This is a genomic window from Leptolyngbya sp. O-77, from assembly GCF_001548395.1.
Lineage (GTDB): Bacteria > Cyanobacteriota > Cyanobacteriia > Elainellales > Elainellaceae > Thermoleptolyngbya.
The window spans coordinates 1,145,683-1,373,790 of the sequence record NZ_AP017367.1; the positions used below are offsets into that span (position 1 = coordinate 1,145,683).

A 228,108-nucleotide genomic window follows, 5' to 3' on the forward strand; every position below is an offset into this window, starting at 1 on the left:
GGGATGTTCGGCGACAGCATCCCATCGATTCAGCCGGGGCAAATCGACAAACTGCTGCCGCTTCAGGTCATAGAGCAAAATGCCGCGATTGCCCTTGCGGTTCGAGACAAATGCCACATACTGCCCATTGCCGCTGAGGGCGGGCTGTTCGTCGGTATAGCGGCTATTGAGCGGTACGGGTGGCTCAGAGCGCTCTGGCTGAATGGCGATCGCCCGACTGCAAGCGGTGTTCAGACCCAGCAGGAGTAGCGCTAGAACCGGAAGCACGGAGCGAACAGCAGCACGGAGGGCGATCGCCTGATGGAAGCGCCGCAATCGGGCCATCATTTGACAAAACTTCCAGCCCAGCGATCGCCTAAGGGGTGTGAACCCTGCCCAGTTAAAATACAGGGACTTCCAGAACTTGCGCCAGCCCCAATGCCAATCCCAGTGCCAGGTCCCAGTCCAGACCCTAATCAAAGTTAGAAGAGTTGTCCGCCTCGTCATCGGAATAATCCACCGGCTGATAATCGACATAATCAGCCGAGGGGCGTGCAGGCTCATCATCGTCCCAGCGAGCATTGACATCCTCTACTGAGCGAGGACGGCGGGGGCGGGAACCAGAGTCTCGACTGCTCGACCGGGAACTGCTGCGGCTCGAAGCATAGTCACTGCCGTAGTCACTGGCAGAATAGCCGGAAGCGTAGTCAGAAGAATAATCGCTGCTGTAATCGGTAGACGGCTCTTCCCAAGAGCGATCGCGCCCATAGGATGAAGCGCTATAGTCGTCATCCCAAGCGTCGCGCTCTGGGCGGACGGGTGGGCGAGTCTCTCCAGAACTGCGGCGACGACGGCTAGAAGAACCAGAGCGATCGGCACTGCCGCGAATGGCGGGGCGACGGCTGCTGCTGCCGTAATCTTCCGTTGGCTCAGTGCGATAGTCGCGGCTGGCTCGGATGCGTCGGCTAGCCGGACGCTCATCTACTGCGCCCAATTCGTCTAGCTCAGCGCGATAGACGCGGCTAACCGGACGTTCATCATCTACGATTTGCCCACCCCCGCCAAAGCGCTTGGCTTGCTCGGTCGTCGCCCCCCGCAGGCGCAGCGTTTCCAGCGCAAAGGCCGTCGCTGCACCAGCCATCAGATAAAAGCCAAAGGTCAGAATCGGGTCGAGTCGCCACCCCTGGAACATCAGGATCGTTCCACACAAGAGCGACACAGCGGACAGCGCGATGTCCTGATCGCGGGCAACCTGCGGGCGAAAGTTTCGCAAGAAGTAGAGCCCAGCGCCACCGACTGCCAGAGCAATTCCCAGAAAGGCAGCCGGATTGCCGCCAAACACCACCTGTGCCAGAACGGGTTGGGGCTGTATCCAGGCGGCACTGACCATTCCCATCGCAGCGTGTCCGAAATCCACCAACATCTATAGTTTCTCCCTTAATCTGCCCTAACCCTAGCGACTCTCATCCTAACGATTTGTCAAGGAAAGCACCACCGCATCGATAAGCAGCCGTGCCCAAAGTACCTGTCTAGCTTGTCTAGCCGGTTCAGAACACTGCATTTTTATGCTAGCCCTATTAAACAAGTTTGGGCGAGACTTGCTCGCCCAGACACCTATCTCCGCGTTGCGCCGACTCGGGAGCACACAACCGGCCCGCCAAAGTCAGATCGTCAGCAGCCTCAGAGGCAGCTTCGGAATTATCCTTACAGAAGCACTAGGAGCGCTGAATTTTATCCTTTTGGCTGATAAAGATGAGACCGACTGCTGTTGGCACAACCACAATCAGGAGGCCAGCTAGCAAGCTGTAGAAGAAGTTCATCAAAGAGGGAGTCATGGGTGTTTAACCTTAAAGTTTGGCGACTTTGTTATAAACAATTCTATCGGTCGGTTAACCGCTTGAGAAGCGTTTTGCGGGAAAGGATTTTTGGTGAGGCTGCTGACGGGAGAGCGATCGCCCTAAAATGACGGCACGACAGTCGGCTAACGGACACAGGCTCAGCGTAAAATGGGAGTCGAGAGGGTTGCTAAATGTAACAATCTTGTCTGACTTTTCTCAGAAATCTGGGTTCTGGGAGCCGGTCTTTCGGGAATTTGGGTTAGCCGTTTTAGCAAATATGGCGGGTTGAGCTATGACTTCGGTGGCGATCGCTTCTTTGGTATTAAGCCTTGGGCTGGGGCTGATGATTCTCCTCTGCATTTTTCGCATCGTCCTCACCTGGTATCCCCAGATCGACCTGACCCAAATGCCATTTAAGCTGGTGGCGCTGCCAACGGAACCCTTCCTTGCGCCCACCCGAAAAATCGTCAAACCCTTTGGAGGGGTTGATATTTCCCCCATCATCTGGGTTGGCATTTTTAGCCTGCTCCGCGAACTGCTCCTAGGGCAGCAGGGCTTATTAACCATGCTCACCTATTAAGACATCTATTAAGACAGACATCTATTAAGACATCCGTAAGATACCTACTAGGACTTACGCATTTGCAATCAAATTTTCTGGGTTTTGGACGAGTTCTCGTGGTCTGCGCCCGAAAGAACTCGTCCAACTGCGTAAGTCCTAACCTAATTAAGAATTTAGAGCGGGACTAATGTGACGAGAGGAATTGTGTGTCTTCTCCCTCACGTTCTTGTTGCTTACTACCCCTGCTGTCGCCCCCTACTCTATGCCTTCCAGCAAGGTCTGCACTCGCCCATCGGGATACAGCACCACCCGCAGCGTGGCGCGGCGACCTGTGGGCAGGGGTGACACCAACGTTTCGCCCATCAGCGGCATTCCAGAGCGATCGACGTAAATGCCTGCTGCTTCGCCCAGAGGAACAACTTGCTGCACCACGCCGTTTGCAGCGACAATCACGCGATATTCCAGCGCCCGGTTCAGGTTTTCGGGCGGCTGCCAGCGAGACTGAAAGTATTGCTGTGCTTCGCCAACCTGGGGAATGCTGCCCGTGGACAAACGGGACGGGGCAGAACGCATCGCTGCGTCGGGTCGGGACGAGTCGGCAGCAAAGGAGCCGCTGGCGGCTTCAGCGTTTTCTTCTGGCAGGCCCATCACAGTTGGGTCAGGCAAATCCCCGGTTCGCGCTATTGCGGCGGGATCTTCGGGAAGCAGCACTGGAGCAGGAGCCGCCGCCGGACGCTGGACAGGTGGCTGGGGAATGACCTGGGGCGGCGCGGCTGGGACTGCTGGCGGGCGGACTGGGGCTGCCTGGGGTGCGGGCTGCGGGAGGGTGGCTTGTCCGGGAGCGGCTCCAGTAGGCGGAGTGGGCAGCGGCAGGGTGGCTCCTGGCGGAATGGTGGGGATCGGCGGCGGGCTGGGCAGCGCGGCGGGGCTGGGAACCTGGGCGGTTGCTTCAGGAAGCGTTGTGGTGCTGTAGGCTTCTGGCGCAGGCTGGTTTGCGCTCAGTTCCGATGGCTCTGCGTTTTCTGTGGCAACCGTTGCGCTGGGCGGTGCGTTCACGTCCATCACAAACTTGGCAATGCTGCCCGTCACCCCGACAGCCAGCACGGCTACCGCGGCCACCCGCAGCCATTCGGGCGATCGCCTCGTTCCCCCAACATGGGGCAAATCTACCGCTAGCGACTCGGCTGTGTAGGCATCTAGCGCCTCTGCCAGATCCACCAACTGCGTTGTGCTAAGGCGAACCGTGTCTACCGCTGCGCTCGCCGCCAGCGTCCCTAGATGCAGTTCATGGGCCAGCAGACCTAGCGGCTTCAGTTGGATGCCTTCTGCGCCAACCCGCAGGTCTACCCCGTCGCGATTGACGATTTCAAGGCCCTGAGCTGGGGTCTTGTCCTCCGGCAGACCTTGGGCGACCACTGCGACCAAGGGCGATCGCTCTGGGGCCAGCCGCAGCAGTGCCTCATCCGCCAACCCTGCATCGGAACCAAGCAGACGCGCCACATACTCGCTGACGGTTGCGTGCAGCGCTTCTAGCTGACGGCGATCGCCCTGTACCTCCAACTGCTGCTCTGTCGGGCGACGCGGATCGTCAAACCGCAGATTGAACCGCACGTTTTTCATGACCGTCTGATCAGTCCAGCGCGACAGCGCCGACCCAGTGGCCCGCACCTCTAGCGTGCAGGTTGGGGGGGTGTATCGTCGGAGAACGGCAGGTGGCATGTTAGGCGTTGGCAGTGAGGGATCAAGGGTTCGGAGGAAAATCAGGGACGGCTCTGCGGTTCACTTAGCTCGGTCAATCAGCGCCAGCCACAGCCGCCGGGGGCCATGCGGGGTGCTATAAAACAGCAGGTCGATCAGCAGCTTGAGGGCGAGGTAGGTGAGATGGTCAGGAGTCACTGCATCGTCGTCCATCCGCTCCTGATAGGTGTTGTGGAAGGTGTCGAGGTAGTCGCCCAAGAGCGCGGTTTGGTGCGGTTCGCGGCCCTGCTCGGTGAGTTGCTCTAGCAGCGTGACAGCCCGACGGATGAGTTCCTGGTGCTGCTGGGCCAGGTGGCAGATGATCAGCACGAGCGATCGCGCTTCGTCCACGTCCATGCGTTTGCGCCCTTGCCCCTTCCGCAGCGGGCTGGATTGTCGCAGCCGCCACAGCGCTACCCGATCGGCAACGACTTCCGTCAAACCTAGCGTTTCTGCTGCCTGGAGCATCGCGTCGGAGCCAATGCCCGCCAGTGCCTCTAGCGCCAGCAGCACCAAGTCAAGCTGAGCCTTGATGCTGTCTAGCTGGGCGGGGTCGGGCTGGTTGGCTAGGGGCAGCGCGTCCTGCACAGAGGCGCGGGGCTTGGTGGTCGGCGGCATAAGTCTAGACTAAGGCAGGCGTAACGCGAAGGAGACTCGGTTACAGGTCTTGAAACCAGACGCGCAGAATCAGCGGTCGAGTTCCCTCCAATCGTACCGCGTTGGCTGGAGGATCAGGCTGCAACTATGCCGATCGCCAAGTGCCGTGGAAGCCGATGGGGATGACGCTGGGCAGCCCCAGCCGGCAGATGGGGCCTGCTTCTAGGCGATCGCCCGCGTAGATCCAGACCTCGCTCTGGTGGCGATTGCCATCGTAGACCACCGTCAGCAGCCAGCCCTGAGCAGGATGCTCTGGATCGGGCGCAAAAATTGGCTCCACGACGTAGCGGCGGGGCCCGGCGGCGGCGACAGTGAGCGTGTCGGTGGTGTGGTCATAGCGGGCGATCGCCCCAAACAGCTCTCCTTGCTCCTCCGCTTTCGGTAGGTGAACCGTGAGGTAGGTGTGCTTCCAGGGCTGCCCCACGTCTCTCGGTGCAACAGTGGGAAACTCGCAGCCCCGCTCCACCACAGCGCTCATGCCCAGCACCCTGGCAGACTGCGGATCGAGGCGCAGTTCCCACAGTGTGCCCGTGGTGCGGGTGGTGGTGTGGCCTGTAGCGACTTCCTTGAGGAACTGATTCGTCGAAAAATCGGGATAGCGAACCAGATTCAGCAGGATGTCTCCCTCTGCCGTTTCTGCGCCGTTGCCTAAGTGCCACTGAAACCAGGGTTCTGCCTCGCCCCGGCTAACCAGGGACAGGCTTTCCCGATCAAAGATCCAGATTTGCGTACCCATCTCCGGCTTCCAGGCGAAGGCATCGCTGGCGCTTTGTAGATTCAGCAACAGCGGCAGCGCCTTAATCCGCACCGGATTCACCAAAAACACGAGGTATCGTCCCGCCAGCACAAAGTCATGCACCAGCGGAATACCCTCCAGCGGAATTGCCGCCCGCCGCTTCACTGTGCCATCTGCTGCACAGTGATAGAGATTTAGCACGGCGCTGTGCCCAAAGGACAAGCCAAAGTTAAAAATTTCTCCCGTGCGGCCGTCGCGCTTGGGATGGGCCGAAAAAGGCAGCCCGTCCAGTCCAGCGACGTTCTCCGCGCCGAGGGTTTCCAGGGTTTCCAGGTCGAGCGCGTGGGGCAGTCCGGCTTCCCACAGCGCCAAAAGGCGATCGCCCAGTGCCAGGACGGCGGTATTCGCCACGTTTTTAGGCGATTTGCCAAATCTTGCCCACAGCGGCCCTGGCGGGGTCATGCCGTAATTTCCAAACAGCAGCCGTCTCGCCGCTTCCTCTGCCCGATAGCCCGCCGTTTGCACATAGCGATAGGTGGCCGTAGCCGCGCCCTTGGCAAACCGCACCGCCAGAATCGCCCCGTCACCGTCGAACCAGTGTCCCATGCGCTGCCCGCCGCGCTCCAACCGCCCTGGCCCGTTGCGATAGAGCGTGCCTTGCAGTCCAAAAGGAACCTGCCCTTCTAGAACAGGCAGGGGGGTGGGCGAAAATTCTTGGGCCGTGTGCAGAACCGCTGCGGCCCAGGCAGGTGAGGATGTTGGGGAGTGGAGACTGGCAGAAACGGAACGCATAATCGCTGAAGGCTGCTAGCGATAGCGTAGCGTACTCGTGGGATACGGGGCGATTGGCAGGCTGTCTAACGGGCGATCGCTCGCTATTGCTCTTGATGATGCTCTCCCTCGATCATCCTCTACGGAGATTCCCCTTTAGTATTTGTTTTAGTATTCAACCCAGGGTTCCTCCACTAAGTCCGCTGAATCCGCAGGCGCGTCATCTGGATCATCCCCAATCGCGGCTGGCTCTGCCTCTGAGGCGGGTTCGCTCAGGTTGGCATCCGCCGCAGGAACAGGCGCTTCAACTGGGGCGATCGCCCCTTCAGCAGCAGGTGCCGGAGTCATGGGCGGAGCCACGTTTGGCTGAACAGCGGGGTTGGAAATTGCCTTCGCAGGTTCGGGAGCTTTGTGGGTTGGAGACGCCTCGGCTCCGCTGGGCAAGATTCTGGGCGAGAGGGGTTCCTCGGTGGAATAGTCGATAAAGCTGTCGCCGGGCGCATGACCCGGATCGGCGGGCGTGTCGGTAAAGGACTTGGCGGGTGCGTCAGAGGGCGAAGCGGCAGGATCTGCCGGGAGGGGAGCCTGACGATCCAGAATAATCGGTGTCTTGAGCGGCTGGTCAAACAGGGCCGAGGCTTGCTCCAGGTAGCGCAGAATGTCTTGGCCTTTATCGGCGGGGGCGATCGCCGCCTTATTCTGCTTCACCTGCACGGGCAAAAACTCCAGCCGCATCTGTTCTTCGCGCAGCGACACCTTCAGCATGGCGGTGTCATAGTCGGCTGGCTCGGTGCTGGTAGATTTGTCGGGATTTTCTGGTTGAAAGATAAAGTCGCCCAGAGAATAGGCGATCGCCCGTCCCTTGTAGATCTCTGCCCCTTGCAGCACGGTGGGATGATAGCCCACAACGAGATCGGCACCGTGGTCAATCGCAAAGCGGCAGAGCCGCATCTGGCGATCGCTCGGAAAGCTGGCCAACGCCTCGCCCCAGCGATAGTTCACCACTACCCAATCGACCTGGCTGCGAATCGCGTCGATATCCTCAGCGATTTGCTCCTCTAGCGCCGGATTGGTGCCCGCCCGCCAGAAACTTGCCGCCTGCAAGTCTGAATCGCTATACCCCAGGTAGGCAATGCGCTTGCCCCGCACCTCCACAATTTCGGGCTGGCGGGCTTCGCGGCGGTTGCGCCCCGCCCCGACCGGACGTAGCCCCTGCTGCTCTAGGGTTTGAATCGCCTGCCTGATCTGAGCAGCAGGCGTATCTGCCGACCCAGTTCCTGCGACGTGATTTCCTGCTGCCACACTTACCATCGTCAGCCCTGCATTGGGCAAGGGCGACGGTTCTGCCGCGATATCTTCCAATACGGGCGGGTCGAGCCGCGTCAGCAGCACATCGGGATAGGGATAGGGCGTAGGAGCCGCGTCTGGCACGGGGCCATGCAGAGAGGGCACGCGGAAAGGCGACTCGCTGCTAAAGGCCAGCGTTACGGTGGTGGGGTCGGGCACGGTAGAGAGGTCAGACGCGGGCCGCAGCACCGGAATCCGACCCGTTGGCGTGGTTACCGTAGGCGTTCCCGTCAGCAGGGCCACCGGATCGAGTCGTCGCATTAGCTCAACACCGCAGCCCACCAAAAACACTGCTGCCGCTGTGGTTGCCATGCGGCCAACCTGAGACGGACTGACCCGCTCTGCCGTGTCCAACAGCCGATCGACTGTGATATTAAACGCCTGCACCGTGGCATCCATTGCCGCATCGAAGGTTTGCACGGTGGACATGCCCCACGCCTGCCAATCAGGCAGGGTCAGCGTCACGGTCGGCCAGTCCATGCGGGGCAGTTCTACGGAAATGGGCGGAAGGTGAACGGTTGGAAGGTGAACGGTTGGAAGATGAACGGTTGGAAGATGAACGGTTGGAAGATGAACAGCGGGCAACGCCACCCGTGGCAGCGTTACTGCGACGGGACGGAGCGGCCGACGCTGAGCAGTCTTGCGGTGGCGTGGGCGGACTGCACGACTGGAATGAACCACCAGCGCGTTTGGGGGAGTGGTTGCCGGACGACGCGGGCGAATGGGCCGTGCCACCAGACGTTCTGCCACCTGCTCAGGGGCGGGCTGCACTGGGGCAACGGTTCGGCCGCGTAAAGAAGCCGTGCGGCGTGGCGATCGCCCCATCGGTTGTCGCTGAGTCCTGCGGCGCGGCGTACTTACCAGAGGAGGTACAGGATTTGGCGCAGGCGCGGCGGATAGCCGAAAGGACTGATCCCAGCGGATATCGGCAGACCCCATGACGCGCCCCAGCACGCGCACCCCCTCAATCAAATGAGAATTGAGCCGGACGAGGCGGCTGCAAATGAAGCGATTGAGGCGATCGCGCTCTGGCTCTCGGAAAAACTCCACCATCACCAGCAGCCAGCCGGGCCGATCCAGCGCGACACGGGCATAGATATTTTGCGGCACAAGGTAGGTGTTCAACCAGTAGGCGATCGCCCGAAAATCTCCGGCCCGCGCCAGTTGCAATACAGACGGTTGAGAGAAGGTATCCAAGTCCATAGCCATTTCAAAACATCTTTGAAGGTTCAACCAAATAACCGCCCGCCGCGCCGACCGAAGCCCGGTTTAGCAGATCGCTTGTCTCATCGAACAAGAGTACCCACAGTGTATCGAAAGAAGCGGAAACTTAACGAATTTTGTCTGTGATCAATATCACCCATAGTCTGCGTTTAGCATCACGGGTTAGGAGCGATCGCCGTCAAGCCAGGAAATACGGAAGTCCCTAACAATTAGATACTTAGACTAGGTTTTTCAGTTTCTAAAGACTTTGGTGAAACGCACCCATCATGCACCAGTACAGTTGCGCTTAGACCCATTGCTTAGATAGGTCTTTCAGATGGGTCGCTTGGGTCGTTGCGCTCAAGCCATTGTCAAATTTCACCTCAGGTTGCGCTCAGAGTTCCTGCCCAAGTCCCCCAATTCAGCCACAGAAAACTCGTTATGTCTAACCGTGGTTCTATGATTGATCGGCTCGTTCGCTCGGCGCTCCAGACGGGCTGCCTCAGCGTCGAATCCGAAGGTTTGATTCGCCAGATCCTTAACACCCAGTTGCAGAGCGAGGTAGACCTGAAAGCGCTGCAACTGCTCCATAGCGCTGTGCAGCAGGGACGAGTGCAGCGGGAAGCGCCGGAATCCGTTGCGCCACCGGGGCTGTAGCGATCGCCCATCCAGTTTTGGCAGACTCTTGGCGCTGATTCCAGGGCAGTTTTAGCGCGAGCGATACGCCGTGCCCTGGTGTTTGCGTCTAGAATCTGCGGTAGGTTTTAGCTGCGATCGCCCCAATGTCCATCATGCCCGACCCCAATTCACCACCGCGCCCGCCAGAGCATCCTCTATCTTCCGATGCCGCTGCCGACTTGACGGTTTCCCTCTCTTCTGCTGCCAGCAGCGACGAAGACGAGGTGGCAAAGCTCCCCCGCACGGTCACACGGCTGGCTAGTCCTAGAAATCGCGGGCTAATCACGGTTGATCGGGGCAATCAATACGCCCCCATGCGGGCTGAAGAGTTAGAAGCGCTGCCCGCCGGCCAGCAAAAGCCCATGCTGCTGGCGCTGGGCGTGGCAATCGCCGTAACGCTGGTGGGACTGGCGTTTAATCTGGGCTGGCTGGGCATTGTTGGGTCGCTAGTGGCGCTGCTGCTATCGGTGCAGGTGGTTTGGGAAGATCTCTATGCGGCCTTTCGAGAAGTGCTGTCGGCTCGACAGCAGGTGTTGGCGATCGCCCTAGTGGGGCTGAGTGTTGGGCTGGTTGGGCTGGTGCGGTTTAGCCCTCTGGGAACCTGGATGAGTGCCTGGGCGGCACAGCTGGATTGGGATGCCGTGGGTGCGCTGGGCGAGGTCTTTGGGGCAATCGGGCAGATCTTAATCGCCGTGATTGCGGTCTATGTGGCCTGGCGGCAATATGTGATTTCCAAAGACCTGACGATTCAGCAAAACCTGATTACCCAGCAGCAGACCATCGATTCTTACTTTCAGGGCATTTCTGAACTGGTGCTGGACTCCGAGGGGTTGCTAGAAGATTGGCCCCAAGAACGGGCGATCGCCGCTGGACGCACCGCCGCGATTCTCAGCAGCGTCGATGCGGGTGGCAAAGCCAAGGTGATTCGGTTTCTGTCGCGATCGCGCCTGTTGACCCCGTTAAAGCGCGATCGCCTACTGGGACGCGCCATCCTGGACGGGGTGGGCGGCTACGAAGAAGACCGCACCTTTGGCGTGCGCGTGATTGATTTGGGGGTGATGCTGGCGGGTGCGAACCTGGCGGGCACTGACCTGCGCTGGACCGATCTCAGCGACGCAAATCTAATCCGCGCCAACCTCAGCGATTGTGACCTAGTGAAGGCAAACTTTTCCCGAACCATTCTCTGCGAAGCGAGTTTGGCAGGAGCAGACTTGCAAAGCGCCCGCTTCTTCTACGGTTCCGCCAAAACTGCCACCCCCCGCAGCCGCACGCACCCACCCGACTACGCCACAGGAGCCTACACGGGTGCAGTGATCGAAGATGCCGATTTCACCAACGCCACCCGCATGTCTGAGGAATTGCGGTGGTATTGCTGCGCCTGGGGCGGCGAAAAAACCCGTGCTACGATTCCCGGCGGCTGCGAAGGGATTCCCAATCTGCTGGATGCGTCCCGCTAGCAGCAGGGAGACTGAAACCGGGGCGATCGCCCTCCGCGTTCAAGCGGCAGATTTTTTGAGGCTCCAGATTTTTTGAGGAGATCTTCACCTCCCTGCTTCCCTGCTAAAATAGCAAGGCGTCAATACGAATGATGCCCATCGGGGGAGTTAGCTCAGTTGGTAGAGCGCTGCGATCGCACCGCAGAGGCCAGGGATTCGAGTTCCCTACTCTCCATTTCCAAAACACACTTCCAGGGCTGTTTTCCAAAACCTTTTCCAGGGCCTTCATCGGCTAATTGGGAGCTTTTTTGTAGGAGTTAGAGGGGTTTAGCGGGCGATCGCCCCCTGCCTTGGGGTTGCCTGGTTCGTGCTGCCTTCCCTTGCGCTTTGTCACCAAGATATTGAGCAATGTAAACCGATTTCAACTTTGGTAAAAGGGCTTCCAAATCTAAATAGGTTAGTGTTAGTTTAAATGCAGGCACAAATCTGGTTAAGAACCCAGAAAAACCAAGTCTTTTGGAGATGAGCGTTGTGCCTCCGGCTTAATCTCCGGCATCACACTCGATGCGATTAGTCTTTACATCCTATGGTCAGAGCGAGTCGTACATTTCAAGTTGCTAGACCGCTATCTACAGTCCGAAGGTCAGCAGCAAGTCAATGTCACTCCATAGCTTCAACACCTTCTATAGAGGTTGGATGAAAGGCTAATAGGCAAGAGCTTTGTGATGGCTTCTGGTCAACCCTTAGTAAATCGAACTGAGCTTCACTGACAACTACTTCGTATAGTTTTCAACTAGTGGCTGATGCTGTTCAGCTAGGAGAGTTCATTCAGTTTTGATCCGATCAATTTGATTGATCGAGATTAGGTTCAAATCGAGTTCAAGTTCAATTGGAACCGTTCAATTTGGTTCAGTGTTCAAGTTAAGTTGAATCCAGAAAAAGGGGGCTAGTCGCAAATGTCTAGTCCCCTTTTACATGTTTTGATATTTGCTATTTTTATATCTGCTCGGTGGCGATCGCTGCGTCCCTAAGTAACCCGAGTCGAGGCTACCTTCATCAAGGCTGGATTCGCAAAGGCTACATTCGCAGCGATCGCCCCTTAGCTCCCTGACGAGATCAATCCCAAGTTCGCCAGCAGAGTCGATACCTTATCCACCAGCGAATCTGCCTGCACCCACACCGACACCGACCCACCGTTGCAGCGAAACTCGCCCCAGCCATCCGCATTTGTCTGCACTGGCTCTTTCACATGTTCAGTAATGTCGTAAAACACGGCATTGGGCTTGCCCACTTCCATCCATTTGCTGCCACTTGGGCCATCGCTCATGATTACGGCCAAGGCGCGGGGATGCGCTTCATTGCCTAGACGAGTCCAGCCGATTACGTCTTCATGGTCAAAGTAGGTATACTGCTCGCCGTAGGCAAAGTGCTTGCGGGCAAACAGCAGCTTATCCAGGATGTCCTTGTGGCAATCCATCCAGATTTCATACTCGCTGCCATCGCGCCCTTTGTCTTTGTAATGGGCACCGTAGTAATCAGCATAAAACACGCAGGGATAGCCCTCTGCCCGCAGCAAGATCAGCGCGTAGGCCAGCGGCTTGAACCAGTTTTCAACAGGAGATTCTAGCGCCTGGAGTGGCTGCGTATCGTGATTGTCTACAAAGGTAGCAGCCAGCAGCGGCACCTGCTGCATTAGGGTGTTGTCCAAGATTTTCCGCATGTCATAATAGCCGCCTGCCTTGCTCGCTTCATAGAAGTTGTAGTGCAGCGGCACGTCAAACAGCGACAGCCGACCTTCGGTATTGGCGAGATACCAGTGCAGTGTGCCCAAGTCTTTGGTCCAATATTCACCCACGGCAAAGAGGCTGCGTTTGGCGTAGGCTTCGAGATGATCCAGCCAGTCGTTGAAAAAGTCGCCGTGGATATGTTTGATTGCGTCTAGGCGGAAGCCGTCTACGCCTATGGTGTCCAGCGTCCACTCACCCCAATACTTGAGTTCGCCGCGCACTTCTGGATGGGTCATGTCCAGGTCGCAACCCATGAGATAGTCGTAGTTGCCGTGGGCTAGCTCTACTTTGTCTTGGAAATTTTTGTCCTTAAAGCGATAGATCTGATAGCGCCCTGGCTGATACATATTGTGATCCACCGAGTCAAAGTGCCACCAGCGCCACTTCATGCTGGAGTATTTGTCGCCCCGACCGGGAAAGTCGAACTGTGTCCAAACTTTGATTTTTTCAACACCGCCGACGGCCGCCAGGCGGTTGTCGGAATCTACAGGCACGGCTTCTACTTCTTCTTCTGCATCGCCGCCCATTTTGTGGTTAAACACGACATCGGCGTAGATTTGTAGTCCGGCCTCTTTGGCTGCTTTGACGGCGGTCAGGTATTCGTCTTTTGTGCCGTATTTGGTGCGGACGGTGCCTTTCTGGTCAAACTCACCCAGGTCAAACAGGTCGTATACGCCATAGCCCACGTCGTAGATGCCGCCGTTTGCTTTGTAGGCTGGGGGTAGCCAGAGGGCTGTGAAGCCTGCTTTGGCGATCGCCCCTGCGTCTTGTTGCAGCGTTTTCCAGAGGGTGCCATCAGGCGGCAAATACCAGTGGAAATATTGCATGAAGACCCCGTTGTATTCGGTGCTGGGGTTGTTGTGAGAAAGTTCAGCAGCGTTTTGGTTTAGCCAGTCGATAACAGAGCGCTTCGCTTCTTCGAGAATCTCCTTACTAAGCTGCGTCCCAAGAGACTTGAACCGTTCGCGAAGCTGCTGAAATGTGTTGTTACTCATAGCGCATCCCTATATAAAACCTCTGCGAAATATAAACCTCTGTGAGAGGATGTTTGAAAAGTCCTACTGTTTGTAGCAAAGCGTGCAAGATCCCCCTAAATCCCCCTTAAAAAGGGGGACTTTAAGGCGGTTTCCCCACTTTTTTAGGGGGGCTGGGGGGATCTCTGAGTGCTTAACATTACAGGCGATACCTTTTCAAACATCCTCTGAAAGGGGCAGTTCAGATACAGCGTTTTTTGAAGCTAGTGAGGTACGCCAATGATCCAGAAGCCCTCGCCTTGTCAGGGCAGCACATACCTCATCCCGCAAGCCAGAAAGTTCTGTAACAGGAGTTCAGATAACAGGGTTAAAGGATTCTATCGTGAGCTAGAGCCTGGGGGTTGTGATGGTTGGCACGGTGCGGGCGTGTTGGAACGGCAAGAGAAGAGATGGAGAACTGGTGTTCTATTATTTCATGACTGCCAATCCGCCAATCATGACTGTCATTTCAGGATTGCCAATCATGACTGCCAACACTTTATGAGTTCCAGTCATAAGTTCTGGTTCCTCTTGCCTTTTGCTGTATCTGCCATATCATCGGCTCATCTCTATTTCTTTCCTAATCTCTGATGCTCTATCTGCTGCGGAACCCAAGCCTGATCTGGAACCTGACGCTGGAGCACTTGCAGATGACGCTGGCAGCGCTGGCGATCGCCCTTCTGGTTGCCCTGCCTGTGGCGCTCCTGGTGACGCGCTATCGCTGGCTGTCGGTGCCCGTGCTGGGCGGGCTAGGCATTTTGTATACGATTCCGAGTCTGGCGCTGATTATTTTTCTCGTTCCTGTGTTTGGGCTAAATGCGCGATCGGTAGTCGTGGCGATGGTGCTATATACGCAGGTGATTTTAGTACGGAACCTGGTGGTGGGGCTGGCGGGGATTAAGCCGTCGGTGCTAGAGGCAGCGCGGGGCATGGGCATGAGTCCGTGGCAGCGCTGGTGGCGGGTGCAGGTGCCGCTGATTTTGCCAATTTTTCTGGCGGGGCTGCGGCTGGCGGCCATCGTGGCGATCGCCATTGCTACTATCGGCGCAAAGTTTGGCGCGGGCGGACTGGGGACGCTCTTGTTCGACGGCATTGCTCAGAGCCGCTACGACAAGATTTGGGCAGGGGCGATCGCCGTCTCTCTGCTGGCCTTTGCCATCAACGCCCTACTGCTCTCGCTGGAATGGGTCACCAGCCCGACTCGCCGCCTCCAGCGCAGCATGGGGCGGCTCAAAGCAGGGTTTAGGGTTCGGAACCTGACCCCTTAGCTCACAGCCGCTTCGATCACAGGATGATAGAAAAAGGCGATGCCAAGAATCGCGTAGGTTGCCAGCAGCAGCACACCTTCCAGCCAATTGGACTTGCCATCGGAGCTAATGGAGTTGGCAATCAGCACTGCTACTGCTACCGCGACGACCTCAAAGGGGTTGAAGTTCAAATCCATCGGCTGATGCAAAATCAGCCCCGCCAGCACCAGGATTGGCGCAACAAATAGGGCGACCTGCATACTGGCCCCCAGCGACACGGAAACGGACAAATCCATCTTGTTTTTGATGGCCACGACGACCGCTGCCACGTTCTCGGCGGCGTTGCCAATAATCGGCAGCAAAATCACGCCTGTAAACAATTCCGTGAGTCCCAGTTTGCTGGTTGCCACCTCCAGCGACCCCACCAAAATTTCCGACTCCAGCGCGATAAAGGTGGTTGCGCCCAGCAGCACCGCCGTCCACAGCACCGGGTTGGGCTTGTGGTCGCTGTGTTCATCCGATGCAGAGGATTCATCGTTCTCTAGTTCTGCCACACCGACATCGTGCAAATAGCTGTGGGTTTTCATCGAAAATAGCAGCGTTAGCACATATACCAAAATCAGCACAATGGCGACGGCAACCGACAGCTTTTGCATCAGTGGTTCGTCTAGCCCGGCTGAGGTGGCATTGACGGCGGTCGGCAGCAACAGCGCAATCACTGCTAGGTTCATAGCAGAAGCGTTGACGCGGGCGACGACTGGCTGAAAGCTTTGCTCTTTGTATCGCAGTCCACCCAGCAGCATCGATAACCCCATCACCAGCAGCAGGTTGCCAATAATTGAACCCGTGAGACTGGCTTTGACGACTTCTAGTAGTCCAGAACGCAGAGCGGCGATCGCAATGATTAGCTCTGCCGCATTGCCAAACGTCGCATTCAGCAAGCCGCCGAGCGTGGGGCCGACGACGACGGCTAGTTCTTCAGTTGCCGTGCCCATCCAGGCTGCCAGCGGCAAAATGGCCAGACACGCCAGCGCAAATTGCACCAGTTCTCCCCAATGAAACACGTAATGCGAGAGCAGCGAGATTGGCACGAAAATGAGCAAAACTGAAAAGATTAAATTTTTAGTACTCATGCAAGCGTCCTGGACGGGGTTTGAAAAGGATGACAGGGGATGAAGGGGCGATCGCCCGACTTAATCAAGTAGCACTCAGCACTAGTGCAGGGTCATGGTTTAGTTTTCAGGGTGATGCCTTGGCTCGTAGTCAGCGCTTCAGCGCTAAAGCGCTGACTACCAACCTAAGTTTTAGCTGTGACATAGCACCAGGCCTAAGCCGCACTCAGGGCGATCAAACTGTGATTAAACCATGACTGAACTCGTTCTCCCAGAATCATAGGGGTTTTCCGCATTTTGGGAACCTGGGTTAGGATCAAGACTAGTTTTTACAAAAGTCAACAATCTCTCACCCTTCGCTATGACAGTTGTTTACCCCCGCAAACTGCAAAGCTCCCTGGGCAGCCTCAGCGCCCGTGATGTGATGAAACAAGTGATCCGAGATCGCGACATTCACCTGATTACGCTTAATCGCTATCGCTATAGCGAGCAGCGGAGTTGCAAAGACCTGACCACCCTGATCGAACAACTGAATGGGAAGCCTGCTGAACTGGTCAAAGACCTATCGCGGCATGTGTCGGACGAAGCTCGCCACGCCATGTGGCTGACGGATTTGCTGGTAGACTTGGGCAGCAGCGTAGGCACGCCTCCCGGCATGTCCTATATCGAAGAGTTTGAGCGATTGCTCGATCAGGAGTCGCCTAGTCCTGAGAGTCTGGACGACTTTGTGATTTCATCACTGGCAGCCATTAACGTGACTGAAAAGCGCGGCTGTGAATACTTTTCGGGTCATATCCACGCGCTCAAACACGCACCGCAGACCGAGGAGAACGTCAAGATCCGCGAAACCCTAGAGCGCATTTTGCCCGAAGAAGCTGCCCACGTCCGCTGGGGCAACCGCTGGCTGGCCAAAATGGCTGACAAAAGCCCGGAGTATCGCGCTAAGGTCGAACACGCCAAGCGCAAGCACGCCGCGATTGAGGAGGCTGCGTTTGAGTCGGGCATGGACATTACTGCCGGGGCTGAGCTGCGTCGTGTAGGGCATTTGCTGGATATCGCCAACACCCTGCCCGCGTGGCAGCGCCCGCAATATCTGATGGAGCGCCTGCCCCAGAGTCTGCTGTCGCCCGACCTCCAGCGCACCCGCATCGACGCGATCCAGCGCGTCTGGAACCGCGACCCGCAGGCATTTGTGGAGCGGTTTGTGCCGCTGTTCTTGAGCGGGCTGACGCGGGATGTCAATGGCAAGAAGCCGCAGCCTAACAAGGCTAGTGCTGCCAACGCTGCTGCCAATTAGCGCCGTTAGGCACACAGGACTACCGTAAGTGCGGAAGTCCAAGCATAGTGACTAGTACAGTGAACCGGCATAATTTGGGCGAGGCGGACGAAGCGTTTGGACTGCCCTCTCTGGGCAAGCGCTTGGGTGAATCCCTGAGAAAGGGTGTCCAGCGCTTCGTCGTTTAGTTGTTTTCAGGCGGGGCGATCGCCCCTGATCCCCGACCATCTACCCTTCCACCCCAGCTTTTTCTGGCAGGGTCGCTTGCAGTTTTAGGCAATTGCGCCCACTTACCTGGAGGCGGTATTCTACCTTGTCCATCAGGCGATTCAGGATTAGCCAGCCATAGCCGCCATCCTGCATGTCGTCTGGAGCGGGCGGCAGATAGGTCGAAAGGTCGTAGCCTTGGCCGTGATCCCAGATTTCCAGATGGATATCCCGGTCGATTAGCTCCAGGCGGATTAGTACGGGCAGGTTGGGCTGGTCGCGGTGGGCGTGGCGCACCACGTTGGAGTAGGCCTCCACCAGCACCAGCCGCAGCCGATTAGACTGATGGCTCCAGTCCACCAGATCGCCCAGTTCTAGCTCCAGCGAATTGAGCAGCCAGTTTTCGACGACTTGCAGAAACTTCAGGTCGCTGGGAATATGTAACTCGGTCTTCATGGGCTACAGAACCTCCAGCGAGAGTATGGTTTGATCATCTTCCTGGGCATGGCTTTGTGACTGTATGCAGGAAAGCAGTTTAGACAGGTCGAGCGGTTGAGGCTGCCGTTTAAGCAACTCCCAAAGACCCTGCTGGCCAAGCATTGGGCTGTTGCCAGCAGCGTGGGGATGGGCCAGGGTGGCTTCGGTGATACCGTCACTGATGAGCAGCAACAGATCGCCCGGTTGCAGCCTCAGTCGGCCGGCGATCGCCCTCCACACGGGCAAGATGCCCAACGGCACCCCCCGCTCTTTTAGATAAATCGGTTCGGCAGATGGCTTGTCAACCGACCAAACCATCGGGTAGATGTGCCCTGCATTGGCATACACCAATTCTTGGGTGGCGGGGCTGTAGCGGGCCAGCGCCATCGTGATGAAGCAGTTGTTGCTCACTAGGTCATCCATCAGGCTGCTGTTGAGGTTTTGCATCACCTGGGCCGGATCGGGTGGATTTTCCTGATAAATTTCGCGCCGCAGCACCGAAATGGCGCTGGCCATAAACAGCGCCGCCGGAACGCCCTTGCCCGACACATCCCCGACTCCCAGCCAGAGGTCGCCCTGGGGATGCTCGTAAACCTCGAAAAAGTCGCCGCCGACCTCCCGCGCTGGGTGGCAGCAGGCCTGAATTTTGGCGCTGTCTAGTTCGGGCAAGCTCTGGCGCAGCAGGTTGGTCTGGATTTGACGAGCAACGGCCAGTTCTGCCTGCATTTGCTCGGTTTGTCGCTGGATGCGCTGATACAGCTTGGCCTGGGAAATGGCCAGGGCGACCCGTTCTGCGACTTCCTGAATTAGGTCAAGGTCTTCTTCTGACCAGGCGATCGCCTGTCCCTGGCGGTGGAGGCTGGCGATCGCCAACAATTCCTGCTGATAGATCAGCGGCAGCGCCAGCCGGGTCTCTTGCTTGTCTGATTCCGAAAGCTGCACCCGACGGCTCTGCAAAGCGGCCAGCAGCGCATCATTGGGCAGGAGCAATGGACTAATCTCCTCGCTGGAGTTAGAGCTGAAGCTGAATAGGTCGGGCAGCAGGCGATAGGCGTTGCCGTCGCCCGTTAGCACGCCGTCTGAATCTCGCTCCACTGGATGCAGCACGCAGGTTGCCCCAAAGGTTTGCCCCAGCACCTCTGCGATCCGCTGCATCATGCTCTGGTAATCCAGCGATTCGCGGGTTGCCGTGGAAACTTTATTGAAAATGGACTCCCGCCGCAGGGCGCGATGCAGCTCGTTGGTGCGTTGTTTGACTACGCGATAGGTATCGGCGGCCTGCTGCACCACGGTCATCAGGTCTTCTGGGTTCCAGGGCTTGGTGATGTATTTGAAGACCTTGCCCGCGTTAATCGCGTTTACCAAATCTTCGACATCAGTGTAGCCCGTTAGTAGAATCCGAATCGTATCGGGAAACTGGCGGGCGACATGGCTGAGAAACTCGGTGCCGTTCATCTTGGGCATCCGCTGGTCGGAAATAATGATGCCCATTTCGCCCACCTGCTCCAGCAGATTGAGCGCATCCAGGGCGCTGTCTGCTCGAAACACCTGAAAGTCGCGCCGAAACGTGCGGTGTAGCAGATCCAGGTTGTCGGCTTCGTCGTCTACCACCATCAGCCGCAACTTGTTTCGCTCTACCGGGGATTTGTTTTGCACGGGTTGTTTTAGGTCGTATGCGATCGCCAAATCGCCATTCTCCAGGGTTCACGCTCTTACACCCAAAGTACCCAGAGGAAGGCGATCGCTATCAGAGGAGTGGCTGGCTCATTACAGTCTCTTCATCTTATTCTCCCACGCCGATCATCCGTCTACCTAGCTGACGCAGCCAGGCCCATACACGTCGGAAGCGGGAGGGCTTTTGGGGTTTGCAGGATTGGGCAAGGAGGGCGATCGCCCCGGTTGCATCGGGTGCAATGTCGATCACTTCGTACAGTCGATACTCGCCGCTCTTGCCAGGGAGCGAGACTTCGCACTGGCGGCCGAGGCTGATCAGCGGCTGCACCTGTTGATAGACAGCCTCGGAGACTAAGAGGCTGGTGCCCACGGCTTTGTTGGCAGCTTCAATCCGACTGGCCAGATTCACCGTATCGCCAATGGCGGTCATTTGCTGGCTCTTGGGCGAAGCGCCGACCGCGCCCACCACCACCGAGCCGTAGTGGATGCCAATGCCAATTTTTAGCTGACGCTGATACAGCGTTTCCAGGTAGATATTGAAGGCTTCCATCGCGGACTGCATTTCTATGGCGGCGCGGACGGCTCTTTCTGCGGGGCGATCGCGGTTGTTCCAGCCAAACAGCGCCATCAGCCCATCGCCCATGTAGTTGTTGATAATGCCGCCATAGCGCTCGATGATTTGCCCCATGCGGCTGAAATAGCGATTCAACACGTAAATCACGTCGTAGGCGGGCAGCGCTTCTGAAAACGCGGTAAAGCCCCGCAAATCAGCAAACAACACCGCCAGCATTTGTTCTTCGCCAATGGCGCGGCGCTGCCCAGCGAGCTGCTGTTCCACCAGCGACACGTCTTCGGCATCGACCACCAGCCGCCGCACCGTGACCTGGCCTTCGCCCAGAATCTGGGTCTGGCAGGCAAGGCGCATCTTGGGGTCAAAGCACAGCCGCTTTGCCAGGTTTTCTTCTGCGTCGTTGCGCGGCGAGCAGTATTCCAGCCCTTCCAAAACCCAGACGCGGCACGTCGAGCAGCGGGCGCTGCCGCCACAAACATGGGTGTGGGGAATCCCTGCATAGAGCGAGGACGTGAGAATCGTGTCGGTTTCCTCGATCTCGATGTAGCGCTCGTCGGGAAGATAGTAGAGCAGCGGCATGGGCGTAGACGCTTCAGGAAAAATGAGGTGACTGAACCTACCTTTCCCTTTTCTACAGGAGCTACCACAGCAATTCAGCAGAATCCACGCAGTTTGTATAGCAGGGGTCAGGGGTCAGGGGTTAGGGGTCAGGTCTGAAAGCCAGCCTGATCAGGGTTTACAGAATCTCTGCTCGTCCTAACTCTCTCGTCCATTGCTATAACAGCGCACTGGATCGACCTATGGAGGCCTGTGTAGGCCTGTGGAGCGATAGCGCTTAAATGACAAAGCTGATAGGAATCGCTCCTTTGTGGACATAGAGCGGGTGGCGGGGCTGCTGTTGTTGAGTCAGGCCCAGGCAATGGAGCGGGTAGCCCGACAGCAGGGCCAGGGCGGCGCGATCGCGCTCGTATAGACTGCCCCAGTTTCCCCAGGCGAGGAGAATCTGGTTGGCTCGGCTAGCAGCAGCTACCAAAGCGCGATCGCCCTCACGACCGACCGGATCGGCGGCCTGTTTCAGCGCCTGCGGTCGCGTGGCCCGATAGGCAAACAGGTTGACCACTTCCAGCCCGCCAAAGCCCCAGGCTTTTGCCAGACCCATGCAGCGGCGAATCGTGGGGTCGTTGCGCTCGGCATCGGCGGTGCTGGGATTGAGCATGACAAACGCCACGCGGGGCGCGGCAAATTCCCACACGCGCCACAGCGAATAGCGATATTGTCCCGTCGGGTCGAACGCCGCACCCGATGGCTGAGTGAATTGGAGCGGGCGATCGCCCTCTACCGGAAGACCTTCTAGCTGAAGCGCGTCTGGAAGCGCGTCTACATAAAACACTTCACCCGCTGCCATTGCCCCTGCTCGTCCTGGCAATAGTAGCAGCCTTCCCACCAGATGCAGCGGTCAAACACCGCATCAATCTGGCGGCTCTTTTTGGGCTGTTCGCCACTGAGCAGGTCTACGATTTCATCCTTGCGGTCTTTGGCACTGGAGGCGATCTGGTTTAGGGTGGACTGGAGATCGCGAGAGACAAAATTTTCAGTTTGCTGCGACATGATCCAAAGTCAAACACTCGATAGCAAAAAGGGAAACATCAATATGAAAAGTGGTCAGGGAATCCGTTAGAAGGGATTCTCTAGAGAAGACTTTCTACGAGGAGCGTTCCACCTCGTGTATTGACCTGACGGTGGGGAATCCCTATGGAGTTCTTCGATTCCACTCTATCCTCCCTGAAATGGGGTGGTCTTGAATTGAAAACATACTTAACTCTTATATGTGCTATAAGCGACACCTATTTGTGAGGTGGATTTTACGGCGCTCTGGAGCGGACGGCACGCTCAACCACGCCGTGTAAGCCATACAAATTTAAGCCGTACAGATTTAAGCCTTACAATCTGACACGCCGTGCTGCCATGCGACAGTTCTTCTAAAACTCCAAACGGGCTGATTTCTATGGGCATCGTGACCATTGGCATGATCAGCAGCTATGACGACCTCAGCCCGCCGCCGTGGGACTGGCTGTGGCGGCAGAGTCCGCACCCGTTTGGCCAGTGGAAGGGGATTCAGATTTTAGCGAATTGCCCCCAGCCCGACGCGCTGCTGTTGTATAACTTTCACGAGTTTCCGCGTGAGCGATCGCCCAAGCCCTCCCGCCGCCGTCGCTGGCCGTGGCAGCCTCAGCCGCCGACCTACGAGGCGCAGGTGCAGGCGTTTCGCAAAAAAGTGCGATCGCTCCCACCCGAAAAGATCCTGTTTTCTATGCGAGAGCCGCCCTTTGCCGAAAAGCGGCAGGCACGCATCGACACCTATCGGCTGGCGCAGCAGTGGTGTGGTGTGGTGTCGGGGCCAGACGAGTTTGCACCCATTTCGGAGCCAATGCCCGCGATCTGGTACGTTTCGCAGCCGTTTGACTACTTGCAAGCCGCGCCGCCGCCTGAAAAGCTCCGCCCCTGTAGCTGGATCACGTCGGGCATCGACCGCACCGCAAACCATCGCCAGCGGCTTGAGTTTTTGCAGCGGCTGCAAGCCAGCGACGTGCCGTTTGACTTGTATGGACGGGGCTTGCCAGACTGGGCGCAGGTCAATCGCGGCGCAACGCGGACGCTCGGCCCGGTGGCCAACAAGTGGCACGCGATCGCCCCTTATACCTACAACCTGGCGATCGAAAACTTTGCCGACAACGAATGGTACGTCAGCGAAAAGCTGTGGGATGCCCTGCTGGGCTGGAGTTTGCCGATTTACTACGGCGGCAGCGCGGCGGATCGGCTGCTGCCCCCCGGCAGTTTTTTGCGGCTGCCCAGCCTGGATGAGCGCGGGATCGCCTACATTCGCGACATCACTGCCACGCCGGAAGCCTGGTATGTCGCCAAAGAGGCGATCGCCGAGGCGCGGCAAATCATCCTGCATGAGCTGAACTTGCTAAACTGGCTGGCAGTTAGGGGTAAGGGGTAAGGGGTTGGGGGTTAGGGATGGGTCTTTCATGGCGATTCTTTGATGGCGATTCTTTGTAGGTATCAACGTGTCGGCCTTATTTCACTTAATAAAAAACAGAGGGCAAGCGGCATATTGTGGACGGCATTTATACGCTGGCGAATGATGTAGTGTGCAACCAACTGGTGGCGCTGCTGAACAGCATTGAGGTTCACGCGGGGCGCGAGATGCCCGTGGCGGTAATTGCCTATGACGACCGTCTGGCAAGCGTGCGGGCGGCGATCGCCCATCGTCCGCAGGTGATGTTGCTGGATGATCCGGCGCTGTTTGCTCCCTGGGAGGCGTTTTCGCGGCAGGTGTGGCGGGCCCACCCGACGGCGATCGCCACCTGGCGCAAACGGGGCATTGCGGATATTTATCGACTGAGCTGTAATCGTCGCTATGCGGCGTTTGATGAACGTGCGCCGTTCGATCGATTTCTATATCTAGATGCTGATACGCTGCTGCTCAATTCGCCTCAGATTTTCTTCGATGCGCTGACTCAGCATGAGCTGGTCACGTATGATTTTCAACACAAAGATCCGTCGCACATTTTTGATGTGAATTCTGCAAAACTGGCGCAGATTTTTAGCCAGCCAGAGATCCATCGCTCAATTTTTTGCTCCGGATGTTTCGCATCTCGACGGGGCTTGCTGAATGCGGAGCAGCGCGACTGGCTTTTGCAAAATCTGGCGACAGGCGAAGCCGAAATTCTCTATCCCAATGCGCCCAATCAATCAGTTTTGAACTATGCGGTCATGCGGCTGGCGCAGCGCAAGAAAGAGTCGTTTTCAATTCACAATTTGGCGCTGCATCTGCCGCCAGAGCGGGCGACGGGAAATTCCGTTACGTCCAGTCATTTTGTCGAGCAGACTGGAACCGTATGCGATCGCGGTATGCCGCTGACCTATTTGCATTACATTGGGCTATCTTCTAAGCTATTCGATCGGCTTTGCAAGGGCGTAGAGATTGATTTTCCCTACCGCGATACGTTCTTGCACTATCGCTATTTGCATGAACCCAAAAATCGTCCGATTCTTCGCAAAAAAACAGCTTTATTGCAAAAAATCACTCCGATCAACGCAGTGCGGCGAGTGCTGAAAAGTCTTCGACTGGTCTATTGACGGGTTTTGTACCTGCGAATTTTGAATTGGCAATTTTTGATTTTGGGTCTTTTCTCAAGGAGCGGTGAAACGCTTGGAAAACGAAGACGAGCGGAATCAAAACCGAATTTATATATTGGGAAATGATTCTGTATTGGAGCAGGCGATCGCCCTGCTCAACAGCATTCGGCTGTATGACACCGAAACGCCCATCGTGCTGATTCCCTACAACGATAAATATAAAGAGGCGGCGGCGGTCTTGGGCGATCGCTTCGGGGTGACGCTGTTTCCCGATTTGACCATTTTGGAGTGGCTAGATGCGACGGTGGAGGAAACCTTTGGCAGCGACTTTTTTGCTCGGCCACAGCAGTTTCGCAAGCAGGCGGCATGGTTTGGAAAACCCGGTCGATTTCTCTATATCGACACCGATATTGTGGTGTTTGAACGCATTATTGCGGTTTTAGAGTATTTGCAGACTTACGACTTTATCTGCTGCGACTATCAGCATCGCGGCGGCATTCAAAATGTGTTTACCTCAGCAATTCTGGAGGCTCCAGGATTTAACGAAAGCGTCCTGGCAGAAATCTTTAACTGTGGCTTTTGGGGTAGCAAAGCGGGTCTAATTTCTGCGTCGGATCTGCAAGATGTTTTTGCAGAATGCGCTGCCCATCCCGAATATTTTGACTTTAGCCAAAAAACATCCGACCAGCCCGTCATTAACTATCTGGTGCTAAAGCAAATTCCCCGCCGGTTTAACCTGGTGCATCGGCCCGGCGGCGCACCGGGAAGCTGGGCCGGCAGCAAGTTTCGCCAGCGGGATTGGCGACTGTTCGACCCCAACCTGAATCAGCCGCTGCAATACCTGCACTGGGCAGGCTTTCGGCTGCGGCCGGGGTGTCCTTACTGGGCACTGTGGCAGCACTACCGAAACTTGAATGAGCCAAAACTGCGATCGCCCAGATCGCCCAAATTGCGATTCAGCCCGCCGTGGCGATCTTAACGGACGGTCTTGATGCTCTCGATGCGGCGCGAGAACAGGTCGGTGAAGATGCTCAATACCGTGCGATCGCGCGTGATGATGTTAGCCGTCACCGCCATCCCCGACTGGAGTGGGATTTCTCTACCGTTCACCTTCAAAACCTGGCTATCCAGCCGAATCTTGGCCGGAAACCGATAGAAGGGATAAATCTGATCCGGAGGCAGCGCGTCTTCGCCAATATTCACGACTTCTCCCTTAATATCGCCAAATTCGCTAAAAGGGAAGGAGTCGATTCGCACGTCTACAGGTAGCCCTTCGCTGACAAAGCCAATGTCTTTGTTGGTGATGTAAACCTCAGCCAGGAGGTTGTCTGTAGGCACGACTTTCAGAATCGGCTCGCTCGTGTTTGCTACAAAACCAATGCCCTTTGCCTTCAGGTCAAACACCACGCCATCAATCGGGGCGCGGAGTTCCTGATATTTCAGCGTGAGTTCGGTTTGGCTAAGCTGGCTGTTGATTTCGGCAATGCGACGCTCGTTGTCTACGATCGCCCGGTTAATCTGGCTGTCAATATCCGCAATCCGCTTTTCGTTGTCGGCAACTCTGGCCAACAGGTCGGTGCTAGTGGTGGCAACGGTGTTGGAAAGGCGCTGACGAGCCTGATCCACTGCTAAACTCAATCGCTGCTGCTCCAGCATCAGCCGATTCACCTCAGCCCTGCGATCCATCATTTGCTGCCGCTGCCGCAGCATTTGAATCCGCGACAGTGCGCCCTGTTCTGCGAGCGGCTCGATATCACGCAAAATGCCTTCGTCAATCGCCAGCGTTTGGCGGGCGGTGGAAAGTTGCTCCTGGGTTTGGATTAACTGCTGCTGGAGTTGAGCCACCTCAAGTTGAGCAGCGGCCGCACGCGACTGCGCCTCAAGCTGGTTTGCCGACAGGCGAATCCGCTCTTCGTCGGAGAAGCTGCCATCTCCGCCGTAGACCTGCGCCCGGTATAGCGCCGTTTCCGATGCGAGGGCGGCCCGGTTGGTCAGCAGCGCCCGCATTTCGGGAGGAATGCTCTGGGGTTGGCTGGTGGGTTCTAGCGAAATGCCGCTGAGGGCGCTGCGATAGAACTGATTCTCGGCTAAGTAGGAATCCCGCACCTGCTCCAGTGAGCGACGCTGAGCCGCCGCCGCCGTTGGGTCAAAGCGGATGAGAACCTGTCCTTTTTGAACCCGTTCGCCCTCTTCTACCAAAATTTCCTCGACTACGCCGCCCACGGGTGCCTGAATCTCTTGGACGCGATCGCCCGGTTCCAGTTTGCCCGTCGCAGGCACGGCTTCCTCAATTCGTGCCACTGCCGCCCACAGCAGCACCGCCGAGGTCACGCCGATGATACCGCCCACCACTAGCTTTGACCACAGCGACGTTTGCTGCAAAATTACAGGCTGGTCAAACGCTTGGGCCCGCACCTGCTTTTGCGACGGCAACTGATTGCCCGTTTCCTCATCCGGGGAAACCAGCACCAGTTCCGTTTCTTCTGGCTGGAGCTGAGTCTTTGCAGAACCGTTGGCAGCTCCGTTTCCGTTGTGTCTGGGGGAGGTTTGGGTCATGGGAAGGGGGAGAGAGGGAGGAGGAGATGAGGAGTGACGGGGTGTTGGGGGGTTGGGGTGACGGGATGGCTGAGTTATGCGACCTAACCCCTAACCCCTGATCCCTACAACTGCGCTTCTTGCTGCTGATAGAGACAATAGTAGCGGCCGCGCATCGCCATGAGGTCTTCGTGGGTGCCCTGCTCGACGACAGAGCCTTGATCCATCATCAGGATGAGATCGGCATGGCGGATCGTGCTGAGGCGGTGGGTAATGAAGAAGACGGTGCGGCCACGAAAATGCTCCGCCAAGTTCATACAGACGCGACGCTCGGAGTCGTAGTCGAGGGCGCTGGTGGCTTCGTCCATAATCAGCAGGCGCGGATTCTGCATGACCGTGCGGGCGATCGCAATCCGCTGGCGCTGTCCCCCAGAGAGCGACGCACCCCGTTCCCCAACGCGGGTGTTATAGCCATTCGGCAGACCCATGATGAACTCATGGGCAGCAGCAACTTTGGCCGCTTCGATAATTTCCTCAGCAGAGGCATCGGGGGCATTCAGCGCGATGTTTTCCTGCACCGTGCCATCAAACAGCAGCGTGTCTTGGGGCACAATGCCGATTTGTTGTCGCAGCGAATAGAGTTCTACCTTGGTAATGTCGTAGCCGTCGATCAGGATGCGGCCTGACTCCAGATCATAGAGGCGAGGCAGCAATTTCATCAGGGTACTCTTGCCAGAACCGCTCTGTCCCACAATACCAACGAAGGAGCCGGGGGCAAATTCCAGGTTGATGTTGCTAAGCTGGAGCGGCCCCGTTGTGCCAAAGCGGAAGGACACGTTTTCGTAGGCGACCTCACCCTGGATGGGCGGCATGGGAATGTTTAGGCGATCGAGTTCGTCGGCCTCAGGGGCAGAGTCTACAATGTCGCTGAGGCGCTCGATGGACAGGCCCACTTCCTGGAAGTTTTGCCAGAGCTGGGCCAGACGCAGCAGGGGACTGGTGACATAGCCCGCGATGATGCGGAAGGCGATCAGTTGCCCTAGGCTCAGCTCTTGCTTTAGCACCAGATACGCGCCTACCCAGAGGACGAGCAAACCCGAAAGCTGGTTCAAGAAGTTGCTCAAGGAGCCCGCGAAGGTGGAGGTTTGCACCGTGTTGAATCCGGCGCTGACATAGCGGGCGTAGCGCTGTTGCCACTGCCAGCGCGATCGCAGTTCCATGTTTTGCGCTTTCACCGTCTGGATGCCGCCCAGCACTTCCACCAGATAGGACTGAGTTTCGGCGTTGCGCTCTGCCTTGACCCGCAATTGGTTGCGGATGATCGGCGAGAAGACGATCGCCAGCGCAATGAAGAAAGGAATCGTCGCCAGCGCCACCAGCGTCAGCAGCGGGCTGTAAAACAGCATGACGACGATGTAGACGACGGAGAAGAAGGCATCCAGCACGACGGTCAGCGCTGTGCCCGTCATAAAGGAGCGGATATTTTCCAGTTCGCCAATGCGGGTTGAGAGTTCGCCCACAGGACGCTTCTCGAAATACCGCAGCGGCAGCCGCAGCAGGTGGTCGATAATTTGCGACCCCAGCGTCATGTCGATGCGGTTGGTGGTGTCTACGAACAGATAGGTTCGCAGCGCCCCCAGCAGCGCCTCAAAAAATGCCAGCAGCAGCAGCAAAATGCCCAGCACTTGCAGCGTGTCGGGGCTGTTTTGCACGATCACCTTGTCGATGATCACCTGGATCATCAGCGGGTTTGCCAGGGCAAAAAGCTGCACAAAGAAAGAGGCGAGAAACACCAGCATCAGAACGCCGCGATATTTCGTCACCGAGGGCAAAAACCAGCTCAGATTAAAGCGTTTTTGCGGCGTTTGCTTGGTAGCCCGCAGCAGCAGCACGTCGCCCTGTTCGCCCCAGGTGGCGGCAAATTCTGACGGCTTGCGGCGCAGCAGCCCCAGTTCCGGATCGGCGATTACCATTTCGCGCTCGCTGACGCTGTAGAGCAGCACCGGGCGATCTTGCCAACGCACCATTGCCGGAGCCTCTAGCCGACCGACCGATGGGGCGGGCACCGTGACCAACTGGGCGCTGAGGCCCATAAATTCGGCGATCGCCCCACACAGATCCAGCGGCAGCCCGCCCGTGCGCTCCATCTGGTTCACCAAAATGCGGCGCACTACGTCTCGTCGGAACGGCAGGTTCAAATGCTGACAGAGCATCTGGAAGCAGGCCATCGTCGCCTCGAGCTGCCCCCGCCCGCGCACGATGGGGTATTCCTTGGCTTTGCCCTTGCCGTCGATGATGACGGGTTCCAGTTCTTCTGGGCGCTCCGGCGCGTAGGGAATATCGAGCGCTCCAAGCGCTGCGTCTGCCTGACTGGTGTTTTGCGGGTCTTCTGGGGCAGAACGGCGGAACAGGGATAGCGGAAAGCTGACCAGCCGCGCGGGTTTCTCGCCCGCCACCTCGATTTCGTCGAGTAGCCCCAAATTGAGCCGACTGCCGACAGGATAGCCCGTGATTTCGCCGCTGCTGACCAGCCACAGGCGATCGCGCTGGAGCGAGTGCGTGGCAAAGGTTCCCGGCGGAATGCGGCGCACCTCTGCCTGAGATAGCCCTGCGTGGGTCAACTCCTTCAGATCTAGCGTGCCATCGGCCTGACGCGACAGTTCTTCCCCCAGCAGATCAAACACCTCAATCGGCGCAGCCTGAGCAGACAGGGCGCTGGCGACGGCTGGCTCTTTTTCCAGCAGATCTAGGAAGACGCGGGCTGGCAGCGTCAGGCAGATGGATTCCTCGGAGGCGATCGCCGTTTCGCAGGCCACACGGCGCATCAGGCTGACGGCCCCCAAAACTGCGCCCGGTTGCAGTAGCCCCAGCGTGGTGGGGGCTTGTCGGTGCGGGGGGTCATAGCCGAGCGATCGCGCCTGCCCTTGATACAAAATCGTCACCTGAGCGGGCATTTTTTCGCGCACCAAAATTGTCTGCCCCATCTTGTAGCGGAAGGGCTGAACCTGTTCGAGCAGGCGAACCAGGGCTGTGTTGGAAAGCTGGGTAAACGGAAAGACCGTTGCCAGAAATTTTTGAACCGTCTCTTTGGGAAGGTTTTGGGTAAACGTCATGATTCAACACTGGGGGCAACGGTGGGGGCGGCAGGCGGGGAAGAAGATAGCGTAGTCGGTTTTACAGTTTTCGGTTCGGGCGCACTCAGTAAGATGGAGGTTGGCACCAGCTTGGGCTGGGCAGCAGGAGAATGACCACCATTGCCCTGCCCATCTGCTGCACCAGACGACGGCTCAGGCGCTCCGGGCTTAGCGGGCGGCACTGTGGATGGGGCAGTTGATGAGGAGACTGGCGGCTGGGAAGATACGTCTGCCGCAGAAGGCTCGCTGGGTTCGGCGGTGGGCAGAGATCCGGCAGCAAGCGGCACTGTCGGTAGCGCATCCGGCAGAGGACTCAGCGACACTTTATCCAACTGCTGCTGGAGCCACTGGTTAAATGACTCATTGAGCAGGCGGCGGCGCATTTGCTCGTCCATCTGGGCAGGGATGAATTTTTCCAGACGAATGATCACAATCCACTCGCCAATGCGGTGGGGCGGCCAGAGTTGCCCCGGCTGGCTAATGGAGAGCATATGCGCCAGTTGGGGATGGGGCACACTTAGCTCCACTGGGCCGATCAGCCCGTCGGTTTGGGCTTCGGGGCCCTGAGAATAGATGCGGGCGAGTTCGGCGAAGCTCTGTTCGCCTTCCATAACGCGGAAGTAGATTTCTTGAGCGATGCCCATGTCCTGGGTGCGAATGAGCGAGTAGATGACTTTATCTAGCTTGCTCTTGCGCTCCAGGAAGTAGGATTCGAGCTTGGCTCCCCAGGTGGCTTCTTTGAATTTTTCGATGCGGAGCGATCGCGTGGCCAGGGCATCGAGCTGAGCCAGGGTCATGCCGTGTCGGTTTAGCCATTGCTGACGGGTGGCTTCGTCTACGATCTGGTGCTGGGCGTAGAACTGGTCGCGGGCCCCGATGAGTTCTTCTTCGGCGCAGGTGATAGGGGCGATCGCCTCATCAATCAACACTTCCTGCACCAACTGCGGCAGCATTTGATAGCCCGCCAGCAGCGACGGCAATTCTTCCGAGGTGATCGACCGATTTCCAATCTGCAATACGTGTCCCATGCAAATCCATCCATCAACAGCGGAAAACCCTGATGCGTCATAGTTAACTATCAGGCGTTTGGTGTCTAGCTACGCATATAGTCCCAGCCCGATCGCACAACCCCAACCTAAATTATGGGTTTCCAGGGTTGGAAATCAAAGGATAGTTACGAAAACTTTTAGCTTTGACCCATATAGGACTTACGCACTTGCGATTAAACTTTTTGGGTTTTGGACGATTTCTCGCGGGCGCGGCCCGCGAGAAATCGTCCAACTGCGTCAGTCCTACCATAAATCTTAGGTAAATCTCTGGGCGAATATTTACGGACACAGCGCGTTGCTGGGCATAGCATTCCCAAATTTTGGACGGTTCTCTACTTTTGGTATTCAGCCAGAAGATTTAGACAGCAGGATGGTTGCTCGCAGGTTTTTTTGCATGGCTTGTTCAGATGACAGGCAGGCTGCTAAAGCATACGAACCCTTCAGTGAACTATTCAGCTGATGATGCAAGCTGCTATGCACACTATGCAAACTGCTGGGCATAGAACTGGGCATAGCGTCCGTCTTGGGCCAAGAGTTCTGTATGCGTGCCAGATTCCACCACGCGCCCCTGTTCTAGCACGAGGATGCGATCGGCGCGGCGGACGGTGGCTAGCCGATGGGCAATGATGAACACCGTGCGCCCCTGCATCAGCCGCTCCAGCGCCTCCTGCACCAGCGCTTCCGACTCTGAATCCAGTGCCGAAGTCGCCTCATCCAAAATCAGAATGCGCGGATCGAGCAGCACGGCCCGGGCGATCGCAATTCGCTGGCGCTGCCCGCCCGACAGGTTTACGCCGCGCTCACCCACCCACGAGTCATAGCCATCGGGAAATTGGGAGATAAAGGCGTGGGCGTTGGCGATTTTTGCGGCTTCGACCACCGCTTTCTGGTCATAGTCTGTTTGCCCAAAGGCGATGTTTTGGGCGATTGTACCAGAAAACAGCACCGTTTCCTGAGGCACAATGCCGATTTGCCGCCGCAGGCTATACAGCGTTACGGTGCGGATATCCACGCCGTCGATCAAAATTTGCCCCTGCTGCGGGTCATAAAAGCGTGGCAATAGGTTCACCAGCGTCGTCTTGCCTGCGCCGGAGGGGCCGACTAGGGCGATCGCCTCGCCAGGGAAGGCCAGCAGGCTGAGTTGGTGGAGGACGGGTGATGGAGCGGAAGCAGAATCCTGGTTCCCAACCCCTGACTGGGGATAGGCAAAGCTGACGTTGCGGTATTCCACTTTGCCTGTGACAGGCGGCAGAACAAGGGCATTTGAGGCTTCATAGACGGCGGGTTCCACGTCCAGCAGTTCAAAAATGCGATCGACCGAGGCTTGCCCCTGCTTGAACTCGTTGTAATTATCCGTGAGGTGGGCGATCGGGTCTACCAGCATTGCCACTGCAAAGACGTAGCTGCCAAACTGTTCGCCCGTCAGGTTGCCCCGCGAAATTTGCCAACCGCCGAGCAGCAGCAGCAGCAGCACGCTAACGGCATACATAAAGCCCACCACGGGATACTGCACTGCCTTGAGCCAGGCGGCGGCATATTTTGCTCGGCGATTGCGCTCGGCTTCGCGGGCAAAGCGGCGAATTTCGTAATCCTCGGCAGCAAAAGCCCGCACTAGGCGGATGCCGCTAAAGACTTCGGTGAGGAGCGAGGACAGGTCGGAGACAAGGTTCTGGCTGCGGCGCGAAATCTTCAACATGCGATCGCCAAACCAGCTAATCAGCAGCCCCATCAGCGGCACCATTACGAGGCTGGCCAGGGTCAACTGCCAGTTGAGATAGACCATGTAGCCGAACACGAAAACAAGCTGCAAGATGCAGGGCGTAAAGTCGTGAAACACTTTATTCACCACTTCGCCGATGCGGTCGATGTCTTCCGTGAGGCGATAGGACAGGTCGCCTGTTTGGGCCCGCTCAAAATAGCCGAGGCTGAGGGTTTGCAGGTGGGCGTAGGTGCGCGTGCGGAGGTCGAGGGCGATCGCCAGTGCAGCTTTGGCCATCAGCGCGTCCTGCCCGTACTGGGCAATTTTTTGCACCAAAAACACGCCCGCCACGATGCTTGCCATCTGCGCCAGCGATCGCACGTCTCCCGCGACCAAAAAGCGCAGCAGCCGCCCCGCCAGCCATGCCAGCAGCGGCCAGGCCGCCGTAAAGATGAGCGTGCAGCAAAACGCCCGCACCACAGTTCCCCAGTGGGGTTTGAGATAGGGCAGCAGTCGCCAATAGCCAGACCGAGAATCCAATGCAAACCTAGCCGAATAACTATTCCGAATATTCCGAATACTCCAATGAACCAGAAACCGGGGGCAGGAAGCAACGGCGTGGCGGTAGAGGCGATCGCCGCAGGCTGACAGCAGCAAAAGGAAAAATGTTGGAGACTTTCGGTAGAGATGTTCTAAGGGCGATCGCCCCCCAGTTCCAGATCCACACATCAGGCAAATTACGGTTGACGAATAGCTGAATAGGCTGAGTTCTTCACATTTTCCTAGCCTATCAAGCCTGTCAATCATTCAGCGTAGCTCGAAGAATTTCCACATACATCCACAGAGAACGCCCGCAAATCAGGCATTTCAGCCCTTCTCTAAATTTCCTAGAGAGAGAGTCTCTAGTTGGGATACCTCTGCCAAAACTCGCAATTTATGCCGAAATCAAGCTGAAATGTAAAGAAAAAAGAACAAAGTCTCCTAGAATATACGGACATAGCTCTATTATGACCGGGTACTGGCAATATAAGCCGTTCAGGTTGTTTCAAAAGCCTGTAATAGACGCAGGTTACGAAAAAACAGAGGATTAAGCGCTCCTCTCTCGCATTTTCAGTTTCGCATTTTCAAAAAATCAGGCAATCTACTGGCGATTCACGATCGAAAAACAGCATTAGAAAACCAGAGCAAGTTCGCGAAAACCACGCTCATGCCAAATTTGCTGCTGTTTACCCAATGTCTGGTGTCGTGCCCCCAGGGGTCAAACGCAACAGACATTGTTCCCTCTGAGATTGACCTCAGCATTTGAGTCATGCTCTATTGACGTTTGTTTTTTGTTACCAGGGTTTAAAATTTCATGGCAATCGATCCTAATGTTTCTCCCGCAGGCGGTGCTCTGCCCAGCGGTGTCACCATCATTGGTGGTATCGTTCTCGACCTTGTTGGTGTCAATGGTCAGCGCCTTGTTGCACAGCTTGCTGCGTCTGATCTGTACGAAGGTACAGTTACCACTAGCCAGCAACTCATCGGCACCCAGACTGGGCTAACCCCCACCTTTATCAATACGCTTGGCGGCGGGCTAAGTCGGGTTGCGGTGCGTGTTACTCTGTTCGACGGGGATAACGCGCCCTCAGACTTTGACTTTAACCAAAACCGACTCCTGCTTAACAGTTTCGACATCGGCAACTGGAGCGATGTCGAAACCATCACCACAGACGGGCTGGGAAATCCAATTAGCTCTCCCCGCCCTAACTTTGGCTTTGCCAATGAAGAGCTAGACACAGGCTGGTTCTTTGCCCAAGACCCCACCTTCCTGGCGAACTTCTATAATTCGCTGGTTTCGGGACAGAGGGTTGATTACACCTTCGTGGATAATACTGTCGCCGAAAACTTCCTGAACTTTAAGCAAGGGCTAGACGGTAGCCTGATTGGTGGTGGCGGGGGCGGGGGCCCTATCATCGATCCTGGCGGCGGCGGCAACGGTGGCGGCGGTAATGGTGGCGGCAATGGCGGCGGCAATGGCGGCGGCAATGGTGGTGGCCCCGGTGGTCCAGGGACGCTCCCTGGTGATGTGATTGTGGGGGATGGGCAAACGGGTAATTCGGCGATTCCGCTGAGATGCCGAAACGGTACGCCTGTCCCCTTCCTCACCCCCAGAGGGCAGCGTCGTTTGCAGCCGCTGACGTTAACGAGTGGGCCCAACACGCTGACGGTAGAACTGGTGTCTACACAGCCGGGACAGCCACGCAGTTGGCGAGCCGCAGCCGCAGGTTCCCCTGCAAGGGCCCGCAAGTTCAATCGGGCAGGCTATAGACCCGGTGGCGGTTTTGAGATGTTTGGTGGTGGAGGAAACGACGTATTGCAGGTGCGGCAGCGGCAGAACATCCTCCGGGGTCAACAGGGTAATGACATCCTGACGGGCGGTCCACGGCGAGATTTCCTGCTGGGCGGACGAGGCGATGACGTGATCAATGGCGGTGGCGGCAAGAACACGATTGTTGGCGGTGCAGGAAATGACACGCTCATCGGCGGTCTAGACCGCGATATGTTTGTTTATCGCCGGGTCAATCACGGAACGGATTTGATTCAGAACTATCAGCCAGGGGTTGACGTGATTGACCTGCGGCGCATCTTCGCCCGCGCTCCTTTCCAGGTTGCAGGACGCAGCAACTATCAGCGGCTCAACACGTTTGTGCGGTTGATTGAACGCCAGGGGAATACGCTGGTGCAAATTGATAGGAATGGCAAGCAAGCAGGTAAGTCCTTCAATACGCTGGCGGTTTTGGAAGGAATCGCCGTGAGCCAGCTTAGCTCCTGCGATTTTGTGGTGTAAGGGGGCGATCGCCCTTTCATTGCCCGCCCTTTCATCGCCCGCCCTTTCATCGCTCGTCAAGTCTTTCGTCTCTCTCGTTAGAGGTTGACGACGCGAATTCACTAAAACTGCTGCATGAACCCTACGCGATTGGGTTTGTGCGGCTTTCTTTTTGGGCGATTTTGGTGGGGAGTGGAATCGTCAATGTTTTCTGAGAATGTTTTCTGAGAATGTTTTCCGAGGTTGATGGCGATCGCCCTTGAACTTGCGCCGACCCCGTGCCTATAGTGGAAAGCATTTGACCCCTTTCTTCTTCGATGAGCAAGCGCCTTCCTGAAACCACCGCTTACGTTCGGATTACCCATCAATCCTGGCAGCAGGGCAAAATTGAGGGCGAAGTGCGGGCGAATGCCTACGAGTGGCAGTTCCAGTGGTGCTTTCGGCAGGGGCAACTGATTGTGCAGCCGTCCCTGGGGCGGGCGCTGATCAAAGACCCGCTAGAGCGATTTTTGGAGCGCAGCGACTATCAGCTAGAGCTGGGTGGTGACTATTCGTTTACCATTCGGGCAGAAATTTGAAGCCTGGCCTGGCCGCGTCTAAACTGGCTCAGACAGGCGATCGAGGTAGCGCTCAATCAGCAAGATTGCCACAATATCGTCGATGGGGCGTGGCGGCGTTCTCATTCCCTGGGGCAACAGGCGCTGGAGTCCCTTGGGTGGATACATTTGCCAGTAGCGATCGCGGGCTTCCAGCGTCGAGTAGCGTTCATCAACCATGACCACGCGGATTGGGTCGCTGAAGGCTTCGCTGAGCGATTGTTTCCACTGGCGGGCGCTAGTTTGATCGCCCATGACCAGCAGCGAAATCGGGTATTGCTGGCGGAGTGTCTGAATTGTGGCGATCGCCCGCTCTGCTGCGACGACTTGATGCATAAACAGGTTGCGATCGACCCCCATCACGGCCAGCCCACACTTTTGCCGACCCGGATCGAACCCAAGAATGACGGGCTGCCCCAAGGCTTCAGGTGCAGAAGTGGAATAGGACATGGGCAAACGGCAGGGGTGAAAGGCAAACGGCAGCAGGGCGGTTTAGTTCGTTGGCGCGAAGGGCGATCGCTGCGGGGGCGGGGTGGTGTTGACTCTGCTGTCCGTGCTGAACAGAACCCGCCCATTTTGCACGGCGGCCAGGTCGAGCCGGACGGGCCCAGCGGTGAAAATGGTTTCAGAGGCGATCGCATGGAGTTCTACCGGGCGACCGTAGGCTCGAATATCTTGCAATAACCTAACCACGGCCTCGGTCTGTCCGTCCGCAATTTGCAGCACATCGCCCAGCACCCCAGCCTGTCGCGAGCGAAACTGAGCGTTGGCAATCAAAAGATTCACGCGCTCCACCAATTCTTCATCTCGCATCCGGGTGGGATCGAGCGCAATCGTGACCACCAGATCGCCCTCTCGAAACACCACTTGATTGGGCGCAGCGTTGACATAAACCTGGATGCAAGCCTCGCCCGCCAAGACGCAGGGTTCGCCGATGATGTAATTGCCCGCCGACAAAATCCGCACGACATAATCTTTGCCGTCCTGGATTTGATTGATCAACTGCTCCACCTGGGCGTTGGTAATTTGAATCACCTGCTTGTCTACATTCACCGTGCCCGGTTGGATGCGCTGGCTGGCAAAACGGTTAGCCTCTAGCAGGAGGCGATTGACCGCGCTGGGGGCAGCCTCTGGGGTAATGACACGCACCACGCCGGAGGCCATGGGCTGGTTTCTCAGCACCGCCACACTGCCCTGGCGCAGCCCTTGAAATTCGCGCTCCAGGGTTTGCACTTCTGCCAGCAGAGCGCTGCGCTGGGCTTCGAGATCATCGAGTTGCAATTCTTTTTCGCGGATTTGGGCGGTGCGTTCGGCAATCTGGCGATCGCGCTCGGCTACGTCTCGGTCGCGCTGGGCAATCTGCCGCTGGCGATCGGCCTGGAGTTGCTGAATTTCAGCACGAAGCTGGGTGGCCTGCTGGGATACGTCCGTGAGCAATGTCTGTGCCTGCTGATAGTTGGCAGCGACTTGGCTCAACTGCGACTGGGTGCTTTGCAATTCCTCGCGGGTGCGGGTTTCCTGGGCGATCGCCGTTTGTAGAGACTCGTTGGTGCGGCGCAGGCGGCGCTGGGCAGACTGCTGCTCTCGTTCGGCGCGATCGCGCTGTCGCTGCACTTCGGCGGTTTGCTGCTGCGCTTGGTTTAGTTCTGCCAGCGCTGCGTCTCGCTCCTGCTGCACATCTTCTAGCTCAAACACACCCGTTCGCAGTTGGTCATCGACCGCAAACAAAATGCCAAAGGTCATCGCCGAGATGAGAATCCCCGTCATCACGGTGATCAGCGTGGCAGTTTGACGGGGACGCAGGCCAAACAGACTGAGGCGAGCCTTGCCCACCTTCATCCCAAGGCGATCGCCCACCGTGGCCACCACAGCCCCCAGCACCAAAATTGCCGCAATCAAGACCAGCCCGGTGGTCATCGCCGATAAAACTCACACTCAGCTACACCATACTGCAATTGTGCCGTTGAAAGGCGTAGCTCACAGTCGCCTGCACACCGCAACACCGCAAAACGCCTCCACAGGTTGGCCCCCGCAAAACGCCTCCACAGGTCGGCCCCCGCCAGGACTTTTGCCGCATTAGGCGAGCCATCGACCTGAGTCCTGTTTTCATAAGCGTCCTAACGCTAGGTACGCTCTCTCAACCCTGACCGCTATCCAAATCTCTAAGTAAAATCTCTAAGTAAACTGCTGACTCAGCGCCACTGGGTTATAAACCGTGATCTTCTTCTTGTGAATAGAGATCATTCGATCCTGGCGCAGGTCACCCAGCAGGCGCGTTACCGTTACGCGGGTCGAGCCAATTGCTTCGGCGATCGCCTGGTGAGACAGCTTCAGGTCGATCGTGATGCCCTCGGACGTAGGAACCCCAAAATCGCGGCACAAAATTAGCAAAAAGCTGACTAAACGTGACCCCATGTCTCGGTGGGCCAACGTTTCAATCATCATTTCGGTTTGCAAAATCCGAGACGACAGCCCCTTCAGCATCAGCATCGACAGGTCGGGATTTTCCTTTAGCGCCTTTTCGACCTGCTCAATCGGCACTGACAGTAGCTCCACTGGCGTAAACGCGACAGAATGATAAAATCGGTCTGCCTTTTGCCCCGTAATCAGCGACAGTACGCCAAACACGCTATTCTCTCTTAGCAGCGCCACGGTGATTTCTTCGCCTGCCTCATAGACTCGCGACAGCTTTACTGCGCCCTTGAGCAAGAAATAAACCCGCTCAGCCGGATCGCCCGGAAAGAAAATCGTCTTTCCCCGGTCAAAGGTTTCTACCATCGGCGGAAACGCGCTGCCGCTCAATTGGCGAAACACATCTGCTAAAGGCTTTTCATGTGAGGCAACCATACCGTCCGATTCCCAGCGCCCTCAGGGAGCGAATATGACCGAAATATGACCGAGACATGACTGGAACAAAAGATGAAAGCAAAACCCAGATTTTGCCCAAGAGGCGAAAAACCAGGATAAACGCAGTCTTAGAACACTTAAACTAAGTTTGGGGCCGCTTTTTGTATCTAAAAACACGCTTCCATAGGAAGAATGATCGTTTCGATACCAATTTCTGCGTTTGCTCTATCGGTAGACCCGGCTGAGAGAACCCAGACTCTATTCTGGAAACTGGGCGATCGCCCTCAATCCTGCGTTCCAGACAGCATATCGCAATTGTATCTGACAGATACAATTTAGGAAAAAATTTTCCCGTCTCGCCCTCATCTCTTGCCATCTTCTCTTCCCTCGCTTTACCCCACCCTCCCCTATCCGTCCTGCCCCGTTTTTGAGTATTTTGTGAATTGCCCTCGAAATTTGGATGCCGTTACCCATGCTTGACCTCACCGGAAAAAATGCGCTCGTCACAGGCATTGCCAACAATCGCTCAATTGCCTGGGGCATCGCCCAACAGCTCCACAAAGCCGGGGCAAACCTGGGCATCACCTACCTGCCCGACGACAAAGGCAAGCTAGAGAAGAAAGTGGCGGAATTGGTTGAGCCGCTCCAGCCCAGCCTGTTTGTGCCCTGCGATGTGCAAAATGATGAGCAAGTCGAGGCGGCATTTGCCACTGTGCGCGAAAAGTGGGGGCGGCTGGATGTGCTGATTCACTGCCTCGCCTTCGCCAATCGCGACGATCTCAGCGGCGACTTCAGCAATGTTTCCCGCGAGGGCTTTAACCTGGCGCTGGACGTGAGCGCCTACTCGCTGGTGCAGCTTTGCCGCGCTGCCAAGCCGCTGATGACTGAGGGCGGCGCAGTGGTGACGCTGACCTATCTGGGCGGCGTGCGCGTTGTGCCCAATTATAACGTCATGGGCATTGCCAAGGCCGCGCTAGAGATGAACGTGAAATACTTGGCAGCAGAACTGGGCCCGCAAAACATCCGGGTGAACGCCATCTCAGCCGGGCCGATTCGGACGCTGGCCTCCTCTGCCGTTGGTGGCATTTTGGACATGATTCACCATGTCGAAGAAGTCGCGCCCCTGCGCCGCACCGTCACCCAGACCGAGGTGGGCAACACGGCCGCATTCCTGTGCAGCGATCTGTCTACGGGCATCACCGGGCAAGTGCTGTACGTCGATGCGGGCTACGAGATTATGGGGATGTAGGAATGTGGGTCTGCTTTGAGTGTTTTCGAGTGTTTTTGAGCGTTGGATTTTTTGGGGCGCAGGGTGCAAAGCTACTAAACCAGCTCTAGTTTTCCTCAAAGGCGATCGCCACCGGAACAGGCGCAGCATCGGGCACTGCATCGGGGTCAAAGATCGGCGGCGTGCCATTGCGGGTTTTGGTGAGTCGCTGGAGGTGACTAAAGACCTTGCGGGCGTTGGTTTCGTTGCCTTGCTCAGCGAAGAGTTCGAGGGCTTGCTGCAAATCGGCGATCGCCCCAGCGGGGTTGCTGGCACGGGCCAGCCCCCGATAGTAATAGGGGGTGGGCACCTGGGGGGCAAGCTGGATGGCGGCGGCGTAGTCGCGAAAAGCAGATTTGATTTCGCCCAGCTTTTGCGCGGCCAGCCCCCGGAAGAAGTAGATCATGGCGCAGTTGGGCTGGATGGTGAGGGCGTTGGTAAAGTCGGCGATCGCCCCGATCAGGTCGCCCTGCTCTGAGCGCAGATAGCCCCGGTTGCAATGGGCATCCATCTGGTTGCGGTCGAGTTGGAGGGCGGTGCTAAAGTCGGCGATCGCCTGCTGCCGCTCTCCCAGCTCATCGTGACACAGCCCGCGCAGATTCCACACTAGCGCCTGATCGGGGCGAATGCGTAAAATTTGCTCCACATCGCTGAGGGCCCCCTGCGGGTCGCCTAGCTCATAGCGCGTCACGGCCCGATTCCAGTGAGATTGCACATCGGTGGGGTGCAGCACCGGATTTTCAAACCGCTGCGTCAACTGTTGCACGGTGGCAGGGTCGCTAGTCCGCAGTTTGAGTTCTAGATGGGGAATGCCCAGGTCGTCTACCAGCGACTCATCCAGCCCCAGCACGGCGTAGCGATCGTCTGATACCAGAAAATTTTCCCGTGTTCCCAAAATCTTGAACTGAAACTGGCTGGGAAACTGCCGCTTCAGTTCCAGCAGGTTTTGCAGCGTCTCTTGCAGGCTGCGGGCTTGCTCAGACGGGGCGTGCCATCGCTGCACCATCGCGCTGAGAAAGCGGGGCAAATCCTGGTCAGCGCTGTAGCACCAGCCGATTTCCAGCTGCCGACCCTGGGCCAGAAAATCGTGCAAACGGCGCACCATTGGGCGATCGATCGGGCACTGGCTCGACCAAGGCAGCGTTATCAACAGGCGATCGCCCGTGGTATCCAGCGCTTGCTCCAGCACCAGCCGACTGTTGGGCACATCGAGCAGCGCCGCCGCCGTGAACTCGTCATACAGCGCCGGGTGCAGGGCTGTGGCCGCATCGGCGGCGGCGGGCGGGCCGCCGCGAAAATCCAGGACAAACTCGTAGCGTGGCCCCGTTGGATAGGTGCGGAGGTGCTGGTTTAGCTCTTGCAGCACGCCCAACACCGTTGCCTCCATCTGCATCTGAAAGGTGCCGCCTGTGGGGAGCGATCGCAACTGCTGGCTGATGCGCTGTAGCTCTTGCCGGAGCATGGCTTCGACTTGGGCCTTAAACAGCGCTTCGGCAGTTTCGGTTGAGTCGGCCGGGTCAGCGCTGGGAGCCAGAGCCACAGGGCGATCGCCTGTCTCCGCATGATTTCCAGCCATCAAATCTTGCAGCTGCTGGCTGATGATCCGTAGTTCTGCTTGCAGCGCTTGCTCCACCTGCGCTTGAAATTCCTGCTGCTGCTGCAAGGCGCTGACTTGGCCCACCAGTCCGCTGAAATCTCGCTGAGGAACTAGATCGCCCACCACCCGCAGCAGCCGAGCAATTTCTCGCCGCAAAGAGGTTGGATCAAAGGGGGGCGGCAGATTTTCCACCTGCTGGCTCAGGTGATTGACCTGCTGCTGGAGCGAGTGTAGCGTTTCGCGGCTAGGCTGGTCGCGCAGTTGTTGGGTCAGGTCTTGCACCTTGCGCCGCAGCAGTTCCTCGGCCCGCGCCTGCGCGTCCTGCTGCTCATGAAGCGACTGCATTTCAGTCACCAGTGCCGTCCAGTCGCGCCGGGGCACTAGATCGGACACCACACGAATCAGTTCGGATACTTCCTGGCGCAGCGTGCTGGCATCGAAGGGCGGCGGCAAGGCCTGAAACTGGCGATTCAGCCGATTGATTTGCTCTTGTAGCGTGTTGAGCGCAGGGCGCGTCTGGTCGCTAAAGACTTGCAGGCTGGTTTGCAGATGGGCAGTGTCGGAGCGAATCTGGGCGATCGCCGTTTCCAGATCCTCGACCCGGTGCGAACTAGACAGGTCGTGCAGCCGTTCGGTGATATGCACCATGTCGTCGCAAAGCTGGCTATATTGGTCGCGCAGCCGCCGCACCTCGCCGCGCACGCTGCCCAGGTCGCCCGCCTCCAGCGCATCCAGCCGAATTTGCAGATCTTGCTGCAAGGTTTTCAGGTCAGCCGCAAAGGCCTCCGAGGCTTCCCGGCTTTTCACCAGCATGGATTTTTTCAGGCTGCCCATCATCTCCGGCGTGGGCAGTGAGCCAATCTGCTGATTCAGCAGTTCCACATGCATCGAGAGGCGCTTTTCAATTTCGTCGATGGCAACACCGACCTGATTTTGCATGGATTGCTCAAATCGACTGCGGTTGGCCAGATTGAGCAACACCAGCAGCGAAATTGGCGCAGAGGTGTAGACCAGTTGTGATGTGGTGAAAGAAGCGACGGAACCCACGCCCAAGCCCACCAGCGATGCATACTCCGCCAGATCCAGCCAGTGATATTTCTTACTCACGCTTTGCCCCTTAATGCTGTCAAATCTTGCTAGGAAATCCTGCCAGAAAACCTTGCTAGCCCGGTGCGATCGCCCTTCAGCTAAACTGCCGCGATCAGCCGCGAGCAGCCGTCACAAGGCGAATCGTCCCAAAACAGTGTGTAATATTTTCCTTCTTCCGCTGTGGGTCGCTGGGATCAGGAAACCTGACACACCTTGAAGCAATTTAGGAATTCGCAAGTCTTGAGGGGCTGGAGGCGGAGGGGCAAGAGAAGGGCGCGATTCTCTTGAAGGTCATCCCCTAAAGAGACAAGCAGTAGACCGATGCTCCTTAATTTTTGCTTGCCTGCCTTCAGCCTGCCGTATCTCCAATCTGGGCAAACTCTGCCTGCCCAAAAATCGCGCTGGCGTGGCGATAAAACTTAAACTCCATCAAGTTATGGAAGGGGTCCTCTAGAAAAAATGTGCGGTGTTCCAGCGGCGTGCCGACGAAGCGCTCCTTGGGCGGCTGATAGAAGGAGAGTCCCTGGCGCTGCGATCGCTCTAAAAGGGCTTCCCAATCGGCCTCGTCGGTAAAAATCACGCCAAAGTGCCGGGGATATACGCCACGCTGGGGCATCAGCGGTTCGTAGGCCAGGTGCGCTACGATCTGATGTCCGTAGAGGTTCATAATCACCGAGCTGGCGTTTTCGCGGCCGATCTCGCAGCCCAGCCCATCGGCATAATAGGCTTTGGCTTCGGCCAGATCACTCACCGGAAACGCTAGATGAAAGAGAGTGGTTGCCATAATGCTTTGCGGGGGAGTTGCAAACGGTAAGAGACAGCGCCAGGGTTGGAACGCAATTACAGATGCGATCACTGACGCTGAGATACTGAACTTTAATCTCAGATGCTAAATTAACATCTTGCTCAAAGCCCCGTCCGGTTAGCGCTTTACCATAACCCCACTGCTTTTATCTTTCCAATACGGAAAGGCGATCGCCCCTTGGCTGTTGGCAATCTCAACGCAGATTGAAAGCGCGGGTTGAAATTGCCAACATTCGGAGCTAAGTGCAAAACGCCTCGTTCGCCCTACTCACAGCACACGTCAAACTCAGCCTGATCAAAGCGCAGAAGTATTAAAGCGCACTCACCACAGGCTTAATCTTGGCGATCGCTTCAACGGGTGCTGAGACTGCCGCTGAGACTGGCGCTGTTTCGATACTTGGCAGATAGGCTTTCAATAAAACAAGCGAATCGTGGGCTGATGGCTATCTAGCGTTGCCCCCGTCCCAACTGAAGGTACTCAGGATCAGTGCCCCAGTTCAGCACCTTCGAGAGCAACTCAATGGGTGTTTGGGAATAGATGGAGCAAGCAACCTTCATAATACATTCAGCAAGGGCTTGCTTGATTTGGCTATCGGCACTTGTAGGGTCATTGAGAACCTTCCGCACAGCAGCCAACTCAGCTTCTAGACGCTCAAAACAGCAGGGCAAAACAGGAGTCACAATAAAGTCACCAGAGGCATCAACTCGACTCGACACTTTTTCGATCGCGTTGACTAATAAGTTGAACGCTGAGGGATCGTCCCAATCTACATTGCCCCGAAAGAAGCCCTCTTCATAGCCGACTGGCGAACCCTGAAAATAAATTGGAATGTTCTTTCCAGATTGCAGGATCTTGTATAAAGCAACCTCTAGGGTTTCAACCGGCCAGCCCAGATTTCGACAGACCAAAAATTCCAGATTTCTGGGCTTAGCAACCACGAGACTGTTAAGCAGTAGGCTGACCGCCTCATGGACATTTTGACCACAAACATACTTATCGGGCGCATGAATGTTGACAATTTTCCCGCGTTTGACTTGCTGGTCAAATTGCTCACAGGCTGCGCTATTATCCAGCATGTGAGTAAACCTCACCATGCCATAGACAGTTGAACCGGATTGAGCCGCCTGATCAAAAAGCCATTCACACACCTTTTTGGTGGCTGCATAGACTTCTCCAGTAACATAGCGTGATGCTTTGCCCGTAGAGGAGAATATGCACTTTTCGACCCCATACTTTTCACAAAACTGAATTACATTATGGGTTCCCATAATATTCGTTGAAACAGCATCCCTAACACGCTGCTCTGCCATTCCAGGGAGGCGTATGGCTGCCAGATGAAATACGAGGTCGGGCTTTTTCTTGGAGGAAAACCTTCTCTAGTCTATTCTGATCTCTAATATCAACGTCATAGAATGTGAATTGTTTCAACGAAATCACCCTCCTTGTTTGGAGAAGATGATTCATCCGCAGTAGATCCAGGCAAACAATTTTCTCAGGCTCAAAGGTTTTCAATTCCTGGATCAGTTGACTGCCGACGCAGCCATTTCCACCAGTCACCAGAATACGCCGCCCCTTGACCTGCTCTGCGACCAGATCTCGATAGCAGTGAACCCGGCGATTCCATGCATCTGCGAAGGGATCTTCCCTCAGTTGTCCAGCTGCTTGATAGACCTTCGTGAGTTCTTGTGTCAAGCTTGCTAGCTGGTTTAAGACTTGTTCATCCTCAGGTTCAGGAGAACCAGCGGGGACAAGCATCTTAATTTCATTGATAATCTCGACTCTTGATCTTAAAGAAGGTTTTGTACTGCTGCCCAAACTCAGGCATTTTTCGGGTGCTTCATTCGTTTCCAAAGCGAAACCCTGATCTACCGATGTCAGCATAGCCAAAGAGTTCCTTGAATGAGTAGTTAGGCGTAGATTCCCTGTCTTCTTGACCTCGAACGTTCCGCGCAACAGACATGCCGCCGTCCGACAGATGTTGTAAAAATATGATCCTGATAACAAAGACTTTATAGAGATGCTCTTAGGGGTGGGGCAACGGTTCTTGTTCAAAAATTATTAGCTTCACTCTTGATAAACGCATCCGTGTGGTGCAGATGAATGCGAATCTTTACGGAGAAAACTGAAATTATGAAGCTTCAGTGATCGTCTGCCTTAACAAAAGTCAATATGGTGTAAATAAATAAAAGACTATGAAAAAGCCCAGAAGTGTTGAATCCAGATAGAAAACTTTACATTTTAGCTTACAAGAGTCATACGAGTGTTTCGGGCAGCAGATCGTAGCTCCAATGAACCATTGAGCAGCGACGGCTCAGTTCCAGTTGTAAATACCGAAACTTGTCGAGCAATTCACTGCCATAGAATGCTGGAATTTCGATTAACAATAAGATTAAATACGTGATGAGCACCATATAAATCTGAATACTCACCCCATTCACATTCTTGGTGATGAGACGATGAGCTTTAAGTGCATCTTGAGAAACTTCCATAACACCTCAATTTGCCAACGATGCCGATAGGTATCACTGATTTCTTCGTCGCTCATCTCATTGACATTAGTTGCCAGACGAAACTCGCTCCGACTCTCCAAATCACAGAACCAAACCACGCGGTAACGGTCGTGGTCAAGTTCAGTCTTCATATTGTTCTTGATTCGCACCACAAACTTTGTTTGAGTGAGACTCATTTGGTCGAGAAATTCCCAGCTTGCGAAGCCTCTATCCATGATGCCGATGCCGTTTTCGGGAATCATCGTGCTAATCGAATCGGCAAACTTTGCATCATGTCCTTGCCCAAAATGAATCAAGCATTCACTCGAATATCCTTGCTCTAAGTTGATTCCATTCAGTAATTTAACTTGGTGATATCCTTGCAGCCAAAATAGCTTGCTGGTAAGTGTAACGATGGTTGAATCAATCGGAAAAAGTATCTGAGCCGCGGTCGGCTGTTTGCGCTTTACTTGCTCAATCAACTGTGCATAGATTCGACAAAAGTGCCCATCCGTTCGAGTTTTGCAAGCTTTAGAAAAGGTGGATATATCGACCTCAACACCTGTACGATTTAGGCGGTAAAATAAGTCTCTCATGCTGGTTAAGCCCTTGTCCAACACAAAGGTCAACCAGATTTCAAAGAACAAGCGCGAGTTCAAAACGGGATAGTCATGCGGACAAAGCTGCATCAAGATCGATTTGACAAGCTTCGGAAATGAGGCTATCATCAGGCATCATTTTTTGTTTACTAGGGGACAGAATACTGCATTCTGTCCCTTTTTTTCGTCGCTTAATCTATCTTTCAACACTTCTGGAAAAAGCCGGAATCATAAAGCTTTTACAATTGATTCTTGAAATAGCATGGGCACTCATCGATTGTGTCGATTCTCGATTTTGAATCTGTGATTCTGGATTGTTAGTCCCGTATCTGTTGGGGCTTCCAGTAATTTCATTGGTGCAGCGCGATCGCCCATCCTGCTTGAGCTTGGTAAAGAAGCGTCCACTTACAGAGCGTGTTTTATATAGTGTTCTGTATAGCGCTTTACCGGATTCACGCGGCATCCGTCAGGGTGCGATTTTAAGGCATTGCACAGCGTGTGGCGTTGGCTTAGCATCCCGCTGTAGCTGATAGCTGAAATATCGTTTATCCAAGCTCCTTTGAGTGATAAGTAGATGAACTACTCCAAATTTAAGGAGGCGTTCTCGCTAAACCTCTTGCTCTCGATGGGTGACTCGTTTTCTTAAATCGCAGCACAAGGTTTTGACGGCTTTCAGTACACGCGAACTCTATTCCAGGCTGTCCTTTGCTACAGTAAGCCTTAGAGATTGAGTCTGTTGTCTTTTCGCAACGCTTCGTGCATGACTGCCCAAAACGCGACCGCTCCCACGCCGCCGACGCTGCGCCCCTATCAGGTGCAGTTGATTAAGGATCTCTACAACAAGCTGGGCGAGGGCTATAAGCGCGTGGCGGTGATTGCTGGAACAGGTGCAGGAAAAACGGTGATTGCGGGGCAAATTTGCGCCCATGCGGAGGCGCGGGGCTGTCGGCTGCTGTTTTTGGTGCATCTGGATGTACTCGTAGGGCAGACCTACGATAAGATGCGGGCCTTTGGGCTACACTGCGGCTTTATCAAAGCGGGCTGGAAAGAAGACCCGACTGCACCGATCCAGATTGCCAGCGTGCAAACCATGACCAAGCGCCACTGGTGGAAAAAGTGGCACGCCGATGTGGTGCTGTTTGACGAGGCGCATACGACGGTCTTTAGCCAGGTGGGGCAGCAGGTGCTTTACAAAACCCATCCCAATGCGGTGCATCTGGCGCTGACGGCGACTCCATATCGCCTGGGCAAGTCGCAACTGGGCGACCATATGGAAACGCTGGTGGCCTCGCCCGTGCCATCGGTGCTGCAAAAGATGGGCTATCTTGCGCCGATGAAGTATTACGGTCTGTCGGCGGAGCATCAGATCGACCTGTCGGGTGTGGGCACGGTGGCGGGCGACTATGACGAGCGGGCACTGAAAAATGCGTGCGATCGCCCCGAATTAGTCGAACGCATTGTCGAAGAATGGCTGCGGCTGGTGCCCGACAAGCGGACGATCGCCTTTTGCGTAGATGTAGAACACGCCCGGCACGTTGCCGATGCGTTTAACCAGGCAAATGTTCCAGCGGCAACGGTGGACGGTGAAACGCCGATTAAGGATCGTCAGAAGCTCTACGCCGACCTGCGCGACGGGCACATTCTGGTGCTGACTTCCTGCAACGTGATCAGCATTGGCTTTGACGAGCCGAGCGTAGAGGTGGGGCTGCTGCTGCGGCCCACCTCAGTCGCGGGCGCTGCACCACCAGCAGATTGGGCGCGTCATGCGAATTGCGCCGCATACGGGCAAGCTGCACGGCACGATTCTCGACCAGGCGGGCAATTTGGCGCGGCTGGGCTTTCCCGAAGACATCCAGTTCTATCACCTGCCTACAAAAGAAGACCCCGAAGGCACAGGCATCGGCAGCGCCCCGACAAAGCAGTGCCCCGGCTGCGGGCGGATTGTGCCGATTTTTTTGATGACCTGCCCCGATTGCAAGCACGAATGGCGAGACGAAAGCCAGGTATGTCTGGATGACCTGGAAGAGGTGCTGAGCGACGAACAGGTGCAAATGCTCCAGGAACAGGAAATGCTGAGGTTTTTCCACGCCCAGCGCAAGCGCACGTATCAGGAAGGGGCGGCCCCGTCGTGGAGCGATCGCCGCTTTTTTGAGAAATTCAACTGTATGCCTAAGGATGCCTGGTGCCTCGGCTCGATTTTCGGCCCAGCACCCACCCTAGACGACAAGCACAACTACAAGCATTATTTGATGCGCGTTGCCCAGCGCCAGGGCAAGTCGATCGCCTGGGTGATCAGCGAGTTTCAAAAAGAGTTTGGCACGCACGGCTGGGAAGCGATTTTTTTGAAAAACGCTTGAGTTGCTTTTGATACGCCGAAATGCAAGAAGCAGACAGCCAGTAGCCCCCACCGCTGTCTGCTCCTGCGAGAGTGATCGGAGTCACTCTCCCGTTTAGAATAAACGGTCTGGCTCAAAATGGTGTGAAAGCAACCATTGATTTTTCAAAAGAAATATGAGGAAGTTTGAGGTTATGCAACCTTGTCCCTCAGTTACTCATTATCCAAACGCATAGGCCGCCATGCTGAGAATGCCGTAGGTGGTGCTGTGGTGTAGTTGGGTGCCGCGATCGCCCCCTGCGCCCAGCGCCACCAGCAGCGGCAAAAAGTGTTCTTCGCTGGGGTGGTTTTTGGCGGCGTGGGGGGCGACCTGGCGATAGTTCAGCAGCGCATCGGTGTCTCCCTGGGCGATCGCCGTTTCTAGCCACTGGTCAAATTCCGTCACCCAGTCCGGCGGCGCAGCATCAAAGGCGTAGCCGCCAAAGGCCCGCAGGTTGTGGGTGGCGGCTCCGCTGGCAAGGATCAGCACGTTTTCCTGACGCAGGGGGGCGATCGCCCGGCCCACTTGCAGGTGATGCGCGGCTCCCAAATGCGGCTGCACCGAGAGTTGTGTTACGGGAATGTCTGCGTCGGGATACATCAGCAGCAGTGGCTCCCATGCGCCGTGGTCGAGTCCGCGATTGGGGTCGAGCGCTACGGTCGTGCCCGCCTCCGTCAGCAGCTTTTCGACCCGCTCTGCCAGTTCCGGCGCACCGGGCGCAGGATATTGCAGGGCGTAGGTTTCTGGCGGAAAGCCGCCAAAGTCGTGAATCGTTTTCGGCTGGAGAGCGGTACTCACAGCGGGCGATCGCGTTTCCCAGTGGGCCGACACAGCGAGGATGGCTTTGGGGCGCGGTAGCTGTGTGCCAAGTTGCTTGAGAAACTCCACGGCGGGCGCAGTTTCATATAGCGGTAAATCGGGTGCGCCGTGCGAAACGAAGAGTGAAGGAAGAGTCCTAGGACTTAGGACACCTTGTTGAGATGTTGAGTTGAGATGTTGACGGAGAAACTGAGTTAGCTCTTGCCACGCATCCTCAGCGGCGGCGGCATTATAGGACGATCGCTCGTGGCAGAAAAATCCGTGGTCGGCATCGGGGTAAACTTTGAGCCGATATGCTTTGCCCAGGTCTTTGAATCGCGCCTCGATGTGCTGCACGCGCTCCGGCGGAATGAACGGATCAGCACCGCCGTGAAACAGGTAGACGGGCATGGTGATGTCCTGGATCGCCTCCACCCAATCGTCCAACACCATGCCGTAAAAGGGAGCTGCTGCCGCGATGTCGCTGGAAAATCGACACGCTGTTAAAAAGGTCAACCCCCCGCCCAGGCAAAACCCGGTAACGCCAATTCGGTCGGGTGAAACGTCGGGTTGTGCCTTGAGGAAGGCGATCGCCGCCTTTAGATCCTGTTCCACGGGCTGCCCAAAATCCATGCGATACATGGTCGCCATCGCCTGTTCCACCTCCTCATAGCCAAATTTGTTGTGGGGCAATTCGCGGTAGTACAGGTCTGGCGTGAGGACAATGTAGCCCTCGGCGGCGATGCGAGCCGCTACGTCCCGAATGTGGGGGGTTAGTCCAAAGGCTTCCATCAGCAAGAGAACGGCGGGACTGGATGCCGACGCAGCGGGCGCAGCGGGGCGATAGAGAAAGGCGGGCATCTCTCCACTGGGCGTGGGGATGATTGCCTCAGTTTCCACGATTGCCGTTTTGAGAACCATTGGGCATCCTCCTGCGTAGGCTATTCAGCCTATGGTAGGACAGGGATGCTTGAATTGACTTTTGGAGCGTTGGGATGCAGCAGGCTTGTAGCAGCAGACTTGTATTGGTCGGGGTATGGCTGGACACGTCGGCGATCGCCCCAGCACGGCATCATGAAAAGCAGCCCTCTGGTGAGGTGTTTGCCCTATGCTCTCCTGGTTTTCTGTTGCGTCCCATCGCGCCATGCCTGTTGCGTCTGGTAAGTCATGGCTGCCGCTTGCAGTAAAAGCGGCTCAAACCGATCCTCATCATCTGCTGAACCAGCTCGAGACGCGTCCCTATGGGCTAACGGCCTTGCAGGCTCGCCAGCGCCGCCGCCAGTTTGGGCCTAATGAAATTGCCCACGACTGCACCCCCACCTGGTATCAGCAGCTATTCCGCGCCTTCAATAGCCCGTTTGTGTATTTGCTGCTGGTGCTGGCGATCGCCGCCTGGTTCACTCGCGATCAGCGGGGCGCAGCGCTGCTTCTGGGGATTGTGTTGCTCAGCGGGGTGCTGCGGTTTGCGCGGGAATATCGCTCCAGCCGCGCCGCCGAAAAGCTGCGGGCCCTGGTCGAAACCACCGCCACCGTCAGCCGCTACGACGATTTGCTGCCAGCCGAGCGCCGCCAAGAAGTTCCCATTCGCCAGCTCGTGCCGGGGGATGTCGTACATTTGGCTCCGGGAGATATGGTGCCTGCGGATGTGCGGCTGCTGGAGGCCAATAACTTCTTTGTGGGCCAGTCGATCCTCACGGGGGAATCTGACTTGGTGCAAAAATATAGCGCCGTCCGCGCCGTGCCATCGCCCGACGGAGACTGGTGGGATCTGCCCAACCTTTGCTTTATGGGAACCACAGTGTTGGGGGGCAGCGCTCGCGCCGTGGTCATAGCCACTGGAGCGCAGACCTATTTGGGAATGCTGTCGAAAACGCTGATCGGGCGGCGATCGCCCACTAGCTTTGACACGGGCATTAACCACATCACCTGGCTGCTGATCGGGTTCATCGCCATCATGGCCCCCAGTGCGGTTTTGCTCAACGGCCTGGTTCGCGGGCAGTGGACAACTTCTCTGATCTTTGGAGTGGCGGTCGCTGTGGGTCTGGTGCCAGAGCTATTGCCCCTGATTCTCAGCATTGGACTGACACGCGGGGTCAGTGCCCTGGCCCGACAGCAGATGCTGGCCAAGCGGCTGGACGCGGTGCAAAACCTGGGCGCAGTTGACCTGCTGTGTACCGACAAGACGGGCACCCTCACCCAAAACCAGGTGTCGTTTCACAGTGCGATCGCCCCCCTGGGCCAGCCCAGCCCCGATCCGCTGGCCGATGCCTACTTGAACAGTTACTACCAGACGGGCATTCAAAACCGATTGGACGATGCCATTTTGGAAGCGGCCGACGCGAGTGCCTTGTCCCAGATTGCATTGACCCATCGCAAGCTGGGGGAAGTGCCCTTCGATTTTGCGCGACGGCGGCTGTCTGTGGTGGTCGAACAGGAGGGTTTTCCGCTGCTAATCTGCAAAGGGGCTGTGGAGGAGGTGCTGGGTCTATGCAGCCACCTCCAGCACCAGGGAGAGCCAACGCCCCTGACCGAAGCGCTGCATCAGCAGACCCTCCAAACAGCCCAGCAGTTTAGCCGGCAGGGGTTTCGGGTGCTGGCCGTGGCCTGCAAGCGGCTGGATGCACCGCAGGATCACTATGACCCGACAGATGAGGCGGGGCTAAGGCTGGTGGGATACCTGACGTTTCTCGATCCGCCGCAGGAGACGGCAAAGGGGGCGATCGCCGCCTTGCAGCAGTACAACGTGCGTGTCAAGGTGCTAACTGGAGACAATGAGCATGTCGCCCGCACGATTTGTCAGGAGGTCGGGCTGCCCGTTCAGCAAGTCTGCCTCGGTTCGGCGATTGACCCGATGACCGACGAGGAACTGGCTGCCGTTGCTGAGAACACGACGCTGTTTGCCAAGCTGTCGCCCCTGCAAAAAGCCCGAATTGTGCAGGTTCTCAAACAGCAGGGACACACGGTGGGCTATTTGGGCGATGGGGTCAACGATGCGCTGGCCCTGCGAGAGGCGGATGTGGGCATTTCGGTGGAGTCGGCGGTGGATGTGGCCAAGGAGTCGGCCGATGTGATTTTGCTTGAAAAGAGCCTGCTGGTGCTAGAACAGGGCATTGTGGAGGGTCGCCGCACCTTTGGCAATATCATCAAGTATCTGAAGATGGCGACCAGCTCCAACTTTGGCAATGTGCTGAGCGTGATGGGCGCTAGCGCTCTGCTGCCCTTCTTACCGATGCAGCCGCTGCAACTGCTGGTGCAAAACCTGCTTTACGACCTGTCCCAAACGGCGATTCCCTTTGACCGAGTAGATGAGTCCTATCTGGTGCAGCCCCAGCGCTGGTCTGTGCGGGATTTGCGGCGGTTTATGTTGTGCTTTGGTCCCGTCAGTTCCATTTTTGACTATGTGACGTTTGCGGTGCTGTGGGGGGTGCTGGGGTTCAACGTGCCCGCTGATGCGGCGCTGTTTCAGTCGGGCTGGTTTGTCTACGGGCTGTTGTCCCAAACCCTGATTATTCATTTGATTCGCACGGTTAAGGCTCCGTTTACCCAGAGCACGGCCGCCTTGCCTGTGTTGGGGATGACGGGGCTGGTGATGGCGATCGCCCTGCTGCTCCCCTTTACGCCCCTGGGTGAGAGTATTGGGCTGGTGCCGCTGCCGGCCCGCTATTTCCTCTGGCTGGTTGCCATTCTCCTGGGCTACTGGCTGGTCACTCGCGGGGTCAAAGCCGCCTATATCCGCCGCTTCAAGACCTGGCTTTAGAAGGGTTCATCTGCTAGGTTTGCTAGGCTTCTGCCCGCCTAGGCCGATGACCGCCTCCGCCAGGTGAGCCATCCCAGCAGCACCGCCATCGCCAGCGTCGGCATTAGCACGATCGCCCACACGACTTCATCCCTGGCAGGCACCAGCGCCAGCGGTGGAAAATACTTGATGGCGATCGCCCCCACAGCCGACCCACCCATCACCTTCGCCAGTAGCCACACACTATCCTTCATTCCTGCTCTAGCAAAGACTGCATGGTTTAGTTAATCGTTTAATTAATCGCTGTCGCCCGCAGGACAAAGTTCACCGTCTGGTTGGCGCTCACGTCGATCTGATAGCGGCCCGACTGCGGCAGCCCCGGCCCGATTTGCAGCGTGCCGCCCGATGCACTGGAGAGCGATCGCCCATTGGGATCGCGGATATCCACCAGCACATCACCCTGAATGATCTCAACAACCAGGCCCTGGTCGCTCTGCAAATCCACCAGATAGCGCCGCATCCGGTTGGCCCGCACCTGGTTATCCACTTCTTGCGACTCCCCTGGCGACAGATTCAGCGCTTCGGTGCGGATATCGACTTCCGGCGGCGGCTCTGGCATGGGTGACGGATCAGGCGGCGGCGGTGGCGGAGGTGTGGGACTCGGCGGCACGCCTTCTAAACTCAGATTCAACGCATAGTCCGTCTGCGAAATGCCCGACAGCGGCTTCACCTGCACGACGTAATCTCCTGCATAGGCCGCCGTGCCGCGCCACTGCAACACCTGCGAGGCCTGTCCGTCCACAGGCTGGCGATCAGGATTCAGCACCGTCATGATCACGCCATCGCCATCCAGCCGGGCCGTCAGCGCCTCTCCTGCTTCCATCGAAATCAGGTAGTTGATGGTTTGGTTATCTCGCAGGCTGCCCCGTGCTGTGGTGTTGGAACCGGGCCGCAAATTGAGCCGCTGGTCAAACTCGACGGGCTGGCTGGGCGAGGGACTGGGCGAGGGCGACGCCGTTGGGCTGGGGCTAGGCGAGGGCGACACCGTTGGGCTGGGCGTAATCGTTACGGTCGGCGACGGCGTTGCCACAGGCGGACTGCCGTTCAGCAGCGCACTCACCACTGCCCAAGACGCAATGCCCGTAATCGTCGCCAGCCCAATGCCAATCGCCAGCACTGCCAGCGGATTGTCCCACACCGAGGTCTGGCGCGGCGCAGGAATTAACCGATTGGGCACTTGCCGACCCGCATTGCCCACTGCCTGCGTATGCGCCGTCGTCGTGCTGGGCGGCACGGGGCGGCCCACGGCCACTGTCTGCATCTGCGAAAGGGGGTCGGGCGGCGGGCTGGCGGCGGGCTGGGGCGTTTGGGATGGGTGCGCGGCCGGATAGCCCGGTTGCGAATAGCCTGGCTGGGGATAGCCCGCTTGGGGATAGCTGGGCTGGGGATAGGTGGGCGACTGGTAGCCGGGCGGCTGGTAGGTGGGCGGCTGCGTTGTGGGATAGGTTGCCGCATTGGTTACTGCCTGGAGCGCCTGGGCAACTTCGGCCACCGATTGATAGCGATCGCCCGGCCGATAGCTCAGCATCTTGTTCAACACCTGCGCCAGCCCAGGGCTAACGTTGGCGTAGCGCTGCCAGTGCCAGGTCAGGTTCATGTCATCGTATAAATCCTGCGGCTCTCGCCCCGTCAGCAGCACCACCGCCGTCACCGCCAGCGCGTAGAGATCGCTGTTGGGATAGGCACGTCCCGTCTGCATTTGCTCACTCGGCGCATAGCCCAGCTTGCCGACGGTGGTCGATTGCGTCGCCGTTTGCAGCCGTGTGGCAATTTCCTTCACCACGCCAAAGTCGATCAGCACTGGAAGCTGATCCGCTTGCCGCAGCATGATGTTATCTGGCGCAATGTCGCGGTGAATGATGCCACGGGCATGGATATGGGCTAGCACAGGCAGCAGTTGCCGTAGCAGTTGCACCACTTCTGGTTCTGAAAATGTTTGTCCGCTCAGCTTGCGCTCCGTCAGCAAATCCCGGTAGGACTTACCTTCCACATAATCCTGCGCCAAAAACAAGCGCTGATTTTCCTCAAACGTGGCGCGAAACTGCGGAATCTGCGGATGCTGAATCTGATACAGGATCGCCGCCTCCCGCTGAAACAGTTCCTTAGACTTTTCCAGCGCATAGTCTCCCGACTGCGACGGAATGAATTCCTTCAGCGCACACCGCTCGCTAAACCGCCCCAAATCCTCTGCCAAATACGTGCGCCCAAACCCGCCCTGGCCAAGCAGCTTCACCAGGCGATAGCGATTTTGCAAAACAGTTCCAGCGGACAAGGGAGGTTGCATGTTAAGGCGTGGGATTAAGGGAGTAGGGAACGAGAAGATGAGTCCAACAAGTTCAACATTATAGATACATTGATTGCGGGGTTAATTTCGGAAGAGGACGGCTTGGGGCTTTGGATTTTTGGGTTTTAGAGTTTGGGTTTTGGATTGATAGCGACCGTGGCTTGCTCTCGCATCTCAAGCGTCCTTTCGCTCAAGTCCGCTCCTTATCGCAGGCGAAATAGCAAAAACTGCGTCACCTGGAGCGGGTTGAAGTTGTCATCGCTGACCAGTAGCAGGCTGGCGGAGCCGTCAGGCAGACGGGGGCCGAGGGTCATGGCTTCCAGGTTATCTAACCGGATGCCTAAGTTGCTCAGGTTGAGCAGGAGGCGCTTGCGGACGGGCTGGATGCCGCTCAGGTCGCCCTGGAGTTGGGGCATTGCAGACGTGTCGGTGGCGTTGCCCATCACCATCTGGAAGAGTTGCGCGGTCACGCCTGTGTGTGGCGTAAAGGCCCGCTCTAGGCTGAGGAAGTGGCCACCCGCGTCGATCGCCAGGAGTTCCGTCAGCCCGGGTTCGCCTTGCTCTGGCGGCAGCGCGTCTCGGTCATAGAGATGCTCGGCCAGCAGGGTTGCCTGGTCTTCGCCGATGAGGTAGTGCAGCAGGCGCAGGGGAGGCAATTCACCCGGCGAGCCAGCGTCCCGATCCTGAAGCAGCGAAGACTCGGTGGCGGCAAACAGGCGAAAGGGTTCTAGATAGCCGGCCGTGCCGAGGGCGCTGGGGTCGGGGGTGAGAGACTCAAAGCCCAGGTTTTCCTGCACGCCGCGTGGCGGCTCGTCGGCGGACGGTAGCAAATAGCGCTCTGGAAGTTTGAGACGAGATTTTCGGCGGCCAGTTTCCAGGTCGAACTCGTCGATGAAGGGCGGAATGCTCTGGCTAGGGATGCCTTCACTGGCGATGTAGAGGGATTGGCGGGGCGTGAGGGCGATCGCCTCTGGATCGATCGTCCCTGCTGCAAAGGGCTGGCCGTCTTCAGTCAGCAGCGGCGTGACGGATTCCACCTCAACGGACGACAGCTTGGGGTTGTCAGGATCAACGGCGTTCAGAGTCAACCTGAGCGTATAGAATCGGGCGGGGCCAAAATTGCTGCGGTCATCGGAGAGGGCATAGAGGCGATCGCGCTGACGGTCATAGGCCAGCCCCGACAGACCGCCCACGGGCACACCCTCAAACTCCTGCGGTGGTAGTCGGTATTCGCCCAAAAAATCTACCGACAGGGGCAACAATAGCCGTTCCTCTGCGCTGACGCGGGGCAGCGTGCAGCCTGCGGTTCCCAACAGCAGCAGGAACAGAAGGGGAAGGGCGATCGCCCTCCGTCCGTTCAACGTTTTGCTGAGCCACCGCCCCAAAACCCTCACCAAAACTCGCAGTCCGTTCATTCGCAGCAGCGGCTGAACGCCAGAACCCGTAGAGAACAACCCGAAACCCATAGCAATAGCAGACAAGCGCAGCTAGCAGCAGCATAGCGCAAGCGTTGCTTCTTCCGCCGTCGTGAAAGCGGGCCTGACTATCAGGACAGAGAATGCAGCGCCGCTCGGTGGTTGTGGTTTGGGCTGGGTTGAGACGCGGCAACCGGGCCTTGCCCGGCCACCTCGATATTGAAGCGATAGCCTACGTTACGGACGGTTTGGATGAGATTAGGCTGGCGCGGATCGACCTCGATTTTTTTACGCAGAGAAAGAACGTGCGTATCCACAGTGCGGTGATTGTCAATGGCATCGGGCCAGGCTTTGCGGAGCAGTTCCGAACGGCTGAGGGGTAAGCCACCTGCCTGCGCCAGCACATAGAGCAGGCTAAATTCTTGCGGGGTCAGGTCGATTAGCTCGTGCTTGAGATGAACGCGGCGCTGCACTAGGTCAATTTTCAGATCGCCATAGTCCAAGATAGCAGGGGCAACAGTGGGGCGACTGCGGCGGGTCAGCGCTTCTACCCGCGCCAAAAACTCCTGCATTCCAAAGGGCTTGGTGAGATAGTCATCCGCGCCAGCCCGCAATCCAGCTACAATATCCGACTCGGTGCTGCGGGCCGAGAGAATCAGCACAAAGGGCTGGCTCTGTTGACGCAGCCATCGGCAAAACTCCAGCCCGTTTCCGTCGGACAGATCTGAATCCAGCACTACAAGCTGGGGCTTGCGGTTCAAGTAGACATCTTTGGCCTGCTGCAAGCTGGCAGATTGATAGACCGAATAGCCGACCTGCTGGAGGTGCCACCCGAGAAGCGATCGCAAATGGGGATTTCCCTCGACAATTTGGATGCAGACAGCGCTCACAATGTCTAGCTACGATTTAGCTAATGATATGGATTGTTCCTAAAGCTAACAGAGCGCTTGTCAAGGTTTTGTAACCACTGCTACGGGCTAAGCGACTCAAGCCTTGACAAATGCGCCGTTTGTGGGAACCAAGCTGGCGCTATTGTGGGTGGCTAGAAACTTCGTATTCATATTCATATTCATAATGCTTATCTGTCTGCCAAGAATGGGGCGATCGCTCTTCGCCCACCCCAGTCTTCGGGGTAAAATAGGGCATAGCATTGCACCATCTCTCCATGCTTCAGGACGCACAAATTATCCGGTTCTATCAGCGCCTCACCGACGCGCTGAACGAGCAGTGGCATCGGGGCTATCGCTTCGATGAGCTGCGCCTATACCTCGATGGATATCTGGCCGCCCTTCGGCATACGAACGTCGTCGAACCTTATCTGGTTCACCAGCTCGAAGAAGAAGCCACTCGCTATCTCTACGACCCCTCCAGCTTTGTCGAGCCGCAGCCTGAACCAGAAGTCGATTTCTACTAAATAGTACTAAATAACCGTTACCAGCCATTTCGCCGCGATTTACTGTATCACTTGACCAGTTAGCCGCTTTTTTTGAGATGCCGATTTACCCTTTGGAGCGTGCGCGAGGCTGCTTGCTGGGGCTAGCCGTGGGTGATGCCGTTGGCACCACGGTCGAGTTTCAGCCGCGTGGCTCGTTTCCCCCGATGGCTGACATGGTGGGCGGCGGCCCCTTTCGACTGGCCAAAGGACAGTGGACGGATGACACCTCGATGGCGCTGTGTCTCGCCACAAGCCTGGTGGAACTGGGCACCTTCGACGCAGCCGACCAGATGGAGCGCTACTGCGCCTGGTTTGAGCGGGGCTATCTCAGCAGCACTGGGGTCTGTTTTGACATTGGCAACACGACCCGACAGGCATTGCAGGCTTACAAAGCGTCTGGCAATCCTTTTAGCGGCTCGACTCATCCCAGAGCAGCAGGGAATGGCTGCCTGATGCGTCTGGCTCCCGTGCCGATTTTCTACTTTCCCGATAGCGATCGCACGCGGCATTTTTCTGGCGAGAGTGCCCGCACCACCCACGGCGCAGCGGAGTGCGTCGCAGCCTCGCAGCTATTTGGCGAGATTTTGCACCGCGCTTTAGCAGGCGCAAGCAAAGCCGAAATTCTGCTGGGAAGTGATCCGGCATCCTTTGCCGAAGAGTCCGTGGGGGCGATCGCCCAAGGCACGTATCGCGACAAACCCATCGACCAGATCCACGGCACAGGCTATGTCATCCAAAGCCTGGAAGCCGCCCTCTGGTGCTTCTGGAACACCGACACCTACGAGCAGGCAATTCTCGCCGCTGCCAACTTGGGCGACGATGCCGACACCACCGCCGCCATTTGCGGCCAGGTCGCAGGCGCGTTTTATGGCGAGTCGGGCATTCCGCCCCACTGGCTGGAGCCGCTGACGTTGCGCGACGAAATTGGGCAACTGGCAGAAAAGCTGGTGGCAGCCACAGGCTAACCCCGCCCTACTGAATGCTGCTCAACTTAATCCGTGGATCAACCGCCTTCAGCAGCAGATCTGCCAGCAAATTACCAATGATCAGCATCGCCGCGCCCATCATCAAACTCGCCATCACCAGATACAAATCCTGTGCGGTGATCGCCTCCAGCACCAGCCGCCCCAAGCCGGGCCAATTAAAGAAATTCTCCACAATGAACGAGCCGCCCAGCAAACTGGCAAACTCGAAGCCCAGCAGCGTCACCAGCGGGTTCAGCGCATTTCGCAGCGCGTGGACATAAATCACCCGATTTTCCGGCAGACCCTTGGCGCGGGCGGTTTGAATATAGTCTTGCCGCAGCACGTCCAGCAGTTCGCCTCGCGTAATCCGCTGAAGCCCCGCAAACCCAACCAGGCTCAGCGCCAGCGTCGGGAAAATCATGTGCCAGCCAATATCCAGCGCCTTGCCAATCAGGGTCAGGTCGGTGTGGTTGATGCTGGTCATGCCGCCGACGGGCACCAGCGGCGAGAGCTGCTGCGCCAAAAACAGCAGCAGCAGCCCCATAATCAGCGCGGGCATCCCCTGACCGATGTAGCTGATCACGCGGAAGATGCGGTCGATCAGCTTGTTCTGATTCACCGCACCGATGATGCCCAGGGGGAGGGCGATCGCCCAGGTAATCACCAAAGAGGCGATCGACAGCAGCAGCGTTGCCGGAATCCGCTCCCACAGCAGCGAGGTCACCGGCCGCTGAGAATAGATAAAGCTCACGCCAAAATTGCCGCGCGTGAAAATCTGCCACAGCCAGCGACAATACTGCTCAATCGGCGACTTATCCAGCCCAAACTGTTCGCGAAACGCACTTAGCGTCTCTTCCGAAATCTGCGGATTCTGGCGCAGCGTGTCCAGATAGTCCCCCGGCGCAAGCTGAATAATAAAAAAGCTCAGCGCCGAAGCCAGCAGCAGCGTCAGCCCCCCTTGCAACAGCCGTTTCACCACATAGCCGAAGGTTTCACTGGCAAAAAACCGCCGCACCTGCACCAGCCCTTCCGAAAATCGCTGTTGCGCCGAAGCCGTGTCGCGAGAAGTCATAGTCGCCCTGCCTAACCTGAGCCTAGTATTCCACCAGGGTAACAACTGGAACGTCCGGCAGTTTCTTGCGACCTTCCAGCCCAGTGAGTTCAATAATGAACCCAAACCCCGCCAGTTCACAGCCTGTGTGTTCCACCAGCTTAGCCGTTGCAGCAGCCGTGCCCCCAGTCGCAATCACGTCATCCACAATCAAGATCCGGGCGGGCGGCTCAGCCGCATCGCGGTGAATCTCCAGCTTGTCGGTGCCATATTCCAGTTCATATTCGACGCTATGGACTGGGGCCGGCAGCTTTCCGGGCTTGCGGACAGGAATGAACCCCGCATCCATCTTGTAAGCCAGCGGCGCACCAAAGATAAATCCGCGAGACTCCATGCCAATGATGTAATCCACCGACAGATCGGCACAGCGATCGGCCATGCTGTCAATCGTATAGCGCAGTCCTTCGGGGTCGCGCAGCAGCGTAGTAATATCTCGAAACAAAATTCCCGGCTGGGGGAAATCGGGAATATCACGAATCAGCGATTTCAAATCCATATTGCAAATCTACAAAGTCTGTGGAGAGTCTCTAGCTTGAAGAACTGGGCACGCAGAGATTGTAAACTGTTTGCTCAGCAGTTCAACCAAACGGACAAATCCAGCGCTAGTCTTCCCGGATTCCTGAATAATTTTCAAACCAGCCGCGCTTCCAAAAATAAAACAGCAGCCCCGCCGAGGTCAGCAGCATGATGCCCCAGCACAACGGATAGCCCCAGTACCAGTTCAGTTCGGGCATATTCCAGGGAGAAGCATCAGGATTGAAGTTCATGCCATAGACTCCCACAATAAACGTTAGCGGAATGAAGATGGAGGAAATCAGCGTGAGCTGCTTCATCAGTTCGTTCATGCGGTTGCCCACAGACGACACGTAGACATCCATCAAGCTAGAGGCTACTTCCCGGTAGGTTTCCACCATGTCCAGCACCTGCACTGCATGGTCGTAGCAGTCTCGCAGATACATCCGTGCTTCGTCCTGAAGCAGGTCTTCGCCATCGCGGATGAGGGCACTGATGGCATCTCGCATGGGCCAGATCGAGCGACGCAGGTTAAGTAATTCTCGCTTGAGCGTGTGGATTTTTTCTAGAGTTGTGCGAACGGGTTTTGCAACGACCTCGTCTTCTAGTTCTTCTAGCTCCTCGCCGTAGGTTTCTAGCACCGGAAAGAAGCCGTCCACAATCGAGTCGAGCAAACAGTAGGCTAAGTAATCTGCTCCACGACTGCGGATGGTGCCTTTTCCCAGGCGGATACGCTCGCGCACTGGCCCGAAGGAGTCGTATTCAGGCTCTTCTTGCACCGTCAGCAGATAGTTTTTCCCCAGAATAAAGCTCACCTGCTCGGTGAAAAAGCCGCGACCGCTGTCCTTTAGGGTCACCATGCGGGTGATGAGCAGCAGTTGGTCGCCATATTCCTCGACTTTTGGACGCTGGGGCACGTTGACGATATCTTCTAGAACGAGCGGATGCAGGTTAAAAATATTGCCCAGGCGCTTGAGCACGTCTTCGCTGCCCAGTCCTTTGACATCTACCCAGGAAACTGAGTCGGCATCCAGGTAGGGAATCGCTTCTTCTGGTTCGTTAATAGGAATCCGAGTTGCACTGTCTTCGCAATAGTCAATCAGGGTAATGACGGGGGGCGGTGCGTCGTCCTCAATGGTGAGCGTTCCTGGTAGGGCACCCGGCTCATGGTAGGAATATTCTAGGTAGGGGTTATCGTCCTCTTCTTCATCGGTCAAACCCTCGACAAAGAAGGCGCGGGAGAGTGCCTCGGCCGTCGGTTGTTCCACCCTGTTATGGGCTTGTTTTGCATGAGAACTGGAGGGTTTGGCTGCCATAGATTTAGTCCTAAGCATTGGGATCTGACTGCTGAACGGGGGCAGACGGGAAGACCCGGGCCAGCGTCATCCGGTGTTACCAGAAGAAGTCAAGAAGAAGCTGTGTCAAGCATACTCCAGGTCTGCCTGCGTGCCTGTAGCGTAGCCTCTGGCATGGATGGGGGGTTGGGGGCAGAATTGAAAACCAAGCTGCCCAGATCCCTGGTGATTTTATTCAACGGGGTATAGATTAGCTTAAGCGCGTTGCCGCCAACCCCTACGATGTGCGGATTACTTCGTCTTCGGGGTTGACCAGCCGCAGCAGCTTTTGCTTGAGCTGCGCGTCAAATACTTCCCACTTGAGGCGAGTGTAGTCGCTGTTTTCGTTGAACCCAGAGAGAAACCCCATCGGGATCTCGAAGCCGCCTGCCATCGATCGCCCGCCGCCAAAGTATCTTCCCTGGGCATCTTGCCCAAAGGCTTCTTTGATAAACTCGTCGGGGTCGAGGGTTAGTTTGTTGGTGCGGAGGGAGCCAATAACGATTTCTAGGTCTTCGTCTTCGTCGTGGACAATGCCGTAGACGACCGCCGTGTGGACGTTTTCTTCTGTGACTAGGAAATCGGCTGCTTGGGGAATTGCGTCGCGGTCGTCGTAGCGCAAGTAGCCGACCCCAGCAATTGAGAAGTTGTTGCGGAGGATGCGGTTGCGGAGCGATCGCTCGATGACATCCATCACCCGCTTTGAGCGAGAAGATTGCAGCACCGCATTCAGCAGTTGCGCGTCGGCATAGCGACTGAGGTAGGCGGCCGCCAGAAAGTCTTCTTCTTGGGCTTGCATCAGTCGATTGGTATCGCAGCGCAGCCCGTGCATCAGCGCCGTGGCACATTTCACATGCTCGTTATTGCTGGTGTCCAGTCGCACCATGCCGGACTGAATGTATTGCGTCAGGATGGTGGCTGTGGCGCGGGTTTGGGGGCGGATGTCGGAAAACTCGGCGTGGAGATCGCTCTGCAAGCTGTGATGGTCAATCACAACCGCCACAGGAATCTTGAGATGCTCAATCAGCGGCAGTAACTGCGTGGTGGTGCCTTGGTTGTCTACAAACACTGCGCCGCCGTAGACCGAGAGGTCTTTTTCCTTGGCAGCTTGATAGCTCCAGCGCTGCACGGGCAACCCTGTCAGCCGCACAAGGGCAATATTTTCCTGGTGGCTGAGGGTGCCTGCGTAGACAATATCGCAGCGAATGTTGAACTGGTCGGCGATGAGCTTGTAGACCCAGGCGCTAGAGAGCGCATCCGGGTCAGGAAAGTCTTGCAGGATAATCAGTTGGCGATCGCCCCGATGCTGCTCCAAAAGCTGTCGCAATGCGGTGGTTTTTTGCTCCGTTAGCCGTCGCCCTTGAGGAGTTGAGAGCGTCCAGTCGGCTCGCCGTTGAAAGGGGTCGTCGCTGTCTGTTGTGGGGCGATCGCCCGCACCAAAGGCAACCGAACCAGATCCTACATCTGTCGGCAGTACATCTAGAGAAGGAACTGAATTCAATTGCATGGCTTTAGAAATTGATGTCAAAAGATGTCAAAAGATGTCAAAAAAAGATACTAAGTTGCGCTCACAGGTTCACTTTCAGGTTGTATTCACGGGCTGCCATAGTCCCTTGCGAGGCTTAGATCCACCGTATGGGAGGGCTGCACCCCTAGTCAACCGAGTCGGCGATCGCCGGGGAGTCTTTTCGTCGCTGCGCTTATCCCCCAGACGATGCCTCAGGCAATTCGCCCTGTTCAGACCTACCCTGCTAAACCGTAAAGAGTGTCTCACAGAGGTGGGTTTCGTTCTTCTGCTTCGATCATGACAAAAAAAGCATTGCTTCGCAGTCCACCCAGGGCCAATTTCCCGACCTGTCGCCAGAGGTGGCTCTAAAACCCCAAAAACCCAAAAACCCAAAAAACCTTGTGAACCAAAGCTTGGGGCGATCGCCCAAGCAAAAACCCCCGCGCGATCGCCGCACAGGGGTCATATGCCGATGACATACTTCTGCCACTCTTGATGCACACCGCTTTTTATGTGCTTGGTGACTTCAAAGTACAGCCCGCTGTGGGGGCGATGGGGTGGACGACGCAAAATCATACTGGCTTCTTTGGGCGTGCGGCTTCCTTTCTTAACGTTGCAGCGGACACAGGCGGTCACAATATTTTCCCAGGTGTCTTCGCCCCCTCGCGATCGGGGCAGGACGTGATCCAGCGTCAGTTCGTCGCCCGTATAGCCGCAATACTGACAGGAGTGGCTGTCTCGGTGGAGGATGTTGCGGCGAGTCAGCGGAATTTCTTTATAGGGAACTCGGACGTAGTGGCGCAATCGGATCACCGTCGGCAGGGGAAATTTGTCGTATACAAGCTTGCCATTATGCTCAACTTGCTCCGCCTTCCCTTTAATCAGCAGGATCACTGCGCGTCGCCAACTGGTGATGTTAAGCGGTTCATACGAGGCGTTGAGAACCAGAACCTTGCCCATTGATGGCTGGATTTATAGAAAGGTTTAAAGGATGTTAACACGCATACTAGCATAGTTAGCACTTGGCCAGAGAGAGTGTGAGGAGTGAGGCATGTTGAGCTGGGAACACACGCCAAGCCTAATCCCGATGCAACGGGAACGGGCCTGGGTGGAGATTGACCTATCGGCGCTGGCGTACAATGTCCAGCAGTTGCAGGCGCGGCTGGCAGCGGGGACGGAACTGATGGCAGTGGTAAAGGCGGATGCCTATGGACATGGGGCCGTGGCGATCGCCCAAACCGCGCTGCAAGCCGGAGCAACCTGGCTGGGCGTGGCCACGATTCCCGAAGGCATTGAGCTGCGGGAGGCGGGCGTTCAAGCGCCGATCCTGGTGCTGGGCGCAACGAACACGGCGGAACAGGTGCAGGCGATCGCCCGCTGGCGGCTCCAGCCGACGCTCTGCACCCCCCGGCAAGCGCTGATTTTTTCAGAAACCGCAGGCAAGCTGAATCTACGGCAGCCGCTGCCCGTCCATCTAAAGCTGGATACGGGGATGTCGCGGCTGGGTGCGCCCTGGACAGAGGCAGCGGCGTTTGGGCAACTGGTGCAGGGGTTGCCGCACTTGCACATCGCCAGCGCCTATTCTCACCTGGCAACAGCGGATGAACCCGATGAAACCGTGATGCGGCTCCAGCAGCGGCGCTTTGAAGCGGCGATCGCCCAGTTGCGGCAGGCAGGGGTCAATCCGCCCAAGCTGCATTTGGCTAACTCGGCGGCGACGCTGGCCGATCCGGCGCTGCACTACGATCGGGTGCGCGTCGGGCTGGGGCTATACGGACTCTACCCCGCCCCGCATTTAGCCAGCGGCATCGACCTGCGCCCGGTGATGCAGGTGAAGGCGCGGGTGACGCAGGTGAAGGCGATCGCTGCTGGAACGGGTGTCAGCTATGGCTATCGCTTCATTGCCGAGCGAGACATGACCATTGCCACCGTGGCGATCGGCTATGCCGACGGCGTGCCGCGCAACCTGTCGAACCGGATGACGGTGCTGGTGCGGGGACGGCACGTTCCCCAAATCGGTGCAATCACAATGGATCAGCTCATGCTAGATGTCAGCACCATTCCCAACCTGCAAGAGGGCGAAGTGGTGACGCTGCTGGGGCAAGACGGACAGGCGCGGATCTCCGCCGACGACTGGGCGGAAACTCTCGGCACGATTTCCTGGGAAATTTTGTGCAGCTTCAAGCATCGCCTGCCCCGGCTGACCATTAACCAATCGCAGCCTGCCCACAGCGCCCAGCAGCCTACAGCACGCCCTTCGAGCTAGGGATGGCTCCGCCCCGACGCGGGTCAACTTCCACTGCCATCCGCAGGGCGCGGGCAAAGGCTTTGAACGTCGCCTCGATGATGTGATGCGAGTTGATGCCGTCGAGCTGGCGGATGTGCAGCGTGATCTGGGCGTGGTTGACGACGGCCACAAAAAACTCGCGCACGAGCTGGGTGTCGTAGGTGCCGACGCGCTGCGTAGGAATTTGCAGCCCGTAGCTGAGGTGGGGACGACCGGAAAAATCCAGCGCCACCTGCACCAGCGCCTCGTCTAGCGGCGCGACAAAATGCCCAAAGCGGTGAATCCCCTTGCGATCGCCCAACGCCTTAGCCAGCGCCATGCCCAGCGTAATGCCCACGTCTTCATTCGTGTGGTGGTCGTCGATATGCACATCGCCCGTCGCCCGCACCTCCAGGTCGATCAGCCCGTGAGACGCAATCTGATCCAGCATGTGGTCGAGAAACGGCACGCCCGTTTGCGCTACGCAGCGCCCCTGCCCGTCCAGGTTCAGGCTCACCTGTACGTCGGTTTCTTTGGTGGTGCGGCTGATAGCGGCAGTGCGATCGCTCGTGATGCTGGACGAATTCGGAGTAACCGTTACGGGTTCGCGGGTCTGCATGAAGAATCCTGTGAGACGAGATCTCTAGCTATTATCCCAAAAGCTGAGGCTGTGAATGAGCGATCGCCCTGCCTCCTGACCTAACCCTAACCCCTAACCCCCAACACCGGATCACCGTGGATTCTGTCGCATCAACTCCCGCACTTGCTCTGCGTGGTAGGAACTGCGCGTCAGCGGCGAAGACACGACTTGCAAAAAGCCCATGGCCTCGCCCGCCACGCGCCACGCATCGAACTGTTCCGGCGTAACGAATGCCTGCAACGGCAAGTGCTTGGGGCTGGGCTGGAGATATTGCCCAATCGTGAGAATGTCGCAATCCACCGAGCGCAAGTCCTGCATCACCTGGCGCACTTCTTCATCCGTTTCGCCCAAGCCCACCATGATGCCCGACTTGGTGTAGACTGAGGGAGCCAGTTCGCGCGATCGCCTTAATAACTCCAGCGTGCGGGCATAATCGCCCTGCGGACGCACCCGCCGATACAGCCGAGGAATGGTTTCGGTGTTGTGATTTAGCACTTCGGGACGAGCGTCCAGAATCTGCGCCAGCGCCTCCCAGTTGCCGCACAGGTCGGGAATCAGCACCTCAATCGTCGTCTGGGGCGACACCCGCCGCACCGCTTCGATGCACGCGACAAATTGGGCCGCGCCGCCGTCGGGCAGGTCGTCCCGGTTCACCGAGGTAATCACCACATGGTTTAGCTTCATGCGGCGCACGGCTTCGGCCAGGTTTTCTGGCTCCTGCGGGTCAAGCGCTTTTGGCTTTTTCTCGAAGTCAATATCGCAATAGGGGCAGGCGCGGGTGCAGGCGGGCCCCATGATCAAAAACGTCGCCGTGCCCGCATTAAAACACTCGCCAATGTTGGGGCAGGAGGCCTCTTCGCAGACCGTGTTTAGCCCCAAGTCCCGCAGGATTTCTTTGACCGTTCCGACTCGTTCCCACTGCGGCGCTTTTACCCGCAGCCAGTCTGGTTTCGTTAGCTTGACCGTCACGCGCTGTTGCCCAAATCACACTGCACTTGAATTATAAAATCTCAAAGCATCAGAGCGCTAAGGCAGCTTTTGTAGAAGCTGGTGAAGTAAGCCCAGAACTTGACCTAAGTCCGTACGTATTGCTTGGTACTCTATATGCAGCGCTTGGATTTCAGTTTCAATTGCTGCGAGCCGTTGATGCACCTCATGCCCTGCGGCTTTAGGAAGGGGTTTGGCTTTTGGGGTTGCTCGGTCAGACTGGGGCAGACTGGGTTGGGCAGATGGTCGCGGTTTGGCTGATGCTTGATTTAGTTTGGCGGCTAGTGCTTCCCAACCACGTGCTTTCAATTTGAAATAGGCTTTTGCATCTTCGAGGGAGGGAAATTGCTGTTTGAGTTTTTCAGCAGAATAAGCCTGCTCGGGCTGAACTTTTAGGGTAGCGATTTCTTGGGCTGTCAAGTCTTCTTCGACCATCTCTACCACTTCGTCAATGAGGCGGTCGTGCTTAACGGCCAGTTGGGCTGCTGCTCCTAAGAGGCGCGAAGTGGCTTTGATCTGTACGTTTCGCTCCTGACGAAGTTTTTGGGTCAGCTCTCGAATGCGATCGCCCATCGAATCATCTTTGCTGGAGGAAGAGATCACGGTCGGCTGAATTGGGGTGGAATCGTTGCTCATAACAGCAAAAAATTATTGTGAGAGGATTTCTCTCACGGCTTGCCAAATGCGCCGAAACTTTTGCAGCAGGCTGATCGGATCTTGAGGTGAGTCCTCCTCAGCAGAATTGATGAGCGTTTGAATCCGATCCATGCGTTGGGCGATCGCATCCAGACTGGCTAGAGCATTCTCCTCTCTAGACATAGACTCCCGCAGAATGGTTGCCATTTCCTCAATTTCTTGCTTTAGGCGTTCATTCTCTCGCTTGCGGCGAGTCTCCCAGCTTTTGATTCCTGCCTTTGAACGGCGCTCAAGCTTGAGCTGGCTTTCTACCTCTGAATACAACGCCAAATATTTCTGGCTTTCCGCCTTTGCCGCTTCATACTGAGTCAATAACTCAGCACTTCTAGCCTGCTCCTGGTTGTACAGAGTCAAATACGACTCCGCTTCCGTTTTAGCAGTTTCGTAAAGAGCCAGCGTAGACTGATACTTTTGTTGCGCTTCTAAGAAAAGCTGGTGATTCTGCGCTGCCTTTTGAGCTTCTGCTTGGGCCAAGCCTTCTGCCTCTCTAAGATTTGCGCGAACGGTTGATAAACTTGCCTTTAGCTCGTGGTAAGACAGCGGCTCTTTCGATTTAGATTTAGGATGACGAAGCGAATTTTCGTAAGACTCATCCCGTCGATCCGATCTACGCATTGGCATAGGTCACCTTATCAATCGTCGCGCTTGACTCAGTAAATTTATATTCAATCTAATCTATAATATTCAGTCTAATCCTAATCTAAGTATTCCCTGACTTGGACAAACTGAACTGTTCTTCAGATCTTTTAGCGTCAGCGTCCCATCCGACTGGATAATCTAAGTATTCCCTGACTTGGACAAACTGAACTGCTCTAAACCGTAGCCTTAACAGGCTGCTTAACATGAACAGAACAGTCCGATAGGAGTTTTACAAATCGAGCCAGAACTTGCTGTGATAGGATAGAATATTCAAAGTGAACTTCACTAAAGCATTTTCTTGCAGGGTGAGGCGCGCACAGTCCTGATGAGGCAAACGCTTCTTGACTATCCACGTGCCTCACTAGCTTCAAAAATGCTGTATCGGGATGTAGCGCAGCTTGGTAGCGCACCTCGTTCGGGACGAGGGGGCCGAAGGTTCAAATCCTTTCATCCCGATTTTTAGATTGATCTCAAGCGCTCTGGCTAGATTGAGCTGAGATAGCGGTTTAATCTTCCGCATTCAGGCGTGCTGATAGAGCGCGATCGTCCCTTTGCGCCAAGCCTCCAACTAAAAAGCGGCGCTGGGTTTGTAGGTCAGCACCGCCTTTTCAGAGATTTTACGACAACCCTCAGCCAGGCTCAGACGGCGAACTGGGTGGAGTGGCGATCGCCTCGTCGCCAGGCTTCTCTTCCTTAGCCTTCGCCCGTTCTTCTTTTTTCTTGCGGTCTGCCTTCAGAATATCCTCCAGTACGGCCCGCGCCTGGGTCATCTTGTCCAAGTTGCTGCGATAGAGTTCCAGATCTTTCTGCATTTTGTCAGCAGATAGGTTCAGTGCATCACCAAGGGACTGAAGCACCGCTGCTCGGCGAGCTTCGTCCTTCATCATGTCGCTGTCCATCTGTTCCAACAGGGTATATAGCCCAATGGCAAACAGGCGGCTGTACTTAAAGTTTGGATTGCTCGCCACACCGCGCAGCACGCCGACCAACCCATCCGTCGGTTCCGTTGATTCTCGCACCTTAGACACCACATCCTCTGGTGAAAGATGGGCTGCCTCTGCAAGCAAACGCTCTGCGTCTTGCCGATAGACTTGCGGGTCGCCGCCGACCGCCTGACACAGCGCGTTGAAGATTGACACCTGATCTTGCTCAGGCCGATAGCCCTGCATGAAGCGATCGTAGGTCGTTACTACGCCCAGGGCATACACGGGGTCGTAGCGAAAGTTAGCGTTGACCATCAGCAGGTGCGTTTCTACCATTAGCTCTTCCACTACGCGCCGATAGATCGAGTTAATCGGGCGCGTGTGCAGGCTGTAGAAAGCACGCTTGGTATCAGAAACAGTGCGAACGTCGTTCACGGGAAGTCTTAAATTATTGTGATCCCATTATCCCATATCGCGGAGGAATGGGGCGCGATGGGACACGAGGTGGCAGCATTGGGGCGATCGCCCATTATCTGCCCTGTCTGACCCGTTAGCCCGTAACCACGCTGCGGGGCACGCCTTCTAGCGCTTCTTCCTCGGTTTCAAAAATTTCAAACACCGAGTCCATCATGGTCACCTCAAATACCAGCTTGGCTTCGGGGTGGACGTTGCAAATTCGGAAGCTGCCCTTCACTTTGTCAGCATCGCGCATCCCAGCCACCAACGACGTGAGGCCAGAACTGTCGATAAAGTTTACCTGTGACAAATTCACGACAATGTGGGGGCTGAGTCGGGAAATCGACTCTTGCAGCTTCAGGCGAAACTGCCAGGCCGTCGTGATATCCAAGCGTCCGGTGGGCATCAGGACGATGACCGTTTTCCCGTCTGGAGTGGTGTGTGTCCGCTGCTCCATAGTGTTGCTTCAGTCTCCCCGTTGTCCAAAAGGTTTGTAAAAGTTTCTACCAGTGTTCCCAGGAAGCTACCCTGGCCAAACAATCTACGAGAAAACTTGATTCGGTCAGGAAACGCCATCAGGTTTACAATAGCCGACGCTGGGTTTAAGTTTCAGTAGACTATATTTCTTCAAGGCAAGAACTTATGCAAAATCGCCGCCACCCGTCCGCTTAGCAGGGCAAGTCTAGGTCAGAGTTGACCTGTAGATTGCAAAATTAGGCAGAATGTTAGGGGTTCTGTCCTAACCAACCAAACCGGATGACGCAATCCATCCAGCCCCTTTCGGACGCAGTCGTGAATCTCATTGCGGCGGGCGAGGTGATCGACTCGCTGGGGGCAGTGGTGCGAGAGCTGGCGGAAAACGCGCTGGACGCGGGCGCAACTCACGTCAGCATTGCCGTATGGCCCGAGCGGTGGTCGCTGCGCGTGGCGGACAATGGCAGCGGCATGAGCCATGCTGATTTGCGCCGAGCGGCCGCGCCCCACAGCACCAGCAAAATTCACGCTAGCGAAGACCTGTGGAAGATTCGCAGCCTGGGCTTTCGGGGTGAGGCGCTGCACAGTTTGGCGCAATTGGCCGATTTGGAAATTGGCAGCCGTCTGGCAGATTCGACGGAAGGCTGGTGGGTGCGCTACGACCGCCAAGGCCACCCTGTGTCGGAAACCACGGTGGCGATCGCCCCTGGCACAGTGGTCACGGTTTCGCACCTGTTTGGCAACTGGCTGCCCCGCCGCGAGGGATTGCCGCCGATGACCCAACAACTCCGCGCCATCCAGCAGATGGTCTATCATCTGGCGCTGGGTCATCCGCAGGTGACGTGGGTGGTGCAGCAGGGCGATCGCTCCTGGTTTAGCCTGTGGGCTAGCCAGTCAGCGCGATACCTCTTGCCGCAAATTTTGCGCGACGTGCAGCCGGGGGATTTGGTGGAGGTTGAGTTGGGAGCGGATGGGCGTAGTGGGGACGTAAGAACGCTCGATCCCTCGCGCTCCACACTCCTGCTGGGTCTACCCGACCGCTGCCATCGCCGCCGTCCAGACTGGGTCAAGGTGGCCGTGAATGGGCGGGTTGTTCAGGTTCCAGAACTGGAACAAGCCATCCTGGGTGCGTTTCGCCGGACGCTGCCGCGCGATCGCCATCCAGTTTGTTTTCTGCATCTGCACCTGCCGCCAGAGCAAATTGACTGGAATCGCCACCCCGCCAAAGCCGAGATTTACCTGAAGGAACTGGACAGGCTGCAAGCACAGGTACAAGAGGCGATCGCCCACGCCCTCAGCCTTCATGCCAATAGCCTGAGCGACACTGCCCACAGCCAGCGCATCGGGCAAGTGCTGCGGACTGCCGAGTCTGGTGGGGGCTATACGCTGGGCAGACTGGGCGAACCAAATGAATCCATCGGTGAGGAATCTCCTGAGGAATCTTCCGCGCCTGCGCTCCCGCCCCATGCCGCGCCCACTCCGCTGCGGGCGATCGCCCAGGTTCACAATATGTACATCCTGGCGGAACACCCCGCAGGGATTTGGCTGATCGAACAGCACATTGCCCATGAGCGGGTGCTGTATGAAGAATTGTGCGATCGCTGGATAGTCGTGCCCCTCGAACCGCCTGCCCTATTGCCCAACCTCTCTACAGTCCAGGTCGAACAACTCGTTCGCATTGGGCTGACGGTGGAACCCTTCGGGGACACACTGTGGGCCGTCCGCACGGCTCCGGCTCCGCTGGCGCAGCGGGAAGATTGTGCAGCGGCCCTGCTGGAACTAAGCTTGGGCGGTGATTTGGAGACAGCGCTAGTGGCGACGGCCTGCCGCACGGCCATCCGCAACGGAACCCCCCTGACGCTGCCCGAAATGCAAACCCTGCTCGACCGCTGGCAGGAGACCCGCAACCCGCGCACCTGCCCCCACGGTCGCCCAATTTGCCTGTCGCTGCAAGAATCTAGCCTGTCGCGCTTTTTCAGACGGCATTGGGTGATTGGCAAGAGTCACGGGATTTGAAAGAAGGTAAGGGGAATTTATAAGGTAGGGAGCGCGATGCTCGCTCCACAAGCTCGCCTATGGTTGTGGCGATGCGTCCAGCGTGACGGTGGTGCTGCCTTCTTCTTGCGGCGCAGTCCGAGGTACTTGCCCTGGAGCCAGCGTTTGAATGGTGAGCGCTTGGGGGGGCGTGGCATCGGGCGGATAGACCAGCTCAACCTGCACTTGACGGCGATCGCCCCGTCTCAGGTTTAACGTCAACAATGGTTCGCCCTGCTGCCCTCGCCGCTGCACCACATGCACATAGCGAGTTTGGGTCACCCCCCAGTCGTTGACATATCGCAGCCGCAGCGTCCCCCGGAAAAACACTCGGCGATCGGGCGGATTCAGGAAGCGCAATGCCTGACCCCGCAGCGATTCGTCCTTCATTGGCGTTTGGAACAGCAGCGCCACGGTCTGCTCTTGGTTGGTGTTGTTATACAGCGGCAGCGTCAGATTATATCGAACCCCGTAGTTGCCATGTCCCCGGTAGGCGGTGTCTGGGTAGCGAACCAGCATGGGCGCACTCTGAATTTGCCCAGTGCCCAGCGTGTGCCGATCGACCGTGCTAATTGCGTAGGAAATTGCCCCACCCTGCTGGGGAATCGTCAAGTGATCCACCCCATCGCCATCCGTCAGCACGGCATCCCACCGAGAGCCTTGCGACACGCCAGACACCCGGCTGTAATAGAACCGACCAATTTGGCGGGCGTTGGGGGGGGTGGGAATGCGATCGCGCGGGCCGGCCACATCGCCCTGCTGCAAGAGCGCCAGCCACTCCTCCATGCGGGGCGATCGCTCGGTGCCGTTGCCATTCACTCTGGCAAACATGCCCAAACTTGCCAGATGCACAGGGCCATCGCTGGACAAATGCAGCAGCGCCGATCGCCCGTTGATGGGCAGATTGGCATTGGATGGACGAGCCGGGCGACGCGCCTCACCGTTTTGCACCACATCGGCTGCCTCTGCCGCGTCTAGCCCCATATCTTCCGGATCGACAATAGGCAACGGCTCACGATTACGGTACGACTGCAAGCTCCGCAGGGGAATGGGTTCGTTTAGCAGCAGTTGCACATAGCGGGGTGGAATCGTGACCCGCTCCGGCAAAATGGCTTGACTCAGCCCTCGCAAGATGTCGCCCATCGTGCGACTGCCCGGCCCTGCAAACACTGTGGGCCCGGCGTTTGCCACGTAGGAGGGCAGGTCGTAGAAAGGGGCTTCCTGGCTCAGGTAACTGGCAGACTGATGAACCTGAATCGTCACCGGGCGATCGGACGGGTTATAAGCTAAAAGACCGATATAGAGCGTCCGTACATCGTTTGGCGTGCGCCCTTTGGCAATGTGGTGAGCGAATACGTCAAAGCGCCCTTCAAAGGCATAGTTCAAGTGAGCAGATGGAACGCGCATCCCCTGCGGCGGAAAAGTTGATAGCAAAATGCCTTCCTGCTGCACCAGTTCTGGACTGTTGCTGTTAAACACAGGAACTGAATCCAGTTGTCCTGGCAGCGGGCGCACCTCTTGAGCTTCGACCACATGGCTGAGCCGGGGTGTAGGCGGCGGTTCGGGTATATAGATTTCGGCTGGGGTGGCTTGAGCAAGGGGAAACAGTGTCAAAAATGGAAGCATGAGAACCTGCGAGAAACCCAAATCTAAAAGACTCCAAATCACCCTGAGAGGGGCAAAAGTAACAGGACAAATCAGGGCCAGCTCAAGCAGAAATGTCGAGCTTGAGCAGATTGAATGAACTTACCCAAAAAGCCCCAATTTTTACTTTTGGCAAAAGCACCTGAGGAGTGCGCTTCATCCTCAAAAGCGGATGTGCTAGTCCGCCTATCGCGCTGAGCCGCGTCTTCTGGCGGTCAGCGGTTTACCAGAGTCAAAAGCGCATCTGTAAAAAAGTCCCAAGGGGAAGGGAGGGTTGACTGTGTTCCACAATGCAACGTCTCATAACGCAACGTTTCACCATATCACTCCAAACCACTACACACTACTTTCACAACTAGGGCACACCCGGAAGTCGTGACAGCGAGCAAGGGGGGCATAAGCTGCTGGTCGCGGTTCCTCAATCAGGTTACCCAGAGATTGACCAGAAGACACATGTGCCTCATGTCTCAGCTTGGAAACCCTGTCAAAACTATACGGGAAATTGATACAAGATGAAGGAATCTTAGGGGAGTTGATCCAGGATTTTTTTTATGCCTGGTCGAGGTTTATGCCTCCTTTCAGGAAAGAAGGCATAAGTTCATCAAAAATTCATAAACTAGCCTGGGAATCAAGGGGAATTCGCGTCAAAAAGCAACCGGTTAGGAATTGAGGGTGCCCCGCGTCACGCCGAGCTGATTTCGCAGCTTGAGATCTTTCCACAGGGCCGCCCCGGCCAGCTCTCCATTCAGCAACGCTCGATATCGCCGGATTGTCTGAGTGACCTGCGCGGGCGTTTCATCGAGAAATTCCAGACGAAACTGCTGCACCCCAAGCTGCACGAGGCGGTGAACTGCTTCTGCGCCAGTTTGGGCGGTGCCGTTAAACACGGTGTTGCGGCAGCCCGCATCGGCTTGCAGGATGTGTTCTACACCCGTGCGATCGCGCAACTTGACCTCATGCTTTTCGCAGGGGCGACCGCAGTTTGTGTAGTCGGTGCCATCTGACAGAAACGCACAAAAGACGCAATGCTCCATGTGAAACATCGGCATGTGCTGGTGAATCGTAATCTCGAACCAGGCAGGCGGGCAACTGGTCAATAGCCCCTCAAGCTGCTGAAGGTTGAGGTCATAGGAGGCCGTCAGGCGCTCCAGCCCCATCCGCCGGAAATAGTCGGCAGAGAGCGCATTTGCCACATTCAGCGAGAAATCGCCAATGCAGCGCTGGTCGGCAAAAAACTGGAGATGGTCGTAGTTTCGCACCAGATAGCCGTCTGCCTGGGCACGTTGCACCTGCTGCAAGATCCAGGTTTCGCCGGGTTTGGTGATGCGGGGCGGCGCGACGAAGATTTCCAGGGAGTCAGAGCTGGGGTGACTCCGAACTAGCCCGACTGCTTCGCGGTATCTGCGCGGGTCTTCAAATTCGCAGTAGAGCGTCTGAATTCCTGCATCGAGGGCGGCTTGCAGTTGAGATAGGGTGCGCGTGAGGGCGATCAGGCTGGGGGGAACAGGGGAGCGGGCGGGAAGGGGAGGGAGGAGGGTGTGCAGGGTGGCGTGGGGGTTGAGATGCCAGGGTTTTGGCTGGATGCGCTGGGCTTCGAGCTGGGCGACGAGTTCTCGGCGGAGACGGTTGAGTTCGCGGATGGGTAGCATGGTGGCGTTGCCCAAGTGATTTTGCAGGGAGCCAAGGCAAAAGGGCGTGTTGCCAAGCCGTCCGAATTGCGCCCGCAGTCGTTCGGTGGTGAGGGGTTGGGTTTGGGCGATCGCCAATGGCAGTTCCGATTCTACCTGGGCGATGTGGCCCTGCTCATCGCGGGCGATCGCCACTAGCGGCTGCCCCACGTCGCCATGCACCTCGATCGAGATGGGCTGCTGAAACCTGGGCGTGTCGCCTGCGTAGCTTTGCCGAAGCTGCCGATCGAGGTCGGGGTCGCTGGTTTTCCAGAGGCGATCGCCCACGCGCACCCGCCGCCAATCCACCGCGCCGCGCCCAAAGGTGAGGGTTGCTTCGTCACCCTGCATTTCGACGGAATACACCCGGCCGCCTTCTTCCGGGGCATCGGGGTGGCCGCTGTCGAACACCACACCATCGCCCGGTTTTAGCGGAGCCTGGAGCCTTATCATGGCTCGCTCATTGCGGATGCGGGTCACTTCGCCCAGATAGACACCCCGCTTTTTGCCAAATCGCGCATGGACAAGTTCTTGGTTGTTGATGCCGCGAAACCATCCCGTGTAGAGGCCGCGAGAGAAAGCCATTTCAAGGTTGTAGCGGTCTTCAGGAGATGAGGCGCTGGGGCGTTCTGCAAATTCATCGCTCTGGCGCTCTGAGACCATCTGCCAAACGCGATCGAGCGCGTTGCGATAGACCCGTGTGACGTTGGCGACGTATTCTGGCGATTTCAGGCGACCTTCGATTTTCAGGCAGGCTACGCCTGTGGCCACTAGGTCGGGCAATACATCGAGTCCGGATAAATCCTGCGGGCTGAGCAAATAGTGGCGATCGCCCAAATCCACCTTCTGCCCGTCTGCAATGAGATCGTAGGGCATTCGACAGGCCTGGGCACACTCGCCCCGGTTGGCAGAGCGGCCACCGAGGGATTCGCTGGTGAGGCATTGCCCAGAGTAGGCAACACACAGCGCCCCGTGAACGAAAACTTCGAGCGGCATGGCGACAGCGCGATTACCCATTTGCTGCTGGATTTTGCGGATGTCCTTGAGGGAACACTCGCGGGCCAGCACCACCAAGTTGCAGCCCAGCGCCTGGGCAAACTCGACTCCGGCAGCACTGGTGACGGTCATCTGCGTAGAGGCGTGGATGGGGAAGTCGGGCGACAGGTGGCGAATTAGGCGGCAAATGCCGATATCTTGAACAATCGCCGCATCCACCCCCGCTGCGATCATGGTTCGCACATACTGCTCGGCTTCGGCGAGTTCTGCCGGAAAGACCAGCGTGTTCAGCGTGACATAGCCCTTCACGCTGCGCCGATGTAGAAATGCCATCAATTCTGGCAAATCAGCTTCGGTAAAGTTTTGCGCCCGCATTCGCGCGTTGAACCGATCCAGCCCGAAATAGATTGCGTCGGCTCCGTTTTCGACCGCAGCACGGGCGCAATCCCAGTTTCCCGCCGGAGCCAGCAATTCGGGACAGCGCGGACGGGCGATCGCCATCGGACTCGAAGACAAAAGAGTATCCATAAGGCTGGAGCTTAGGGGCCATCTATGGCTTAATCGGCGGCTCAATCGACAGAAATCTCTTGCGCCTCGCGCTCATCAGCTTCTGGCTTGGCCGCAGAAGGAACTTCGAGCGGAGGCACATCGGGTGGAGTATGGGCTTCGACACGGGGCGCAGAGCCAGCCTCAGCGGCGATCGCCTCTGGTTTGCGCTCCGAAAAGCCCCAGGCAAACAGCAGCGCAATCACCAAAATCATGACCCACTGCGGCGGCACCAGGCTATCGTTAAACACCTTAATCAGCAGGCGCAGCCCCACCAGCCCCACGGTAATGTAGCCTGCGTCTTCTAAATGCATATATTCATCCAGCCAGCGGATAAACAGCCCCGCCAGCAGTCGCAGCGTGATGATGCCGATCAGCCCACCCGTCAGCACCAGCCACACTTCTTGAGACAGGGCGATCGCCGTAGTGACGCTATCCAGCGAAAACGCCAGATCGGTCACAGCGATGATCGGAATTGCCTGCCAGAGTGATGTGAAACGCGGCCCGTGGTGATGGTGTTCGCCGTCCTCTGTTTCATCGGAGGTGAAATACTTGAACACGAGCCAGAGCAAATAGAGCGCACCCGCCAGCTCAAACTGCCAAAACCGGATCACCCAGGTTGCTGTGAGGATTAGAATGACGCGGAAAACAAACGCCACAACCAGCCCAAAATTCAGCGCGTCTCGCTGCATTTTTTTGCCGTCTAGCCCTTGGGCGATGGCTGCCAGCGCGATCGCATTGTCGGCTGATAGCAGCGTTTCAAGCGCGACTAGCACCGTCAGCAGAAGGAACGTGTCTACGCCCAAGTTGGGAGACAAGTCGAGCAATCTATCTAGCATGGCGGCAATCTCTAGGCAAACAGCAACGCAAACAGTAATGATCTCAGCAAAAAACCTGCAAAAACCCGCAAAACGGCAGCAGTGGGACGCAAGTTGGACAAACCGTATCCTTCACAGCATATCGAATTTAAGCCCAAATCTCCCTCTCAGAAAATTCCCGTGATAGATCCCAGTAGTGTTGCCTGCTGAGCAAAATAGAACCCAACGCAACTCGCTTCGTTAGGCTGAAATCCGGGTATGGTGAGGAGGCGATCGCACGCCTGCAAACCCGTCCGCTGCTACACTGCTTTTCCGAGCGTTCCCTCAAGTTGTTGGTCATGTCGCCTTTTTCTGTTGATTCTGCTAAAAATTTGCCTGAAAACTGGTCTGAGAATTTGCCCGCGCTACTGGCGCAATTTCGGGCTACATACCCGGCCGCCGGACTGATTGCCGACCTGCTGACCGTGCAAAACAGTCGCTATGTTGTGCGGGCTAGCGTAGTGATGGGCGGGCTGACGCTGGCCACAGGGTTGGCCGAAAGCACCAGTCTCGAAGACGCAGAAGATCGGGCGCTGGGGCGATCGCTCCGGGCGCTAGGGCTGTATGGATTGGGCATGAATGACGGATTGACTGCCTCTGTCCAGACATTTGGGCAAGCTAGCGGGCAAGTTGGCGGGCAAGTTGGCGAAACTAACCTTGGGCACACGCCTGGATCTGCACCGATGGATGCACCCTGGAATCGCTCACCGAGCGTTTTGCCCAGCGCCAGTTCACCGGTGGATAACACTGTTTCTGCCGTGCCGCCGATTGCCCCAGCGAGTGACCCTGCGACCAAAGCGGCGATACTCCCGACTGAAAGCGACTGGGACAAACCCGACCCAACTGACCCGCCCCTGCCGCCCGAAGACGAGCTAGACCCCGGCCCCGTTGTGGCAGATTTCTACGCCCATATTTCCGCATCTGACGACGGTTTTCCAGAAGCCTCCGAACCCGTTGATTTATCCCAAATCACTAAGCCCGCCTCGCAGATCAGCGCCAAACCCTCTCGCAAAAAATCCACCAGTCCGTCGCCCGCGCCCGAACCCGCGCCGCCCGACCCAGCTCCGACTGCCATTGACTTTTCCGACATCCTCGCTGAAACCGATGTAGAACTGCGCCGCCTGGGCTGGGACGCAAAACGCGGCCGCGAACACCTGAAAGCCACCTACAGTAAGCGATCGCGCCAGGAACTCAACGAAACCGAACTCTACGACTTTCTGGATTTTCTCAAGTCTCAGCCCAATCCCTGACCCACAGCGCTTCATCCTCTGCTTAATCCTCTGATGTCTCTAGATGCGATCGCCGCTCAACTCGAACGCTTCGCTACGGTGCAATATCCGCTAGGGTAGTGCCTTTTAATAAAGGACGGAGAAAATTAGGAGTCGATATCATAGAGCAGCCCTGATTGTGTACCCACTCACGAACTTGATCCATCATGAAGCCGTATCTCCTCTGCCCGAGCTGTGATTCCGATGACATCATGAAAAATGGCACAACTCGTCGGGGCAAACAAAACTATAAATGTCGCGATTGTGGTCGTCAGTTTGTGGAGAATCCTCAATGGAAACCGAAAGACAAGGACACCTGTGCGCTGATTGATTGCATGCTGCTCGAACGCATTCCCCTTCTGGCATTGCCCGGGTCTGCAATTGTCCGAGAGTTGGTTGCAACAGTACGTGAATGCTAGCTATGCCGAGGTACCTCAGCAAGCGGAGGTGGTTGCCAAACCAACGTGCCGACTGGTGGTGCAGATGGATGAGTTGTGCTCATTTGTGGATGAGAAGGGAAACAAACACTGGGGCTGGCTGGCGATTGATAGAGCAAGCCGTGAAATTATCGGGTGTCATGTGGGAAACCGTTCTGCTCAATCGGCACAAGCGTTATGGCAGTCTCTACCGAGTGCATCCCACTTTTGCGATGAGTAAAAGTGCTTAGTTCTAGACTTTGGCGATAGCGATAAACTTTGAGTATTGTACTTTTACCCGATACCTGTCATGGACGCTGAGAAAAAAGCCCAAATCCAAGCCCATGCTCGTGCCCTTGCCGCTCTGCTATACGAGGAAACTGACCCAGAGCAAGTGAAAACGTTGGCAGGGATTGAGGCGGCAGTGCGAGGACATCTGCTCGAACATGTCAGCCCAGAGATCGGGGATTTTTTATTGCAACAAGTAGCGGCACGACAAGTGGACGAAAGCGTCGCATCGAGAGCATCCTTGGACAACTGCAAGTGAGTGAGAAACAAGCTCAAATTCTGGAGGTGAAAGCGTACACACGATGGAGTCCTTACCTGGAGCGGTGTTGTTTGTTGGTGAGTGCCAATGAATCGTATGAGCGGGCGGCAGAAGACATTGAAGTGTTGACTGGGATAAAGGTTTCTCACAGTACTCAACAGCGATTAGTGCATCGTCAAATCTTTGAGTTACCGCAAGTGGAAGAAACGGTTGAGGAGATGAGTATCGATGGAGGTAAAGTGCGATTGCGAACACCCGAAGGAGAACCGAGTGAATGGCGAGATTACAAGGCAGTGAATCTGCACGAGTCCTGTGTTGCTGCCTTCTTTCAAGACAATGAGCAGTTGGTCAACTGGGTCAATGTTCAGTCTTTATCTGACCCATTGACTTGTATTGGAGATGGGCATGATGGGATCTGGAATGTCTACACCCAGATTGGCAACCAGACCCAAAGACGGGAGATTTTGGACTGGTATCACTTGGTTGAGAATTTGGGCAAAGTGGGTGGTTCTGTGCAACGTTTAGATGCCGTGGAAACCTGTTTGTGGCAAGGCGATGTCGAGGGCGCAATTGCACAGTTTGAGGATTGGCAACACGAGCGGGTTACGAATTTCGTTAGCTACCTTAACAAGCATCGACAGCGGATTGTCAATTATGGCTACTATCAAGCTGAAGGAGTCTCCATTGGTTCCGGGGCAATTGAATCGACCGTTAAACAACTTGGGCGGCGAATCAAGATATCGGGGGCGCAGTGGGACAAAGATAACGTTCCGCAGGTGCTGAAGCAACGTTGTGCCTACCTCAATGGGCAATTCTCAACATGAGTCTTGCAAAATTGGGATGCACTCGTCTCTACCTCGTCAATACCGTCAGTATGCACGGATTTACACCGACCATTGGGAGGCTTATAGGAGTGTACTGCCCAGTAAACGGCATTTTGCAGTGGATAAAGATTCGGGTTTAACGAGTCATATTGAGCGATTAAATAATACGTTGCGCCAGCGCATCTCCCGGTTAGTGCGACGGAGTTTGTCATTTTCAAAGAAGCTCGAAAATCACATTGGGGCGATTTGGAACTTCATCCATCACTACAACCAAAAGATTCGAGAGAAACTGCAACGAGAGCAAACAACTGATTTTTCCCATCCTTTACCTAATGGTACTACCCCAACTTCTACAAGCCACCCGGCGGGTTCTTGGGAGAAGGATTTAGAATCACCTCAGCCGCCGCCAAACACTTCAACTTCCTTAAAGGCACACAGTGGAGAGCCATGCCCTACGCGAATTGCCTGGTTGGGTTCTCCTTTGCCGCAGTAGGGCGTGCCGTAGATTTCCCAGGTTTCTGAATTGCCAATGCGGCTCAGCCGATGCCAGAAGTCAAGCGTTGTGCCGCGATAGTTAGGATTTCGCAGCGTTTTGGTCAGCTTGCCGTTTTCAATGCGCTTGGCATATTCGCAGCCAAACTGAAACTTGTAGCGCTGATCGTCGATGGACCAGGAGCGGTTTGCCTCCATATACACGCCCTCTTCAATGTCAGCAATGATGGCGGCGGGCGACTCTTCTCCTGGCTCCAGGTTCAAATTCGCCATGCGGTCGATGGGTGGGCGGTTCCAGGACGAGGCGCGGGCACAAGACACCCCCGGAACCCCCAGTCGCGCCTGACTTTCCAGGCTACCCAGCCCCCGCTGCAACACGCCCTCGCGAATCAGATATTCCCGACTGGCGGGTGCCCCTGTGTCGTCAAATCGGTAGCTGGCAAATTCATGGGAGACGGTGGGGTTGAAGGTGATGTTCATCAACCGAGAGCCATAGGAGAGGCGGCCAAAGTCCGACGGCTTCACGAAGCTGCCGCCCGCGTAGTTGCGCTCATCCCCCAGAATGCGGTCTAGCTCTAGCGGATGACCAACGCTTTCGTGAATTTGCAGCATCATCTGGTCGGGAGCGAGGACGAGGGTGGTGCGGGTGGTGGGGCATTCTTCGGCCGTCAGCAGTTCGACCGTTTGCTGGCCAATCTGCTGGGCGCGGCTCCAAAGCTGGTCATCTAGAAATAGCTCCCATCCTCCTTGATAACAGTGCGCCAAGTGGCCATTGTTGCTGCGCTGTTGCACAATGGGCCCGTCCTGGGCGATCGCCCCATAGTGTGTTTCTATTAGCGAAAACTGCTGATAGACTTCTGATCCGTTGCTACTGACAAACCAAGAATCCACGGTCTCATGATGAGCGGCGGCAAGCGTCTGCACAATTTGCTCCGAGACTTTCAGCGTCTTGCAAAGGCGCACGAGGAGATCATTGATTTCTGCTGGCGAGAGGGCATTTAGTGGCTTTTGGAACGGCGACGCATATTGCCCAACCACTTTGGGGCGAATAGCGGGCGTAGCGGGATAAATGCTCCAGCGGCTGGCGGCGATCGCCTGCTGATAGGCAGTTTTAGCTGCAGCGCGGATCTGTTCCGGCTGAAAGGAATTGACTGCTCCATAGCCAATCTGCCCCTGCGCCATCACCTCCACCATCACGCCCTGATTCAGCGACTTGGCATTGCCCTCTGGCAGTCCATCGCGGATATAGCAACTGGCAGCGGTTTCCCTGACTGCCCGGAGGCCAATCCAGTCTGCGTCCAAATCTAGGGTAGAGAGCAGATGTTGCAGGTCAGAAATCATAGGAATGTCAGGGTTTCAGGATTGATGCGAGGATTGATGCGGTCAAGTTTGCAGAAGGCTTGCTCCGTGCCAAGTCGCTCCACTGCCCAGCCAAGCATTCAGAGCAACTGGAGCATTGGAAAAGTGTCTGAATGCATGGTAGCTGAATTTTTTAGCTGAAGGTCTGTTAGCCGACCCTTGAGTTCAGCGCAGCAAGCAAGCTTCAGGCAAGCTTCAGGAGGAGTCAGCGCCCTGACATGCCCCAATTAGTCAAGTGCTTGCGAAGAACCTTAACGACTTCTACGGATTTCACTCCGCAGACTCGGTATAAAATGATAGAAGTACTTAACAAAGTGACACTACAAGATTATCTTGATAACCGAATCGAGTCAGGAGAGTTGAGTCAGGGCAGCGGATTTAAGCTGTCAAGTCGGCAGATTAAGGCGGTTTCGTTTAACTGCACATGGCTGTTCAAAGTCCGATACTGAGTTTTTGGTTTGGGTGCTTCTACTGGTGGCTGGAGCGGTGGCTCTGGTAGCTTTTGTGTCAGAAACTGCGATTTGGGATTGGAGATTATCAAGGAAGCAGCCCATGCAAAAGGTTCTGTGTATTCTGGGTGAGTTGAGCGATCGCGATATTGACTGGCTCGTGCAGGTCGGTCGCAAGCAGCCGGTGCCCGCGGGCAGCGTCCTGATTTCCGAGGGGCATCCGGTAGACACGCTCTATATCTTGTTGGATGGGACGCTAGTGGTGTCGATTTCGGCGCTGGACGGCCGACAGATCGCGCGCCTATCGAGTGGCGAGGTGGTAGGAGAAATGTCGTTTATCGATGCTCGTCCGCCTTCGGCAACGGTGCAAACGCTTGAAGATTCTACGGTGCTGGCGATTCCTCGCGCCCAGCTTGCCGACAAGCTCCAGCAAGATGAAGGCTTTGGCTGCCGCTTTTATCGAGCGCTGGCGATTTTGCTGTCGCAGCGACTGCGGGGCACGGTGAAGCAGCTGGGCGACGAGGGCGCAAAACCTACCGCCAATGGTCATATTTCCCATGAAGAAGGGGCGGCGATCGCCCAACTGCGGTTCGAGCGCCTGCTCAATCAGCTTCAGGTTCAGTCAGCGGGGCCGGCCTAAGAGCCGCTTATTTGCGCCATCAGATTACGAATCAACTCGGCATCTCTAGCGGTGGGAACTTGGTCAAGATAGGCTTCTAGATCCAGCGATGCCTCCGGCCAGCGACCCAGGTGATAATACAAAATGCCGCGATCGCGCTGTTCTTGGGGCGCATCGGGAAACAGCATCAGGATGCGCTCGACCATTGAGAGCGATCGCGGCAAATCTTCCTGGTTCAAATAAATCATCTTCAGATTGGTCAGCATCCGCGCCAAAAACTGACGATTGCTGACTGGCTGCAAAAACTCTGGGCGCAGTTCCACAGGCCGCCCATACACCTGGCTCAGCCGCTCCTGACAGTCCTCAGCAAACATCACCGCACCCTGATGAAATGGGTCGATCAATATATCCATATCGGCCACGGTCGGGCGAATCAGGAAGTGGCCGGGCATCCCCACACCCGCTATCGGAAAGCCAATTCGTTTTGCAACTTCCAGATACACCAGCGACAGCGTAATCGGAATGCCCCGTCGCCGCTCGATCACGTCATTCAGGTAGCTGTTGCGCGGGTCGTAATATTGGGCGGCATTGCCCGCAAAGCCCAGATCTTGATAGAGATAGCGGTTCAGCGTTTGAACAATCCGCAGCGGATAGCGTTCGGGTGGCAAGCGCTCTTCAACTTCTGTTGCCATCACGTCCAGCGCGTTGAGATACTCTTCCGGGTCGAGCAGGGGATATTCTTCCTGCGCGATATACAGCGCAGCCCGCGCCAAGTCGATGGCTTCATCGGGCTGGTGAATCTCCTGATAGAACCGCTGTCGTGCTGGCGGGAAATCCATAGGGCAACGCCGGGAAGGTCATATTTGGGCTAATGCGTCACTGAGCTAATGCGTCACTAGCCACTCTAGGCGGGCTTTTGCCAGATCCAGGTTATCGAACACCTGGGGGTTGTGGTGGTCCGGCGATTCGTCATCGGGCACGTTGGGCGAGTCGCCGCCGTAGCCCAGACGGCTGACGGTCGTTCGCAGGCGATCGCTCAAAAAGGCTGCCAGCGCCCGATAGAAGTTTGACGAAAAGGCAACATCCTGCGACAGCTTTGCTGTCAACTGCATCCGGGGAATGGACCAGACCACCGAATTCTCCACCGCCCTCACCGTCGCCGTGGGCGGGCGCGAGTCGATAAAGGAAATTTCCCCTAACACCTCGCCAGAGGACAGCACAGCAATGGGGCGATCGCCCTCTGGCGAAGCCACCGACACCACAAATCGCCCGCTCAGCACCACATACAGCGCATCGATTGGCTGTCCTTCAGAAATTAGCACTGAACTTTTAGGCACGCCCTGTCGCTTGCCTGCCTGCAACAGCCACTCAAAATCGCGATCGCTAATCGCCGCCAGCAGATATAACGCCTTTTTCATACCCTTCAGTTTCTATTAAAATACTGTAAAATACTGTTAAAAATTAGCCTGTTGAACAAACGAATAAACCCGTTTTTAAGCCATATTCCCTCAGCATAGCGATTTTTTGGAATTTTTTTGGGAATTTTCTTTGGAGAGTTTCCTAGTGTAATTCTGAATGTCACAGCGGCGGAGTTTGCACGGGCGGGCGCACCCGCTGCACCAGCGTAAATCCCTCTGCTTGTCCCAAAACTCTTTTCTGAGGCAATTTCAAAGATTTCAGCGCCGCCTCATCCAACAAGAGATAAACCTGCGGTTCGTTCGTCCATAGCTTTTGCAGTCGCTCGGCATTGGCCGGCAGAACCCGGCGATCGCTGTAAAACTCCAAAGACGGGCGGCGATCGCCATAGGAGCTATAGACCGTTTCTCCGGCCGGGGTGTGCGATCGCACCAGCGCCGCCACAGGCTGAACCGGAAACGCCTCTGCCAACTCCCACAGCCAGTGGGGGGTCAGCATCAGCAACAGCAGCGATAGATACATCCCCCAAATCAACACACCGATAAACTGCGGGTTTTGCCGCCTGACCAGCACCGCCGCCACCGTGAGCGCCGCCGCCAGCGTCGCCATCACAATCCCCACATCCACCTCGCGTGGCTGCTGAATCCATCCCAGATACACCGCCCCGCCCCAGCCCAACAGCCCCAGCCCGCCCAACACCCACCACCAGAGCGGCGCATAGCCCTCTCCCGGCATTTGCCGCACGCCCACCTGCCGCCCCTCCCGCCACAGATCAGCCAGTTTGCCCCCCACCAGCAGCGCCAGCGCCGGATACAGCGGCAGCACGTACCACGGTAGCTTAGTAGACATGAGGGAAATGGCGGCAAAATAGAGACCGCTCCACACCAGCGCCAGCTTTGCCCAACCAAAAATCAGATTATTCTGCGCTAAGCGAATCCCCGCTGGCAGAAACACCACCCACGGCACGCCATACTTCACAATTTCTAGGAGGTAATACCAGGGCGGGCCGTCGTTTTGCTCGACGGGCTTCCAGATGCGGCTGGCGGACTGCTGCACCAGGTTTCGCCCCAGAAACTCCCTGCCATAGTGCCCCCACTGAGCTGCATACCAGAAGGCGACCGGAGCGCTGCCCAGAGCAATCCCCGCCCACAGATAGGGCTGCTGCAACAGACGCGGCGTATCCCAAATCAAGAAAACGAGCAAAATGCTCCCCAGCAGCAGCCCCAGCAGCAGTCCCTTGGTCAGGCAAATCAGCCCCAAGCTAAGGCCAATTCCCAGGGCGAAGCGTGTGTCTCGGCGCGATCGCAGCCCACACCACACCAGCAGCAACAGCCAGCACAGCACGGCCCCATCCAGCATTGCCAGCCGACCGTTGCGAACAACAGGCAGCCAGGTAAGATAGACCAGCGCCGACAGCAGCGAGGGAAAGCGACCAGGAAACAGTTCGCGCCCAATGGCGTATAGCAGCGGCACCGAGAGCGCGGTCAGGATCGCCCCCGGCAGCCGCGAAGTCCACTCATTAACCCCGCCGATGCGATAGGCGATCGCCATCAGGCAGTGCATCAGCGGCGGCTTATTCAGGTAGGGTTCGCCACCCAAAGTCGGAAACAGCCAGGCCCGCGCTTCCGGGGGCGATCGCCAAATCTCCCGCGCCACTTGGGCGACGGTGCCTTCGTCCCAGTCGCGCAGCGGCACGCCACCCAAGTTGACCGTCATCAGCAACAGCGCCACGATGAGCAGCGCGGTTATCCAGGCCCAATCTTGCCGGATGGGATAGGCACTGGCTTTGGCACCGGAGTAGCTCAGAATAGACATGCCAGCATTATCGCAACATTGGCACACCCTCGGACACCGAGATTCTGCCAGATTGGAAATTCTGGACAGGCGGGGTTTGCAAAATACGGCTTGCTCCGGGTTACCAAGGCCGGGCTACGCTGCGGCGCTATACAGGCTTCGTTAGCGCCTCCAGAGGCATCGGCTGGCGGCGGCGAGCCATCACACGGGCTGGGTCAATTTGCACCGATGCTTCGGCCAGGGGCAGCACTCGCGCTTCCTGAGTTTGCGCGTTGACCTGATAAACCCGCTGGTGGGTATAGTCTAGCCCAGTGAGCCAGCCGCTGCGGGGATGATAGGCTCCAGTATCGATGTCGAGCCAGCCCCGCCCTTGGGCGATCGCCCCTGGCGGCACGCTGGGCAGTGTAAAGGTAATCGTGTGGCCCGTGATGATGAGCTTATCGGGAAAGTAGGGGCGGGTCATGCTATGAAATTCGTCGCGCACCCAGCAATATTCTTGGGCAGTATGGTCGGCGACGGACAGGGCGGGGTGCATTCCCGCATGAGACAGCCAGATGTCGCCCAAGTCGAGGTGGGTAGGGAGCGATCGCATCCAGGTCACATGTTCCATCAGCAGGTCGTCAGACTTGCCATAGCTCTGCATCGTGGTCTGACCACCGCTAAATAGCCACACCTGTAGCGCCTGATAGGAGAGCTTGCCGTGGGGCATGACCTCTAGCAGCATTTGCTCGTGGTTTCCCAGCAGCGAAACGTAGCCCTGCTGCCGCACAAAGGAAACCACCTGCGCGCTTTTGGGCCCTCGATCGATCAGATCTCCAAGAAAATAGACCTGATCCCTTGCGCCCGGGGCGATCACCTCTAGCAGGCGCATCAAGCCATCATAGTGCCCGTGTACGTCTCCAATAAAAATGCGCCGATTGCCCACCGCAAACCTTCCTATCGATTGGCTAGACCACCCAAAGCTCAAACCAAGGCTCAAATTCGTCTGATACACACTGATGGCTATGCCGAACGCTAAAAACTCCTCGGCTCAGCATTCATCCGACCCAATTGGTCAGCGAGGCAAAGCAAGAACTTCTAAAAACGCTCCATAAGGAACAAATACAGCCTCAACCGATCTTCTTCCGGAGCCAAAAACCTGCTCAGCAGATCAGCACTCTGCCCAGCCTTCTTATCACAGCAATTCACAGACTTAAACTGAACCAGAACTGAACCAGAGATGAGCAAGGAATTTCTGACTCGCTCTGATGAGTGAGGCCGCTATCAGAGCGATACCCAGCGCATCCCAAATGGGTGGAAAATGGGGGTATTTCTTTCATTATGCCCAGAGAGGCTAATCTTTCGCCGCGATCGCCCGTGAATTTTTTGACAAGTTCCCGTAAAGCTTGCCCGGTGATTTCCAGAGGCGCTACTGACTCAGGGCCCGCAAAAACCGCTGCAACTCAGCAAACAACCCCCGATTGGGGACGGGGGAACTGGGTTCCTGCCCCATCGCCCGCAGCAGAATCGTGTCTAGCGCTTCTCCGGCGGGGCGCTGCGCCTCTTCAGCGACCAGCTGATAGGTCTCGTCCTGCTCTAACCAAACCTGCCACAGTGCGGGATACGCGCGAAACACGGCGGCGTTCTCTAGCGGACGAATCGAGTAGCAGGGCTGGAACTGGTTTAGGAATCGCTCCCGGAGTTGCCGTCCAGCATAGCCAATGCCGATGGTTGCTACATCCTCTAGCCGGGGGTTGAAGAACACCACCGGGCGATCGCCCGCCTGCTGACACAGCGCCTCGACCTTCCCCACCTCTACCGAAGACGGCTGAATAAAAAGGATCAGCGTTTCCTCCGGCTGAATTTCGGTCTTGACATCCTCAATGCCGCGAACCGCGTAGGGCACCTCGCCCCAGTCGCGCCGGGCCAGGGCAGCCGCCCCTGCATCGGGGAAAAACACCCGTAGCCCGCTGCCCCGCTCTGCAAAACCCGCCACAAACGCTTGCGCCACAGGCATTATGGGCAATTCAGGAAACAATAGCTCTACCTGAAGGCGCGTCAGCCCGTCGGCGATCGCCGCTTCGGTGGATCGCACCGCTTGGGCGATCGCCTCATCTAGAGAATCTGGAAGCTGGGTCATAGGTTGCTGTGGAAACAAGTCAGAACAACGCAAAGCCGATTAGAGCCGACCAAAGCCAATCCACAAAATGAACATTTGTGAAAATTCACAAAATCATTTGCAGACTCCCCAGTGTATAGCGAAAGCTATGGCAAATGGTAAAAAGCGGACGCTGCAAGATCTGTCCCTGTCTCGTCCCGAAATCCCGCCCAAGCTGATGAAAAGGTAACTGAAGGGATAGGCATTCTCCGTCTGGCGACAGTTTTATTGAGCCTTAAGGCTTCTTTAAGATTTACGTGGTGGAGGATATATGCGCCAAGGCTACTTAGCGCAATCGGTTTGCAAGAGGGCTTTAACCCAGTTCTAGCAGACCGTGCAGTTGTAGTAGCCAGGCTGATTTTTGCTGCGATCGCCCGAAAGCAAGCGCCCACTTGTGAATTTGTGTGACGTGGGAGATTCCTCCAGTGATGTGGGAACGCTTAAAGTATGAAACGCTCAATCACCAGATAGGCAATTGTTTTCTGCCCTAGAACCGCTAGACCGTCGCAGTTCCAGCGTTGACAACAGGTTGCCCATTCAGTCTGGTGAACTTTCCCTCGGTGACATGATTCCCTGACGTTTCTCCATTCGTCTGCTAAACCCCTAGTTCTTTTAGCTGTTTGCCGACCTATGACTTCCAGATCTTTCTTCTCCTCCGTTCTTTGGCATTACCTGAATCAGCGCGTATTCGACCGGAATAGTCCTATTATCTTAGACATTCATCGATTCTCACGCTTTTATCGAGTGCAGCATCTAGAGCGATGCTTTTGTCGGCAATATCAGCCAGAAGAACGCTATCGAAACCAGGGTTAGGACAGGCTCTAGCACTCTTTCTTTCCAGGTTTCGCACCAAGAAAAAGCGTCCCTTCAGTCAGCCTAAAAGCACATCCTGGAGTGTAAAATCCTCTCAAGCATCGCTAAGAACTTGTAGAGATTATCGGTTGCCCTAAAAGCAGATTTTTGGATAGCCGATCGCGATGGCTAGAACACGGCGATCGCAGGCATAGTTGCATGACTAGTGAAGTCATTATAGTTTTGAAGATGCGCTTGGGCGTGGGAGGGTGACTCTCACGCCTTTGTTTTTTCCAGTCCTCGTCTTTGACAAAAGATATACAAAAGACTTTCAAAAGGCTCTCAAAACCACTGAAATGCTGAATCTGGACTCGTCCCTGGCACAACACCGACAGCAGTTTCCGGCATTGTCTACCCAGTCCTATTTCAACTATGGCGGACAGGGCCCGATGCCTCAGGGGGCGATCGCCGCAATTTCGTCTGGGCATGAATATATGCAGGCCCACGGGCCCTTTTCCAATAGGGTCAATGGCTGGGCCCATCAGCAGATGCAGCAGGTGCGGGGGGCGATCGCCGCTGAACTCCAGATTTCCCCCACCACGCTCACGCTGACTGAAAATGTGACCGTCGGCTGCAACATTGCCCTATGGGGGCTGGACTGGCAGGCGGGCGACCACATCGTGCTGTCGGACTGTGAGCATCCGGGCGTGATGGGCATTGTGCGGGAACTGGCCCGCCGATTTGACCTGGCAGTGTCGATTTGCCCGCTGCTGTCCACCCTCAATGATGGCGATCCGGTGCAGGCGATCGCCCAACACCTCCACCCCGAAACGCGGCTGGTTGTGATTAGCCATATTTTGTGGAACACGGGTCAGGTGTTGCCGTTGGCAGAGATTGTAGCGCTGTGTCATGGCTATGCAGGGCGGCGCGGGCAGGTGCGCGTGCTGGTGGATGCGGCGCAGTCCGTCGGTGTGTTGCCGCTGGATCTGGGGGCAATCGCCGCTGATTTTTACGCCTTTACGGGGCACAAGTGGCTGTGCGGCCCGGCGGGCATTGGCGGGCTATACGTTGCGCCCGATGCGCTCGCTGACCTGCACCCCACCTTCATCGGCTGGCGCAGCGTGACAAAAGACGCACAGGGCAACCCCACAGGCTGGCAGCCGGACGGGCGGCGGTTTGAAGTGGCGACCTCCGACGTTCCGCTGTATGGGGCGATGTGCGAGGCGATCGCCACTCACCACCGCTGGGGTAGCGCTGCCGATCGCTATCGTCGCATCTGTCAGCTCAGTCGGTTTCTGTGGGAGGGACTGACCCAACTGCCGCAGGTTTCCTGCTTGCGGACTGCACCACCAGAAGCGGGTCTGGTTTCGTTCCAGCTTGCAGACGGTCACCATGATCGGGCCGTTCAAACCTTAGAGCAAGAGGGGTTTCTCCTGCGAACGCTATTGTATCCAAATTGCATTCGCGCCTGCGTTCACTATTTCACGCTAGAGTCGGAAATTGAGCGGCTACTAGGGGCGATCGCCAATCTGGCTCACTAATTCCCAAGGGATCTATTACAAATACTGTAGTTCAGTCCGGGGGCACACCAGCCAGGATTAAGGGCGTGGTATTCTAACCATGCTCCAGTTCCAGCGCCCCAGATCCTTGAAATTGCTCGATTTCCCGGAGATTTGCCATGCAGCAGAATCGTAATCTGCGTGCCCTATTATTGACAATTGCCCTGCTTTTGGTCGTTAGTGTCGCCTTTCTCTACAGCGTTAGCCGTCCCCATCCGCGCTATGCCCACAGTCAAGTCCTCCATCCGCCTGCGCTGAGTCAGGTGGAATCGAGCGGGTCAGGGTTGAGAGCGGAAGCACTCATGGAAGGAGCGGTGGCAGGTGGACGGGCCCGGGGTGGCGGGTTTGGGTCGTCGCCTGCGCCGTCTGCGCCTCGCCCCATGCCGCGATCGCCCTCTAGCGGGGGCTACTATCCCACGCCCATTCCGGGGCCCGTGTTCGTGCCTATTCCCGACTATGGCTATCGCCCATCGCCAACGGTGGTCGTGCCTGTGGGCGGCGGCGGGTTTGACTTGGGCTTTGTGTTTATTCTGGCGATCGTCGGATTTGCCCTGCTGCCTGTGGTGTTGAACTATGTGCGGTCAGGGGCGAGCGGCAGCAGCACGACGGCCGCGCCTGCGGGATCGACCAGCGAACTGTACAACGACATTGTCACCGTGTCCCAAATTCAAATCGGGCTACTGGCAGGGGCACGGGACTTGCAGCGAGACCTCAATGCGCTGGCGAAACAGGCCAACTGGGGCAATCAGGAGAGCTTGTCAGATCTGCTGCGAGAAACGGTGCTGGCGTTGCTGCGATCGCCCGAATATTGGACGCACGTTCGCGCCACGTCGCAAACAGTCAAGAGCCGGGAAGCCGGGTCACGCCTGTTTGAGCAACTTTCGCTGGCTGAGCGCAGCAAACTGAGCGCCGAAACGCTGGTGAACATTGGCGGGCGCGTGCGCCAGCAGCCCGCAGCCCAGTCGAACGACAGCGACCCAGCGGCCTATATCGTGGTGACGCTGCTGGTAGGCACCGCAGACGATCGCCCCCTGTTTAGCGAAATTCGCTCAACCGAGGCGCTAGCGGCTGCACTGCGCCGCCTGGGCAGCCTGCCGCCCAGCTATCTGCTGATTTACGAGTTGCTATGGGCCCCACAGGACGAGTCTTCTAGTCTCAGCCGCGATGAACTTGTGGCTAGCTATCCCGATCTGATGCAGATTTAGAAGGGAGATAAGGCACCAACAAGACAGTGGCAGAAAGGCGATCGCCCACCCAAACGCCTAGCTAGGTTAGCCAAGCGGAAAAACTGGGAAACGAGGTTGAAGCCGGGTTCTAAGATGACATCACCCGATAAAGAATCGGCCTCGAGCTATCAAGCACTCCCAAAAGTTTGACAGTTTTTAATGTTGCCTAGAATACAGAATGCCATCGCTCTAGCTATTAGAGCAGAAATTTGAAAACCTCTGTATAAGCCCCACTTATAGAGGATTCTGGCGACTCTAAAGCAATCCTGACTCAACCCCTAGAGCTAGCTAAAATCAAGAGAGTATTGTGCGGTTGCATCGCTTTGGAATTTTCGGCAAAAGATATATACGTTTTGCTGACATGCTACTGCCATTTACTAATAGATCAGCTATGATGACAGCGAAGTAGCGTTCGACTAATGGAAGACTCAGGCGTGTCAGCATTTGCTGTTGCAGGTTTATCCATCGAACGAGCCCCCCCGCGTTATTAGGTTTGGAGAGGATTGTGACTATTTACGTTGGAAACCTGTCTTTTCAGGCTACCGAAGAAGATTTGCGTGAAGTGTTTGCTGAGTATGGGAAGGTGAGTCGCGTTAGCTTGCCAACCGACCGCGAAACTGGCAGAAAAAGAGGTTTTGCCTTTGTAGAAATGGAAGACGAGGAGCAGGAAGACAAAGCGATCGCCGATCTGGACGGTGCTGAGTGGCTCGGTCGTGAGATTCGAGTCAACAAGGCCAAGCCTCGCGAAGGCGGCGGTGGCGGTGGCGGACGACCCCGCAACGGTGGAATGTAGGTTCTTCTAATTCTTAATTCTCTCTATACCTACTAGATGGGTTTTCAACTTCAGGGCTTCTGGAGTTTTTTCATAGGTATAGCCTGTTTCCGTGAGCCTGTAGCCTTGAGTCTTTGAAGGATCTAGACCCTGGTTTGTTGCACTGGCTCTAGACACCTTTGCTAAGAGTCTATTCCCCGTCCGGTGAAGGCTCTGTTGGCAGTTTGGATTCGAGCTTGGTTTCATGAGTGTTTCATAGGTATAGCTTGCTGTGTGGCATTGGCCATACAGCAATTTTTTTGCCGGGCTTAACCCACGCCTTGGCGTTGCTCGTTTGCCATTTGCCCTTTCCTCGCTGCCCCCCCCCCGGAGGCTAGAATCAAGACACCCTGAAATCAAGACACCCTGAATGGTCTACCGGGCGCAATTTTCGCCACTTCGCTCAATTCTCCGCTGCTGTCTCTCTTGCACTGGCTGCCATGACGCGATCGCGCTTGTTGCTCATTATTCTTGCCCTGTTGATAGGGCTGGGGTTTGCGCTGTGGCTGGTCACTTCGCTGACGCAGCTTTACACTCAGCTTGCGGCAGTGTCGGCGGCGTTGGCAAACCTGGTGGTAGGGAGCGTGGTAGCGCTGCTGGTGGGGCTGTTGGTAGCGTTGGGCTATTACGCTTACCTATTCTTGCGGCCGGCAAAAACGGTGCGATCGCACGTCAAAGTGCCCCTCGACCGCACCGAAGCTGCCGAAGTAAACCTGCAAGCCGTGCAGCAACAAGTCGAGCAGATTCAGGATGAGGTGACTCGTCAAGCGCTCATCGACCGCTCTCGCGAAATCGCGCAAAACATGGCGAGAGGCGAGTTTCGGGTGGTGGTCTTTGGTACGGGATCTGCGGGCAAAACGTCGCTGGTCAACGCAATTTTGGGGCTGGGCGTGGGGGATGTCGGGCCCGCAATGGGCACCACAACCCAGGAAAAGACGGCTCGATTTTTGCTGCGGGGGGTCGATCGAGAAATTTGGATTACCGACACCCCAGGCATTTTGGAAGCAGGCATCGCGGGCACGGCGCGGGAGCAACAGGCGCGACAACTAGCCGCCGAGGCCGACCTGCTGCTGTTTGTGATTGATAGCGACCTGCGCCGTTCGGAATATGACCCGCTGCGATCGCTCTCCAGCATGGGCAAGCGGTCGATCCTGGTGTTGAATAAGGCAGATTTGTACAGCGAGGCAGATTTGCAGGCGATTTTGCAGCAGTTGCGCGATCGCCCTCCAGTCGGTGCTGTCGCCTGCCGATATCGTAGCGGTGGCGCCAGACCGCAACCGTTTACCCTGCCCAACGGCGAACGAGTGCAGCCCCAGCCTGCTATTTTGCCACTGCTGCGTCGCCTGTCGTCTGTGCTGCGCGAAGAGGGTGAAGACCTGATTGCCGACAATATCCTGCTGCAATCTCAGCAGTTGGGCGACGAAGCCCGCCAGATTCTCGACCAGCAGCGGTTGCGTCAGGCAGAACAAGTGGTAGAACGCTTCCAGTGGATTGGCGCAGGAGTCGTTTCGATCACGCCGCTGCCGATGGTGGATTTGCTCGCTGCTGCCGCCGTCAACGCGCAAATGGTGGTGGAACTGGGTCGGGTCTACGGCTGCGAGATGAACATCGACCAGGGTAAAGAACTCGCGCGATCGCTCGCCAAAACCCTCGTTAGCCTGGGCGTGGTGCGGGGCGCAGTGGAAATTTTTTCGCTGGCGCTGCAAACCAATGCTGGAACGTTTGTCATCGGCCGCGCCATCCAGGGAGCCACCGCCGCCTACCTAACGCGCATCGCAGGCAAAAGCTTTATCGAATACTTCCGTCGCAACCAGGACTGGGGCGACGGCGGCATTAGCGAAGTCGTGCAGGAACAGTTTCAGCTCAACCGCCGCGACGAATTCATGAAAGGCTTTCTCAAAGAGGCGATCGCCCGCGTAGTGGAGCCGCTGCAAAGCAAATAGGGCGATGGGAGTCAGGGATCAGGGATCAGGAGGGGTCCGAGATCAGAGACATCACTCCCCAACGCCCGCGTAGCTCGACGCTTGCAGCCGAAACATCTCAGCATATTTCCCGCCGAGCGCTATTAGCTCCTCATGGCTGCCCAGTTCCGCGATTTGCCCATGCTCCAGCACCACGATGCGATCGGCCATGCGAACGGTAGAAAAGCGATGACTGACCAGGAAGGTCATTTTGTCCTGCGTGAGCTGTCGGAAACGCTGGAAGAGATCGTATTCGGCGATCGCATCCAGCGCCGCCGTCGGCTCGTCCAGAATCAGCACTTGGGCAGGAGTCATAAACGCTCGCGCCAGCCCCAGCTTTTGCCACTGCCCGCCCGAAAGCTCCGCACTGTCAGAAAAAGTTTTACCCAAAATCGTTTCATAGCCCCGGTCGAGGGTGGCGATTACCCCAGTCGCGCCTGCGTTTTGGGCCGCTCGTTCGATCTGCGTCAGGTCATCGCGGTGGCGCAGGTCGCCAAAGCCGATATTGTCTTGCACGCTTAGGTGATAGCGTGAAAAATCCTGAAACACTACGCCCACATTGCGCCGCAAATCTTCCAGGTCGAAGGCAGTCAGCGGAATGCCATCAATCGTGATTTCTCCTGACTCCACATCATAAAAGCGGGTCAGCAGCTTCAGCAGCGTTGTTTTACCCGCGCCATTCATCCCCCACCAGCGCAATACTCTCCCCCCGGTTTCACCGTCAGGTTGATATGGTGCAGCGTGGGTTCACTCGCGCCGGGATAGCGAAAGCTGACCTCCCGCAGTTCCAGCCCCCGCCGCATCGGATTAGGGAAGGCGATCGGTTGCGATGGACTCACAACCTCAGGTTTTAGGTTCAGAAATTCAAAATACTGGGACACATATAGATTAAATTCATAAATCAATGCGATCTGAAACAAGATGCCCTGGATCAAGCCCTGCGCCTGCTGAAACGCGCCAGAATACATAGTCAAATCGCCCAGAGAAATCGCCCCCTGAACCGTCCGCACAATGACCCAGGCGTAGGCGGCGTAAAAGCCCAAATTTGCAATCAGCCCTACGCCGACGCGGAGCCACGCATTTCGCGCCAGCACTTCGGCCATTTCCCGGTTGAACTGGAGGCGAATGTCTTGCCACTGACGCAGCAGATAATCGCCCAGGTTAAACAGGCGCACCTCTTTGACAAATTCCTGCGTGGTCAACACCTGCTGCAAATAGTCCGCCAGACGGCCGCTCTGGGTCTGGCGGCGTTTCAGCCAAAAGCGCACCCCCGAAAAGCGAATGCCGACCCAAAGCGCGGGCATCGAGGTTAGCAGCAGCAGCCCCAGCAGCAGCGGATTAAACGCCACCAGCAGCGACAGCAGGCCCGTAAAGGTAATGGCTTGACCCGCCAGGTCAATCAGCGTTTCAAATACCCGCACGGGGTAGGCACTGCCGCTCTGCTGGGCGCGGTTCAGCGTGTCATAAAACTCTGGCAGTTCGTAGTGGGCCAGATCGAGCCGAATTGCCTGTTTTAGCAAGATTTGGTTGGCATACAGCGTGAAGCGGTCATTCAAAACCTGGGTGGTGTAGGTCTCAGCTTGATTAAAACCAACTTGCGCCAGCGTAATGCCCAGCCCCAACCCGACCAAGCGACCTAAAACCGTCCAATCGACTCCGGGCTGCGATAGCTCCAAGACCACCTGATCGACGATGAGCTTGCTGATATAGAGCTGGGCGACGGGAATGAGGGCGTTGCTCAGCGTGATCCCCAGTTGCAGCAGTAGCAACCGGGGTGCCGCTTGCCAGACGAGGTGGACGAGGCGGGGCGTGTTTGCCAGGACGGCCCAAAAGCGATCGCGCGGAGAAGGTTTTTCGGGGTTGCGGGAGAGGAACTTGGTACGTTTTGACATAACACCCATGAATGTGATACCATAACATGATAGCTTTAGTCTTTTGATATCGAATAAAGTGGCATCAGGTACAGCTAGAGGACAACGGACTGAACGCAAAAATCCTCTCTTCCCCTTCACTGCGCTTCGCATTACCCCACAGATTGCCTTAGAGACACTGCAAGTTTGGATTGCTCGGTTCAACGGAACAAGGCTGAGGTTGGGAAGGCCGAAAACTGAAAGGCTGAAATTGACGGGAGAAAAGTCTAAGAAAAACAAAAATTATATAAAGTTTCCGTGAAGTAAGTTTGCGGAAGAAAAACCTCAAATACGCTTGGGGAGAAGGATTTACCTGACAAATCCGTATTAAGCTTGTGTAAAGTTTTCTAGGCATGTTGGGGAACCCTGATCCCCAGGCAAAATTTCCTATGCTAGGCTAAGTCAGTTCCACAGCCATAAGTTGAACACGAAATGAGTACGAGTTGAGCAGTCATCCGTTAGGCGATTCAAAGATTTTCTGCCTGGTGCAGATCTTTTGAGGTGCTTCGCGGACGGTCTGCTCCGATTGAACCCGATACGGCGCTGGCTTACTACTGGTCAATGCGTCCATGTTTAGTGTGCTTGGCGTGATGGACGGCCGTCAGAGTATTTTTGCGGCGATCGCCATCCTAAAGCTGGTTCAGGGTCTCGGCTCACCATGTCCTTCACTATGGAGTGTATGTCTCAGAAACTTTGGAGCGGCCTCACGACTGCCGCCTTCCTGCTTACCGCTCTAGCGCCTGTCTCGGCTGCATTTGCAGACGTACAGACAGACTCTGCTAGCGAGGGTGACGAGGTTCCCCAAGCAAAGGTTCCCTCTCTGGATGCCTCGACCGAGCCAGGTTTACCTGCACCACTGTCAGCATCCGCAGGTCAAGCCTCGGAAACAGATACAGTCCCGTCGGGAGCCATTTCGGAAACCCTGCCGACCAATCGGATTGCTGCCGCCCTTGGCGAAGTCCGCAAGGTGGGCGAGTATCAAGACCAGGAAGAAACAGATATCGCTGAAGACCTGACGGTCACCATCATTCCGCATGAGGTGAACAACCGCTCATCAGCCACGCTCCGTATTCAGAGCATCCCTGTCTTCACGTTTTTGGGTGCCGTCACCCAGCCAGATCCTCCGTCTGCTCCTGCAACGATCGCCCCTGGTGGCACAGGTGAGCTTGCCGCAGCCGATGACGAATCGGAAACGGTCAAGCGACCAACGCCGCCCGAAGTAGATGCGTCTGCGGTAGTGCCTGGACAGCCAGAGTCAAGTCCCGGTGAAACTGCGGAATCTTCTGCTGATCCGATGCAGCGAGCTGGGGCGATCGCGGCTCGATTGCGCCAGATCCACCGAGATGGCACCAGCGCCGAAACGATTACCGTCCGCTGGGATGCTCAGCGTGAGCGCTACGTCATCCAGGTTGGCAGTGAAGAGCTAATCGAGATGAACGCCGACATCATCTTGCCGGACACCACGCGCAACCCAGCCGAAGACGCGCTGCAAGCCACCAATCGTCTTCGTCGCTTGTTGGGAAGCGCCCCACCGCTGCAAGATATCCAAGATCGTCCCCGTCCTGCGGTCCGAGTGTCGGTGTCTCCTGCGAACCGAGCAGGCAGTACGAGAGTTGCATCAGGGATTGCATCCTGGTACGGCCCCGGATTCCACGGCAACCGCAGCGCCAGCGGTGAAGTGTTTAACCAAAACGCCATGACCGCTGCCCATCGCTATCTGCCCTTTGGAACCCAGGTGCGCGTGACCAACCTCAACACCGGACAATCGGTGGTGGTTCGCATCAACGATCGGGGCCCATTCTCACGGGGTCGAGTGATTGACCTATCGGCGGGGGCTGCCCGCGCCATCGGCATGATCGGTAGCGGCATCGCACCTGTCAGTCTGGAGGTTATCGGTCGCAGCCAAACGGCATCGCGCTAACACCAGAGGATGTAGCCCTGCTTTGCTAGCGTCTATGTTTTGCTAGCGTCTATATCAATAAGCGCAGTTTGGAAAGCCCCTTTTGGTACGCATGTTTGAAGCAACGGACTGTCGCTGAAGCGATTATCTCGCAATCAGAACTGTCCCAGTGTCAACAACACGGCTGTGGAACGCATCGGCTAGATGTTGCTGCCAAAACCAAACTTGCAGATCTCAGTCATGCTTGCGGGTAGAGTTCGACCCCCATTTATGAGTCTGCCCAAGCAAGCTGAATTGACCTAACTCAAATAAAGCTGGGAGCGATTCACCAATGAACTCCCAGCTTTTTGTTTGACTTTAGCCTGGGCTAAAGCCCCAAAATCAAGGTTCGAGGATGGCAGGTTCCTGTATAGGTGCAAACGTTGTCACCAGCGCGACTTTTGTCGGGTCGGCGGAGGGGCAGAGATCGGCCAACTGGCAGCGATCGCACGCTGGATTTCGCGCATTGCACACCGCCCGCCCGTGATAAATCAGGCGAATCGACCAGTTTTCCCAATCCGGCTGGGGCAGTAGCTTCATCAGGTCGCGCTCAATCCGCACGGGGTCAGTGTGCGTGGTCAGGCCCAGGCGGTTGGTCAGCCGCTTGACGTGCGTATCCACCGTCACGCCCGCATTGATGCCAAAAGCGTGAGCCAGCACCACGTTCCCCGTCTTGCGGGCCACACCGGGCAGCGTCAGCAGTTCTTCCATCGTCTGCGGCACCTGCCCCCCAAAGTCCGTCATGATTTTGCGGCAGGCTGCCTGGATATTTTTCGCTTTGTTGCGATAGAACCCCGTCGAGCGCACCAGATTTTCGATTTCTGCCAGATCAGCGCTAGCCATAGACGCTGCATCCGGGAAGCGGCGAAATAGCTCCGGTGTTACTTTATTCACTCGCTCATCGGTACACTGCGCCGACAAAATCGTTGCCACGAGCAGTTGCACGGGCGTTTCATAATCCAGTGAACAGGTTGCATCCGGATACAACCGCTTCAGACGCAACAAAATCTCCAGCGATCGCTGTTTCTTCCCCGCCCGTCTTGGCACACGCCTTCTTCCTTGATTGGAGCAAATTATTGAAGCAAATTTCTGAAAAAGGACAGTTGGGTAGTGTCGCGCACAATCAAGAACACGCCCAGCCCCAGCAGCAGCATCAGGCCCGTTTGCATCACGCTTTCCTGGAAGCGAGTGGGCAGTGGCTTGCCGCGTAGTGCCTCGATTAGCAGAAATGCCAACTGACCACCATCCAGCGCAGGCAGCGGCAGGATGTTGATAATTGCCAGGTTGATACTGATGATGGCGGTGAAAGGAAAGAGGTTGATCCAGTCGTTTGCCGCGAGGCTTGCGCCCTGCTCCACAATCTTGACCGGGCCAGCTACCTGCCCCGACACCGACGAAAAGTTCGTAATTAGCGAGACAAAGCCCTGAACCGTCCGCGAGAACATATCCTGAAACTCTCTGGCGGCAAGGCTGAACACCTCAAAGAGTCCGTTTGGACGACGAAACTCGACCTTGCCATTCGGATTCAACACCACGCCGATCTTGCCCACGCCTTCGGCATCTGGCTTTGGCGTAACGCTGAGATTGACCTGACCCGAATTACGCTGAACGGTCAGATTAATGGGGCGATTTGGACTTGTAGTAATAGCTTCCATCAGCGCTTTCTGAGCGGCTTCGCCTTCGCCCAGGCTTTGCCCATTGACCGCCAGCACAATGTCGCCATCCTGCACACCCGCTAGCGCGGCCGGCGAATCGGCCGACACTACCTGGGGAATCATCACCCCCGGTTCGTAATTAAATGCCTGCGGCACGCCGACGATCGCCACCTGAGTCACAAACACCAGATAAGCAAACAGCAGATTAGCAATCACCCCAGCGCTGATGACGATCGCCCGATCGAGTACGCCACGATTCCGCATCAGGTTGGGGTCGTTGGGCAGAATGTCGCTGTCTGGGTCGTCGTCTGGAAAACCCACGAAGCCGCCCAGCGGAATGGCGCGAATCGCATACTCCGTTTCGGGGCCCTGATACTTCCACAGGATCGGCCCAAAGCCCAGAGAGAACCGATTGACATGAATCCCCTGGAGTCGCGCCGCCAGGAAGTGCCCCAGCTCGTGAACAAAGATCAGGAGTGCAAGAACTGCGATCGCCGCCAAAACCGACATAAGCAAGCCTGAGTTACTACTTTACGATGCGTATCCATAACGCATATTTGTCCATTCTAAAGGGATTCCCGGATTGATGGGTTACCCCTCCTCTCCCTCCACCAGCGCCACATACTCTTCCATCGACAGCGCATCGTCTAACTCGGCTCCATCGCTGACCTCCACTTTGAGCAGCCAGGCCGTACCGTAGGGGTCGTCGGCAAGCTGCTCTGGCGCGTCGAGCAGGGGGTCGTTGCGCTCGATCACCTTGCCAGAGAGGGGCGCTTTCAGGTCTTCGACGGCCTTAACCGATTCCACCGTGCCAAAGGTTTCGCCCTTTTCTAGCGCATCGCCAACTTCGGGCAGTTCTAAAAACACGATGTCGCCAAGCTGGTCAACGGCAAAGGCTGTGATGCCTATTGTGGCGGTGTCTCCATCCAGGCGGATGTACTCGTGAGAATCTGTGTATTTCAGATCTTCGGGATATTCCAGGCTCATAGGTTGGGGCGCAATGAGGCGTACAGGAAAAGATTACCGTAATTTTTGCCGATGGTCGGCCTGATTTCTAACGTGGCTTAGCGCTTATAAAAGGGACGCTTGACGATGGTAGCGGGATAGCTTTTGCTGCGAATTTCGACTTCTAGGATTTGGCCGACTTTTGCAAGATCGGTGAGGACATAGGCCATGGCGACTGGATAACCAAGCGTGGGCGAGAGCGTGCCGCTGGTGACTTTGCCAATAGGTTCGCCGCTGTGCAGCACGGGATAGTCGTGGCGGGCGATGTTGCGGCCTGTGAGCTGCAAGCCGACGAGCCTGCGGGAAACGCCGTCTTGCTTTTGCCGCATCAGCACGTCGCGCCCGATGAAATCCGGCACTTTGTCGAGATGCACCAGCCAGCCGAGGCCAGCTTCGAGCGGCGTGGTGGTGTCGTCGATGTCCTGTCCGTAGAGCGCCATTGCCGCCTCTAGACGCAGTGTGTCGCGGGCCCCCAGTCCGCAGGGCACTACGCCCGCGTCTAGGAGCGATCGCCACAATTCGCGTCCTGTTTCTGGCTCCACCATCACCTCAAAGCCATCTTCGCCCGTATAGCCCGTCCGTGCCAAAAAGCCTGGTTTTCCTAAAACATGACCTTCGAGATGCCCGAATTTCGACACATTAGACAAGTCTTCTTCGACAAACTTTTGCAGGGTGGCAACGGCATCGGGCCCCTGGATGGCCAGTAAAGCGCGATCGCCCGATACATCTTCCAATTCCACCCCTGGGAGATGCTCCAAGAGCCATGCCTTGTCTTTCTCAGTCGTCGCCGCGTTCACAATCAGGTCTGCCCGGTCTGGCCCCTGGGCATAGATAATGAAGTCATCTACAATGCCGCCCTGCGGATTCAGCAGCACGGTGTATTGCGCCATGCCCGGTTGCAGCCTGCCCAGATCCGTGGGCACTAGCCGCTGAAGCTGGGTCAAGATTGCCTCACCACGCAGCACAAACTTGCCCATGTGGGAAATGTCGAACACGCCGACGCTCTGCCGCACCGCCTGATGCTCTTGCGTAATGCCGCTAAATTGCACAGGCATCTCCCAGCCCGAAAACGGGGTCATGCGGGCTTTTTGGGCGATCGCCAAATCATACAGCGGCGTTCTGCGGAGCGCGTCAGTCATAGGAGAACTTACTTGAAATGGGCTAAGTATTAGCTGACTGTAGCCCGAGTTGGAAGGCGGAGCAAGGTGGGATGGGATCAGCAGGAAGTCCCTCTTCCCCCATGCCCTGTCACTTCAAAGCCCTGCCCTAGAATAAAAGGGAACACAGCAACGGAGACACGAGAGGCGAACGCTATGAGAATGCTGCATACGATGTTGCGCGTAGGCAACCTGGAAAAGTCGCTGGCGTTTTATTGCAACGTGCTGGGAATGAAGCTGCTGCGCCAGAAAGATTATCCCGGTGGCGAGTTCACGCTGGCGTTTGTGGGCTATGGCGACGAGGCAGATCACACCGTGCTGGAATTGACCTACAACTGGGGCACTGATAAGTATGACTTGGGCAATGGCTATGGCCACATTGCGCTGGGCGTGGAAGATATTTACAAGACGTGCGATCGCATTCGAGAACTGGGCGGCAAGGTGACGCGAGAACCTGGCCCAATGAAGCATGGCTCGACGGTGATTGCTTTTGTGGAGGATCCCGACGGCTATAAGGTGGAACTGATTCAACTGGGCACCCAGGGATCGGCACAAAAGCAGGAAACGGCCGCAACCGCATAGCGAAAAGAGGGGCAGGAGGCCGCTGTGCATCTGTCGCTCAGCCGGCCTCCTGCCCCCTTGCAGAAGCCTGAATCCCTAGCTTGCAATCCCAATCGGATATTCCAACTCCGCTAGCGCAGCGCGAGCCGTCACAAAATCAAACGGCATCGGCGGTTTCATTGGGCGATAGTCTTTGGGATGGGCATCGCCGTGGCGCAGCACCGCGTTCACCAAGAAGCACGGCTCGGAACCCAGATGAATCGCGGCGTGGGGAATGCCGGGGGGAATGGTGACCACGGTGGGATGGCGATCGCTCAGGGGAATATATTGATACTCGCGATTTTGCAGCACTACCAGCACAAAACTGCCGCGCACTACAAGAAGCTGGTCAGTTTGGAAATGGTGAACAAACAAATCGTCAATCATGCCTGGTGGAATACTGACCAGCATCGTTTCATGGCTAGACTGGGGGGTATAAAACTCAGCCATGCCGCCCTTGATCGAGGTCAACGGGCGAATTTCAACACGACCTTTCAGACCCATATCAGCACCTCATCTGTGAGCGTAATCTGTGAGCGTACAGTTTTAGCCTATACATCCACTATAAAAAGATTGTTACTGAAATGGCAAAATCGGTACGTTTCGTGATAGAGAAGTTTCTTCTTTTTTACAAGGCGTGATGATACAGGGGCGGGGGCAGAGCGCTAAACTCCCACCCCCGCCAAACGGGTTGATTTTTCGCACCTGTTGCGCCAGAGACTCAACCCGTAAACCCAATTAGCGGCCAGAAACCGTCAGGCTGCCGGGCTGGCCCAGATCCCCAGACAGCGTAATGCCGCGACCGTTGGCGCTGAGATGACGAACGATGAGATAAACCGTTTCCACTTGGTCAGACGCGCCAATCTTGTCTGCTAGTTCTGCCAGCGAGAGGGGCTGCCCCGTCGCCTTGAGGGTGGCGACGATCTGCCGCTGCAACTCCAGCACCGAGGCTGCTGCCTTTTTGCCCGCTTCTACACCAGGCTGGTGGTAGGCGTTGATATTCACCAACGAAGCGTAGAGGCTAACGGCCCGTTCGTATAGCGCGATCAGTGCACCGACGATACGCGGCGTGACCTGGGGAACCGTCACTGTGATCGAGTCGCGCTGGTTTTCGTAGAGCGCCTGACGAGTGCCTTGCAGCAGCCCCGACAGAAAATCGCCGCTGGTGGCGCCAGGTTCCACTTCGATCGAGTCGCCCTGGCGATCGCCCAGCACCTCGATAAACGTGACAAAGAAATTGGGCACGCCCTCGCGGAGTTGCTGCACGTAGGCGTGTTGGTCAGTAGACCCCTTGTTGCCATAGACCGCAATGCCCTGATAGACCTTGTTGCCGTCGAGATCGGTTTCTTTGCCCAGCGACTCCATCACCAGCTGCTGCAAATAGCGCGAAAACAGCAGCAGGCTGTCTTTGTAGGGCAGCATCACCATGTCTTTTTCGCCCTTGCCGTTGCCTGCGTAATACCAGCACAGCGCTAGGAGGGCGGCGGGATTGTTGCGAAGATCGGGGACGCGGGTGGCTTCGTCCATTTCCTTTGCGCCGTCCAGCATTCCCTGAATATCAATACCTTGCAGCGCCGCAGGCAGCAAGCCCACGCTGGAGAGTTCGGAGGTGCGACCGCCCACCCAGTCTTGCATGGGGAACGTGGCCAGCCAGCCCTCGGACTTTGCCACGCCGTCCATTTTGCTACCGGGCATGGTGACGGCGACGGCGTGTTGCCCAAAGTTTAGCCCGTGCTTTTCATAAAACTGCTTAACTTCCAACATGCCGTTGCGGGTTTCGGGCGTGCCACCGGATTTGCTGGTAATCACCACAAGCGTGCTGTTTAGTCGGTCTTTGAGCCGATTTAACACGCGATCCATGCCTGCGGGGTCAGTGTTGTCAATGAAGTGAATTTTGAGCGGCGCGGGTTCTGGGGCGAGCGCTTCGGCGACAAACTGCGGGCCAAGGGCGGAGCCACCAATGCCGACCGATAGCAGGTCGGTGAATTTCGTTGCCTGGGGTGGACGGATTTCGCCCGCATGAATTTTGGCGGCAAATGCTTTGATGCTGGCCAGGGTATCCACGATTTCGGCTTTGATCTCTGGACTGGGCGAGAGGTCGGGGTTTCGCAGCCAGTAGTGGCCGACCATGCGGTTTTCATCAGGGTTGGCGATCGCCCCTGCTTCCAGCGCCGCCATGTCCTTAAACGCCTTCTCAAACTTGGGTTTCATGCGCTCCACAAAGTCATCCGTAAAGCGCATCCGGCTAATATCGAGATAAAGACCCAGCCCTTCATGGAAGTAAAGCCAGTCTTGATAGCGTTGCCAGAGTGCAGTGGCATCCATAGTTGCTTTTACCCTTTGCATTCATCACCCCACAGTTTAGCGGCCAGCTTTGAAGGACGGATGAAGCTTTGGACACGTCAATTATTCAATTATTTAGATTTCCCGTAGCTCGGCTGAGTTTTTGTCTGGACTCGCTTAGCGTTGCCGTACCTTTGCTGGAAGAAGACCAGGGGCGATCGCCCCTACCCAAATCATCCCGACGAACGGCTCAACCCACCTTACTGCAACTGAGACAGCCATTTGGGGCATGGCACAGACGACCCTTGGTTCAGGGGCATCTGTCAATGATCAATCTATGGTGCAGACTATGGTGCAGACTATGGTGCAGACTATAGTGCAGACTATAGTGCAGACTATGGTGCAGAGAGGATTGCCGCCATCCCCACGCCGCTGGGAAATGATATGGTGTTCTAGATGAAAGACCTCGAACACTACTACAGAGTCCTAGATTTGGAGCCTGGCGCGTCCCTCGAAGAGGTGAACCAGGCTTACAAGGATTTGGTGTTTGTGTGGCATCCCGATCGAATTCCGACCGACAACGAGCGACTGCATCAGAAGGCGCAGGAAAAGATTAAGGAAATTAACCAGGCACGCGATCGCCTCCGCACGTTTCTAAAATCCAACGCCGGGTCTGCTACCCCTGCCAGCGCGGCTGCCCAACCCGCCAGCCCCCGCCCAGAGCCATCTCGCCCGTCCTATTCTCGCGCCCGCTATCGCCCACCCGCCCGCCCTGGCTATGCCCAAGGCTCCACCTACAAAGGCGCTTCCGACCCCAGTTCCTCCTATCGCGGCGCGGGCTATTCTAGCGCGGGACAAGCTGGCTCCAATCATTCAAGTTCCAGCCATTCAAGTTATTCCGGCTCAACCCATTCCGGCTCGACCTATTCCGGTTCGACCTATTCCAGTTCCAGCGCCAACAGACAGACCTCGCCGCCGCCGCCATACTCTGCCTATAATCCCGACTGGCACACCAGCGCCAGACCCAGCAGCGCCCACGCCCCCAACGGCAGCAGCGATCGCCCCACCGAAGCCCACGCCACTCCACCTCCCAAAGAGCCGCCGCGTCCCCCCCGTCGCCAAGATCCTGACCTCAGCGGCACCGACCTCAGCGGCCATGACCTGCGCGAAAAAGATCTCTCTGGGCGAAACCTCAGCAACGCCAACCTGCAAGACGCAAACCTTAGCGACACGTTTTTGCATCGCATCAACCTTAGCAGCGCCAACCTCCAGCGGGCCAACCTGTTTCGCGCCAACCTGCTAGAAGCCGACCTCAGCAACGCCAACCTGCAAGATGCAAACCTGATCGGCGCAGACCTTAGCGGTGCAGACCTGCGGGGGGCAAACCTGCGCGGGGCCCGCATGGGCGTGAAGGACAGGATTATGGTGAAGATGACGGGAGCATACCTGAGTGGGGCGATTATGCCAGATGGGGAGGTTCATGGGTGATGGAGTGTTGGGGTGTTGGGGAGGAGTTGTTGATGTTGATGAGGGGATGAGGAGATAAAGGGATGATGGGAAATGCTCAGCAAGATTCTCCTCATCTCATCATCTCCTCATCCACTAATCTCATCATCCCGTTCTCTCTCCCATCACTCCATCACTCCAACACCCCATCACCCTCCACCACCACCAGATAGCCCGCTATCTCCGACGCAGACACTGCGCCACTCGCCTGGGTCAGGACTTGTAGAATAGCAGGCATATCGGCCTGTTGCAGGTTGCCGGATTCGTCGTATTGTTCCAAGGCAGACAGGCAGCCGATGGCAGGACTCCAGCCGTAGCTGTGGGGGAAGCGGGCGCTGTTGGCAAAAAAGGCGGGGTCTTCGCCGGAGCCGTGGATGCGAAAGAGTCCCCGGCCGATGCGTCCGGCCCAATAGCTTTGGTAAATCGGGAAATAGCTGCGCCAGGACGGTGGCAGCAGGGCGCGATATTGGGCGATCGCCCCCACGGTTCCCGGTTGCCCCGGCAGGAATTCTCGCACGCCTGCTTCGTGGGGCACGTATAGATTCACACGGGGAAACTGCCCGTAGGCGCGGAAGGTGTCGGCGCTGGGCGATCGCACACCTTCGATGCGGTAAATACCCTGGGGCGTGTCGCCCCGCGTCAGGTTCCAGCGCAGCCCGTGGAGCGATCGCCGCCGCAGAGGCACTGACCAAGGCGATCCGTCTGTCTGGGGCACAAACGCGCCGCTGCGGTCTTTGACCATCAGCCGACAGAGGGCAGTGCGATCGCCCGGACACAAGACATAGGCGTGCATCTGGTCAGGCGCGATTTGCCAGTCCAGCAAATCTTGCAGCGGCGGCAGAGTGGACGGTGAATCTAGCTCCGCTACGTCGCGCAGGGTGGTTTCTAGAATTGGCTCCTGTCGCCAGTTTGGAAAGCGCTGACGGACGCGATCGCCCCACTGCCGACGATCTGCCGCATGGTCTGTAGCCTGCGCCAGAGCCGAGAGGGCGATCGCCACCCAGCGGGGGTTCTCGCTGCGCTCCAGGACTTGCTGAAACGGTGCTGCAATTTGCGGAGACGGAGTGTTGCTGAGTAAGAGCTGCGTCCCCACCTGAAGCGCCATTTCCACCACCGACCGCTGTGCCGACGAGAACCCTTCCCCATTGGGCGAATAGGCAAACTCCAGCAGTTGTGCGATAGACGTATCAATCGATTGGTCAGCAGGTTCCACGATTGCCGTCGCCCACAGCAGCCCGCGCCAGTGACCGACCATCTCCTCCGTCAGGGGATATCGCGCCAAGTCGTAGTGTTCTGGACGAATTTTGTCCTGCTGTTCTTGGCGGAATGCCTGACGTGCAGCGGCGGTAGCCTGCGGCTGGCGGGTTCCAGCAAGGGCAGCCGTAGCCATGCCGACACTGAGCAGCACCCCCAAGGCCAGCACTCGCCCAGCCCAAAACGCCAAAGCAACAGGCTGAACGGCTGTCTGGGACGGGTCGGGCGATCGCCCATGCGTTAAACGGTTCGCTAAACTGCTGGAATTTACTGAGAAGAAAACCATCGAAACATCAGGCACATCGCTGTCCCTGCAAATCTTAGCAAACCTGCATTTCTGCGATCCCGCCCTATGCGCCGACGGCTTCTTTGGCCGCGTAGAGGACTTCGGCGGTGATGGTTTCAATACCGCGATCGCGGGCAAATTTTTCGGTGTTGCGCTTCACCTTGCCGCGCACAAAGCCGGGAATGCGGTTCAGTTCTGCTAGACCATCCTTGCTCCACGCCAGATCAGAATCCGCCGAAACACCCTTCGTAATGACCTCTTTGGTATCGTGCCCGCCAAAGATTTCCAGCAGGTGATCTTCCATGCCCAGCGTGAAGGAGTTGTAAATCAAATCCGCGATCTGATTCGTCCCTTCGTAGCCCATAAACGGCTTATAGCCGATGGGGAAATTCTGAATGTGGATCGGCGCGGCAATCACCCCACAGGGAATATCCAACCGCTTGCCGACGTGGCGTTCCATTTGCGTGCCAAAGATGGCAGCGGGTTCCAACCGGGCGATCGCATCGCCAATTGCACCATTGTCATCGCTGATCAAAACCTCATCGCAGTAGTCGCGCACCTGTTCACGAAACCATTCCGCATCGTATTTGCAATAGGTTCCCGCCAGCACCACGCGAACGCCCATTTCCCGCGCCAGGATCTTGGTAATCGCTGCTGCGTGAGTGTTGTCGCCAAACACGACCGCCTTTTTACCCGTCAGGTTTTGACAGTCAATCGAGCGCGAAAACCAGGCAGCCTGCGAGACAAACAGCGTCTGGTCTTGAATAAACGATTCATAGTCTACGTTTGCGCCCTGCTGGTTCAAAATGGTTTGAATTGCGCGAATACAGCGGGCTGTTTCCACCACACCCATCGGCGTAATGTCTACAAAGGGCATTTCAAATTCAGCCTGCAAATACTCAGCCGTCATTCGCCCCAGTTCGCGGTAGGGAACCAGGTTAAACCAAGCGCGGGGCAGGTTCTTTAGCTCATGCACTGATGCGCCTTCAGGAATGACCGCGTTGACCTGAATGCCCAGGTCGCCCATCAGTTTTTTCAGTTCGCGACAGTCGTGCTGATTGTGAAATCCCAGCGTAGAAATGCCAATGATATTGACGGACGGCGCTGCGGTTTTGTTCGTCCGCAAATCATCTTTTTTGCGTGCCTTTTCGATGTAAAACTGCACAATTTGATGCAGCGTGCGATCGCCCGCTTGCAGTTCATTCACGCGGTAATGATTCACGTCCGCCAGCAGCACATCGCTTTTCGCTTCGAGCTGCGCCCGCTCGACAAAGTTCTGCAAATCTTCTTGCAAAATGCTGGACGTGCAGGTGGGCGTTAGCACGATCAAATCGGGGTGCTCTTCTTTGTCTTTGCGCGTGATGTTGTCTACCACTTTTTCTTGCGAACCGCGTGCCAGCACATTGCGATCGACAATGCTCGCCGTAACGGGCGTAAAATCTCGCTCGCGTTCCAACATCGATCGCATCACATTGAAATAGTCATCCCCCAACGGCGCGTGCATGATGGCGTGGACGTTCTTGAAGGAACTGGCCACTCGCAATGTGCCAATGTGGGCTGGGCCAGCGTACATCCAGTAGGCAAGTTTCATAGGGGTTTGGAGTTGGGGACGAGGGGACGCAGCAAGCCCAGATGTAGAGCGGGCACTGGCTCCGTTTACGATATTTGATTGTCGCAGAGGATGGGGAACCCGGAGTGTAGGCTGTAACGGACGGAAATGTGGGGTTTAGCCAGAGAGCGATCGCCCAATCTCTTGCCTGGTCGATGTTGTGGCGATCGTCCTCCACCTATGCTCCCGCACCCACCGCAATGATTCTTGAGATTTCGTCATAACCTGCAAGCTCTGAAACCTACCCCCCGGCGCAGGGCAAACGGATGCGCTTGCGGCCTCAACAAGATCAACGAGATTGCTGAAGAGAACCACTGGCTAAACCTGCGTCAGGCATTGGATATAGAGCTTGAGTTTAGTCTACTGGCGTGGCTTCTGCTGCATGGCTTGACAGGTCAGTAGCGGGTGCTGGAACGACAATGTAGCCCTGAGTGCGATCGCCCAGCACCCAGTTTCTTGCCTCGCCCCAATACCACCAGTGTGCAGCGATATAGGCGCAGACAATGCTATCGAGCCTATCTTCTACAGCTTTTAGATCCACGCCGCGAGTGGGAATGTCGGGCAAGGTTTGATCGGGCCTAAAATGCAGCGCTGGGGTCAGGGCAGGCAGCACGGTCAGGACATAATGCCGCAGTTTAGCGAGTTCGGCACGACGTTCGGCAACGGTGCCCTTTTTATATTTCAAAATGCGCGACAGCCCAAACAAATGCACCATGGCCGGATGTGGGAAAGATTCGATTTGAAAGCGGATGGGAACCAGGGGCTGAATCGTCGGGGCATGGGCAAAGCCGCGAGCCTCCAGGCTAAGACCAAGCTGCACCGTGCGCTGGGCAAACGGGAGTCCCAGATTGGCCGGATAGCAGCCCGCGTGATAGCGCCCAAAGTGCTTGTGGGCCAGGCGATCGGGCAGGCGCATTCCGGTGGCATTGGGAATTAGCGTGGGCGCATCAACTGCCACCCCCGCAGGCTCTTCTGGCGACACGCAGGCATCGATCCAGGCCAACAAGTCGGGAATATCGGCAAGACGGGTGAGATCCTTCAGCCACAGGGCGTTGTCCTGAAACACCAAGCAACAAAGACCACTGGGCTGAGAAGTCCAGCCAAAATCGATGCCAAGAAACTTCATAGAAAGAATTTAGAAGGGATTGACGTAATTTTGATATCTCAGACTGATATCTATTTACATGGCCCAGGCTGCATAACTTAAGGCTGAATGGCAGTAAGTATCGGTAGCTGAAAGCCTTGGTTTCCCAGATGATGATTGACTGCTCCTGCCCCCACTTTAAGGAGACTCCTCATGGCTGAAATTGTTGAGTGCCCAAGCTGCGGCAAGAAGACTGTGGTACTGGCTGGCCCCAATCTCTATCAGTGCCTTTCTTGCGACTTTAAGCGTGACCTTTCAACCCCCAAAGATCCTTCGCCCAACAACGACTTTCCCTGGATTTGGATCACGCTCATTATTCTGATGCTAATGTCTTACTTCCAGCCCATTCTGCGGGATAACCGCCCGGTTCAACAAACACGCCGAGTCGCACCGTCTTCAATGCTTTATTTTTGAAGCATTTGGGACTGATGCAGTTGGATGATTTCTCGCAGGTGCAGTCCGCGAGAAATCATCCAAAACCCAGAAACTTTATCGCAGGTGCGTAGCTCCTAGCGTTTTTGAAGTAGGTTTGCAGCTTAATCGAGCGTACTACCCGGTGGGCAGTGTTTGCCGCAGGTACAATTGCAGCGCTGCCCGCCACACCAGGTAACCCTGCGAATTGAGATGCAAACCGTCCGTGCTGAGGAACATCTTAAGGTTGCCCTGGGCGTTGGCAAAGAGCGGATATAGATCGAGATAGTAGGCTCCCTCGGACTGGGCGATCGCCGCGAGTTGTTGATTGAGCGCCCGAATGCGGCTGTTGGGTAAGGCTAAAAGGCGATCGCGCCCTTCCCAAGTCGCCTGCTCTGCGGCATGAGGCAAGATGGATTGCACCAACACTTGCGTTCCAGGGTGGGTGCGGCGCAGATAGCGCACAATCTCTCGATAGTGAGCCAAAATGCTGGCATTGTCTGCGCCCCAGATTAAATCGTTGATGCCGATCATTACCACGATGGTTTGCGGTTGTACCGGATCGAGTAGATGGAGCCGTGCCCGCAGCCGCTCGGTTGTATCCCCTGAAATGCCCTGGTTGATCCAGTTTCGCTCGGGCGGCAGCAGGTCAGGCGGGAACCACAGACTGATGGAATCGCCCAGCAGCACGGCCAGTCGCTCTGGTGGATTTTCGGCAGCGGCGATCGCCTCTTGCTGCAACAGGTCAACCCACTGCTGATAGTTCAGCAGGTGGCGTGTTCCTGTCTGGGTGGCGGGTGGGGGCACAGCTTGTGGGGTCTGGGGCAACGCCTGAGACAGAGCGCTGGACGCAAGGCTGGCGTGGTGATGCCGCATCAGCGTCCCTGTGAGCAGGGTCAGCATTACTGCATTGGCGATCAGGGAAGCCCGCACAATTGGCGGCTGCGATCGCCACTTTGCCCGCACTTGCCGCAACCGAGCTTGCAGCCGGGCCCAGTAGGGCGCGAGGTAGATTGCAAACTGAAGAGAGCGATCGCGCATCGGTCTTGTCTCTCAGTACCTTTTCTCTCAGGATTTGGAATCGGATGCAAAAAGCGGCAAGTCTGATCAAGCATCAAGACTCACCGCTTATGATACTGAATCTCTTCTAGTTCTGAGGGAACCTAAAACAGAAAGTCAGCGATTAGTTCGGATTACCCGCAATGCCCGTAGAGGTGCTGCTGGTGGTATAAACTCCCGAAGGAGCGCCCGTTGCGTCTTTCACAAAGCCAGCGTAAGCTTCCATGCCGTGCTCGCCAATGTCCAGACCCACCAGTTCTTCCTCAGCAGAAACTCGAATGCCCATGATGGCCTTGAGCGCGTACCAGAAGATGGCAGACAGCACTGTGATAATCAAGCCGCACAGCAGCGTGCCGCCAAGCTGAATGCCAAACTGGGTCAAGCCGCCGCCATAGAACAGGCCTGCTAGCGGGCCACCACCCTCTTCGTAGAGCGTGCCATCGGGCCCCTTGGCAAACAGACCCACTGCCAGCGTGCCCCACAAGCCGTTTACCAGGTGAACTGAGGTTGCGCCAACGGGGTCATCAATGCGGATGCGGTCAAAGAAGCCAACTGCCAGCACCACCAGAATGCCGCCGATCAGGCCAATGATGGCAGCAGCACCCGCCGTCACCCAGGCGCAGGGGGCAGTAATCGCCACCAAACCTGCCAGGATGCCATTAATCGTCATCGACAGGTCAGGCTTGCCCAGCAGAGACCAGGCCGTGAAGGTCGCCGCCACGCCGCCGAAGGCAGCCGCAATGTTTGTGGTTAGCGCGATGTGGGCGATCGCCGAGCCATCGCCAACGCCCATTGTCGAACCGGGGTTAAAGCCAAACCAGCCCAGCCACAGGATCAAGCAGCCCAGCGTGGCAATGCTCATGTTGTGACCCGGCAGCGCATTGGGAGTGCCGTCTTCGTTGTACTTACCAAGACGGGGCCCAAGGATAGCCGCACCCATCAGCGCAGCCCAGCCGCCCACCGCGTGAACCGTAGTCGAGCCAGCAAAATCCCAGAAGCCACCGCTAGCCAGGAGACCACCACCCCAGATCATGTGACCCGTGATGGGGTAGGCAATGCCGACTAGCAACAGGCTGAAGAGCATGAAGTCGATGAACTTGATGCGTTCGGCCACTGCCCCCGAAACAATCGTTGCGGCAGTTCCAGCGAACACCAGTTGGAAGAAGAACTTGGCGGCTAAAGGAACACCCGCCCAGCTAATGGCGCTGTAAACGCCTTCGTAGGCATCCCCTGTGGCAGGGCTATTGTCTGCGCCAGACAAAAAGAAGGGCGCAGCCGTGCCAAAGAAGGGATTGCCATCGCTGAACATTAGACCCCAGCCAATGAACCAGTAAGCGATTGTAGACAGAGCGAACACAATCAGGTTCTTAGAGAGGATATTAACAGCGTTCTTTTGACGACAAAAGCCCGTTTCCAACATGCCGAAGCCAGCGTTCATGAAGAACACCAGCACGCCCGCCAGAACCACCCAGAGGGTGTCAAGACCCACTTGCAGAGTGGAGGTTGTCTCAGCTAGAGACTCGACCGTAGGCGCATCCTGGGCAACGGCAGCCGTGCTGCTAACCAACAGAATCAGCGCTGCTAGAGGAATACAGGCTTGCCAAGTTGGAGCAAGAGAATTAATGGTCGCCCGTGGGCGTTCCAAAAGCATTTTGGCGATCGCAGACAAGCCACGCCGATCGATTAGCGGCTGCCGTCTGTTTCGTTTTTTGAGAACTAATCTAGACATTGGTGGACGTTCCTTGAACGTAGATAGACTAATGACGCGGCTCAAAACTGACACCGCATCCCCAAACCGAAGAGGAGGATAATAGACCAGCCCAGACTTTAAAGAGCCAGGTCAGCTTGGCAGATTAGGCAGATTATATGATTGCCGTTGCTCCAAACAGTCGCACCTGTGGCAAAAAACGCCAGCAAACGCGAACCTATAGGCAGAAGCCCACAGAAACTTGGCGCAGGGCGTGAATCAATTAATACAGATTCCACCAATGAAGAGAAAGTAAATCTGTATCTCAGATTACAAAACTCGATCTTCGACTCGAATCCCTGTACTGACAGGATGCTGGGGCGAGTCTGTTGTTGCTAAATTTGCCAGGATTTTTGCGCCGCAATAGAGTCGCCGAGGCACAGTTTTAGGGCGCTGAGTTTTAGGGCGCTGAGGGCGAGATGCTCATACGGCGCTTTGCTGCAAGCTCTGCCCAGCAGTCAGACGCTCCAGGATTTGGCGGAGGGCGATCGCCGTCCAGTCGATATCGGCTTCGGTCGTGTAGCGTCCCAGCGTGAGCCGAATGCCGCCTGTGGCCTGGCGATCGCCCAATCCCATCGCCTGCAACACCGGACTGGGCTGGAGCTTGCCGCTGTTGCAGGCAGAGCCAGCGCTGATGCCAATGCCCGCCAAGTTCATCTGGCGCACCAGGGTTCGCCCGGTCAGGGTTTGCCCATCGGCATGGCGCAGGCAAAAGCTAACGTGGTGGGGCAGCCGGTGCAGGCGATCGCCCGTAGGGATAAGCTCCGGCACGTCGGCCAACTGGTCAAACAGGCGATCGCGCAGGGAAGCCAACCGGGGCGTTTCGCTGGGCAGTTCGCGGGCCGCGAGTTCTGCGGCCACGCCAAACCCGGCGATCGCCCCCACTGCCTGGGTTCCCGATCGCAGCCCTTGCTCTTGTCCGCCGCCGCCCAAAAGTGGAACCAGCGCCATGCCGGGCCGTACATACAAAGCCCCCACACCCTGTGGCCCGTAGAGCTTGTGGCTGGACAGCGAGAGCAGATCGACAGGCAACCGCTGCACGTCTAGCGGCAGTCGCCCTGCCACCTGCACCGCGTCGGTATGAAACCGTGCGCCGTGATCGCGGGCGATCTGTCCTAGCAATTCGATCGGCTGGAGCGTCCCGATTTCACTCTGCCCGTAAATGATCGAAACCAGTACCGTGTTGGGTCGCAGGGCTGCCTGCAAGTCGGCCGGATCGACCCGCCCCTGGCGGTTGACCGGAAGCCACGTCACCTGCCAGCCCTGGCGCTCTAGCTGGCGGGCTGGTTCGGCCACAGCCGAATGCTCGACGCTGGACACGATCAAATGCTGGGGCGCGGAATATTGACGTGCTATGCCGTAGAGGGCCAGGTTATCAGACTCGGTGCCGCCGGAGGTAAACACAATGCTGTCAGGTGGTGCATTGATCAGGGCAGCGACCTGAGCGCGGGCCAGTTCCAGGACTTCGGCAGCCCGTTGCCCCCACTGGTGCAGGCTGGAGGGGTTGCCCCACTGCTGGGTCAAGACTGCGTGCCAGCGGGCGATCGCCTCTGGGCGGGTGGGCGTGGTGGCGCTGTAGTCCAGATAGATCTGCATCAAGATTCCCCGCAAACTCCAATTCTCAGGATATCGCGCCCCGATGGCAGCAGCCGAACACACCTGTTCTGACTCAATCAACCCATCCCGATGGAGATGGAGTGGCTTGTTTTTCCCATGCAAATATAAAAAATGCCAACAACTCGACTGATCCCCCAAACTGCCCAGTAGGATAGAACCATTCTGTGGTTGCCCCACAGTTTCTCTACGGCTTCCCCCACCGCTTCTCATAAGTTGTATCTACCATGAGCGATTCGGCATCCGGGTCTGCTGCTGCGTCTTCTGCGCCTTCTCTTCCTGACAACATTACAGGCATTCGCATGGCGGATGTGCTGCTGCTACCCGACGAACAGCAGTCAGTCGTGCGCTGGCTGCTGCGCCATAATGTTGTTTCCCTGAGCGAAACGGCGGCCCACTTTCAGCAGACTGAAGCCGAAATGCAGGCGTTCTTGCTGCCGCTGTTAGAAAAGCGCATTGTCCGTCAGCTAGAGCAGGATGGGGCGATCGCCTACGAAGTAAAGCTGGCGCACAAGTCTAACCGCCGGATGCCCAAGGACATCTGGAAGATTCTGGACGTGTCCAGCGAAACGGCAAACGTCTTTGTGTCCTATTCCCGTCGCAACAAGCCCTTTGTGCAAACGCTGGTGCAGGCGCTCCAAAAGCGGGGGCGCGAGGTCTGGGTTGATTGGGACAGCATTCCGTCGGGAGCGGACTGGTGGGAAGAAATTAAGCTGGGCATTGAGGTCGCCGACACGATGATCTTTGTCCTCAGCCCAGAGTCGGCGGCTTCGGAGGTGTGTGGCCGCGAGTTAGAACATGCCCTGCAACATCAGAAGCGGCTGCTGCCTGTAGTTTGCAAAGACGTTGACCCGGCGCTGGTGCATCCCGAGCTGGGCAAAATCAACTGGATTTTTTTGCGAGATACAGACAACTTTGAGGTTGGGTTTCGCAGCCTGGTGGCGGCGCTGGATGCCGATTTGTCTTATGTGCGAACCCACACGCGGCTGCTGGTGCGGGCAACGGAGTGGAACGCACGCGGCAAGGACCGCAGCCTGCTGCTGCGGGGCAGCGAAATTCAGGAGGCGCGGCGCTGGCTGGCAGAGAGCGATCGCAAGTCCCCCCAGGCGCTGCAAGTGCAGAAGGAATACATCTGGGCTTCGTACAACGAAGAGATGGATCATCAGCAGGAGGAACTGGCAGAGCAAAAGCAGATTCTCCGGCAGCAGCGGTTGCTGACCCAGACGATCGCAGCGGCAGGAGCGATGGCGATCGCCCTTGGGATCGTGTCCTTCAGCCTGTATCGCTCGGCGGAAAGTAGCCGCAGCCTTGCGGAACGGGAGCGACTGACGGCGCTGACGGAGGCTTCGGGGGCGCTGTATGGCTCGGGGCAAACCTTTGAGGCGCTGGTGAAGGCCGTAGAAGCAGGGTTTACGCTGAAAACCCTGAAGCGGAGAGAACAGGCGCAGAATTCAGACGTGCGATCGCGCGTGTTGTCTTCTTTGCAGCAGGCAATTTACTGGGTGCATGAGCGCAACCAACTGCGGGGGCACGCCGGAGCCGTGTGGCAGGTGGCCCTCAGTCCTGATGAACAACGGCTCGCCTCTGCTAGCGCCGACGGCACGGTGCGCCTGTGGCAGATGGATGGAACACCTGTGCAAACGCTGGCAGGCGACACCTCCCAGGCACTCAGCGTTGTCGTACTGCCTTACGACCGAATTGTCAGCGCCCATGACGACGGTAGCCTCTGGTTTCGCAAGCTCAACGGCACGGGGATTCGCCAGTTTGCCCACGGTCAGGCGGTCAATGCGCTGAGTGTCGCGCCCAATGGAGGGGCGATCGCCGCCGCCAGCGAAGACGGCACGGTGAGCCTGTGGGACGAAACGGGCCGGCGCTTGGGCACGCTGCCCAGCCAGAACACACCCGTCCGCGCTGTTGCCCATAGCCCCGATGGAACAATCCTGGCAACGGGCAGCGCTGACGGGATGATCCGCCTCTGGCAGCCGGATGGAACCCGCTGGAAAACCCTTCCCAGCAGCGATTTGGCAGTGACCAGTCTAGCCTTTAGTCCCAACGGGCAAATCCTGGCTGCCAGCGGGCTGGATGGGCAGGTGCGGCTGTGGCGGCTGGACGGCACGCCCATCCACACCTTCCAGGGGCATTCTTCGCCGATTTACAGCCTGGTGTTTAGCCCGACAGACGACTTGCTGGCCACTGCGAGCGCCGACAAGACGATTAAGCTCTGGCGACTGGATGGTACACTGCTGTCTACGCTGGGCGGCCACACCTCCCAGGTTCACAGCCTCCGCTTCAGCCGCGACGGCAAGACGCTGATTTCTGGCAGTGGCGATCGCACGCTGCGGCTGTGGCGCGTGAGTCACACGCTGCTGAGCCAACTGTATGACCACACGGATCGGGTGTATGATGTGGACTTTTCCCCCGATGGTGACCTGATTGCCTCCGCCAGCGGCGATCGCACGGTGCGCCTGTGGAACCGAAACGGCCAGTTGCAGAAGACCCTGACAGGACATACAGAACCCGTGCGCGGCGTGGCCTTCAGCACCGATAATCAAACCCTGGCTTCGGCCAGCGCCGATCGCACGGTAAAGCTCTGGAAGCGAAACGGCGACCTGTTGCAAACCCTGACCGGCCACACCGCCGCCGTGAACGAAGTCGCCTTTTCACCCAGCCGCGACCAGCTTGCCTCCGCCAGCGACGATGGTGTGGTGCGCCTCTGGCAGCGCGACGGCCGCCTCGTGAACACGCTCCAGGGGCATCGCGGCGGCGTTCTCAGCGTGGACTATAGCCGCGACGGGCAAATGCTCGCTACAGGCGGCACTGATAAGGTTGTCATTCTGTGGACGGCAGAGGGTCGCAAACTCCGCACGCTGCGCGGCCACAGCGGCAAGGTGTATCACGCCAGCTTTAGCCCCGACGGACGGGCGATCGCCACCGCCAGCTACGACAACACGGTCAAGCTCTGGAAGCCGGACGGTGTGCTGCTGACAACCCTGGAAGGTCATAGCGATGGCGTATTGCACGTCAGCTTTAGCCCCGATGGGCAAACCCTGACAACCGCCAGCTACGACGGCACAATCAAACTCTGGACGCTGGACGGCAGGCTGATTAGCACGCTGCGCGGCCACCGCGACGGGGTCAACGCTGCCGTCTATAGCCCCGACGGGCAGACCCTCGCCACCGCCAGCAACGACCACACGGTTTTGCTGTGGACGCTGACCCAGATGAATGACCTGGAACATCTGCTGAACCTGGGGTGTGGACTGCTGCAAGACTATCGTCACAGTCTGCCCGCGATAGAGCAAGGCCGATTGGCAGAGTGTGAATCAAGGGAATGAGGAGATAGAGCGATGAGCGATAGGAGGCGATAATTTGGAGAGCCGCCTCTTCCTAAACGCCTGACTCCCAAACCCCTGACTATGCCCGTCTATACCCTGACTGAATTGCAGCGGGCGATCGCCCAAAATCCTGACCAGTGGCGACCGCTGGTGTTTACCAATGGCTGTTTTGACCTGATCCACGCGGGGCATGTGCGCTACTTGCAGGCGGCGGCAAACCAGGGGCGATCGCTCGTCGTCGGGCTGAACAGTGACGCTTCGGTGCAGCGCATCAAGCCCGCCAAACCCGGACAGCCGCCGCGTCCCATCGTGCCCGCAGCCCAGCGAGCCGAAGTGTTGGCCGCGCTAAAACCTGTGGATGGCGTGGTGGTGTTTGAGGAACCCACGGCGATCGCCCTGATATCGGTCCTCCAGCCCGATATCTACGTCAAAGGCGGCGATTACACCGTTGAAACCCTGCCCGAAGCCCCCACCGTCCAAGCCTACGGCGGGCGAATCGAGCTAATTCAGGTAGAAGTGCCCAGTTCCACTACAGCGATCATTCAGCGCATTCTGGCAGGCGCAGTCGGCAAAGAGTAGAGGAGGAGATTAAAGGTTAAAATGAGAAGTCGCGTAAAACTCGCGCTTTTGCTCGGTGCTGCTGCAAATCATGGATAACGTGCAAGCCAATCTGTCGCAATCTCCGCTAGATATCACTGCTTTGTCCGAGCCTGGCGCGTCTGACTTCATGACCGATTTCCTTGCCCGCCTCCAGTCTGAAAACGAGAAGACCCAGTTGCAGCTAATTCAAGACATTGCCGCCCAGGGCGAATCCGGGCTGACGGTGCTGATGCGGGTGCTGCAAGACCGCCAGGGCAGCAAACCAGGGCCCCTGGAAGGCAAGGCCGTGCAGATTTTGTCCGCCGCTGAATCCCCCAAAGCGCAGGAGTTTTTGCAGACCCAGTTTCCCCAGGGGCTAGTGCCTGGGCGATCGCAGCGCGGGATAGATTACCAACCGCTACAAACGCTGCTGGTTCAGCAAGACTTTCAGGCAGCCGATCGCCTCACCCTAGAAAAACTGTGTGAACTGGCGGGCCCGACCGCTGTGCAGCGCCGCTGGATTTATTTCACCGAGGTCGATGACTTTCCCATTGAGGACTTGCAGACCATCAACACGCTCTGGCTAGTCTACTCCGAAGGTAAGTTTGGCTTTTCGGTGCAGCGCGATCTGTGGCTTAGCGTGGGCAAAAACTGGGATCGGCTCTGGCCGCTGATCGGCTGGAAGTCGGGGAATAACTGGACACGCTATCCGGGCGGCTTTACCTGGAGTTTGACGGCTCCGCGCGGTCATCTGCCCCTGTCAAACCAACTGCGAGGCGTTCGCACAATGGCTTCACTAATGGCGCACCCGGCCTGGACAGCGCAGTAGAGGTGAAGCTGGTTTTGGAGTTTGGATGGGTGATTTTGGATGGGCGATTTTGGGCCGCACGAAGCGCTGACGGTCTAGTGCTGAAGCTGAACGAGTAGCGGCTCGTCTGGCTGGATGATTCGGCCGGTGGTGGTCGATTCGCCTGAGTGACTTCCGCCGGAGTCTGCATCCTGCCAGAGGAGCCAGCGGCTTTGGGGCGGCAGGCTGTTGCAGCGCTGGAGAGACGGTGTGAGCCAGATGCAGGGAGATTGCGTGGGCGGGTGATTGGGGGCCAGTTCACCGGGCTGCACGGCGGCGAGGGCTTCTAGCACAAGGCGATCGCCCCGCAGACTCCCTGTTCCAGCCGTCCACAGGCTGACGGTCATGCTCTGGCGCAGCGCATAAGCATAGAGCGAGGCAGCCGCGATAACGGCCTGTTCAAAAGCGTCGGGCTGCCAGAGGGCGGCGCTGTCCAGCACAATCACGACTTCCTGTCCACCTGTGAAGCGCTCCAGTTCTCGTAGCCGCAATTCGCCGTAGCGGGCACTGGTGCGCCAGTGAATCAGCCGAGTCGGGTCGCCCCAACGATAGGGGCGCAGCGTCCGCGTCACGCCTTCGGTCGCCATCTGGGCACGGCGCTGGCTTTCGGTGGCGTGGCTGAGGTCTTGCCCCATTTCGTCGATCAGGCGGCACTGGCTAAGGGGCAGCACGGTCGGGTAGACCACGGCCGAGGCATCGACTGAGTGCGATCGCCGTCCCCAAAACAAGCCCAGCGGTGTTGCAGTCCGCAAATCCACCCCATCCCAGCGATACACACCCCGTCGATCTGCGGTACGGCTATAGACCCAGCGATAGGTCTGGCCGGGCGCTAGCGACTCAATGACGGTCGTTTCTGCTGGGCCCAGTGCTGGCGGCGGGCGATCGCACACCTGCAACAGCGTTTTTGCCTGTCGCCCAGTGTTTTCAACGGCCAGTTCTAAGTGCAAAGCATCGCCCGCGCTGACGGGTTCAATTGGCATTCGGCGAACGGACAGCGACCGCAGCGATCGCCCCGGCAGCAGCGCCCCCAGCACCAGCAGCGCCCCCATCAGCCCGCTGGTGGCATAGAGCCAGCCTGCCATCGTGTTCGTCGCTGCGCCGAAGAAAAATAGCGCCAGGCCAAGGGCGACCCAGCCGCCATAGGACGGCGCGACCCAGCGCGTCTCTAGTCGGTTTACCAGGGTTGCCCCCAGCCGCCGAATCCCAAACCGTTTAATCCCTAGCCTCATAGTTCTTATAGGCCCACTTCTCGGTCAAAGCGCAGCATCTCCAGACTGCGATCGCCATACACGCCCTCGATTTGCTGGCGGCAACAGTCGATCGCAAAATCATTTAGCGCCTCTGGCTCAATGCCGAATAAATCCTGGAACACGGCTGGCTCTACCCGGCAAAAGCGGGGGCGCTTCTCGTAAATGGTGCATTCCCGCGAGTCTGGCTCGAAGTGAATGCACCAGCCGTCGGGGCCGACTAGGCTCAGGTACTCCGCTAGTTCCGGCGGCGACAGGTATTCTTCCAGATCAGGACGCTCTGCCGGATCAAGGTGGCAGCAAGCCCCACACTGTTTCACGCAACGCCAGGTCGCCATAGCCTCTTAACTCCCAAGTGCGATCGCCCCTTCCAAAGTGCCCAGAAATACCCAGATATGCGCCGCATGGCTCTATCAGCGCAGACAGCCCCATCGACGGAAAACCCAGACCAAAAACTCAGGGGAAAGTTTTGTAACGTTTTTTAATTATTCTGATGCAGCTTCGCAGGGCGATCGCCACACGGCTCTGCCAAACCAATTCAGGTTGAACAACTTCTGAAAATCCTGCAAGAAAAACGTTTGGCGGAACCTGCTCAATCCCCTCACCCCGCGCCAAAACTCCCCATTACCAGACCGTCCCAGACAACCACCGGATTTTTGTTAACTTTCTGAGAATCGGGTTCCCCACACAGGTAAAATGGGCGAAGACATTTGACTTAACTAAACCTAACCTAAATTTCGCGGCACGTGAGGGCGCAATGGATCTGATTAGTAATCTGGTTGGCAATGTTAACTGGGAAGCCATTGTTCAGTTGACCCTGGTGGGCATGATTATGATTGCCGGGCCAGTGGTGATTTTTCTGCTGGCTTTTCGCGGCGGCGACCTGTAAGTTTTCCGTGGTTTGAAGTGGTTGACGAGCGTTTACGTTGACGAGATACACCGAGAGCTTACACACTGGCCGGGTTCAATTGCTATCATGAGAGACTGTAGGCGATCGCCGCTTTTTGGTGCATTGCCTCAGTTCTTATGTTTTTTTGCCTTCTTATATGGTTTTGTCCAGTTAAAGCCTCTAGAGCCTCACTGGTTTTTGTTTCGATTCGATTAGGGTGTACGGGTCGTTTCAGAGACGGGTCGTTTCGGAAACATCCGGGTGGCGCTGAGTTATCGAGTTTTCTCTGCTTTTTCACCCCGACCGTTCCTTTCTTTAAGGCTATATTTGGCAGTTTTACTTTTTCCAGTATTTATTAATTTCCCTGGAAATCTGAGCGGCTGTTGTCAAATTGGAATGATAAGATTGCGGTGACTATTTCCCGAGGAACTGTTGTGATCCGCTCGGCAGCTTTGTCTCTTCAGCCTCCTCTGCCTCAAATTGCCGACAATAGCCGTCTTAGGCTGTTTTCGGGTTCTGCCAATGTTCCCCTCTCCCAAGAGGTGGCCCGCTACCTTGGCATGGACTTGGGGCCGATGGTTCGTAAGCGGTTCGCAGATGGTGAACTATACGTTCAAATTCAAGAGTCCATTCGCGGGTGCGACGTTTACCTGATGCAGCCCACCTGCTGCCCGGTCAACGACCACCTGATGGAACTGTTAATTATGATTGATGCCTGCCATCGGGCATCAGCCCGCCAGATTACGGCAGTGATTCCCTACTACGGCTATGCTCGCGCAGACCGGAAAACCGCCGGACGGGAATCCATTACGGCTAAGCTTGTGGCTAACCTGATTACTCAGGCAGGCGCAGATCGAGTCTTGGCAATGGATTTGCACTCGGCCCAGATTCAAGGCTATTTCGACATTCCGTTTGATCATGTCTACGGTTCGCCCGTCCTGATTGACTACATCGCCAATAAGCAACTGTCAGACATTGTGGTGGTGTCGCCGGATGTCGGTGGTGTGGCTCGTGCCCGCGCCTTCGCCAAAAAGCTAGATGACGCGCCACTGGCCATCATCGACAAGCGCCGCCAAGCCCACAATGTGGCTGAGGTGATGAATGTGATTGGGGATGTGGCTGGCAAGACCGCTGTGCTAGTGGACGACATGATCGACACCGCTGGCACAATTTGTGAAGGGGCGAAAATTTTGCGGGAACAGGGCGCGCGCCAGGTCTATGCTTGTGCCACCCATGCTGTGTTCTCGCCACCTGCGACCGAGCGCCTGTCTAGCGGGTTGTTTGAAGAGGTGATCGTTACCAACAGCATCCCTGTGCCCGAAGACCGTTGCTTTGAGCAGCTTACGGTGCTGTCTGTAGCCAACATCATTGGCGAAACGATTTGGCGGATTCATGAAGATAGCTCGGTGAGCAGCATGTTCCGCTAGCCAATGCCAAGTTTTTCCAACCAAACCCATGACCGAGCCAGCCGATACTCTGTTTCTCAAAATTATTCGCCGCGACATTCCTGCGGATATTGTGTACGAGGATGATCTGGCGATCGCCTTCAAAGACATTAATCCTCAGGCTCCTGTTCATATTCTCGTCGTGCCCAAAAAGCCAATTCCCTGCCTGGCCGATGCAGTTCCCGAAGATCATCGCATTCTAGGGCATCTGTTGATGACGGTGAAGCGGGTGGCAGACCAAGTGGGTTTGGACAACGGCTATCGCGTTGTGATCAACACCAAAACCGACGGTGGGCAGACGGTCGATCACCTGCATCTGCATCTATTGGGCGGCCGCCCGATGACCTGGCCGCCCGGCTGAGGCACGTTCATGCGGTTTGATTGATGCTTTTGCTTGTTGGAGGGCGATCGCACGTCTGGGTCTAAAGAAACCCCGTAACTCCCTTGCCGATTTGAGGATAAGCCTTAGAATCTAAAGGAAAAATCGTTTCGCCTTAAGATAAGCCCTAATGAATACCGACAAACTCAGCTTTCTGGACGAAAATCAATCGGTCGCCTCCGTCGTTACCAAGCTGCATGAGTATTTCAAAAACTCCTACTCTCATTGCAAGGTTAAACGTAGCCAGTGCTTGAGCCAGCTAGATGCAGCGACTGGAGAAAAGGAACAGGCGATTTTGCAAGATTTGGAAAAAATTGACCAGGAAATGGCGCTGTTTGGCGTGCTGAATGATGCACTCTCGATTGCGGATCGTGTGGTGCATTCCAAAGCCATGTCGAGTGCGCTGGGGCTAGACAGCGAAATCTACCAGATTCACCACGAAACAGAAACAGAGCAGCGGGCAGAGTGGGCTTTGGCAGAATATCGCCTCTCGCAGCAGCGGCAGACGCAGCAGTGAGCGATCGCCCAATCTACTTCCTGCTCCAGCACACACCCAATGGGACTAACGCTTTACTTCCTGCGGCATGGGGAAACGCCCTATAGCCAGACAGGCCACTACTGCGGCGAGATTGATGCCGAGCTAACGCCCGAAGGACATCAAATGGCAGCGGCCTTTGCGGCGGCCTATTCCAGTGTGTCCTGGGACGCGGTCTACGTCAGCCCGATGAAGCGCACGATTGCGACCGCTGCGCCGCTGTGTCAGGCGGTGGGGCTAGAAATGCAGTTGCGCGACGGGCTAAAGGAAATTCGCTATGGCAAATGGGAAGATCAGTCGCCAGAATTCGTCAAGGAACACTATCTCGAAGATTACATCCGCTGGATGACGGAACCCGCCTGGAACCCGCCAACGGGTGGCGAAACGGCGGTGGAAATTGCCAGTCGCGCCTCGCTAGTGGTGGCCGAGATCGAGGAAAAATATCCGGCAGGTACCGTGCTGCTGGTGTCGCACAAGGCGACGATTCGGATTTTGCTTTGCACGCTGCTGGGCATTGACCTGGGGCGCTACCGCGATCGCCTCAACGCCTACGCTGGATCGGTGAGCATCGTAAAATTTGGCGACCACGGGCCCATGCTGGAGGTGTTGGGCGATCGCACCTATATGGGCGACCTGCGGCATCGCACCGGAACTTAGGAGCGGTCAGGAAGTTGGCCCAGCCAGCGAGACGGCGGCGGCAATTTGCTGCATATGGCGAATGGGGTCATAGTCGCGATCGCCCACCAGCACAAATCGGGCCAGGCTGCCCCTGGCTAAAATTTCCTCTCCTTCTGGGTCGTCGGCCATTTGCACCAACAGGCTGCGGAGGCGCGTGCGGATAGAGGTAGGCACCGCCATAGACACCAGCCAAGGCGGACTAGGACTGGGGCCGAGCGTATCGATAATGCGAATCTGGCGTTGCAGGGACGGATCTTCGCGCAGCGCGTGTTCTAGCACCGTGCTGTCAATTGCCGAGGCATCCACTTCGCCGCTGAGAACTTGCTGGAGCGAAGTCTGGTGTGCGCCCGACTCGACCACGCTGCCAAAAAAGCCGCGGCTTTCTTCTAGCATAGCCAGGTGATAGCGCGTCAGAAAATAGCCAGAGTGCGATCGCGGCTCGTTGTAGGCCCAGCGGGTGCCGCGCAGATCCATAAACCGCTGAAACGGGCTTTCGCGCTGCACCACCACGTCTGAAAAATAAATCGGCCGATTTTGGTAGCGATCGCCCCGCATCACAGGCGCAGCCAGCAACTCTATTTGTGGGTCTGGCTGATCTGCCTTCTGCACATAGGGCACCCCGCAAATCCAGCAGACCTGAATCTCACCCCGGTCAAAGCGCTCCTCACGCTGCTGCCAGGGAATCTGATCGATAAACTCAGTCGGAAGTCCAAGTCTGCGCTCTGCATAGGCCGCAATTTCTGCCATTACAGGCAGCGTGTTATCTGCCATACAAGAGGTAAAGGTTAAGGGACTGGCTCCAGATTGATCTGGTCGATGATCCATACGTCTATCAGAACAAGCTCACAGGGCGATCGCCATCTCTTATGGCTGAAAGGACTGAGATGCCTAAACTGACATGCCTAAAAGGACTAAGAAAAGACCAATCTACCAAACTTGTTACAACAGCCAACAGGCTGCTATGCCAATCCTCTAGCCGCCCCCGCATCCACCAGACAGCCGCTACAGCCACAGCGCCCATAGGCCAACATCAGCCGTTGACCCAGTGCCCCCTTTGTCGATGCGCTCCCTTGCCGCGCTCCCTGTCTCGCAAACCGGGCCGCCTGCGTGCTAAAGGGGTTTATGCTGGCGTTGCCATAGGACACGGTATGGCCCAGGTCATTTAGCACTGCAATATCAAGAACGGTTGCCCGCTTGCGCTGGCCGCGCTGGGCAAAAGGAGTCATCAGAGGTTCCCCCACGCCGCCAAACGTGTAGCCATTGCGGATATGCTCGGAACTATCCAGCGGCAGGGGGTTGCCGCCATTCTGCGCTATGGTACTTGACCCACCAAAGCCGCTACTGAGCTTGAGCCGACTGAAAGCGCGGCTGGTGCCGAAGCCCAATACATGGGCAATTTCATGCAGCGCGGTTGAGAAAAAGTCCTGCTGATTGCTGGGAATATCGCTGGTGCTGTCGAGCGTGCGGTCAAAATACCAATCTGTCGTGATGTCGAACGCCATCGAGCCAATCCACGGCTGAAACGCATCGCCCTCATAGCGGCTCTCGCCCACAAAATAGCCCGACGGCCCAGACAGCGCCAGCGTCGTGCCGCCCAGTTCTCGCGCCCCGGCAAAGATGGTCAAATCGTCAATTGGGCGATCGGTCACAAAGGTTCGCACGGTTCCCCCCGTGGCCGGATTTCGGACGTTTGGCGTGCGTTTCCCCGTCGGCACGTCAGGAAACTCACTCCGGATAATCGTAGACCAGACCTCTGCTGCTGCCTCTAGTACGGCTCGCCGTAGCGGGGTAAACCAACCCCTCGTGTCAAAGCGATAGTCGATTTCAATTTTGAAGTCGCTAGTCTTTAGCGGCGCAGCCGACAGCATAAGCTTGTAATTTGTCCGCTGGTTTGCCCGATTGGGCACAACGCGGATAAAGTAGGTGCCTGCTGCCAGAGTGTCGCGAATTACCTCCGGGCGCTTCCCCTTTCGAGCCGACTGGAGCAGGGCTGTGCCCTGGTCATCCAGCAGAGCCACATCTGCATTTGCCGTTAGCTCCGACAGATTCAGCGAAAACTGGCTGGCTCGCAGCACTCGAAATTGGTAGAAATCCAGATCCTTGCCGCCTACGAAATCCCGAAAGGACTTGGGCGTTTCTGATAGGCGAATACGCCGCGCGGCGTTTAAGGTATTTCCAGCGCGATCGGGAGGAGTCATAGCGTGTTTACCCAGTTGGCGGGCTTGCTAGTTTGCCACTTCAGACATCTCAAAAATCCGACCGTCCCAGTCTTTTACCAAAAAGTTCAGCGGCTTGTCGCTACGAATTTTGTACTGTGCGCCTCGGCTCTGAATTCGCAACAGCATTTGCTCCAGACAGTCATGATCAAAGCAGACATGGCGCTGGCGGTTCTTTTCGCCCAGGCTTGCACCCGTAATCACATGAAGTTGGGTCTTTTTGCGGAGTTGGTACCACAGTCCGTCGGGATTGCTGAGCGAGGGGCTGGTGGAATAGCCAGTGGTGCCCGATAGGTAGAGCGGGTCTAACCCAGCCCCGCCAATGGTCTGCTCGTAGTTGTAGTAATAATGCAGCGGCACATCGGCGGCGGGCAAATCCAGCACCTCTTCATAAAACCGCCGCGCCAGTTCCAAATCCGACACCATGATGGTGTAGACCTTGGGGGCGCTGGAAAGGAACATCCACATGGCTCCGGCGTAGGCGACCAGCAGCATTACCATCACGCCCTGAGTAGACAACAGCCCATCAATTGGGATCGCCAGGAAGAGGGAGAACAACTGGGTGAATAGAAGCTTGGTGAACAGGGGGTCTGCTAGTGAAGCGGTCATTAGAGGGAGAGCCATGAGCATCTGCACAGTAGAGCGAGCGCTAGAAGAACGAAGAAGGAAGAACAAAAAGGGAAACCAGAGCCATGAGCATCTGCACAGTAGAGCGAGCGCTAGAGGCGCTGGGTGGGCGCGATTACTGACTCCAGTGTATCAAGAACGTCTGGGTCATCAAGGCCGACGTTGCAGCTTGAGAGGGGAGGGGGGAGGCGGGGCGATCGCCCTTCCTGCTTCATTGGGCGCATCCCAGTGCTGCAAGTTTGCCCTCATCCCCCAGCCCCTTCTCCCAACAAGGGAGAAGGGGAGCCAGATTGGAAGCCCCTCTCCCACTTTGGGAGAGGGATATTAGGGTGAGGGTTACAAAAGTGGGATACACCCGTTTCATTTCCCGAATTTTCCCAATTGGCACGATGAATAAGCGTGGAATAAACGTACTGGAAGCCCTGCGAAGGCTTGACGGGCAATCCAAAAATCGCAAATCCAAAATCGAGAATTGACGCTTGATTGACGCTTAATTAACACTTGGATGTTTCCGAGATGTTTCCGACATTGGCACAAAGATGTTTCCGACATTGGCACAAACATGGACACAAAGCAATCTAACCCTGAGCCACATCGTTGCCCTATTTTCCGCAATGGTCGTTCTGGCAGCCATTCCCAGCGTCAGTGTCCTCAACAGTCTCCTCGCGGGCCGCCAGCCTTGGGTTTCTGCATGGCGTGTTGACGGCAGCAGGTATCGTGGTGGGTGATCTCCTGTTTATTGCGATCGCCCTGTGGGGACTCTCATTTCTATCCAGCGCCCTGGGCAGCCTGGTGTTTCTGATCAAATATCTGGGCGGAGCCTATCTAATCTGGCTGGGCGTTCGGCTCTTTCGGGCTAGGGCGCAGCCTGTGGAAACGCAGGCCCTCTCCTACTCGTCGAGGGTCTCCAGTTTTCTAACCGGGCTGCTGATTACCCTGGCTGATCAGAAGGCGACGCTGTTTTACCTCGGCTTTTTCCCTGCGTTTCTGGATATGTCTCAGGTGTCCTATGTCGATGCAGGCGTGATTATGCTGGTGGCGATCGCCGCGGTTGGGGGCGTGAAGGTCATCTACGCGCTGCTAGCAGACCAAACCCGGTTCCTCCTGGGCGCGGGGCTAAGCACTCGGCTGAATGCGATCGCAGGCGGTGTGATGATAGCAGTTGGGCTATTGCTGATTCTCACTGCGGCATGAGGCAACCGTCACGCTGCGGCCAGCGCCTTTTGCAGCAGCGCCTCCAGTTGCGCCACGCCGGCCCGGGGCGACAGGCGGGGCAGTGGAACCAAGTCGGGCGGGGAATCGGGGCGATCGCGCTGCCAGACCAGCACCGGAATCTCATACTGATAGGCCTGAAACCAGTCGTCGCGAGTGGTGATGTCACGAATTTCCAGATCGACGGAAATGCTTTGCACCTGCGTCAGCTTTTCTTGAAGTCCCTCGCACAAGTGGCATCCGGGCTTGCTGTAGAGAATGAGCTTCATCGTAAACCCCTGACTCTTCTCAATCCCCATTTCCCCATCGGCTTATGCGCCTTTTATCGTAAAATATACTCATTGAGATTTTCCCAAACTGGCCATCTTCACCCTTAAACACGCATTATGACTCAATCCGTAGACGCTCCGGCGCAGACACAGCCGTTCGACCTAGACGCGCTCAATCAGCAGTTTGACACCGCCCATCCCAAAGACATCCTCGCCTGGAGCGTAGAAAATATCCCCACTGGCCTTGTGCAAACCAGCGCTTTTAACGTCGATGACCTGGTGCTGACGGACATTCTTTACAAGCAGCTTAAGCCCGCTCAGCCCGTTCCTGTGCTGTTTTTGGACACGCTTCACCACTTTCCTCAAACCCTAGAACTGGTCGCCAAAGCAAAAGATTTGTACACCCTCAACCTCCAGGTCTACAAAATTCAGGACGTAGACACCCGCGAAGCCTTTGCCGCAAAGTACGGCGAGGCGCTGTGGAATAGCGACATCCTCAAGTTCCACGACCTGACCAAAATCGAGCCGCTTCAGCGCGGACTGAGCGAACTCAACACCGTCGCCTGGATCACCGGCCGCCGCCGCGACCAGGCCACCACCCGCGCCGAGATGCCCGTGTTTGAGCTAGACAAGCAGGGCCGCCTCAAGATCAATCCTCTAGCCTCGTGGACGCGCAAAGATAGCTGGGCCTACGTCGCAGAACACGGCATGATCTATAACCCGCTGCACGACCAGGGCTATCCCAGCATTGGCGACGAGCCGATCACCACGCCCGTCAGCGAAGGCGAAGACGAGCGGGCCGGACGCTGGCGCGGTACTGGCAAGACCGAGTGCGGCATTCACATTTAGGATTTTGCATTTCGGCTCACGTTCAGGTTCAACAAACTTTTCCCATTCGCTATGGTGTAGAGGCGTACAGTCGTGCGCCTTTTTCTTTTATTCCTGTCGAGTCTTTCCGCCGATGACTCTGATTACCGTTCGCCCTGAAGGACTCTATTGCGAGGCGGGCGACTTTTTTATCGACCCGTGGCGACCTGTAAATACTGCACTGATTACCCACGCCCATTCTGACCATGCGCGATCGGGGTCGGCTCGCTACATTGCAACCGAGATTTCAGCAGGCGTGCTGAAAAAACGACTGGGCGAGAACATTCGGCTTCAGGGCGCGACCTACGGCGAAAAACTGAAGTTGGGAGAAACCTGGGTCTCGTTTCATGCGGCGGGGCATGTGCTGGGTTCGGCGCAGATCCGCGTGGAACATCAGGACGAAGTGTGGGTCGTGTCGGGCGACTATAAGCGCGATGCAGACCCGACCTGCGAACCGTTTGAGGTGGTGGAGTGCGATCGCTTTATTACCGAAGCAACTTTTGGTTTGCCGATTTACAACTGGCAGAGCGGAACGGAGGTGTGCAGGCAAATTTACGACTGGTGGCAAAGCGACTTGGAACGTCCCTCGCTGCTGTTTTGCTATGCCTTTGGCAAGGCGCAGCGAATTCTCAGTGAACTCAGGCATTTCTGCGATCGCCCTGTTTATGTACATGGCGCAATTCACGCACTGACCGAAATTTATCGCAGCCTGGGAATCCCAATGGTGCAAACGATTCCCACCTCCGAGATGCCGCGCAGCTACAAGTTTCAGGGCGACCTGGTGCTATCGCCGCCGTCGGGGCATCGCTCAAGCTGGATGAAGCGATTTCAGCATCCGCAGACCGCCTTTGCGTCTGGCTGGATGGCGGTGCGTGGCGCACGACGCAGACGCGGCTATGAACGGGGATTTGTGCTGTCAGACCATGCCGACTGGAACGGGTTAGTGAACACTGTTCTGCAAACTAAGGCGAAAACAGTGTATGTCACTCATGGACAAACGGATGTGTTGTCAAGATTCTTGAAAGAAGCTCATCACATTGATGCGATGCCGCTGAAGACCCTGTTTGAAGGAGAGGGTGATATTTGAATAGAGCCGTAAATAAATCGGTGATTCTGCTTTACAGTTTGCGGGCATAGAGCGTGTAACGCCGAATGGGATAGGCATAACGGCTGCTCAGATTGCGAGAATTGTTGTCATCGTGCATGAGGGCGTGAATGGCGCGACGATAGCCCAGATGATGGGCGATCGCCTGCACTCGCGCCACCAACACATTACCCAGCCCCGCGTAGGCGCGACCCGGCAACACCGCCACCGTTTTGATAATCACCGTATCCACTGTTTCGCCGCGCTGCGCCTGGAGCAAATCGGGCACGGCAAACAAAAAACCGACTAGGTTTTCACCCTGTTCTGCCAGCAGCACTAGCTCCGGTTGCACATAGGGATGTACCTGGCGATATTGCGTCAGAAATTCTGCCTGGGAAATTGGGCTATAGAGGAAGTTTTGCCGAAACGCTACCAGCGACAGCGTGTGAATTCGCTCTAGCTCGGTGTCGAACTGGTCGAGTGCCAGCGGGCGAATCTTCACGCCTGCTGTGTCCAACCGCTGTTCCACAGCCGCCAGTCGCGGATCGACCTGGGTCAAGTCCGTTGCCAGCGCTGAGGAATAGTGTGCGATCGCCCCAAAGCCTGCCGCCTCAAACTGTTCGCACCAGTTATCGGGATTATCCGGCTCCAGAAAAAACAGCGGCTCCGTTCCGCGATCGCTCAGCAGCCGATAGCGCCGCCAGGTGTTGCCGTCGATGGGGGCGATCGCCAGCGTGCAGCCACGAGCCAGCAGTTCCCCTGCGGCATGGTTGAGCAATCCTGCCGCAGCCGACCCATCTGCCACGTTGTAATGCCCAATCAAGCCCAGCCGTTCACCCGGATAAGCGGGCACCGAGCGCCACCAGAGAGAGCAATACCCGACAACGGCTTCAGATCGCTGCAAAACCCAGTGGGCATCGGGCTGGTGCAGTTCCAATCGCCGCGCTTCTAAGAGCGGAAAACCGTCCTGATTTGCCAGGGAAGCCAAGTCAGCAGAATTGTTAATCTGGATGTAACGTTCTGTAAGCATGGTGTGAGGGCGTGCAAGACCGATCGGCAGCGAATCTGAGGCTGTCTCTGTCATAGCTTTAATATCGCAACTTAAGAAATGCTGGAACCAATTATTTACCTGACGCTGTTTGGGCTGGCGGGATGGGCGATCGCCCAACTGGTGCGCTGGCTGGCAACAGGGAAGCGGCCCCGCTCGTTTCATGGGAAACCCGCAGCGGGTGTCAAGCCTGTTCTAGAAAGGCGACTGGTACGCCTGCTGAATGGCGATCGCGCCGCAGCCCACCGCCTGGTGGAATCTGTCCAGCAGCGCTACCCCGATCGCCCGACGGCCTGGTGCTGGGAGAAAGCGATCTTTGACCTGGAGCGCGATCGCTTCCGCTAGTCCCTGACCCCTGGCGGCATAAAATACTTTCATGCAGATTCTCCTAGTAGACGACGAAATCGAACTCACCGAGCCGCTGACCCACGTCCTCAAGCGTGAAGGCTACGCGGTCGATGTGGCGCACGACGGGGCAGAGGGGGGAACCTTGGCGACTCAGGGCAGCTACGACCTGCTGATTTTGGACTGGATGCTGCCGCACCAGAGCGGACTAGAAATCTGCCAATCGCTCCGCGCCAAAGGCGACACCACACCCGTTCTATTCCTCACCGCCAAAGACACGATCGACGACCGGGTGGCCGGACTGGATGCTGGTGCAGACGATTATCTGGTGAAACCGTTTGAGCTGCGAGAGTTGCTAGCGCGGGTGCGGGCGCTGCTGCGGCGGCCGCCCAGTTTGGAACCGAGCGCGCCAGCCCGGCCTGCATCCCGGCTCGCGGTCGGCGATCTGGAACTGGATGTAGACAACCAAGTCGCCTACCGGCAAGGGCGCACCATTGAGCTATCTGACAAAGAGAGCCAGCTCCTGGACTATCTTATGCGGCATCCAAACCAACTGCTGACTCATACTCAGATCCATGAGCAGGTCTGGGGCGATGCCGAAAAAATCGGCAGCAACGTGCTGGCGGCGCAAATTCGCCTGCTGCGCCGCAAGATCGAGGGCAAGGGGGAGAGTACGCTGATTCACACGGTATATGGGAAAGGGTATCGGTTTGGGGAGTGAGTGAGGAGGAGAGGGAGTGTTGGGGTGTTGGGGTGTTGGGGTGTTGGGGTGTTGGGGTGATAGAGAAGGGTGATCCTCTGTAGTTTCTGCTGACCCCTAACCCCTGACCCCTGCCCCCTAACCCCTAGTTTGAATAACTCAACATTTCGCGGAATAACTCAACATTTTGCGGTTCAACGGTGTGCAATCATCATGAATCATGGAGACACATCACAGCGCACCGTAAGTTGTTAATAAAATGCAAAACTCTCAGCAACCGACCGTAATCATAACCGGAGCCTCTTCGGGAGTGGGGCTATACGCTACCAAAGCCCTGGCCCAGCGAGGATGGCATGTCGTCATGGCCTGTCGAGATCTAGCCAAAGCCGAAGCTGCTGCACAGTCTGTCGGTGTTCCCAAAGATCACTACACGCTACTGCATATTGATCTGGGTTCGCTCGACAGCGTTCGCAAGTTTGTGGATGAGTTTCATGCCACCGGGCGATCGCTCGATGCACTGGTCTGCAATGCTGCCGTCTACATGCCGCTGCTCAAAGAGCCGCTCCGCAGCCCCGAAGGTTACGAACTCAGCGTCGCCACCAATCATCTTGGGCACTTCCTGCTATGCAACCTGCTGCTGGGCGACCTCAAGGATTCCCCCGCAGCGGACAAGCGCCTAGTCATTTTGGGAACCGTCACTGCCAACTCCAAGGAACTGGGTGGCAAGATCCCCATTCCCGCGCCCGCTGACCTGGGCAACCTGGAAGGGCTAGAGGCCGGCTTCAAAGCGCCGGTTTCCATGATCGACGGCAAAAAGTTCAAGGCCGGCAAAGCCTACAAAGACAGCAAGCTCTGCAACATGATTACCGTGCGCGAGTTGCATCGCCGCTATCACGACACCACGGGCATTACCTTCAGTTCACTCTATCCTGGCTGCGTCGCCGACACGCCGCTGTTCCGCAATAGCTACCCAATTTTCCAAAAAGTCTTCCCCTGGTTCCAAAAGAACATCACAGGCGGCTATGTCTCGCAAGAACTGGCGGGCGAGCGCGTGGCGCAGGTCGTAGCTGATCCGGCGTTCAAGCAGTCCGGAGTTCACTGGAGCTGGGGCAACCGTCAAAAGCAGGGGCGCGAGTCCTTTGTGCAGGAGCTTTCGGAAAAGGCCACAAATGATGCCCTGGGCGATCGCCTCTGGACGCTCAGCGCTAAGCTCGTTGGGCTATAGTGACCTGGCTATCCTGCACGCCAAACAATACTCCCTTTGCGTAAAAGTTCTCCGAGGACGTGCATTGTTGCGCGATATCGTCGCACGTCTCTCAGCAGGCAAACTCCTCCTCGCACAGGTCGGCTCTTGAAACAGAATTAGGCTCTACAGTCTGAATAAAAGCTGTAGAGCCTGTTTTATAGCAATCGAAGTGTTGCACAACACCCAAAATCCCGATCCCTCGTGGCAAAATTTACCTGAATCAATCGGCGCAGCCAAGTGCTGGATATGAACAGAGTTTACATGCATCAGCAGAATAGTTTGATGCATTCTGCTATTCAGCACCCCATTCAGCAACCCCGCTGAATTTGTTTTACACCGAGGCAAAAAGATGAGTCTTATCTTTGACGTTTTAAGCGCGATCAACAACCCCAACCAGCAAGCCAGCGTTAGTTCGCTGGGTTCCATTGTCAATACTGTCTCTCAACTTGCAGGGAACCAGGGTCTCAGTCCTGCGACGACCCAGAGTGCCTTCTCTGTGGTGGGCAACCTGGCTCGTACTGCGCTGAAGCAGCAGCAAACCACCGCAGGGATGGGGGGATTGGAAAGCATGATCGGTCAACTCGCGGGCGGTTCCGCTAGCGGGGCAGCGCTGCAATCCCTGATTCCTGCCGGACTACAGCAACAGGCCGTCCAGACTATTTCCTCTGCGACTGGCATCAGCCCCACGATTGTCCAGGGAATGCTGCCAGGGCTGATTACGGCTGCGATGGGGATGCTGAACCTGGGCGCACCCAAACCTGGCACCCGTGGCGGCAACCCCCTGCTAGCTGCTTTCCTAGGCGGCGATGAAAAATCGACCGACCTCGGCGAAACGCTGAAATTTGCCAGCCGTTTCCTGAATCCGCCTCGTTAGGTTCTAGCACCTAGTTTGACCAGTTTAACAATCAGGCTTCCTGGAGATTCTTGCGCCGCAAATCTCTAGGGAGTCTTTTTTATGGGTTTGTTTTATCAGTAGGAAAAGGAGTGGAAAAATCGACCGGTTGTAGATCTGCTGAACCGACGGTTTTCTGGTCTTATAGCGTCTGACCTCACTTTTCTAGGTGACGCCACGAATGACATTCCTGGCAGCCCCACAAATGCCTGACTAGCAATCCCAAATCCCAAATCCCAAATCGAGAATCGCTTGGGATGTAACGCCTATGTCACCAAAAATTCACGAATCCTTGCAGAAAGTTTCAGGAATTATACGGAGGCTCTGTGTAGTTTCTTCGTAGACAACCAAATGCTGAACGTCTGACTCGGCGGAACTTTCATAGATTCTGCATCGTCAATTGCCAGGGGTGCGCTGCTATTTCAGGTGAAAAAGAATTTTCCGTACTTTCAACCTGACACTACTTTGGGCTTTGAGAGACATTAACAGGTGGAAAGGCGGATAACGCGGGTTCTAAAGGCATATACACCCTGGCACTGACTGAAATACACCACGAGGATGTCATGAACATGCGCTCTTCTACAGGTCGGCAAGAAAAAGCGAACAATGCAGATCGGTCGCGCAATGGTCTTAGCACGACTGCCCGGCCAGCCCTTAGAGTGCAGAAGCGCTGGCAGCCCAGAGTGCGACGAGTAGACACGGCGATCGCCCCTCGTGCTGCGGCTCCCATCAGCCAGACCGAGTTGGAAACGGCGCTGCGTCAGGAAGCCCTCCAGGCAGCCCAGCGCGGCGATCATCAAGAGGCGATCGCCCTATTCACCATCATTCTGGAGCAAAACCCCAGCAGCGCCCGTGACTACAACAATCGTGGCCTGGTCTACTTCCAAAGCGGAGACATGGAGCGGGCGATCGCCGACTATAACCAAGCGCTCGCGCTAGATTCCACGCTCGACAGCGTGTATAACAATCGCGCCAACTACTACGCCGCTCAGGGCAAGTTTCTAGAAGCCATCCTGGACTACGACGCAGCCCTTGATCTGAACCCAACCAACGTCCGCGCCTGGCTCAATCAGGGGATTACGCTGCGTGAGCTAGAGATGCACGAGCGCGCTCTAGAATGCTTTGACTTTGCGCTGCGGCTGGGTCGTCTGGAAGCCCACATCTACGCCGAGCGGGGTCGCACACATCACCTCTGGGGCGACTGGAACGCTGCCCTGGCAGACTATCAGCGAGCAATTGAGCGGCTATTGCTGCCCAATACGGCCACGCCTGGTGGAGCCGCTCGACTGCGCCTTCAGATCGAAGTCTGGAGAGATGAACTGCTTGCGCCGCTGGAATCGGAGCCATAAGCCAAATTCGGTTTACCCAAACGCACCCGAAAGCCAGCTTGCTGCAAACGGTGAATTACTGCAAATAGCGCGAATAAAACTGCGAAACTGGCTCAAAATTACAGAAAAACCCTCGGAACCTATCCTGAAAGTCGCAAAATACCAAGGTGAATATTACTTTAGCTAATACTTTAGCTAAGCTACTTTCGCTAGGCTACTCCAGAAGAACGTGGGTGAGATGGTGAACCAGGGCGCGAAGTCCAAGAACATAGCTAAACGCGCCAAACCCACTGATCTGTCCAACTGCAACGGGTGCAATGTAGGAATGATGCCGAAAGGACTCCCGCCGATAGACGTTGCTGAGATGAACCTCGACCGTGGGCAGCGCTACAGCGGCGATCGCGTCTCGAATGGCAATGCTAGTGTGGGTATACGCTCCGGGATTAATCAGTAGTCCATCCTGAACGCCCATCGCCCCGTGAATCGCATCGACCAAAGCGCCTTCATGGTTAGACTGAAACGAATCTAGCTGAACACCAAGCTGAACTGCTGCATCCTGCAATGACTGATTAATGCTATCAAGAGTCTCCCGTCCGTAAATCCCCGGCTCTCTGTGTCCCAGCAGGTTCAGATTTGGGCCATGCAAGACTAGGATGCTCAGATTGGACACAAAAATTGGACACAAAAAATCGCTAGAACAACAAATCAGACGCAGTTACGCGTAAGGCTCGTCAAGGCAATCGAACCTAAACAGCACGACTGCCAGAAGCGTCAGGCTAAACAAATGTCCAGTACAAACTTATCCACTCACGTTGCCTAGATTCGACCCAAAGACCATTGCCAACGTCAACAGATCTTCAGGGTCGAAACACACTGCTCGGAAGCAACTTAGCGGCGACGGCTGCGGTCATCGACTGGAATGGGAATAGGTTCTGGCTCCGGCTGAACGTCTGGGCCCAGCAGCGCCTCTACTAGCTTGCGTGCCCACTCTTTAAGCTTTTCCAAAACCTTATCGATATAATCCATTGACTCAGACTGCTCCTTGATGCAGACCTAGATCGTGTCTTGCTCGAAAGAATTCCAGACTGTTTGTTACGTCGGTTACAACGTATATTTACTATGACCCATCCAAGTGGAAGTTGACAAGGGCACCAAAGCCAGAGAGTGCAAATCCAACAACCTCAAGTTCAGAAGCCCAAAACTCAGACTGTGTCAATCCACTCGGTCACAGAGCCAGAACAACAAAAGCGGAATCGTAAGCTGCTACCTAAAATCATAACCAAATGTCCAGAATTATCAACCCTAATCAGAGACCTACAGGTGCATGGATCTGCATCTCTGCTCCAGAAATGGGTTAGAGAGTTAGGGCGATCGCCCTGATTCTGACCATCGCCCAGTTCGTAGAGATTTCTGGTTCGCTGGCTACTCCAGTTCGCCTAGCTCAGCAGACTGCGGAACGCTGACCACATATCGATAGCCCGTTTCAGCCGAACCCTGGATGTTGATCGTGCCTCCGTGGAGTTCTGCGAGCTGCCGACTGAGCATCAGCCCCAGGCTTTGGCGGAGCATGTTCTGTGGGACCGAGCCGTCAGCAGTGTCACTTTGAAAAAGTGCAGACTTCTGGGGATCGCCCGCAGACCAGCCGTAGGACGACGCATGGGCTTGAGACAATTCGGCTGGGGTCAGCATTTGCCCGGTATACAGGTCAGCAGCCGGAAGCCCCTCACCCAGCCAGGGATGCGAAGTCCACACGGTAATGGTCAGCGCCGACTGCTTGCGAGAAATGTGGACGCGGATAATGCTTTCGGTGCTGGCAGACTGAATCACGCTGAACACCAGGTGATAGAGCATCTGACGCATTTTTTCTTTGTCGAGCATCCAAATGCGGTTGCCCGGCTCGACGGTCAGCCGAATGCGCTGTTCTCGCCGTTGTGCCACCTGCTGGAGGGTGCTAAACGCCTGTTGACACAGCATTTCTATGTCAATTGGCGCAAGGTTTAGGACGCAGTTTGTGTCGTTGAGTGCGCCCAGTTCTAAAATTTCATTGATTAGCGAGAGCAAGGTTTGACCGCTGTTGTGGACGATTGCCAGATACTCCTTCTGCTTTTCTGTCAGCGGGCCGTAGATTTCACGGTTGAGGACGCTGGCCATGCCCAGGATCGACGTGAGGGGGGTGCGGAGTTCCTGAGCCATTTGAGCAATTAGATCTGCCTTGATCGAGGTGGTGGGCGACGCGGCGATCGCCCCCTTGGGAGATTTCATCATGGGCTGGGGCGATCGCCGCAGGAGATAGTTGCGCTCATACTCGCTCATACTCCAGCGGGCAATTAGCTCCAGCAGTTCCACTTCACGGGTCGAAAAATCACGCGGCTGCAAGCTCAGGACGGCGAGCGTCCCAACACATTGACCATTGCCCGCAATCAGAGGAGCGCTGAGGTAGGCTCGAATGCCATAGTGCCGCACCAGCAGGGTGTCCGCAAAATCGGGATGGGCCGAAGCGTCATTTAGCACAAGCACCTGGCGGCTTTCGACCACATGGCGACACAGCGCGTCGGCGCGGGGAAGCTGGCGGGTTGTCGCCAGTTCATTCATCAGCCCAATTCGCGATAGCCCGACCGCAGATTTGAACCACTGGCGCTGCTTGTCCATCAGCCCCAGCACACAAATTCGAGCATCCAAAAGATGGGCAGCCGTTTGAGTCGCTTCCTCAAAAATCGGCACACTTTCAGCATCCATTAACCCAAGGTCGTTCAGGGTTTTAAGGCGCTGTTCTTCTATGCTCTTTTCGACACTGTGCGCTGGCTCTCCGTTCTGGGAGAACGAATCCTGATCTGGGCTAGGCATCGCGACCCTCTTCCTTAACATGTCCTCTGGTTAGCCGTCTCTTTTAAGGATGTAAAAGTCTTTCAATACACCTAGAGTTCCCTAACTTTAATTTCAACAAACATTGACAGAAATGAGACTTACACCCGGCCCGGACTAACCATTTCTTTATCAACTACAAGGTTGAAAATGAGGAGGAAACATCCACAATAGTCGGAAAAAATGGAGCGATCGCCGCAAAAACACGCAGGACAAACCCTGTTACAGGTCTTTGTGTTTGCGGTCAGTTCCTTACAATCCCTTTACCAAAAACATAGGCGAACAGGAAAATCAGGATCATTCAAATATTCTCGCGACAAAACAAGTGCCCCCGATATAGGGTGTTTGAAACTAGGGTAGAGGCGGATGGACAAGAAGCCCTTGCCTCGTCAGGGCAGCGCTAACCTTACCCCGCAAGAAAAGGCTGTACCGTTGGAAGAGAGCCATTAAAAAGTCGATTAGAAGGTGGCACCACCGCCTAGTTGCTCCATCTCGCAGATATCCCAGAAAGCAGTACCGGGTATAACTGCGCCAGGATCGCGTCAGGATTGCGTTAGACGGTTTTGTTCAACTTCTCATTTCCAGTTTTTGGTTCAACAGCGCTGTTTAGCCTGTTCAAACTTGCTGTTCTATTGTGTCGTTCTATTGCTCGACCTTTGCTCAACTTTTTGTTTGACTTTTGTTTAACTTTCTGTGTGTTTAACTTTTTGTTCGACTTTTTGCTCAACACCGTGCGATCGCTCTCTTTGTAGTGGCAGAGAGCGAGGCGGTAGCCACAGAATCGACCAACGAAGCGCCAGTGAGTTTGCTACTGAATTCTAGAGTGGGGCGGTGACAGATGAAACGTCTGGGCAGATTCTACATGCTCAACCCCAGGCACCTGGCGGAGCGCGGGCAAATCACCAGACGGGCAGGAACCCGTAACAATCCCTACCTGATCCATCACCTGATCAATTTTCATGCCGTGTTCTTGCAGTCCTTCGGCAACTTCTAGAAGGCGATCAAGGTGATCGTCTGCAACGGAAACAGTTATTTGAACATTTGCCATATCACTCTGGTTGGTAGAGGAACCGTCGAAATCTCATCTCGAAGACATCTCAAGCTTGAGGAGATACTCTAGATTTTAGGGCGATCGCTCGTTCCCCTGTCTCTTCCTTTAGAAGAATACACCTGCTACCTGCGTGGTGAATTGACAAGCCTGCCATCGGGCAGTCGGGCGATCGCCCGGGCCGCCTCCGGAAACGAGCTGCGTCGCTGTCCACCGCTCCGAGCCGCCGCACAAAACACATCCAGCGGGGTATCGAGCAAGCGATCCCACGGCTCCTGCCCTTTCAGTACATGGGGCGCAACGTCTGGAAGTTCTTTGAGCAACCACCGAGCTAGACGAGCCACCGCATCTTGCAAGGTGAGCAATCGCATGGGGGCTGAGCCATGTAACTCGTGCAGGTGGGCATCGGAACGGCCGTAGCGCTGCCACTGTTCCCAGAGCGCAGACAGCGTGGCGCGGTGGCGATGGCGGGCGATCGCCCCTTCCGCAAAGCGAATTTGCCAATGCCCGGTCTGCAAGATGCGCCAGCACAAGTCTGCATCACCGCCGCTGGTCAGGTGGGGACGAAACAGCCCGACAGCTTCGAGGGGCGATCGCCGCACAGCCAGGTTAGCCGTCTGTCCGTAGGGCAAAAATCTGTGAGCCAGCGTGTGTCGCTGCGAGAGAATCCCCCGGCGGGCGGCGTACCGCTCTAGCCAGGTGGCCGGTTCAAGGGGCAACACTTCTCCTGCTACTAGCCCGACCTGGGGATCAGCGAAGGGGGGCAGCAGGTTCCGCAGCCAGTCCGGATCAGGCCGACAATCGACATCTATAAAGGCAACAATCTCGCAAGGTGCATCACCCGACAGGGCGGCCACAATACCCGCATTGCGGGCGGCATAGGCGCTTTGAATGTCTGAAACAGCCAGCAAATGCATGGCAAGACCGAGCGCTTGAAACTGCACGGCAGCAGCCTGGAGCAAATCGGGCGTGCGATCGCGGCTCCCGTTATCCACCAAGACGTATTGAATTTGCTCTCGTGGATAGGCTTGCTGAGAGAGACAGGACAATAGTTCCGGCAAATCGGCTGCTCCGTTAAAAATCGGAACCACCACTCCGACTCGCGGATACAGTTCGGGAAATAGCTCCTCCTCTAAAAGTTCCACTTTTTCTTCAGAAGTTTAAGATGTCTAAAATATTACGATGCAGTGTGTAAGGCATAGTCAGAGTATGTCATCAACTCTCACTGAATTCTTTTTAGAAAACTGCCTGAAGTTCATGGCTCATTCTAATCTTTTGTGAGCCAGATCACAGGCTCCCTGTTGCCTTAAATACAGATTCAATAAAGAAAACTAAAGCTCGAAAATTCTGGCCGCTTTCGGCGTTAAGCTTTAAATACTGAGCCTTGGTCAGCGTTAATCACGTTCATCAATTGTTCAAGAATCCGTTTAGGAATCTGTTTAGGAATTACCTCGTTTACAAGGTGCTTTCAGGATTCTTTATAAAGTTACCTATTCTTAAAAATTTCATGGATTGCATTCCATATATTTCACATTTCAGAGAGGGGGAAAGGCGATGAACGCTATCTGCCAACTGAATCGGCACGGCAAAACCAGCATTCGGACTCTGCGGCAAACTGTCCGATTCTCTCTCATTGCGGTTAGTGCGCTGACGCTGTTGTTGGGCACAGCCAATCGGGCGATCGCCAACCCAGAGGCAGTCACCCCAGAGACAGTCGCCCCAGAGACAGTCGCCCTAGAGACAACTTCTGACGCTGCTGATCCGGCTGACATCGAGGAAATCAACACCTCCATTACGCAGGACTATATGCCTGCGATTGTCTACTTGCCCGATCCCAACACCCAAGAACTCGTTCCGCAATCGGTACTGGTGACTGCCGACGAACCAGTGGCCGGTGCTGTCACCCAAATCGTCGAGTCCTACGAAGGGCAAGACGTGGGCATCACGGGCTACGAAGTCAGTGTGGATGAGGCAGCAAAGCAGGCCGAAATTAACTTCGCAGTCAACAATCCCCGCGGCGGGCGTGCGTTTCAAAGCCTCAGCAGCGCCAATCAATATTGCTTGTTTGAGGCCATTCGAGAAACGCTATTGACTCAGCCTGCCTATGGCATTCAGCAGGTCATTTTTCAGGCCAATAGCGTTGACTTTGATATTTAGCCTTGAATATTTAGCCTCCTTCTAGCGGGTGTCCTAAAAAACATCCATAAAGCGATATACTACAAGCGCAATCGCTTTATGGGTTTGGCTCATTGGCCTTGTTCATAGATTCCCGGTTCATGGATTATAGGCTGTGGCTCCGGCCATGTCCCCACGCTTGAGAGGTATTGGTCATCTTGACAGAATCATCTGAGAGCGAAAAAGACCGATTTTTCTATCCCATTGGGCGCTATCGAGGTGATTTCTCTCCTCAAAGGCTGGCGTTCAATGCTAATCTTCAAGAATTTGCCCAGCGTATCGGCATTATTTGCAGCCTAGAAACAGGCGGCAAGATTTCTCCTGAGGAAGCCTACGACCAGATCAAAGCGCTCTGGAAACAGCTCAAAGCTTCAAAATCGGCCCTGATCGATACACTTCAAGACCGGCCTGAGTTGCCGCCAGAAGAGTAGCGCCCAGGGTAGCGCACCAAATAGCGACCAAAACCAGAGCCAGTGAAACGTCATTAAATAACCACATTAAATAAATATCCCAAGGGGAACTAGGAGCTTTGGGCAGGGCCATGAGGTTTGCGTGAAACCTCTCCCTACCCAAAACTCTGCTAAGGTCTGTTTTAGCAGATACCTTTCAGCGAGCTTTAAAGCACGCCCTGGCTTTTCTCGTCATCGTCCTCTCAACCCCTCACCTTCTGGACACAGAGACTAGCCTGCCAAAGTTGATAAACCAGGCGCTCTATGGCAGCAGGCAGGGCTGCGAGAAAAACGCCCTCGTGAGCGTAGGGACTGGACGATAGCCAACTTCCATAGAGTGTGACTTCAACCCAGTCTGCGTCTGCTGGCGCCAGGGCGATTGCCTCAGGTTGTGCCTTCAGGAGTTGCTGTAGCTGCGCCAATTGAGGCACGTTGGCCCATAGCAAGAAACTGGCGGAGTTTGGCGTGACGTGCAGCGTTTCGCCGCAGCGCAGGGCCAGCGTCACCCGTTGGGCGATCGCCGTTTCGATGGGCGTAGACAGGCACTCTATATAAACGTCGGCATCGGTATAGGTAAGCTTTAGCATGACAAACGCTGTTCCTTCAGAAAGATGCGGTTAGCAAGCAGAAGGTTCGGGTTTGCGGCAAGTGGCAAAAAAGAACCCCCGCTTCTGACGATCAGGAGCGGGGGACAAAGAAAACCGGGTCGCTTTGCCTCTAGGTGGGTGACAGGATAACCCTGCACCTCCCGCTCATATTGTTGAGTTGCGTTTTGTTGAGTTGCGTTGCAATGCGGCCCAAGATGGCCAGGGCAGCATTAAAAAATCCAAGCTGGAATCCAATGGGAAGGTCACTCGTGGGCAAGGGCGATCGCATCCCAATGGCGCAGGCTGCTGCATCGAAATCGGGATCTAGTTCTGCCTGAGAGCGAACGAGCAAGCAATCCGAGCAATGAGAGAGGGCAGATAGATCAATCCCTTGAAGCCCAACGCCAGTTCCAGCGCCCTTGCGCCGCCCCAACTGGCAGCCTGCCCACAGCGTCACGCCAAAATGCTGCCCCCCTTCAAGCAAAGACAGCCCAACCGATTGAGCCAGTCCGGCTTTGGACGGGTCAATCCGCGTGCTGTAAAGGATGGACAGAGCGAGGCTTAACATAGAACTTGCAAAAACTGGGGTTACCCAAAAACAGGGTTGCAAAAGCGTGCAAAAGAACTGCGAAAAAGCGCGAAAGCACTGCAAGGCTGGAAACCGACAAAGCGACAGGATTCAGGAAGGGAAACAGCAGAAAAGTGGAAATAGAGGCTGGTAAGCAGGAGCGCGTGATACCAGGAATTAAACAAGCGGCGACAAAACTACTAATATTACAGTTGTAGTATAGCCGCATTGCTTTGGCAAGCCAATAACCGACACTTGCTTTATCTGGCGACCTCACTCAAAATACGCAAAATTCCGGAGTGTTTTACAAAACTTTAGATTTTTGATTCGGAATGACGGGCTAAATGTCGGGGGCGGCCATAAAGCGAGAGACTTCGGCGTGCATCAGCGCGATTTCCGGATCTCGTTGAATCGCACGAAAATAGCCCTTTTCCAGCTCTGTACCAAATTCTGACGGCTGCATCAGCACCCGCGCTCGGTTGAACAATTCATCTACTTGCTCCATCGAGACGGGCTTTTTGGACAGCACCACATCATCAATTTGCACCACAAACTGAGAAATGGGGCGCAGCCAGCTAAACCAACCGTCATCCTCGATCACCAGCTTAAAAAACTCCGTATTCGAGCGAATCGGGCCGTGAAATTCTTCATAAATGCTGCGCTCCGATTCCAGCAGGGCTTTGTGAATCCGCAAAATCGCTAACCGAAGCTGACGAAGCCGCTGCAATTCAGACTCAAGGGAAGGGCGAGAAGAAGACATCAGAAGTTAACCATGGAAACCGAATCACAAACCAGGATGCAGTGCCTAGACGATGGAGCGACCCGTCAAGACAGCTTCACCCTTTATCCCATCATCGCATCCTCTCCGATTCCCAAAACCCAATCTTTGATCAGCGCGTTTACCTGCTCCGGCACTTCGTCATGGGGACAATGCCCCGCGTTTAGGTAATGCTCTGTCAGGTTGGGATAGTGCTGGCGGAAGAGCGCTCCTCGACTGCGGGCATTCATCCACGGATCGCCCTCGCCCCAGAGCATCAGCAGCGGACACCGCATCTGGCTCAGCAGCACGTCATTCTTTTCGCCACGGGGAGACTTGAACACAGCCGCGAACACGGCGGGTGCGCCCGGATCGCAAGAGGGGCGGTAGATATCCTCAACCAACTGGTCGGTGACGGCGCTGCGGTCTAGATAGACCTTTTCCAGCGTTTTGCGAATGACAGATTTTTGCCGGACGTATTGAAACAGCAGAAAACTGGGGAGCGGCTGCAACAAGAGCGATCGCACGATGTCTCCCAACCACTGCTGCACGAGGTTGGGCTGAGCCGCTTGCGCCGTTTCGGTAAAGGCTCCAGCGCAGTTCAGCAGCACTAGCCCTGCTGCGGATTGTGGACGCTGGGCCACCACACACAGCGATGCATAGCCGCCCAGCGAGTTGCCCGCCAGCACCACAGGTCGCCGAATCACGTCGGTAATAAAGTCGTGCAACTGATCGCGCCAGAGGTCGCCGCTGTAGACGATATCGGGTTTCTGCGATCGCCCAAAGCCCAGCAGGTCGATTGCCCACACTTCAAAGTCGGCGCTTAGCCCGGCCACGTTCTTGCGCCAGTGATCGGTAGACGCACCGAAGCCATGCACCAGCAGCAGCGGCGGGCGATCCGCCAGGCCATCCCTGTGGGAATCGCCCCGTCGTTCTCCTGCCCGGACGTAGTAAATGGAATAGCCGCGCCAGTTCCAGTAGGCTCCCACCGCAGGGGCAATCGCAGTTTGCATGAAACCCAGTGTGTAAAGGAATGTAAACATTCTAGCTCTACCCCTGGGATGGCTCAAGCCAGGCGTAGGGGTCAGAGATCCGTTTTGCCTCGACCCCTGCCCCTTGCACTTACTCGACAGGAACAACGGGCGCGAGGACGATTTCCTCTTCGTCTTTGCCCAGTTCCAATACCTCCAGCAGTTCCATCCAGGCCTCTAGCACGTCGAGATTGTCGGGATCTTCTCGGCGCAAATTGCCCAAAAGGGTGAGCGCGTCGTACCAGATGCCGTTTTCTGCATACAGGGCCGCCTGGCCGAGCGGCAGGGCGCGGTCGATTTCGGCAGTGAGCTCGACATCCAGGGCGGTTCGCTGAATCCAGCCTTCCACAAACACGACTTCGCCGCCGCATTGAGTCTGGAAGTTCCACCGATACATGCGCCCGACTTCTAGCGCTGGCGCGGTTTCGGGGAGAGCGATGCCAATAATACCGGGTGCATCGCTCAGGGCAATGTTTTGTTTTCGGTAAATAATGCGGCGCTGATCGTCGAACAGCACAAATTCGGCAGGCTCATCGCCCGTAATTGCGTAGGGAACGTAAAACCAGAAGGTGGGATGGGCGGCGGCAGTGAGGGCCCAAACGCTAGTGTACTCTCTGCCGTTGCGCCCAACCTCACGAGTGGACGGAACTAGGGCTGCCAGCGATTGGCAGATGGGAAGATCGCCGCTACCTCGACTGGCTCCGCCGAAGGGTCGCCCAGCCGGTGCGCCTGCTTCGGGCGGCAGCGGGGCCCGATAGCGATGACCCCCGCCCCCAATTGCCCGGTCTGCACCGGGTGCGTCGCCGCTGGACGATTCATAGCGCTGCGCCACAGCCGGAGCAGCAGACAAAACCAGAACCACAGCAGCGATTGCCGCAGACTTTAACCAAAACTTAGATGCATTCATGTCGGTGACCTCAACTCAAGGGGGGCTGGTGGGGAGGCACACGTATAAGGTGTTTGGGGTCTTGGGCAACCTCGCGCTGGAGGTTCCTGATTCTTCCCACAATCTTCACTTCAGGAAATCTCTGCTCTTTTACGCAGCAAGACGAAAAGAGCGGGCCGGAGTTTCCTAGCAATGGGTTTGGAGTCTTGGGAAGACTGGACTTTGCAGCCCTTTATTTGAAGCGCTGACCGCGAGTCATGATCAGGATGAGATTGACGAAAAAGAGGAGCGTCAGTTGCACCAGGCGATAGCGGTAGACGATGACCAGGACGGAGCTGAGGCCAAAGGCCAAAAACGCAGGAACCAGCGGCAGCCAACCGCCCCAGGCGATAAAGATACCCTGAGCGATCGCCCCCAAGAGCAGCAGCCCCAGGGCGATCGCCCCCAGCAGCCGAAAAGGCCCCTTAAACAGCAGCACCAGCAGCCCGCCCAGCGCCGCCCAGCCGCCAATCCACAGCACTTCTAGCCCGTCGGGCAACGTCCACAGCAGCGGCCGCTCGTTGAAAGCGGCACTGAGCAACTGGCTGGTCATCTGAGCCTGCACCAGTACCCCGTCCATTGTGGAAGCGATGGGCGTTCTCCAGATATCGGTCGATTGCTGCGGATCATGCGGAATGTATCCAACGATAACCACGCGATCCTGAAACAGATCTGGCTGTACGCGCTCACTCAGCACATCGCTGATTTTCACCTGCCTAAACGGACTGTCGTAGAGCGGGCGCACGGTGCGGTAGTTGAGCAAGACCTGCGCCCCGCGATAGTCAAAATTGGGGGCTTTATAGCCGCCCGATCGCCGTCGCAAGAGCGGATAGGTGCGATCGCCCAGCTTCAACACCTCCGACGTAATTTCTATGGGAATCTGCTCGGCTTCTAGATACCGACTGGCGAGCAGCGTGCTGAATGCAAAGTCGGGTAGGCAGCCTGTTTCGTCCGACAGTTCTTCGCGCATGGCCAGCAGGTGGCGGCGCACCATTCCAGGCTGGGACTGCGGCTGGCTCGATGGGGATACAGCAGCACTCGCAACTGGATGGGGGGCGATTCCCCCAGGGATCGCTTCGCCAATCGCCCGCGCTTCTGCATTGCTCTGGTGAACCTTCCGCTCTTTTTTGTCCTCAACAAAATCTGAAAACCCCAGCCGAGTTGCCGCCATGTCCGCTGGGGGAGCAATACCGCCCTCGCCCCGCACAGGCACTTTGCAAACGCCGATGACCTTTGGATTTTCGCGAAACTGTCGAGCCAGCGACGCAGCTTCGGGTTCGATCGGCAGGTCACGATACAGGTCAATGCCGATTAACCGGGCACCGCTCTTGTCCAAGATTTCAATCAGGCGGTTCAGGTTCGCGTTCGATACCGAATACCAGTAGGGGCCAGACTGCTGCCCAAGGTCTTGCCGCTCTTGTTCGTCAATCGTGACAATCAACAGGCGCGGGTCTTGTTCTTGCTCGGCAGGGCGCAGGCGCAGCATTTGGTCGTAGGTGGCGAGTTCGACAGGTTGCAGCCAGCCGAGCGATCGCCCCCCGATGACCACTCCTGCTGCCAACGCACTGAGGGCGATCGCCATTGGCACGCGGCGCAGCACCCGGCGCAGCTGGCGCTGCCAGACTTCGCGGCGATGCAGGCGGCGGCGGTGCAGGCGAGTAGCGGCAACAGGAAGGGGACTGGGCGACTCTGCGGGTTTGGACGATCGCCCCAGCAGGGTTTTCCAGGTAGGGGGGCGCTCTGCCGGGTTTTGGCAAATAACGGGCAGCCAAGTGGCGCAAAGAAACTCGTTTTCGAGTGCCTGGAGTTGCTCTCGCGCCCGCCGCACCGAGAGATAGAGCGACTCGCCCCGCACAAAGGTTCGCAGGAAACTGGTGAGGAATTCCTGCGCCACCCGGTCGGGCACGGGTTCGCGCATCACCACTAGTTGGGGAATGTGCAGGTCGGCCAGGGCGCGGGCCAGCCCCAGCCCGTCGCAGGAGTTGAAAATCGCCAGCTTGAGTCCCTGAGCAGCGGCATTTCGCAGAGCATAATGCAACTCTTCGATCGTCAGGGAATCGCTGGGGTTGATGGCGATGCGCCCGGTGTCGCCGTCTGCCGCGTCTGCGGCTAGTTCGGTAGAACTGTGCCCCGCAAAAAACAAAATGTCCCACGGCTGATCCCAGAGGCGATCGCTCAGTTCTTTGCGGTCGGGTTCTACCAGAAAGGTCACGTCAGCCCGGGGCGACAGGTGCATCAGCAGCGTGCGATCGCCCTGCACGTCGATGCCTGCGCTATTGCCCAAAATCGCCAAAATCCGCACCTTTCCCTTGGGCTTGGGCGGTTGCAGCACCCGCTGATAGGTGGGGGCACTGAGGGCAATTTCCAGGTGGGAATGCTGCTCAAATAGCTCCAGCAGATGCCACGGCAGCCGTTGCAGCAGCCGATCTTCCGTCTGCACAATCAGCCGCACAGTGTCAGTCGGCGACAGCGCTGCAAACCAGGTTTCGCGCACCCGCCGAAAGGATTCTGCCCGCAGCCACTCATTCAGGCGATCGCGCAATTGCCGGGCTGCCTGCTGACACGCCGCTCGACTCGCCGACCACGACACATTTTTGATTTGATGGTCGGGCGCATTCAGCCGCGTGGCAATGCCCAACTGTCGATAGGCCGTTTGCCACTGTTGATATAACGCCACCACCTCCGGCGCGGGCGGCAGTTTCCCTACCACCTCGGTTGTCAGTTGCATCGCCAGCCCTGCGGCTGCGTCTGTCTCTTCGCCGACCTGGAGCGTCGCCGGAAACCCCTGCTCAAGGCTGCCTTCACCAAATCGCAGCGTTACTAATTTGCCCACGGCTCTAAATCAAAAATGCTTCTGTTGCGGTCGTATCACCCAAGGCAACTTGCACCCCAAAGGTTTCGCCAGAGACTCCGCTAAATTGCAGTTGCAGATAGTCTTCGAGCGTGGTGGACTGAGCCTCTAAAAAAACACCGCCCGACTCGTCCAGAATGCGGAGATGCACGTCTGGCGGCAGGCTGGGCGTACCAGGACTGGGATAAAGCTGGACACAAATATCGGTCTGTCCAGGTTGTGTCGTGCTGAGGCTAAGTTCCATCACCAGCGGCAGCGAAACACCCACCTCCACCAGTTTGGCTCGGCGCACAGCGGTACTGTTGAGCTGACGAAAGGCATAGGCGGGGCTGAGTTGCTCTGCACTCAGGACAGCATCCACCGCGCTCCAGCCTGCGTCGATCGCCCCTTGCAGCCATCGTCCCAACTGGTTGAGGCTGACTCCTGCCCGCGCCAGCGTCGTTGCTACCAGGGGATGCAGCAGCCGATCGAGATGATCCATCAGATCTTCAGGCGGCTGGAGATAATCAGGATGCAGGGCTAAACCATCATCACCTGGCTCTAGGGTGGGGGTAAAGCCCAGAATGGAGGCTTCGCGCTGCGATGCGTCGATATGAACCGCGACATACCCGATGCGATCGCCCCACACTTCGGGTGGCACTGGGCAGGGCGTGGATACATTTTGAACAGGGCGGCATTCCAGTCTTCCCGCGCCAATGACTTCCAAATCGGCAACGTCAGCCGCAAGACGGGCGATCGCATTCCAGCTATCTCCCCGCTCCAGATCAGTCTCGATGCCCATCATTTGTAAATAATCATTGACCACCCACACCGCCAGCGTATTATGACGCACCTGTTCGGCTTTGGTCGGGGTTGGCTGCTGGCTGGCAAACCGCTGGGCAAGCTGTCGGGCTGCCTGCGGCAGGGGCAGCGTTAATGCGAAATCGTCAATCTCGGCGGTGTTGTATGTCATAGGGCAAGTCTTGGGTCACGGCCTCGGGCAAGTCCTCCTCTACAGATATCCCTCGGACTCGCCAAATTTACGCAACCGGGGTAAACACTGTCGCTGATAAAAACTACTCAGGGTGGAAATCGGCAGCCCAAACTCGGCCGAAATGTCTTCCCAGCTTGCTTCTGGCGGCAGCCGTCGCAGCAGCAGTGCCTGACAGTTCACCTCTGGTCGCCCTTTGATGTGGGTTTTCACCAGATCACCACTGCCGTCCGCTTCTACCCAGTCCCGCACCTCCTGCAAAATGGGCGGCACGTCAGGATTTGCTGCCAGGTTATCCACCGGATCGATCAGTTCCCCGGTCTCGCCAGAGCGCGAGGCCATGCCCCGGATAGAGGCCCGCCGAGTTTCCTGCTCTCGACCTTGAATGTAAAAATCTTGCAGCCGCCGCTTTAGATAGGCGCTCAACCAGGTCACCACGCTGCTCTGAGTGGGGTCGTATTTGCGGCCGGTCGTGGCTTCGCAGACGTTCTGGCAGAAATAGACCCAGGTCTGCTGGAGCGCATCTTCATAGTAGGCGACATTCTCCCGCCAGAGTTTGCGCGATGCCAGCCGAATTACCTTAGTCAAGGCTCGCTGACGCTGGGGGCTGCCGGGGGGATGGCGACAGGCTTCGATGACCAGTTCTTGCAGTTCGTCCATCTCAGGGATCGGGGTTAAGGGCAGGGGCGGCAGCCAAAAAGGCGAAGTCCAGCGGGTTCACAGGTTGGCGCATAGGGGCAGCAGCCCAGTTGCCAGACATGCACCTAACCCATAACCCACTACACAGAATGCTTTACTCGTATCACAGTTCTGAACGCGATAAAGTTCCAAATTCTATAGAGTTTGTTGCAAGAGTTTGTTGCAAGAGTTTGTTGTCACTTACTCTGGGTTTTCTGGCGATCGCGCTCCGATGAAATCATCCTGAGCAGTAGACCCTGATTCCTGACGACCCAACTGGGCGATCGCCCTCATTAGCCGCTCGACCAGCCCCAAATCCTTGTCGCCGGGGGAACGCTCCACGCCGCTGGAGAGGTCGATGCCGTAGGGATGGGCCGCCCTTAGCGCGTGCTGCACGTTGTCGGGCGTGAGGCCGCCAGCCAGTAGCCAGGGACAGCCAGGGTCAAAGTCTCGCAGCATTGCCCAGTCAAGGGTTGCGCCTGTGCCGCCGTAGAGGTGGGGGTGGTAGGCATCCAGCAAGAGCGTGTCAATGTAGGGCGTGTAGCGGTGGGCCAGGTCGAGCGTGGCAGCATCGCGCACCCGCAGTGCTTTGATGAGTTCGATATGGGGCACGGCCTCGCGCACCCGCTGGCAGCCATCTGGCGATTCGTTGCCATGCAGTTGCACAGCCGTGAGTTGGGCGATCGCCACCACCTGCTGGATCTCTTCCAGGGTCGCATCCACAAATACGCCCACCCGATCTACCGGGACTTCCGGCGGAAGTGCCTCAACCACTGCCCGAATCTGTGCTGGAGCAATGTAGCGCGGCGATGCAGCCACACAGATAAAGCCCAGCGCCGAAACACCCATCTGGGCGATCGCCCGCCCCTGGGCCGGCTGCGTGATACCGCAGATCTTGACCCGTAGCGGCATAGATTGCGCCAGGGGGAACTCAGCAGCAAAAGACTCGCCAGGACTCTGCATAGTTTTGTATCGGTATTGCCCAAAACTGTTAACTCTTTCAACAAATTGTGTTTTGTCAGACCCGCCTCTCTAAAATCAGGAATGATTTTGCACTATGCCTTGAGCGTGGTGCCGTCAGATCGACGAGTTCAAAGAAGGGGAGATTTCACATTGTTTCACGTTGCGTTTCACACTGCACTCATCGCTACGGCGACAACGGCCCCCTGGTCGATTAACACTGCAATTGTTATGACCGCAGCGAATTTGTTTGCGATCGCCATCGGCTATTACGCCATCCAAAAGCGCGGCGTTGGCCCAGCACTGCCCGTCGAGCTACCCGCCATGTTCACAGGCTTTGGCTTGCCAGAACTGCTCGCCACCATGAGCTTTGGCCACCTGCTGGGGGCTGGGTTTGTGCTAGGTCTGTCGAATGCTGGTCTGCTCTAGCGCCTAAAGACTCTACGGGCAGGAAACAAGGTGGGCTTGTTCAAGGAACATTCGCCGCTAGAGTCCTGCCCGTCCTCGTTCTGTATTTTAGGGCCAGTATTTTCAGAGCCAGTGTTTTCAGAGCCAGCGTCTTCAGAGTCAGTATTTTCAGAGCCAATATTCTCAAGAATTGATATCGGAAGCCATTCTCCAGGCTCATCTGTTTGCCAGGTCAGCCTAGTAGAATGAGAGCAAGCCTGACGGGACTGGCGCGAGTCTTAGCGGTTTATCGCAGTTGCAGAGAGTTGAACCAGTTGAACCAGAAGATTGGATTCAGAGAGTTGGATCAGAGTTGGATCAACGAGTTGGATCAACGCCTGAAAGCTTTGCTGACTTGTCTCAAGCTTGCTTTCAGCCCAAGTCTCATCTACTCCTCTCGCACGAGTGCTGCGGAGTCTTCACTCCCAACCCCTGCTATCCGCGTTAACGGTCTCCCAGGCAATGTCTTATCAGGCGGTGGGTTTTGCCGCCCCAATGCAGCCAGGAGGGCAGATGAGGGCAGGTTGGCGAGTTGGCTCGATTTTTGGCATTCCACTGCTGGTTGATTCCTCATGGTTCCTGATCCTGGGGCTGTTTACCTATTCCAACAGCCTGATGTTGCAACAAAGCCCAGGCTACCCAGCGGGCGTTGCCTGGATGACGGGACTGGGGCTGGCGCTGGCGCTATTTGGGTCGGTGCTGCTGCATGAGCTGGGCCACAGCCTGACGGCGCGATCGCAGGGCATTGGGGTCAACTCAATCACGCTGTTTCTCTTTGGCGGCATCGCGTCTATCGACCGCGAATCCAAAACCCCAGGGCAAATGTTTCAGGTGGCGATCGCCGGCCCAGCCGTCAGCTTCGCGCTATTTCTGCTGCTGGCGGGAGCAGCCCAGGTACTTCCCACGGATACTCCCCTGCACCTCATTGCCACACGGCTTTCTGCCATCAACCTGGTGCTGGCGCTGTTTGACCTGATTCCGGGTCTGCCGCTGGATGGTGGACAAGTGCTGAAGGCAGCAGTATGGAAGCTGACGGGCAGCCGCATCCAGGGAATGCGCTGGGCCGCCCGATCGGGACAGGCACTGGGCTGGTTTGGCATTGCGCTGGCGGTCATGGCTTACATCCAGTCTCCCGCAGGCAGCATCAACGCCATCTGGCTGGGGCTAATCGCCTGGTTTATTTTGAGCAATGCCCGCGCCTACAGCCGCGTTTCGGATGTGCAGGAGGCAGTGGGCAAGCTGACAGCAGCAGACGCGATGACCCGCGAGTTTCGCGTGGTTGATGCCGACCTCAGCCTGGAACGCTTCATCAGCGATTATGTGCAGCAGGAGGAGGGCTATCCACCTGCTTTCTATGCTGCGTCGGAGGGGCGCTATCGGGGCCAGGTCTTGGTCGAAGATGTGCAGCAGATCGAGCGCAGCCAGTGGAATCGGACGCTTCAGGAGATAGCTCATCCACTCACAGAAATCCCTAGCGTTGCGGAAGCATCGCCCCTGTCAGATGCCATCGGTAAACTGGAAGCCGAAACTTTGAAGCGGATTACAGTCCTCTCTCCGGCCGGAGCAGTGGCGGGCGTGCTAGATCGGGGCGACATTGTGCGGGCGGTGGCTAAGCAGTTGAATGTGCCCGTGCCCGATGCGTTGATCACTCGCATTAAAGAGGAAGGCGTGTACCCGCCAGGGCTGCCGCTGCCTGCGATTGCCACTTCGCTCAATGAAGACCGAAACGGCTGAAGAATCGTAACGAATAGAAACATATTGGGTTGATGTCTCTGATCTAGCAGCCTCCCTTAGAGAATTGCAGATTCTCCTGTGGCGTAATGGGTATAGCGATCGCCGCAGGTGTTGCTATATTAGTCTGTTGATACGGGTTGTCTACAGGAAACGTGCGATCGCCAGACTTATGGCTACAGCGTTTGGCCAGCTTGTCTGTAGGTTGCTTCTACCGCTCTGTTATTACAGCACTCTCTTACACAGTTAGATGCGCGATGTCCACAAGCGGACAAGGGTTTCGCAGCGTCCTGTCTACCGCACTGGCTTTAAGAAAGTTGTGGATAATTAACAGATTTGTTACGTCTTTGCAGGTTCGTTTTGTTTTCCATTTTTGTTTTCCATTGTTGAGCGAGTCATCGTTGCATGTCAGCATCGCACCCCAATCACCTGATCATCATCGAAGACAACAAGGGACGGCGCGAATACGCGCTGGACAGTGAAGTTTATTCGGTAGGTCGAGATCCGACCTGCGATATCCGCCTCGTTTCTCCGTTTGTTTCCAGACACCACGCCACGCTAGTTCGCATGGAAGACGACCGGGGCAACTATTACTACCGAATTGTAGATGGCAATGGCAAGAGCAAACCCAGCGCCAACGGGCTTTTGATCAACGGCAAAAAGCTGCCTGCCCATAACCTAGAAAATCAGGATAAGGTGGTGTTTGGGCCAGACGTTGCGGCTACCTACTACATGCTGAACTGCGAGAATGTGGCTACTGTACCGCCCGATCCTTACGATATTACGCTGATCAGCCCAAATATGGTTGATGAAGAGGGCGAGGGCAGCGCGGCAGCAACGGCACCCCCCGAAGATTTGGAAGACGATGATGAGCCAGATCATGAGCCAGATCATGAGCCAGAAGATAATGCTGAACTCTCTTCAACATCCAGCCTGGTAACAGAAGAGTAGTACGGGGATTCATGACTAGCCCCACAGCCATTCTCCTGGTTTCTTGCCCAGACCAGCCTGGACTCGTCGCCAAGGTTGCCAGTTTTATCTACTCCAACGGTGGCAATATCATTCACGCCGATCAGCATACCGATGCCTCCGCTGGCCTCTTTCTCATGCGGATTGAGTGGCAGCTCGACGGATTTAACCTGCCGCGAGAGGTGATCGGCGTAGCCTGGCAGGCGATCGCCCAGCCGCTCAATGCCCACTGGGAGCTACACTTTTCCGACGAAATTCCCCGCATCGCCATCTGGGTTAGCAAGCAAGACCATTGCCTGTTTGACTTGATCTGGCGACAGCGGGCCGGCGAGTTTGCCGCAGAGATCCCGCTAATCATCAGCAATCATCCAAACCTGGGGGCGATCGCCCAGCAATTCGGCATCGACTATCACCTCATCCCCATCACCCCCGACACCAAACCCCAGCAAGAAGCCAAACAACTGGAGCTACTGCGCCACTATCGCATCGATCTCGTCGTCCTGGCAAAATACATGCAGGTCTTGAGCGCCGACTTCATTGCCCAGTTTCCCCGCGTGATCAACATTCATCACTCCTTCCTGCCGGCCTTTGCCGGAGCCAACCCCTACCAGCGAGCCTACGAACGCGGCGTAAAAATCATCGGCGCAACGGCCCACTACGTCACCCAAGACTTGGACGAAGGCCCCATCATTGAGCAAGACGTGGTGCGCGTTAGCCATCGCGACCAAGTTGCAGACCTCATCCGCAAAGGCAAAGACCTAGAGCGCATCGTCCTAGCCCGCGCCGTCCGCTATCACCTGCAAAACCGCGTTCTCGTCTACGGCAACCGCACCGTTGTCTTTGCCTAGTCCTCCTCCTGCATCTCCATTTCTCCGTCTTCAAACCCCAACCCCGCCAATGCCCCACCCCATCTGCATTATCCTTGGCACTCGCCCCGAAGCCATCAAGCTGGCCCCGGTGATTCAACGGTTTCGGGCCAACCCTGCCTTTGACACTCAGGTCGTGCTAACCGGGCAGCACCGGGAAATGGTAGATCAGGTGATGCAGTTGTTTCACCTGACGGCCGATCGTGATCTTGCCATCATGCAGCCCCAACAAAGTCTGACGGATATCACCTGTCTCAGCCTGCGCGGGCTAGAGGCGCTGTTTGCCGAACTCAACCCCCAAATGGTGCTGGTGCAGGGCGATACCACAACCGCATTTGCCGCCGCCCTGGCCGCGTTTTACCAAAAGATTCCAGTGGGTCATGTCGAAGCGGGCCTCCGCACAGACAATCTGTTTAACCCCTTTCCCGAAGAGGCAAACCGTCGCTTGATTTCCCAAATTGCCCAACTTAACTTTGCGCCGACGGACCTTGCCGTGCAGCATCTCCAGCAGTCGGGCGTAACGGGCGCGATTCACCACACAGGCAACACCGTGATCGACGCGCTGCTGACCGTAGCAGCCCGCCATCCCGACTGTCCGGTGCCTAATTTGAACTGGGATCAATACCGCGTGTTACTGGCAACGGTGCATCGTCGAGAAAACTGGGGCGCGCCGCTCCAGAGCATCGCTCAGGGGTTTCTCGCAATCTTGGACAAGTTTCCTGATACGGCACTGCTGCTGCCGCTGCACCGCAACCCAACCGTGCGGGAACCGCTGACAGCCCTGCTGGGCAACCATCCCCGTGTCTATCTGACGGAACCGCTCGATTATGCAGAACTGGTCGGGGCAATCCAGCGATGCTATCTGCTGCTGACAGATTCCGGCGGCATTCAGGAAGAAGCGCCCAGTTTGGGCAAGCCAGTGCTGGTGCTGCGGGAAACCACCGAGCGCCCCGAAGCCGTGACTGCCGGAACAGCGCGGCTGATTGGCACGCAACCGGATGCTATTCTGGCGGCGGCCGCCAGCCTGCTAGGAAGTGCCGATGCCTACAGCGCCATGGCCAATGCGGTCAATCCTTTTGGGGACGGGCGGGCCGCCGAGCGGATTGAAGCGATCGTGCAGGACTACTTTCGCAGAACTACTGTTGCGTAGAGCAGCCAATTTAAGGCACGAACAGTTGAATCCTGTTTCGTAGGCACAGGGTGAAGAAGTCCTGTAGTGGGAAATTTTCAACCGGAAATCATTGAACGACGGAAGTCTTGCCCGATTAGGATGGAAGGGAAATTGCGCTTTTTCCCGATTCCTCCATGACCTCTCGCTTTCGCTTTGCCATCATCAGCGATCCCCATATCGCGCTGCCCCATACCATTTGGGATAATCCCCATCGGTTTCATCTGGTCGAAGTCAGCGTTCCGGCGCTGGAGCAAGTTTTGGCAGCGCTGGCAACAGCGGAGCTAGACTTTTTGCTGCTGCCGGGTGATCTAACCCAGCATGGGGAGTGGGAAAACCACCAGTGGCTTGTACAGCGGTTGGGGCAGTTGCCGTATCCGGTTTATGTTGTACCGGGAAATCACGACATCATTGCGCGGGATGCTGAGAAGCAGGCGATTGGGCTACGCGATTTTCCGCAGCTTTATCAGCCGTTTGGGTATACGGGCGATCGCCCCTATTACGCCCGCGAAATTTTGCCGGGGGTATGGCTAATCGGGCTGAACTCGATCGCCTTTGATGAAAACGGTGTGCAGTTGCCGACGGGCTGGCTGGATGAGGCACAGTTGCGCTGGCTGGCAGAAACGCTAGACACGGTGGGCGATGATCTGGTGCTAGTAATGGTGCATCACAACGTACTGGAGCATTTGCCGGGTCAGGCTCGCCACGGGATGGGCCAGCGCTATATGCTGCAAAATGCGGCTGATTTGTTGAAAGTATTGGAGCCTGTGGGGGTGCGGCTAATTTTCACAGGGCATCTGCATGTGCAAGATGTGGCGCAGCGGGGAAACTCCTATGAAATTACTACAGGGTCCCTGGTCAGCTATCCCCATCCCTACCGGGTGCTGATGGCAACTCAGGACGAGCGGGGCTTCTGGCAAATTGAGGTAGACACGACTCGCGTTGAGGCCGTATCTGGCTGGGACAACTTGCAGGCCTATTCGCGAGACTGGATGGGCGATCGCTCGTTTTCCTTTATGCATCGCCTGCTAACGCTGCCGCCCCTGGCGCTAGCCGATGCCGAAGCGAGGGCGATCGCCCCCCACCTACGCCATTTCTGGGCAGACATTGCTCAAGGCGATGCCTGGTTTGACTTTCACCACCTGCCGCCTGCGGTTCGTCAGTTTCTCCACCGCTTTAGCGCATTAGATGCCAGCGGCAACTATTGCCCGATTGATAACCAAGCTCTGCTGCGAATTTGAGCCATTCTTTTGCATCAGCAATCAAGAGGCAGCCTGGGGAACGGCTTGATCGATTTCCACAAACTGGATCAGATCGCGGCGCGGATCGACGTAGGACACTTTCACATCGAGGCGATCGCCCACTTGCACGGTTCGGCTAAAGCGCATCGCCATCTCCAATCCCAAATCTTCCAGCAGCACCAGCCCAAAGTTTTCATGTTCCCGCAGCCAGCGTAGCACCAGCGCCGGCCAGACCTCGTTTGCATTGCGCCGCAAATATTCTAGGCTCCAGTAGCGATTGGTCTGTCGCTCGACCTGCACCATCTCGTAGGTCGTGGAGCCGATGCCTTGCAGCAGTTCCGTCATCTCCTCTGGTGAGAACGGCAGCGGGTCACCCTGCAAATGCGCCTTAAGTTGAAAATGAGCCAGCAGGTCAGCATAGCGGCGAATCGGCGACGTGACCTGAACGTAGACATCCAGCCCTAACCCAGAGTGGCGCATTGGAGTTACACTCATTTCGCTGCGCTTCATGCAACGGCGCACCGCGCAGCCCCGCACCGGCCCCGGTGGCAGTAGCATCAGTTCCTCTTCGGGCGGCAGTTCGGGCTGCTCTTGACCTCGATAGGGCAGCGGCAAGCCGTGCGCCTCGCCATAGCGGCCGGCCACCTCGCCCGCCAGGATCATCATTTCTGATACCAAGATTCGGGAAGCGGATTCTTCAAACACATCAATCCGAATCTCGTCTTCTTCAGTGACTTTGATGGAGGATTCTGGCATTTGAATGCTGATTGCGCCCTGCTGCATCCGCCAGCGCTGCCGCCGACTTGCCGTTTGAAACAGAATTTCTAGCTCCGGCTCTGCCTGGATGCCCAGTTGCAGCATCTCATCTACATCGTCATAGGTCAGGCGGTAGGTGGGCTTGATGAGCGTCGGGTGCATTTCGTAGGACTGAATTGCGCCGTCTGCATCCACCAACACCCCAAAACTAAAGGCATGACACAACTGCCCTTGCACCAAGCTCATCGGCCCGGTCGCCAGTTCTGGCGGAAACATGGGGGTCATGCCTGTCGGCAGATAGAGCGTGATACAGCGCCGCCGCGCCTCCAGATCGAGGGCATCTCCTGGAGTGAGCCAGCGGCTAGGATCGGCGATGTGAACCCAGATGCGGTGCTGCCCGTCGGGCAAAAACTCGACGCTCAAGCCGTCGTCGATCTCTCGCGTACTTTCGTCGTCGATAGTGTAGACCTTGAGGTGCGTCAGGTCTAGGCGATCGCGGCTAGAGTCGGCGGGTGGGTCAGTAAGACAGCGTTGGGCCACTTCGAGGACTCGGCTAGGGAACTGGGTCGGAATCTGGCTGCGCCGCAGAAACAAATTCTCATGGGGATGCCAGATCCGCAGATCGACCAAAAGCTGAAAGGCTTCCTCCGGCGTTTCGGGACGACCCAGCGCCGACAAAACTTCCAGCGCGGGCATGCGGTGGCTGGCTTCTTCTCCTAGCGTAGCAAACCGCTCTAGGGCTTCTAGCCAGGGGCGATCGCCCGCTGCCCATTCCAGCGATTCTCCTGCCAAAACCTGGCGCAATCTTGCAAAAAAATCTTCCCACTCCTGCTGCCGCTGGAGCGTGACCGAAAGCTGATGCTTCAGTTCCTTCACCTGTGCCGCCGGACGCGGTTCGTAGCGATCGCCCTTTTGCTTGAAATAGAGGCGATCGTCCGACAGCAGGCAGTGAGCAGCATACTGCAAGGGTGGGCTGTCATCGGAAAACAGCAGCAGCGCCATCTCTGCCGGGTTAACGGTCTCTCCATCTTCGCTCAGCAGTTCCCAGGCAACTTCAAGGCTGTCGGGATCAAGATAGGGCTGCACCGCTTCAAGAAAGGCGCTAATTTCAGACGGCTTGTAGGTTTGATTTGTGACGGCGTAGGTGACATCGCGAGGATGCAGCGTGTGAGCCTGCCCACGCTCATCAATCACCACCCACAGCTTTTTTCCTTCTGGGCGATCGACCACGGCCAATCGACGCGGCCGGGTAGCCCCCGCTCTGCCCTCGCCGCTCGGTCGAAATTCAACTAATGTTCCCTTGTCCATAGCGCCGTAGAATCGGGGGATGACGTTATCAGGACGTTATTTCAGATGGTTTGCCGGGAAACAAACTGGGAAGCAATCTTAAACGAGGGCGATCGCCCACCAATCGCCCCAAAGCCAACAACCTAGCCTTCTTGATTGACAAAGGGCAGCAGCGCCAGCAGTCGGGCCCGCTTAATGGACTGAGTAAGGTCGCGCTGTTGCTTTGCCGTTAGCCCAGTGATGCGACGGGGCAGAATCTTGCCACGCTCAGTGATGAACTTACGCAGCAGTTCTACATCTTTATAGTCGATGGGATCTCCGGGCTTGATGGGAGAAACGCGACGGCGGTAGTAGGTCATAGGAATTGGGATTCAGAGTTGTGAAAGTTGTGAATATTTAGATGCAAAATGCCGCAAGAGGGGAGATTACTTAATCTCTTTATGAACCGTATGCTTGTTGCAGTGCGGACAGAACTTCTTCAGTTCGATCCGGTTGGTGGTGTTCCGACGGTTCTTGGTGGTGGTATAGCGCGACACTCCGGGCGATCGCTTGTCCGGATTGGTGCGGCACTCAGTACACTCCAGCGTAATAATGACACGAACGCCCTTAGCCATAGCGAGTCCAGTCCTGCTGAGTCAGTAATTAAACACAAACCCTTATTTTTTCATATCAAGGGCAAGATCGACAACTCTTTAGCTAGAGCCAGACAAGAATTTTTAGAGCCGAACCCAGAATTTGCCGAACCTGACCTGTCCTCAGCGTGCTGGTAGATGGTGTAGCCTAAGCATCACCGGGTTTACCAAACCTGGAACCCTAAACCTGCACCTCCCTCGACCTTCATGCTGCCTGTCCTCGAAGCCGAAACGCGAATTCTCAGCCTGACGCACCCTCTCAATCCTCAGGATGACCTGGAGTGGGTGCCGCTATCGGCCGCAGCAGGGCGTATTCTGGCACAGCCCGTCAGCAGCCAGCTTGATTTTCCTCATTGGGACAATTCGGCGATGGACGGCTATGCCGTGCGGCAGGCAGATGTGGGCACCAGTTGCCCTGATGCGCCAACTGCCCTAACGGTGGTGGAGGAGATTCCAGCAGGATATCAGCCACAGCAGACTATCCAGCCAGGGCAGGCAGCGCGAATTTTGACGGGGGCAATGATGCCGCTGGGAGCAGATGCGGTGGTGATGCAGGAGGAAACGCGGCGAGAGGGCGATCGCGTCTATATTCTCTCTGCACCCACGCCGCAGCAGTTTGTTCGCCGTCGGGGTGAGTTTTATCGGGCGGGCGATCGCCTCTTGCCTGCGGGAATTCGGCTGGGGGCAGCAGAAATCGCCGTGCTGGCGGCGGCCCAGTGTGTCACGATTCCGGTCTATCGGCGGCTACGGGTGGCAATTCTATCTACGGGTGACGAACTGGTGTCCCCCGACCAGCCGCTCCAGCCAGGACAAATCGTTGATTCCAATCAGTACGCCCTAGCAGCGCTGGTCGCTGAAGCCGGAGCCGAACCGCTAATGCTGGGAATCGTGCCCGACCAGCCGGAAGCTTTGCAAACGGCGATCGCCCAAGCGGTGTCCACGGCCGATGTGGTGCTGTCTTCCGGCGGCGTGTCGGTGGGCGACTACGACTATGTGGATCGCCTGCTGGAGGCTCTCGGAGCCACGATCCACATCCGGGCGATCGCCATCAAACCCGGCAAGCCCCTTACCTTCGCAACTTTTGAGTCATCTCAGTCCCAGCCGCCAACGTCTTACTTTGGCTTGCCTGGCAATCCGGTGTCTGCGCTGGTCACCTTTTGGCGGTTTGTGCTGCCCGCACTGCGGAAACAGGCGGGACTGTCGGCGGGTTGGGGGCCGGTGTGGATCTGGGGGCGATCGCCCCACGATCTGGAGGCAGATGGTAAGCGCGAAACCTATCTCTGGGGGACGCTACGTGTGACAGAAGAGGGGCATGAGTTTTCCCAATCATCCGGCAGCTTCAGTTCTGGAAATCTCATCAATCTGGCCCAGACCAACGCCCTGGCACAGGTGCCTGTGGGACAAACCCGGATTCTCGCAGGCACTCCAATTCGGCTGATGCAGACGGGTGGAGGGGCGATTGCCTTTCCCTGAGCCACGTCAACAGTTCCAGACTTTGGCGGAGCAGAAAGTATGACGGGAAGGGAAACAGAATCTCCCTAATCTGTTTTCAGCAGCGCTTTCCGTCATCCGGAGTGCCAGATCCCAATTCCGCATAATGGCGGAACAGGTTACGCTTTTCGTTTAGACAGTTCAAACGGCAAAGCCCGTTACGCTGGAGTCACCCCTGAGGAAAATTCAAAATATATCTGGCACATTCCGCAATCTATGGCTAGAGTATTGATCTGATTCGGAATATCCAAACTTCTGAATCAGACTTTAGCAGCACCTCTGGGTGGGGCTTATTAGGTTTCTATGACCAAAGCGGGGTTGAGGCGTGCAAGTTTTGTGAGAAAGGCTACAATCAGGAAGTCTTGCATATTTTGCATATTGAAGTCTTGCAACTTAAGATTCCTGAGTTTGTTGCTAAGCCTCAACTAAGGCAAATTGGGAATGGGCAGGTTTGGGAAAGGCGCGTGCCGTAGGGCAGCAGAATTTGGAATTCATTGGCCTTCTCCCTCGGTTTCCTCCATTGCTTAGGTCTAGATGGATTGCTAGTTTGTCTAGAAACCGTCACTATTTCATTCATTACCTTCTGGTTTGACCAGTTTTTTGACCTTTGACATAAGGAGCATGAGGAGCGCGGCATGACCCAGGCGAATGACGTACTCGAAACTGTTGACCCAATCGAGACTGATTTTGAATTCGTCGATGAGGGTGACGACGGGCGTGAGGATGTCTTTGATATCCAGCCGGAAGATGAAGCTGAGGAAGACGACGGGAAGCCGGTCAAAGGCCGCTCTCGCCGCCGAACCCAGGTTAAGAAAAAGCATTACACCGAAGACTCCATTCGTCTCTATCTGCAAGAAATCGGCCGCATTCGCCTGCTGCGGGCTGATGAGGAGATCGAGCTAGCTCGGAAGATTGCAGATTTGCTGGAGCTAGAGCGCGTTCGCGAGCGGCTGGTGCAAGACCTGGCCCGCGAACCCAAGCACGCTGAGTGGGCAAGTGCCGTTGAGATGGAGTTGCCTGCATTCCGCCATCGTCTTCATGTTGGACGACGTGCCAAGGACAAGATGGTGCAGTCGAACCTGCGACTGGTGGTGTCTATCGCCAAGAAGTATATGAACCGCGGCCTGTCTTTCCAGGATTTGATTCAGGAAGGCAGTTTGGGTCTGATTCGGGCGGCTGAAAAGTTTGACCACGAAAAGGGCTACAAGTTCTCGACCTACGCGACTTGGTGGATTCGTCAGGCCATTACACGGGCGATCGCCGATCAATCTCGCACCATCCGCCTTCCGGTTCACCTCTACGAAACCATTTCTCGCATCAAGAAGACCACTAAGTTGCTCTCTCAGGAAATGGGCCGCAAGCCGACTGAGGAAGAAATCGCCACTCGCATGGAAATGACCATCGAGAAACTGCGATTTATTGCCAAGTCTGCTCAACTGCCGATTTCGCTAGAAACGCCAATTGGCAAAGAAGAGGACTCTCGCCTGGGCGATTTCATCGAGTCGGATGGCGAAACGCCTGAAGACCAAGTTTCTAAGAGCCTGCTGCGGGAAGATCTCGAAGGTGTGCTGAGTACGCTCAGTGCTCGTGAGCGCGACGTGCTGCGCCTGCGCTACGGCTTGGATGACGGTCGCATGAAGACGCTGGAAGAGATCGGGCAGATCTTTAACGTAACCCGTGAGCGGATTCGTCAGATCGAGGCAAAGGCCCTCCGCAAGCTGCGTCATCCTAACCGGAATAGCGTGCTAAAGGAATATATTCGCTAGGCTTGGCCACGACCTGTCGGTGAGCCAAAGCGCCGGAGAAATGATATTGAAGGGCTGACATAGTTGTGTCGGCTCTTTTTTGTTTGTTATTCAGTAAACCAAGTCCAGGGATGGGAAAGCTGGGTGAATAGGTGCTGGACTGACCATCCGAGCATAGGATAGATCCAGGATTTACGCGCTGCGTTGATTCTAAGCCCATCGTTTGTTTTTTCAGATCCCCATGCAGGTTTACGTTTTGCTATTCAACGCCGGAACGGAGAATGAGGGTATCCACACGCTCAAAATTCAGGACGGCGATCGCAATGTGGTGCTGATGTTTGAGTCGGAAGACGACGCGACGCGCTACGGGCTGATGTTAGAAGCGCAGGATTTCCTCAGTCCAGTGGTGGAATGCTTTGAGTCGGAAGAAATCGAGGAATTCTGCGAAGGGGCGCATTACGAATGTGTGCTAGTTCCGGAAGGGACGCTGGCGCTGCCGCCGGAGACGAATGTGGAAGAACTGGACTGGAAGCCGGAGGACGATGGGCGATCGCCCCACTCCGCCCCGCCCGATTCCGACGCACCTTTGAGTAGTCTCTCTGACGCGGAGCTAGAGCGGATTCGACGGCAGCTTGAGGGCTTGCTGTAGCAGGGGCATTGAGCGGCTGGAAATTAGCAGTTTACGATCCTCACCTCAGTTAATTCGCCTCCGTCGAGGAGGCTTAGCCAATTTGCCTTGGCGATCGCTCGTTGTTTGCTGAACGTTTGTCTGAGTTTGCCCATATGACCGATTCCCCGATCCTCCAAAATATTCCGTCTGGCGATTCGCGAAGCGATCCCTACGGGAATCGCGGCCACCTGCTGACCGAGCAAGCCAACCCCGCCAGCCACTCCCTCGATCAGCTCAGCACGGGCGAGATCGTAGACCTGTTTAACCAAGAAGATGCGCGGGCGATCGCCGCTGTGGCGGGAGCGCGGGATGCGCTGGCAGCAGCAATTGACTGTGCGGCGGCACGGCTGCGACAGGGCGGGCGGTTGTTCTACGTGGGCGCAGGTACGAGTGGGCGATTGGGCGTGCTGGATGCGGCGGAGTGTCCGCCTACGTTTTGCACGCCGCCGGAACTGGTGCAGGGGATCATTGCAGGCGGTGCAGGGGCGCTAGTTCGCAGTTCCGAAGACCTGGAAGATCGGGCAGAAGATGGGGCAGCGGCGATCGCCCATCACCAGATTCACGCCCAGGATGTGGTCGTGGGCATTACCGCAGGTGGCACCACGCCCTACGTCCACGGCGCACTCCGGGCAGCACGGCAGCGAGGCGCGGCCACGGTGTTTATGGCCTGCGTCCCTGCGGAACAGGTCGGCGCAGAAGTGGATATCGACATTCGCCTGATCACCGGCCCCGAAATCCTGGCAGGCTCAACTCGGCTGAAGGCAGGCACAGCCACCAAACTGGCGCTGAATATTCTCTCGACGGGCGTAATGGTGAAGCTGGGCAAGGTCTACGGCAACCGCATGGTGGATGTGGCGGTGACCAACAAAAAGCTGCACGACCGGGCACTGCGGATTCTCACTGACCTCACGGGGCTGAGCCGTCCCGACGCGGCGCTGCTGCTAGAAAACAGCGGTCGTCGCGTGAAGTTAGCGCTGCTGATGCACTGGGCAGGGGTAGATGCTGAAACGGGCGATCGCCTGCTGGCGGAACACGACGGGAATTTGCGGCTGGCAGTGGCGAGTGTCGCGGGGTGAAGGCGGGTCGGGGTTCGAGAGGATGCAGCATTTTCTGAGAGGGTGAGAAATGCGTCGCCGCGAGGAGACGGGGTTTTCTTGACCGTCTGCATCACTCACTCGCTTCAAAAACACTGTAGGGTGATTAAATAAGCAAAATCGCTTAGTTGAGCGTCCTATCCCTCCTTCTCAAAGTCTGAAAATGCCTCTCACTGCGCTTATTTTGGCGGCGGCGATCGCCATCCTCGGCTGGGGCTTTTATCGCGCTCGTCCGATGGGACAGGTCGGCATTCTGGCCTGGCTGCAATCTCTGGTGCTGATGCTGCCCTGGCTCCTGTTTTTTGGGCTATTTACTGTCGGCGTGTATCTCAATCTGGCGGCGGTGCTGCTGCTGATTGTCGCGTCTACGGGACTCTATATTGCTCTAGGACGACGGCTGCGAACCCTGGCAGCAGAGCAAAAGCGGACACAGGGCGAGGCAAATGCCGCCGCAGAAGCGCGATCGCCCCACCTCTCCTCAGCCCCCGCAGAATCCTTCCACACCGACGAGGATGCTCAGTCTCCGACCGCTGAACCCCAAGCGTCCCCTTCGACAACGGACAGCGCCGAACCCGCCAAAATTCCAGCCGAAGACCTGGCCGCCATCCGCGAGATCTTTGGCATCGACACGTTTTTTGCAACGGAAACCGTGCCCTATCTAAACGGCGCAATTTTCAAGGGAAACCTGCGGGGTGAAGTGTCAGAGAGCCACGCGAAACTGTCGGAGCGGCTGAAGGAGCGAGTGGGCGATCGCTACCGGCTGTTTTTGCTGAGCGGGCCCGATGATCGCCCCACAGTGGTAGTTCTCCCGGCTACGGCCGATCCCAGCCCTGCAACCCCGGTTCAGTTTGGGCTGGCGGGTGTGTTGGCGATCGCCACGGTTCTCACCTGTTTAGAAACTGCTGGACTGCTGCAAAGCTTTGACCTATTTGCAGACTGGTCAAAGTTTGGGCAAGCCCTCCCCATCGCGCTGGGGCTAATACTCATCCTTGGGGTTCACGAACTCGGTCATCGTGTCGTAGCCCGTCGTTTGGGAATCCACCTCGGCCCGCCGTTCTTCATTCCCGCGCTCCAACTCGGCTCCTTTGGCAGCATCACCCGATTTGCCTCGCTGCTGCCCAATCGCAAAGCCCTATTCGATATTGCTGTGGCTGGCCCGCTGGCAGGCGGTCTGCTTTCGTTTACAATCCTGATTCTTGGTCTATCATTATCCCATCAGGGTAGCGTCTTTCAGATTCCATCAGAGTTCTTCCAGGGTTCCATCCTGGTGGGCACGCTGGCACGAGTCGTTCTGGGCACAACCCTTCAACAATCCCTGGTAGATGTACATCCGCTAGTGCTCGTTGGATGGATTGGGCTGGTGATCACGGCAATTAATCTGATGCCCGCTGGGCAACTGGATGGCGGTCGCATTGTGCAGTCGATTTACGGGCGCAAAACGGCTGGACGCGCTACAGTGGCAACCTTGGTGTTGCTGGGCTTAGTGTCTCTCACAAACCCCCTGGCGCTGTATTGGGCCGTGCTGATTTTGTTTTTGCAACGTGAGCTAGAGCGCCCTGCCCTTGAAGATTTATCGGAACCGGATGATGCGCGGGCGGCATTGGGTTTGCTGGTTTTGTTTTTAATGGCGGCAACATTGCTGCCCCTTACGCCAGGATTGGCAGGTCGTCTGGGCATTGGAGGCTAACGCATGTCATTGACCCCCCCAGTTTTGCTGGTTCTCGATATCAGTGCGCTAGCCAGCAGCACTCCCAAGGAGTGGATTGAGTTTTCGCGCATTGGCTCTACGTATATTCCTCAGGCCGTCTATGAGGAAATGAAGTTGCTGTTCGATCGCTCTCCTGATCCTGATCTGGAGGAGCTTTGCAAATCTTTCAATCATTTTTATCCCCATAGCGGCTGGACGATTACTGAAGCTCACGCACACCATCCGTCGCTGGCAGCGGCCGGACAAGCGCTGACCCGACGGGCCCGCATTACACTGGCCTCCGCCCGCTGCGCCTATGCTCTGGCACTGTCTTCACCGGGGCATTTGGCGGTACTGGTGACAAATGATCAGTCGTCGCTCCAGCGAATCTATCAGTTGCCTTCGACCAACCTATGCGCGATCCGCACGTCGGAGTTGTTGCAATGGTGTCGGGCGGGGCAGCGTCCGGTAATGGTGAGCCAGAAGATGCAGCAGCTTCGGGCAACCAGTGGTGTCGCGGCCGCAGTTACCACCACCAACAGTGGCCGCGTGCGAACCAGCCCGACCCGGGTTCACCCTGGCACTTTGAGTACCCCGCCGCGATCGCCCTCTATGACCGCCCGCCGCTACGCCCAGCCGCCGTCCCGTGCCTCTCGCAGCAGAGTCCGCGCCGATAACAGCCTGCCCGACTGGATTACGCAATTGCTCTCCCTAGTCCTTGCTTTTGGCGGGCTTGCCCTGGCCGCGTGGGTTATGTGGAGCGTCATCCACAATACCGAATGGCTGGCTCCGCTGCGGCAACCGCTTGACCCAACCCAGCCAACGCCTCAGTGATCTCTGGCTCCTTTGTCTTCTGCCTTTGATCTTTTGCCTTGCGACATTAGCCTATCTCAGCCATCAGCCCGTCTCAGCATCGTTGACCCGGCGAAGCTGCACCACGTCGCTCATTTTGCGGATCTGGGTAAAGGTGCGCTCTAGCTGATTGTGGTCGCGAATGTCGATACCGAGATTGATCACCGCCGTCTGGCCGGGGAAGGTTTTCACCTGAGCATTGCGGACGTTGATGTTGTAGTCGCTGAGGCGCGAGAGGATATCCTTTAGCACACCTACCCGGTCGATGACCTCTAGCTGAATTTGCACCGGATAGGTCTGGGTGCGGCTGCTGGTGGTTTCGGCTGCGTTCCAGCTCACGGGAATGAGGCGATCGCCCGGTACACTGTCTGTATTCGAGCAGCCCTGACGGTGAATCGAGATGCCCCGGCTGCCCTGCGTCACCACCCCAATAATCGGCTCACCGGGGATCGGCGTACAGCAGCCCGCCAGATGATACAGCAGCCCTTCCACGCCTTGAATTGGAGAATCATGCGTTTTGGGTGCGGGGCGCGTGGGCTGCGGCGGCGGATTGAGCAGCAGCGCCTCTTCCTCCGCCGTTGTGGCCACCGGAGTCACTGGCTGGAGCGCCTTGGTAGCATCCCGCAGCCGATTCAGCACATGATTAATCGTCACCTCGCCATAGCCCACGGCCGCCAGCAGGTCTTCCGGCGTTTGATAGTTGCAGCGCACCGCCGTTACCTGCATCTGCTCCGACTTCAGCAGCGCTTCAAACCCCTTCTTGCCCAACTCCCGCTCCAACATGTCGCGCCCGCGCTGCACGTTCTCCTCTCGATTCGACCGCTTATACCACTGGCGAATCTTGTTGCGGGCCCCCGGTGTCACCACAAAATTCAGCCAATCCAGCGACGGATGAGCGTTTTTCTGGGTAATGATTTCCACAATGTCGCCATTCCGCAGCACCGTATCCAGCGGCACAATACGCCCATTAATCTTGGCTCCAGCACAGCGATTGCCCACCTCGGTATGAATCCGGTAGGCAAAGTCTACCGGCGTAGATCGCTGCGCCAGCGGAATCACGTCGCCCTGCGGCGTAAACACATACACATCATCGTCAAACAGGTTGGTGCGGACGCTTTCCAAATATTCCTGCGCGTCCTTGAGGTCGTTTTGCCAGTCCAGCAGTTGCCGTAGCCAAGTCAGCTTTTCGTCATCCGGGCTAAAGCGGGTCACGGTAGATTTGCCCGTTTCCTTGTACTTCCAGTGGGCGGCGATCCCGTATTCTGCAACGTGATGCATCTCCACAGTGCGGATTTGAACCTCGACCGGGCGGCCGCCATGACCAATCACAACCGTATGAAGCGACTGATAGCGGTTAGGCTTGGGCAGGCCGATGTAGTCTTTGAAGCGGCCGGGAATCGGGCGAAACAGGTTGTGAACCACAGCCAGACTGCGATAGCACTCATCAATAGTGTTGACGATAATGCGAACCGCCGTGATGTCAAAAATTTCGTGGAATTCCTTTTGTTGCCGCTGCATCTTTTGGTAGATGCCGTAGAGATGTTTGGGGCGGCCCTTGAGTTCAACACAGTGAATGCCAGATCGCGTTAGTTCCTCGCGCACTTCCTCCACCGTGGTCTCCAAATAAGACTCGCGATCGCCCCGCTTTTCGATCACCAGCGCCTGAATCTCACGATAAGCCTCTGGCTCTAGATACTTAAAGGCAAGATCTTCTAACTCCCACTTAAAGCGCCCGATCCCTAAGCGGTTTGCCAGCGGTGCAAAGATTTCGCGGGTTTCCAGAGCAATCTGGCGACGCTTGGCATCGGGCAGATGCTCCAGGGTTCGCATATTGTGGAGGCGATCGGCCAGCTTCACTACAATCACCCGGATATCCTGCGCCATCGCCATAAACATGCGGCGAAAGTTTTCGGCCTGGCGCTCGGTTTTGCTCTCAAAGTTAAACTTCGATAGCTTGGTTACGCCCTCTACTAGGCGACTCACTTCGCTGCCAAAGCGCTCCTCCAGTTCCTCAACCGTGACCTCCGTATCTTCGACCACATCATGCAGGAACCCAGCGGCGATGACAGCGCTGCTGCCCCCCAGATCGCGCAACAGCCCCGCAACGGCGATGGGATGAGCGATATAGGGTTCGCCAGAGGCCCGCTTTTGCCCTTCATGAAGCTGATAAGCAAAGTTGAACGCATCGCAGACAACCGACGCATCCGAGCGGGGATTGTCAGAACGATCTCCGGTGACTGGACAGGCTTGAGAAATCAGGCATTCTCGGAGCCAGTCAGGCAGTTCAACATCAGTGGGTAGCGTGAGGGTTGTGGCGTTCATGAGGCAACTCCTGATAGGAGAGAGGGAGCGTAGATACGATTTAATTGCCCTGGCTGAGGGAAAGTACTGAAAGCTAGGAGCCTGGAAACTCCCTGTGCGATGCGGTGGATTTTAGCTATTAAACTGTTCGATGGGAACGTTTGGGAAGAGATTTGGCAATTGAAATCCTAAAGGGGTCGTCTTTCTGCTGAGCCATTGAACCGAATTGCTGGAGAAGTTCTAGCAGTTCTCAGTTCCCAAGCCATCTCCCTGAGTTGCACAAATGCTGCGCCAGCTAGGGTGTTTGCGAGGCGGCGCTTACTTATTAGTTACGTTTATTAACGAGATAGACCGGACTAATAAAAGCGTTTTGGCGGAGATCAGGTGAAAGATTGATGAGAGGTTCTAAAGACTTGGAGACTAAAGGCTTGGAGATATGAGGAAAATGATATGAGGAAAATACTGTCAGACTGAGGCGCAAATTCGCTCAAATACACCACTTGGCTTAAGGTTGTGAGCCAAAGCGATGAGTTTGAATCAGCTATTTCTCTACTATATACAGAATTCTTAACATTCGTTTAAGAATGTAGGCGGGAGCTGCCACATTGTCATGGCTTTATCAGAATGGGAGACCTATCGTCCGGTTTACGAGGCCCTGCGATCGCTCTCTTGCTCTATGCTGGCACAGGTTTCGGGTGAGGGGGCAGCCCCCACAGGGGTTGCAGATTTGCGTTCATTATTTAACCGATTACAGACGCAGTTTCAGCAGCAGATTTTAACGCTCGATTTGAGCGGGCTGGATGGGACAATCGCGGCTCAAGTCTCTGCACTCCATACTGAAATGGCAAAGCAACTGCGGCTGTTAAGTATGGACCTGCTGTTTTTGCAAACGGCGCGACAGCCCGAAACTACCCGGCAGCGAACCGAGCAGATGGGCGATCGCCTGCGCTTGCTGATGCGCTATTGTGATGCTGTTTTGGGAGAGGAGGCATGATGGACTGCCTGAAAGATCGGGGAGTGCAACTGGTAGATGTGGTGCTGCGGGGAAACCTGCCCGCTCAGCAATGCCCAGACTGTGACGGCTGCTGGATCGCGCCAGAAGACTATCACGCTTGGAAGCAGGGTCAGCCCCAGCCCATGCCCGAAACCGTGAACCTGGAGGCCGCCGCCAACCATCCACCCGCTCCGCTGGACACGCGGACTGCCCTCTGCCCCGACTGCGGCGGTTTTCTGTCGCGGGTGAAAACGGGCGCAACCATGAACCCGTTTTATGTGGAGCGGTGTCCCCAGTGTGGCGGCATCTGGTGCGATCGCGGCGAATGGGACGCACTCAGAGCAATGGGCATTAGCGCCATCATCGACCAGTTGTTTTCTAGCGATTGGCAAAGCCGAATGCGAACCCGCGAAATGCTGCATCGAGAGCGCCTAGCCATGATCGACAAGCTCGGCGAAGACCTGGCGCTGCAAGTCTTTGCTCTAGCACAGCAGCTTGAGCATCACCCCAATGGAGATTTTGGCGTGGCCTATTTGATGCGGCGGGTCGGCGGGAGTGAGGCAGGGCTGGAGTGAGCGCATGACCTATGCCTTTCCCGACTCCTTCTTTTGGGGTGCTGCGACCTCGTCTTATCAGATCGAGGGAGCGATCGCCGCTGAGGGCCGCAAGCCCAGCGTGTGGGATACCTTCGCCGAAACGCCAGGACGGGTGCTGAATGGGGATACTGGGGCGATCGCCTGCGACCACTACCACCGATTTCGAGAAGACGTGGCGCTGATGGCGGAGCTGGGGATCAGGCACTATCGCTTCAGCATCGCCTGGCCCCGCGTGATCCCCGACGGGCGCGGCGCAGTGAACGAGGCAGGCGTGGATTTTTATCGGCGGCTGGTGGACTGCCTGGAGGAACATGGGATCACGCCCTACGCAACCCTGTTTCACTGGGACAGTCCCCAGGCGCTAGAAGACCGCTACGGCTCCTGGCGCAGCCGCGAGATGGCACAGGACTTTGCAGAGTACGTGGCGGCGGTGGTGGCACGGCTGGGCGATCGCATTTCGCACTGGATCACCATGAACGAAATTTCCTGCTTTACGCACCTGGGCTATGGCGTGGGGCAGGTTCCCACTCACGCACCGGGAACTGTCGTGGACACGCCAAAAGACGTGTGGCAAACGTCGCACCACGCGCTGCTGGGGCACGGGCTGGCCTGCCAAGCCATCCGCGCTGCGTCGCCCGGCCCCTGCACCGTAGCACTGGTGGATAACTACGCCGTCACTGTGCCGATCGCCGAAACGCCAGCACATATCGCCGCCGCCCAAACCGCCTTTCACACCGCCTGGGCCAACGGCGGCATCATTTTTCCGGCACTGACCGGAGCCTACAGCCCGCTGCTGCTGGCACAACTGGGAGCCGACGCGCCCGACATTCAAGACGGCGACTTGCAGACCATTTGCCAACCGCTGGATGCGCTGGGGCTGAATGTCTACTCTGGCAGCTATGTGCGAGCGGCGGATCATGCCGACGGGTTTGAGATGCTGCCCTTTCCGGCCAGCTATCCCCGACTGCACATGCCCTGGCTATGGCTGCTGCCAGACTGCCTCTACTGGGGTGTGCGCCATGTGAGCGAAGTGCTGGGGCAGGGCCAACTGCCCATATGGGTGACGGAAAACGGCTGCGCGGTGGAAGACGTGCTGACAGAGCAGGGAGAGGTGCTGGACTGCGATCGCATTCTTTACCTGCGGCAACACCTGCAAGCTGCCCACCGCGCCGTGTCCGAAGGCTACCCCCCTGCGCGGCTACTTTGTCTGGAGCCTGCTGGATAACTTTGAGTGGGCCTGGGGGCTACGATCGCCGCTTCGGGGCTGACCTATGTGGATTTTGACACCCAGCAGCGCATCCCCAAAGCCAGCGCCCACTGGTACGCCGAGTGCATCCGACAACATCGGGTGGTCTAGGCGGGGTAAGATGATCTTTTGCAAATCTGCCTTGTGCCAGTCCCAGTATTCGTGCAACAAGCCGGATGCAGTCTATAGGACAAGCGCAGGATTCGGACACACTGCCTATGCCGTCGGCTTATGTAATTGGGTTAGGAAAGTCAGGCGTTGCTGCCGCGCGGCTGCTGCATCGGCAGGGCTGGCAGGTGACAGTCAGCGACTCTGGCAGTTCCGATGCCCTGCGATCGATTCAGCAGAGCCTCCAGGCAGAGGGCATTTCCGTTCTGCTGGGGCATCGGCTAGAGCCAGATCCCGCCCAGATGCAGCAGATCGTCGTCAGCCCCGGTGTGCGGTGGGACTTGCCCGCGCTAGAAACCGCCCGCGCCCTCGGCATCGAAACCATCGGGGAAATGGAACTGGCGTGGCGATCGCTCTCCAGCATTCCCTGGGTCGCCATTACGGGCACCAACGGCAAAACCACCACCACCGCCCTCACTGCCGCCATCTTCCGAGCCGCCGGGTTAAACGCGCCCGCCTGTGGAAATATTGGCTACGCCGCCTGCGAAGTCGTGCTGAGTAAAGAGGGAAAAACGACTAGCCGCCTCTCTCCTGATGCGCCTATCCCCCAAAATCCAACATCCCCTGACTGGATTATCGCCGAGATCAGCAGCTACCAGATCGAATCCTCCTCAACCCTAGCGCCCCAGATTGCCGTCTGGACAACCTTCACGCCCGACCACCTCAGCCGCCACTACACGCTGGAAAATTACTACAGCATCAAGGCATCGCTGCTGGCGCGATCGCCCCTGCAAATTTTCAACGGCGACGATCCTTACCTGCGTAGCACGTCCGACCGCTGGCCCGACGCCTGCTGGACAAGCGTGGCGGGCAAAGACAAGCTGCTGGGCGATCCGACGCGGGGCGCGTATGTGGCAGACGGCTGGGCGATCGCCCTGGGGGAACGCATCGTGCCCATAGACGCGCTGAAAATGGTGGGCCCCCACAACACCCAAAACCTGCTGATGGCAGTGCTGGCGGCGCGGCTGGCGGGCGTGGAGAAAGAGGCGATCGCCCATGCCGTCGAAACCTTTCCCGGTGTGCCGCATCGGCTGGAACATATCCGCACCTGGCGGGGCATCGACTTTATTAACGACAGCAAAGCGACGAACTACGACGCGGCGCAGGTGGGACTGGCGGCCGTGCCCGCACCCGCCATCCTGATCGCTGGGGGGGAAGCCAAAGAAGGCGACGACACCGTCTGGCTGACCACGATTCAGCAAAAAGCCGCCGCCGTTTTGCTCATTGGCAGCGCTGCCGAAGCCTTTGCAAAACGCCTGGATCGCATTGGCTACTCGCGCTACGAAATCGTCGAAACGCTCGATCGCGCCGTGAAGCGCAGCGCCGAGATTGGTCAGCAGCTGAACGCCCAAATCGGACTCCACACTGTACTCTTTTCACCCGCCTGCGCCAGCTTTGACCAATATCCTAACTTTGAAGCGCGGGGCGACCACTTTCGCACGCTGTGTCTGGCGCTGTAGCCCCTGGTCAGACAACGGATGATATTAGCGATGATGACCGGGTTATCGGGTCTATTTTGAACGCCGACGGCGCGGTTCCTGGCTTGGCGATCGCCTCTAGGTATCATCCTCATCCAGGAAGCTCCTGGCAGATCGGGTCAAGGCATACAATAAAGCCAGGACGATTTGCTCCCTGCCGCTTACAATCCATGATTCAGACCCGGCCCCGGTTTCTCAGCTTTGAAGAGTATCTGTCTTATCACGACGAGACAGAGAATTTGTATGAACTATTTAATGGAGAGCTAGTCGAAGTGCCGCCAGAGTCCGGATTGAATACGGAGATAGCAAATTTTTTGTTCTCGCTCTTTTTGCCCATTGTTGGACACCGTCGAGTCCGCGGGCACGGGCTGGAACTGGAAGTGCGCGGAGAGCCTAAAAACCGCTATCCCGACCTCACCATTCTTCGAGAAGAACACATTCAGTTGCTCAAAAGCCGCAACACGATTCGGCTGAACATGGCTCCGCCGTTGCTGGTAATTGAAGTTGTCAGCCCTGGAGACTTGCAGCGCGATCGCGATTATATTGCCAAGCGATCGCAATATCAGGACATCGGCATTCCTGAGTATTGGATTGTCGATCCACAGGACAACGCGGTCACGGTTCTGACGCTGCTGGAGACTACTTATTCCCAGGTAGAACGCTTTCAGGGAGAGGAAAGGGTGCGATCGCCCCAATTCCCTAACCTGCAAATCACCAGCGCACAAATCTTTGGCGCTGGAGCCGATGGCTGAGCAATCTACCGATGGCTGAGTAATTTGGGGGAATTGAGTCAAGCGCAAGTGAAGCGCGATCGCCCTGGGGAACCGATTCAGTAGATTCAGTGGACGCGCTGAACCGTTATCCCTCTGCAACTTCCTCTACTCATCGGGTTCTCGCTCGATGGGGTTCGTGGAAAAATCCATTGGTTCTTCATCAGGATCGGGCGGCACTGGGCTGAATGCAGGACAATAGCCTTCTGGTGTAACTTTGAAGCCAAAGAGGGACGAGGCCTGGCTCCAGCAGCGCTGCCCCCGATAGTGGATGCAGTTGCCGCAGCATTCGGTTCCTGGCAAAATGTCTGGCTCGTCGCCGCGATTTAACAACTCTCGCTGAGACACGCCCCGCAGCACCAAACTGTCGCCCTGCCAGCGCACTTCCACAATGCCCGTGTCGGCAAAGGACTGCCAGCGCGGATCGGTGAGCAGGACAGGCGGCAGCATCACCAGTGCGCCGTCTTCGTACTCGGTCAGTTCGCCTTCATACTGCGTTTCGGGCGCAGCAGGCTGAAGGAAAGTTTCGCCCACAGGCAGATCGACGCGCATTCCGGCCAGCGGCGTGTGCAGGTGATAGCGGTTTTGCAGCTCCTCCAGGCTGGCCAGGTCAGCCAGATAGTTGGCCGGGCCATGCACCAGAACGACGTGCTGGGGCCGCAGGTTGTGGATCAGTTGAGTGGTGCCGATGCCGTCGCAGTGTTCGCCCAGTAGGTAGGTGTCGAGAGTGAGGCGACCCGATTTGAGGAGCGATCGCAGCGATTTGGAGGCTTGAATGCGCTGTTCGGTGAGCGCGTCGATCGCCCCTTCGCGGCCCGGCTGCTGGGGCACCAGCAATAGCCAGGGCAGCAGGCTGGCGTGGACGTATTGGCTGAGTTCGGTGTCATAGTGGGTCAGCACGATGGCAGGCGTGGGGCCCGACAGGGCGATTTGCCGCAGCCCTGGATCGAGCGGCAGCCGTCGCACATGGGGGCGAATGCGTTCATCCCAAAAGAGGGGCTGGTGTCGCGCAAAGTTTTGCACACTGCTGGGGAAATGATGCAGCAGTTCCAAATAGGCATCGCATCCGGCGGCGATGCGCTCGTCTACCCAGATGTCGATCGCCCGTCCGGTGAAGTGGTGGTGGCTGCGGAGGAGGAGCAACAGTTCTTGCCCCAGCCCCAGCGTTGGCACGGGAAACAGGACAGATTGCGAAGCGGCGATCGCCTGATGGATGCGCTCTGCAAGCTGGTTTTCCTGCTGGCGGCGGTGGGGAAAGCGGGCCGTGCCATAGCTGCCCTCGGCAATCAGCACGTCGGGCTTGAGGCCGCGCAATTCCTCCAGCGGCAGCCCTTCCGCCAGCCGCGAGTTGGACAGTAGAAAATCGCCCGTATAGAAGACGGTGTAGGTGCGCTCCGAGGTGGCGTAGGTGAGCAGGAGCGCTGTGGCCCCCGGCAGGTGTCCGGCAGGAATCAGTTCGGCGCTGAGACCATCGGCAAATTCGACGGGCGATCGCCAGGGCAGCGCATGGCAAAAGTCTGGCACGTCTGGCTCATCCAGCCAGTTCAGCGGCAGCAGTTGGGCCGTCACCTCGCTAGCGTACACAGGCAAATGGGGAAACGCCCGGTGCAGCGCCAGCAGCCCCCGCGCATGGTCGCCGTGGGCGTGAGTACATAGCACCAGATCCGCAGGTGGCTCAGCATCTGCCGTCAGCGCCTCAATCTGTTCTAGCCCGCAGTCCAACAGAATCCGATGAGGCCCCATCCGAACCAGCAGACAGACCCCTTCATCGGTGTTTCCCACACCATAGGGCAGGCATTCAAGTTCAGTCACGGCTTCAGCAGGTCGCGTTTCTTGCTCATGAGGAAACCGCAACGCGGCGGGGCGACGTGCGGGGCTGGGGCGGACAGGAGAGCGCAGTCAGCACCACAGGAGTGTAGTTAAAGTGCGACTTAGTGGGCAGAGCCGTTGCCGTGATAGTTATCTGAATCATAGAAGCCGTTGCGCGTGCCAAAGAACAGGCAAGCCGCAATAAACACCGGCGTTATTCCCAGAAGAATTAGTTTAACGTCCATTTTTTTAACCTCGTTTGCGGTCTAGTATAAAGCTGAGACGATTGAAATCAAGAGTTATTAGAGTTTGTTTAAGGTTGCTGGATTGGTGAGGCACAGCCACTAGTGCTGGGCAGCGTAAACAGACTGACCGTTCGTAGTGGTGACTTCAGTCACCCGATTCACAGCTAGTTCCTTGGAAGCAGGCTTAGGAGGCAGACTCAAGTCTGCACTACCAACTAGGGGCAGAACTTCCGCCTCAGAGTACTAGCCCCCAAGCTACACTTCTGCTGAATCGGTACTACTGTTTTCCAGACTATTTTCGAGACTCACTTCCAATCCAAACTATTTTCCAGACACTATTTTCCAAACCCAGCAGGGTTTTGGCAAACCCTGTTTTCATCCTACTCAATCTGTTTAGCACTAGACAAACGCCCGTGCGATCGCCCTCTTCCCCCGCTCTCAACATCTCGACACCCTCTCCAAATATCATTGCTCCCGCCTGGCTAAGCCGCTGCGCCACCCAGGTTGCACCCGATTTGCTGGGCTGTGTGCTAGTCCGCCAGTTGCCCACCGGGGAAACCCTGCGCGGCGTGATTGTAGAAACCGAAGCCTACACCCCCGGCGACCCTGCCTGCCATGCCTATCGCCGCCGCACACCGCGCAACGCCGTCATGTTTGGCCCGGCGGGGTGGGCCTATGTGTATCTCATCTATGGCATGTACCACTGCTTTAACGTCGTCACTGATTTGGACGGGGTCCCCAGTGCTGTGCTGGTGCGAGCGCTGGAGCTAGACCACCTGCCGCCTGGCCTCGACCCCGGCCGCGATAAGTTGCACCGCGTGGCGGCGGGCCCCGGAAAGCTCTGCCGCGCTTTGCAAATCGACCTCAGCCTGACGGTAACACCGCTCGCGCCGGGTCAAGGGCTGTGGCTAGAGGGGCGATCGCCCGCATTCCAGTCTCAGCTCGACGCAGGACAACTCTCCTTTGTCCAAACCACCCGCATCGGACTGACCCAAGGCGCAGACCGCCCCTGGCGCTGGTACGTTGCCGAAAGCAAAGCCGTATCGAGGCGGTAACCCCAACCTTCCGCCAACCATAAAGGTTCAGGACTTACGCATTTGCGATAGGCTCTTTGGGTTTTGGACAATTTCTCACGGGCTGCGCCCGCGAGAAATTGTCCAACTGCGTAAGTCCTAAGGTTTTTGAAAGGTTTTTGGAAAAGTTGAAATAACCCCACAGGACGTTACACAAAATCCACCCCCGTAATGAGGTTTCTAGAAACCCCCACCAAAATCGCCAATACCTCGCTAGACCCCTTGTGCTGAATCAACGTATTACCCGACTCCAGACCGCTTCCTCTCATAATCTTGAGGTCTTCAAACCGCAATCCACGGCCCAACTGGAGGCGATCGCTCCCATCTTCAAAATCAACAATCCGATCAACCCCTTCCCGTCGTCCCAGCACAAAAGTATCCTTGCCGCCACCGCCAGTCAACCAATCGTTTCCAAGCCCACCCTGCAACAAATCATCCCCTCGCCCGCCGTCCAACTCATCATCCCCAGCCCCGCCAATCAGCGTGTCATTCCCCAGCCCCCCAACTAAGACATCATCTCCACTCTTACCAACCAAACGATCCGCATTACCCAGTCCATACAACTCATCATTGGCAGCCGTGCCAACCAGCTTATCCTTGAGGCGCTTGCCAAACTTGCTGATTCCCCTAAAGGCCGAAAGCGACCACAGCTCCAAGCCGGTTGCACCATCGTCTGCCCGAAACACCAGCCTATTCCCAAGCACACTAAACTCCCGTGGGAACGACCCTTCTTGACCAGGTCGAATATCCTTTACAAGCTTCGTGCCAGCCGTGGTGCCATCCGTCATCCAGAGTTCTCGCCCGTGGACACCATCATCAGCTTCAAAGAAAAGCCTATTCCCAAACGCCGTGAAGCCCATCGGCAGCGAACTCCTGCTACCCGGAGCAATATCTTTCACCAAGTGAGTACCAGCCGCAGTCCCATCCGTCACCCACAGTTCCTCACCATTCGTGCCATTGTCCGCTGCAAAGTACAGCTTGTCGTTAAAAACTACAAACTCACCCGGACTAGAATCGCCCCAACCCGGCCGAATATCCTTCAGGAGTTGAGTACCTGCCGCCGTTCCATCACTTACCCAAAGTTCCGTACCATTGGTGCCATCGTCCGCTGCAAAATACAGCTTGCCATTAAAGACCGTAAAGTTTCCAGGAAAAGAACCGCTACTCCCTGGGTCGATATCTTTCAACAAAGTAGTCCCAGCCGCAGTCCCATCCGTCACCCAGAGTTCTCTTCCGCTAGAGTTGTTGTCAGCCGCAAAGTACAGCTTGCCCCCCAAGGCCGTAAAGCCCAGCGGATTAGAGGAATCCGTCGGGTGAATATTCTTTAACAACTGAGTCCCTGCGGCAGTGCCATCGCTGATCCAAAGCTCAAAGCCGTGAATCCCGTCTTCTGCCCGAAAAACCAGCTTATCCCCAAGCACCGCAAAAAGATGCGGAAACAGGGCAGTCGCCGAACTGCCACTAAAAACTTCACTAAGATTGATATCCTTCAGCAACTCCGTGCCCTCAGGGGTGCCATCGCTAACCCAAGGTTCATAACCATAAGCCGGATGGAATGCCCCAAAAAACAGCTTGTTCTTCAACACCACCACATTGGTAATAGTCATCCCTTGACCCCGAATGTTAAGGTCCTTAAGCAAGCTCGTGCCCGCAGCAGTGCCATCCGTTACCCACAGTTCTTCCTCATGGACCCCATCATCTGCCTGAAAGTACAGCTTGTTATTGAAAACCGTAAAGTTATACGGAAGAGCGTTTCCTCCCCCTGGGTAAATGTCTTTCAACAACTGGGTGCCCGCGAGCGTACCGTCCGTCATCCACAGTTCTCGACCAAAGGTGCTACCAGTTGCCTGAAAGAACAACCAATCCTTGAAGCGAGTAAGCCCACTAGGGATAGAACTGGTTGCGCCAGAGTAGATGTCTTTAATCAAAGAAACGATGTAAGTCATAGTCTATGCAAGTCCTACCAAGTTCTACGAGTCCTCTTAAGAGGAATAGAATCGACCTCGACCAATCGGCTCAGACCCAACCAATCGGCTCAGGCAATAGGGAAGCGTTTTCTTGCCGAGCGTTCTAGCCTTAGAGAAGCCAGGAAAAACAGTCAACCGATTTTGCAAACTTCAATCCCTGTCCCTGCAATAGAATCCTTTGGCATCTCCAAAAAACTCACAGCAGACAGGGTATCTGTGCCACCCAAGACAGGGTTTCCCTCTGAAGATTCACCAGAGGAGGGCATTTTCCAAAAAGACCAAAACAGCCTTACCGTAACTTCATGGATTAACCCTTCTGCATGAAGTCTTTTTTGAAGGCGTGAATCGTTACGTAGCGTTGCCAAACACCCATTCATTCATACAGAAGATGGATTGAGCTAAAGTCCAAACAGAAAGGACTTACGCACTTGCAAAAGAAAAACTGTTCTACTGCGTAAGTCCTACGGTCTTGCCAAGACTCATACCATCAGCATGCTAGGCTTGCTTTGCCCAGTTCGCACACTTTGCGATGGGTTTACGATACAAAATCTGCAACCGTGATAGCACTCTTGGGCACCCCAACCAGCACCGCCAAAAGGTCGTTGGTTCCTCTGACCTGAATCAGCGTATTGCCCGCTTCGTCTCCCTTGCCCCGCACCATTTTCATCTGGCTAAAGTTTAGCCCACCGGCTAGTTTCAGCTTGTCGATGCCGTCAGCAAAGTCCATAATCCGATCGGCATCGGGCCCCTTCCGTAAAACGAGTTATTGTCAAATCTGGTGTATGAAGAAGAATTAAGCAGCGTCCTGGCGAGCGGCTGAATCGTCTTTTTGATCTGCACGAATCCCATCTTTAAACTTCACTCCTTCAATCACCTCCCCTAGTCGCTTAAACCCTCGAATCTTAAGCCAGCGTTTTTGAGCACTCTGTACCAACTTGAACACCAACGACAAAATACTGTCTTGTGAAACACAACCTCGTGTTTTATCCGTTCTCAAACGCACCGTTGCAAAGGTCGATTCAATGGGATTGGTCGTGCGAATATGCACCCAATGTTCAGCCGGAAAATCATAGAATGCCAACAGCGCATCACGGTCTTTAGACAAGCACTCGACCGCTTTGGGATACTTGACATCATAGGTTTTGATAAATCGCTCAAATGCTGTCTGTGCATCGGCTTTGGTTTCTGCCATGTAGATCTCATGCAAGGCAGATTTGGCTTTCGGTTGCTGACTCTTCGGCAAGTTGTTGAGCACATTGGCAGTTTTATGCACCCAGCACCGTTGCACACGAGTGGTGGGAAAGACTTGCGCTAGCGCTTTCCAAAACCCTAATGCTCCATCGCCAATTGCCAACTCTGGAGCTTCTTTCAGCCCTTGGTCTTGCAGCCGTAACAACAACGGCTTCCAACTCAATTCAGATTCTCGAAATCCTGCTTCCAACCCCAGCAGTTCCTTGGTTCCGGTATCGGTGACACCGATGATAACCAGAATGCACTGGCGGTCATCCTCGTTGCGGATATTGAAGTAGATGCCATCTGCCCAAATGTAAACGTAGCGTTTACCGATCAGGAGCGTTTCTGCCACTGTTGATGCTCCTCTATCCATTGCGTTTTCAGTCGGCTAATCGTACTGGACGACAAACCTTTTGCCTGGGCTCCTAGCAACGATGCCAACGCTTCTGCAAAATCCCCCGTTGAGACGCCTTTGAGATATAGCCAAGGCAGTACTTCCTCGACACTCTGGGAACGCTTGAGATACGGGGCAACAACGATGAGTTGAACTTGATACCGCTGCCACTGCGGTCGCGCACCTTCGGCACTTGAATTTCAACTTCCCCAACCCCTGTCATAATTGTTCGCTCTGGTAAGTAGCCGTTGCGAACGATCGCCTGTCGTCCCTGGTCGTCTTTAAGGGACTGGTACTGGGCGAGAAACTCTTTCAACTCTGCTTCAACAGCTTGAGCAATGATTTGGCGAGCACCCTGGCGTACTAGTTCACTCAAGGCATCGCTGAAAAATGCGGCTGTTTCTGACGGTTGAAATGCAATAACATTATCCTTACTCATGGTGTATCCTCGTCTGGTCTTTTTCCTTATCCAGCAGGATACGCCGTTTCTTCTCCTTTAGGCATACACCACAAATAAACATAGCTCCCGTAAAACAAAGGTATCTGCACCCAAACCGCCAACCAGCGTGTCGTTCCCCTTGCCGCCAACCAGCAAATCCTTTCCATCGTTCCCAACCAGGAAATCGTTGCCGCCGTTGCCCAGCAAAGTATCGTCGCCTGCGCCGCCAATCAACGTATCGGCAGTTCGCCTGCCGTTGAGGGCTTGTCCGGGTGGTATGCTTGCAGGGCGAACCAGAACGTAGACCGTGGCCGTATCTGCCAGCCCCGTGCCGTCTGTCAGGGTGTAGGTGAATTGCGCCAGACCGCTAAAGCCCGCCGTCGGGGTAAAGACCACGGTTCCAGTAGTAGCGTTGAAGGCGGCCGCGCCGTTCGTTACACCGCTGACCTGGGTAACGCTGAGGGAACTGCCGTCCGGGTCGGTGTCATTGGCTAGCAATTGGCTGACAGTGATCGTCAACGGTGTTCCGAAATTCGTCTCGAAGCTGTCGCTCCGAGCCAGGGGCGCATTGCCCTGCAACACAAACAATTCATAACCGAAGCCGCCGTTGGCTCCACTAAAAATCAGCTTGCTCCCAAAAACCTCAAAGTCGCTATTGAAAGCATCCAAACCGCTATTTGCTCCCGGATTGAGATCGGTCACCAGTTTCGTGCCTGCTGCCGTGCCATCGGTCACCCACAGTTCCCGCCCGTGGGTTCCGTCGCCTGCGGAGAAAAACAGCTTATTATCAAAAATTGTGAAGTTGTAAGGAAAGGAACTGCCACTGCCAGGGTTAATATCCTTTAGCAACATCGTGCCCGCAGATGTGCCGTCGGTAACCCAAAGCTCACTACCGTTGGCGCTGTTCGTCGCTACAAAGAACAGCTGGTTGTTGAAGACTGTGAATCCGTCGGGGAAGGAATCATTAGAGCCAGGGTTGATGTCTTTTAGGAGGGTAGTGCCCGCAGGTGTGCCGTCGGTAACCCAAAGCTCACGACCGTTGGCGCTGTTCCTCGCTCCAAAGAACAGCTGGTTGTTGAAGACTGTGAATCCGTAGGGGAAGGAATCATTAGAGCCAGGGTTGATGTCTTTTAGGAGGGTAGTGCCCGCAGGTGTGCCGTCGGTAACCCAAAGCTCACGACCGTTGGCGCTGTTCCTCGCTGAAAAGAACAGCTGGTTGTTGAAGACTGTGAATCCGTAGGGGGCGGAATCATTAGAGCCAGGGTTGATGTCTTTTAGGAGGGTAGTGTTCGCAGGTGTGCCGTCGGTAATCCAAAGCTCACGACCGTTGGCGCTGTTCGCCGCTGAAAAGAACAGCTGGTTGTTGAAGACTGTGAATTCGTAGGGGAAGGAGTTGTCTATCCCAAGGTAAATATCTTTTAGCAGAGAAATCGAGTAACTCATGATTTGTCCTCTTAGGCGCAGTAATTGGGGAGCTTGCCTGCGGTTTCCTGCCACTTTTAGAGATTGGTGCTTGTTGTAAACAACACAACAATCACTGGGACACACTGCCTTATCGCATTCTTATCGCAAAAGGCGCAGGAAGAGCTTTTCGCTTCTAACCAGGAGGCATGACCTACCCGAATTTTCACGGAGTCGGTTTTTCCCTCCGGAAGAATTCTGAAGGAAGGACTGTATATTTTTGTGTTAGCCATGCTGACAATTTCCCGTATATTCAACGGGTTCTGGCAGGCAGTGAGGCGGTGATGGGGTCGCTATTGCGTTTTATGCCTGATGCGGTGGGTGAGTATATCTACTGAGCAGTCTTGATGCCAGAAAAACGCAAGCTACAAGACATCTCGATGGACAACCTCAATCCAGAAGCCCTCGTCAACTGATGGTGGCTGAAAAAAACTAGTTACATGGTGAAAAACGTCTTCTGTGTCAAACTGTACCCGCTCTGGATTGGTTTCCCTCCGCTTCCTAATTCCCTCCAAGCAAGTCTCGTCATCAACATCAAGGTATATCAACTTATGAGGTATGTTTTCAGATAACAGTATCTCTTTGAACCATGCTCTTTGATTGACTGTGTTTGCTGGGAAGTCCATTACTACAGAAAGTCCAGCTTTGATTAGGCTTCTTACATGATTTTTCAACACGGATCTTAATCGCCTTGAGTATTTTACATAATCATCAAAATTTTGTATTTCTTCAGGATAAATGGTTGATAGCCACTCATCCTCCGACAACAAAATGGCGTTTAGTTCTTTAGCAATTTTGCAAGATAGGGTGGATTTACCAGACCCCATTTTCCCGCAGAAGAATATCAAAGTTCCCATCTGGTTCATTTCTGCTTCCTCGCATAACGGTGAAGGGCCGTCCTAATTTGGACACCTCGAAAAATTCAATCCTTCTTGAGAATTAAGAATAACAAGGAGATTTAAACAGTTTAAGTCCTAAAAATTCGCAATAAGGTAATTAATCCGGGTGCCCACTCGAATATTTGTGAAGGCGCTGCTGGAGGAACAGGTCGGGGGCGCTGCGGCACAGAAGGTGGGAGGGGGCGATCGCCCATCTTGCCCCTACCCATGACCATTGTGTTCAGTAACTCAGGTCATATTCAGCAAGTCTTCAAGCTTATCTTAGCCACCTATCAGCATGGCTTCAGGGGTCGGTGTCATCTTGATCAACATAGATTTTCAGCCAGCCGCAAGCCGCAAACGTCTCCTCCCAAACGGCTGCTGAAGTCAGATCCATAAAATGGAGGCTCGAATATGTTGAAGCGAATTTTACTCGCTGGATTATCTGTGGTTTTGCTGTCTGCGGCGGCACCCCTGTCGGCCCCTGCAAGTGCGAGTTCCTACCGCTTAAATCCGTTTAAGCTGGTGAATTTAGCTCGAAATGGCGTTTTTCGCGATCATGGAGTGCCTGGTTTTGGACGGTTGAGTGCTGCTCATCAGGCGGGTCAAATTACTGCTAGAGACGTAATCCGTGCGGCGATCGCCGACGGTCGCTTGTCGTCCGAAGTCTTGGACGATTCGCGCTATGTGCGCTCGGTGGAACACCACCTGATCGACATCAATGGCAGCCGGGAGCGCTAGTATCAATTCCACTGAGGTAGGGTCTATTTTTTTGCAGAAGCCTGGCAATGCAAGGCTTCTGCATTCAGATTTGTTTTCCTAACTGAACTTATCTCCAGACTGATATCTTCGGAGTCGTTTACCTACACCAATTCGCCCTGGGTAATTTACTTTGGGCTAATTTTTGGACTAGTTCGCGACAGATTCGGGCGGACACAACCCTCTGCCTTCTTCAATGGCGGTGTAAACGCAGCCTGCGTATTGACCAGCAGGCGTGCCCGATGGCGTGAACACCATAATCGCAGCGGAACCGGAAGCGTCGCCGTGCTTCACCAGCAGGTCATTTCCTAGATAGCCGATGTTGATTAAATCCCGCATCGGGTAAGTGGTGAACTCGTCCTGCAACATTCGTTCGCCTGGAACCTGTACCCGGTAGAGGGCGTGGCCGCTGCCTTGTGGATCGATAACAAACACCGCGCTGAGCTGCGTTTCCACGCATTCTTGCAGAATTACACCGACGGCGACATTGCCTGTTTGGGGATCAATACCAACAGACGGATGGAATCGCTGCCCGTTCAGTGTTTGCTCTGGCTCAATTTGCAGCCTTTCGCAGTTCACACCGTCCAGAACGCGCACGTTCATGCTGTTGGCCGAAATGGTCTGCGATCGCCCTTCCGAGGTGAGCCGGAGCTGCGTGCCGTCTTCACTCATGCGAACGCGAGTGCCGCCGCGCTGCCCCCCTGCAACGGACATTTGGGGCAACAACAGGGCGATCGCCCCCGCGCCAGCCACCAACCCCGCCGCCATCGTCATCCAAAAAACCTTTTTCATCAGGAACTTCCTTTTTCAGAAACACACCAGAGAAATAGACACAATCTGCCTGACGTAAGTTGCGGAAAATCCAAAATATTTTGTGGCGATATGTTTCCAACATCTATTTCAGCATCTATGCAACCTCAGACTTGCAGCGCCGATTTTGGGCAGACAGGGCGCAAGGCTTGATTCTGGGGAACCTAGCCCCTAGACTAGGTGGAACTGCATCCCCTATCTAACTCCCAGCCATGTTCTCTGCCGACTCTGCCGACTCTATTGATTTGGAACGCTACGCTGAACAGACTGCCGCCCTCATTGGTCTGCCCATTCCCCCTGACTGTAAACCTGGTGTGATTGCCAATCTAGAACGCACCGCGGCGATCGCCCAGTTGGTCTTAGAGTTTCCCCTGTCGCCAGAGGCGGAGAGTGCGGCGGTGTTTGTGCCGATTGGAGGCGGAACTGGTGGCGTGACGGGGTAATGGCGTGACGGAGCCACTCAGCAACCCCGACATCTTGCCCCCCCACCTCCCCTCCCCCCTCTCATGTTCGACCTTTCCCATGCCGATGCAACGGCGATCGCCACTGCGGTTCGCGCCCAGAAACTCACTGCTGAGACGGTAGTGAGGGCTGCGCTGGCGCAGATTGATGCGCTGGATGGCAAGCTGAATGCTTTTACTGACGTGCTGCGGGAGCAGGCGTTGCAGGAGGCAGTGGCCGTGGATAGGGCGATCGCCGCTGGGCAAGATCCGGGGCCCCTGGCAGGCGTGCCCTTTGCAGTCAAAAACCTGCTGGATATTGCAGGGGTCGTCACGCTGGCAGGCTCCAAAATCAACCGCGACAAGCCCCCAGCCTCGACGGATGCGACAACTGTGGCTGCCCTGCGAAAAGCGGGCGCGGTGCTGCTGGGCGGGCTGAATATGGACGAATACGCCTATGGGTTTGTGACGGAAAACAGCCACTACGGCGCAACGCATAATCCCCACGACCTGAGCCGGGTCGCAGGCGGATCGTCTGGCGGGTCGGCGGCGGCGGTGGCGGGCGGGCTAGTGCCCCTCTCGCTGGGGTCAGATACAAACGGATCAATCCGCGTTCCGGCAGCGTTTTGCGGCATTTTTGGGCTAAAGCCGACCTATGGACGAGTTTCCCGCGCCGGTTCTGCCCTATTCTGCGCCAGCCTTGACCATATCGGCCCCTTTGCTCGCTCGGTGCGCGATATTGCCCTCAGCTTTGATCTCATGCACGGGCCCGATCCCCGCGATCCGGTGTGCAGTTCTCGACCCGCCGAACCAACCCTGTCACAATTGGATCGGGGCATCGACGGATTGCGAATTGCTGTCGCTGATGGCTACTTTGCCACAGGCGGACAGCCAGAGGTGTTTGCCGCTGTGGAAACTGTCGCCCGGGCCTTGGGCGCGACGGAGCGCATTATCTTACCTGAAGCACACCGCGCCCGCGCTGCTGCGTATCTAATCACCACCTGCGAAGGCAGCAATCTGCACTTGCCAAACCTGAAGACGCGCCCCCACGACTTTGACCCCGCCACGCGCGATCGCTTTTTGTCCGGTGCGCTTATCCCTGCCAGTTGGTATCTCCAGGCGCAGCGGTTTCGGCGCTGGTATGGCGATCGCCTTGCGGAACTCTTTCAGCACGTCGATCTAATCCTTGCACCCACCACGCCCTGTGCCGCGCCGCTGATTGGGCAAGAAACCATAACCCTTGGCGGGCAAGAAATGCTCACCCGCCCCAACTTGGGATTGTATACACAACCGCTTTCTTTCATTGGGCTGCCGATCTTATCTGTCCCCGTACAGCAGTCAGGCGGGCTGCCCCTCGGCGTGCAAATCATCGCCGCGCCCTACAATGAATCACTGGTGCTCCGAGCAGGCGCATTTTTGGAACAGGCTGGCGTAGTTGCGGCTCCGGTGGCACGGGTTTGAAGCAGGATACTGCCGATCTTTTGGGGGCTTACCCAACCTGCAAAAAGTGGATCAAATCGCCTGCCGTGTGGAACACCTCGCTGCCAATCTGGAAGCGTTCCATATTCCAGATGGTTTGCGTCCAGGCGGAATCCCTACCTTGTCCATTCTGTGTTCCAACGATGCGTAAACCGCTATTGCCCAAAGCGGTCACCGTCATGGTCTGCAAATCGAGAAAATCCAGGATCACCAGATCATTCCCTGTGCCGCCGTCCAGCGTTCCCTGGCCGATGCCGACTTGGAATGTATCGTCCCCACTGCCGCCAGAAATCAGCGCATCCTGGATGGCAAACGTCGTTCCTGAAATTGTGATCAGGTCATTTCCGTCGCCACCACTGACGCTGCTATTCACAGTGCCATACGCTGTATGACTGTAGAACCCATCACGACTGTAAGGGGTTGGGATACTAGAAACCCCTCCAGAGATTCTGATAACATCATTGCCATCGCCGCCCTCGACGTGCCCGTCCTGCACACCATAGGCAACGCTTTGGCTACCGGGCACTTCCCGAGCGGTCGTTGCCGCAGAAATGATGGCAGAAATGATGATTGTGTCATTGCCGCGATCGCCTAAAACATTTGCCCTATAGACTCCGTAGGCGATCGCCGTCTGACTCTCGCTAGGCAAGTCAACGACAGACTGTGCCCTAGCCTCGATCTGCAATATATCGTCACCATTCCCCCCGCTCAGACTACTATGGGAAATGCCATAACTAGCAGCTTGGACTCCGCTTGTGCCTCGCCCTAGATAAGAATTTGTGCTTGTCCCACTGACAATTGCGACCAAATCGTCGCCATCACCCCCTGCAACTGATGAATGGTCGATGCCATAGGCCAAAGCCTTTGCTCCTCCATAGGCAAATGCAGAAGTGTGCACGTTGATGCGAATCGTGTCGTTGCCTTGATCGCCGCGCACGTCGCTGCGCTGAACCCCATAGCCAGCACCAATCGCGACACCAAATCGCTGCGAACTCGCAATGGTTGTAGCATTGAGAATAATTTCATCATCGTCCTCGCCGCCAGAAATTGTGCTGCTGCTTACGCCATAGCTTTCAGGTTGGTTACCAATCACTTGGCCAACTGCGTAGGCAGAAACCATAATGCGATCGCCCCCATTGCCCCCCTCGACAAGGCTGCGATCCACACCGTAGCTTTTGCTCGTTCCTGAAAAGTAATCTCTAGACAGGCTGTTGGCCGCAAGATCGAGCGTGTCGTTTCCGTCGCCCATCTGCACAGCGCTATCTACAAGCCCGTAGGTCAGTGTATTCGCAAACCCTGTACCTTCGCCCGTTGCCGTGATGGTGACGATATCATTGCCGCCATGAGTGGCGATCGCCCCCTGCTTCACCCCATATCCTGCACCCGTCGTTTGGGAACCCGACCCGCGTCCGATTGCTGTAATGTTGATTCGGTCGTCGCCTGTGCCCACGGTAATGGAGCCACTCAGCAGACCGTAGCCGCTGGCAGGGTGGAAAAACCATCGGTCACCCGTTTCGGCCAGACCGCTGATGGAAATGGTGTGGTTGCCATTGCCGCCATCAAGGGTTGTATTTGATAGCCCAATTCCCGTACTACCGGAGGAAGGAATGCGCGCTGTGATCAAACTCCGGGCGGTAATGGTGAATGTGTCGTCGCCATCGCCCCCGTGCAGCGAGCTAAAGCGTATCCCATAGGCTGTTGAAAAAATGCCGTTAGCCGTTGCGGCAACCTCCAGGCGATCGCCCCCTGCGCCAAGTATGATCTCGCTATTCAGCACACCCGTTGCAGCAGGATTGCCCGCCAAGTTCGTAATCGACACCTGTGCTGTTACCGTGTCGCTACCCTCAAATGTTTCGATGCGAGCGCGGGCGATCGCCGTCCCAAGGGTTTCGGTTTCACCCGGATCAACCACCTCCAGCGCAACATTCGCCGCAAACACATCGTCGAACGCCGTTCCCAGTAGCAGCCCTGTAAGCTGACCCATAACAGCACCTCAGACAAAAGTAAGAATAAGTAATCCGAGATTGTGCAATCTGGCATGAACGAAGTTCTGTGATCCGCACAACAGAACCCACCAGAGCACACACTCACCTATATTCTTTCCCAAACTGCTATTTTGGCTACAAAATTTTTGTATTTCTTTATCAGACTGTGTTTTACGGCACAAATCAAACAACAACTCAAGCAGATCTGGATAATTTACTAATCCATCTCTATCTGCATCACTTACATTCACACCTTACCTTCACACAGGTCTTGAGAAGAGTATCGTAGCTACCGTCAACCATCAGCGTTTCTACATGTCAATGAGTTCTGAAGAAATGAGTTCTGAAGATTAGAAACACTGATGAGTTGGGCAGGAGACACAGCCAGCCCAAAAAGCCGCGATCTCTCGGAGCAAACGACTGCTCTAAGCTCATGCATGGCTCCAGTACGAGGCATGTTGCCACTAGAGAGCATATAAATCCAGGCGTTGAGTCTAGATTTAGATAAGTCCACAAAACGCTTGAAAAAGGTTAACTGGAAAAAAGCTTGGTTTAAAGCAGCGAAACCCCGCATTGCTGCGAGGTTTCATCCAATCGGAGCGGCGGGATTCGAACCCACGACCCCTACTACCCCAAAGTAGTGCGCTACCAAGCTGCGCTACGCCCCGATATTGCTGTAGGGTATGCGCGAAATGCGCTTAACAAATATAGCACAGTAAGTGGGCATGATGGCAAAGGTCTGGCTAACCAAAATTTGCGAGCAACCTGAGTGCAGCGATGACCAGTCCCTAAAAATAGCCGCAGATCGGGTGAATCCGTCTCCTGCGGAACAGCGGTATGATCAAAACTCTGGGAAAGCAGGACGACCCTCTCATCCCCCGGCCTTCTTGACCTTGATGCAACAACCTGAAACAACCTTGGGAGCGTGCGTGTGACTCAAACAAACTGGGATCTTTTAGTAGAAACCGATCCGCTAGTGGCAGGCCTGATTCAAAAAGAGCTAAAGCGCCAGCAAGACCATCTAGAGCTAATCGCCAGCGAAAACTTCACTTCAGCGGCAGTGCTGGCGGCGCAGGGGTCTGTATTGACGAATAAGTATGCGGAAGGGCTGCCGGGCAAGCGCTATTACGGCGGGTGCGAGTTTGTGGACGAAGTGGAGCAACTGGCAATCGACCGAGCCAAGCAGCTTTTTGGCGCAGCCCATGCCAACGTGCAGCCGCACTCCGGCGCACAGGCAAATATGGCGGTGTTTCTGACGCTGCTGGAACCGGGCGACACGTTTATGGGTATGGATCTGTCTCACGGCGGCCACCTGACCCACGGTTCGCCGGTGAACGTGTCGGGCAAGTGGTTTAAGGCGTGTCACTATGGCGTGAACCGCGACACCGAGCAGCTTGATTTTGACGAAATCCGGGAGGTGGCGCTGCACCACCGTCCCAAGCTGATTATTTGCGGCTATTCGGCCTATCCCCGCGTGATCGATTTTGAGAAATTCCGGGCGATCGCCGATGAGGTTGGAGCCTACCTGCTGGCCGATATCGCCCACATCGCCGGCCTCGTCGCCACGGGCCACCACCCCAGCCCCATTCCCCACTGCGATGTCGTCACCACTACAACGCACAAAACCTTGCGCGGGCCTCGCGGCGGCCTCATTCTCACCCGCGATGCCGAACTGGGCAAGAAGCTGGACAAGTCTGTTTTTCCGGGAACCCAGGGTGGGCCGCTGGAACATGTCATCGCGGGCAAAGCCGTGGCCTTTGGCGAAGCGCTCCAGCCCAGCTTCAGCACCTATTCGGGGCAGGTGATTCAAAACGCCAAGGCAATGGCCGCCCAACTCCAGGCACGGGGACTGAAGCTGGTGTCGAACGGCACGGACAACCACCTGATGCTAGTCGATCTGCGCTCGATTGGTATGACGGGTAAAGTGGCCGACCAACTGGTGAGCGGTGTCCGCATTACCGCCAACAAAAACACCGTCCCCTTCGACCCCGAATCGCCCTTCGTCACCAGCGGTTTGCGGCTGGGTTCCCCCGCCATGACCACTCGCGGCATGGGCACGGCAGAATTCACCGAGATTGCCAATATTATCAGCGATCGCCTCTTAAACCCAGAGGACGAAAGCGTAGCCCAAACCTGCCGCGATCGCATCGCTGCTTTGTGCAGTTGCTTCCCGCTTTACCCGCATCTCAGTGCCCCAGTGCCTGCGCTGGTGTAAACCCATTCATGAAATACACGGCCGATTAACCCTAAATCGAAGCTTAACGCCCAATCAAGAAGGAGGTGAGTTATGATACTTGCCTCTTTTTTTAATACTCATTTTTAAGGTTTGATATTTGCGTGATTCACCAGATCATTCGTAGACATTCGGCAATTCATCGGGCGTATTTGATTGTATTGAGCATCACAGTATTCAGCATCACAATCCTAATGGAGGGTATGCCGCCTTGATTTTATATTTTTTAAGGTGAATTGTATCCAAAGCTTGCTGCATCGCCTCAACAGCTAATTCCTCAGCTAGGTCAAGAGATATTAACAATTACTTGTTTCGGTCAGACTCAGGTGGTATCTTGTGGGCGGAAATTCATAGGTTGCCACGTCTTCATCTATTGCTATTTCTCGATAGACATCTTTATTTATCCCAGGTTTTTATCTAGCGATCTGTCTCATTTCATCAGCCTGGGTTTGCGAGTGGCGATCGCAAGATTTGGCACTAACTTGAAACTAAGTTTAGGGCACCTCGATCAATTGCTTTATTGAGAATTTTAGAAGCCTGAAATCCTCGTTTTCTTGTAGCCATTCTCAAGAGGAACTGAATTTTTCGAGGTGCCCTTTAATTGCAGGTATTGTAAAAAAGTGCATCTAGCCAGCTTTAGAAAAGCTACTAGGTCTACGTTAAGTTGTGAATAGAAAGCATATGGGTTCCCGATTTCGATACTCGGCTATCTTAGGAATCATTTTCCTTATTCTGATTGGTCTAGCAACGCAGGTAGGCTGGGCGCAGAGCCAACCTGCTATGAACTTTCCAAATCCGGGCATCAATCGCGTTGTGTTTCAAAATGTGCGGGTGTTTGATGGCACGTCTCCCCGGCTGTCGGGCCCGACTAATGTATTAGTCATTGACAACAAGATTGAGCGTATTTCCACTTCGCCAATTCCGGTTCCTGCCGATCTCCGTACCCTCCTGATCAACGGGGAAGGCAAAGTGCTGATGCCAGGATTGATCGATGCCCATGCTCACCTGTTTCTGGAAGGGGTTGCGGGTCAGGCGGCTCTGTTCGAGGCGGGGGCTGGGGGAGATGCCTTGGTTCAGCGGGTGTTTCGGGCTGCGGCTGAGAGTTCTACTCAGATGCTGATGAACGGGTTCACGAGTGCGCGGGACATGGCGGGGCCGGTGTTTGATCTGAAAAAGGCGATCGATCAGGGTCAACTCGCGGGGCCGCGACTCTGGCCGTCGGGCGCGATGATTTCTCAAACGTCGGGTCATGGGGACTTTCGCACGCTGGATGAACTGCCCCGAACGCCGACTTCGGAACTGAGTCTGGCTGAGAAATATGGCGTGGGGGCGATCGCCGATGGTGTGCCCGAAGTCCTTCGGGCAACCCGTGAGCAGCTAATGCGGGGAGCCACTCAAATCAAGCTGGCGGCAGGTGGCGGTGTGGCTTCGGTCTATGACCCCCTCGATGTATCCCAATACACCGAGGATGAATTTCGCGCTGCCGTGGATGCGGCCGCAGATTGGAACACCTACGTCACGGTTCATGCCTACACGCCAAGAGCAATTCAGACTGCGATTCGAGCTGGGGTGAAGTGTATTGAACATGGTCAGTTGATGGATGAGCCAACGGCCAGACTGATGGCCGAAAAGGGAGTCTGGCTGAGTATGCAGCCCTTTCTAGATGACGAAGATGCCAACCCCTATCCCGAAGGCAGTGACAGCCGCAGGAAGCAGTTGCAAGTAGCACAGGGTACTGATATCGCCTATGGGCTAGCCAAGAAATACAACATCAAAACTGCTTGGGGAACCGACATCCTGTATGACCCTGAAAAAACGGCTCGACGGGGCAGGCTGCTGTCAAAAATGGTGCGCTGGTATACGCCCGCGGAAGTGCTGAAGATGGCAACGCACGACAATGCCGAACTGCTGGCGATGGCCGGGCCGCGCAATCCCTATCCAGGCAAGCTCGGTGTGGTCGAGGAGGGCGCTCTGGCAGATTTGCTGCTGGTGAATGGCGACCCTCTGGAAAACATTCGGCTGATTGATAATCCTGCTGAAAACTTCCTGGTGATTATGAAAGACGGCAAGATTTACAAGAATCTGCTGAGCTAATGGGGATTCTCTGGCTCATCCATCTGGCTTCTGGGAGGACAGATGGATGAGATTGCATTGCGCTCCGGTTCTCGCATCCAATCTGCAACCCGTGGTTTCGTCCAATTGTCGAAATTGTCGAATTCTAAGCTTGTTGCCCACTGCTTTGCTGATATTTTGCTGAAATGTTTTGCTGAAGTTTTAGGTCTGTTGAGCTAGTTTTACGAAACTTCGGTTTTGACAAACTCGCTTCACTGAACTTTAGTTTCACTTAACTTTGTGCTATACATTTTGCATTTCAATTTGCCATTTCTCAGAGTTTTTATCATGCTTCGCCAATCTGCATTTTCCCAAGGTTATTTTTCTCAGCATTTTTCCCAAACCGTGGGGCTGGAGGAGTGTCGGTCATCCAAGAGGCGCATGAGGGCGATCGCCCAGACGCTCTCTATTGCAGCGTCGGTGGCAGCGGTCGGATGGGTCGCCCCAGCCTACGCCACAGAACCGCGTCCATCCGCCCCCGAATCGGCTGAATCCATCCACCGGGATACTCCAGAAAGTTCAGCACTGGCGGTGGTTTCTGATGCTGCCTTGGGAGAGTTGCGCGAAGCCTCTAAGTTTTCATCCATCACACTGCATCCCGATTCCATCCCCGCTGCCACCCCTCAGCCCGAACCTGTAACCATTGCAGACCTTCAAATCCAGCAGATCCAGAGGGACACCCCTGCACAGCCGTCATTGCTCGAACCGCAGCCACGACCCACTGCACAGTTGCTCCTGGATGAATTGCCCGTCGAAGAACCCATTGTTGATGAATCCTCCCTGGATGAATCGTCCCTGGCGCAGACCTCGCTTGATCCGCTGGATGAGCCATCTGAGCCTGCGCTGGAGCCTGTTGATTTGCCGGAACTGGAACCGGCCGATTTGCCCGAAGGCGAGTTTTCTTCTGAATCTGCACCCTTTGATCCGGAGGGGCAGTTGGCTGGTTCCGCAGAGTCCGGAGGGGCGAGGTCGGGTAGCCGCTGGCAGGTTACCGTAGAGCCGTATTTCTTTATCCCGCTGGATGTGAGGGCAGACATTGCAGCCGTGGGGCGATCGACTACAATTCGGGCGGATTTGGACGACTTTTTGAATCTTGATCGCGCCTTCGATGGCGGCCTGCGGGTTGATGCCCAGAACGGTCGATTTGGGATTTTGCTCGACGGCTTCTATCTGTCGCTGGCCCAGAGTGGCACGCTGCCCGTCACGTTCCCCGCAGGAAGCCTCCTGCGCTTTGGCATTCCCTTTGAGGTAGAGGGTAGGGCCGATGCCAGTGCTTCTCTGCGCCAGGGCAAGATTGATTTGGCCGCATACTACCGCGTGGTTAACCAATCCCTGCGGCGATCGCCCACCCCCACCAACCCATTCCCTTTTCTGGTCGTCGATCCCATTCTAGGACTCCGCACCAATATTTCGAGACAGGAGATCGAAGTAGACGAGGTGCGGATCGGCCCCAACACCATCCCAATCAATCGAGAATTCAGTTCCTCCCGAACCACCCTTGAGCCGCTGGTTGGGCTGCGAGTGGGGCTACAGCTTTCGCCACGCTGGAGCCTGGGACTGGAAAGCAGCGTGTCTGGGTTCAACATCAACGCCGAACGCGACACCACTTTTAATTTTCAGGCTGGCGTGGGCTATAGCTTTTCTCGCTCCGTCACTCTGCGGGTAGCCTACGTTTACAATGGCTACGAATTTCGCGATGGCAGCGGCCTCAGACGCAGCGAAATCGACCTGGATCAGCACGGACTAGGACTGCGGCTATCTATTCGCTTCTAGGGTTCTGTTCTGGAGTTCTGTTCTGGGGTTCTGAGCCAGGGCAGCGCCGGACTATCGGGCGGCAGAACCTCCAGCCGGAAGGTAGCCCTGCTCAGTCAAAAATGCTTCGAGGGCGGCAGGAAAGTCGGGATACCGATAGACAACCTGCCCGTCTTTGTAGATTTCTAGTCCCCAATCTGAGGTGCGATCATAGTTGGCCAGCATGAACGCCCAGCCCTGCTCGTATTCGCCCAGCAGAATCATCTGCGCCACGTAGCCTGCTAGAATGCCGTTGACTTCGTTGGTGTCTGCTTGAACGGTCAGTACGGCTTCGCGCATCTGGTTGGCGATCGCCCTCAGTTCTTCTGGATACTGCCGGGTCACGTCTACAAACTGTCCGTCTTGCAGCGCCCAAATTTGAGATGGCGGAAATGAGCCAGCGTAGCTGCTAAAGGCATAGAGAAAGGCATTGTCAAACGCGACAAACTCCAGTCGTCCGTCGCCATCTAGATCTCGAAAACTGCCGCCTTCGCCATCGCGGAAACCTGTTTCTGTGGTCTGGAAGCGATTGCCCTGCCAGCGGTGAATGGTGTGGTTAGTGCAGCAGTGCGCCCCACCAGAATAGGTGCGGATGATCACTTCAGCCGTGCCGTCTGCATCTAGGTCTTGCAACCTTACTCCACCGTAGGCTGTGCTTTCCTGGGTTTGTTCTAGCTGGGGCTGCCCGTTATACAGCAGCGTATACTGGACTTCGCCGCTCCAGGCTTCGGCATCCTGACGATAGCGAAAGCGCACCTGCACCGGCCCTTCACGCAGTTCTTTCGGCTGATCTAGCGCGTCGTTCAGTTCTACCTCAGTCGCCTCGGTTGTCGTGGCCGCTACGTTGCTGACTGGCTCGCCTGCGAGTACATTCGGGGTTCCAACCCTAGTCGCCTCAATCGCCGTTTCAGCGCAACTGCTCAGGCATAGCGCGATCGCCACAGAGAGCGATCGCCGCCAAACATTCGGCCCGTGGCTCAACCCGCAATTGACAAATTGGCTGGGCAAATCGCTGGGCAAATCGCTGGGCAAATCGCTGGGCGAATCACTCGGCGAATCACTGGGCAAATCACTTGATAGTCGCTGCCATTTTCCTGCACTTCGGCTCATCCCGCCCTCCAGAAGAAACAGACCCCGCATCAGAGTCCTCCAATAAGATTCCCTCTAGATCAGCGTACTAACGGTTCTCTTCAAGATCCGGGTGCTTCCGTCTTCCAGCTTTAGGGCCTTCAAACTTTTAAAGTTCAAACCTTTTTCAAACCCTTTGAAAGTACAAATACACGATTTATTTACCCATCGCCACTAGCGCGACTGGCCTGCTTCCTGAATCTCCGCACCCACTCGCGCAATCAAAGGAACACTCCCAAACAGCGCCAGCGTTCCACCCACTGTCGCCACGCACAAAAACAGACCCAGTAACCGACTTGCCATCGCCTCAGAGATCCTCAGCTTCATAAGCGCTCCTTTTCTAAGTTTGCACCGTTGCACCTGTATATACCTGTATATATCTGTACGCAATGTGCAGCTTTGCCGATCCCCCCTCACCCTTTTCTGGTATGCCGCAGGCTTTGAGCCATCTCCCAGAGCGGGAGAGGACTTCAAGCCTCTCTTGCTCCTCTTCTCCCGACTTGGGAGAGGGTTGGGGGATGAGGGCAGTTTGCAAGCTGCACATTGCGTTGTCTGTAGTTGTCTGTATCAGTCAGACCTGCTCCGGTCACACCTGCTCCGGTCATTTCCGCTTAATTCGCATCTGTCCTAAGTTGGATCTGTGTTCAATGCGCGTTCACGCAAGAGACATCCTTGGATTCAGTAGCAGTTTCAATATTTACATTTCTTAACAAAGTGCAGCATAGTCCATTTGGCGGAATCTGGCAAAATCGCCAGCCATGTCAGCCGATGGATGCATAGCCCGTTTACCTTGCCCTCAACAGCACGCTCACCCGACCTGCTTTTACCTACGAACTCATTCCAAAAAAGGATTTAGTTTTTGGCGTTTCATGCCATGCTTTCTTCAGCATTGTAATCGGCACTATCCGCCGTCTTGACCCATCTCGGCTTATGCCAGGTTCTCACTCCGATATCGACCTCGCCGCGTTTATTGATCAGGCGCTGCTCAGCCCAGTGGCCACGTCTGAGCAAGTCGCCGAGTGTTGCGAAGCCGCTGACCGCTTTAATTTCGCAGCGGTGTGCGTGTTTCCAGTCCATGTCCGGCAGGCGGTGTCTCTGCTGCACCACAAATCGCCCCAGGTTTGCGCCGTGATTGGCTTTCCGACAGGTGCTTCCACCTCAACCACCAAGCTGTATGAAGCTCAGGAAGCCACCGAAAATGGCGCAACCGAACTGGACGTGGTGATTAATCTGGGCTGGCTGCGGGAAGGCAAAACCGACGCGCTGCACCGGGAACTGGCAGAAATTTGCGAGGCAACGGGGCAACCGGTCAAGGCAATTCTGGAATTGGGACTGCTGACTCCGGCAGAAAAGCGGCTGGCGGCAGAAATCTGTATGGACGCAGGCGCAGCCTATTTGAAAACCAGCACGGGCTGGAATGGGGGCGCAACGGTCGCCGATGTGCGCCTGCTGAAGGAGATTGTGCGCGATCGCATTGGCATTAAAGCCTCCGGCGGCATCCGCACGGCTGAGCAAGCCCTTGACCTGATCCGGGCAGGAGCCACCCGCATCGGCACCTCTCGCGGCCCAGAACTCGTCCAGCAGTTTGATACCCTGGATCAAGGGGGTTGAGGGAGACCCGTTGGGGAATGGAGTAACGGAATGCCGAAGCTTTCACGCCCCTATGCCCCCATTACCTCGCTGCCCCGTTACTCTATTTCTCTCCCTATGAGCGGCACCTACAAGACCGTTGGAATCAATCTCAAAGGAATGCCGATGGGCGAGAGCGATCGCCTTTTGACGGTGCTGACTCGCGAACATGGGCTGATTCGGGTCGTAGCTCCCGGATCGCGCAAACACGAATCCAGCCTGCGGGGACGCAGCGGACTGTTTGTGGTGAATCAACTGCTGATTGCCAAGGGCCGGACTCTAGACAAGATTATTCAGGCAGAGGGAGTCGAGTCTTTCACGGGGCTGAGCCAGGATTTGCGAAAACTCACTGCGGGGCAATATCTAGCAGAACTGGCGCTATGTCAGGCCCTCAGCAATCAGCCCCAGGATGAGCTGTTTACTCAGCTCAGTGAATCCCTCCGCCGCATCGAGCAGTTGCCCGCCAGCGCTACGCTGCCCTGCCTAGTGCAGGCAACCTATCAACTGCTAAAACTGGCGGGCGTTGCACCGCAGGTTCATGACTGTTGCGTGACCCAGCAGCCGATTGCGCCTCCTAGTGGGATGAGTCCTGAAGCGAGGGGTGAATGGCGGGCGGGATTTCACGCAGCAGCCGGCGGGGTGGTGTGCTGGGAGGTGCTGTCTCGAATGGAGCCTGGGGAGATTCTCTCTGAAAATCCACAGGATTCGCAAAATCCGCATGACCCCGCCCTAGCATCGACGACCGCTGTGCTTGAGAATAGAGAGAGCCTGAATGCTGCTGTTCGATCCAAGCCAAAGCCCATTAAGAAGGTCAAGGCATCCAGCAATTCTATGACTCCCGCAGCAAAAAGCCCTGCTACGCTGGCAGAACCGGAAGGACGATATGCGATCGCCCGCTCCCGGCCTCAATCCACCGCCGGGTCTCGCTTGGGCACGCCCATCTCAGCCGCCGAGCTTGCAGTTTTACAGCGCCTTGGCGACTCGGCGTTGATTGCAATGTGGCTCCAGGCAGATAGGTCGCCAGCGGTCGCTTCTCCGTGGGATAGTCATCCCCCTCATGAAGTCTGGATGCGGGTGGAACGACTGCTGCGCCATTACGCCCAGTACCATTTTGACCGTCCGATTCAGTCAGCCGCCCTAATCGAGACCTGCTTCGCGGCTGTTTCGCCCCTGTCCTGTTCTCCTACGCAAGATGCAACGGATTGATCCCGACCTGGTTCCCCTGCGGATGATCACTTCTGATGAAGAAGGCGATCGCCCCCAACCGCCCACCCCTGCTGAGCGGCACAGTTCCGACCGCTATCGAGGCCAGGTCGGACAGTGGGAATCCCCCACATCAGATGATCCGTCACCCCTCCAGAACGCGGCGAAAAACGGCAAGTTGCCGGAGAACGGCAAGTCTTCTCAAAATGGCAAGGCGGCGGACACCCCCGATTTAGCCGTGCCTGAACCCTCGGCTGCATCTCTGCTAGAAACCAGCCCAGAACCCAGCGGCCACCAGACCGACGAACCTGCCAACCCAGACGCTGCCACTATCCACGCGGGAAAATCTACAGGAGACGACTCTCAGGACTCCGACACGCTAGACTCGGAGCGCGGCTTTTTGCCCGTGCTGCGGAACCGCAACTTTTTGGCGCTGTGGAGTGGGCAGGTGTTTTCCCAGCTTGCCGATAAGGTCTACCTGGTGCTAATGATCATGCTCATCACCAGCCGCTTTCAGTCCGCGGGGCAAACGGTGAGCGGCTGGGTGTCGTCGGTGATGGTGGCGTTCACCATTCCGGCGGTGCTGTTTGGCTCGGTAGCTGGCGTGTTTGTCGATCATTGGTCCAAAAAGGCCGTACTGGTGGCGACGAACCTGCTGCGGGGTGGGCTGGTGCTGGTGCTGCCGCCGCTGTTGTGGATTTCTCAGGGCTGGTCGCCGCTGGCGGGCATTCCGGTTGGCTTTTTGGTGCTGCTGAGCGTAACGTTTCTGGTGTCCACGCTGACGCAATTTTTCGCCCCGGCAGAGCAGGCGGCGATTCCCATGCTGGTAGAGCGCAAGCATTTGCTGTCTGCCAATTCGCTCTATACCACGACGATGATGGCCTCGGTGATCGTGGGGTTTGCCGTAGGGGAACCACTGCTGGCGCTGGCCGATGGGGCGATCGCCCACGTTGCGGCCCAGTTTGGGCTAACCCTGAACATCGGCAAGGAACTCATTGTTGGTCTGAGCTACGCCCTGGCAGGAATACTGCTGCTGCTGATCCAGCCCCACGAAACCATCGACCAGTCCAAAGACGACCTACCCCCCGTCTGGGAAAACATCCGCGACGGGCTGCGCTATCTCAAACAGCAAAGGCGAGTGCGGGCGGCGCTGATCCAGCTCATTGTGCTGTTCTCCATCTTTGCGGCACTGGCAGTGCTGGCGGTGCGACTGGCGGAGGTGATGCCCGCCATCAAGTCATCGCAGTTTGGCTTCTTGCTGGCAGCGGGTGGGGTCGGCATGGCGCTGGGCGCGGTGACTCTGGGGCATTTGGGCACGCGCCTGCGGAGACATCGCCTCAGCCTCTATGGGGCGCTGGGCATGGGTGCAGCATTGGCGGCCTTGTCCTTCTTTACCCAACAGTTGGTGCCGACACTGCTGTTGCTTGTGCTGTTTGGCGCTTGCGCGGCGATCGTGGCCATTCCGCTGCAAACCGTCATTCAAGAAGAAACGCCAGAAGAGATGCGAGGCAAAGTGTTTGGGTTGCAAAACAATGCAGTGAACATCGCCCTCAGTCTGCCGCTGGCGCTGGCGGGTGTGGCAGAGACGCTGCTGGGTCTGCGGGTGGTGTTTCTGGGGCTGGCGGCTGTGGCGATCGCCGCTGGTGTCCTCACTCGGTCCATCAGCGCTTCTGATCCTGCCACCGTATCGCAAACGATTAAATGATGATTAAATTCTTGTATTCATACCCAACTTTTCTCAATTATTCTTTCGATAAGTTGAATGCATATTGCTTGGCTCGGTAAGAAATCTCCCTTCTGTGGCAATGTCACCTATGGGCGCGAAGTCACCAACGCGCTCCTGGAGAGGGGGCATCAGGTTAGCTTTCTCCACTTTGCCCAGGAGGAATTCCCTCCAGAATCTCAGGCAGAGCCTCCGGAGGAAATCCAGGAAGAACTTCAAGAAGTCTCTATTCCTTGTCTCTACAAGTCACAGATTTATACCATTCCCTCGCCCAAGTCGAGCAAAGTGCTGACCCAAGCGCTCCAGCGGCTCAAGCCTGACCTAGTTCATGCGTCGCTAACGCTCTCGCCGCTGGATTTCGTGCTGCCAGAAATTTGCGAAGAGCTAAACCTACCGCTAGTCTCCACATTTCACCCACCCTTTGACCGCAAGCGCCGCAACCTGACATCGGGCACCCAGCACTTGATGTATCAGCTCTACGCGCCATTTCTGGCCCACTACCACCAGGTCATCATTTTCTCTGAAATTCAGCGCGAATTGCTGGTGCGGCTGGGAGTTCCGGATAACCGTTTGGCGGTGATTCCCAACGGTGTAGACGTGGAGAAATATTCACCCGGCCCGTCGAACATCAAAGCAGAACTGGATGCCCGTCGCCTGTTTGTTTATCAGGGACGCATTGCAACCGAAAAGAACGTAGAAGCGCTGCTCAAGGCCTGGAAACAATCGGAAATGCCCCCCGGCAGCAAACTGGCGATCGTGGGCAACGGGCCGCTTGCGCCGACGCTGCGCCCGTTTTATGGTGAAGACTTAGGCATTGTATGGCTGGGCTTTGTTGCCGATGAGCAGCGGCGCATTGAAATCCTGCGGGGAGCCGATGTGTTCATTCTGCCTTCTCTAGTGGAAGGTCTGTCGCTGTCGCTGCTGGAGGCAATGGCCTGCGGGGTGGCCTGTATGGCAACGGATGCTGGGGCCGACGGCGAAGTGCTGGAGGCAGGCGCGGGCATCGTCCTCAGCACTCAGCGCGTACTGTCTCAGTTGCAAACGCTGCTACCGCTGTTTGGCGATCATCCCGAAATGACACTGCTGCTGGGGCAAAAGGCCCGCCAGCGCGTGCTAGACCGCTACACCCTCAGCCGCAACATCAGCCGACTCGAAGATCTGTATCGACAGGTGCTAGCCCAGCATCGAACTCAGCTGATCTCGTCGCCCCCATCGATTCAGCGAAACTGGTATGGCCACTAGACGTCCACTTTTCTGATGCGTCCTCTCGCTTTCTTGCGTCAGGGTAGCTTTAATTATCTGTGTTATGATGGGAAAGCGCAATTTAGGCCTGGGGTGGTTGCTGCTGCGGCTGGTGTGCAACAGATTGTCTAAAAAGAGATAAGAAAATATATTAGAGTGCCTCTGCGCTTTGGCTTTTTCTGTCTCTCTTTACAGTCTAGTGTGAAGCACTTTGACGCGGATAGGCAGGTCGTCCGCCCTTCAGGTGCGCGTTTTTCTCCATCTATTCCCCGTTCAGGCAAGGAGTGTGATCGTGGCAGAGAAAAAAGAGGAAACGGCTCAGGATGTCGCCAAGTCTACGGAGACGAAGCCTGCCAAGGGGGCTGACTCAAAGGCGATCGCCGAAAAATCAGGGTTTAACGTTTCTGAGTTCCTCAAAGGAACCAAAGAAGAATTAGATAAAGTCGTCTGGCCGAGCCGTCAGCAGTTGGTCAGTGAATCGCTTGCCGTCATCCTGATGGTGACCCTCTCCGCTACGATCATTTATCTATTTGATAACTTCTTCATCTGGGCTGCCGGAAAGGTGTTCTAAGGGGGTTCTGAATCATGCTTGCATCGGATGAGTCAGACAATCTGCTGTCTGTTGAGGAAGAAGCCGCCAATCCCGAGCATTACGAAGATGAGTCGTCACCTCGTGGAACGCCCCGTTGGTATGCCGTCCAGGTTGCCTCAGGCTGTGAAAACCGGGTCAAGATGAACTTGGAGCAGCGAATCGAGACGCTCGATGTGGCCGATCGCATTCTCCAAATCGAGATTCCCCAAACGCCAATCCTAAAGCCGCAAAAGGGCAACAAGCCCAAGGAGGCCGCAGAAAAAGTGTTTCCGGGATATGTCCTGATCCGAATGGTGATGGACGACGAAGCATGGCAGGTCGTGAAAAACACGCCCAACGTCATTAACTTCGTTGGCGCTGAGCAAAAGCGCCGCTATGGACGGGGGCGGGGACATGTCAAGCCAATGCCACTCGGACATTCAGAAGTCGAACGGATCTTCAAGCGTGCCCAAGAGCAAAAGCCAGTTGTCAAAATTGACATGGCCGCTGGAGACAAGATTATGGTCTTGTCAGGGCCGTTTAAGGATTTTGAAGGCGAAGTGATTGAGGTCAGCCCAGAGCGCAGCAAGCTCAAGGCACTGCTCTCAATCTTCGGGCGAGATACCCCGGTCGAGTTGGAATTTAACCAGGTTCAAAAGCAGAGTTAGTGAGGCAATGGCAAAAAAGGTAGTCGCGATTATTAAGCTGGCAATCGACGCAGGTAAAGCAAACCCTGCACCGCCGATTGGGCCTGCGCTGGGTCAGCACGGGGTCAATATTATGATGTTCTGCAAGGAATATAACGCCAGAACGGCTGACCAGGTTGGCATGGTGATTCCAGTAGAAATCTCGGTGTTTGAAGACCGCAGTTTTACATTTGTGCTGAAAACGCCTCCGGCATCCAAGCTGATTGCCAAGGCAGCGAAGATCGACCGGGGATCGGGTGAGCCGAATAAGAAAAAGGTGGGTTCGATTACTCGCGCACAACTGCGGGAAATCGCCCAGACCAAGCTTCCTGACCTGAACGCAAATGATATCGAGGCGGCGATGAGGATTGTGGAAGGTACCGCCCGCAACATGGGCGTGACGGTTGCTGACTAAAGTTTGAGATTGGGTTTGATTGGTTTAGCTTGTTCATTGATTCGGGGGAGGGCGATCGCCCGTTAGCACCCCAAGGAGATTCTCAAAATGGTGAAAAAGGTATCGAAACGCTTGCGCGAACTGCAAGCCAAGGTTGAAGATCGCCCCTACGCACCGCTAGAGGCACTGGCCCTGCTCAAGGAAACCGCGACGGCGAAGTTCCCGGAATCTGCCGAAGCCCACATCCGCCTAGGGATTGACCCCAAATACACGGATCAGCAGCTCCGAACCACGGTGGCGCTGCCCAAGGGAACGGGTCAGGTTGTGCGGGTCGCGGTCATTGCTCGCGGCGAAAAGGTGACAGAAGCCACGAATGCGGGCGCAGATCTGGCGGGGTCTGAGGAGCTAATTGACGAAATCCAGAAGGGCATGATGGATTTTGACGTGTTGATTGCCACGCCAGACGTGATGCCGCAGGTGGCAAAGCTGGGTCGTCAGCTTGGGCCTCGCGGTCTGATGCCCTCTCCCAAAGGCGGCACGGTGACCTTTGATCTGGCTCAAGCCATTGACGAATTTAAGGCAGGTAAGCTAGAGTTTCGGGCTGACAAGTCAGGCATCGTTCACGTGATGTTTGGCAAAGCCAGCTTTTCGCCTGAAGACCTGCTGATCAACCTGAAGGCGCTGCAAGAAACCATCGACCGCAACCGTCCTTCGGGCGCGAAGGGTCGCTACTGGCAAACGATGTACGTCGCTTCCACAATGGGGCCTTCGATTGAAGTAGACATTGCGGCACTGCGCGACATGAAGACGAGTGACGCAGCCTGAGCGCTGAGTCTTCATCTAATGAGCCGTTTGTTTAGGTTTGTTCCAATCCAAGGAGCGTAGACGCAGACTCAAAATTGACCGTTTTACAACTGAATCCTGATGGCCAGAGACAGCAGGGGCAAATGGCTTAATCATCCTGCCGAGGTCAAGTGTTGATGTTGGGTTAGAACTCGCCAAATGGTGGAGTATCTAACTCTATCTGGACTTGCCCTGGCGATCGCCGGGGCTTTTTCTTTTTATTTCATGTTCAGGATTCAGCGCAACCAAGTTTGGTGATTCACACCCAACGCTAAGGAGGTGAGACAGAGATGGGTAGAACACTAGAGGACAAAAAAGAGATTGTGGCAGAACTCAAAGAGAGTTTGAGCCAGTCTCAAATGGCCGTAGTGATTGACTACAAGGGGCTAACCGTTGCCGAAATCACCGATTTGCGGCGGCGGCTGCGTCCTTCGGGAACAGAGTGCAAAGTAACCAAGAACACGCTCATGCGGATTGCCGTGCAGGGCGACGAAACTTGGGAACCGATGACGGCTCTGTGCAAAGAGTCTTCGGCCTTTTTGCTAATCAAAGAGGACGTAGGTGGCGCGATCAAGGCCTATCAGGAGTTCCAGAAGGTCTCCAAAAAGACCGTGCTGCGTGGCGGCGTAATGGAAGGGCGTGCCCTGACCGAAGACGACGTGAAGGCCATCGGCGATCTGCCGTCGAAGGAACAACTGATGGGCCAAATCGCAGGCGCAATCAACGCGGTGGCGACCAAGGTGGCCGTGGGCATCAAGGAAGTGCCGTCTTCGCTGGCTCGCGTGACGCAGGCGATCGCCGACAAAGACAAGGACGCTGCCTAGCAAAATGTGTGGCCCGGTTAGGGCGATCGCGCTTTTGCCACTGGCTCAACATTGGCTCGTATCGTTTCGTGTTTTGAAAACTCAACTCGTAGAGGAAAACTATGTCTACTGCAACCGATGAAATTTTGGAAAAGCTCAAGTCGCTGACCCTGCTGGAAGCGGCTGAACTGGTAAAGCAAATCGAAGAAGCCTTCGGCGTGACGGCTGCGGCTCCTGTTGGCGGCATGATGATGATGGCTCCAGGCGCAGGTGGCGGTGCGGCTGCGGCTGAGGAAGTCGAAGAAAAGACCGAATTCGACGTGATTCTCGAAGAAGTGCCCGCCGACAAGAAGATCGCCGTGCTGAAGATCGTCCGCGAACTGACGGGTCTGGGACTGAAGGAAGCCAAGGAAGTAGTGGAATCCACGCCCAAGGCTGTACGCGAAGGGGTGCCCAAGGAAGCCGCCGAAGAAGCCAAGAAGAAACTGGAAGAAGCGGGTGGCAAGGTCGCTATCAAGTAGGTTTCAGGCGTCAGGAGTTGGGTTTAGGACTAAAAACCATCCCATTCAGGGCTTTCCAGGCTCCTTAGCCTAACGCTTCCTTTACCCGTAGGGAGTGCTTCGTAAGAGGGGGTTGTCTCAGATTGGAGGCGACCTCTTCTTTTTTGCTATTGTTACTTTTTGCTATTGTTAAGAGCCAGAGGACACCGAAAGCGCGATTGATGAAAACCCTGAGTCTATTTGAAGAAGAGCGGATGACGCTGCCGAAGAGTATTGAACTATCGGCAGCGTCTTTGCGCCACTACGGTTCCCTTTACAAGCACTGGGCGATCGCCTTCTCTGGTGGCAAAGATTCCTCCGCAACCGTCACCCTGGTTGCCCACCTAATCGAAACAGGGCAAATTCCCAAACCTGAGAGCTTAACCGTCCTGTATGCCGATACCCGCCAAGAGCTACCGCCGCTACACTTGGCGGCGATGGGCATTCTCAAGGAACTGGAGCGGCGAGGGTTTCACACTCGCGTCGTTTTGCCAGATCTGGACTACCGCTATTTCGTCTACATGCTGGGTCGGGGCGTGCCGCCGCCATCCAATACCTTCCGCTGGTGTACGCCCAAGCTCAAGGTGATGAGCATGGAGCGGGAGCTAGGGGCGCTGCGACAGGCACGGGGCGAAAAGTTCCTGATGATGACGGGGGTGCGGATTGGCGAAAGCGCCGCCCGTGACCAGCGGATTGCCGTTAGCTGCACGAAGGATGGTGGAGAGTGCGGACAGGGCTGGTTTCAGCAAAGTACGTCAGAGGCGATCGCCGACGTGTTAGCCCCCATCGTCCACTGGCGCGTCTGCCATGTGTGGGACTGGTTGGTGAAAGCGGATGTTGAGTTGGGATTTCCCACCTTTGAGATCGCTAAGGTCTATGGTCAGGACGTGAGCGACGGCGAGGAACCCATAAACGCTCGCACGGGCTGTATTGGCTGCCCGTTGGTGCAAAAAGACGCTGCCCTTGACCGCGTGGTGGCCCAGCCAGAATGGGCTTATCTTGCACCCCTGCAACGGCTCCGCCCCCTATATTGGGAAATCAAAAAGCCCCAATATCGCCACCGCAAAAACGGCGAGGTGAACAAAGACGGAAGGCTGGCAGCCAAGCAAAATCGGCTGGGGCCACTGACGCTAGAGGCGCGGCGCTGGATGTTAGCGCAGGTGCTTGGCATTCAGGCCGAGGTGAACCAGGTCGCAGAACGACTGGGGCGATCGCCCATTAGCCTCATCAACGATGAAGAACTGGCACGGATTGAAGAACTGATCGCAGCGGGCACATACCCTGAAAAGTGGGACGGCACAGAACCCCACGGCGATGAGTGGCTACCGGAAATCTTTCCCGACGGCAGTATGCAGCCCCTCCTGTTTGATCGGCTTTAGAACAAATGAGGCGGCGATCGCCCGTTAACTGAGTGCAATCGTGACGCGCAACCCCCAGGACTTTCCTACCAATAGAATGCAGGTCTTTACGCCTGAGGCACTGCTGCAACGGCTTTCTCAATCAAGGAATCAATCGCTTTGATGGAGGGGTCACCAGCCAGGTAGCCAATGCCCCGGTGCAAGTGTAGGCGCAACTGGGTGGCAAGGGTTTCCTGATCGGAAAGCAGGCCATCGGCATGGCAGCGCTGCTTGAGCGCCAGGAGCAGCAGATCAGCCATGTCGCCGCCAAAGGTCTGCCACGACATTTCCACATTACTATCAGCAGGGATGGGCACGGGGGAGGGGGGAGACGGTTCGGCCAGCGAACGGCACAGGGCCCAGCGGCAGAGAATGTTCCACTGGTCGATTTTGGTGCTGCGCTTGAGCTTGATGAGTTGGTCTTTGGCGGCTTGGGAAAGCTTGATGCGATCGACAGGTGGTTCCATCAGGGTGAAGCGAGGCTAACCTACCAGAAGTAACTTGATTCTACTGTGGTTTGCTGGGTGGCAGGGTCGTAGTGTAGCAGGTATTCGCGGGCGATCGCCCCTTGCTGGCGAAGAGCGGTGGCTTCTTCCTGACGAATTTCGGTGTCGGTGGACAACAAGATGACTTGGTGGCTGGCCTGGGGAAAGTAGCGCTCGACGAGGTTTTGGCGGTGGGCCGCATCGAGGCGACCGAGGGGTGTATCGATGGCGACGGGCAAGGGACGACGACTGGCCCGGGCCAGACCCCAAAGGAGGGCGATCGCCAAAAGCTGCTTTTCTCCGGCGGAGAGACGATGCTTGGGCAAGGGGGTCTCCGCTGGTGTCGAATAGTGCGAGCCGAAAGGTGTCGGCTTTATCTATGGCCAAAAAACCGCCGAATGGCGACTGCAATCACTTCTTTAGAGTTTTGAAGCGCAATTAGGCGGCTCCACTCGCTCCCCCGCACGTATTTGAGTTGGTGCAGGTCGTTGATGGCGCGTTTGACGGCGCAGCGGGAGCCTGTGAGGGTGATTCTGACAGGTTCGTCGTCGGCTGAGTGGTCGGTCGAGCCAGCAGGCGGCTGATGGGGAGGGTTGGAAGCATTGCTGTCGATAAAGCTCATACACTGACCTTTGGATAACTATTGACCGATTGTAGTCTAAATGGACTACAGACTTTTGAACAGTATACTCCTCTGTAGTCCACTTGGACTCAGATTCTTTACGAGTTCCTCATCCTTTGACAGGATGAGGGCATGGGAAAAGCGGGAAATGCTCTAAAAACGGCCCTTGAAACTTATGGCATTAGCCAGACCCAACTGGCTAAGACACTAGGCATTGGCCGCTCAAACGTGTATCGATGGGTCAATGGCGTAAGAGATCCCAATTCGGAAACGTTGGTTTTAATTGTTAAGGCTCTCTCCGAACTGAATCCAGAGGCGGCTTCTTTGTTTAAGAGACTCTATATGGACGAGTCGCCACTACAAGACTAGTGTTATTGATTGGCAAGCCTCAATAGTATGGGTGCATGGGAAAGGCTGGACAAGCACTTAAGCAGGTGCTAGAAACTTACAACATTAGCCAATACAGCCTGTCGGTTGAAATGAATGTGGAGCGCAACAACATTTACCGATGGGTCAATGAGAAGCGTGATCCAACCGCAGAAACCGTAATTGAAATTGTGCGGGCACTGAAAACACTCAATCCAGAAGCAGCAAAGGCATTCGCGAAGCTGTATCTGATGGATGAGGTAGACTAGGAAACTTTCCAAAAAGAGCGATGCCATTGCAGCGCTTCGACTCTGGGCTGATGTTGCTCTGGGAGCAAGATTGGCTCTTGATGGAAGTCTTTGAGCGATCGCAATCCTGGGGGTGATTCTTCTTCAAATCGGTCTGAACAAACAATCACCCGATAATTATCATCAATGCTAAACCAGCCGCGATCGAAGGCCCAATGATGGTTCTTACAAAGCGATAGACCATTATCAAACCTGTCATCTCGAAACTCGGCAAACGGTTTAATGTGTGCTCCATCCACAATAGTTTGATTGTTAGAGCTGACGATTTTCAATCGACATAAGGCACATTGATGTTGATAGAGACGGACTACACTCCGCCGGAAGGCAGTATCCCTAACATAGGCTCTCTCTTCATCTTTCAAATCTGAAATATCATAGACTGCGCCACCTTTCTCAAAGAGTCGAAGCTGAATATCTTCCAACTCGTCTCTTCCTTGAATGCCCTCAAATTGCTGAGCCTCTTTTGGAAAGTAAGTCTGAATCAATACTTCACTAAATCTTAGTCGATTGGCTGGTTCTTGAAGGTATTCAAATAATTCCTTATCTAAATAAGCATATTTGACGACCTCTCTCAGAGCAGTCAAACCTCTAATTTTTACCTTCCTAGCAATAGTTGCTTCAAATCCCGGATTTGCCATTAGATGCCAGAATTTGTCTCCTTTTAGATGAAAGAAAGGGAGAGAAATATCGGAGTGATATTTGGGATCTTTTACCAAGCTTCCCCAATATTTAAGAAATGCTGCCACCAACTCTGGAGACAAGTAGATCTGATTATGCTGAATTTGTCCACGATCAATCAACTCAAGGACCTGGTTTCCCTAAAAATCTAGGCTAACGCTGAGTGACTTCACTTAGTGCCTCTCGCAGTACTTCATCACTTACACCATGTCGCTTCAAGCTAGCAATGAGAGCAGAAACTGTATCCCCCTCTAGACGCTCCAAGTCAGCACGAAGCCCCTGTCCAATGTAAGCACGTACCAAAGGCTGATACCCAGAGAAACCAAGCAACGGGGCAACTCGCTTCAAATCCTCAATCACATCTTCAGGCATCCGAATTGTAATCGTCGTCATGGGGCGATTTCTATCCAGCCGTTTCCTTAATGCCTCAACTTTCATAGTATTTACGTTCCTTGCGGGTCGCTTTACGAGCTGAAATGATCCGAATGATGTCATTTTCACGCTCAATGTAGACGACGTACAAAAGATTCCATCGCCTATCTAAGCCAATGACAGCATCTCGCGCTTCATCATTGCGACTTGCATCAACGACCACAAGCAATGGGTCGAAGAAGACTTCTGCGGCTTGCTGAAACGTAACACCATCATGGTTGATCGGGTTGATCCTGGCTTTTTCGTCATTCCAAACGAAAGTAACGCCATTGAGCACAAAATACACATCCATACCTGTAGTGTAGGCAGAGTGTATTTACATTGTCAATACGTTTGCGCTGTAAGCACATTGATCCAAGAGCTTTCCGCGCCCAACCAAAGCGACTTCAGAACCGTCCTACGGAAAATGAGAAGCAGCCCAACCTCTAAAATGATTTGCACCTGCCTGTAGCTCGTTTCGCAGCAGCAAAGCAGAGCCAGCACAAAGGGTGACGCAGGCAGGTGCCAGATCCATCGCCTTGTTCAGCTAATTATTTTGCCAAGCGATATGCTGCTTCAAGCGCCATAGATACTGCTGCTCGCATTTCTTCATTGTTCACAATATCTGCACCGTAGCAGAAGTGTTGAATCCAGATAGAAAACTTTACATTTTAGCTTACAAGAGTCATACGAGTGTTTCGGGCAGCAGATCGTAGCTCCAATGAACCATTGAGCAGCGACGGCTCAGTTCCAGTTGTAAATACCGAAACTTGTCGAGCAATTCACTGCCATAGAATGCTGGAATTTCGATTAACAATAAGATTAAATACGTGATGAGCACCATATAAATCTGAATACTGAGAGTGTCAATTTTTTTGTGTAAGGCTTAGAACTGAGGAAAGCGATCGGGGAACTCAATGGCAAAACGCATGAGTGCTGCTTTCCAATCGCGGATCGGCATCGTCCACTTTTTGGCAATATTGTTAAGCGCCAAGTAGAGCAGCTTGTAGACCGATTCCTCATTGGGGAAGCATCCCTTTGTCTTGAGCACCTTACGCAACGAGCGATTGAGCGACTCGATTGCATTGGTGGTGTAAATCACTTTGCGAATGTCTGGTGGATAGTCAAAGAAGGGGATGATGTTGTTCCAGTGACGCAACCAGATCTGGGAAATCGTGGGATAGAGCCTGTCCCACTTATCAGCGAAGTTTTCTAGTGCGGTCTCAGCCTCCTCTACCGTGGCCGCTTGATAAATCGGCTTGAGGTCGGCAATGACTTCGGCTTGGCTGCCCCAGGGCACATAGCGCAAAGAGTTGCGAATCAGATGCACGATACACAACTGCACTCGTGTTTTGGGAAAGACCGCTGCAATCGCATCGGGGAAGCCTTTGAGTCCATCTACACAGGCGATGAAAATGTCTTCTACGCCGCGATTCTTGAGGTCGGTCAGCACTTTGAGCCAAAACTTTGCCCCTTCATTGGCAGACATCCATAGCCCTAGGACTTCCTTAATCCCGTCAAGCGTTACACCTAAGACAACGTAAACGGCATGATTGCTCACCCGCCCGTCTTCTCGCACATGAACGTGAATGGCATCGAGGTAAACAATCGGATACAGCTTAGCCAGCGGGCGGTTCTGCCACTGACGCACCTCGTCACTGACCGCATCGGTGACTTGGCTAATCAACGTGGGAGAAACCTCCACCCCATAGAGTTCCTCCAGTTGCGCTTGAATATCTCGAGTGCTCAAGCCTCGGGCATACATTGCCATGATTTTGTCATCCAGCCCACTCAAGCGTCGCTCTCCTTTGGGCACCAAAATCGGCTCAAAGGTGCTGTTACGGTCGCGGGGAATCGAGAGTGCCAATTCTCCACAGTCTGCTTTGACGGTTTTAGAGGAGTACCCGTTACGACTATTGCGACGCTTGCTGGAACTGGTTTCTTCAGGAGGCGGAGCTTGGACTTCGGTTTCCAGTGATGGCTCAATTCTGCTTGCAGTGCTCGTTCCACCAGTCGTTTGGTCAGTTGTTTGAGCAGTCCTTGTTCTCCCAGGATTTGCTCGGGGGTGGAGTAATCGGCAAGCAGCTCATCCAGCAGGTGGTCTACTTTATCTTGGGGGCGACGACGGCGAGGCATGGGCGGTCTCCTGATGTTTGAACTAATTTTGACCGCTTACACAAAATAATTTACAGTCTCGAATACTCACCCCATTCACATTCTTGGTGATGAGACGATCGAGCTTTAAGTGCATCTTGAGAAACTTCCATAACACCTCAATTTGCCAACGATGCCGATAGGTATCACTGATTTCTTCGTCGCTCATCTCATTGACATTAGTTGCCAGACGAAACTCGCTCCGACTCTCCAAATCACAGAACCAAACCACGCGGTAACGGTCGTGGTCAAGTTCAGTCTTCATATTGTTCTTGATTCGCACCATAAACTTTGTTTGAGTGAGACTCATTTGGTCGAGAAATTCCCAGCTTGCGAAGCCTCTATCCATGATGCCGATGCCGTTTTCGGGAATCATCGTGCTAATCGAATCGGCAAACTTTGCATCATGTCCTTGCCCAAAATGAATCAAGCATTCACTCGAATATCCTTGCTCTAAGTTGATTCCATTCAGTAATTTAACTTGGTGATATCCTTGCAGCCAAAATAGCTTGCTGGTAAGTGTAACGATGGTTGAATCAATCGGAAAAAGTATCTGAGCCGCGGTCGGCTGTTTGCGCTTTACTTGCTCAATTAACTGTGCATAGATTCGACAAAAGTGCCCATCCGTTCGAGTTTTGCAAGCTTTAGAAAAGGTGGATATATCGACCTCAACACCTGTACGATTTAGGCGGTAAAATAAGTCTCTCATGCTGGTTAAGCCCTTGTCCAACACAAAGGTCAACCAGATTTCAAAGAACAAGCGCGAGTTCAAAACGGGATAGTCATGCGGACAAAGCTGCATCAAGATCGATTTGACAAGCTTCGGAAATGAGGCTATCATCAGGCATCATTTTTTGTTTACTAGGGGACAGAATACTGCATTCTGTCCCTTTTTTTCGTCGCTTAATCTATCTTTCAACACTTCTGGCACCGTAGTTATGCAGCTTTACTTTAAGCCACACCTTGAGGCAATCCAAATCCTCTAGGAAATCAAACATTTCGTTTGGGCTAAATGCCGCAAATTCATTAATAAGATGGGTTCCGCGTTGCATTTTCTCTTCTAGTGTCATATTTTCGTTAGTCATCCTGTGTTGATTGGTTGACAGAACCTGTGTTGATTGGTTGACAGAAGAAGCAGGCATTTTCTTCACTACTTCTGGAAGGAGCTTATGCCCGACGAGTCTCCGGACGGCTCGTAGGTAGTCTTCGAGGAAGGTGATAAAACCGTCCTTCCCGGCGAACTCAACGCGATACTCTTTCGATCTGAACATCACAACGCCGTCGGACGGGAAGGACACATTGGGATTGGACTTTTCCTGGCAGTCGTCAGCGATGAAATCGGGCAGGTGTGCCATCGCATTCCGGATTGTTTGAATGACGTTCTCCAAGGTCAGCTCCGAGGGCTGCTCCTTATCATGTATGTAGTACTTGATCCCGTATTTCGAGGGTTCAATCTTTGAGAGTTCAATCTTTTCCTATTCGTCCTTCTTGATGTTCACTGCAAAGAAAACAGTTATCATCAGAATTGACAGCGTGGTCTTGAGTTGTATGAACGGAAGAAAACCGGGCAGTCCGTCGGGATTCGACTGATACCGCTGCTGGAAGAATTGCTCTACTAGCCTGCGAGAGTTGTCCTGACCATTTTCGTAAGACTCGTCCACGAACTGGAGAAAATGAACTATTGTCAAATCTGGTGTACGAGGAAGAATTAAGCAGCGTCCTGGTTCAGTTGTGAATCGTCTTGTTGATCCACTCGAATCCCATCTTTGAATTTCACCCCTTCAATCACCTCCCCTAATCGTTTGAATCCTCGAATACGTAACCATCGCTTCTGAGCACTCTGCACCAGCTTGAACACCAACGATAGGATGCTGTCCTGGGAAACACAGCCTCGTGTCTTATCGGTCCTTAAACGGACAGTGGCAAAGGTTGATTCAATTGGATTGGTGGTACGAAGATGCACCCAATGCTCAGCCGGAAAATCATAGAACGCCAACAGTGCCTCCCGGTCTTTGACTAAACACTCGACGGCTTTGGGATACTTGGCTTGGTAGATTTTGACAAAACGGTCGAACGCCTTGTTTGCCTCGTCCTTCGTCGCTGCCAGATAGATTTCGTGTAGGGCAGATTTCGCCTGCGGTTGCTGAGTTTTGGGGAGTTTGTTAAGCACATTGGCAGTTTTATGCACCCAACAGCGTTGGGTTTTAGTCGTGGGAAACACCAGTGCCAGTGCCTTCCAAAACCCTAACGCGCCATCCCCAACTGCCAGTTCCGGTGCCACTTTGAGTCCCTGGTCTTGCAAGCGGAGCAATAACGGCTTCCAACTTAACTCGGATTCGCGAAAGCCTGCTTCCAGTCCCAGTAATTCCTTGACTCCAGTGTCCGTCACCCCGATGATCACCAGAATGCACTGGCGGTCATTTTCGTTGCGGATGTTGAAGTAGATGCCGTCCGCCCACAGATACACGTACCTCTTACCCGCTAAAGATCGCTTTTGCCATTGTTGATGTTCTTCAATCCATTTCGCTTTGAGGCGACTAATCGTACTGGCTGATAGCCCTTCCGCTTGGGCACCGAGCAATGATGCCAGTGCCTCTGAAAAATCCCCGGTGGATACGCCTTTAAGATACAGCCAGGGTAACACCTCTTCCACGCTTTGAGCGCGTTTCAGATACGGTGGCAACAATGAGGAATTGAATTTGATGCCGCTATGGGTGCGATCTCGCACTTTCGGCACTTGAATTTCAACTTCCCCCACCCCGGTGACAATCGTGCGTTCCGGCAGATAGCCGTTGCGAACCACAGCCTTGCGTCCCTGCTCGTCCTTGAGGTCTTTGTATTGAGCTAAAAACTCTTGCAACTCTGCCTCCACTGCTTCGGCAATGATCTGGCGAGCACCGTTACGAACCAGTTCCGTTAGCGCATCTCGAAACGATGCCGATGATTCTCCAGCTTGAAATGCAATAAGATTATCCTTACTCATGGTGTATCCTCGTCTGGTCTTTTTTCCTTATCCAGCAGGATACGCCCTTTCTTTCCCCTTACCGTACACCACAAATAAACATAGCTCGGAGAAAATCGAAGACGTTTAGGGTCTTGACAATAATGTCTGCTAGTTCTTCATGCTTCATCTGTGTCGGCTCCCATCAAACAGTCTTTCAGGTTACAGATTTGCGTGCTTTGCTGCCCCACGTTTAGCTTGAGGGGCTGAGCTTCGGTTTCATAAGTAACAGTACCCACCAAGCGGGAAAAAATAGCGTCTCAACCGAGGTTTTAAGGAGCCTAACGGTGCCCATCACCCGCTGCAGACAACCTAGAATACCCATTGGATAACCTCTCGACGGTCGGCTTCATCGTGGTTGAGGGGTTGGGGTTGTGGGTGTGGTCGTCATGGTCAACCTTGCCTCCGGGTGTAGTTTAGCCGCCCCACCCCATCCGCGCCTCTTGTACGTCAGCCATCAGTCTTGTCCTTCACGCTCTTGTCCTACATTTTGCGGTTGGCTATGAAACATCTGGAGCAGCCAGCGGTTAATCTCGCCGTCTTCTTCCGTCTGGCTGCGCTGGAGGGCTTCTTCCACAAGGGCGATCGCCAGTCCTGGCAGCACCTCCGACTCGCGGATTTGCCGACTGCCCCCATCCGCCACTGCAAAGGCGATCACCTCACCCTGCTCCACATCCACCACCCAGTATTCCTGCACCCCCAGCCGCTCGTAGAGCAGGCGCTTGCGTCCGAGGTCATCGCTGAGGGTTGTAGAGGCCACTTCGATCACCAATTGCGGCGCACCAAACTCGTTGACATCAATGGGCTGAGAAGATTTGGGTGGAATGCGGAACGCGGCACCAATGTAATACGCCAGGTCAGGCTGACACTCGCGCACGCCTGGTTTGCGAAAACTGCCATTGGTCAAACCGACAATCCGAATATTTTTGACCGTGCCGTAGAGACTGACCGTTTGGGCCAGCAGGCTATTATCTCGTCCGTGTCCAGCCCCAATCGGCATCGTCTCAATCCTCATCGAGTCAGCGTCGTAATAGAACCGGGCTTGTTCTAGTTCAGGGCGATCGCCCAGCGCCAGAAACGCCTCCCAACTCGCTTTGACCCACGCATCGGTGACCAAGTTTTGCGGTGCGGGTAAGGTATTCACCATTGGCTAAGGCTCCTTTGCAGGGCGACTCTGACCCGTGCCAGTCTACCCCTCGACTGCGATGATCTCAGTGTACTCAAACTCGTTGGGGCTGCGGCGCACGAGGGAGTAGGACGTGCCGTTGAGGGCGATCGCATCTGGCTCCACATCCGCCTTGGGCGAGTGATAGACCAGCACATACTGTCGCCCCAAGTAGGGATCGAGTTCTTCTGCCACCTCGCCGCGCCACTGGGTCTTGCTCACCAGCACCACCAGTTGATTGGCCAGTGTGGGGAGCGATCGCCCCACCTGCCGCCGATAGGTTTCGTCTAGGCTGCCAAAGGGCGAATCCATCACCATCGGGTAGTTGCCTGCATCCGGCGGCATCAGGTATCGGTTTTGCTGATCGCGGCGGCTCCAGTCGCGCACCCGGTCGATAATGGCGCCGATAAACGACAGACTCAAGACCTGGTTTTCTCCGGTCGAGGCCGGCACCAGCCGCTCTTGCCCGGTGGTGCTTTCGACTAAGTGCAGCTCATACTTCTCCGTCAGGCGCGGCACATAGGGCGCAACCACAATCCGCTGAAAAATCTCCCGCACCCGTCGTTCTAGGTCGCTGCGAAACACCCGATCCACATTCGTCTGCACTTGCTTGAGACGGGCGATCGCCTCTTCGGTGGCGGCAATCCGGCGCTGCGCTTGGGCCTGTCGCGTTTCCGTCGCCTGGTGTTTTTCGATCTGTCGCCGCAGATCCTCAATCTGCTGGCTCAGGTCTTTCACGCGCTGGTCGTTTTCGCCCTGCTCTCGGTTCAATGCTTGAATTTTCGCGTCAATGTCTTCATGGCGCTTTTCCAGGTTGCGGATATCTTCGATGGGGCTGTTGCGGAGCTGCTCGTGGATGGTGTCTAGCTCCGTCTCGATGCGGGATAGGGTCTGGCGCAGGTCGCCAATCTTGCGCTGCTCTTCGTCTACCGTTTGCCAAAAGACCGGAATCTGGCGGGCGATCGCCTCCATTTGCGCCCCCATGCGGATCACCGTCTCCTCCACATCCGCCAGCCCCGCCCGCTCTAGATATGCTTTCACCTGATGGTAATGGTTGCTGCCAGCCTCTAGCACGGTTCCACAGATGCAGCGCTGGCGATCGAGCAGATCTTGCACAAACTGCTGCTTGATATCGGCAGGCAATTCGCCGCGCTGGCGCAGTCCTTGCTCTAGCGCCCGAAACTGGGCGATCGCCCCCGGCAGCAGCACCGTATAGCCCTGCGTCGAAAGGGTCGATTTCAGCCGCACTCGACATTGCTCCAGGGCATCTCGCACCGACTGCTTCTGGCTTTCCAGGTCATCGCGCCGCTTTTGCTCTGCCCGCACCGCCTCCGACTCGCGTAGTGCGTTTGCCACTGCCTGCCGCAGACGTTTGAACTGCTCAATTTCTGACTCAATCTCGCCCTGCCGCGCTGCGATTTGCTCCCGCTCTTCCTCCCGCGTTTGCTTTTGCTGCACCAGCGTTTGGGTCTCCGGGTCGCCAAACCGTTCCAGTTCTTTTTCTAGGGTTTTGCGGGCCTCTCCCAAATGGCGAATGGCGCGGGTCAACACCTCCACCCCCAACAGGGCCTTGGTGGCCTCGGCAATCTCCGTTTTCTTATTCGAGCGCACGATTTGCTCAATCCGCTCTCCATCAAAGAAGAAGTATTGATGCAAACTCACGGGCAGAATGCGCCCAATGACGTCATCTAGGTGCTGCTCAGAATTTCGCCAGCGCCCATCTTCCCCAGCATATTTCAGCGATAAGTCGCTCCTAGTCGGCACAATCTCCCCAGTGTCAGTCCGATAGGCACGGCAGGAACGACGGATGCGATATTGGGTAGCGCCATGCTCACAGGCCAATTCCACCCAGCATTCGACGGGTTCATTAACTGCTGCCTCTGCCAGCGCCCGCTTATTCACCAACTGATCCGGCGAGGCAAAGGCCGCCGTCGTCTTTTTATACAGCGCCCAAGTAAAGGCATTGAGCAGGGAGGTTTTTCCTGCCCCATTGTTGCCATGAATCACCGTTACCTTGCGATCGCCACTGGCAGCCAGTCGTAGCTCTGGTGTAGTGCCATAAAACTGGCGGAAATTGTGCAACTGAATCGACAGCAGCCTCATTGCACCTCCTCTTTGACAATCTGCAAAATGTCATCGTTAATACCCATTGGTTTTTCGAGATGCAGCTTGTCGTTCTCTGCTCTCAGCACTCGCGTGATCAAGCGCTTGACCTCCGGCGGAGCAGACTCAATCGGCTCCATCACAGAGTGAGCAGAAGAGGGGGGTGAGGACTGATCTGGCTGTTCTGAGGTCATGGTTCGTCGGAGGTTCGAGTGAGTTGCGGTGATTGGGCTATCTTGTCTATTGTTTGTCCATCGAATTTGTCTATCGAAAGTAGCCGTATAGTCAGCTTATCCGTTGGACTCTAGATCCAGGAACCCTTGGGAAGCAATGACGACTAGAATTGACTAAGATTTTAGACACTGGTGTTCATCATTATTCCCTTATGTCACTCCAGGACGCTAAAGAACAAGCCTTCAAATTGTCGCTAAGCGATCGGTTGACGCTGGTCAATCTCATTATTCAGTCGCTTCAGCAGGAGCTTAACAAGCAGGTCAGCCAAACAGAGACAGCCGCGCAACCATCTTCTACTTATATTCCTACTGATATTCCTAGTAGTTCTATGCGGGGGCGTTTACGGGCAGAACGAACGGCTTTAATTGACCAAATGCGTGGATTATTGAAAACAGACAAGCCTGCTCCTACAGATGCTGAAGTCAAAGCCCTGTTGAAAGAGCGACTGGTCGAAAAGTATTCTCAATAATTTCTTAATGGGAGTTTTAGTTGATACAAATCTTATTTTGGATTTTTTACTGGAAAGAGAGCCATTTTTTCAGGATGCGGAGGCTTTATTTCAGGAAATAGCTTCTGGTCAGATTGTCGGTTATGTGACGGCAACAACGCTAACAGATGTTTTCTATATTGCGAGACGACACACTCAAAGCATCGAACGAGCTAGACAAGTCATCGCAATCACCTTGTCGACAATGGAAATTTGCCCCGTTGACCGATCTGTGCTGGAATTAGCTCTGGCATTCACTACGCCAGATTTTGAGGATGCTGTACAAATTGCAGGTGCATCGGTTCAAGGCTTAGATGCAATTGTTACCCGTGATGCTGAGTTATCTACCACCTTAGTACCAGTGCTGTCTATCAGGCAGGTCTTGCAAGCGCTAGAAAAGTCTGAGTAGTTGTTGTGTCGTGCTAGCAGCCCAACCCTGCATTGGTGGGATCAGAACATTGGCAGGGATAGCATAGAGGTTACTAGCGGGCGTTCAAGGTTATCTATCATCCGTTATCTATCATCTAGCCACTGCATCGATAAACTGCATCGATAAGTAGATACACATTGTGATTTGTAGAATGTGCTAGCGTCAGCGTAACGCATCAAAGGCTTACGGAGTGGTGGATTGCGGCTACGTCTAACAGCGTTCTACAGGGCTGAGGCTTACAAGTCCAGCAGTCCATAGCGCTGCTGCAAGTCGAGCAACTGGCTCCGTGCTTCGCCTGCGTTATCCGCCAGGTCGGCAAATTCCACAAAGCGGGTCAGTTCTTTTCTGAATAAATTTCGCTCTACTTCTAAGGTTTCCCGCCCCAAATCGGGCGGCAACACAATCATGTCGAAAACGGTAGCGCGGCGTTTGCCCGGATGGGGTCGCAGCACTCGCCCCCGCCGCTGGATAAACTGCCGGGGGTTGCCGCTGCTGGCTAAGATCACTGCCGTTTCGATCGCCGGAATGTCTACCCCTTCATCTAGGCAGCGAATTGCCACCAGCCCTTGCAGTTCTCCGGTTTCAAACTGATGCCGCAGGTCTTCGCGTTCATCCAGCGTGGTTTCAGCGGTGTAGGTGTTGACCCGATAGCCCAGGTCGCGCCCCAGCAGGCGGGTCACGGCTTCTAGCTGTCGCTGGCTTTCGGCGCTGGTGTCGTCTTCGACCGACCCGTCGCCGCAGTAAATCAGGGTGTGGCTGGTGTCTAGGCGCGATCGCATGACCTCCCGCAGCGCCTCTAACTTATTCGCTGCCGCCCCCACCAGTCGTGCCCGCTGGTTGAGCAGTGCCGCCAGTCCCTCGTTTTCGTCCGGGTCTTCCCCCATGGCCATCGCTCGCCCAATCCGCGTGGTCAATTCCGAATAGCGCTCCGTTTCTGATTCCGTCAGCTCAACCAAAATCGGGTAATACAAGTAGTGAACCAGCGCCCCCTGGGCGATCGCATCTTTTAGGGTAAATTCTGGCTCCAGCACCGGGCCAAAATAGCCCAGCAGCGCTTCCGTTCCCTGCTCGTCGAAGTAGCGTTCTGGAGTAGCCGACAGTGCCAACCGCAGCCCGATATTCCTCGGCAGGCTGGCTTCTAATCGTTTTGCTCCGAGGTTGTGAGCTTCATCGCCTACGATGAGTGTTTTCTTGGGAAAGTAGGGCAGTTGTGACTGAAAACCATCGCTGATCAGTGTAGCGTTGGTCGTGATCACGGCCAGAAAGGGTTGATGACCAGCCTTAACGTTATAAAGCTGATTAGATAAGCAACCCTGCCACTGATGCCGGCTCTCGAACGCCAGGAGGGGGTCGGTGATGCCAAACTTGCGGCATTCCCGCGCCCACTGCTGCACCAGATGCCGATAGGGGCAAATGATAATCAGCGCTTGCAGTTGAATCTTTTGATAGAGTTCCGCTGCGATCGCCAGCGCTGTAATGGTTTTGCCGCTGCCCGTCGCCATCTTCAAGGTGCCCCGACCGTTGTTGGCAAACCAGTTGGCGATCGCCTGCTGCTGGTAGGGGCGCAGCGTCAGCCAGAAGGGCAGGGTGGGGATGCCCGCTGGCTGCTGGGGCAGATGGATGCTCTCAAACCCATAGCTGCCGCTCGACGATGCCACCTTTGGTTCTCGCGTTGGCGCTTCGGATGGGCAGCGTTGGAGGAGCGATCGCTGCGCCGCTTCTGGAAAAGCGAGCACCTCTAGGTTGGGCGTTTCGTTGTCCCATAGCCGCTGAAAATCCTCCGTTTTTTCTGCAATGCGCTCCGCATCGCCAACCTGCCACGAACGGAAGACATCGATGCATTCAAAATTGTCGCTAAGGGCATTAGCGCTTTCATTGGCAGATCCTGTGAAGACGATCTGGTGGCCCGACGCATCACTAAAAATGCCCAGCTTCTCGTGATAAACTCCTCGTCGCCGGATGTTGCAAGGAACTGCCAATTTGATTTCTAAAACTTCATTCCTCAGCAGCCAGGCCAAGCAAGCGAGACGATCCTGAACGACCTCTTCAAACTCTTGATCCAGCTCTCGCAACAGCGCCTCTGTAACCGCGTCCTGCCGCTGTTTTAGCCCCTGTTCGATCGCCCGAATGTCTTCATCTGATAAATATGGGGACGCAATCAGGCGCATTTTCCCGCCCGTTTTCACAAGCGCGGCTAGCCCCTGAGCCGCCAGCACCAGAGACGTGCTGGAGAAGAAACCGACGGCACGATCATAGGCGATCGCTCGCTCCAAACAGGGGATGTAGAAATCCGCCAGCAAGTTATGGCGATCGCTACGATACTGATTTCGCAACGAGAGGTCTTTGAGGCCCATACCAATTGTGGATACAGCGTTTTTGCAGCCAGTGAGGTATGTTGATCAGC

The 228,108-nt window shown here is 56.0% G+C and carries 203 protein-coding genes, 3 tRNA genes, 5 pseudogenes and 1 other annotated feature (1 of these 212 only partly in view); of the genes and pseudogenes, 92 read left to right on the forward strand and 119 right to left on the reverse strand.

Going from position 1 to position 228,108, the window contains the following annotated elements; genetic code table 11:
- The 3 genes from O77CONTIG1_RS04895 to psbX all read right to left on the reverse strand — a co-directional run.
- Positions 1–327: the 5' portion of a TolB family protein gene (locus tag O77CONTIG1_RS04895; protein WP_225894688.1), read on the reverse strand. Its footprint begins 249 nt before the window's first position; 327 of the gene's 576 nt are visible here — the first part of the coding sequence; its start codon is at positions 325–327; the stop codon falls past the left edge of the window.
- Between the two features lie 124 nt (positions 328–451).
- Complete coding sequence (locus tag O77CONTIG1_RS04900; RefSeq protein WP_225894689.1) at positions 452–1,375, reverse strand: Ycf66 family protein; 924 nt, start codon at positions 1,373–1,375, stop codon at positions 452–454.
- Positions 1,376–1,694: 319 nt separating this feature from the next.
- Positions 1,695–1,814 carry a photosystem II reaction center X protein gene (gene psbX / locus O77CONTIG1_RS23310; protein WP_084782195.1) on the reverse strand — a complete coding sequence of 40 codons (120 nt, stop codon included), beginning with the start codon at positions 1,812–1,814 and terminating at the stop codon, positions 1,695–1,697.
- Between the two features lie 295 nt (positions 1,815–2,109).
- Between psbX and O77CONTIG1_RS04910 the strand changes: the two genes are divergently transcribed.
- The gene (locus tag O77CONTIG1_RS04910; RefSeq protein WP_068508555.1) at positions 2,110–2,397 is read left to right on the forward strand and encodes a YggT family protein; all 288 of its coding nucleotides are present in this window, start codon (positions 2,110–2,112) and stop codon (positions 2,395–2,397) included.
- A gap of 237 nt (positions 2,398–2,634) precedes the next feature.
- Here the strand turns inward: O77CONTIG1_RS04910 and O77CONTIG1_RS04915 are convergent, their stop codons facing one another.
- The 4 genes from O77CONTIG1_RS04915 to O77CONTIG1_RS04930 form a co-directional block, all read right to left on the reverse strand.
- A complete protein-coding gene (locus O77CONTIG1_RS04915) occupies positions 2,635–4,098 on the reverse strand; it encodes a DUF4335 domain-containing protein (RefSeq protein ID WP_084782198.1) in 1,464 nt (487 codons plus the stop codon).
- A 60-nt stretch (positions 4,099–4,158) separates the two neighbouring features.
- Positions 4,159–4,734, reverse strand: a complete 576-nt coding sequence (locus O77CONTIG1_RS04920; protein WP_068508557.1) for a DUF3038 domain-containing protein — start codon at positions 4,732–4,734, stop codon at positions 4,159–4,161.
- Between the two features lie 124 nt (positions 4,735–4,858).
- Entirely contained in the window at positions 4,859–6,301 is a 1,443-nt protein-coding gene (locus O77CONTIG1_RS04925; protein ID WP_068508561.1) for a carotenoid oxygenase family protein, read from the reverse strand.
- Positions 6,302–6,448: 147 nt separating this feature from the next.
- Positions 6,449–8,836 carry a CapA family protein gene (locus O77CONTIG1_RS04930; protein ID WP_084782200.1) on the reverse strand — a complete coding sequence of 796 codons (2,388 nt, stop codon included), beginning with the start codon at positions 8,834–8,836 and terminating at the stop codon, positions 6,449–6,451.
- A 453-nt stretch (positions 8,837–9,289) separates the two neighbouring features.
- On the opposite strand from O77CONTIG1_RS04930, the gene O77CONTIG1_RS04935 reads away from it, so the two are divergent.
- The 3 genes from O77CONTIG1_RS04935 (at position 9,290) to O77CONTIG1_RS04945 (ending at position 11,179) form a co-directional block, all read left to right on the forward strand.
- Entirely contained in the window at positions 9,290–9,487 is a 198-nt protein-coding gene (locus O77CONTIG1_RS04935; protein ID WP_068508563.1) for a hypothetical protein, read from the forward strand.
- A gap of 125 nt (positions 9,488–9,612) precedes the next feature.
- The gene (locus tag O77CONTIG1_RS04940) at positions 9,613–10,965 is read left to right on the forward strand and encodes a pentapeptide repeat-containing protein (protein WP_068508564.1); all 1,353 of its coding nucleotides are present in this window, start codon (positions 9,613–9,615) and stop codon (positions 10,963–10,965) included.
- Between the two features lie 141 nt (positions 10,966–11,106).
- A tRNA-Ala gene (locus tag O77CONTIG1_RS04945) sits at positions 11,107–11,179 on the forward strand.
- An 864-nt stretch (positions 11,180–12,043) separates the two neighbouring features.
- Here O77CONTIG1_RS04945 and O77CONTIG1_RS04950 read toward each other — a convergent pair.
- A complete protein-coding gene (locus O77CONTIG1_RS04950; protein WP_084782202.1) occupies positions 12,044–13,726 on the reverse strand; it encodes an alpha-amylase in 1,683 nt (560 codons plus the stop codon).
- Positions 13,727–14,334: 608 nt separating this feature from the next.
- Here O77CONTIG1_RS04950 and O77CONTIG1_RS04955 point away from each other — a divergent pair.
- Positions 14,335–15,012, forward strand: a complete 678-nt coding sequence (locus tag O77CONTIG1_RS04955) for an ABC transporter permease (protein ID WP_068508565.1) — start codon at positions 14,335–14,337, stop codon at positions 15,010–15,012.
- On the opposite strand, the gene cax is transcribed toward O77CONTIG1_RS04955, so the two are convergent.
- Positions 15,009–16,124, reverse strand: coding sequence for a calcium/proton exchanger (gene cax, locus O77CONTIG1_RS04960; protein WP_068508566.1), 1,116 nt, complete (start codon positions 16,122–16,124; stop codon positions 15,009–15,011). The two genes, O77CONTIG1_RS04955 and cax, sit on opposite strands and share 4 nt — an antisense overlap.
- A gap of 340 nt (positions 16,125–16,464) precedes the next feature.
- Here cax and O77CONTIG1_RS04965 point away from each other — a divergent pair, with 340 nt between their 5' ends.
- On the forward strand, positions 16,465–17,400 hold the full coding sequence (locus O77CONTIG1_RS04965) for a ferritin-like domain-containing protein (protein ID WP_068508567.1): 936 nt from the start codon (positions 16,465–16,467) through the stop codon (positions 17,398–17,400).
- A gap of 207 nt (positions 17,401–17,607) precedes the next feature.
- Here O77CONTIG1_RS04965 and O77CONTIG1_RS04970 read toward each other — a convergent pair whose 3' ends face one another.
- The 5 genes from O77CONTIG1_RS04970 to O77CONTIG1_RS04990 form a co-directional block, all read right to left on the reverse strand.
- The gene (locus tag O77CONTIG1_RS04970) at positions 17,608–18,042 is read right to left on the reverse strand and encodes an ATP-binding protein (protein ID WP_068508568.1); all 435 of its coding nucleotides are present in this window, start codon (positions 18,040–18,042) and stop codon (positions 17,608–17,610) included.
- Positions 18,043–18,045: 3 nt separating this feature from the next.
- On the reverse strand, positions 18,046–19,719 hold the full coding sequence (locus O77CONTIG1_RS04975; protein WP_317134210.1) for a SpoIIE family protein phosphatase: 1,674 nt from the start codon (positions 19,717–19,719) through the stop codon (positions 18,046–18,048).
- A gap of 127 nt (positions 19,720–19,846) precedes the next feature.
- Positions 19,847–20,887, reverse strand: a complete 1,041-nt coding sequence (locus O77CONTIG1_RS04980; RefSeq protein WP_068508570.1) for an adenylate/guanylate cyclase domain-containing protein — start codon at positions 20,885–20,887, stop codon at positions 19,847–19,849.
- A 256-nt stretch (positions 20,888–21,143) separates the two neighbouring features.
- On the reverse strand, positions 21,144–21,713 hold the full coding sequence (locus O77CONTIG1_RS04985) for a DUF1643 domain-containing protein (protein ID WP_084782205.1): 570 nt from the start codon (positions 21,711–21,713) through the stop codon (positions 21,144–21,146).
- A complete protein-coding gene (locus O77CONTIG1_RS04990; protein WP_068508571.1) occupies positions 21,686–21,916 on the reverse strand; it encodes a hypothetical protein in 231 nt (76 codons plus the stop codon). The genes O77CONTIG1_RS04985 and O77CONTIG1_RS04990 overlap by 28 nt, the downstream gene beginning before the upstream one ends.
- A gap of 397 nt (positions 21,917–22,313) precedes the next feature.
- On the opposite strand from O77CONTIG1_RS04990, the gene O77CONTIG1_RS04995 reads away from it, so the two are divergent.
- The 3 genes from O77CONTIG1_RS04995 to O77CONTIG1_RS05005 all read left to right on the forward strand — a co-directional run bounded on the left by O77CONTIG1_RS04995 (position 22,314) and on the right by O77CONTIG1_RS05005 (position 25,433).
- On the forward strand, positions 22,314–23,312 hold the full coding sequence (locus O77CONTIG1_RS04995) for a glycosyltransferase family 10 domain-containing protein (RefSeq protein WP_068508572.1): 999 nt from the start codon (positions 22,314–22,316) through the stop codon (positions 23,310–23,312).
- Between the two features lie 116 nt (positions 23,313–23,428).
- Positions 23,429–24,454, forward strand: a complete 1,026-nt coding sequence (locus O77CONTIG1_RS05000; protein ID WP_197673326.1) for an Npun_R2821/Npun_R2822 family protein — start codon at positions 23,429–23,431, stop codon at positions 24,452–24,454.
- Between the two features lie 73 nt (positions 24,455–24,527).
- The gene (locus tag O77CONTIG1_RS05005; protein WP_068508574.1) at positions 24,528–25,433 is read left to right on the forward strand and encodes an Npun_R2821/Npun_R2822 family protein; all 906 of its coding nucleotides are present in this window, start codon (positions 24,528–24,530) and stop codon (positions 25,431–25,433) included.
- On the opposite strand, the gene O77CONTIG1_RS05010 is transcribed toward O77CONTIG1_RS05005, so the two are convergent.
- The 4 genes from O77CONTIG1_RS05010 to O77CONTIG1_RS05025 all read right to left on the reverse strand — a co-directional run bounded on the left by O77CONTIG1_RS05010 (position 25,430) and on the right by O77CONTIG1_RS05025 (position 33,600).
- Entirely contained in the window at positions 25,430–27,010 is a 1,581-nt protein-coding gene (locus tag O77CONTIG1_RS05010) for an HlyD family efflux transporter periplasmic adaptor subunit (protein WP_084782208.1), read from the reverse strand. The two genes, O77CONTIG1_RS05005 and O77CONTIG1_RS05010, sit on opposite strands and share 4 nt — an antisense overlap.
- Positions 27,011–27,114: 104 nt before the next feature.
- The gene (locus tag O77CONTIG1_RS05015) at positions 27,115–30,102 is read right to left on the reverse strand and encodes a type I secretion system permease/ATPase (protein WP_068508576.1); all 2,988 of its coding nucleotides are present in this window, start codon (positions 30,100–30,102) and stop codon (positions 27,115–27,117) included.
- On the reverse strand, positions 30,099–31,151 hold the full coding sequence (locus tag O77CONTIG1_RS05020) for a peptidylprolyl isomerase (RefSeq protein ID WP_084782210.1): 1,053 nt from the start codon (positions 31,149–31,151) through the stop codon (positions 30,099–30,101). Before O77CONTIG1_RS05020 ends, O77CONTIG1_RS05015 begins: the two co-directional genes overlap by 4 nt.
- A 502-nt stretch (positions 31,152–31,653) precedes the next feature.
- On the reverse strand, positions 31,654–33,600 hold the full coding sequence (locus O77CONTIG1_RS05025; protein ID WP_172799637.1) for an ABC transporter ATP-binding protein: 1,947 nt from the start codon (positions 33,598–33,600) through the stop codon (positions 31,654–31,656).
- A gap of 625 nt (positions 33,601–34,225) precedes the next feature.
- On the opposite strand from O77CONTIG1_RS05025, the gene O77CONTIG1_RS25120 reads away from it, so the two are divergent.
- Positions 34,226–35,701 carry a hypothetical protein gene (locus tag O77CONTIG1_RS25120; RefSeq protein WP_068508580.1) on the forward strand — a complete coding sequence of 492 codons (1,476 nt, stop codon included), beginning with the start codon at positions 34,226–34,228 and terminating at the stop codon, positions 35,699–35,701.
- A 296-nt stretch (positions 35,702–35,997) separates the two neighbouring features.
- The gene (locus O77CONTIG1_RS05035; protein WP_068508581.1) at positions 35,998–36,258 is read left to right on the forward strand and encodes a DUF3146 family protein; all 261 of its coding nucleotides are present in this window, start codon (positions 35,998–36,000) and stop codon (positions 36,256–36,258) included.
- Positions 36,259–36,276: 18 nt separating this feature from the next.
- Here the strand turns inward: O77CONTIG1_RS05035 and O77CONTIG1_RS05040 are convergent, their stop codons facing one another.
- From O77CONTIG1_RS05040 to ntcA, 3 genes are all read right to left on the reverse strand, one after another.
- A complete protein-coding gene (locus tag O77CONTIG1_RS05040; RefSeq protein ID WP_068508583.1) occupies positions 36,277–36,726 on the reverse strand; it encodes a pre-16S rRNA-processing nuclease YqgF in 450 nt (149 codons plus the stop codon).
- A gap of 42 nt (positions 36,727–36,768) precedes the next feature.
- Positions 36,769–38,193 (reverse strand): DUF3084 domain-containing protein, encoded by a 1,425-nt coding sequence (locus O77CONTIG1_RS05045; RefSeq protein ID WP_068508586.1) that lies wholly within the window; start codon positions 38,191–38,193, stop codon positions 36,769–36,771.
- A gap of 258 nt (positions 38,194–38,451) precedes the next feature.
- On the reverse strand, positions 38,452–39,123 hold the full coding sequence (ntcA, locus tag O77CONTIG1_RS05050) for a global nitrogen regulator NtcA (RefSeq protein ID WP_068508588.1): 672 nt from the start codon (positions 39,121–39,123) through the stop codon (positions 38,452–38,454).
- A gap of 472 nt (positions 39,124–39,595) precedes the next feature.
- Here ntcA and fabI point away from each other — a divergent pair, with 472 nt between their 5' ends.
- Complete coding sequence (gene fabI, locus O77CONTIG1_RS05060) at positions 39,596–40,372, forward strand: enoyl-ACP reductase FabI (protein WP_068508592.1); 777 nt, start codon at positions 39,596–39,598, stop codon at positions 40,370–40,372.
- Between the two features lie 85 nt (positions 40,373–40,457).
- On the opposite strand, the gene O77CONTIG1_RS05065 is transcribed toward fabI, so the two are convergent.
- From O77CONTIG1_RS05065 to O77CONTIG1_RS05085, 5 genes and pseudogenes are all read right to left on the reverse strand, one after another.
- Entirely contained in the window at positions 40,458–43,094 is a 2,637-nt protein-coding gene (locus O77CONTIG1_RS05065; protein WP_068508594.1) for a tetratricopeptide repeat protein, read from the reverse strand.
- Between the two features lie 331 nt (positions 43,095–43,425).
- Positions 43,426–43,860 carry a VOC family protein gene (locus O77CONTIG1_RS05070; protein ID WP_068508596.1) on the reverse strand — a complete coding sequence of 145 codons (435 nt, stop codon included), beginning with the start codon at positions 43,858–43,860 and terminating at the stop codon, positions 43,426–43,428.
- A gap of 467 nt (positions 43,861–44,327) precedes the next feature.
- Positions 44,328–45,191: a polysaccharide biosynthesis protein gene (locus O77CONTIG1_RS05075; RefSeq protein ID WP_068508598.1), complete on the reverse strand. Its 864-nt coding sequence runs from the start codon at positions 45,189–45,191 to the stop codon at positions 44,328–44,330.
- A complete protein-coding gene (locus tag O77CONTIG1_RS26660; protein ID WP_068508600.1) occupies positions 45,172–45,762 on the reverse strand; it encodes an NAD-dependent epimerase/dehydratase family protein in 591 nt (196 codons plus the stop codon). The genes O77CONTIG1_RS05075 and O77CONTIG1_RS26660 overlap by 20 nt, the downstream gene beginning before the upstream one ends.
- Before the next feature lie 371 nt (positions 45,763–46,133).
- A pseudogene (locus O77CONTIG1_RS05085) lies at positions 46,134–47,098 on the reverse strand (transposase).
- A 631-nt stretch (positions 47,099–47,729) separates the two neighbouring features.
- Here O77CONTIG1_RS05085 and O77CONTIG1_RS05090 point away from each other — a divergent pair.
- Both O77CONTIG1_RS05090 and O77CONTIG1_RS26665 read left to right on the forward strand, forming a co-directional pair.
- Positions 47,730–48,986: a DEAD/DEAH box helicase gene (locus O77CONTIG1_RS05090; protein ID WP_286132550.1), complete on the forward strand. Its 1,257-nt coding sequence runs from the start codon at positions 47,730–47,732 to the stop codon at positions 48,984–48,986.
- Positions 48,928–49,326, forward strand: coding sequence for a hypothetical protein (locus O77CONTIG1_RS26665; RefSeq protein ID WP_286132551.1), 399 nt, complete (start codon positions 48,928–48,930; stop codon positions 49,324–49,326). The genes O77CONTIG1_RS05090 and O77CONTIG1_RS26665 overlap by 59 nt, the downstream gene beginning before the upstream one ends.
- A gap of 198 nt (positions 49,327–49,524) precedes the next feature.
- Here O77CONTIG1_RS26665 and O77CONTIG1_RS27770 read toward each other — a convergent pair whose 3' ends face one another.
- Complete coding sequence (locus O77CONTIG1_RS27770; protein ID WP_286132552.1) at positions 49,525–51,063, reverse strand: dienelactone hydrolase family protein; 1,539 nt, start codon at positions 51,061–51,063, stop codon at positions 49,525–49,527.
- A 187-nt stretch (positions 51,064–51,250) separates the two neighbouring features.
- Here O77CONTIG1_RS27770 and mgtA point away from each other — a divergent pair, with 187 nt between their 5' ends.
- Entirely contained in the window at positions 51,251–53,899 is a 2,649-nt protein-coding gene (gene mgtA, locus O77CONTIG1_RS05105) for a magnesium-translocating P-type ATPase (protein WP_068508602.1), read from the forward strand.
- 38 nt (positions 53,900–53,937) lie between these two features.
- Here the strand turns inward: mgtA and O77CONTIG1_RS05110 are convergent, their stop codons facing one another.
- From O77CONTIG1_RS05110 to O77CONTIG1_RS05125, 4 genes are all read right to left on the reverse strand, one after another.
- The gene (locus tag O77CONTIG1_RS05110) at positions 53,938–54,132 is read right to left on the reverse strand and encodes a hypothetical protein (RefSeq protein WP_068508604.1); all 195 of its coding nucleotides are present in this window, start codon (positions 54,130–54,132) and stop codon (positions 53,938–53,940) included.
- A 38-nt stretch (positions 54,133–54,170) separates the two neighbouring features.
- Complete coding sequence (locus O77CONTIG1_RS05115) at positions 54,171–56,222, reverse strand: serine/threonine-protein kinase (protein WP_068508606.1); 2,052 nt, start codon at positions 56,220–56,222, stop codon at positions 54,171–54,173.
- A 203-nt stretch (positions 56,223–56,425) separates the two neighbouring features.
- Positions 56,426–57,688, reverse strand: a complete 1,263-nt coding sequence (locus tag O77CONTIG1_RS05120; protein WP_225894690.1) for an esterase-like activity of phytase family protein — start codon at positions 57,686–57,688, stop codon at positions 56,426–56,428.
- An 80-nt stretch (positions 57,689–57,768) separates the two neighbouring features.
- Positions 57,769–58,485, reverse strand: coding sequence for a response regulator transcription factor (locus O77CONTIG1_RS05125; protein WP_317134211.1), 717 nt, complete (start codon positions 58,483–58,485; stop codon positions 57,769–57,771).
- Positions 58,486–58,802: 317 nt separating this feature from the next.
- Here O77CONTIG1_RS05125 and O77CONTIG1_RS05130 point away from each other — a divergent pair, with 317 nt between their 5' ends.
- Both O77CONTIG1_RS05130 and O77CONTIG1_RS05135 read left to right on the forward strand, forming a co-directional pair.
- Positions 58,803–59,051 (forward strand): DUF6761 family protein, encoded by a 249-nt coding sequence (locus O77CONTIG1_RS05130; protein ID WP_068508610.1) that lies wholly within the window; start codon positions 58,803–58,805, stop codon positions 59,049–59,051.
- Between the two features lie 77 nt (positions 59,052–59,128).
- On the forward strand, positions 59,129–60,037 hold the full coding sequence (locus O77CONTIG1_RS05135) for an ADP-ribosylglycohydrolase family protein (protein ID WP_068508612.1): 909 nt from the start codon (positions 59,129–59,131) through the stop codon (positions 60,035–60,037).
- 7 nt (positions 60,038–60,044) lie between these two features.
- Here the strand turns inward: O77CONTIG1_RS05135 and O77CONTIG1_RS05140 are convergent, their stop codons facing one another.
- The 5 genes from O77CONTIG1_RS05140 to O77CONTIG1_RS05160 all read right to left on the reverse strand — a co-directional run bounded on the left by O77CONTIG1_RS05140 (position 60,045) and on the right by O77CONTIG1_RS05160 (position 65,462).
- The gene (locus tag O77CONTIG1_RS05140) at positions 60,045–61,109 is read right to left on the reverse strand and encodes an ABC transporter permease (protein WP_068508615.1); all 1,065 of its coding nucleotides are present in this window, start codon (positions 61,107–61,109) and stop codon (positions 60,045–60,047) included.
- A gap of 22 nt (positions 61,110–61,131) precedes the next feature.
- A complete protein-coding gene (locus O77CONTIG1_RS05145; RefSeq protein ID WP_068508617.1) occupies positions 61,132–61,644 on the reverse strand; it encodes an adenine phosphoribosyltransferase in 513 nt (170 codons plus the stop codon).
- A gap of 106 nt (positions 61,645–61,750) precedes the next feature.
- Positions 61,751–62,977, reverse strand: a complete 1,227-nt coding sequence (gene corA, locus O77CONTIG1_RS05150) for a magnesium/cobalt transporter CorA (protein ID WP_068508618.1) — start codon at positions 62,975–62,977, stop codon at positions 61,751–61,753.
- Between the two features lie 256 nt (positions 62,978–63,233).
- The gene (locus O77CONTIG1_RS05155) at positions 63,234–64,502 is read right to left on the reverse strand and encodes a DHH family phosphoesterase (RefSeq protein ID WP_068508621.1); all 1,269 of its coding nucleotides are present in this window, start codon (positions 64,500–64,502) and stop codon (positions 63,234–63,236) included.
- 462 nt (positions 64,503–64,964) lie between these two features.
- Positions 64,965–65,462 (reverse strand): HNH endonuclease, encoded by a 498-nt coding sequence (locus tag O77CONTIG1_RS05160; RefSeq protein ID WP_068508623.1) that lies wholly within the window; start codon positions 65,460–65,462, stop codon positions 64,965–64,967.
- A 91-nt stretch (positions 65,463–65,553) separates the two neighbouring features.
- Here O77CONTIG1_RS05160 and alr point away from each other — a divergent pair, with 91 nt between their 5' ends.
- The gene (gene alr / locus O77CONTIG1_RS05165) at positions 65,554–66,768 is read left to right on the forward strand and encodes an alanine racemase (protein ID WP_068508624.1); all 1,215 of its coding nucleotides are present in this window, start codon (positions 65,554–65,556) and stop codon (positions 66,766–66,768) included.
- Here the strand turns inward: alr and hisB are convergent.
- The 4 genes from hisB to O77CONTIG1_RS05185 all read right to left on the reverse strand — a co-directional run bounded on the left by hisB (position 66,746) and on the right by O77CONTIG1_RS05185 (position 69,565).
- Positions 66,746–67,387: an imidazoleglycerol-phosphate dehydratase HisB gene (gene hisB, locus O77CONTIG1_RS05170; RefSeq protein ID WP_068508626.1), complete on the reverse strand. Its 642-nt coding sequence runs from the start codon at positions 67,385–67,387 to the stop codon at positions 66,746–66,748. The genes alr and hisB overlap by 23 nt on opposite strands.
- Before the next feature lie 111 nt (positions 67,388–67,498).
- The gene (gene lipA, locus O77CONTIG1_RS05175; protein ID WP_068508628.1) at positions 67,499–68,377 is read right to left on the reverse strand and encodes a lipoyl synthase; all 879 of its coding nucleotides are present in this window, start codon (positions 68,375–68,377) and stop codon (positions 67,499–67,501) included.
- Between the two features lie 57 nt (positions 68,378–68,434).
- Positions 68,435–69,031 carry a hypothetical protein gene (locus tag O77CONTIG1_RS05180; RefSeq protein WP_068508631.1) on the reverse strand — a complete coding sequence of 199 codons (597 nt, stop codon included), beginning with the start codon at positions 69,029–69,031 and terminating at the stop codon, positions 68,435–68,437.
- Between the two features lie 12 nt (positions 69,032–69,043).
- Positions 69,044–69,565, reverse strand: a complete 522-nt coding sequence (locus O77CONTIG1_RS05185) for a hypothetical protein (protein ID WP_068508634.1) — start codon at positions 69,563–69,565, stop codon at positions 69,044–69,046.
- 547 nt (positions 69,566–70,112) lie between these two features.
- Here O77CONTIG1_RS05185 and O77CONTIG1_RS05190 point away from each other — a divergent pair.
- A tRNA-Pro gene (locus tag O77CONTIG1_RS05190) sits at positions 70,113–70,186 on the forward strand.
- Positions 70,187–70,359: 173 nt separating this feature from the next.
- On the opposite strand, the gene psb29 is transcribed toward O77CONTIG1_RS05190, so the two are convergent.
- Complete coding sequence (gene psb29, locus O77CONTIG1_RS05195; protein ID WP_068508636.1) at positions 70,360–71,088, reverse strand: photosystem II biogenesis protein Psp29; 729 nt, start codon at positions 71,086–71,088, stop codon at positions 70,360–70,362.
- 115 nt (positions 71,089–71,203) lie between these two features.
- Positions 71,204–71,566 carry an STAS domain-containing protein gene (locus O77CONTIG1_RS05200; protein ID WP_068508638.1) on the reverse strand — a complete coding sequence of 121 codons (363 nt, stop codon included), beginning with the start codon at positions 71,564–71,566 and terminating at the stop codon, positions 71,204–71,206.
- Positions 71,567–71,865: 299 nt separating this feature from the next.
- Here O77CONTIG1_RS05200 and mutL point away from each other — a divergent pair, with 299 nt between their 5' ends.
- The gene (gene mutL, locus O77CONTIG1_RS05205; protein WP_068508643.1) at positions 71,866–73,599 is read left to right on the forward strand and encodes a DNA mismatch repair endonuclease MutL; all 1,734 of its coding nucleotides are present in this window, start codon (positions 71,866–71,868) and stop codon (positions 73,597–73,599) included.
- Between the two features lie 57 nt (positions 73,600–73,656).
- Here mutL and O77CONTIG1_RS05210 read toward each other — a convergent pair whose 3' ends face one another.
- From O77CONTIG1_RS05210 to O77CONTIG1_RS05220, 3 genes are all read right to left on the reverse strand, one after another.
- Positions 73,657–75,243 (reverse strand): DUF3370 domain-containing protein, encoded by a 1,587-nt coding sequence (locus O77CONTIG1_RS05210; RefSeq protein ID WP_084782223.1) that lies wholly within the window; start codon positions 75,241–75,243, stop codon positions 73,657–73,659.
- Positions 75,244–75,920: 677 nt separating this feature from the next.
- Entirely contained in the window at positions 75,921–78,452 is a 2,532-nt protein-coding gene (locus O77CONTIG1_RS05215) for a U32 family peptidase (protein WP_068508645.1), read from the reverse strand.
- A 41-nt stretch (positions 78,453–78,493) separates the two neighbouring features.
- Positions 78,494–79,309, reverse strand: a complete 816-nt coding sequence (locus tag O77CONTIG1_RS05220; RefSeq protein ID WP_068508647.1) for a TerC family protein — start codon at positions 79,307–79,309, stop codon at positions 78,494–78,496.
- Positions 79,310–79,626: 317 nt separating this feature from the next.
- Here O77CONTIG1_RS05220 and O77CONTIG1_RS05225 point away from each other — a divergent pair, with 317 nt between their 5' ends.
- The 4 genes and pseudogenes from O77CONTIG1_RS05225 to O77CONTIG1_RS23330 form a co-directional block, all read left to right on the forward strand.
- Positions 79,627–80,577: a hypothetical protein gene (locus tag O77CONTIG1_RS05225; protein ID WP_068508649.1), complete on the forward strand. Its 951-nt coding sequence runs from the start codon at positions 79,627–79,629 to the stop codon at positions 80,575–80,577.
- A gap of 185 nt (positions 80,578–80,762) precedes the next feature.
- Positions 80,763–80,877, forward strand: a pseudogene (locus O77CONTIG1_RS25370) (IS1 family transposase); the annotation flags it as partial.
- 444 nt (positions 80,878–81,321) lie between these two features.
- A protein-coding gene (locus O77CONTIG1_RS05235; RefSeq protein WP_156434832.1) for an ISKra4 family transposase occupies positions 81,322–82,382 on the forward strand; the annotation gives its coding sequence in 2 pieces (ribosomal slippage) (positions 81,322–81,478 and positions 81,478–82,382; 1,062 coding nt in all).
- A 25-nt stretch (positions 82,383–82,407) separates the two neighbouring features.
- Positions 82,408–82,662 (forward strand): annotated as a pseudogene (locus O77CONTIG1_RS23330) (IS1 family transposase); the annotation flags it as partial.
- Between the two features lie 116 nt (positions 82,663–82,778).
- On the opposite strand, the gene O77CONTIG1_RS05240 reads toward O77CONTIG1_RS23330, so the two are convergent.
- Positions 82,779–84,215: a TldD/PmbA family protein gene (locus O77CONTIG1_RS05240; protein ID WP_068508650.1), complete on the reverse strand. Its 1,437-nt coding sequence runs from the start codon at positions 84,213–84,215 to the stop codon at positions 82,779–82,781.
- A gap of 504 nt (positions 84,216–84,719) precedes the next feature.
- Here O77CONTIG1_RS05240 and O77CONTIG1_RS05245 point away from each other — a divergent pair.
- On the forward strand, positions 84,720–85,322 hold the full coding sequence (locus tag O77CONTIG1_RS05245; protein ID WP_286132553.1) for a cyclic nucleotide-binding domain-containing protein: 603 nt from the start codon (positions 84,720–84,722) through the stop codon (positions 85,320–85,322).
- Here the strand turns inward: O77CONTIG1_RS05245 and O77CONTIG1_RS05250 are convergent.
- From O77CONTIG1_RS05250 to O77CONTIG1_RS05270, 5 genes are all read right to left on the reverse strand, one after another.
- The gene (locus O77CONTIG1_RS05250) at positions 85,319–86,140 is read right to left on the reverse strand and encodes a SirB1 family protein (RefSeq protein WP_068508655.1); all 822 of its coding nucleotides are present in this window, start codon (positions 86,138–86,140) and stop codon (positions 85,319–85,321) included. The genes O77CONTIG1_RS05245 and O77CONTIG1_RS05250 overlap by 4 nt on opposite strands.
- A 45-nt stretch (positions 86,141–86,185) precedes the next feature.
- Entirely contained in the window at positions 86,186–86,719 is a 534-nt protein-coding gene (locus tag O77CONTIG1_RS05255; RefSeq protein WP_068508657.1) for a cyclic nucleotide-binding domain-containing protein, read from the reverse strand.
- Positions 86,720–86,879: 160 nt separating this feature from the next.
- Complete coding sequence (locus tag O77CONTIG1_RS05260) at positions 86,880–88,532, reverse strand: ArnT family glycosyltransferase (RefSeq protein ID WP_068508665.1); 1,653 nt, start codon at positions 88,530–88,532, stop codon at positions 86,880–86,882.
- Between the two features lie 127 nt (positions 88,533–88,659).
- Positions 88,660–89,436, reverse strand: coding sequence for a metallophosphoesterase family protein (locus O77CONTIG1_RS05265; RefSeq protein WP_068508667.1), 777 nt, complete (start codon positions 89,434–89,436; stop codon positions 88,660–88,662).
- Positions 89,437–89,919: 483 nt separating this feature from the next.
- Positions 89,920–90,630: a DUF1995 family protein gene (locus tag O77CONTIG1_RS05270; protein ID WP_068508669.1), complete on the reverse strand. Its 711-nt coding sequence runs from the start codon at positions 90,628–90,630 to the stop codon at positions 89,920–89,922.
- 1,166 nt (positions 90,631–91,796) lie between these two features.
- Here O77CONTIG1_RS05270 and O77CONTIG1_RS05275 point away from each other — a divergent pair.
- From O77CONTIG1_RS05275 to O77CONTIG1_RS05290, 4 genes are all read left to right on the forward strand, one after another.
- Positions 91,797–92,981 (forward strand): aminotransferase class V-fold PLP-dependent enzyme, encoded by a 1,185-nt coding sequence (locus O77CONTIG1_RS05275; protein ID WP_172799638.1) that lies wholly within the window; start codon positions 91,797–91,799, stop codon positions 92,979–92,981.
- A 137-nt stretch (positions 92,982–93,118) separates the two neighbouring features.
- The gene (locus O77CONTIG1_RS05280) at positions 93,119–94,204 is read left to right on the forward strand and encodes a DUF1517 domain-containing protein (RefSeq protein WP_084782233.1); all 1,086 of its coding nucleotides are present in this window, start codon (positions 93,119–93,121) and stop codon (positions 94,202–94,204) included.
- A gap of 526 nt (positions 94,205–94,730) precedes the next feature.
- Positions 94,731–95,018, forward strand: a complete 288-nt coding sequence (locus O77CONTIG1_RS05285) for an RNA recognition motif domain-containing protein (RefSeq protein ID WP_068508672.1) — start codon at positions 94,731–94,733, stop codon at positions 95,016–95,018.
- Positions 95,019–95,476: 458 nt separating this feature from the next.
- Positions 95,477–96,979 carry a YcjF family protein gene (locus O77CONTIG1_RS05290; RefSeq protein WP_068508674.1) on the forward strand — a complete coding sequence of 501 codons (1,503 nt, stop codon included), beginning with the start codon at positions 95,477–95,479 and terminating at the stop codon, positions 96,977–96,979.
- A 51-nt stretch (positions 96,980–97,030) separates the two neighbouring features.
- On the opposite strand, the gene O77CONTIG1_RS25990 is transcribed toward O77CONTIG1_RS05290, so the two are convergent.
- Together O77CONTIG1_RS25990 and O77CONTIG1_RS05295 are read right to left on the reverse strand one after the other, a co-directional pair.
- Entirely contained in the window at positions 97,031–97,681 is a 651-nt protein-coding gene (locus O77CONTIG1_RS25990) for an ATP-binding cassette domain-containing protein (protein WP_286132554.1), read from the reverse strand.
- Positions 97,678–98,889, reverse strand: a complete 1,212-nt coding sequence (locus O77CONTIG1_RS05295; RefSeq protein WP_225894692.1) for an ABC transporter transmembrane domain-containing protein — start codon at positions 98,887–98,889, stop codon at positions 97,678–97,680. The genes O77CONTIG1_RS25990 and O77CONTIG1_RS05295 overlap by 4 nt, the downstream gene beginning before the upstream one ends.
- Before the next feature lie 697 nt (positions 98,890–99,586).
- On the opposite strand from O77CONTIG1_RS05295, the gene O77CONTIG1_RS25995 reads away from it, so the two are divergent.
- On the forward strand, positions 99,587–100,828 hold the full coding sequence (locus O77CONTIG1_RS25995; RefSeq protein ID WP_068508680.1) for a septal ring lytic transglycosylase RlpA family protein: 1,242 nt from the start codon (positions 99,587–99,589) through the stop codon (positions 100,826–100,828).
- A 360-nt stretch (positions 100,829–101,188) separates the two neighbouring features.
- Here the strand turns inward: O77CONTIG1_RS25995 and nth are convergent, their stop codons facing one another.
- The 4 genes from nth to gcvT all read right to left on the reverse strand — a co-directional run bounded on the left by nth (position 101,189) and on the right by gcvT (position 104,645).
- Positions 101,189–101,893, reverse strand: a complete 705-nt coding sequence (gene nth, locus O77CONTIG1_RS05305; RefSeq protein ID WP_068508685.1) for an endonuclease III — start codon at positions 101,891–101,893, stop codon at positions 101,189–101,191.
- Positions 101,894–101,919: 26 nt separating this feature from the next.
- On the reverse strand, positions 101,920–103,011 hold the full coding sequence (rseP, locus tag O77CONTIG1_RS05310; protein ID WP_068508686.1) for an RIP metalloprotease RseP: 1,092 nt from the start codon (positions 103,009–103,011) through the stop codon (positions 101,920–101,922).
- 81 nt (positions 103,012–103,092) lie between these two features.
- A complete protein-coding gene (gene gcvH / locus O77CONTIG1_RS05315) occupies positions 103,093–103,488 on the reverse strand; it encodes a glycine cleavage system protein GcvH (RefSeq protein ID WP_068508687.1) in 396 nt (131 codons plus the stop codon).
- Between the two features lie 77 nt (positions 103,489–103,565).
- Complete coding sequence (gene gcvT / locus O77CONTIG1_RS05320) at positions 103,566–104,645, reverse strand: glycine cleavage system aminomethyltransferase GcvT (RefSeq protein ID WP_068508688.1); 1,080 nt, start codon at positions 104,643–104,645, stop codon at positions 103,566–103,568.
- Between the two features lie 174 nt (positions 104,646–104,819).
- Here gcvT and gloA point away from each other — a divergent pair, with 174 nt between their 5' ends.
- Positions 104,820–105,245 carry a lactoylglutathione lyase gene (gene gloA, locus O77CONTIG1_RS05325; RefSeq protein WP_068508689.1) on the forward strand — a complete coding sequence of 142 codons (426 nt, stop codon included), beginning with the start codon at positions 104,820–104,822 and terminating at the stop codon, positions 105,243–105,245.
- Positions 105,246–105,320: 75 nt separating this feature from the next.
- Here the strand turns inward: gloA and O77CONTIG1_RS05330 are convergent, their stop codons facing one another.
- Together O77CONTIG1_RS05330 and O77CONTIG1_RS05335 are read right to left on the reverse strand one after the other, a co-directional pair.
- On the reverse strand, positions 105,321–105,767 hold the full coding sequence (locus O77CONTIG1_RS05330) for a dTDP-4-dehydrorhamnose 3,5-epimerase (RefSeq protein WP_068508690.1): 447 nt from the start codon (positions 105,765–105,767) through the stop codon (positions 105,321–105,323).
- A gap of 234 nt (positions 105,768–106,001) precedes the next feature.
- The gene (locus O77CONTIG1_RS05335; protein WP_068508692.1) at positions 106,002–107,588 is read right to left on the reverse strand and encodes a glucose-6-phosphate isomerase; all 1,587 of its coding nucleotides are present in this window, start codon (positions 107,586–107,588) and stop codon (positions 106,002–106,004) included.
- Between the two features lie 414 nt (positions 107,589–108,002).
- Here O77CONTIG1_RS05335 and O77CONTIG1_RS05340 point away from each other — a divergent pair, with 414 nt between their 5' ends.
- Positions 108,003–109,034, forward strand: a complete 1,032-nt coding sequence (locus tag O77CONTIG1_RS05340) for a pentapeptide repeat-containing protein (RefSeq protein WP_068508695.1) — start codon at positions 108,003–108,005, stop codon at positions 109,032–109,034.
- Between the two features lie 151 nt (positions 109,035–109,185).
- Here the strand turns inward: O77CONTIG1_RS05340 and O77CONTIG1_RS05345 are convergent, their stop codons facing one another.
- The 3 genes from O77CONTIG1_RS05345 to O77CONTIG1_RS05355 all read right to left on the reverse strand — a co-directional run bounded on the left by O77CONTIG1_RS05345 (position 109,186) and on the right by O77CONTIG1_RS05355 (position 113,327).
- On the reverse strand, positions 109,186–110,592 hold the full coding sequence (locus O77CONTIG1_RS05345; RefSeq protein ID WP_156434953.1) for a hypothetical protein: 1,407 nt from the start codon (positions 110,590–110,592) through the stop codon (positions 109,186–109,188).
- Positions 110,593–110,656: 64 nt separating this feature from the next.
- Positions 110,657–112,183 (reverse strand): ferredoxin:protochlorophyllide reductase (ATP-dependent) subunit B, encoded by a 1,527-nt coding sequence (gene bchB, locus O77CONTIG1_RS05350; RefSeq protein WP_068508697.1) that lies wholly within the window; start codon positions 112,181–112,183, stop codon positions 110,657–110,659.
- Positions 112,184–112,556: 373 nt separating this feature from the next.
- A complete protein-coding gene (locus O77CONTIG1_RS05355; RefSeq protein WP_068508702.1) occupies positions 112,557–113,327 on the reverse strand; it encodes a DUF429 domain-containing protein in 771 nt (256 codons plus the stop codon).
- 171 nt (positions 113,328–113,498) lie between these two features.
- Between O77CONTIG1_RS05355 and O77CONTIG1_RS05360 the strand changes: the two genes are divergently transcribed.
- Entirely contained in the window at positions 113,499–113,759 is a 261-nt protein-coding gene (locus O77CONTIG1_RS05360; protein ID WP_068508703.1) for a hypothetical protein, read from the forward strand.
- Between the two features lie 135 nt (positions 113,760–113,894).
- On the opposite strand, the gene O77CONTIG1_RS05365 is transcribed toward O77CONTIG1_RS05360, so the two are convergent.
- From O77CONTIG1_RS05365 to O77CONTIG1_RS05375, 3 genes are all read right to left on the reverse strand, one after another.
- Positions 113,895–114,797: an SGNH/GDSL hydrolase family protein gene (locus O77CONTIG1_RS05365; RefSeq protein WP_197673327.1), complete on the reverse strand. Its 903-nt coding sequence runs from the start codon at positions 114,795–114,797 to the stop codon at positions 113,895–113,897.
- Positions 114,798–114,939: 142 nt separating this feature from the next.
- Positions 114,940–116,544, reverse strand: a complete 1,605-nt coding sequence (locus O77CONTIG1_RS05370; protein ID WP_068508704.1) for an ammonium transporter — start codon at positions 116,542–116,544, stop codon at positions 114,940–114,942.
- Positions 116,545–116,985: 441 nt separating this feature from the next.
- Entirely contained in the window at positions 116,986–118,239 is a 1,254-nt protein-coding gene (locus O77CONTIG1_RS05375; RefSeq protein WP_317134212.1) for a cysteine desulfurase family protein, read from the reverse strand.
- A 164-nt stretch (positions 118,240–118,403) separates the two neighbouring features.
- On the opposite strand from O77CONTIG1_RS05375, the gene O77CONTIG1_RS05380 reads away from it, so the two are divergent.
- From O77CONTIG1_RS05380 to O77CONTIG1_RS05390, 3 genes are all read left to right on the forward strand, one after another.
- Positions 118,404–121,511, forward strand: coding sequence for a toll/interleukin-1 receptor domain-containing protein (locus tag O77CONTIG1_RS05380; protein ID WP_084782236.1), 3,108 nt, complete (start codon positions 118,404–118,406; stop codon positions 121,509–121,511).
- Between the two features lie 81 nt (positions 121,512–121,592).
- Entirely contained in the window at positions 121,593–122,090 is a 498-nt protein-coding gene (gene rfaE2, locus O77CONTIG1_RS05385) for a D-glycero-beta-D-manno-heptose 1-phosphate adenylyltransferase (protein WP_068508710.1), read from the forward strand.
- Positions 122,091–122,160: 70 nt separating this feature from the next.
- Positions 122,161–122,919, forward strand: coding sequence for a GUN4 domain-containing protein (locus O77CONTIG1_RS05390; RefSeq protein ID WP_068516052.1), 759 nt, complete (start codon positions 122,161–122,163; stop codon positions 122,917–122,919).
- 74 nt (positions 122,920–122,993) lie between these two features.
- Here the strand turns inward: O77CONTIG1_RS05390 and O77CONTIG1_RS05395 are convergent, their stop codons facing one another.
- Positions 122,994–124,166, reverse strand: coding sequence for a DUF58 domain-containing protein (locus O77CONTIG1_RS05395; protein ID WP_068508715.1), 1,173 nt, complete (start codon positions 124,164–124,166; stop codon positions 122,994–122,996).
- A gap of 5 nt (positions 124,167–124,171) precedes the next feature.
- Complete coding sequence (locus O77CONTIG1_RS05400; RefSeq protein WP_068508716.1) at positions 124,172–124,522, reverse strand: YkgJ family cysteine cluster protein; 351 nt, start codon at positions 124,520–124,522, stop codon at positions 124,172–124,174.
- Between the two features lie 419 nt (positions 124,523–124,941).
- Between O77CONTIG1_RS05400 and psb30 the strand changes: the two genes are divergently transcribed.
- The 5 genes from psb30 to O77CONTIG1_RS05425 all read left to right on the forward strand — a co-directional run bounded on the left by psb30 (position 124,942) and on the right by O77CONTIG1_RS05425 (position 128,089).
- Positions 124,942–125,073 (forward strand): photosystem II reaction center protein Ycf12/Psb30, encoded by a 132-nt coding sequence (psb30, locus tag O77CONTIG1_RS05405; RefSeq protein WP_068508718.1) that lies wholly within the window; start codon positions 124,942–124,944, stop codon positions 125,071–125,073.
- Between the two features lie 470 nt (positions 125,074–125,543).
- On the forward strand, positions 125,544–126,500 hold the full coding sequence (locus O77CONTIG1_RS05410) for a ribose-phosphate pyrophosphokinase (protein WP_410503499.1): 957 nt from the start codon (positions 125,544–125,546) through the stop codon (positions 126,498–126,500).
- 28 nt (positions 126,501–126,528) lie between these two features.
- Positions 126,529–126,879 (forward strand): histidine triad nucleotide-binding protein, encoded by a 351-nt coding sequence (locus O77CONTIG1_RS05415; protein ID WP_068508720.1) that lies wholly within the window; start codon positions 126,529–126,531, stop codon positions 126,877–126,879.
- 148 nt (positions 126,880–127,027) lie between these two features.
- Positions 127,028–127,414 (forward strand): hypothetical protein, encoded by a 387-nt coding sequence (locus O77CONTIG1_RS05420; RefSeq protein WP_068508722.1) that lies wholly within the window; start codon positions 127,028–127,030, stop codon positions 127,412–127,414.
- Positions 127,415–127,453: 39 nt separating this feature from the next.
- Positions 127,454–128,089 (forward strand): histidine phosphatase family protein, encoded by a 636-nt coding sequence (locus O77CONTIG1_RS05425; RefSeq protein WP_068508724.1) that lies wholly within the window; start codon positions 127,454–127,456, stop codon positions 128,087–128,089.
- Between the two features lie 6 nt (positions 128,090–128,095).
- Here the strand turns inward: O77CONTIG1_RS05425 and O77CONTIG1_RS05430 are convergent, their stop codons facing one another.
- The 3 genes from O77CONTIG1_RS05430 to O77CONTIG1_RS05440 form a co-directional block, all read right to left on the reverse strand.
- The gene (locus tag O77CONTIG1_RS05430; RefSeq protein WP_197673328.1) at positions 128,096–128,881 is read right to left on the reverse strand and encodes a PhnD/SsuA/transferrin family substrate-binding protein; all 786 of its coding nucleotides are present in this window, start codon (positions 128,879–128,881) and stop codon (positions 128,096–128,098) included.
- Between the two features lie 188 nt (positions 128,882–129,069).
- A complete protein-coding gene (locus O77CONTIG1_RS05435; protein WP_068508727.1) occupies positions 129,070–130,308 on the reverse strand; it encodes a pre-peptidase C-terminal domain-containing protein in 1,239 nt (412 codons plus the stop codon).
- Between the two features lie 27 nt (positions 130,309–130,335).
- The gene (locus O77CONTIG1_RS05440) at positions 130,336–130,950 is read right to left on the reverse strand and encodes a glyoxalase-like domain protein (RefSeq protein ID WP_225894693.1); all 615 of its coding nucleotides are present in this window, start codon (positions 130,948–130,950) and stop codon (positions 130,336–130,338) included.
- Positions 130,951–131,550: 600 nt separating this feature from the next.
- On the opposite strand from O77CONTIG1_RS05440, the gene O77CONTIG1_RS05445 reads away from it, so the two are divergent.
- On the forward strand, positions 131,551–132,147 hold the full coding sequence (locus O77CONTIG1_RS05445) for a LysE family translocator (protein ID WP_286132556.1): 597 nt from the start codon (positions 131,551–131,553) through the stop codon (positions 132,145–132,147).
- Positions 132,148–132,155: 8 nt separating this feature from the next.
- Here O77CONTIG1_RS05445 and O77CONTIG1_RS05450 read toward each other — a convergent pair whose 3' ends face one another.
- Positions 132,156–132,434 carry a glutaredoxin family protein gene (locus O77CONTIG1_RS05450; RefSeq protein WP_068516058.1) on the reverse strand — a complete coding sequence of 93 codons (279 nt, stop codon included), beginning with the start codon at positions 132,432–132,434 and terminating at the stop codon, positions 132,156–132,158.
- A gap of 117 nt (positions 132,435–132,551) precedes the next feature.
- On the opposite strand from O77CONTIG1_RS05450, the gene cysH reads away from it, so the two are divergent.
- The gene (gene cysH / locus O77CONTIG1_RS05455) at positions 132,552–133,283 is read left to right on the forward strand and encodes a phosphoadenosine phosphosulfate reductase (protein ID WP_068508733.1); all 732 of its coding nucleotides are present in this window, start codon (positions 132,552–132,554) and stop codon (positions 133,281–133,283) included.
- A 112-nt stretch (positions 133,284–133,395) separates the two neighbouring features.
- Positions 133,396–134,388 carry a ligase-associated DNA damage response exonuclease gene (locus tag O77CONTIG1_RS05460; protein ID WP_068508735.1) on the forward strand — a complete coding sequence of 331 codons (993 nt, stop codon included), beginning with the start codon at positions 133,396–133,398 and terminating at the stop codon, positions 134,386–134,388.
- Between the two features lie 31 nt (positions 134,389–134,419).
- Here the strand turns inward: O77CONTIG1_RS05460 and O77CONTIG1_RS05465 are convergent, their stop codons facing one another.
- On the reverse strand, positions 134,420–135,415 hold the full coding sequence (locus O77CONTIG1_RS05465; RefSeq protein ID WP_068508736.1) for a GNAT family N-acetyltransferase: 996 nt from the start codon (positions 135,413–135,415) through the stop codon (positions 134,420–134,422).
- Between the two features lie 78 nt (positions 135,416–135,493).
- Between O77CONTIG1_RS05465 and O77CONTIG1_RS05470 the strand changes: the two genes are divergently transcribed.
- The 5 genes from O77CONTIG1_RS05470 to O77CONTIG1_RS05490 all read left to right on the forward strand — a co-directional run bounded on the left by O77CONTIG1_RS05470 (position 135,494) and on the right by O77CONTIG1_RS05490 (position 139,965).
- A complete protein-coding gene (locus tag O77CONTIG1_RS05470; protein WP_068508737.1) occupies positions 135,494–135,778 on the forward strand; it encodes a hypothetical protein in 285 nt (94 codons plus the stop codon).
- Positions 135,779–135,809: 31 nt separating this feature from the next.
- Entirely contained in the window at positions 135,810–136,499 is a 690-nt protein-coding gene (gene rppA, locus O77CONTIG1_RS05475) for a two-component system response regulator RppA (protein WP_068508740.1), read from the forward strand.
- A 238-nt stretch (positions 136,500–136,737) separates the two neighbouring features.
- Positions 136,738–137,703 (forward strand): protochlorophyllide reductase, encoded by a 966-nt coding sequence (locus O77CONTIG1_RS05480; RefSeq protein ID WP_068508741.1) that lies wholly within the window; start codon positions 136,738–136,740, stop codon positions 137,701–137,703.
- A gap of 370 nt (positions 137,704–138,073) precedes the next feature.
- The gene (locus O77CONTIG1_RS05485; RefSeq protein ID WP_068508742.1) at positions 138,074–138,598 is read left to right on the forward strand and encodes a hypothetical protein; all 525 of its coding nucleotides are present in this window, start codon (positions 138,074–138,076) and stop codon (positions 138,596–138,598) included.
- A gap of 581 nt (positions 138,599–139,179) precedes the next feature.
- A complete protein-coding gene (locus O77CONTIG1_RS05490) occupies positions 139,180–139,965 on the forward strand; it encodes a tetratricopeptide repeat protein (RefSeq protein ID WP_156434955.1) in 786 nt (261 codons plus the stop codon).
- 193 nt (positions 139,966–140,158) lie between these two features.
- Here the strand turns inward: O77CONTIG1_RS05490 and aroQ are convergent, their stop codons facing one another.
- The 5 genes from aroQ to O77CONTIG1_RS05510 all read right to left on the reverse strand — a co-directional run bounded on the left by aroQ (position 140,159) and on the right by O77CONTIG1_RS05510 (position 144,999).
- The gene (gene aroQ, locus O77CONTIG1_RS05495; protein ID WP_084782976.1) at positions 140,159–140,614 is read right to left on the reverse strand and encodes a type II 3-dehydroquinate dehydratase; all 456 of its coding nucleotides are present in this window, start codon (positions 140,612–140,614) and stop codon (positions 140,159–140,161) included.
- Positions 140,615–140,832: 218 nt separating this feature from the next.
- Positions 140,833–140,970, reverse strand: a complete 138-nt coding sequence (locus tag O77CONTIG1_RS25125; protein ID WP_172353315.1) for a hypothetical protein — start codon at positions 140,968–140,970, stop codon at positions 140,833–140,835.
- Positions 140,971–141,366: 396 nt separating this feature from the next.
- A complete protein-coding gene (locus O77CONTIG1_RS05500) occupies positions 141,367–142,788 on the reverse strand; it encodes a GAF domain-containing sensor histidine kinase (protein WP_068508743.1) in 1,422 nt (473 codons plus the stop codon).
- Positions 142,789–143,614: 826 nt separating this feature from the next.
- The gene (locus tag O77CONTIG1_RS05505; RefSeq protein ID WP_068508745.1) at positions 143,615–143,854 is read right to left on the reverse strand and encodes a hypothetical protein; all 240 of its coding nucleotides are present in this window, start codon (positions 143,852–143,854) and stop codon (positions 143,615–143,617) included.
- Positions 143,855–143,979: 125 nt separating this feature from the next.
- Complete coding sequence (locus O77CONTIG1_RS05510; RefSeq protein ID WP_068508747.1) at positions 143,980–144,999, reverse strand: glycosyltransferase; 1,020 nt, start codon at positions 144,997–144,999, stop codon at positions 143,980–143,982.
- Between the two features lie 409 nt (positions 145,000–145,408).
- On the opposite strand from O77CONTIG1_RS05510, the gene O77CONTIG1_RS05515 reads away from it, so the two are divergent.
- Entirely contained in the window at positions 145,409–146,011 is a 603-nt protein-coding gene (locus O77CONTIG1_RS05515) for a hypothetical protein (RefSeq protein ID WP_068508749.1), read from the forward strand.
- A gap of 176 nt (positions 146,012–146,187) precedes the next feature.
- A complete protein-coding gene (locus O77CONTIG1_RS05520; protein WP_068516067.1) occupies positions 146,188–146,460 on the forward strand; it encodes a hypothetical protein in 273 nt (90 codons plus the stop codon).
- Positions 146,461–146,681: 221 nt separating this feature from the next.
- Here O77CONTIG1_RS05520 and O77CONTIG1_RS05525 read toward each other — a convergent pair whose 3' ends face one another.
- The 9 genes from O77CONTIG1_RS05525 to O77CONTIG1_RS05565 form a co-directional block, all read right to left on the reverse strand.
- Positions 146,682–147,065: an alr0857 family protein gene (locus O77CONTIG1_RS05525; protein ID WP_068508751.1), complete on the reverse strand. Its 384-nt coding sequence runs from the start codon at positions 147,063–147,065 to the stop codon at positions 146,682–146,684.
- Positions 147,066–147,195: 130 nt separating this feature from the next.
- Complete coding sequence (locus O77CONTIG1_RS05530; protein ID WP_068508753.1) at positions 147,196–147,633, reverse strand: hypothetical protein; 438 nt, start codon at positions 147,631–147,633, stop codon at positions 147,196–147,198.
- A 340-nt stretch (positions 147,634–147,973) separates the two neighbouring features.
- Positions 147,974–148,393, reverse strand: a complete 420-nt coding sequence (locus O77CONTIG1_RS05535) for a hypothetical protein (RefSeq protein WP_068508754.1) — start codon at positions 148,391–148,393, stop codon at positions 147,974–147,976.
- 83 nt (positions 148,394–148,476) lie between these two features.
- Positions 148,477–149,403 carry an alpha/beta fold hydrolase gene (locus O77CONTIG1_RS05540; protein WP_068508756.1) on the reverse strand — a complete coding sequence of 309 codons (927 nt, stop codon included), beginning with the start codon at positions 149,401–149,403 and terminating at the stop codon, positions 148,477–148,479.
- Positions 149,404–149,512: 109 nt separating this feature from the next.
- Entirely contained in the window at positions 149,513–150,328 is an 816-nt protein-coding gene (locus O77CONTIG1_RS05545; RefSeq protein ID WP_068508757.1) for a DUF928 domain-containing protein, read from the reverse strand.
- A 211-nt stretch (positions 150,329–150,539) separates the two neighbouring features.
- The gene (locus O77CONTIG1_RS05550) at positions 150,540–153,179 is read right to left on the reverse strand and encodes a CHASE2 domain-containing protein (RefSeq protein WP_068508758.1); all 2,640 of its coding nucleotides are present in this window, start codon (positions 153,177–153,179) and stop codon (positions 150,540–150,542) included.
- A 4-nt stretch (positions 153,180–153,183) separates the two neighbouring features.
- Positions 153,184–154,149, reverse strand: a complete 966-nt coding sequence (locus O77CONTIG1_RS05555) for a DUF1822 family protein (protein WP_068508759.1) — start codon at positions 154,147–154,149, stop codon at positions 153,184–153,186.
- Between the two features lie 39 nt (positions 154,150–154,188).
- Complete coding sequence (locus O77CONTIG1_RS05560; protein WP_197673329.1) at positions 154,189–154,827, reverse strand: sigma-70 family RNA polymerase sigma factor; 639 nt, start codon at positions 154,825–154,827, stop codon at positions 154,189–154,191.
- Positions 154,828–155,046: 219 nt separating this feature from the next.
- A complete protein-coding gene (locus O77CONTIG1_RS05565) occupies positions 155,047–155,808 on the reverse strand; it encodes a phosphoribosylanthranilate isomerase (protein WP_225894694.1) in 762 nt (253 codons plus the stop codon).
- 228 nt (positions 155,809–156,036) lie between these two features.
- On the opposite strand from O77CONTIG1_RS05565, the gene psaK reads away from it, so the two are divergent.
- The 6 genes from psaK (at position 156,037) to O77CONTIG1_RS05595 (ending at position 162,227) form a co-directional block, all read left to right on the forward strand.
- Entirely contained in the window at positions 156,037–156,234 is a 198-nt protein-coding gene (gene psaK, locus O77CONTIG1_RS05570) for a photosystem I reaction center subunit PsaK (RefSeq protein WP_315874817.1), read from the forward strand.
- 480 nt (positions 156,235–156,714) lie between these two features.
- Positions 156,715–157,986: a site-2 protease family protein gene (locus tag O77CONTIG1_RS05575; protein ID WP_286132558.1), complete on the forward strand. Its 1,272-nt coding sequence runs from the start codon at positions 156,715–156,717 to the stop codon at positions 157,984–157,986.
- Between the two features lie 402 nt (positions 157,987–158,388).
- On the forward strand, positions 158,389–158,934 hold the full coding sequence (locus tag O77CONTIG1_RS05580; RefSeq protein ID WP_084782245.1) for an FHA domain-containing protein: 546 nt from the start codon (positions 158,389–158,391) through the stop codon (positions 158,932–158,934).
- An 11-nt stretch (positions 158,935–158,945) separates the two neighbouring features.
- Positions 158,946–159,800: a formyltetrahydrofolate deformylase gene (gene purU, locus O77CONTIG1_RS05585; protein ID WP_068508765.1), complete on the forward strand. Its 855-nt coding sequence runs from the start codon at positions 158,946–158,948 to the stop codon at positions 159,798–159,800.
- Positions 159,801–159,849: 49 nt separating this feature from the next.
- A complete protein-coding gene (gene wecB / locus O77CONTIG1_RS05590; RefSeq protein ID WP_068508768.1) occupies positions 159,850–160,968 on the forward strand; it encodes a non-hydrolyzing UDP-N-acetylglucosamine 2-epimerase in 1,119 nt (372 codons plus the stop codon).
- A 155-nt stretch (positions 160,969–161,123) separates the two neighbouring features.
- Positions 161,124–162,227, forward strand: coding sequence for a metallophosphoesterase family protein (locus O77CONTIG1_RS05595; protein ID WP_068508770.1), 1,104 nt, complete (start codon positions 161,124–161,126; stop codon positions 162,225–162,227).
- A 21-nt stretch (positions 162,228–162,248) separates the two neighbouring features.
- Here O77CONTIG1_RS05595 and O77CONTIG1_RS05600 read toward each other — a convergent pair whose 3' ends face one another.
- From O77CONTIG1_RS05600 to rpmG, 3 genes are all read right to left on the reverse strand, one after another.
- Positions 162,249–164,291, reverse strand: a complete 2,043-nt coding sequence (locus tag O77CONTIG1_RS05600; RefSeq protein WP_068508772.1) for a ribonuclease catalytic domain-containing protein — start codon at positions 164,289–164,291, stop codon at positions 162,249–162,251.
- A 122-nt stretch (positions 164,292–164,413) separates the two neighbouring features.
- Positions 164,414–164,629: a 30S ribosomal protein S18 gene (gene rpsR / locus O77CONTIG1_RS05605; RefSeq protein ID WP_068508773.1), complete on the reverse strand. Its 216-nt coding sequence runs from the start codon at positions 164,627–164,629 to the stop codon at positions 164,414–164,416.
- A 66-nt stretch (positions 164,630–164,695) separates the two neighbouring features.
- Positions 164,696–164,884 (reverse strand): 50S ribosomal protein L33, encoded by a 189-nt coding sequence (gene rpmG / locus O77CONTIG1_RS23345; RefSeq protein ID WP_084782247.1) that lies wholly within the window; start codon positions 164,882–164,884, stop codon positions 164,696–164,698.
- Positions 164,885–165,109: 225 nt separating this feature from the next.
- On the opposite strand from rpmG, the gene glp reads away from it, so the two are divergent.
- The 6 genes from glp (at position 165,110) to O77CONTIG1_RS05635 (ending at position 172,423) form a co-directional block, all read left to right on the forward strand.
- A complete protein-coding gene (gene glp / locus O77CONTIG1_RS05610) occupies positions 165,110–166,375 on the forward strand; it encodes a gephyrin-like molybdotransferase Glp (RefSeq protein ID WP_068508776.1) in 1,266 nt (421 codons plus the stop codon).
- Positions 166,376–167,028: 653 nt separating this feature from the next.
- The gene (gene rpoD, locus O77CONTIG1_RS05615) at positions 167,029–168,159 is read left to right on the forward strand and encodes an RNA polymerase sigma factor RpoD (protein WP_068508778.1); all 1,131 of its coding nucleotides are present in this window, start codon (positions 167,029–167,031) and stop codon (positions 168,157–168,159) included.
- Positions 168,160–168,379: 220 nt separating this feature from the next.
- Positions 168,380–168,787, forward strand: coding sequence for a DUF3110 domain-containing protein (locus O77CONTIG1_RS05620; RefSeq protein ID WP_068508779.1), 408 nt, complete (start codon positions 168,380–168,382; stop codon positions 168,785–168,787).
- A 134-nt stretch (positions 168,788–168,921) separates the two neighbouring features.
- A complete protein-coding gene (gene murQ / locus O77CONTIG1_RS05625) occupies positions 168,922–169,884 on the forward strand; it encodes an N-acetylmuramic acid 6-phosphate etherase (RefSeq protein ID WP_084782249.1) in 963 nt (320 codons plus the stop codon).
- A gap of 181 nt (positions 169,885–170,065) precedes the next feature.
- Positions 170,066–171,589 carry a site-2 protease family protein gene (locus tag O77CONTIG1_RS05630; protein WP_068508781.1) on the forward strand — a complete coding sequence of 508 codons (1,524 nt, stop codon included), beginning with the start codon at positions 170,066–170,068 and terminating at the stop codon, positions 171,587–171,589.
- Between the two features lie 3 nt (positions 171,590–171,592).
- Positions 171,593–172,423, forward strand: a complete 831-nt coding sequence (locus O77CONTIG1_RS05635; RefSeq protein WP_068508783.1) for a PIN domain-containing protein — start codon at positions 171,593–171,595, stop codon at positions 172,421–172,423.
- A gap of 63 nt (positions 172,424–172,486) precedes the next feature.
- Here the strand turns inward: O77CONTIG1_RS05635 and O77CONTIG1_RS05640 are convergent, their stop codons facing one another.
- On the reverse strand, positions 172,487–174,763 hold the full coding sequence (locus tag O77CONTIG1_RS05640) for a RelA/SpoT family protein (RefSeq protein WP_068508785.1): 2,277 nt from the start codon (positions 174,761–174,763) through the stop codon (positions 172,487–172,489).
- A gap of 589 nt (positions 174,764–175,352) precedes the next feature.
- On the opposite strand from O77CONTIG1_RS05640, the gene patD reads away from it, so the two are divergent.
- From patD to O77CONTIG1_RS05665, 7 genes are all read left to right on the forward strand, one after another.
- A complete protein-coding gene (gene patD, locus O77CONTIG1_RS05645) occupies positions 175,353–175,736 on the forward strand; it encodes a heterocyst frequency control protein PatD (protein WP_156434958.1) in 384 nt (127 codons plus the stop codon).
- Positions 175,736–176,311, forward strand: a complete 576-nt coding sequence (locus tag O77CONTIG1_RS05650) for a zf-TFIIB domain-containing protein (protein ID WP_068508789.1) — start codon at positions 175,736–175,738, stop codon at positions 176,309–176,311. The genes patD and O77CONTIG1_RS05650 overlap by 1 nt, the downstream gene beginning before the upstream one ends.
- A gap of 4 nt (positions 176,312–176,315) precedes the next feature.
- A complete protein-coding gene (locus O77CONTIG1_RS05655) occupies positions 176,316–177,557 on the forward strand; it encodes a glycoside hydrolase family 1 protein (RefSeq protein WP_197673330.1) in 1,242 nt (413 codons plus the stop codon).
- On the forward strand, positions 177,523–177,600 hold the full coding sequence (locus O77CONTIG1_RS28320) for a family 1 glycosylhydrolase (protein WP_410503500.1): 78 nt from the start codon (positions 177,523–177,525) through the stop codon (positions 177,598–177,600). Before O77CONTIG1_RS05655 ends, O77CONTIG1_RS28320 begins: the two co-directional genes overlap by 35 nt.
- A complete protein-coding gene (locus tag O77CONTIG1_RS27775) occupies positions 177,570–177,689 on the forward strand; it encodes a family 1 glycosylhydrolase (RefSeq protein WP_410503501.1) in 120 nt (39 codons plus the stop codon). The genes O77CONTIG1_RS28320 and O77CONTIG1_RS27775 overlap by 31 nt, the downstream gene beginning before the upstream one ends.
- A 107-nt stretch (positions 177,690–177,796) precedes the next feature.
- The gene (gene murD / locus O77CONTIG1_RS05660) at positions 177,797–179,206 is read left to right on the forward strand and encodes a UDP-N-acetylmuramoyl-L-alanine--D-glutamate ligase (RefSeq protein ID WP_068508791.1); all 1,410 of its coding nucleotides are present in this window, start codon (positions 177,797–177,799) and stop codon (positions 179,204–179,206) included.
- Between the two features lie 188 nt (positions 179,207–179,394).
- Positions 179,395–179,976: a Uma2 family endonuclease gene (locus O77CONTIG1_RS05665; RefSeq protein ID WP_068508792.1), complete on the forward strand. Its 582-nt coding sequence runs from the start codon at positions 179,395–179,397 to the stop codon at positions 179,974–179,976.
- Between the two features lie 126 nt (positions 179,977–180,102).
- On the opposite strand, the gene O77CONTIG1_RS05670 is transcribed toward O77CONTIG1_RS05665, so the two are convergent.
- Genes O77CONTIG1_RS05670 through O77CONTIG1_RS26685 form a run of 3 tightly spaced genes read right to left on the reverse strand, consistent with a single transcriptional unit; the run spans position 180,103 to position 182,048 of the window.
- Complete coding sequence (locus tag O77CONTIG1_RS05670; protein WP_068516077.1) at positions 180,103–181,806, reverse strand: MBL fold metallo-hydrolase; 1,704 nt, start codon at positions 181,804–181,806, stop codon at positions 180,103–180,105.
- 25 nt (positions 181,807–181,831) lie between these two features.
- Complete coding sequence (locus tag O77CONTIG1_RS26680) at positions 181,832–181,966, reverse strand: hypothetical protein (protein ID WP_286132560.1); 135 nt, start codon at positions 181,964–181,966, stop codon at positions 181,832–181,834.
- Positions 181,926–182,048 (reverse strand): hypothetical protein, encoded by a 123-nt coding sequence (locus O77CONTIG1_RS26685; protein WP_267313420.1) that lies wholly within the window; start codon positions 182,046–182,048, stop codon positions 181,926–181,928. Before O77CONTIG1_RS26685 ends, O77CONTIG1_RS26680 begins: the two co-directional genes overlap by 41 nt.
- Before the next feature lie 359 nt (positions 182,049–182,407).
- Here O77CONTIG1_RS26685 and O77CONTIG1_RS05675 point away from each other — a divergent pair, with 359 nt between their 5' ends.
- A complete protein-coding gene (locus O77CONTIG1_RS05675) occupies positions 182,408–183,103 on the forward strand; it encodes a DNA-3-methyladenine glycosylase (RefSeq protein ID WP_317134213.1) in 696 nt (231 codons plus the stop codon).
- A 167-nt stretch (positions 183,104–183,270) separates the two neighbouring features.
- On the opposite strand, the gene O77CONTIG1_RS05680 is transcribed toward O77CONTIG1_RS05675, so the two are convergent.
- The 5 genes and pseudogenes from O77CONTIG1_RS05680 to O77CONTIG1_RS05700 form a co-directional block, all read right to left on the reverse strand.
- On the reverse strand, positions 183,271–185,067 hold the full coding sequence (locus O77CONTIG1_RS05680) for an ELWxxDGT repeat protein (RefSeq protein ID WP_068508793.1): 1,797 nt from the start codon (positions 185,065–185,067) through the stop codon (positions 183,271–183,273).
- Positions 185,068–185,623: 556 nt separating this feature from the next.
- Positions 185,624–185,815 (reverse strand): hypothetical protein, encoded by a 192-nt coding sequence (locus O77CONTIG1_RS05685; protein WP_068508796.1) that lies wholly within the window; start codon positions 185,813–185,815, stop codon positions 185,624–185,626.
- Positions 185,816–185,881: 66 nt separating this feature from the next.
- Positions 185,882–187,154, reverse strand: a pseudogene (locus O77CONTIG1_RS05690) (IS256 family transposase).
- Between the two features lie 57 nt (positions 187,155–187,211).
- Positions 187,212–188,597, reverse strand: coding sequence for an ELWxxDGT repeat protein (locus O77CONTIG1_RS05695; RefSeq protein WP_068508797.1), 1,386 nt, complete (start codon positions 188,595–188,597; stop codon positions 187,212–187,214).
- Positions 188,598–188,980: 383 nt separating this feature from the next.
- On the reverse strand, positions 188,981–189,481 hold the full coding sequence (locus O77CONTIG1_RS05700; protein WP_068508798.1) for an AAA family ATPase: 501 nt from the start codon (positions 189,479–189,481) through the stop codon (positions 188,981–188,983).
- Between the two features lie 426 nt (positions 189,482–189,907).
- On the opposite strand from O77CONTIG1_RS05700, the gene O77CONTIG1_RS05705 reads away from it, so the two are divergent.
- Positions 189,908–190,234, forward strand: coding sequence for a hypothetical protein (locus tag O77CONTIG1_RS05705; RefSeq protein ID WP_068508799.1), 327 nt, complete (start codon positions 189,908–189,910; stop codon positions 190,232–190,234).
- A gap of 168 nt (positions 190,235–190,402) precedes the next feature.
- On the opposite strand, the gene O77CONTIG1_RS05710 is transcribed toward O77CONTIG1_RS05705, so the two are convergent.
- Positions 190,403–191,044, reverse strand: a complete 642-nt coding sequence (locus O77CONTIG1_RS05710; protein WP_068508800.1) for a hypothetical protein — start codon at positions 191,042–191,044, stop codon at positions 190,403–190,405.
- A 230-nt stretch (positions 191,045–191,274) separates the two neighbouring features.
- Here O77CONTIG1_RS05710 and O77CONTIG1_RS05715 point away from each other — a divergent pair, with 230 nt between their 5' ends.
- Together O77CONTIG1_RS05715 and O77CONTIG1_RS05720 are read left to right on the forward strand one after the other, a co-directional pair.
- The gene (locus O77CONTIG1_RS05715; protein ID WP_068508802.1) at positions 191,275–191,505 is read left to right on the forward strand and encodes a DUF4089 domain-containing protein; all 231 of its coding nucleotides are present in this window, start codon (positions 191,275–191,277) and stop codon (positions 191,503–191,505) included.
- 63 nt (positions 191,506–191,568) lie between these two features.
- Positions 191,569–192,963: an Asp-tRNA(Asn)/Glu-tRNA(Gln) amidotransferase GatCAB subunit A gene (locus O77CONTIG1_RS05720; protein ID WP_068508804.1), complete on the forward strand. Its 1,395-nt coding sequence runs from the start codon at positions 191,569–191,571 to the stop codon at positions 192,961–192,963.
- 28 nt (positions 192,964–192,991) lie between these two features.
- Here the strand turns inward: O77CONTIG1_RS05720 and O77CONTIG1_RS05725 are convergent, their stop codons facing one another.
- Complete coding sequence (locus O77CONTIG1_RS05725; protein WP_068508805.1) at positions 192,992–194,965, reverse strand: hypothetical protein; 1,974 nt, start codon at positions 194,963–194,965, stop codon at positions 192,992–192,994.
- 595 nt (positions 194,966–195,560) lie between these two features.
- A tRNA-Pro gene (locus tag O77CONTIG1_RS05730) sits at positions 195,561–195,634 on the reverse strand.
- A gap of 263 nt (positions 195,635–195,897) precedes the next feature.
- Here O77CONTIG1_RS05730 and glyA point away from each other — a divergent pair.
- From glyA to O77CONTIG1_RS05745, 3 genes are all read left to right on the forward strand, one after another.
- Positions 195,898–197,181, forward strand: a complete 1,284-nt coding sequence (gene glyA / locus O77CONTIG1_RS05735) for a serine hydroxymethyltransferase (RefSeq protein WP_068508806.1) — start codon at positions 195,898–195,900, stop codon at positions 197,179–197,181.
- Between the two features lie 798 nt (positions 197,182–197,979).
- The gene (locus O77CONTIG1_RS05740) at positions 197,980–199,293 is read left to right on the forward strand and encodes a metal-dependent hydrolase family protein (RefSeq protein ID WP_225894695.1); all 1,314 of its coding nucleotides are present in this window, start codon (positions 197,980–197,982) and stop codon (positions 199,291–199,293) included.
- 306 nt (positions 199,294–199,599) lie between these two features.
- Positions 199,600–201,084, forward strand: a complete 1,485-nt coding sequence (locus tag O77CONTIG1_RS05745; protein ID WP_068508808.1) for a hypothetical protein — start codon at positions 199,600–199,602, stop codon at positions 201,082–201,084.
- A gap of 51 nt (positions 201,085–201,135) precedes the next feature.
- Here the strand turns inward: O77CONTIG1_RS05745 and O77CONTIG1_RS05750 are convergent, their stop codons facing one another.
- The gene (locus tag O77CONTIG1_RS05750) at positions 201,136–202,212 is read right to left on the reverse strand and encodes an FG-GAP repeat domain-containing protein (RefSeq protein ID WP_068508810.1); all 1,077 of its coding nucleotides are present in this window, start codon (positions 202,210–202,212) and stop codon (positions 201,136–201,138) included.
- A gap of 192 nt (positions 202,213–202,404) precedes the next feature.
- Positions 202,405–202,533 carry a hypothetical protein gene (locus O77CONTIG1_RS26690; protein WP_277772197.1) on the reverse strand — a complete coding sequence of 43 codons (129 nt, stop codon included), beginning with the start codon at positions 202,531–202,533 and terminating at the stop codon, positions 202,405–202,407.
- 627 nt (positions 202,534–203,160) lie between these two features.
- On the opposite strand from O77CONTIG1_RS26690, the gene deoC reads away from it, so the two are divergent.
- The 11 genes from deoC to O77CONTIG1_RS05805 all read left to right on the forward strand — a co-directional run bounded on the left by deoC (position 203,161) and on the right by O77CONTIG1_RS05805 (position 213,242).
- Positions 203,161–203,841: a deoxyribose-phosphate aldolase gene (gene deoC, locus O77CONTIG1_RS05755; RefSeq protein WP_068508812.1), complete on the forward strand. Its 681-nt coding sequence runs from the start codon at positions 203,161–203,163 to the stop codon at positions 203,839–203,841.
- Positions 203,842–203,871: 30 nt separating this feature from the next.
- The gene (recO, locus tag O77CONTIG1_RS26000) at positions 203,872–205,065 is read left to right on the forward strand and encodes a DNA repair protein RecO (RefSeq protein WP_286132561.1); all 1,194 of its coding nucleotides are present in this window, start codon (positions 203,872–203,874) and stop codon (positions 205,063–205,065) included.
- A complete protein-coding gene (locus O77CONTIG1_RS05765; RefSeq protein ID WP_068508815.1) occupies positions 205,052–206,767 on the forward strand; it encodes an MFS transporter in 1,716 nt (571 codons plus the stop codon). Before recO ends, O77CONTIG1_RS05765 begins: the two co-directional genes overlap by 14 nt.
- 57 nt (positions 206,768–206,824) lie before the next feature.
- On the forward strand, positions 206,825–208,027 hold the full coding sequence (locus tag O77CONTIG1_RS05770; RefSeq protein ID WP_068508817.1) for a glycosyltransferase family 4 protein: 1,203 nt from the start codon (positions 206,825–206,827) through the stop codon (positions 208,025–208,027).
- 376 nt (positions 208,028–208,403) lie between these two features.
- Positions 208,404–208,598: a preprotein translocase subunit SecE gene (gene secE, locus O77CONTIG1_RS05775; RefSeq protein ID WP_068516086.1), complete on the forward strand. Its 195-nt coding sequence runs from the start codon at positions 208,404–208,406 to the stop codon at positions 208,596–208,598.
- A 14-nt stretch (positions 208,599–208,612) separates the two neighbouring features.
- Positions 208,613–209,266, forward strand: coding sequence for a transcription termination/antitermination protein NusG (gene nusG / locus O77CONTIG1_RS05780; protein WP_068508818.1), 654 nt, complete (start codon positions 208,613–208,615; stop codon positions 209,264–209,266).
- A gap of 7 nt (positions 209,267–209,273) precedes the next feature.
- Positions 209,274–209,699 (forward strand): 50S ribosomal protein L11, encoded by a 426-nt coding sequence (gene rplK, locus O77CONTIG1_RS05785; protein ID WP_068508820.1) that lies wholly within the window; start codon positions 209,274–209,276, stop codon positions 209,697–209,699.
- An 87-nt stretch (positions 209,700–209,786) separates the two neighbouring features.
- Positions 209,787–210,503, forward strand: a complete 717-nt coding sequence (gene rplA / locus O77CONTIG1_RS05790) for a 50S ribosomal protein L1 (RefSeq protein WP_068508822.1) — start codon at positions 209,787–209,789, stop codon at positions 210,501–210,503.
- Positions 210,504–210,588: 85 nt separating this feature from the next.
- Positions 210,589–210,745 (forward strand) — a sequence feature (ribosomal protein L10 leader region).
- A gap of 66 nt (positions 210,746–210,811) precedes the next feature.
- Positions 210,812–211,345, forward strand: a complete 534-nt coding sequence (gene rplJ, locus O77CONTIG1_RS05795) for a 50S ribosomal protein L10 (protein ID WP_068508823.1) — start codon at positions 210,812–210,814, stop codon at positions 211,343–211,345.
- 101 nt (positions 211,346–211,446) lie between these two features.
- Positions 211,447–211,845: a 50S ribosomal protein L7/L12 gene (rplL, locus tag O77CONTIG1_RS05800; protein ID WP_068508824.1), complete on the forward strand. Its 399-nt coding sequence runs from the start codon at positions 211,447–211,449 to the stop codon at positions 211,843–211,845.
- Between the two features lie 200 nt (positions 211,846–212,045).
- A complete protein-coding gene (locus tag O77CONTIG1_RS05805) occupies positions 212,046–213,242 on the forward strand; it encodes a phosphoadenosine phosphosulfate reductase family protein (protein ID WP_068516089.1) in 1,197 nt (398 codons plus the stop codon).
- 86 nt (positions 213,243–213,328) lie between these two features.
- Here O77CONTIG1_RS05805 and dndE read toward each other — a convergent pair whose 3' ends face one another.
- From dndE to O77CONTIG1_RS05820, 3 genes are read right to left on the reverse strand one after another with little or no spacing between them, the layout of a single operon-like run.
- Positions 213,329–213,727 carry a DNA sulfur modification protein DndE gene (gene dndE, locus O77CONTIG1_RS05810; RefSeq protein WP_068508828.1) on the reverse strand — a complete coding sequence of 133 codons (399 nt, stop codon included), beginning with the start codon at positions 213,725–213,727 and terminating at the stop codon, positions 213,329–213,331.
- Positions 213,728–213,747: 20 nt separating this feature from the next.
- Positions 213,748–214,071 (reverse strand): hypothetical protein, encoded by a 324-nt coding sequence (locus O77CONTIG1_RS05815; protein ID WP_068508829.1) that lies wholly within the window; start codon positions 214,069–214,071, stop codon positions 213,748–213,750.
- A 47-nt stretch (positions 214,072–214,118) separates the two neighbouring features.
- Positions 214,119–214,367, reverse strand: a complete 249-nt coding sequence (locus O77CONTIG1_RS05820) for a hypothetical protein (RefSeq protein ID WP_068508831.1) — start codon at positions 214,365–214,367, stop codon at positions 214,119–214,121.
- A 132-nt stretch (positions 214,368–214,499) separates the two neighbouring features.
- Between O77CONTIG1_RS05820 and O77CONTIG1_RS05825 the strand changes: the two genes are divergently transcribed.
- Complete coding sequence (locus tag O77CONTIG1_RS05825; RefSeq protein WP_068508833.1) at positions 214,500–214,736, forward strand: helix-turn-helix domain-containing protein; 237 nt, start codon at positions 214,500–214,502, stop codon at positions 214,734–214,736.
- 35 nt (positions 214,737–214,771) lie between these two features.
- Positions 214,772–215,002: a helix-turn-helix domain-containing protein gene (locus O77CONTIG1_RS05830; RefSeq protein WP_058882655.1), complete on the forward strand. Its 231-nt coding sequence runs from the start codon at positions 214,772–214,774 to the stop codon at positions 215,000–215,002.
- Here O77CONTIG1_RS05830 and O77CONTIG1_RS05835 read toward each other — a convergent pair.
- The 12 genes and pseudogenes from O77CONTIG1_RS05835 to O77CONTIG1_RS05885 all read right to left on the reverse strand — a co-directional run bounded on the left by O77CONTIG1_RS05835 (position 214,999) and on the right by O77CONTIG1_RS05885 (position 224,747).
- Complete coding sequence (locus O77CONTIG1_RS05835) at positions 214,999–215,841, reverse strand: HNH endonuclease (RefSeq protein ID WP_156434960.1); 843 nt, start codon at positions 215,839–215,841, stop codon at positions 214,999–215,001. The two genes, O77CONTIG1_RS05830 and O77CONTIG1_RS05835, sit on opposite strands and share 4 nt — an antisense overlap.
- Before the next feature lie 31 nt (positions 215,842–215,872).
- On the reverse strand, positions 215,873–216,157 hold the full coding sequence (locus tag O77CONTIG1_RS05840) for a hypothetical protein (protein WP_068508836.1): 285 nt from the start codon (positions 216,155–216,157) through the stop codon (positions 215,873–215,875).
- On the reverse strand, positions 216,147–216,443 hold the full coding sequence (locus O77CONTIG1_RS05845) for a BrnT family toxin (RefSeq protein WP_068508838.1): 297 nt from the start codon (positions 216,441–216,443) through the stop codon (positions 216,147–216,149). The genes O77CONTIG1_RS05840 and O77CONTIG1_RS05845 overlap by 11 nt, the downstream gene beginning before the upstream one ends.
- Before the next feature lie 372 nt (positions 216,444–216,815).
- On the reverse strand, positions 216,816–216,974 hold the full coding sequence (locus O77CONTIG1_RS24205; protein ID WP_156434961.1) for a hypothetical protein: 159 nt from the start codon (positions 216,972–216,974) through the stop codon (positions 216,816–216,818).
- A gap of 42 nt (positions 216,975–217,016) precedes the next feature.
- Positions 217,017–218,266, reverse strand: a pseudogene (locus tag O77CONTIG1_RS05850) (IS256 family transposase).
- Positions 218,267–218,288: 22 nt separating this feature from the next.
- Positions 218,289–219,086, reverse strand: coding sequence for a transposase (locus O77CONTIG1_RS05855; protein WP_172799639.1), 798 nt, complete (start codon positions 219,084–219,086; stop codon positions 218,289–218,291).
- A 106-nt stretch (positions 219,087–219,192) separates the two neighbouring features.
- On the reverse strand, positions 219,193–219,672 hold the full coding sequence (locus O77CONTIG1_RS05860; RefSeq protein WP_156434964.1) for a hypothetical protein: 480 nt from the start codon (positions 219,670–219,672) through the stop codon (positions 219,193–219,195).
- An 87-nt stretch (positions 219,673–219,759) separates the two neighbouring features.
- Positions 219,760–219,945: a hypothetical protein gene (locus tag O77CONTIG1_RS25130; protein ID WP_172799640.1), complete on the reverse strand. Its 186-nt coding sequence runs from the start codon at positions 219,943–219,945 to the stop codon at positions 219,760–219,762.
- Positions 219,946–219,992: 47 nt separating this feature from the next.
- Positions 219,993–221,267 (reverse strand): IS256 family transposase, encoded by a 1,275-nt coding sequence (locus O77CONTIG1_RS05870; RefSeq protein WP_068508846.1) that lies wholly within the window; start codon positions 221,265–221,267, stop codon positions 219,993–219,995.
- A gap of 475 nt (positions 221,268–221,742) precedes the next feature.
- Positions 221,743–222,432 carry a Uma2 family endonuclease gene (locus tag O77CONTIG1_RS05875; protein ID WP_068508848.1) on the reverse strand — a complete coding sequence of 230 codons (690 nt, stop codon included), beginning with the start codon at positions 222,430–222,432 and terminating at the stop codon, positions 221,743–221,745.
- A 42-nt stretch (positions 222,433–222,474) separates the two neighbouring features.
- Complete coding sequence (locus tag O77CONTIG1_RS05880) at positions 222,475–224,553, reverse strand: AAA family ATPase (protein WP_068508850.1); 2,079 nt, start codon at positions 224,551–224,553, stop codon at positions 222,475–222,477.
- Positions 224,550–224,747 carry a hypothetical protein gene (locus tag O77CONTIG1_RS05885; protein ID WP_068508853.1) on the reverse strand — a complete coding sequence of 66 codons (198 nt, stop codon included), beginning with the start codon at positions 224,745–224,747 and terminating at the stop codon, positions 224,550–224,552. Before O77CONTIG1_RS05885 ends, O77CONTIG1_RS05880 begins: the two co-directional genes overlap by 4 nt.
- 149 nt (positions 224,748–224,896) lie before the next feature.
- On the opposite strand from O77CONTIG1_RS05885, the gene O77CONTIG1_RS05890 reads away from it, so the two are divergent.
- Complete coding sequence (locus O77CONTIG1_RS05890; RefSeq protein WP_286132563.1) at positions 224,897–225,256, forward strand: hypothetical protein; 360 nt, start codon at positions 224,897–224,899, stop codon at positions 225,254–225,256.
- A 7-nt stretch (positions 225,257–225,263) separates the two neighbouring features.
- Positions 225,264–225,683, forward strand: a complete 420-nt coding sequence (locus O77CONTIG1_RS05895; RefSeq protein WP_068508857.1) for a type II toxin-antitoxin system VapC family toxin — start codon at positions 225,264–225,266, stop codon at positions 225,681–225,683.
- A 257-nt stretch (positions 225,684–225,940) separates the two neighbouring features.
- Here the strand turns inward: O77CONTIG1_RS05895 and O77CONTIG1_RS05900 are convergent, their stop codons facing one another.
- Complete coding sequence (locus O77CONTIG1_RS05900; RefSeq protein ID WP_084782254.1) at positions 225,941–228,058, reverse strand: DNA phosphorothioation system restriction enzyme; 2,118 nt, start codon at positions 228,056–228,058, stop codon at positions 225,941–225,943.
- Positions 228,059–228,108 lie beyond the last annotated feature (50 nt).

What these genes read in the sequence shown, in the direction of transcription:
- O77CONTIG1_RS05330 (WP_068508690.1), bottom strand. Translation starts at nt 105,767, where the DNA reads ATGGGTCTGAAAGGTCGTGTTGAAATTCGCCCGTTGACCTCGATCAAG.
- mutL (WP_068508643.1), top strand. Translation starts at nt 71,866, where the DNA reads ATGACGCAATCCATCCAGCCCCTTTCGGACGCAGTCGTGAATCTCATT.
- O77CONTIG1_RS25990 (WP_286132554.1), bottom strand. Translation starts at nt 97,681, where the DNA reads ATGAATGGCGCGGGTAAAACAACGCTGCTGAAGCTGCTGACCCGCTTT.
- O77CONTIG1_RS05855 (WP_172799639.1), bottom strand. Translation starts at nt 219,086, where the DNA reads ATGCAGCTTTGTCCGCATGACTATCCCGTTTTGAACTCGCGCTTGTTC.
- O77CONTIG1_RS05530 (WP_068508753.1), bottom strand. Translation starts at nt 147,633, where the DNA reads ATGTTAAGCCTCGCTCTGTCCATCCTTTACAGCACGCGGATTGACCCG.
- psaK (WP_315874817.1), top strand. Translation starts at nt 156,037, where the DNA reads ATGACCGCAGCGAATTTGTTTGCGATCGCCATCGGCTATTACGCCATC.
- O77CONTIG1_RS04990 (WP_068508571.1), bottom strand. Translation starts at nt 21,916, where the DNA reads ATGTCGCAGCAAACTGAAAATTTTGTCTCTCGCGATCTCCAGTCCACC.
- rplL (WP_068508824.1), top strand. Translation starts at nt 211,447, where the DNA reads ATGTCTACTGCAACCGATGAAATTTTGGAAAAGCTCAAGTCGCTGACC.
- O77CONTIG1_RS05885 (WP_068508853.1), bottom strand. Translation starts at nt 224,747, where the DNA reads ATGACCTCAGAACAGCCAGATCAGTCCTCACCCCCCTCTTCTGCTCAC.
- O77CONTIG1_RS05480 (WP_068508741.1), top strand. Translation starts at nt 136,738, where the DNA reads ATGCAAAACTCTCAGCAACCGACCGTAATCATAACCGGAGCCTCTTCG.
- O77CONTIG1_RS05435 (WP_068508727.1), bottom strand. Translation starts at nt 130,308, where the DNA reads ATGACTCCTCCCGATCGCGCTGGAAATACCTTAAACGCCGCGCGGCGT.
- O77CONTIG1_RS05465 (WP_068508736.1), bottom strand. Translation starts at nt 135,415, where the DNA reads ATGCTTACAGAACGTTACATCCAGATTAACAATTCTGCTGACTTGGCT.
- O77CONTIG1_RS05075 (WP_068508598.1), bottom strand. Translation starts at nt 45,191, where the DNA reads ATGGCAGAGCAGCGTGTTAGGGATGCTGTTTCAACGAATATTATGGGA.
- O77CONTIG1_RS05685 (WP_068508796.1), bottom strand. Translation starts at nt 185,815, where the DNA reads ATGGACTTTGCTGACGGCATCGACAAGCTGAAACTAGCCGGTGGGCTA.
- O77CONTIG1_RS04965 (WP_068508567.1), top strand. Translation starts at nt 16,465, where the DNA reads ATGACAGTTGTTTACCCCCGCAAACTGCAAAGCTCCCTGGGCAGCCTC.
- O77CONTIG1_RS05715 (WP_068508802.1), top strand. Translation starts at nt 191,275, where the DNA reads ATGTTCTCTGCCGACTCTGCCGACTCTATTGATTTGGAACGCTACGCT.
- O77CONTIG1_RS05200 (WP_068508638.1), bottom strand. Translation starts at nt 71,566, where the DNA reads ATGGAGCAGCGGACACACACCACTCCAGACGGGAAAACGGTCATCGTC.
- O77CONTIG1_RS04925 (WP_068508561.1), bottom strand. Translation starts at nt 6,301, where the DNA reads ATGCGTTCCGTTTCTGCCAGTCTCCACTCCCCAACATCCTCACCTGCC.
- O77CONTIG1_RS04955 (WP_068508565.1), top strand. Translation starts at nt 14,335, where the DNA reads ATGCTCTATCTGCTGCGGAACCCAAGCCTGATCTGGAACCTGACGCTG.
- O77CONTIG1_RS05395 (WP_068508715.1), bottom strand. Translation starts at nt 124,166, where the DNA reads ATGAGGCTAGGGATTAAACGGTTTGGGATTCGGCGGCTGGGGGCAACC.
- O77CONTIG1_RS05565 (WP_225894694.1), bottom strand. Translation starts at nt 155,808, where the DNA reads ATGCAGAGTCCTGGCGAGTCTTTTGCTGCTGAGTTCCCCCTGGCGCAA.
- rplA (WP_068508822.1), top strand. Translation starts at nt 209,787, where the DNA reads ATGGTGAAAAAGGTATCGAAACGCTTGCGCGAACTGCAAGCCAAGGTT.
- O77CONTIG1_RS05210 (WP_084782223.1), bottom strand. Translation starts at nt 75,243, where the DNA reads ATGCTTCCATTTTTGACACTGTTTCCCCTTGCTCAAGCCACCCCAGCC.
- O77CONTIG1_RS05040 (WP_068508583.1), bottom strand. Translation starts at nt 36,726, where the DNA reads ATGTCCTATTCCACTTCTGCACCTGAAGCCTTGGGGCAGCCCGTCATT.
- O77CONTIG1_RS05580 (WP_084782245.1), top strand. Translation starts at nt 158,389, where the DNA reads ATGTCAGCATCGCACCCCAATCACCTGATCATCATCGAAGACAACAAG.
- O77CONTIG1_RS25125 (WP_172353315.1), bottom strand. Translation starts at nt 140,970, where the DNA reads ATGGATTATATCGATAAGGTTTTGGAAAAGCTTAAAGAGTGGGCACGC.
- psbX (WP_084782195.1), bottom strand. Translation starts at nt 1,814, where the DNA reads ATGACTCCCTCTTTGATGAACTTCTTCTACAGCTTGCTAGCTGGCCTC.
- O77CONTIG1_RS05640 (WP_068508785.1), bottom strand. Translation starts at nt 174,763, where the DNA reads ATGAACGCCACAACCCTCACGCTACCCACTGATGTTGAACTGCCTGAC.
- nusG (WP_068508818.1), top strand. Translation starts at nt 208,613, where the DNA reads ATGCTTGCATCGGATGAGTCAGACAATCTGCTGTCTGTTGAGGAAGAA.
- O77CONTIG1_RS05145 (WP_068508617.1), bottom strand. Translation starts at nt 61,644, where the DNA reads ATGGATTTGAAATCGCTGATTCGTGATATTCCCGATTTCCCCCAGCCG.
- O77CONTIG1_RS05160 (WP_068508623.1), bottom strand. Translation starts at nt 65,462, where the DNA reads ATGGGCAAGGTTCTGGTTCTCAACGCCTCGTATGAACCGCTTAACATC.
- rpmG (WP_084782247.1), bottom strand. Translation starts at nt 164,884, where the DNA reads ATGGCTAAGGGCGTTCGTGTCATTATTACGCTGGAGTGTACTGAGTGC.
- rseP (WP_068508686.1), bottom strand. Translation starts at nt 103,011, where the DNA reads ATGTCGGTTTTGGCGGCGATCGCAGTTCTTGCACTCCTGATCTTTGTT.
- O77CONTIG1_RS05140 (WP_068508615.1), bottom strand. Translation starts at nt 61,109, where the DNA reads ATGACTTCTCGCGACACGGCTTCGGCGCAACAGCGATTTTCGGAAGGG.
- gloA (WP_068508689.1), top strand. Translation starts at nt 104,820, where the DNA reads ATGAGAATGCTGCATACGATGTTGCGCGTAGGCAACCTGGAAAAGTCG.
- O77CONTIG1_RS26680 (WP_286132560.1), bottom strand. Translation starts at nt 181,966, where the DNA reads ATGATTCAGATAACTATCACGGCAACGGCTCTGCCCACTAAGTCGCAC.
- O77CONTIG1_RS04970 (WP_068508568.1), bottom strand. Translation starts at nt 18,042, where the DNA reads ATGAAGACCGAGTTACATATTCCCAGCGACCTGAAGTTTCTGCAAGTC.
- O77CONTIG1_RS05575 (WP_286132558.1), top strand. Translation starts at nt 156,715, where the DNA reads ATGTCTTATCAGGCGGTGGGTTTTGCCGCCCCAATGCAGCCAGGAGGG.
- O77CONTIG1_RS05680 (WP_068508793.1), bottom strand. Translation starts at nt 185,067, where the DNA reads ATGACTTACATCGTTTCTTTGATTAAAGACATCTACTCTGGCGCAACC.
- ntcA (WP_068508588.1), bottom strand. Translation starts at nt 39,123, where the DNA reads ATGGTTGCCTCACATGAAAAGCCTTTAGCAGATGTGTTTCGCCAATTG.
- O77CONTIG1_RS04940 (WP_068508564.1), top strand. Translation starts at nt 9,613, where the DNA reads ATGTCCATCATGCCCGACCCCAATTCACCACCGCGCCCGCCAGAGCAT.
- O77CONTIG1_RS04920 (WP_068508557.1), bottom strand. Translation starts at nt 4,734, where the DNA reads ATGCCGCCGACCACCAAGCCCCGCGCCTCTGTGCAGGACGCGCTGCCC.
- O77CONTIG1_RS05220 (WP_068508647.1), bottom strand. Translation starts at nt 79,309, where the DNA reads ATGCTAGATAGATTGCTCGACTTGTCTCCCAACTTGGGCGTAGACACG.
- rpsR (WP_068508773.1), bottom strand. Translation starts at nt 164,629, where the DNA reads ATGACCTACTACCGCCGTCGCGTTTCTCCCATCAAGCCCGGAGATCCC.
- O77CONTIG1_RS05440 (WP_225894693.1), bottom strand. Translation starts at nt 130,950, where the DNA reads ATGGCTCTCCCTCTAATGACCGCTTCACTAGCAGACCCCCTGTTCACC.
- gcvH (WP_068508687.1), bottom strand. Translation starts at nt 103,488, where the DNA reads ATGAGCCTGGAATATCCCGAAGATCTGAAATACACAGATTCTCACGAG.
- O77CONTIG1_RS05180 (WP_068508631.1), bottom strand. Translation starts at nt 69,031, where the DNA reads ATGAGCAACGATTCCACCCCAATTCAGCCGACCGTGATCTCTTCCTCC.
- O77CONTIG1_RS04915 (WP_084782198.1), bottom strand. Translation starts at nt 4,098, where the DNA reads ATGCCACCTGCCGTTCTCCGACGATACACCCCCCCAACCTGCACGCTA.
- O77CONTIG1_RS05830 (WP_058882655.1), top strand. Translation starts at nt 214,772, where the DNA reads ATGGGAAAGGCTGGACAAGCACTTAAGCAGGTGCTAGAAACTTACAAC.
- O77CONTIG1_RS05555 (WP_068508759.1), bottom strand. Translation starts at nt 154,149, where the DNA reads ATGACATACAACACCGCCGAGATTGACGATTTCGCATTAACGCTGCCC.
- O77CONTIG1_RS05380 (WP_084782236.1), top strand. Translation starts at nt 118,404, where the DNA reads ATGAGCGATTCGGCATCCGGGTCTGCTGCTGCGTCTTCTGCGCCTTCT.
- O77CONTIG1_RS05345 (WP_156434953.1), bottom strand. Translation starts at nt 110,592, where the DNA reads ATGGTTTTCTTCTCAGTAAATTCCAGCAGTTTAGCGAACCGTTTAACG.
- patD (WP_156434958.1), top strand. Translation starts at nt 175,353, where the DNA reads ATGGCTTTATCAGAATGGGAGACCTATCGTCCGGTTTACGAGGCCCTG.
- O77CONTIG1_RS05745 (WP_068508808.1), top strand. Translation starts at nt 199,600, where the DNA reads ATGCTTCGCCAATCTGCATTTTCCCAAGGTTATTTTTCTCAGCATTTT.
- O77CONTIG1_RS05135 (WP_068508612.1), top strand. Translation starts at nt 59,129, where the DNA reads ATGCCGATTTACCCTTTGGAGCGTGCGCGAGGCTGCTTGCTGGGGCTA.
- O77CONTIG1_RS04935 (WP_068508563.1), top strand. Translation starts at nt 9,290, where the DNA reads ATGATTGATCGGCTCGTTCGCTCGGCGCTCCAGACGGGCTGCCTCAGC.
- O77CONTIG1_RS05490 (WP_156434955.1), top strand. Translation starts at nt 139,180, where the DNA reads ATGAACATGCGCTCTTCTACAGGTCGGCAAGAAAAAGCGAACAATGCA.
- O77CONTIG1_RS05355 (WP_068508702.1), bottom strand. Translation starts at nt 113,327, where the DNA reads ATGAAGTTTCTTGGCATCGATTTTGGCTGGACTTCTCAGCCCAGTGGT.
- O77CONTIG1_RS05840 (WP_068508836.1), bottom strand. Translation starts at nt 216,157, where the DNA reads ATGAAAGTTGAGGCATTAAGGAAACGGCTGGATAGAAATCGCCCCATG.
- O77CONTIG1_RS05090 (WP_286132550.1), top strand. Translation starts at nt 47,730, where the DNA reads ATGACTGCCCAAAACGCGACCGCTCCCACGCCGCCGACGCTGCGCCCC.
- O77CONTIG1_RS05845 (WP_068508838.1), bottom strand. Translation starts at nt 216,443, where the DNA reads ATGGATGTGTATTTTGTGCTCAATGGCGTTACTTTCGTTTGGAATGAC.
- O77CONTIG1_RS05545 (WP_068508757.1), bottom strand. Translation starts at nt 150,328, where the DNA reads ATGAATGCATCTAAGTTTTGGTTAAAGTCTGCGGCAATCGCTGCTGTG.
- rfaE2 (WP_068508710.1), top strand. Translation starts at nt 121,593, where the DNA reads ATGCCCGTCTATACCCTGACTGAATTGCAGCGGGCGATCGCCCAAAAT.
- O77CONTIG1_RS05360 (WP_068508703.1), top strand. Translation starts at nt 113,499, where the DNA reads ATGGCTGAAATTGTTGAGTGCCCAAGCTGCGGCAAGAAGACTGTGGTA.
- O77CONTIG1_RS05750 (WP_068508810.1), bottom strand. Translation starts at nt 202,212, where the DNA reads ATGAGCCGAAGTGCAGGAAAATGGCAGCGACTATCAAGTGATTTGCCC.
- corA (WP_068508618.1), bottom strand. Translation starts at nt 62,977, where the DNA reads ATGGCAGCCAAACCCTCCAGTTCTCATGCAAAACAAGCCCATAACAGG.
- O77CONTIG1_RS05010 (WP_084782208.1), bottom strand. Translation starts at nt 27,010, where the DNA reads ATGACCCAAACCTCCCCCAGACACAACGGAAACGGAGCTGCCAACGGT.
- O77CONTIG1_RS05260 (WP_068508665.1), bottom strand. Translation starts at nt 88,532, where the DNA reads ATGTCTATTCTGAGCTACTCCGGTGCCAAAGCCAGTGCCTATCCCATC.
- O77CONTIG1_RS05765 (WP_068508815.1), top strand. Translation starts at nt 205,052, where the DNA reads ATGCAACGGATTGATCCCGACCTGGTTCCCCTGCGGATGATCACTTCT.
- O77CONTIG1_RS05020 (WP_084782210.1), bottom strand. Translation starts at nt 31,151, where the DNA reads ATGGGACACGTATTGCAGATTGGAAATCGGTCGATCACCTCGGAAGAA.
- rplK (WP_068508820.1), top strand. Translation starts at nt 209,274, where the DNA reads ATGGCAAAAAAGGTAGTCGCGATTATTAAGCTGGCAATCGACGCAGGT.
- O77CONTIG1_RS05240 (WP_068508650.1), bottom strand. Translation starts at nt 84,215, where the DNA reads ATGATTTCTGACCTGCAACATCTGCTCTCTACCCTAGATTTGGACGCA.
- O77CONTIG1_RS05215 (WP_068508645.1), bottom strand. Translation starts at nt 78,452, where the DNA reads ATGGATACTCTTTTGTCTTCGAGTCCGATGGCGATCGCCCGTCCGCGC.
- O77CONTIG1_RS05450 (WP_068516058.1), bottom strand. Translation starts at nt 132,434, where the DNA reads ATGAAGCTCATTCTCTACAGCAAGCCCGGATGCCACTTGTGCGAGGGA.
- O77CONTIG1_RS05390 (WP_068516052.1), top strand. Translation starts at nt 122,161, where the DNA reads ATGGATAACGTGCAAGCCAATCTGTCGCAATCTCCGCTAGATATCACT.
- O77CONTIG1_RS05035 (WP_068508581.1), top strand. Translation starts at nt 35,998, where the DNA reads ATGAGCAAGCGCCTTCCTGAAACCACCGCTTACGTTCGGATTACCCAT.
- O77CONTIG1_RS05525 (WP_068508751.1), bottom strand. Translation starts at nt 147,065, where the DNA reads ATGCTAAAGCTTACCTATACCGATGCCGACGTTTATATAGAGTGCCTG.
- O77CONTIG1_RS05560 (WP_197673329.1), bottom strand. Translation starts at nt 154,827, where the DNA reads ATGGACGAACTGCAAGAACTGGTCATCGAAGCCTGTCGCCATCCCCCC.
- glp (WP_068508776.1), top strand. Translation starts at nt 165,110, where the DNA reads ATGCTGCCTGTCCTCGAAGCCGAAACGCGAATTCTCAGCCTGACGCAC.
- purU (WP_068508765.1), top strand. Translation starts at nt 158,946, where the DNA reads ATGACTAGCCCCACAGCCATTCTCCTGGTTTCTTGCCCAGACCAGCCT.
- O77CONTIG1_RS05400 (WP_068508716.1), bottom strand. Translation starts at nt 124,522, where the DNA reads ATGGCGACCTGGCGTTGCGTGAAACAGTGTGGGGCTTGCTGCCACCTT.
- O77CONTIG1_RS05705 (WP_068508799.1), top strand. Translation starts at nt 189,908, where the DNA reads ATGTTGAAGCGAATTTTACTCGCTGGATTATCTGTGGTTTTGCTGTCT.
- O77CONTIG1_RS05720 (WP_068508804.1), top strand. Translation starts at nt 191,569, where the DNA reads ATGTTCGACCTTTCCCATGCCGATGCAACGGCGATCGCCACTGCGGTT.
- O77CONTIG1_RS05725 (WP_068508805.1), bottom strand. Translation starts at nt 194,965, where the DNA reads ATGGGTCAGCTTACAGGGCTGCTACTGGGAACGGCGTTCGACGATGTG.
- bchB (WP_068508697.1), bottom strand. Translation starts at nt 112,183, where the DNA reads ATGAAACTTGCCTACTGGATGTACGCTGGCCCAGCCCACATTGGCACA.
- murD (WP_068508791.1), top strand. Translation starts at nt 177,797, where the DNA reads ATGCCGTCGGCTTATGTAATTGGGTTAGGAAAGTCAGGCGTTGCTGCC.
- O77CONTIG1_RS05770 (WP_068508817.1), top strand. Translation starts at nt 206,825, where the DNA reads ATGCATATTGCTTGGCTCGGTAAGAAATCTCCCTTCTGTGGCAATGTC.
- recO (WP_286132561.1), top strand. Translation starts at nt 203,872, where the DNA reads ATGCCGAAGCTTTCACGCCCCTATGCCCCCATTACCTCGCTGCCCCGT.
- cax (WP_068508566.1), bottom strand. Translation starts at nt 16,124, where the DNA reads ATGAGTACTAAAAATTTAATCTTTTCAGTTTTGCTCATTTTCGTGCCA.
- O77CONTIG1_RS25995 (WP_068508680.1), top strand. Translation starts at nt 99,587, where the DNA reads ATGTCTCAGAAACTTTGGAGCGGCCTCACGACTGCCGCCTTCCTGCTT.
- O77CONTIG1_RS05710 (WP_068508800.1), bottom strand. Translation starts at nt 191,044, where the DNA reads ATGAAAAAGGTTTTTTGGATGACGATGGCGGCGGGGTTGGTGGCTGGC.
- alr (WP_068508624.1), top strand. Translation starts at nt 65,554, where the DNA reads ATGTTGAGCTGGGAACACACGCCAAGCCTAATCCCGATGCAACGGGAA.
- wecB (WP_068508768.1), top strand. Translation starts at nt 159,850, where the DNA reads ATGCCCCACCCCATCTGCATTATCCTTGGCACTCGCCCCGAAGCCATC.
- O77CONTIG1_RS27770 (WP_286132552.1), bottom strand. Translation starts at nt 51,063, where the DNA reads ATGGTTCTCAAAACGGCAATCGTGGAAACTGAGGCAATCATCCCCACG.
- O77CONTIG1_RS05290 (WP_068508674.1), top strand. Translation starts at nt 95,477, where the DNA reads ATGACGCGATCGCGCTTGTTGCTCATTATTCTTGCCCTGTTGATAGGG.
- O77CONTIG1_RS05540 (WP_068508756.1), bottom strand. Translation starts at nt 149,403, where the DNA reads ATGCAAACTGCGATTGCCCCTGCGGTGGGAGCCTACTGGAACTGGCGC.
- O77CONTIG1_RS26665 (WP_286132551.1), top strand. Translation starts at nt 48,928, where the DNA reads ATGACCTGCCCCGATTGCAAGCACGAATGGCGAGACGAAAGCCAGGTA.
- O77CONTIG1_RS05250 (WP_068508655.1), bottom strand. Translation starts at nt 86,140, where the DNA reads ATGGATTTCCCGCCAGCACGACAGCGGTTCTATCAGGAGATTCACCAG.
- dndE (WP_068508828.1), bottom strand. Translation starts at nt 213,727, where the DNA reads ATGGAACCACCTGTCGATCGCATCAAGCTTTCCCAAGCCGCCAAAGAC.
- O77CONTIG1_RS04900 (WP_225894689.1), bottom strand. Translation starts at nt 1,375, where the DNA reads ATGGGAATGGTCAGTGCCGCCTGGATACAGCCCCAACCCGTTCTGGCA.
- O77CONTIG1_RS05275 (WP_172799638.1), top strand. Translation starts at nt 91,797, where the DNA reads ATGCTGAATCTGGACTCGTCCCTGGCACAACACCGACAGCAGTTTCCG.
- O77CONTIG1_RS04980 (WP_068508570.1), bottom strand. Translation starts at nt 20,887, where the DNA reads ATGCCGCTGCTCTACTATCTTCCCGACGAGCGCTACATCGAGATCGAG.
- O77CONTIG1_RS05870 (WP_068508846.1), bottom strand. Translation starts at nt 221,267, where the DNA reads ATGAGTAAGGATAATCTTATTGCATTTCAAGCTGGAGAATCATCGGCA.
- O77CONTIG1_RS05370 (WP_068508704.1), bottom strand. Translation starts at nt 116,544, where the DNA reads ATGTCTAGATTAGTTCTCAAAAAACGAAACAGACGGCAGCCGCTAATC.
- hisB (WP_068508626.1), bottom strand. Translation starts at nt 67,387, where the DNA reads ATGCAGACCCGCGAACCCGTAACGGTTACTCCGAATTCGTCCAGCATC.
- O77CONTIG1_RS05820 (WP_068508831.1), bottom strand. Translation starts at nt 214,367, where the DNA reads ATGAGCTTTATCGACAGCAATGCTTCCAACCCTCCCCATCAGCCGCCT.
- O77CONTIG1_RS05155 (WP_068508621.1), bottom strand. Translation starts at nt 64,502, where the DNA reads ATGCAATTGAATTCAGTTCCTTCTCTAGATGTACTGCCGACAGATGTA.
- O77CONTIG1_RS05740 (WP_225894695.1), top strand. Translation starts at nt 197,980, where the DNA reads ATGAACTTTCCAAATCCGGGCATCAATCGCGTTGTGTTTCAAAATGTG.
- O77CONTIG1_RS05535 (WP_068508754.1), bottom strand. Translation starts at nt 148,393, where the DNA reads ATGTCTTCTTCTCGCCCTTCCCTTGAGTCTGAATTGCAGCGGCTTCGT.
- O77CONTIG1_RS05420 (WP_068508722.1), top strand. Translation starts at nt 127,028, where the DNA reads ATGAATACCGACAAACTCAGCTTTCTGGACGAAAATCAATCGGTCGCC.
- O77CONTIG1_RS05270 (WP_068508669.1), bottom strand. Translation starts at nt 90,630, where the DNA reads ATGACCCAGCTTCCAGATTCTCTAGATGAGGCGATCGCCCAAGCGGTG.
- O77CONTIG1_RS05430 (WP_197673328.1), bottom strand. Translation starts at nt 128,881, where the DNA reads ATGGCAGATAACACGCTGCCTGTAATGGCAGAAATTGCGGCCTATGCA.
- O77CONTIG1_RS04930 (WP_084782200.1), bottom strand. Translation starts at nt 8,836, where the DNA reads ATGGCTATGGACTTGGATACCTTCTCTCAACCGTCTGTATTGCAACTG.
- O77CONTIG1_RS05295 (WP_225894692.1), bottom strand. Translation starts at nt 98,889, where the DNA reads ATGTCAAAACGTACCAAGTTCCTCTCCCGCAACCCCGAAAAACCTTCT.
- O77CONTIG1_RS05280 (WP_084782233.1), top strand. Translation starts at nt 93,119, where the DNA reads ATGCAGCAGAATCGTAATCTGCGTGCCCTATTATTGACAATTGCCCTG.
- O77CONTIG1_RS05255 (WP_068508657.1), bottom strand. Translation starts at nt 86,719, where the DNA reads ATGAAAAAGGCGTTATATCTGCTGGCGGCGATTAGCGATCGCGATTTT.
- fabI (WP_068508592.1), top strand. Translation starts at nt 39,596, where the DNA reads ATGCTTGACCTCACCGGAAAAAATGCGCTCGTCACAGGCATTGCCAAC.
- O77CONTIG1_RS24205 (WP_156434961.1), bottom strand. Translation starts at nt 216,974, where the DNA reads ATGGTGCTCATCACGTATTTAATCTTATTGTTAATCGAAATTCCAGCA.
- O77CONTIG1_RS05225 (WP_068508649.1), top strand. Translation starts at nt 79,627, where the DNA reads ATGTCGCCTTTTTCTGTTGATTCTGCTAAAAATTTGCCTGAAAACTGG.
- O77CONTIG1_RS05595 (WP_068508770.1), top strand. Translation starts at nt 161,124, where the DNA reads ATGACCTCTCGCTTTCGCTTTGCCATCATCAGCGATCCCCATATCGCG.
- O77CONTIG1_RS04985 (WP_084782205.1), bottom strand. Translation starts at nt 21,713, where the DNA reads ATGGCAGCGGGTGAAGTGTTTTATGTAGACGCGCTTCCAGACGCGCTT.
- O77CONTIG1_RS05805 (WP_068516089.1), top strand. Translation starts at nt 212,046, where the DNA reads ATGAAAACCCTGAGTCTATTTGAAGAAGAGCGGATGACGCTGCCGAAG.
- gcvT (WP_068508688.1), bottom strand. Translation starts at nt 104,645, where the DNA reads ATGACTGACGCGCTCCGCAGAACGCCGCTGTATGATTTGGCGATCGCC.
- O77CONTIG1_RS26660 (WP_068508600.1), bottom strand. Translation starts at nt 45,762, where the DNA reads ATGCTGACATCGGTAGATCAGGGTTTCGCTTTGGAAACGAATGAAGCA.
- O77CONTIG1_RS05895 (WP_068508857.1), top strand. Translation starts at nt 225,264, where the DNA reads ATGGGAGTTTTAGTTGATACAAATCTTATTTTGGATTTTTTACTGGAA.
- O77CONTIG1_RS05515 (WP_068508749.1), top strand. Translation starts at nt 145,409, where the DNA reads ATGAACGCTATCTGCCAACTGAATCGGCACGGCAAAACCAGCATTCGG.
- O77CONTIG1_RS05635 (WP_068508783.1), top strand. Translation starts at nt 171,593, where the DNA reads ATGTCATTGACCCCCCCAGTTTTGCTGGTTCTCGATATCAGTGCGCTA.
- O77CONTIG1_RS05825 (WP_068508833.1), top strand. Translation starts at nt 214,500, where the DNA reads ATGGGAAAAGCGGGAAATGCTCTAAAAACGGCCCTTGAAACTTATGGC.
- O77CONTIG1_RS05070 (WP_068508596.1), bottom strand. Translation starts at nt 43,860, where the DNA reads ATGGCAACCACTCTCTTTCATCTAGCGTTTCCGGTGAGTGATCTGGCC.
- O77CONTIG1_RS05110 (WP_068508604.1), bottom strand. Translation starts at nt 54,132, where the DNA reads ATGAAGGATAGTGTGTGGCTACTGGCGAAGGTGATGGGTGGGTCGGCT.
- O77CONTIG1_RS05505 (WP_068508745.1), bottom strand. Translation starts at nt 143,854, where the DNA reads ATGGCAAATGTTCAAATAACTGTTTCCGTTGCAGACGATCACCTTGAT.
- O77CONTIG1_RS05415 (WP_068508720.1), top strand. Translation starts at nt 126,529, where the DNA reads ATGACCGAGCCAGCCGATACTCTGTTTCTCAAAATTATTCGCCGCGAC.
- O77CONTIG1_RS05655 (WP_197673330.1), top strand. Translation starts at nt 176,316, where the DNA reads ATGACCTATGCCTTTCCCGACTCCTTCTTTTGGGGTGCTGCGACCTCG.
- O77CONTIG1_RS26690 (WP_277772197.1), bottom strand. Translation starts at nt 202,533, where the DNA reads ATGGCAAGTCGGTTACTGGGTCTGTTTTTGTGCGTGGCGACAGTGGGT.
- O77CONTIG1_RS05485 (WP_068508742.1), top strand. Translation starts at nt 138,074, where the DNA reads ATGAGTCTTATCTTTGACGTTTTAAGCGCGATCAACAACCCCAACCAG.
- O77CONTIG1_RS05025 (WP_172799637.1), bottom strand. Translation starts at nt 33,600, where the DNA reads ATGTGTGGATCTGGAACTGGGGGGCGATCGCCCTTAGAACATCTCTAC.
- O77CONTIG1_RS05425 (WP_068508724.1), top strand. Translation starts at nt 127,454, where the DNA reads ATGGGACTAACGCTTTACTTCCTGCGGCATGGGGAAACGCCCTATAGC.
- O77CONTIG1_RS05875 (WP_068508848.1), bottom strand. Translation starts at nt 222,432, where the DNA reads ATGGTGAATACCTTACCCGCACCGCAAAACTTGGTCACCGATGCGTGG.
- O77CONTIG1_RS05695 (WP_068508797.1), bottom strand. Translation starts at nt 188,597, where the DNA reads ATGAGTTACTCGATTTCTCTGCTAAAAGATATTTACCTTGGGATAGAC.
- O77CONTIG1_RS05600 (WP_068508772.1), bottom strand. Translation starts at nt 164,291, where the DNA reads ATGGACAAGGGAACATTAGTTGAATTTCGACCGAGCGGCGAGGGCAGA.
- O77CONTIG1_RS05665 (WP_068508792.1), top strand. Translation starts at nt 179,395, where the DNA reads ATGATTCAGACCCGGCCCCGGTTTCTCAGCTTTGAAGAGTATCTGTCT.
- O77CONTIG1_RS25120 (WP_068508580.1), top strand. Translation starts at nt 34,226, where the DNA reads ATGGCAATCGATCCTAATGTTTCTCCCGCAGGCGGTGCTCTGCCCAGC.
- cysH (WP_068508733.1), top strand. Translation starts at nt 132,552, where the DNA reads ATGACTCAATCCGTAGACGCTCCGGCGCAGACACAGCCGTTCGACCTA.
- O77CONTIG1_RS05700 (WP_068508798.1), bottom strand. Translation starts at nt 189,481, where the DNA reads ATGAACCAGATGGGAACTTTGATATTCTTCTGCGGGAAAATGGGGTCT.
- O77CONTIG1_RS05470 (WP_068508737.1), top strand. Translation starts at nt 135,494, where the DNA reads ATGCTGGAACCAATTATTTACCTGACGCTGTTTGGGCTGGCGGGATGG.
- mgtA (WP_068508602.1), top strand. Translation starts at nt 51,251, where the DNA reads ATGCTCTCCTGGTTTTCTGTTGCGTCCCATCGCGCCATGCCTGTTGCG.
- O77CONTIG1_RS04950 (WP_084782202.1), bottom strand. Translation starts at nt 13,726, where the DNA reads ATGAGTAACAACACATTTCAGCAGCTTCGCGAACGGTTCAAGTCTCTT.
- O77CONTIG1_RS05500 (WP_068508743.1), bottom strand. Translation starts at nt 142,788, where the DNA reads ATGCCTAGCCCAGATCAGGATTCGTTCTCCCAGAACGGAGAGCCAGCG.
- O77CONTIG1_RS05460 (WP_068508735.1), top strand. Translation starts at nt 133,396, where the DNA reads ATGACTCTGATTACCGTTCGCCCTGAAGGACTCTATTGCGAGGCGGGC.
- O77CONTIG1_RS05340 (WP_068508695.1), top strand. Translation starts at nt 108,003, where the DNA reads ATGAAAGACCTCGAACACTACTACAGAGTCCTAGATTTGGAGCCTGGC.
- deoC (WP_068508812.1), top strand. Translation starts at nt 203,161, where the DNA reads ATGCCAGGTTCTCACTCCGATATCGACCTCGCCGCGTTTATTGATCAG.
- O77CONTIG1_RS05880 (WP_068508850.1), bottom strand. Translation starts at nt 224,553, where the DNA reads ATGAGGCTGCTGTCGATTCAGTTGCACAATTTCCGCCAGTTTTATGGC.
- O77CONTIG1_RS05015 (WP_068508576.1), bottom strand. Translation starts at nt 30,102, where the DNA reads ATGACGTTTACCCAAAACCTTCCCAAAGAGACGGTTCAAAAATTTCTG.
- O77CONTIG1_RS05130 (WP_068508610.1), top strand. Translation starts at nt 58,803, where the DNA reads ATGCTTCAGGACGCACAAATTATCCGGTTCTATCAGCGCCTCACCGAC.
- O77CONTIG1_RS26685 (WP_267313420.1), bottom strand. Translation starts at nt 182,048, where the DNA reads ATGGACGTTAAACTAATTCTTCTGGGAATAACGCCGGTGTTTATTGCG.
- rpoD (WP_068508778.1), top strand. Translation starts at nt 167,029, where the DNA reads ATGACCCAGGCGAATGACGTACTCGAAACTGTTGACCCAATCGAGACT.
- O77CONTIG1_RS05620 (WP_068508779.1), top strand. Translation starts at nt 168,380, where the DNA reads ATGCAGGTTTACGTTTTGCTATTCAACGCCGGAACGGAGAATGAGGGT.
- psb30 (WP_068508718.1), top strand. Translation starts at nt 124,942, where the DNA reads ATGGATCTGATTAGTAATCTGGTTGGCAATGTTAACTGGGAAGCCATT.
- O77CONTIG1_RS04995 (WP_068508572.1), top strand. Translation starts at nt 22,314, where the DNA reads ATGGGCATCGTGACCATTGGCATGATCAGCAGCTATGACGACCTCAGC.
- rplJ (WP_068508823.1), top strand. Translation starts at nt 210,812, where the DNA reads ATGGGTAGAACACTAGAGGACAAAAAAGAGATTGTGGCAGAACTCAAA.
- O77CONTIG1_RS05365 (WP_197673327.1), bottom strand. Translation starts at nt 114,797, where the DNA reads ATGCGCGATCGCTCTCTTCAGTTTGCAATCTACCTCGCGCCCTACTGG.
- rppA (WP_068508740.1), top strand. Translation starts at nt 135,810, where the DNA reads ATGCAGATTCTCCTAGTAGACGACGAAATCGAACTCACCGAGCCGCTG.
- O77CONTIG1_RS05650 (WP_068508789.1), top strand. Translation starts at nt 175,736, where the DNA reads ATGGACTGCCTGAAAGATCGGGGAGTGCAACTGGTAGATGTGGTGCTG.
- O77CONTIG1_RS05045 (WP_068508586.1), bottom strand. Translation starts at nt 38,193, where the DNA reads ATGACCACCGGGCTGGTCTTGATTGCGGCAATTTTGGTGCTGGGGGCT.
- O77CONTIG1_RS05335 (WP_068508692.1), bottom strand. Translation starts at nt 107,588, where the DNA reads ATGGATGCCACTGCACTCTGGCAACGCTATCAAGACTGGCTTTACTTC.
- murQ (WP_084782249.1), top strand. Translation starts at nt 168,922, where the DNA reads ATGACCGATTCCCCGATCCTCCAAAATATTCCGTCTGGCGATTCGCGA.
- O77CONTIG1_RS05900 (WP_084782254.1), bottom strand. Translation starts at nt 228,058, where the DNA reads ATGGGCCTCAAAGACCTCTCGTTGCGAAATCAGTATCGTAGCGATCGC.
- O77CONTIG1_RS05630 (WP_068508781.1), top strand. Translation starts at nt 170,066, where the DNA reads ATGCCTCTCACTGCGCTTATTTTGGCGGCGGCGATCGCCATCCTCGGC.
- O77CONTIG1_RS05120 (WP_225894690.1), bottom strand. Translation starts at nt 57,688, where the DNA reads ATGGGTTTCGGGTTGTTCTCTACGGGTTCTGGCGTTCAGCCGCTGCTG.
- O77CONTIG1_RS04910 (WP_068508555.1), top strand. Translation starts at nt 2,110, where the DNA reads ATGACTTCGGTGGCGATCGCTTCTTTGGTATTAAGCCTTGGGCTGGGG.
- O77CONTIG1_RS05115 (WP_068508606.1), bottom strand. Translation starts at nt 56,222, where the DNA reads ATGCAACCTCCCTTGTCCGCTGGAACTGTTTTGCAAAATCGCTATCGC.